The organism is Sphingomonas sp. UYAg733, assembly GCF_054057355.1.
This window is the reverse complement of sequence record NZ_JBSRZE010000001.1, coordinates 1-221295: the sequence shown is the minus strand read 5'-3', so window position 1 is coordinate 221295 and position 221295 is coordinate 1. Positions and strand designations below refer to the sequence as shown.

General features: G+C 64.3%; 236 protein-coding genes and 3 tRNA genes (1 of these 239 only partly in view). 128 read left to right on the top strand and 111 right to left on the bottom strand.

The window, feature by feature from the left end:
• The 3 genes in view from ACVWZA_RS01195 to ACVWZA_RS01185 are tightly spaced (at most 44 nt apart) and all read right to left on the bottom strand, a layout consistent with a single transcriptional unit that may run on beyond the window.
• A protein-coding gene (locus ACVWZA_RS01195) for a heparinase II/III family protein (RefSeq protein ID WP_457309327.1) crosses the window boundary here: on the bottom strand, positions 1-262 show its 5' portion. It extends 1469 nt beyond the left edge of the window; only the first 262 of its 1731 coding nucleotides appear in the window; the start codon lies at positions 260-262; its stop codon lies beyond the left edge, outside the window.
• Positions 263-922: a ribulose-phosphate 3-epimerase gene (gene rpe / locus ACVWZA_RS01190; protein ID WP_457309326.1), complete on the bottom strand. Its 660-nt coding sequence runs from the start codon at positions 920-922 to the stop codon at positions 263-265.
• A 44-nt stretch (positions 923-966) separates the two neighbouring features.
• Positions 967-2250 (bottom strand): RsmB/NOP family class I SAM-dependent RNA methyltransferase, encoded by a 1284-nt coding sequence (locus ACVWZA_RS01185; protein ID WP_457309325.1) that lies wholly within the window; start codon positions 2248-2250, stop codon positions 967-969.
• A gap of 203 nt (positions 2251-2453) precedes the next feature.
• On the opposite strand from ACVWZA_RS01185, the gene ACVWZA_RS01180 reads away from it, so the two are divergent.
• From ACVWZA_RS01180 to ACVWZA_RS01170, 3 genes are read left to right on the top strand one after another with little or no spacing between them, the layout of a single operon-like run.
• On the top strand, positions 2454-2624 hold the full coding sequence (locus ACVWZA_RS01180; protein ID WP_457309324.1) for a DUF1674 domain-containing protein: 171 nt from the start codon (positions 2454-2456) through the stop codon (positions 2622-2624).
• A gap of 41 nt (positions 2625-2665) precedes the next feature.
• Complete coding sequence (locus ACVWZA_RS01175) at positions 2666-2875, top strand: hypothetical protein (protein WP_457309323.1); 210 nt, start codon at positions 2666-2668, stop codon at positions 2873-2875.
• Positions 2876-2901: 26 nt separating this feature from the next.
• Positions 2902-3087: a hypothetical protein gene (locus ACVWZA_RS01170; RefSeq protein WP_457309322.1), complete on the top strand. Its 186-nt coding sequence runs from the start codon at positions 2902-2904 to the stop codon at positions 3085-3087.
• A 20-nt stretch (positions 3088-3107) separates the two neighbouring features.
• Here ACVWZA_RS01170 and ACVWZA_RS01165 read toward each other — a convergent pair whose 3' ends face one another.
• Genes ACVWZA_RS01165 through tsaD form a run of 3 tightly spaced genes read right to left on the bottom strand, consistent with a single transcriptional unit; the run spans position 3108 to position 5660 of the window.
• Entirely contained in the window at positions 3108-3644 is a 537-nt protein-coding gene (locus ACVWZA_RS01165; protein ID WP_457309321.1) for a DUF1697 domain-containing protein, read from the bottom strand.
• Positions 3641-4615, bottom strand: coding sequence for an NAD(P)H-dependent glycerol-3-phosphate dehydrogenase (locus ACVWZA_RS01160; protein WP_457309320.1), 975 nt, complete (start codon positions 4613-4615; stop codon positions 3641-3643). Before ACVWZA_RS01160 ends, ACVWZA_RS01165 begins: the two co-directional genes overlap by 4 nt.
• A 10-nt stretch (positions 4616-4625) precedes the next feature.
• Positions 4626-5660 carry a tRNA (adenosine(37)-N6)-threonylcarbamoyltransferase complex transferase subunit TsaD gene (tsaD, locus tag ACVWZA_RS01155; RefSeq protein WP_457309319.1) on the bottom strand — a complete coding sequence of 345 codons (1035 nt, stop codon included), beginning with the start codon at positions 5658-5660 and terminating at the stop codon, positions 4626-4628.
• Between the two features lie 37 nt (positions 5661-5697).
• On the opposite strand from tsaD, the gene hemC reads away from it, so the two are divergent.
• From hemC to ACVWZA_RS01135, 4 genes are all read left to right on the top strand, one after another.
• On the top strand, positions 5698-6615 hold the full coding sequence (hemC, locus tag ACVWZA_RS01150) for a hydroxymethylbilane synthase (protein WP_457309318.1): 918 nt from the start codon (positions 5698-5700) through the stop codon (positions 6613-6615).
• A complete protein-coding gene (locus ACVWZA_RS01145) occupies positions 6612-7274 on the top strand; it encodes a uroporphyrinogen-III synthase (RefSeq protein ID WP_457309317.1) in 663 nt (220 codons plus the stop codon). Before hemC ends, ACVWZA_RS01145 begins: the two co-directional genes overlap by 4 nt.
• A 30-nt stretch (positions 7275-7304) precedes the next feature.
• Complete coding sequence (locus ACVWZA_RS01140) at positions 7305-8207, top strand: hypothetical protein (RefSeq protein ID WP_457309316.1); 903 nt, start codon at positions 7305-7307, stop codon at positions 8205-8207.
• Positions 8208-8419: 212 nt separating this feature from the next.
• On the top strand, positions 8420-9070 hold the full coding sequence (locus tag ACVWZA_RS01135) for a DUF4893 domain-containing protein (protein WP_457309315.1): 651 nt from the start codon (positions 8420-8422) through the stop codon (positions 9068-9070).
• On the opposite strand, the gene ACVWZA_RS01130 is transcribed toward ACVWZA_RS01135, so the two are convergent.
• Both ACVWZA_RS01130 and ACVWZA_RS01125 read right to left on the bottom strand, forming a co-directional pair.
• Positions 9067-9891, bottom strand: coding sequence for a DUF72 domain-containing protein (locus ACVWZA_RS01130; RefSeq protein ID WP_457309314.1), 825 nt, complete (start codon positions 9889-9891; stop codon positions 9067-9069). The genes ACVWZA_RS01135 and ACVWZA_RS01130 overlap by 4 nt on opposite strands.
• The gene (locus ACVWZA_RS01125) at positions 9888-10124 is read right to left on the bottom strand and encodes a hypothetical protein (RefSeq protein ID WP_457309313.1); all 237 of its coding nucleotides are present in this window, start codon (positions 10122-10124) and stop codon (positions 9888-9890) included. The genes ACVWZA_RS01130 and ACVWZA_RS01125 overlap by 4 nt, the downstream gene beginning before the upstream one ends.
• 163 nt (positions 10125-10287) lie before the next feature.
• Between ACVWZA_RS01125 and ACVWZA_RS01120 the strand changes: the two genes are divergently transcribed.
• The 3 genes from ACVWZA_RS01120 (at position 10288) to ACVWZA_RS01110 (ending at position 12287) form a co-directional block, all read left to right on the top strand.
• Positions 10288-10572: a GNAT family N-acetyltransferase gene (locus ACVWZA_RS01120; RefSeq protein WP_457309312.1), complete on the top strand. Its 285-nt coding sequence runs from the start codon at positions 10288-10290 to the stop codon at positions 10570-10572.
• Positions 10569-11981: an MFS transporter gene (locus ACVWZA_RS01115; protein ID WP_457309311.1), complete on the top strand. Its 1413-nt coding sequence runs from the start codon at positions 10569-10571 to the stop codon at positions 11979-11981. Before ACVWZA_RS01120 ends, ACVWZA_RS01115 begins: the two co-directional genes overlap by 4 nt.
• Before the next feature lie 150 nt (positions 11982-12131).
• The gene (locus ACVWZA_RS01110) at positions 12132-12287 is read left to right on the top strand and encodes a hypothetical protein (RefSeq protein WP_457309310.1); all 156 of its coding nucleotides are present in this window, start codon (positions 12132-12134) and stop codon (positions 12285-12287) included.
• A gap of 102 nt (positions 12288-12389) precedes the next feature.
• On the opposite strand, the gene ACVWZA_RS01105 is transcribed toward ACVWZA_RS01110, so the two are convergent.
• A tRNA-Gly gene (locus ACVWZA_RS01105) sits at positions 12390-12464 on the bottom strand.
• Positions 12465-12673: 209 nt separating this feature from the next.
• Between ACVWZA_RS01105 and ACVWZA_RS01100 the strand changes: the two genes are divergently transcribed.
• The 3 genes from ACVWZA_RS01100 to ACVWZA_RS01090 are packed head-to-tail and all read left to right on the top strand — an operon-like array spanning position 12674 to position 14629.
• Positions 12674-13570 (top strand): tetratricopeptide repeat protein, encoded by an 897-nt coding sequence (locus tag ACVWZA_RS01100; RefSeq protein WP_457310038.1) that lies wholly within the window; start codon positions 12674-12676, stop codon positions 13568-13570.
• Between the two features lie 10 nt (positions 13571-13580).
• Positions 13581-14228 carry an LON peptidase substrate-binding domain-containing protein gene (locus ACVWZA_RS01095; RefSeq protein WP_457309309.1) on the top strand — a complete coding sequence of 216 codons (648 nt, stop codon included), beginning with the start codon at positions 13581-13583 and terminating at the stop codon, positions 14226-14228.
• Complete coding sequence (locus tag ACVWZA_RS01090) at positions 14225-14629, top strand: hypothetical protein (protein WP_457309308.1); 405 nt, start codon at positions 14225-14227, stop codon at positions 14627-14629. The genes ACVWZA_RS01095 and ACVWZA_RS01090 overlap by 4 nt, the downstream gene beginning before the upstream one ends.
• On the opposite strand, the gene ACVWZA_RS01085 is transcribed toward ACVWZA_RS01090, so the two are convergent.
• The gene (locus tag ACVWZA_RS01085) at positions 14626-15843 is read right to left on the bottom strand and encodes a UbiH/UbiF/VisC/COQ6 family ubiquinone biosynthesis hydroxylase (RefSeq protein WP_457309307.1); all 1218 of its coding nucleotides are present in this window, start codon (positions 15841-15843) and stop codon (positions 14626-14628) included. The genes ACVWZA_RS01090 and ACVWZA_RS01085 overlap by 4 nt on opposite strands.
• A gap of 756 nt (positions 15844-16599) precedes the next feature.
• Between ACVWZA_RS01085 and ACVWZA_RS01080 the strand changes: the two genes are divergently transcribed.
• The 4 genes from ACVWZA_RS01080 to ribA all read left to right on the top strand — a co-directional run bounded on the left by ACVWZA_RS01080 (position 16600) and on the right by ribA (position 21710).
• Positions 16600-18900: a DNA translocase FtsK gene (locus tag ACVWZA_RS01080; RefSeq protein WP_457309306.1), complete on the top strand. Its 2301-nt coding sequence runs from the start codon at positions 16600-16602 to the stop codon at positions 18898-18900.
• A 67-nt stretch (positions 18901-18967) separates the two neighbouring features.
• On the top strand, positions 18968-19582 hold the full coding sequence (locus tag ACVWZA_RS01075; RefSeq protein ID WP_457309305.1) for a LolA family protein: 615 nt from the start codon (positions 18968-18970) through the stop codon (positions 19580-19582).
• 251 nt (positions 19583-19833) lie between these two features.
• Complete coding sequence (locus ACVWZA_RS01070; protein ID WP_457309304.1) at positions 19834-20628, top strand: exodeoxyribonuclease III; 795 nt, start codon at positions 19834-19836, stop codon at positions 20626-20628.
• Complete coding sequence (ribA, locus tag ACVWZA_RS01065; RefSeq protein ID WP_457309303.1) at positions 20625-21710, top strand: GTP cyclohydrolase II; 1086 nt, start codon at positions 20625-20627, stop codon at positions 21708-21710. Before ACVWZA_RS01070 ends, ribA begins: the two co-directional genes overlap by 4 nt.
• A gap of 53 nt (positions 21711-21763) precedes the next feature.
• Here the strand turns inward: ribA and ACVWZA_RS01060 are convergent, their stop codons facing one another.
• The gene (locus ACVWZA_RS01060) at positions 21764-22426 is read right to left on the bottom strand and encodes an HAD family hydrolase (protein ID WP_457309302.1); all 663 of its coding nucleotides are present in this window, start codon (positions 22424-22426) and stop codon (positions 21764-21766) included.
• The gene (locus tag ACVWZA_RS01055; protein WP_457309301.1) at positions 22423-23091 is read right to left on the bottom strand and encodes a YggS family pyridoxal phosphate-dependent enzyme; all 669 of its coding nucleotides are present in this window, start codon (positions 23089-23091) and stop codon (positions 22423-22425) included. The genes ACVWZA_RS01060 and ACVWZA_RS01055 overlap by 4 nt, the downstream gene beginning before the upstream one ends.
• A gap of 73 nt (positions 23092-23164) precedes the next feature.
• On the opposite strand from ACVWZA_RS01055, the gene ACVWZA_RS01050 reads away from it, so the two are divergent.
• A complete protein-coding gene (locus tag ACVWZA_RS01050; RefSeq protein WP_457309300.1) occupies positions 23165-23695 on the top strand; it encodes a thiamine phosphate synthase in 531 nt (176 codons plus the stop codon).
• On the opposite strand, the gene ACVWZA_RS01045 is transcribed toward ACVWZA_RS01050, so the two are convergent.
• Positions 23668-24384: a hypothetical protein gene (locus ACVWZA_RS01045; protein WP_457309299.1), complete on the bottom strand. Its 717-nt coding sequence runs from the start codon at positions 24382-24384 to the stop codon at positions 23668-23670. The two genes, ACVWZA_RS01050 and ACVWZA_RS01045, sit on opposite strands and share 28 nt — an antisense overlap.
• 218 nt (positions 24385-24602) lie before the next feature.
• On the opposite strand from ACVWZA_RS01045, the gene ACVWZA_RS01040 reads away from it, so the two are divergent.
• Genes ACVWZA_RS01040 through holA form a run of 4 tightly spaced genes read left to right on the top strand, consistent with a single transcriptional unit; the run spans position 24603 to position 29156 of the window.
• Entirely contained in the window at positions 24603-25049 is a 447-nt protein-coding gene (locus ACVWZA_RS01040; protein ID WP_457309298.1) for a DUF3576 domain-containing protein, read from the top strand.
• Between the two features lie 12 nt (positions 25050-25061).
• Positions 25062-27623 carry a leucine--tRNA ligase gene (gene leuS / locus ACVWZA_RS01035; protein WP_457309297.1) on the top strand — a complete coding sequence of 854 codons (2562 nt, stop codon included), beginning with the start codon at positions 25062-25064 and terminating at the stop codon, positions 27621-27623.
• The gene (gene lptE / locus ACVWZA_RS01030) at positions 27620-28132 is read left to right on the top strand and encodes an LPS assembly lipoprotein LptE (protein ID WP_457309296.1); all 513 of its coding nucleotides are present in this window, start codon (positions 27620-27622) and stop codon (positions 28130-28132) included. Before leuS ends, lptE begins: the two co-directional genes overlap by 4 nt.
• Before the next feature lie 10 nt (positions 28133-28142).
• Positions 28143-29156 carry a DNA polymerase III subunit delta gene (holA, locus tag ACVWZA_RS01025; RefSeq protein ID WP_457309295.1) on the top strand — a complete coding sequence of 338 codons (1014 nt, stop codon included), beginning with the start codon at positions 28143-28145 and terminating at the stop codon, positions 29154-29156.
• A 252-nt stretch (positions 29157-29408) separates the two neighbouring features.
• Here holA and ACVWZA_RS01020 read toward each other — a convergent pair whose 3' ends face one another.
• The 6 genes from ACVWZA_RS01020 to ACVWZA_RS00995 are packed head-to-tail and all read right to left on the bottom strand — an operon-like array spanning position 29409 to position 35137.
• The gene (locus tag ACVWZA_RS01020; RefSeq protein ID WP_457309294.1) at positions 29409-30314 is read right to left on the bottom strand and encodes a ParB/RepB/Spo0J family partition protein; all 906 of its coding nucleotides are present in this window, start codon (positions 30312-30314) and stop codon (positions 29409-29411) included.
• Positions 30311-31102 carry a ParA family protein gene (locus ACVWZA_RS01015; RefSeq protein ID WP_457309293.1) on the bottom strand — a complete coding sequence of 264 codons (792 nt, stop codon included), beginning with the start codon at positions 31100-31102 and terminating at the stop codon, positions 30311-30313. The genes ACVWZA_RS01020 and ACVWZA_RS01015 overlap by 4 nt, the downstream gene beginning before the upstream one ends.
• Complete coding sequence (locus ACVWZA_RS01010) at positions 31099-31713, bottom strand: 16S rRNA (guanine(527)-N(7))-methyltransferase RsmG (RefSeq protein WP_457309292.1); 615 nt, start codon at positions 31711-31713, stop codon at positions 31099-31101. The genes ACVWZA_RS01015 and ACVWZA_RS01010 overlap by 4 nt, the downstream gene beginning before the upstream one ends.
• Positions 31710-33551 carry a tRNA uridine-5-carboxymethylaminomethyl(34) synthesis enzyme MnmG gene (mnmG, locus tag ACVWZA_RS01005; protein WP_457309291.1) on the bottom strand — a complete coding sequence of 614 codons (1842 nt, stop codon included), beginning with the start codon at positions 33549-33551 and terminating at the stop codon, positions 31710-31712. Before mnmG ends, ACVWZA_RS01010 begins: the two co-directional genes overlap by 4 nt.
• Positions 33552-33606: 55 nt before the next feature.
• The gene (mnmE, locus tag ACVWZA_RS01000) at positions 33607-34893 is read right to left on the bottom strand and encodes a tRNA uridine-5-carboxymethylaminomethyl(34) synthesis GTPase MnmE (protein WP_457309290.1); all 1287 of its coding nucleotides are present in this window, start codon (positions 34891-34893) and stop codon (positions 33607-33609) included.
• A gap of 10 nt (positions 34894-34903) precedes the next feature.
• The gene (locus ACVWZA_RS00995; RefSeq protein WP_457309289.1) at positions 34904-35137 is read right to left on the bottom strand and encodes a DUF6489 family protein; all 234 of its coding nucleotides are present in this window, start codon (positions 35135-35137) and stop codon (positions 34904-34906) included.
• A 294-nt stretch (positions 35138-35431) separates the two neighbouring features.
• Between ACVWZA_RS00995 and ACVWZA_RS00990 the strand changes: the two genes are divergently transcribed.
• On the top strand, positions 35432-36130 hold the full coding sequence (locus ACVWZA_RS00990) for a dienelactone hydrolase family protein (protein ID WP_457309288.1): 699 nt from the start codon (positions 35432-35434) through the stop codon (positions 36128-36130).
• Positions 36131-36166: 36 nt separating this feature from the next.
• On the opposite strand, the gene ACVWZA_RS00985 is transcribed toward ACVWZA_RS00990, so the two are convergent.
• From ACVWZA_RS00985 to hemE, 5 genes are all read right to left on the bottom strand, one after another.
• Positions 36167-36904, bottom strand: a complete 738-nt coding sequence (locus ACVWZA_RS00985) for a YjbE family putative metal transport protein (protein ID WP_457309287.1) — start codon at positions 36902-36904, stop codon at positions 36167-36169.
• Positions 36901-37236 carry an antibiotic biosynthesis monooxygenase family protein gene (locus ACVWZA_RS00980; RefSeq protein ID WP_457309286.1) on the bottom strand — a complete coding sequence of 112 codons (336 nt, stop codon included), beginning with the start codon at positions 37234-37236 and terminating at the stop codon, positions 36901-36903. Before ACVWZA_RS00980 ends, ACVWZA_RS00985 begins: the two co-directional genes overlap by 4 nt.
• A 1-nt stretch (position 37237) precedes the next feature.
• On the bottom strand, positions 37238-38494 hold the full coding sequence (gene rho / locus ACVWZA_RS00975; protein ID WP_183110106.1) for a transcription termination factor Rho: 1257 nt from the start codon (positions 38492-38494) through the stop codon (positions 37238-37240).
• 142 nt (positions 38495-38636) lie between these two features.
• Complete coding sequence (locus ACVWZA_RS00970; protein ID WP_457309285.1) at positions 38637-39092, bottom strand: CopD family protein; 456 nt, start codon at positions 39090-39092, stop codon at positions 38637-38639.
• Entirely contained in the window at positions 39089-40141 is a 1053-nt protein-coding gene (gene hemE, locus ACVWZA_RS00965) for a uroporphyrinogen decarboxylase (protein WP_457309284.1), read from the bottom strand. The genes ACVWZA_RS00970 and hemE overlap by 4 nt, the downstream gene beginning before the upstream one ends.
• Positions 40142-40443: 302 nt before the next feature.
• Between hemE and ACVWZA_RS00960 the strand changes: the two genes are divergently transcribed.
• The 11 genes from ACVWZA_RS00960 to ACVWZA_RS00910 all read left to right on the top strand — a co-directional run bounded on the left by ACVWZA_RS00960 (position 40444) and on the right by ACVWZA_RS00910 (position 47372).
• Entirely contained in the window at positions 40444-41256 is an 813-nt protein-coding gene (locus ACVWZA_RS00960) for a pyruvate, water dikinase regulatory protein (RefSeq protein ID WP_457309283.1), read from the top strand.
• Positions 41257-41266: 10 nt separating this feature from the next.
• Positions 41267-41863, top strand: a complete 597-nt coding sequence (locus ACVWZA_RS00955; RefSeq protein ID WP_457309282.1) for a Maf family protein — start codon at positions 41267-41269, stop codon at positions 41861-41863.
• Positions 41860-42672 (top strand): shikimate dehydrogenase family protein, encoded by an 813-nt coding sequence (locus ACVWZA_RS00950; RefSeq protein ID WP_457309281.1) that lies wholly within the window; start codon positions 41860-41862, stop codon positions 42670-42672. Before ACVWZA_RS00955 ends, ACVWZA_RS00950 begins: the two co-directional genes overlap by 4 nt.
• The gene (gene coaE, locus ACVWZA_RS00945; protein ID WP_457309280.1) at positions 42669-43262 is read left to right on the top strand and encodes a dephospho-CoA kinase; all 594 of its coding nucleotides are present in this window, start codon (positions 42669-42671) and stop codon (positions 43260-43262) included. The genes ACVWZA_RS00950 and coaE overlap by 4 nt, the downstream gene beginning before the upstream one ends.
• 8 nt (positions 43263-43270) lie before the next feature.
• Entirely contained in the window at positions 43271-43963 is a 693-nt protein-coding gene (dnaQ, locus tag ACVWZA_RS00940; protein WP_457309279.1) for a DNA polymerase III subunit epsilon, read from the top strand.
• 52 nt (positions 43964-44015) lie between these two features.
• On the top strand, positions 44016-44615 hold the full coding sequence (gene hpf, locus ACVWZA_RS00935) for a ribosome hibernation-promoting factor, HPF/YfiA family (protein WP_457309278.1): 600 nt from the start codon (positions 44016-44018) through the stop codon (positions 44613-44615).
• A gap of 93 nt (positions 44616-44708) precedes the next feature.
• Positions 44709-45176 (top strand): PTS sugar transporter subunit IIA, encoded by a 468-nt coding sequence (locus ACVWZA_RS00930; RefSeq protein ID WP_457309277.1) that lies wholly within the window; start codon positions 44709-44711, stop codon positions 45174-45176.
• The gene (locus tag ACVWZA_RS00925) at positions 45166-45630 is read left to right on the top strand and encodes a PaaI family thioesterase (protein WP_457309276.1); all 465 of its coding nucleotides are present in this window, start codon (positions 45166-45168) and stop codon (positions 45628-45630) included. The genes ACVWZA_RS00930 and ACVWZA_RS00925 overlap by 11 nt, the downstream gene beginning before the upstream one ends.
• The gene (locus ACVWZA_RS00920; protein WP_457309275.1) at positions 45627-45968 is read left to right on the top strand and encodes a DUF1491 family protein; all 342 of its coding nucleotides are present in this window, start codon (positions 45627-45629) and stop codon (positions 45966-45968) included. The genes ACVWZA_RS00925 and ACVWZA_RS00920 overlap by 4 nt, the downstream gene beginning before the upstream one ends.
• 157 nt (positions 45969-46125) lie before the next feature.
• Positions 46126-46785 carry a cell wall hydrolase gene (locus ACVWZA_RS00915; RefSeq protein ID WP_457309274.1) on the top strand — a complete coding sequence of 220 codons (660 nt, stop codon included), beginning with the start codon at positions 46126-46128 and terminating at the stop codon, positions 46783-46785.
• 140 nt (positions 46786-46925) lie between these two features.
• The gene (locus ACVWZA_RS00910; RefSeq protein ID WP_457310037.1) at positions 46926-47372 is read left to right on the top strand and encodes an MmcB family DNA repair protein; all 447 of its coding nucleotides are present in this window, start codon (positions 46926-46928) and stop codon (positions 47370-47372) included.
• Positions 47373-47443: 71 nt separating this feature from the next.
• On the opposite strand, the gene hutU is transcribed toward ACVWZA_RS00910, so the two are convergent.
• Genes hutU through hutI form a run of 4 tightly spaced genes read right to left on the bottom strand, consistent with a single transcriptional unit; the run spans position 47444 to position 52600 of the window.
• The gene (hutU, locus tag ACVWZA_RS00905; protein WP_457309273.1) at positions 47444-49096 is read right to left on the bottom strand and encodes a urocanate hydratase; all 1653 of its coding nucleotides are present in this window, start codon (positions 49094-49096) and stop codon (positions 47444-47446) included.
• On the bottom strand, positions 49093-49890 hold the full coding sequence (gene hutG / locus ACVWZA_RS00900) for an N-formylglutamate deformylase (RefSeq protein WP_457309272.1): 798 nt from the start codon (positions 49888-49890) through the stop codon (positions 49093-49095). Before hutG ends, hutU begins: the two co-directional genes overlap by 4 nt.
• Positions 49887-51419, bottom strand: a complete 1533-nt coding sequence (gene hutH, locus ACVWZA_RS00895; RefSeq protein ID WP_457309271.1) for a histidine ammonia-lyase — start codon at positions 51417-51419, stop codon at positions 49887-49889. The genes hutG and hutH overlap by 4 nt, the downstream gene beginning before the upstream one ends.
• On the bottom strand, positions 51413-52600 hold the full coding sequence (gene hutI / locus ACVWZA_RS00890) for an imidazolonepropionase (protein ID WP_457309270.1): 1188 nt from the start codon (positions 52598-52600) through the stop codon (positions 51413-51415). The genes hutH and hutI overlap by 7 nt, the downstream gene beginning before the upstream one ends.
• A 58-nt stretch (positions 52601-52658) precedes the next feature.
• Between hutI and ACVWZA_RS00885 the strand changes: the two genes are divergently transcribed.
• Complete coding sequence (locus ACVWZA_RS00885) at positions 52659-54008, top strand: formimidoylglutamate deiminase (RefSeq protein ID WP_457309269.1); 1350 nt, start codon at positions 52659-52661, stop codon at positions 54006-54008.
• A complete protein-coding gene (locus ACVWZA_RS00880) occupies positions 54005-54691 on the top strand; it encodes a UTRA domain-containing protein (protein ID WP_457309268.1) in 687 nt (228 codons plus the stop codon). Before ACVWZA_RS00885 ends, ACVWZA_RS00880 begins: the two co-directional genes overlap by 4 nt.
• Here ACVWZA_RS00880 and ACVWZA_RS00875 read toward each other — a convergent pair.
• Positions 54688-55293 carry an ankyrin repeat domain-containing protein gene (locus ACVWZA_RS00875; protein ID WP_457309267.1) on the bottom strand — a complete coding sequence of 202 codons (606 nt, stop codon included), beginning with the start codon at positions 55291-55293 and terminating at the stop codon, positions 54688-54690. The two genes, ACVWZA_RS00880 and ACVWZA_RS00875, sit on opposite strands and share 4 nt — an antisense overlap.
• A gap of 109 nt (positions 55294-55402) precedes the next feature.
• Here ACVWZA_RS00875 and ACVWZA_RS00870 point away from each other — a divergent pair, with 109 nt between their 5' ends.
• Genes ACVWZA_RS00870 through ACVWZA_RS00860 form a run of 3 tightly spaced genes read left to right on the top strand, consistent with a single transcriptional unit; the run spans position 55403 to position 57112 of the window.
• On the top strand, positions 55403-55996 hold the full coding sequence (locus ACVWZA_RS00870; protein ID WP_457309266.1) for an SCO family protein: 594 nt from the start codon (positions 55403-55405) through the stop codon (positions 55994-55996).
• Between the two features lie 10 nt (positions 55997-56006).
• Positions 56007-56441, top strand: coding sequence for a YcgN family cysteine cluster protein (locus tag ACVWZA_RS00865; protein ID WP_457309265.1), 435 nt, complete (start codon positions 56007-56009; stop codon positions 56439-56441).
• Positions 56438-57112, top strand: a complete 675-nt coding sequence (locus ACVWZA_RS00860) for a M48 family metallopeptidase (RefSeq protein WP_457309264.1) — start codon at positions 56438-56440, stop codon at positions 57110-57112. The genes ACVWZA_RS00865 and ACVWZA_RS00860 overlap by 4 nt, the downstream gene beginning before the upstream one ends.
• Here ACVWZA_RS00860 and ACVWZA_RS00855 read toward each other — a convergent pair.
• A complete protein-coding gene (locus ACVWZA_RS00855) occupies positions 57088-59238 on the bottom strand; it encodes a transglycosylase domain-containing protein (protein WP_457309263.1) in 2151 nt (716 codons plus the stop codon). The two genes, ACVWZA_RS00860 and ACVWZA_RS00855, sit on opposite strands and share 25 nt — an antisense overlap.
• A 58-nt stretch (positions 59239-59296) precedes the next feature.
• Complete coding sequence (locus ACVWZA_RS00850) at positions 59297-59911, bottom strand: class I SAM-dependent methyltransferase (RefSeq protein ID WP_457310036.1); 615 nt, start codon at positions 59909-59911, stop codon at positions 59297-59299.
• A gap of 230 nt (positions 59912-60141) precedes the next feature.
• Between ACVWZA_RS00850 and ACVWZA_RS00845 the strand changes: the two genes are divergently transcribed.
• Positions 60142-61464 (top strand): MFS transporter, encoded by a 1323-nt coding sequence (locus tag ACVWZA_RS00845; protein WP_457309262.1) that lies wholly within the window; start codon positions 60142-60144, stop codon positions 61462-61464.
• Here the strand turns inward: ACVWZA_RS00845 and rarD are convergent.
• Both rarD and ACVWZA_RS00835 read right to left on the bottom strand, forming a co-directional pair.
• Positions 61461-62387, bottom strand: a complete 927-nt coding sequence (gene rarD / locus ACVWZA_RS00840; protein ID WP_457309261.1) for an EamA family transporter RarD — start codon at positions 62385-62387, stop codon at positions 61461-61463. The genes ACVWZA_RS00845 and rarD overlap by 4 nt on opposite strands.
• A complete protein-coding gene (locus tag ACVWZA_RS00835) occupies positions 62384-64678 on the bottom strand; it encodes a CDC48 family AAA ATPase (RefSeq protein WP_457309260.1) in 2295 nt (764 codons plus the stop codon). Before ACVWZA_RS00835 ends, rarD begins: the two co-directional genes overlap by 4 nt.
• A gap of 332 nt (positions 64679-65010) precedes the next feature.
• Here ACVWZA_RS00835 and ACVWZA_RS00830 point away from each other — a divergent pair, with 332 nt between their 5' ends.
• The gene (locus tag ACVWZA_RS00830) at positions 65011-65895 is read left to right on the top strand and encodes a LysR substrate-binding domain-containing protein (RefSeq protein WP_457309259.1); all 885 of its coding nucleotides are present in this window, start codon (positions 65011-65013) and stop codon (positions 65893-65895) included.
• Between the two features lie 39 nt (positions 65896-65934).
• Here ACVWZA_RS00830 and ACVWZA_RS00825 read toward each other — a convergent pair whose 3' ends face one another.
• Entirely contained in the window at positions 65935-66393 is a 459-nt protein-coding gene (locus tag ACVWZA_RS00825) for a peptidylprolyl isomerase (RefSeq protein ID WP_457309258.1), read from the bottom strand.
• A gap of 274 nt (positions 66394-66667) precedes the next feature.
• On the opposite strand from ACVWZA_RS00825, the gene mgtE reads away from it, so the two are divergent.
• Together mgtE and ACVWZA_RS00815 are read left to right on the top strand one after the other, a co-directional pair.
• Complete coding sequence (mgtE, locus tag ACVWZA_RS00820; RefSeq protein ID WP_457309257.1) at positions 66668-68074, top strand: magnesium transporter; 1407 nt, start codon at positions 66668-66670, stop codon at positions 68072-68074.
• A gap of 24 nt (positions 68075-68098) precedes the next feature.
• Complete coding sequence (locus ACVWZA_RS00815; protein WP_457309256.1) at positions 68099-68503, top strand: DUF1489 family protein; 405 nt, start codon at positions 68099-68101, stop codon at positions 68501-68503.
• Here ACVWZA_RS00815 and ACVWZA_RS00810 read toward each other — a convergent pair.
• From ACVWZA_RS00810 to ACVWZA_RS00785, 6 genes are all read right to left on the bottom strand, one after another.
• Positions 68496-69215, bottom strand: a complete 720-nt coding sequence (locus ACVWZA_RS00810) for a GIN domain-containing protein (protein ID WP_457309255.1) — start codon at positions 69213-69215, stop codon at positions 68496-68498. The two genes, ACVWZA_RS00815 and ACVWZA_RS00810, sit on opposite strands and share 8 nt — an antisense overlap.
• Positions 69216-69298: 83 nt before the next feature.
• Positions 69299-70033, bottom strand: coding sequence for a head GIN domain-containing protein (locus tag ACVWZA_RS00805; protein WP_457309254.1), 735 nt, complete (start codon positions 70031-70033; stop codon positions 69299-69301).
• A 122-nt stretch (positions 70034-70155) separates the two neighbouring features.
• Positions 70156-70689, bottom strand: coding sequence for a CarD family transcriptional regulator (locus tag ACVWZA_RS00800; RefSeq protein WP_183113909.1), 534 nt, complete (start codon positions 70687-70689; stop codon positions 70156-70158).
• A 232-nt stretch (positions 70690-70921) separates the two neighbouring features.
• The gene (gene fdxA / locus ACVWZA_RS00795) at positions 70922-71263 is read right to left on the bottom strand and encodes a ferredoxin FdxA (RefSeq protein ID WP_457309253.1); all 342 of its coding nucleotides are present in this window, start codon (positions 71261-71263) and stop codon (positions 70922-70924) included.
• A 152-nt stretch (positions 71264-71415) separates the two neighbouring features.
• A complete protein-coding gene (locus ACVWZA_RS00790) occupies positions 71416-71688 on the bottom strand; it encodes an RNA-binding S4 domain-containing protein (RefSeq protein WP_457310035.1) in 273 nt (90 codons plus the stop codon).
• A 23-nt stretch (positions 71689-71711) separates the two neighbouring features.
• Entirely contained in the window at positions 71712-74222 is a 2511-nt protein-coding gene (locus ACVWZA_RS00785) for a helicase-related protein (protein ID WP_457309252.1), read from the bottom strand.
• Positions 74223-74463: 241 nt separating this feature from the next.
• Between ACVWZA_RS00785 and ACVWZA_RS00780 the strand changes: the two genes are divergently transcribed.
• Complete coding sequence (locus tag ACVWZA_RS00780) at positions 74464-75942, top strand: M23 family metallopeptidase (RefSeq protein ID WP_457309251.1); 1479 nt, start codon at positions 74464-74466, stop codon at positions 75940-75942.
• 175 nt (positions 75943-76117) lie between these two features.
• On the opposite strand, the gene ACVWZA_RS00775 is transcribed toward ACVWZA_RS00780, so the two are convergent.
• The 3 genes from ACVWZA_RS00775 to ACVWZA_RS00765 all read right to left on the bottom strand — a co-directional run bounded on the left by ACVWZA_RS00775 (position 76118) and on the right by ACVWZA_RS00765 (position 79564).
• Positions 76118-77791, bottom strand: a complete 1674-nt coding sequence (locus ACVWZA_RS00775) for an ATP-binding protein (RefSeq protein WP_457309250.1) — start codon at positions 77789-77791, stop codon at positions 76118-76120.
• 103 nt (positions 77792-77894) lie between these two features.
• Positions 77895-78614, bottom strand: a complete 720-nt coding sequence (locus tag ACVWZA_RS00770; protein WP_457310034.1) for a TIGR02186 family protein — start codon at positions 78612-78614, stop codon at positions 77895-77897.
• A gap of 35 nt (positions 78615-78649) precedes the next feature.
• Entirely contained in the window at positions 78650-79564 is a 915-nt protein-coding gene (locus tag ACVWZA_RS00765) for a sulfite exporter TauE/SafE family protein (protein ID WP_457309249.1), read from the bottom strand.
• 117 nt (positions 79565-79681) lie between these two features.
• Between ACVWZA_RS00765 and ACVWZA_RS00760 the strand changes: the two genes are divergently transcribed.
• The gene (locus tag ACVWZA_RS00760; RefSeq protein ID WP_457309248.1) at positions 79682-85420 is read left to right on the top strand and encodes an alpha-2-macroglobulin family protein; all 5739 of its coding nucleotides are present in this window, start codon (positions 79682-79684) and stop codon (positions 85418-85420) included.
• Between the two features lie 165 nt (positions 85421-85585).
• Entirely contained in the window at positions 85586-87682 is a 2097-nt protein-coding gene (gene pbpC / locus ACVWZA_RS00755) for a penicillin-binding protein 1C (RefSeq protein WP_457310033.1), read from the top strand.
• A 106-nt stretch (positions 87683-87788) separates the two neighbouring features.
• Here pbpC and ACVWZA_RS00750 read toward each other — a convergent pair whose 3' ends face one another.
• The gene (locus ACVWZA_RS00750; RefSeq protein WP_457309247.1) at positions 87789-88310 is read right to left on the bottom strand and encodes an RcnB family protein; all 522 of its coding nucleotides are present in this window, start codon (positions 88308-88310) and stop codon (positions 87789-87791) included.
• Between the two features lie 113 nt (positions 88311-88423).
• Positions 88424-88900, bottom strand: a complete 477-nt coding sequence (locus tag ACVWZA_RS00745; protein WP_457310032.1) for an outer membrane protein assembly factor BamE — start codon at positions 88898-88900, stop codon at positions 88424-88426.
• A 168-nt stretch (positions 88901-89068) separates the two neighbouring features.
• Here ACVWZA_RS00745 and ACVWZA_RS00740 point away from each other — a divergent pair, with 168 nt between their 5' ends.
• Positions 89069-89575 (top strand): ubiquinol-cytochrome C chaperone family protein, encoded by a 507-nt coding sequence (locus ACVWZA_RS00740; protein ID WP_457309246.1) that lies wholly within the window; start codon positions 89069-89071, stop codon positions 89573-89575.
• A complete protein-coding gene (locus ACVWZA_RS00735; protein ID WP_457309245.1) occupies positions 89572-90102 on the top strand; it encodes a YceD family protein in 531 nt (176 codons plus the stop codon). Before ACVWZA_RS00740 ends, ACVWZA_RS00735 begins: the two co-directional genes overlap by 4 nt.
• Positions 90103-90171: 69 nt before the next feature.
• Here ACVWZA_RS00735 and ACVWZA_RS00730 read toward each other — a convergent pair whose 3' ends face one another.
• Together ACVWZA_RS00730 and ACVWZA_RS00725 are read right to left on the bottom strand one after the other, a co-directional pair.
• Positions 90172-90714 carry a SixA phosphatase family protein gene (locus tag ACVWZA_RS00730; RefSeq protein WP_457309244.1) on the bottom strand — a complete coding sequence of 181 codons (543 nt, stop codon included), beginning with the start codon at positions 90712-90714 and terminating at the stop codon, positions 90172-90174.
• On the bottom strand, positions 90711-93470 hold the full coding sequence (locus tag ACVWZA_RS00725) for an ATP-dependent DNA helicase (protein WP_457309243.1): 2760 nt from the start codon (positions 93468-93470) through the stop codon (positions 90711-90713). Before ACVWZA_RS00725 ends, ACVWZA_RS00730 begins: the two co-directional genes overlap by 4 nt.
• A gap of 44 nt (positions 93471-93514) precedes the next feature.
• On the opposite strand from ACVWZA_RS00725, the gene ACVWZA_RS00720 reads away from it, so the two are divergent.
• The 5 genes from ACVWZA_RS00720 (at position 93515) to ACVWZA_RS00700 (ending at position 98226) form a co-directional block, all read left to right on the top strand.
• Positions 93515-95077 (top strand): lysine--tRNA ligase, encoded by a 1563-nt coding sequence (locus tag ACVWZA_RS00720; RefSeq protein WP_457309242.1) that lies wholly within the window; start codon positions 93515-93517, stop codon positions 95075-95077.
• A 70-nt stretch (positions 95078-95147) separates the two neighbouring features.
• The gene (locus ACVWZA_RS00715; protein WP_457309241.1) at positions 95148-95714 is read left to right on the top strand and encodes a 2'-5' RNA ligase family protein; all 567 of its coding nucleotides are present in this window, start codon (positions 95148-95150) and stop codon (positions 95712-95714) included.
• Between the two features lie 33 nt (positions 95715-95747).
• Positions 95748-96956 (top strand): Na+/H+ antiporter NhaA, encoded by a 1209-nt coding sequence (gene nhaA, locus ACVWZA_RS00710; protein ID WP_457309240.1) that lies wholly within the window; start codon positions 95748-95750, stop codon positions 96954-96956.
• Positions 96956-97960, top strand: coding sequence for a histone deacetylase family protein (locus ACVWZA_RS00705; RefSeq protein WP_457310031.1), 1005 nt, complete (start codon positions 96956-96958; stop codon positions 97958-97960). Before nhaA ends, ACVWZA_RS00705 begins: the two co-directional genes overlap by 1 nt.
• A 35-nt stretch (positions 97961-97995) precedes the next feature.
• Positions 97996-98226, top strand: a complete 231-nt coding sequence (locus ACVWZA_RS00700; RefSeq protein WP_457309239.1) for a demethoxyubiquinone hydroxylase family protein — start codon at positions 97996-97998, stop codon at positions 98224-98226.
• 232 nt (positions 98227-98458) lie between these two features.
• Here ACVWZA_RS00700 and ACVWZA_RS00695 read toward each other — a convergent pair whose 3' ends face one another.
• The 5 genes from ACVWZA_RS00695 to ACVWZA_RS00675 form a co-directional block, all read right to left on the bottom strand.
• The gene (locus ACVWZA_RS00695; RefSeq protein WP_457309238.1) at positions 98459-99124 is read right to left on the bottom strand and encodes a phytanoyl-CoA dioxygenase family protein; all 666 of its coding nucleotides are present in this window, start codon (positions 99122-99124) and stop codon (positions 98459-98461) included.
• A 3-nt stretch (positions 99125-99127) separates the two neighbouring features.
• A complete protein-coding gene (locus ACVWZA_RS00690; protein ID WP_457309237.1) occupies positions 99128-100057 on the bottom strand; it encodes an electron transfer flavoprotein subunit alpha/FixB family protein in 930 nt (309 codons plus the stop codon).
• Positions 100054-100800, bottom strand: a complete 747-nt coding sequence (locus ACVWZA_RS00685; protein ID WP_457309236.1) for an electron transfer flavoprotein subunit beta/FixA family protein — start codon at positions 100798-100800, stop codon at positions 100054-100056. The genes ACVWZA_RS00690 and ACVWZA_RS00685 overlap by 4 nt, the downstream gene beginning before the upstream one ends.
• A gap of 45 nt (positions 100801-100845) precedes the next feature.
• Positions 100846-102045 (bottom strand): ADP-forming succinate--CoA ligase subunit beta, encoded by a 1200-nt coding sequence (gene sucC / locus ACVWZA_RS00680; protein WP_457309235.1) that lies wholly within the window; start codon positions 102043-102045, stop codon positions 100846-100848.
• 100 nt (positions 102046-102145) lie between these two features.
• Positions 102146-102388 carry a hypothetical protein gene (locus ACVWZA_RS00675; protein WP_457309234.1) on the bottom strand — a complete coding sequence of 81 codons (243 nt, stop codon included), beginning with the start codon at positions 102386-102388 and terminating at the stop codon, positions 102146-102148.
• A 144-nt stretch (positions 102389-102532) separates the two neighbouring features.
• Here ACVWZA_RS00675 and ACVWZA_RS00670 point away from each other — a divergent pair, with 144 nt between their 5' ends.
• Positions 102533-103054: a sterol desaturase family protein gene (locus tag ACVWZA_RS00670; RefSeq protein ID WP_457309233.1), complete on the top strand. Its 522-nt coding sequence runs from the start codon at positions 102533-102535 to the stop codon at positions 103052-103054.
• Complete coding sequence (locus ACVWZA_RS00665) at positions 103051-103800, top strand: sulfite exporter TauE/SafE family protein (protein ID WP_457309232.1); 750 nt, start codon at positions 103051-103053, stop codon at positions 103798-103800. Before ACVWZA_RS00670 ends, ACVWZA_RS00665 begins: the two co-directional genes overlap by 4 nt.
• Before the next feature lie 37 nt (positions 103801-103837).
• On the opposite strand, the gene ACVWZA_RS00660 is transcribed toward ACVWZA_RS00665, so the two are convergent.
• Complete coding sequence (locus ACVWZA_RS00660) at positions 103838-104773, bottom strand: ribose-phosphate pyrophosphokinase (protein ID WP_457309231.1); 936 nt, start codon at positions 104771-104773, stop codon at positions 103838-103840.
• Positions 104774-104907: 134 nt separating this feature from the next.
• Between ACVWZA_RS00660 and ACVWZA_RS00655 the strand changes: the two genes are divergently transcribed.
• The 11 genes from ACVWZA_RS00655 (at position 104908) to ACVWZA_RS00605 (ending at position 113798) form a co-directional block, all read left to right on the top strand.
• Complete coding sequence (locus tag ACVWZA_RS00655) at positions 104908-106233, top strand: glutamate--tRNA ligase (protein WP_457309230.1); 1326 nt, start codon at positions 104908-104910, stop codon at positions 106231-106233.
• 116 nt (positions 106234-106349) lie between these two features.
• Positions 106350-107018, top strand: a complete 669-nt coding sequence (locus tag ACVWZA_RS00650; protein WP_457309229.1) for an energy transducer TonB — start codon at positions 106350-106352, stop codon at positions 107016-107018.
• 56 nt (positions 107019-107074) lie between these two features.
• Entirely contained in the window at positions 107075-107422 is a 348-nt protein-coding gene (locus ACVWZA_RS00645; protein ID WP_457309228.1) for a hypothetical protein, read from the top strand.
• Between the two features lie 29 nt (positions 107423-107451).
• Positions 107452-108417, top strand: coding sequence for a bifunctional diaminohydroxyphosphoribosylaminopyrimidine deaminase/5-amino-6-(5-phosphoribosylamino)uracil reductase RibD (gene ribD, locus ACVWZA_RS00640; protein ID WP_457309227.1), 966 nt, complete (start codon positions 107452-107454; stop codon positions 108415-108417).
• Positions 108418-109035, top strand: a complete 618-nt coding sequence (locus tag ACVWZA_RS00635) for a riboflavin synthase (RefSeq protein WP_457309226.1) — start codon at positions 108418-108420, stop codon at positions 109033-109035.
• A gap of 67 nt (positions 109036-109102) precedes the next feature.
• The gene (ribB, locus tag ACVWZA_RS00630; RefSeq protein WP_457309225.1) at positions 109103-110404 is read left to right on the top strand and encodes a 3,4-dihydroxy-2-butanone-4-phosphate synthase; all 1302 of its coding nucleotides are present in this window, start codon (positions 109103-109105) and stop codon (positions 110402-110404) included.
• Positions 110404-110925: a hypothetical protein gene (locus ACVWZA_RS00625; protein WP_457309223.1), complete on the top strand. Its 522-nt coding sequence runs from the start codon at positions 110404-110406 to the stop codon at positions 110923-110925. Before ribB ends, ACVWZA_RS00625 begins: the two co-directional genes overlap by 1 nt.
• Positions 110926-110927: 2 nt before the next feature.
• Complete coding sequence (ribH, locus tag ACVWZA_RS00620) at positions 110928-111347, top strand: 6,7-dimethyl-8-ribityllumazine synthase (protein WP_457309221.1); 420 nt, start codon at positions 110928-110930, stop codon at positions 111345-111347.
• A complete protein-coding gene (locus ACVWZA_RS00615) occupies positions 111347-111895 on the top strand; it encodes a GNAT family N-acetyltransferase (RefSeq protein ID WP_457309218.1) in 549 nt (182 codons plus the stop codon). The genes ribH and ACVWZA_RS00615 overlap by 1 nt, the downstream gene beginning before the upstream one ends.
• Before the next feature lies 1 nt (position 111896).
• Positions 111897-112358 carry a hypothetical protein gene (locus ACVWZA_RS00610; RefSeq protein ID WP_457309216.1) on the top strand — a complete coding sequence of 154 codons (462 nt, stop codon included), beginning with the start codon at positions 111897-111899 and terminating at the stop codon, positions 112356-112358.
• Between the two features lie 51 nt (positions 112359-112409).
• On the top strand, positions 112410-113798 hold the full coding sequence (locus ACVWZA_RS00605; RefSeq protein ID WP_457309214.1) for a cytochrome P450: 1389 nt from the start codon (positions 112410-112412) through the stop codon (positions 113796-113798).
• A 22-nt stretch (positions 113799-113820) separates the two neighbouring features.
• Here the strand turns inward: ACVWZA_RS00605 and ACVWZA_RS00600 are convergent, their stop codons facing one another.
• Positions 113821-114927 (bottom strand): alkene reductase, encoded by a 1107-nt coding sequence (locus tag ACVWZA_RS00600; RefSeq protein WP_457309212.1) that lies wholly within the window; start codon positions 114925-114927, stop codon positions 113821-113823.
• A gap of 83 nt (positions 114928-115010) precedes the next feature.
• On the opposite strand from ACVWZA_RS00600, the gene ACVWZA_RS00595 reads away from it, so the two are divergent.
• The 6 genes from ACVWZA_RS00595 to ACVWZA_RS00570 all read left to right on the top strand — a co-directional run bounded on the left by ACVWZA_RS00595 (position 115011) and on the right by ACVWZA_RS00570 (position 120993).
• On the top strand, positions 115011-115961 hold the full coding sequence (locus ACVWZA_RS00595; RefSeq protein ID WP_457309210.1) for a DMT family transporter: 951 nt from the start codon (positions 115011-115013) through the stop codon (positions 115959-115961).
• The gene (locus ACVWZA_RS00590) at positions 115958-116623 is read left to right on the top strand and encodes a COQ9 family protein (RefSeq protein ID WP_457309208.1); all 666 of its coding nucleotides are present in this window, start codon (positions 115958-115960) and stop codon (positions 116621-116623) included. The genes ACVWZA_RS00595 and ACVWZA_RS00590 overlap by 4 nt, the downstream gene beginning before the upstream one ends.
• A gap of 43 nt (positions 116624-116666) precedes the next feature.
• Complete coding sequence (locus ACVWZA_RS00585; protein ID WP_457309206.1) at positions 116667-116936, top strand: FeoA family protein; 270 nt, start codon at positions 116667-116669, stop codon at positions 116934-116936.
• Positions 116937-118832, top strand: a complete 1896-nt coding sequence (gene feoB / locus ACVWZA_RS00580) for a ferrous iron transporter B (protein ID WP_457309203.1) — start codon at positions 116937-116939, stop codon at positions 118830-118832.
• Between the two features lie 9 nt (positions 118833-118841).
• Entirely contained in the window at positions 118842-119378 is a 537-nt protein-coding gene (gene ssb / locus ACVWZA_RS00575; RefSeq protein ID WP_457309201.1) for a single-stranded DNA-binding protein, read from the top strand.
• 64 nt (positions 119379-119442) lie between these two features.
• Complete coding sequence (locus tag ACVWZA_RS00570) at positions 119443-120993, top strand: sensor histidine kinase (protein ID WP_457309199.1); 1551 nt, start codon at positions 119443-119445, stop codon at positions 120991-120993.
• On the opposite strand, the gene ACVWZA_RS00565 is transcribed toward ACVWZA_RS00570, so the two are convergent.
• From ACVWZA_RS00565 to metX, 3 genes are all read right to left on the bottom strand, one after another.
• Positions 120977-121387, bottom strand: a complete 411-nt coding sequence (locus ACVWZA_RS00565) for a response regulator (RefSeq protein WP_457309197.1) — start codon at positions 121385-121387, stop codon at positions 120977-120979. The two genes, ACVWZA_RS00570 and ACVWZA_RS00565, sit on opposite strands and share 17 nt — an antisense overlap.
• Before the next feature lie 70 nt (positions 121388-121457).
• Positions 121458-122045 carry a methionine biosynthesis protein MetW gene (gene metW, locus ACVWZA_RS00560; protein WP_457310030.1) on the bottom strand — a complete coding sequence of 196 codons (588 nt, stop codon included), beginning with the start codon at positions 122043-122045 and terminating at the stop codon, positions 121458-121460.
• A 7-nt stretch (positions 122046-122052) separates the two neighbouring features.
• Positions 122053-123231 (bottom strand): homoserine O-acetyltransferase MetX, encoded by a 1179-nt coding sequence (metX, locus tag ACVWZA_RS00555; RefSeq protein WP_457310029.1) that lies wholly within the window; start codon positions 123229-123231, stop codon positions 122053-122055.
• Between the two features lie 73 nt (positions 123232-123304).
• On the opposite strand from metX, the gene hisC reads away from it, so the two are divergent.
• The gene (hisC, locus tag ACVWZA_RS00550) at positions 123305-124420 is read left to right on the top strand and encodes a histidinol-phosphate transaminase (protein WP_457309194.1); all 1116 of its coding nucleotides are present in this window, start codon (positions 123305-123307) and stop codon (positions 124418-124420) included.
• Positions 124420-125328 (top strand): prephenate/arogenate dehydrogenase family protein, encoded by a 909-nt coding sequence (locus ACVWZA_RS00545; protein ID WP_457309192.1) that lies wholly within the window; start codon positions 124420-124422, stop codon positions 125326-125328. The genes hisC and ACVWZA_RS00545 overlap by 1 nt, the downstream gene beginning before the upstream one ends.
• 53 nt (positions 125329-125381) lie before the next feature.
• Here ACVWZA_RS00545 and ACVWZA_RS00540 read toward each other — a convergent pair whose 3' ends face one another.
• From ACVWZA_RS00540 to ftsE, 4 genes are read right to left on the bottom strand one after another with little or no spacing between them, the layout of a single operon-like run.
• Positions 125382-126077 (bottom strand): lysophospholipid acyltransferase family protein, encoded by a 696-nt coding sequence (locus ACVWZA_RS00540; protein ID WP_457309190.1) that lies wholly within the window; start codon positions 126075-126077, stop codon positions 125382-125384.
• The gene (locus ACVWZA_RS00535) at positions 126074-126625 is read right to left on the bottom strand and encodes a YdcF family protein (protein WP_457309188.1); all 552 of its coding nucleotides are present in this window, start codon (positions 126623-126625) and stop codon (positions 126074-126076) included. Before ACVWZA_RS00535 ends, ACVWZA_RS00540 begins: the two co-directional genes overlap by 4 nt.
• On the bottom strand, positions 126622-127515 hold the full coding sequence (locus tag ACVWZA_RS00530; RefSeq protein WP_457309186.1) for a cell division protein FtsX: 894 nt from the start codon (positions 127513-127515) through the stop codon (positions 126622-126624). Before ACVWZA_RS00530 ends, ACVWZA_RS00535 begins: the two co-directional genes overlap by 4 nt.
• Positions 127512-128225 (bottom strand): cell division ATP-binding protein FtsE, encoded by a 714-nt coding sequence (ftsE, locus tag ACVWZA_RS00525; RefSeq protein WP_457310028.1) that lies wholly within the window; start codon positions 128223-128225, stop codon positions 127512-127514. The genes ACVWZA_RS00530 and ftsE overlap by 4 nt, the downstream gene beginning before the upstream one ends.
• Positions 128226-128424: 199 nt before the next feature.
• On the opposite strand from ftsE, the gene ACVWZA_RS00520 reads away from it, so the two are divergent.
• The 6 genes from ACVWZA_RS00520 (at position 128425) to msrB (ending at position 132958) form a co-directional block, all read left to right on the top strand.
• Complete coding sequence (locus tag ACVWZA_RS00520; RefSeq protein ID WP_457309184.1) at positions 128425-129183, top strand: MJ0042-type zinc finger domain-containing protein; 759 nt, start codon at positions 128425-128427, stop codon at positions 129181-129183.
• Positions 129184-129312: 129 nt separating this feature from the next.
• Positions 129313-129399, top strand: a tRNA-Leu gene (locus tag ACVWZA_RS00515).
• A 269-nt stretch (positions 129400-129668) separates the two neighbouring features.
• Positions 129669-130760 (top strand): type III polyketide synthase, encoded by a 1092-nt coding sequence (locus tag ACVWZA_RS00510; RefSeq protein ID WP_457309182.1) that lies wholly within the window; start codon positions 129669-129671, stop codon positions 130758-130760.
• Positions 130757-131443: a methyltransferase domain-containing protein gene (locus ACVWZA_RS00505; protein ID WP_457309180.1), complete on the top strand. Its 687-nt coding sequence runs from the start codon at positions 130757-130759 to the stop codon at positions 131441-131443. The genes ACVWZA_RS00510 and ACVWZA_RS00505 overlap by 4 nt, the downstream gene beginning before the upstream one ends.
• Positions 131422-132546 (top strand): NAD(P)/FAD-dependent oxidoreductase, encoded by a 1125-nt coding sequence (locus tag ACVWZA_RS00500; RefSeq protein ID WP_457309178.1) that lies wholly within the window; start codon positions 131422-131424, stop codon positions 132544-132546. Before ACVWZA_RS00505 ends, ACVWZA_RS00500 begins: the two co-directional genes overlap by 22 nt.
• A gap of 10 nt (positions 132547-132556) precedes the next feature.
• Positions 132557-132958 carry a peptide-methionine (R)-S-oxide reductase MsrB gene (msrB, locus tag ACVWZA_RS00495; RefSeq protein WP_457309175.1) on the top strand — a complete coding sequence of 134 codons (402 nt, stop codon included), beginning with the start codon at positions 132557-132559 and terminating at the stop codon, positions 132956-132958.
• 58 nt (positions 132959-133016) lie between these two features.
• Here the strand turns inward: msrB and ACVWZA_RS00490 are convergent, their stop codons facing one another.
• Complete coding sequence (locus tag ACVWZA_RS00490) at positions 133017-134195, bottom strand: phospholipase D-like domain-containing protein (RefSeq protein WP_457310027.1); 1179 nt, start codon at positions 134193-134195, stop codon at positions 133017-133019.
• A gap of 116 nt (positions 134196-134311) precedes the next feature.
• Here ACVWZA_RS00490 and rpoZ point away from each other — a divergent pair, with 116 nt between their 5' ends.
• On the top strand, positions 134312-134656 hold the full coding sequence (rpoZ, locus tag ACVWZA_RS00485; RefSeq protein WP_034156969.1) for a DNA-directed RNA polymerase subunit omega: 345 nt from the start codon (positions 134312-134314) through the stop codon (positions 134654-134656).
• Between the two features lie 301 nt (positions 134657-134957).
• On the opposite strand, the gene ACVWZA_RS00480 is transcribed toward rpoZ, so the two are convergent.
• Complete coding sequence (locus ACVWZA_RS00480) at positions 134958-135641, bottom strand: RlmE family RNA methyltransferase (protein ID WP_457309173.1); 684 nt, start codon at positions 135639-135641, stop codon at positions 134958-134960.
• The gene (locus ACVWZA_RS00475) at positions 135638-136687 is read right to left on the bottom strand and encodes a Ppx/GppA phosphatase family protein (protein WP_457310026.1); all 1050 of its coding nucleotides are present in this window, start codon (positions 136685-136687) and stop codon (positions 135638-135640) included. The genes ACVWZA_RS00480 and ACVWZA_RS00475 overlap by 4 nt, the downstream gene beginning before the upstream one ends.
• 190 nt (positions 136688-136877) lie before the next feature.
• Between ACVWZA_RS00475 and ACVWZA_RS00470 the strand changes: the two genes are divergently transcribed.
• From ACVWZA_RS00470 to ACVWZA_RS00460, 3 genes are all read left to right on the top strand, one after another.
• Positions 136878-136951 (top strand) — tRNA-Gln (locus ACVWZA_RS00470).
• A gap of 200 nt (positions 136952-137151) precedes the next feature.
• Positions 137152-138114, top strand: a complete 963-nt coding sequence (locus ACVWZA_RS00465; protein ID WP_457309170.1) for a glucokinase — start codon at positions 137152-137154, stop codon at positions 138112-138114.
• 58 nt (positions 138115-138172) lie between these two features.
• Complete coding sequence (locus tag ACVWZA_RS00460) at positions 138173-138592, top strand: secondary thiamine-phosphate synthase enzyme YjbQ (protein WP_457309168.1); 420 nt, start codon at positions 138173-138175, stop codon at positions 138590-138592.
• 39 nt (positions 138593-138631) lie between these two features.
• Here ACVWZA_RS00460 and ACVWZA_RS00455 read toward each other — a convergent pair whose 3' ends face one another.
• Positions 138632-139072 (bottom strand): TlpA family protein disulfide reductase, encoded by a 441-nt coding sequence (locus tag ACVWZA_RS00455; RefSeq protein WP_457309166.1) that lies wholly within the window; start codon positions 139070-139072, stop codon positions 138632-138634.
• A gap of 187 nt (positions 139073-139259) precedes the next feature.
• On the opposite strand from ACVWZA_RS00455, the gene argH reads away from it, so the two are divergent.
• From argH to ACVWZA_RS00435, 4 genes are read left to right on the top strand one after another with little or no spacing between them, the layout of a single operon-like run.
• The gene (gene argH / locus ACVWZA_RS00450) at positions 139260-140630 is read left to right on the top strand and encodes an argininosuccinate lyase (protein ID WP_457310025.1); all 1371 of its coding nucleotides are present in this window, start codon (positions 139260-139262) and stop codon (positions 140628-140630) included.
• Positions 140627-140887 (top strand): hypothetical protein, encoded by a 261-nt coding sequence (locus ACVWZA_RS00445; protein WP_457309164.1) that lies wholly within the window; start codon positions 140627-140629, stop codon positions 140885-140887. Before argH ends, ACVWZA_RS00445 begins: the two co-directional genes overlap by 4 nt.
• An 11-nt stretch (positions 140888-140898) precedes the next feature.
• Positions 140899-142182, top strand: coding sequence for a diaminopimelate decarboxylase (gene lysA / locus ACVWZA_RS00440; protein ID WP_457309162.1), 1284 nt, complete (start codon positions 140899-140901; stop codon positions 142180-142182).
• Positions 142179-142952, top strand: coding sequence for a precorrin-2 dehydrogenase/sirohydrochlorin ferrochelatase family protein (locus ACVWZA_RS00435; protein ID WP_457309159.1), 774 nt, complete (start codon positions 142179-142181; stop codon positions 142950-142952). The genes lysA and ACVWZA_RS00435 overlap by 4 nt, the downstream gene beginning before the upstream one ends.
• 75 nt (positions 142953-143027) lie before the next feature.
• Here the strand turns inward: ACVWZA_RS00435 and ACVWZA_RS00430 are convergent, their stop codons facing one another.
• The 19 genes from ACVWZA_RS00430 to ACVWZA_RS00340 all read right to left on the bottom strand — a co-directional run bounded on the left by ACVWZA_RS00430 (position 143028) and on the right by ACVWZA_RS00340 (position 159030).
• Positions 143028-143615, bottom strand: a complete 588-nt coding sequence (locus ACVWZA_RS00430) for a response regulator (protein ID WP_457309157.1) — start codon at positions 143613-143615, stop codon at positions 143028-143030.
• 114 nt (positions 143616-143729) lie between these two features.
• Entirely contained in the window at positions 143730-144125 is a 396-nt protein-coding gene (gene fliS / locus ACVWZA_RS00425) for a flagellar export chaperone FliS (RefSeq protein ID WP_457309155.1), read from the bottom strand.
• Positions 144125-145552: a flagellar filament capping protein FliD gene (gene fliD, locus ACVWZA_RS00420; protein WP_457309153.1), complete on the bottom strand. Its 1428-nt coding sequence runs from the start codon at positions 145550-145552 to the stop codon at positions 144125-144127. The genes fliS and fliD overlap by 1 nt, the downstream gene beginning before the upstream one ends.
• A 48-nt stretch (positions 145553-145600) precedes the next feature.
• Positions 145601-146740 carry a flagellar type III secretion system protein FlhB gene (gene flhB / locus ACVWZA_RS00415; protein WP_457309151.1) on the bottom strand — a complete coding sequence of 380 codons (1140 nt, stop codon included), beginning with the start codon at positions 146738-146740 and terminating at the stop codon, positions 145601-145603.
• Positions 146740-147519 carry a flagellar biosynthetic protein FliR gene (fliR, locus tag ACVWZA_RS00410; RefSeq protein ID WP_457309149.1) on the bottom strand — a complete coding sequence of 260 codons (780 nt, stop codon included), beginning with the start codon at positions 147517-147519 and terminating at the stop codon, positions 146740-146742. Before fliR ends, flhB begins: the two co-directional genes overlap by 1 nt.
• Positions 147520-147661: 142 nt before the next feature.
• Positions 147662-147931 (bottom strand): flagellar biosynthesis protein FliQ, encoded by a 270-nt coding sequence (gene fliQ / locus ACVWZA_RS00405; protein ID WP_457309147.1) that lies wholly within the window; start codon positions 147929-147931, stop codon positions 147662-147664.
• Positions 147932-148028: 97 nt separating this feature from the next.
• Complete coding sequence (gene fliP / locus ACVWZA_RS00400) at positions 148029-148898, bottom strand: flagellar type III secretion system pore protein FliP (protein WP_457309145.1); 870 nt, start codon at positions 148896-148898, stop codon at positions 148029-148031.
• Complete coding sequence (locus ACVWZA_RS00395; RefSeq protein ID WP_034157876.1) at positions 148895-149152, bottom strand: flagellar biosynthetic protein FliO; 258 nt, start codon at positions 149150-149152, stop codon at positions 148895-148897. The genes fliP and ACVWZA_RS00395 overlap by 4 nt, the downstream gene beginning before the upstream one ends.
• Before the next feature lie 6 nt (positions 149153-149158).
• A complete protein-coding gene (fliN, locus tag ACVWZA_RS00390; RefSeq protein ID WP_183110006.1) occupies positions 149159-149449 on the bottom strand; it encodes a flagellar motor switch protein FliN in 291 nt (96 codons plus the stop codon).
• The gene (locus tag ACVWZA_RS00385) at positions 149446-150387 is read right to left on the bottom strand and encodes a flagellar motor switch protein FliM (RefSeq protein WP_457309142.1); all 942 of its coding nucleotides are present in this window, start codon (positions 150385-150387) and stop codon (positions 149446-149448) included. Before ACVWZA_RS00385 ends, fliN begins: the two co-directional genes overlap by 4 nt.
• Before the next feature lie 6 nt (positions 150388-150393).
• Entirely contained in the window at positions 150394-151008 is a 615-nt protein-coding gene (locus ACVWZA_RS00380; RefSeq protein WP_457309140.1) for a flagellar basal body-associated FliL family protein, read from the bottom strand.
• Between the two features lie 17 nt (positions 151009-151025).
• On the bottom strand, positions 151026-152183 hold the full coding sequence (locus ACVWZA_RS00375) for a flagellar hook-length control protein FliK (RefSeq protein ID WP_457309138.1): 1158 nt from the start codon (positions 152181-152183) through the stop codon (positions 151026-151028).
• 37 nt (positions 152184-152220) lie between these two features.
• Complete coding sequence (locus tag ACVWZA_RS00370) at positions 152221-152640, bottom strand: hypothetical protein (RefSeq protein ID WP_457309136.1); 420 nt, start codon at positions 152638-152640, stop codon at positions 152221-152223.
• 1 nt (position 152641) lies between these two features.
• Positions 152642-153970, bottom strand: a complete 1329-nt coding sequence (locus ACVWZA_RS00365; protein WP_457309134.1) for a FliI/YscN family ATPase — start codon at positions 153968-153970, stop codon at positions 152642-152644.
• 24 nt (positions 153971-153994) lie between these two features.
• Positions 153995-154720, bottom strand: a complete 726-nt coding sequence (locus ACVWZA_RS00360) for a FliH/SctL family protein (protein WP_457309132.1) — start codon at positions 154718-154720, stop codon at positions 153995-153997.
• Positions 154713-155720 carry a flagellar motor switch protein FliG gene (fliG, locus tag ACVWZA_RS00355; RefSeq protein WP_457309130.1) on the bottom strand — a complete coding sequence of 336 codons (1008 nt, stop codon included), beginning with the start codon at positions 155718-155720 and terminating at the stop codon, positions 154713-154715. The genes ACVWZA_RS00360 and fliG overlap by 8 nt, the downstream gene beginning before the upstream one ends.
• The gene (fliF, locus tag ACVWZA_RS00350) at positions 155717-157393 is read right to left on the bottom strand and encodes a flagellar basal-body MS-ring/collar protein FliF (protein WP_457309128.1); all 1677 of its coding nucleotides are present in this window, start codon (positions 157391-157393) and stop codon (positions 155717-155719) included. The genes fliG and fliF overlap by 4 nt, the downstream gene beginning before the upstream one ends.
• 3 nt (positions 157394-157396) lie before the next feature.
• Positions 157397-157759, bottom strand: a complete 363-nt coding sequence (gene fliE / locus ACVWZA_RS00345; protein WP_457309126.1) for a flagellar hook-basal body complex protein FliE — start codon at positions 157757-157759, stop codon at positions 157397-157399.
• On the bottom strand, positions 157756-159030 hold the full coding sequence (locus ACVWZA_RS00340; RefSeq protein ID WP_457309124.1) for a sigma-54 interaction domain-containing protein: 1275 nt from the start codon (positions 159028-159030) through the stop codon (positions 157756-157758). The genes fliE and ACVWZA_RS00340 overlap by 4 nt, the downstream gene beginning before the upstream one ends.
• A 296-nt stretch (positions 159031-159326) precedes the next feature.
• Here ACVWZA_RS00340 and ACVWZA_RS00335 point away from each other — a divergent pair, with 296 nt between their 5' ends.
• Complete coding sequence (locus ACVWZA_RS00335) at positions 159327-160145, top strand: flagellin N-terminal helical domain-containing protein (protein ID WP_457309121.1); 819 nt, start codon at positions 159327-159329, stop codon at positions 160143-160145.
• Positions 160146-160270: 125 nt separating this feature from the next.
• Here the strand turns inward: ACVWZA_RS00335 and ACVWZA_RS00330 are convergent, their stop codons facing one another.
• Positions 160271-161443: an MFS transporter gene (locus ACVWZA_RS00330; protein ID WP_457309119.1), complete on the bottom strand. Its 1173-nt coding sequence runs from the start codon at positions 161441-161443 to the stop codon at positions 160271-160273.
• Between the two features lie 95 nt (positions 161444-161538).
• Here ACVWZA_RS00330 and ACVWZA_RS00325 point away from each other — a divergent pair, with 95 nt between their 5' ends.
• Positions 161539-162453, top strand: coding sequence for a LysR family transcriptional regulator (locus ACVWZA_RS00325; protein ID WP_457309117.1), 915 nt, complete (start codon positions 161539-161541; stop codon positions 162451-162453).
• Positions 162454-162462: 9 nt separating this feature from the next.
• On the opposite strand, the gene ACVWZA_RS00320 is transcribed toward ACVWZA_RS00325, so the two are convergent.
• From ACVWZA_RS00320 to ACVWZA_RS00285, 8 genes are all read right to left on the bottom strand, one after another.
• Entirely contained in the window at positions 162463-163212 is a 750-nt protein-coding gene (locus tag ACVWZA_RS00320) for a sigma-70 family RNA polymerase sigma factor (RefSeq protein WP_457309115.1), read from the bottom strand.
• A complete protein-coding gene (gene flhA / locus ACVWZA_RS00315; RefSeq protein ID WP_457309112.1) occupies positions 163209-165302 on the bottom strand; it encodes a flagellar biosynthesis protein FlhA in 2094 nt (697 codons plus the stop codon). Before flhA ends, ACVWZA_RS00320 begins: the two co-directional genes overlap by 4 nt.
• A 3-nt stretch (positions 165303-165305) precedes the next feature.
• Positions 165306-166205 (bottom strand): lytic transglycosylase domain-containing protein, encoded by a 900-nt coding sequence (locus ACVWZA_RS00310; RefSeq protein WP_457309110.1) that lies wholly within the window; start codon positions 166203-166205, stop codon positions 165306-165308.
• A gap of 99 nt (positions 166206-166304) precedes the next feature.
• Positions 166305-166622: a flagellar protein FlgN gene (locus ACVWZA_RS00305; RefSeq protein ID WP_457309108.1), complete on the bottom strand. Its 318-nt coding sequence runs from the start codon at positions 166620-166622 to the stop codon at positions 166305-166307.
• Entirely contained in the window at positions 166609-166908 is a 300-nt protein-coding gene (gene flgM, locus ACVWZA_RS00300; RefSeq protein WP_457309106.1) for a flagellar biosynthesis anti-sigma factor FlgM, read from the bottom strand. Before flgM ends, ACVWZA_RS00305 begins: the two co-directional genes overlap by 14 nt.
• A 92-nt stretch (positions 166909-167000) precedes the next feature.
• The gene (locus ACVWZA_RS00295; RefSeq protein ID WP_457309104.1) at positions 167001-167543 is read right to left on the bottom strand and encodes a flagella basal body P-ring formation protein FlgA; all 543 of its coding nucleotides are present in this window, start codon (positions 167541-167543) and stop codon (positions 167001-167003) included.
• 44 nt (positions 167544-167587) lie between these two features.
• Positions 167588-168130: a flagellar motor protein MotB gene (locus ACVWZA_RS00290; RefSeq protein WP_457309102.1), complete on the bottom strand. Its 543-nt coding sequence runs from the start codon at positions 168128-168130 to the stop codon at positions 167588-167590.
• Complete coding sequence (locus ACVWZA_RS00285; protein ID WP_457309100.1) at positions 168127-168792, bottom strand: motility protein A; 666 nt, start codon at positions 168790-168792, stop codon at positions 168127-168129. The genes ACVWZA_RS00290 and ACVWZA_RS00285 overlap by 4 nt, the downstream gene beginning before the upstream one ends.
• A 243-nt stretch (positions 168793-169035) precedes the next feature.
• Here ACVWZA_RS00285 and flgB point away from each other — a divergent pair, with 243 nt between their 5' ends.
• From flgB to ACVWZA_RS00220, 13 genes are all read left to right on the top strand, one after another.
• Entirely contained in the window at positions 169036-169389 is a 354-nt protein-coding gene (gene flgB / locus ACVWZA_RS00280) for a flagellar basal body rod protein FlgB (protein WP_457310024.1), read from the top strand.
• A gap of 3 nt (positions 169390-169392) precedes the next feature.
• The gene (flgC, locus tag ACVWZA_RS00275; protein ID WP_457309098.1) at positions 169393-169803 is read left to right on the top strand and encodes a flagellar basal body rod protein FlgC; all 411 of its coding nucleotides are present in this window, start codon (positions 169393-169395) and stop codon (positions 169801-169803) included.
• A gap of 2 nt (positions 169804-169805) precedes the next feature.
• On the top strand, positions 169806-170486 hold the full coding sequence (locus ACVWZA_RS00270; RefSeq protein ID WP_457309096.1) for a flagellar hook assembly protein FlgD: 681 nt from the start codon (positions 169806-169808) through the stop codon (positions 170484-170486).
• Between the two features lie 25 nt (positions 170487-170511).
• Positions 170512-171759 carry a flagellar hook protein FlgE gene (locus ACVWZA_RS00265; RefSeq protein ID WP_457309094.1) on the top strand — a complete coding sequence of 416 codons (1248 nt, stop codon included), beginning with the start codon at positions 170512-170514 and terminating at the stop codon, positions 171757-171759.
• Positions 171760-171784: 25 nt separating this feature from the next.
• A complete protein-coding gene (flgF, locus tag ACVWZA_RS00260) occupies positions 171785-172528 on the top strand; it encodes a flagellar basal-body rod protein FlgF (protein WP_457309092.1) in 744 nt (247 codons plus the stop codon).
• Positions 172529-172541: 13 nt separating this feature from the next.
• Positions 172542-173330, top strand: a complete 789-nt coding sequence (gene flgG / locus ACVWZA_RS00255) for a flagellar basal-body rod protein FlgG (RefSeq protein WP_183109982.1) — start codon at positions 172542-172544, stop codon at positions 173328-173330.
• An 11-nt stretch (positions 173331-173341) separates the two neighbouring features.
• Positions 173342-174028, top strand: coding sequence for a flagellar basal body L-ring protein FlgH (locus ACVWZA_RS00250; RefSeq protein ID WP_457309090.1), 687 nt, complete (start codon positions 173342-173344; stop codon positions 174026-174028).
• Between the two features lie 17 nt (positions 174029-174045).
• On the top strand, positions 174046-175140 hold the full coding sequence (locus ACVWZA_RS00245) for a flagellar basal body P-ring protein FlgI (RefSeq protein ID WP_457309088.1): 1095 nt from the start codon (positions 174046-174048) through the stop codon (positions 175138-175140).
• Positions 175137-175490 (top strand): rod-binding protein, encoded by a 354-nt coding sequence (locus ACVWZA_RS00240; protein ID WP_457309085.1) that lies wholly within the window; start codon positions 175137-175139, stop codon positions 175488-175490. The genes ACVWZA_RS00245 and ACVWZA_RS00240 overlap by 4 nt, the downstream gene beginning before the upstream one ends.
• Entirely contained in the window at positions 175487-176833 is a 1347-nt protein-coding gene (gene flgK / locus ACVWZA_RS00235; RefSeq protein WP_457309083.1) for a flagellar hook-associated protein FlgK, read from the top strand. Before ACVWZA_RS00240 ends, flgK begins: the two co-directional genes overlap by 4 nt.
• Positions 176834-176841: 8 nt before the next feature.
• Positions 176842-177750 carry a flagellar hook-associated protein FlgL gene (gene flgL / locus ACVWZA_RS00230; protein WP_457309081.1) on the top strand — a complete coding sequence of 303 codons (909 nt, stop codon included), beginning with the start codon at positions 176842-176844 and terminating at the stop codon, positions 177748-177750.
• A gap of 120 nt (positions 177751-177870) precedes the next feature.
• Complete coding sequence (gene motA, locus ACVWZA_RS00225) at positions 177871-178734, top strand: flagellar motor stator protein MotA (protein ID WP_457309079.1); 864 nt, start codon at positions 177871-177873, stop codon at positions 178732-178734.
• Between the two features lie 38 nt (positions 178735-178772).
• A complete protein-coding gene (locus ACVWZA_RS00220) occupies positions 178773-179678 on the top strand; it encodes a flagellar motor protein MotB (protein WP_457309077.1) in 906 nt (301 codons plus the stop codon).
• A 10-nt stretch (positions 179679-179688) separates the two neighbouring features.
• Here the strand turns inward: ACVWZA_RS00220 and ACVWZA_RS00215 are convergent, their stop codons facing one another.
• The 4 genes from ACVWZA_RS00215 to murI form a co-directional block, all read right to left on the bottom strand.
• Complete coding sequence (locus tag ACVWZA_RS00215) at positions 179689-180111, bottom strand: DUF695 domain-containing protein (protein WP_457309075.1); 423 nt, start codon at positions 180109-180111, stop codon at positions 179689-179691.
• A gap of 2 nt (positions 180112-180113) precedes the next feature.
• Positions 180114-181358: a 5-aminolevulinate synthase gene (gene hemA, locus ACVWZA_RS00210; protein ID WP_457309073.1), complete on the bottom strand. Its 1245-nt coding sequence runs from the start codon at positions 181356-181358 to the stop codon at positions 180114-180116.
• Positions 181359-181559: 201 nt separating this feature from the next.
• The gene (locus ACVWZA_RS00205) at positions 181560-181727 is read right to left on the bottom strand and encodes a hypothetical protein (protein WP_457309071.1); all 168 of its coding nucleotides are present in this window, start codon (positions 181725-181727) and stop codon (positions 181560-181562) included.
• Positions 181728-181804: 77 nt separating this feature from the next.
• Positions 181805-182602: a glutamate racemase gene (gene murI / locus ACVWZA_RS00200; protein ID WP_457309069.1), complete on the bottom strand. Its 798-nt coding sequence runs from the start codon at positions 182600-182602 to the stop codon at positions 181805-181807.
• Positions 182603-182717: 115 nt separating this feature from the next.
• On the opposite strand from murI, the gene plsY reads away from it, so the two are divergent.
• From plsY to ACVWZA_RS00180, 4 genes are read left to right on the top strand one after another with little or no spacing between them, the layout of a single operon-like run.
• Positions 182718-183335, top strand: a complete 618-nt coding sequence (plsY, locus tag ACVWZA_RS00195; RefSeq protein WP_457309067.1) for a glycerol-3-phosphate 1-O-acyltransferase PlsY — start codon at positions 182718-182720, stop codon at positions 183333-183335.
• Positions 183328-184428, top strand: coding sequence for a DNA-processing protein DprA (gene dprA / locus ACVWZA_RS00190; protein ID WP_457309065.1), 1101 nt, complete (start codon positions 183328-183330; stop codon positions 184426-184428). Before plsY ends, dprA begins: the two co-directional genes overlap by 8 nt.
• Positions 184391-184852, top strand: a complete 462-nt coding sequence (locus ACVWZA_RS00185; protein ID WP_457309063.1) for a hypothetical protein — start codon at positions 184391-184393, stop codon at positions 184850-184852. Before dprA ends, ACVWZA_RS00185 begins: the two co-directional genes overlap by 38 nt.
• A complete protein-coding gene (locus tag ACVWZA_RS00180) occupies positions 184842-185588 on the top strand; it encodes an energy transducer TonB (protein ID WP_457309061.1) in 747 nt (248 codons plus the stop codon). Before ACVWZA_RS00185 ends, ACVWZA_RS00180 begins: the two co-directional genes overlap by 11 nt.
• Before the next feature lie 37 nt (positions 185589-185625).
• On the opposite strand, the gene ACVWZA_RS00175 is transcribed toward ACVWZA_RS00180, so the two are convergent.
• On the bottom strand, positions 185626-186045 hold the full coding sequence (locus ACVWZA_RS00175; protein ID WP_457309058.1) for a hemerythrin domain-containing protein: 420 nt from the start codon (positions 186043-186045) through the stop codon (positions 185626-185628).
• Between the two features lie 177 nt (positions 186046-186222).
• Here ACVWZA_RS00175 and topA point away from each other — a divergent pair, with 177 nt between their 5' ends.
• Both topA and ACVWZA_RS00165 read left to right on the top strand, forming a co-directional pair.
• Complete coding sequence (topA, locus tag ACVWZA_RS00170) at positions 186223-188793, top strand: type I DNA topoisomerase (RefSeq protein WP_457309056.1); 2571 nt, start codon at positions 186223-186225, stop codon at positions 188791-188793.
• Positions 188790-189236, top strand: a complete 447-nt coding sequence (locus ACVWZA_RS00165) for a GNAT family N-acetyltransferase (RefSeq protein ID WP_457309054.1) — start codon at positions 188790-188792, stop codon at positions 189234-189236. The genes topA and ACVWZA_RS00165 overlap by 4 nt, the downstream gene beginning before the upstream one ends.
• Positions 189237-189240: 4 nt before the next feature.
• Here the strand turns inward: ACVWZA_RS00165 and ACVWZA_RS00160 are convergent, their stop codons facing one another.
• The 3 genes from ACVWZA_RS00160 to panC form a co-directional block, all read right to left on the bottom strand.
• Complete coding sequence (locus ACVWZA_RS00160) at positions 189241-189645, bottom strand: MAPEG family protein (protein WP_457309052.1); 405 nt, start codon at positions 189643-189645, stop codon at positions 189241-189243.
• A gap of 59 nt (positions 189646-189704) precedes the next feature.
• On the bottom strand, positions 189705-190001 hold the full coding sequence (locus ACVWZA_RS00155; RefSeq protein ID WP_457309050.1) for a hypothetical protein: 297 nt from the start codon (positions 189999-190001) through the stop codon (positions 189705-189707).
• A gap of 84 nt (positions 190002-190085) precedes the next feature.
• Entirely contained in the window at positions 190086-190940 is an 855-nt protein-coding gene (gene panC, locus ACVWZA_RS00150) for a pantoate--beta-alanine ligase (protein ID WP_457309047.1), read from the bottom strand.
• Between the two features lie 120 nt (positions 190941-191060).
• On the opposite strand from panC, the gene ACVWZA_RS00145 reads away from it, so the two are divergent.
• The 7 genes from ACVWZA_RS00145 to ACVWZA_RS00115 all read left to right on the top strand — a co-directional run bounded on the left by ACVWZA_RS00145 (position 191061) and on the right by ACVWZA_RS00115 (position 197482).
• On the top strand, positions 191061-191843 hold the full coding sequence (locus ACVWZA_RS00145; RefSeq protein WP_457309045.1) for a division plane positioning ATPase MipZ: 783 nt from the start codon (positions 191061-191063) through the stop codon (positions 191841-191843).
• A gap of 10 nt (positions 191844-191853) precedes the next feature.
• The gene (locus ACVWZA_RS00140) at positions 191854-192132 is read left to right on the top strand and encodes a J domain-containing protein (RefSeq protein WP_457309043.1); all 279 of its coding nucleotides are present in this window, start codon (positions 191854-191856) and stop codon (positions 192130-192132) included.
• A 56-nt stretch (positions 192133-192188) separates the two neighbouring features.
• Positions 192189-193571: a phosphoglucomutase/phosphomannomutase PgmG gene (gene pgmG, locus ACVWZA_RS00135; RefSeq protein ID WP_457309041.1), complete on the top strand. Its 1383-nt coding sequence runs from the start codon at positions 192189-192191 to the stop codon at positions 193569-193571.
• Between the two features lie 89 nt (positions 193572-193660).
• Positions 193661-194428 carry a 3'-5' exonuclease gene (locus ACVWZA_RS00130; protein ID WP_457309039.1) on the top strand — a complete coding sequence of 256 codons (768 nt, stop codon included), beginning with the start codon at positions 193661-193663 and terminating at the stop codon, positions 194426-194428.
• Between the two features lie 56 nt (positions 194429-194484).
• Positions 194485-195999 carry a sensor histidine kinase gene (locus ACVWZA_RS00125; RefSeq protein WP_457309037.1) on the top strand — a complete coding sequence of 505 codons (1515 nt, stop codon included), beginning with the start codon at positions 194485-194487 and terminating at the stop codon, positions 195997-195999.
• Positions 195996-196442, top strand: a complete 447-nt coding sequence (locus ACVWZA_RS00120) for a response regulator (RefSeq protein WP_183109956.1) — start codon at positions 195996-195998, stop codon at positions 196440-196442. Before ACVWZA_RS00125 ends, ACVWZA_RS00120 begins: the two co-directional genes overlap by 4 nt.
• Positions 196443-196450: 8 nt before the next feature.
• The gene (locus ACVWZA_RS00115; RefSeq protein ID WP_457309035.1) at positions 196451-197482 is read left to right on the top strand and encodes a response regulator; all 1032 of its coding nucleotides are present in this window, start codon (positions 196451-196453) and stop codon (positions 197480-197482) included.
• A gap of 6 nt (positions 197483-197488) precedes the next feature.
• Here ACVWZA_RS00115 and ACVWZA_RS00110 read toward each other — a convergent pair whose 3' ends face one another.
• From ACVWZA_RS00110 to recF, 6 genes are all read right to left on the bottom strand, one after another.
• Complete coding sequence (locus ACVWZA_RS00110; protein WP_457309032.1) at positions 197489-198289, bottom strand: class I SAM-dependent methyltransferase; 801 nt, start codon at positions 198287-198289, stop codon at positions 197489-197491.
• Positions 198290-198312: 23 nt separating this feature from the next.
• Positions 198313-199104 carry a class I SAM-dependent methyltransferase gene (locus tag ACVWZA_RS00105; protein ID WP_457309030.1) on the bottom strand — a complete coding sequence of 264 codons (792 nt, stop codon included), beginning with the start codon at positions 199102-199104 and terminating at the stop codon, positions 198313-198315.
• A gap of 160 nt (positions 199105-199264) precedes the next feature.
• Entirely contained in the window at positions 199265-201778 is a 2514-nt protein-coding gene (gyrB, locus tag ACVWZA_RS00100) for a DNA topoisomerase (ATP-hydrolyzing) subunit B (RefSeq protein WP_457309028.1), read from the bottom strand.
• A 131-nt stretch (positions 201779-201909) separates the two neighbouring features.
• Positions 201910-202569 (bottom strand): hypothetical protein, encoded by a 660-nt coding sequence (locus ACVWZA_RS00095; RefSeq protein WP_457309027.1) that lies wholly within the window; start codon positions 202567-202569, stop codon positions 201910-201912.
• Between the two features lie 127 nt (positions 202570-202696).
• Positions 202697-203476: an OmpA family protein gene (locus tag ACVWZA_RS00090; protein ID WP_457309026.1), complete on the bottom strand. Its 780-nt coding sequence runs from the start codon at positions 203474-203476 to the stop codon at positions 202697-202699.
• An 84-nt stretch (positions 203477-203560) separates the two neighbouring features.
• On the bottom strand, positions 203561-204640 hold the full coding sequence (gene recF / locus ACVWZA_RS00085) for a DNA replication/repair protein RecF (RefSeq protein WP_457309025.1): 1080 nt from the start codon (positions 204638-204640) through the stop codon (positions 203561-203563).
• Between the two features lie 142 nt (positions 204641-204782).
• Between recF and ACVWZA_RS00080 the strand changes: the two genes are divergently transcribed.
• Positions 204783-205349 (top strand): carboxymuconolactone decarboxylase family protein, encoded by a 567-nt coding sequence (locus ACVWZA_RS00080; protein ID WP_457309024.1) that lies wholly within the window; start codon positions 204783-204785, stop codon positions 205347-205349.
• A gap of 45 nt (positions 205350-205394) precedes the next feature.
• Here the strand turns inward: ACVWZA_RS00080 and ACVWZA_RS00075 are convergent, their stop codons facing one another.
• Positions 205395-206186 (bottom strand): Coq4 family protein, encoded by a 792-nt coding sequence (locus tag ACVWZA_RS00075; RefSeq protein ID WP_457309023.1) that lies wholly within the window; start codon positions 206184-206186, stop codon positions 205395-205397.
• Positions 206187-206398: 212 nt separating this feature from the next.
• Here ACVWZA_RS00075 and ACVWZA_RS00070 point away from each other — a divergent pair, with 212 nt between their 5' ends.
• A complete protein-coding gene (locus tag ACVWZA_RS00070; protein WP_457309022.1) occupies positions 206399-207814 on the top strand; it encodes an ArnT family glycosyltransferase in 1416 nt (471 codons plus the stop codon).
• 15 nt (positions 207815-207829) lie between these two features.
• On the opposite strand, the gene dnaN is transcribed toward ACVWZA_RS00070, so the two are convergent.
• Entirely contained in the window at positions 207830-208942 is a 1113-nt protein-coding gene (dnaN, locus tag ACVWZA_RS00065) for a DNA polymerase III subunit beta (RefSeq protein ID WP_457309021.1), read from the bottom strand.
• A 144-nt stretch (positions 208943-209086) separates the two neighbouring features.
• Positions 209087-209752 (bottom strand): outer membrane protein, encoded by a 666-nt coding sequence (locus tag ACVWZA_RS00060; protein WP_457309020.1) that lies wholly within the window; start codon positions 209750-209752, stop codon positions 209087-209089.
• Positions 209753-209892: 140 nt separating this feature from the next.
• Between ACVWZA_RS00060 and ACVWZA_RS00055 the strand changes: the two genes are divergently transcribed.
• Positions 209893-210549 (top strand): histidine phosphatase family protein, encoded by a 657-nt coding sequence (locus ACVWZA_RS00055; protein WP_457309019.1) that lies wholly within the window; start codon positions 209893-209895, stop codon positions 210547-210549.
• On the top strand, positions 210546-211022 hold the full coding sequence (locus tag ACVWZA_RS00050; RefSeq protein ID WP_457309018.1) for a hypothetical protein: 477 nt from the start codon (positions 210546-210548) through the stop codon (positions 211020-211022). The genes ACVWZA_RS00055 and ACVWZA_RS00050 overlap by 4 nt, the downstream gene beginning before the upstream one ends.
• Here ACVWZA_RS00050 and ACVWZA_RS00045 read toward each other — a convergent pair.
• Positions 210962-211900 (bottom strand): LysR family transcriptional regulator, encoded by a 939-nt coding sequence (locus ACVWZA_RS00045; protein WP_457310023.1) that lies wholly within the window; start codon positions 211898-211900, stop codon positions 210962-210964. The genes ACVWZA_RS00050 and ACVWZA_RS00045 overlap by 61 nt on opposite strands.
• 113 nt (positions 211901-212013) lie before the next feature.
• On the opposite strand from ACVWZA_RS00045, the gene ACVWZA_RS00040 reads away from it, so the two are divergent.
• From ACVWZA_RS00040 to ACVWZA_RS00005, 8 genes are all read left to right on the top strand, one after another.
• Complete coding sequence (locus tag ACVWZA_RS00040) at positions 212014-212952, top strand: NAD(P)H-binding protein (RefSeq protein WP_457309017.1); 939 nt, start codon at positions 212014-212016, stop codon at positions 212950-212952.
• Between the two features lie 96 nt (positions 212953-213048).
• Positions 213049-214233, top strand: coding sequence for a 23S rRNA (adenine(2503)-C(2))-methyltransferase RlmN (gene rlmN, locus ACVWZA_RS00035; RefSeq protein WP_457310022.1), 1185 nt, complete (start codon positions 213049-213051; stop codon positions 214231-214233).
• A gap of 126 nt (positions 214234-214359) precedes the next feature.
• Positions 214360-215115 carry a sulfite exporter TauE/SafE family protein gene (locus ACVWZA_RS00030; protein WP_457309016.1) on the top strand — a complete coding sequence of 252 codons (756 nt, stop codon included), beginning with the start codon at positions 214360-214362 and terminating at the stop codon, positions 215113-215115.
• A gap of 119 nt (positions 215116-215234) precedes the next feature.
• Positions 215235-215981 (top strand): cytochrome b/b6 domain-containing protein, encoded by a 747-nt coding sequence (locus ACVWZA_RS00025; RefSeq protein ID WP_457309015.1) that lies wholly within the window; start codon positions 215235-215237, stop codon positions 215979-215981.
• Positions 215978-216739, top strand: a complete 762-nt coding sequence (locus tag ACVWZA_RS00020; protein ID WP_457309014.1) for a molybdopterin-dependent oxidoreductase — start codon at positions 215978-215980, stop codon at positions 216737-216739. Before ACVWZA_RS00025 ends, ACVWZA_RS00020 begins: the two co-directional genes overlap by 4 nt.
• Before the next feature lie 18 nt (positions 216740-216757).
• On the top strand, positions 216758-217996 hold the full coding sequence (locus ACVWZA_RS00015) for a class I SAM-dependent methyltransferase (RefSeq protein ID WP_457309013.1): 1239 nt from the start codon (positions 216758-216760) through the stop codon (positions 217994-217996).
• A gap of 176 nt (positions 217997-218172) precedes the next feature.
• Positions 218173-219480, top strand: a complete 1308-nt coding sequence (locus tag ACVWZA_RS00010; RefSeq protein WP_457309012.1) for an MATE family efflux transporter — start codon at positions 218173-218175, stop codon at positions 219478-219480.
• Positions 219481-219920: 440 nt separating this feature from the next.
• The gene (locus ACVWZA_RS00005) at positions 219921-221150 is read left to right on the top strand and encodes an argininosuccinate synthase (protein ID WP_457309011.1); all 1230 of its coding nucleotides are present in this window, start codon (positions 219921-219923) and stop codon (positions 221148-221150) included.
• The last annotated feature ends 145 nt before the right edge of the window (positions 221151-221295 follow it).

Sequence of the window (221295 nt, the reverse complement as noted above, 5' to 3'; positions counted from 1 at the left end):
TTTCTCCGCGAAAACTGAGCTTGCCCTCAAGCAGCGCCTGCCCGCGCTTCACATCGCCGAGGAAAGGGTCGTCGGGCACCGCAATCAGCTTGAGCGGATGCCGGCCCTTCAATTTCAGCCCATGGATCGGCGTGCGCCAGGTCAGACGGTGGAGCCGTTCGGCGAGGCGTTCGGACAGCGACAACCCCTTGTCGCCGCCCAGCCTGATCAGCCGCTTGCCTTCATCGATCCCATCTTTGCCGGGCTCGCTCGGATCGCTCACTCAGCCTCTCAATGCCGCGATATTGTCGGCATAGGCGGTTGGCCCTCCGCGAAAGGTCGCGGTGCCAGCGACCAGCACATCTGCGCCCGCCGCGATCGCGCGCGGGGCGGTGGCGCGGTCAATGCCGCCATCGACCTCGAGATCGACGGTCAGGCCGGCCTTGTCGATCATCTTGCGGATCGCCTCGATCTTGCGCAGCTGGCTTTCGATGAAGCTCTGCCCGCCGAAACCGGGATTAACGCTCATCACCAACACTAGGTCAACCTCCTCGAGCAGATAGTCGAGCGCCTTGGCCGGAGTCTGCGGGGTCAGCACCACGCCGGCGCGCTTGCCGAGGCTGCGGATGCGCTGGATCGTGCGATGGGTATGCGCGCCCGCCTCGACATGGACGCTGATCGTGTCTGCGCCCGCTTCGGCGAAATCCTCAAGGAAAGCGTCGACCGGTGCGATCATCAGATGGACGTCGAGCGGCTTGGTGGTGTGTGGGCGCAATGCCTTCACCACCGCCGGGCCAATCGTGATGTTGGGCACGAAATGGCCATCCATGACATCGACATGAATCCAGTCGGCGCCGGCAGCGTCGATCGCGCGCACCTCCTCACCGAGCCGGGCGAAATCGGCGGACAGGATCGAAGGGGCGATACGGACAGGATGTTGCATGACCGGACCCTCTAGCACGACCGACTCGGCCCGCAAGGTATGGATCAGATAGCGCGCCTCATCCGCGCCATGAAAAACCCGTCACAGCCGCCCTGATCGGCAAGCGCGCCGGGCAAGGTGCGCAGATATCCCTCGGCATGCGCGGTCAGGCCGCCCGGCAATTCTTCCTGACGGATCGGATCGACCGCATAGTCGCTGCGCGTGCCGAGGAAGCGTTTGAACTGCTTCTCACCCTCGGCCGGCTCGAGCGAACAGGTCGCATAGACCAGCAACCCGCCGGGCCGAACCCAGTCGGCAGCACGCGCCAACATCTTCTCCTGCAGCGCGGCCATTTCGGAAATCTGCGAGGGGCGGATGCGGTGCAGTACGTCGGGATGGCGGCGGAAAATGCCGGTCGCGCTGCACGGCGCATCAAGCAGCACCGCATCGGCCAGCGCCGGTGGCGACCATTTGAGGACATCGGCCGCGATGACATCCGCCGACAATTTCGTCCGCGCTAGGTTGTCGTGAAGTCGCGCCAGACGACTTTCCGCGCTGTCGACCGAGGTCACCTGCCAGCCCGCACTTGCCAGCTGCATGGTCTTGCCGCCGGGCGCGGCGCACAGGTCGAGCACGGCCCCGGTGCCGCGACCGATCAACCGTGCGGGTAGCGAAGCAGCGATATCCTGCACCCACCATGCGCCTACTTCGAATCCGGGCAGTTCGGGGACATGGCCGCTCGGCAGGCGCACATGGCCGGGCATCAGCGACACGCCGCCGAGTTTTTCCGCCCACTCACCGGTCGTCGCGGGATCGGCGATGACCAGATCGAGCGGCGGCGGCGCGGCGATCGCGTGTTCGGCGCCTTCGATCGCATCGTCCCCCCACGCCGCATGCCAGCGGATCGCGACGGGATCGGGCAAGGTCGGTATTTCGGGCAAGGTCGCTCCCTGCCGCGACAAGGTGCCGAACACGCCATGGACCAGCTTGCGCGGCCCGCCATCGACCAGCGGCAGCACTGTGCTGATCGCGGCATGCGCCGGGGTGCCGAGCGCAAGCGTCTGGACGAGCGCGATACGCAGTGCCGCGCGCGCCTTGGCGTCATCGGGCAACGGCCGCGCGGTCGCGGAATCGATCAATGCATCAAGATCGGGCAAACGACGCAATGTCTCGGCGGCGATGGCATGGGCGAGCGCGCGGTCATCGGCGCGGTCGATGCCGGAGGTGGCGCGATCGAGCGCGGCCTCGAGCGGCATGCCTTGGCGAAGCACAGCATCGAGCAGCCGCAGTGCGGCGCGCCGTGCGGGAACGCCGGCAGGCTCGGGCTGGTTGGATTGAGGATGGGCCAAATCAGCGCCGGTCGAGCGAGTTGAGCGCGGCGGCGCTGATACCGCCAGGCGTGCTGCCGAGCGCCATGACGGGGGCGGTCGGTGCCACCAGCAATATCGTCGTCTTCAGCTGATTCACTTGAACCAACTCCTTTCAAGGTCGATGTGGCGTCGGGATGGCCGCGGTTCAATCGCGCGTCACCGTTCACGCAAGGGAGCAGCCCATGGCCCAGCGGCCGCCACATGTGAAGCCACCCGCCTATCTGTCGAAGAATCCGCCGGTGCCGACGCCGGACCCGAAGGGGGAAACCGAAGCGGGATCGCAAGACCCGCTCGGCCTCAACCCGGTGCGTTATGGCGACTGGGAGTTGAAGGGCATCGCGGTCGATTTCTGACCGGAAGGGAACGAATCGACGCATAGACGCGTCGAAAGGCCGTGACATTCAACACGATCATCGGCTTCGATGCCTGGCGCGTGCTGACCAGCGATGATGACGAACGCGCCGGCCTGCGCTGCATCGTGCTGCGGCTCGACATGCGGCGGGGCGTCGGCCGCGTCGATCCGCTGGTGCTCGACACCACGCTCAGCCAGTTGAACGGCCAGGGAAGCATCAGCTCCCGGCCGAGGCGCTGGCGATCACTCTGACCGGCGCGGCGCAGCAGAAGAGCCTGTTGCGCCTGCCCGGATCGGTGACCATTGCGGGCACGATCCGCGACCCCGATGTCACTATTCCACCCAAGGTGAAGTCGGTCAGCAATGTGCTGAAGGCGCTCGGACGGTCGATTACCGGCAAGCAAGGGCTCAAAGCGACCGATGCCAACTGCACCGCGCTGTCGGCGCGCGCGCTGGGCGGCTGACCTGCCAGCCTCTGCGCAAACTATTCCAGCATGATGGCGAGCCTGACCACCGTGTTCCAGTTGCGCGCCGTGGCGACCTTGGGAAACTTCGCCCTGCTCATGCCCTGGAGCAGCTTCGAATCCCGCATCTCCTGCTTGCCGATAAAATCAGTGTAGAGTTCGCGCCCGATCGCATGGAGGCGCTCGGGGCCATCATGCACTTCGGCCAATCGTCCGATCCGATCGGACGGGAACGGGTCGCGATGGAAGGTGACCAACATGTGGCTGGGATGGTCGAGCGCGGCTTCCCCGTGAGGATTGGCGTCGATGACCGCGCGGAGGTCGGCCAGGTCGCGCACCATGACGTCGGTTTTCAGGCCATGCTGCTCAAGCGCCGCTTCGAGCATCTCCTCGATTTCCAGCCCCGGCTGTTTCGCATCGAACACGACATTGCCCGAAGCGAGCAGCGTCTCGACCCGATCGAAACCGAGCCCCTCGGCGATCGTCTTGAGGTCGGCCATCAACAGCTTGCGACCGCCGAGGTTGACCCCGCGCAGCAGTGCCGCCCGGCGCTTCACGTTTCGCGCACCAAAGGCCGGGCGAGCAGCGCGCCGATAACGTCGCTCACCTTTGCGCCCTCAAGCAGGGCACAGACCGCATCGACCACCGGCATCGCCACGGCGGCGGCGACTGCGGCCTGACGTAGCACCGGCGCGGTAAACGCTCCCTCCGCCACGGTACGCCGGTCGGCGAGCATTTCACTGGAACTGCGCCCTTGCCCCAGCCCGACGCCGAGCGAGAAGTTGCGCGAACTGGTCGAAGAACAGGTCAGTACGAGGTCACCGAGCCCGGACAAGCCGGCCAATGTCTCCGCTCGCGCGCCCCGTGCCAATCCGAAGCGGGTCATCTCGGCAAAACCGCGCGCTATCAGCGCGGCACGGGCGTTCTGGCCGAGTCCCGCGCCCTCGACCACGCCACAAGCGATGGCGAGCACATTCTTGACCGCGCCACCGATCTCCGCGCCGATGACGTCATTCGACGCATAGGTGCGGAACGCCGGGCCGGCGAGGCGGTCGGCCAGCGCGGCGCCGAGCGCTTCGTCCTCGCAGGCGAGCGTAACTGCGGTCGGCTGACCGGCAGCGACTTCACGTGCGAAAGTCGGGCCCGACAGTACCGCGATCGGCGCCTGCGCATGAACCTGGCCGGCAACCTGCCCGACGAGTAATTGCGTGCCCGCCTCGATACCCTTGGCGCAGAGCACGAGCGGCGTTGCCCCGATATCAATATCGGCAAGCACCGAGCGGACATGCTGCGCGGGCACGACCACGAGCAGGGCGTCGCATGCCGACAGATCGTCGAGCGCCCCGGTGGCGTGGATATTTTCCGGCAGTGGTACGCCGGCAAGGAAGACCGGATTCTCATGGTCGGCGTTGATTGACGTCACGACGTCACCCTCGCGTGCCCAGAGTAACACGGAATCGCCGCCGCGCGCCGCGACCTGCGCCAGCGCAGTGCCCCAGGCACCACCGCCGATTACCCCTATCTTCATGGGCAGATCCTCATGCCTTCACTCCCGCGCCACGTACCGCCTCGGCTTCCGGATCGAGCGGCCAGCGCGGCCGCGCGGCGATATCGAGCGGATCGGTGAAACCGGCGCCGAAGCGTTCCGCTCCCGCCCAGGCGATCATCGCGGCATTGTCTGTGCACAGCCACAAGGGTGGCGCGACGAAGCGGAGGCCATTGGCCTTCGCCAGGCTTTCCAGCGCAGAACGCACTGCCTGATTTGCCGCGACGCCGCCCGCGACGACCAGAGCGGTCGCGCCGGGCGCATTGCCCAGCGCCTTGGTCGTGCGGTCGATCAGGCAATCGACCACCGCCGCCTGGAACGAGGCTGCGATATCCTCCGCGCTCCAATTATCCGTGTCGCGCGCGCGTGACACGGCGCTCTTCAGCCCGGCGAAGGAGAAATGCGGTTCCGCCGCGCCCTTTAGCGGCCGGGGCAGCGGCACGGCCCCGGGATTGCCGACCAGCGCCGCGCGCTCGACCGCCGGGCCGCCGGGGAAACCGAGCCCGAGCAGTTTGGCGGTCTTGTCGAACGCTTCGCCCGCGGCATCGTCGATCGTCGTGGCAATGCGACGATAGGCGCCGACGCCCTTAACCAGCAGCAACTGGCAATGCCCGCCCGAGACCAGCAGCAGCAGATAAGGAAAGTTCAGGTCGGGATCGGTCAGCCGCGGGCTAAGCGCATGGCCCTCGAGATGATTGACGGCGACCAAGGGCTTGCCTGCGGCATGCGCCAACGCCTTGCCCGTGACCAGACCGACCATGACGCCACCGATCAGGCCCGGCCCGGCGGTCGCGGCAATGGCGTCGACCTCGCTCAGCGAAACGCCGGCGTCGCCGAGCGCACCCTCGATCAGCGGCATCAGTGCCTCGACATGCGCGCGCGCGGCGATTTCCGGCACGACACCGCCATAGGGGCGATGCGCCGCTTCCTGCCCGGCAAGGCGATGCGCGAGGATGGCGCGATCGCTCGTCACAAGCGCGGCTGCGGTTTCGTCACAACTGGATTCAAGGCCGAGAATAAGCACCACGGCTTTCCTCTAGCCCGATCGGCGGCTAGCACAAGATATGCCCATTCTCTTCCGTCTCGGTACCAGAGGGTCGCCGCTTGCCCTGACCCAGGCCCGCATGGTCCGCGCCGCACTCTGTCTTGCCCATGGTTGGCGGGAAGAAGAAATCGAGATCGTCACCGTCGTCACCACCGGCGATCGGGTGCAGGACCGCGCGCTGGCCGAGATCGGCGGCAAGGCGCTGTGGACCAAGGAGCTCGACCGTGCACTGCTCGCCGACGAGACCGATTGTTCGGTCCACTCGATGAAGGATGTCGAGACGATCCGCCCGGACACGTTGGCGATAACCGCGATGCTGGCGCGTGCCGATGCGCGCGACCGGCTGATCGGCGCGACAGGCATCGACGAGATCCGCCGGGACGGTACGGTCGGTACCAGCTCGCCGCGACGCAGTGCGCAGCTGTTGCGATTACGCCCCGATTTGAAAATCACGCTGTTCCGGGGCAATGTCGACACAAGGCTTACCAAGCTCGCGGCCGGCGAGGTCGATGCGACATTGCTCGCCGCCGCTGGGCTAGACCGGCTCGGGCGGCACGATGTCGGCGTGGCGATCGCGACTGAGGTCATGCTGCCCGCCCCCGCGCAGGGTGCGGTTGGCATCGAGACCCGCGTCGATGATGCCCGCGCCGCCGGACTGGTCGGGGCGATTGATCATGGCGTCACCCATCGCTGCGTGCTGATCGAGCGCGCACTGCTCGCTGCGCTCGATGCCGATTGCCATTCGCCAGTCGCGGCGCTCGCGCAGATCGATGGCGACAGGGTGATGCTCCGTGCCGAATTGCTGTCCGAGGATGGCCGCGAGCACGTCATAGGTGAAATAACCGGATCGATCGGCGAGACCGGCCTGGCGGAGCGCCTGGCGCGCGACCTGCTCGACCGCGCGCCCGCGACGGTGCGGGCGCTGTTCGCAGCATGACCCGCCGGCTCGCGGTGCTGCGGCCCGAACCGGGCAACAGCGCCACCGCCGCCCGCGCCAAGGCGTTTGGCCTGACGGTGATCCGCCTGCCCTTGTTCGCCGTGGGTCCGGTTGCCTGGACAGCGCCCGACCCCGGCATCCATGATGCGCTGATCCTGACCAGCGCCAATACGATCCGGCATGGCGGTGAAGGGCTGCGCGCGGTGCAGGCGCTGCCGGTGCTGGCTGTGGGCGAACGCACCGCCGCGATAGCGCGTTCGGCGGGGTTTGACGTCATGGCGACAGGGATCGCCGATGTGACGGCGCTGCTTGCCCTTGCCGAGGCGCAGGGCATTCGCCGCGCGCTATATCTTGGCGGACGGGACAGGATTCCGGTCACCAGCGACGTCATTGCCACGGCGATCACCGTCTATGCCAGCGACGCGTTGCCCCTTACGCCCGGCGAGATCGGAGCGCTCGACGAGGCGGTGGCGCTACTTCATTCAGCGCGGGCGGCACGCAGGCTGAGCGAGTTGGTCGCCGACCGGTCGCGGATCAGGCTTGCCGCCTTGAGTGATGCCGTCCTCGACGCAGCCGGTGCGGGTTGGGCCGGTGGACTTGCTGCCACCGCACCCGACGACGACGCGCTGCTCGGCGTGGCCCGGATGCTGGCCGATTGACCGGGGCGACGCGCACGGGGATAAGGCGGCATGAGCGATACGCCGACAGATTTTACCGGACAGACACCCGCCCCGGCCTTCATGGCTGCCCCCACCCGATCGCCTTGGCGGATCGCCACGATCATCGCCGTGCTGGCCTTTCTTGGCGGCTTGATCGCGATGGCCGCCATCCTGCACTATCAGAGCCGCTGGTTCCCGGCGCAACAAACGGTGGCGGCGGTGCCCAAGGGGCAGTTGCCGGTCGTCGTGGTGCCCGCCACCGGCGCGCCGGCCGCCGTGGCGCCGGTGATCGACCTTAACGCACTGTCGTCGCGCGAGAACGAACTCGACGCACGGCTGGCCGACCTGGAGGCGCGTACCGCGCGCGTCAGCACAGATGCGCAGACAGCATCGGGTTATGCGACACGCGCGGAGGGCATGATGATCGCCTTTGCCGCGCGCCGCGCACTCGATCGCGGCCTGACGCTCGGCTATGTCGAACAGCATCTGCGCGCGCGTTTCGGCGCCGGCCAGCCCCGTGCCGTCGCGGCGATCCTGCAGGCGGCACGCGAACCGGTGACGATCACCGAACTGCGCGCCGGGCTCGACGGTATCGCACCCGAACTGGTCACCGGGGCGGCAAGTACCGGCTGGTGGTCGAGCTTCCGCCGCGAATTGGGCAATCTGGTCGTGCTGCACCAGGCGACGACGCCGTCACCGCTGCCGGTCGATCGCCTCGCCCGCGCCCGTCAGCTGCTTGAGGCGGGTAAAGTCGAGGCGGCACTGGCAGAGGTCGCGCGCATGCCCGGTGCTGCACAGGCGACGCGCTGGACCGCCGCCGCACGGCGTTACATTGGCGCGCGGCGCGCGCTCGATACGATCGAGGCGGCCGCGATCCTCGGCCAATCGGGAGCGGCCGATCTTTCGGATGACGAAACGAACCCGACGGGCTGACCCCATCTTGTCGGGCACTTTTCGGAGCGCCCACAGGCACCTGGAGTCTCTTTTTCAGTTCCATTCCGGCTGCTGGCGGTTGCGGCCAACGCCTCGTCGCACCGGACGATTAAATTAACCTTTCGTTAACTATCTCGGCATACGAATTGTTAACCCGCCAAGCATCTGTGTCGTGGGGGGACGTATTTCACACCCGCCGAGGATCAGCCGCCATGCTTCGCGCCTTGATGACGCTTGCCCTGATCATGCCGTTGGCCGCCGGCTGCGCAACGACGCGCGGCCGCACCTCCGTTGTCGTTGATGCATCCGCGCAAAGCTCGGGTTGGGAATCGGTCGCGACCCAAGAAGACCTTGCGCGGATCAACGCGCTGCCGGCGCGCTGGTCAAGCGCACGCGCTGCAGTGCCCAAGCGGCTTGCCAAGAAGCTCGCCGCCGAGGGGCCGCTGGTCCAGCCCGACGCGGCGCTCGACCTACCCGCGCTCCCGCCAGGCTCCTATCATTGTCGCCTGGTCCGGTTCGGCGGCCGCGCCGGCTTCGCCAGCTTCGCCCCCGATTTCTGCTATGTGGAGGGCGACGCCAAAAGCCTGTCCTTCACCAAACAGACCGGCACGACGTTGCCCGGCGGATGGTTGCATGCCGACACCGACAAGCGTCAGGTGTTTCTCGGGACCTTCCGCGCCGGCAGCGAGAAGATCGCACCGCCTTATGGCAGCGATCCGGCGCGCGACGTCGCCGGTGTGATCGAACGCGTGGCACCGTTCCGCTGGCGGCTGGTCCTCACCCATCCGGGCAAGGGCGCGGTGCTCGACCTCTATGAACTCGTGCCGGTGCCGCCCAGTGTACCTGGTGGATCGGCGCGCTAAACCGCTTTCGAATCCCTGATCCGTTCGAACAGCGCCATTGCCGCCGCTGGCGCTCGCACCTTGCCGCCATGGATGAAGAAAACGAAGGTTTCACGTGGCCGTTCCGGGGCCGGGGCGCCGACATAGGTCAGACGATCGGCGGGCAGACCCTTGGGTGATCCGCCGGCGGCCCAGATTCTCGCGGTCTCGGCCCAGCGATCGATCGCTGCCTTGGGATAGCAGAGCGGATTGTCATCTTCACCGCTTTCCAGCCGGGCATAAACGAAATCGCCGGTTATATCGGCGATCGCAGGATATTGCGGCGAATCCGCGAAGACGATCGCGACACCGGCGGCACGGCACAGCTCGATGAACTCCGGCACCGCGAAGCTTTCGTGTCGCACCTGAATCGCGTGGCGCAGTTTCACGCCGTCCTGGCTGTCGGGCAACAGCTTCAGAAACGCTCCGAAATCTTGCGGATCGAATTTCTTGGTTGCCATGAACTGCCACAGGATCGGGCCGAGCTTGTCGCCCAGCTCGACGATACCCTGGCCGGTGAAACGCGCGATCGAATCGCCCGCCTCGGCCAGCACCTTGCGGTTGGTGCAGAAGCGCGATGCCTTGACCGCGAACACGAACCCGTCGGGCGCGGCCTTGGCCCAGCCCTCGAAGGTCGCCGGCTTGAAGCCGCTATAATAGGTGCCGTTGACCTCGATCGCGGTCAGGTGGCTCGCGGCATATTCGAGCTCGCGCTTCTGCGGCCATTTGTCGGGATAGAAGGTCCCGCGCCACGGTTCGAAGGTCCAGCCGCCGATGCCGGCGCGAATGGGTGCTTTGGTCATGCGCGCAGACTAGCGCCAAATCGGGCGAGGTAAAATGCCAGCCGCCCGTTCATGACGAAGAATTCATTGGTGATCGCCGCGCGAACGGCCGACATCACGCCGTGGAGAACGGCATGGAAGTTGAAGTAACCGCCGAAGCCAAGAACAACCGCCTGATTCGCCGGGTCGCGATCACGGTCGTGATCCTGTCTGTGTTCATGGGCCTGGGCAACATCAAGGACGGCAACGGCCACTGACGAACTCGACGTCGAGCCGCCGCGCTGCCTCGTCATAGTCGAACGATCGGATTACGCTTGATAGCATGACGTCGTAACGCGCAAGCCGCCGATCGGATCGGCACATGGCAAGGATCATGCTCGCTGTTGCCCCGGCGCGGTAAAGCGGCGACAATCCGGCATGACCGAGATCGTTAACAACCGCGCCGAGAACCGCTACGAATTGCAGGAGGCCGGCGAGCTTGCTTTCGCCGCCTATGAGCGGCGTGGTGACGTCGTCGTGTTCACGCATACGATTGTGCCGCAGGCACTGGAAGGACGCGGCATCGCCAGCCGGCTGGTCAGCCATGCGCTTGACGACGTCCGTGCGCAGGGATTGAAGATCGACCCGCAATGCGCGTTCGTCGCCGCCTATCTCAAACGGCACCCGAAAGAGTGCGATCTGCTGGCGTCCGACACGGAATGAATACCGCGCTTCCCGGCCCTTGCGACGAGGCCGCAACGGGCGCGGGTGGCACCGCGAGGCATCCCAACTGGACGCTGACCGCGACGATCCTTGCGTCGAGCCTCGCTTTTATCGACGGCTCGGTCGTCAATGTCGCGCTGCCAGCGATCGGACACAGCTTTGGCGGGGGTGCCGCGGACCTGCAATGGACGATCAACGCCTATCTGCTGCCGCTCTCCGCGCTGCTGCTGCTCGGCGGTGCGGCGGGCGATCATTTCGGGCGCCGGCGCATGCTGATCACCGGGACCGCGCTGTTCGCCCTGGCCTCGGTCGCCTGTGCCATAGCCTCGTCGCTCGAGATCCTGCTCGCCGCACGCGCCCTCCAGGGGATCGGCGCGGCGATGCTGATGCCCAACAGCCTCGCGATCCTCGGTAACGCGTTCAAGGGCGAGGCGCGCGGCCGGGCGATCGGCACCTGGGCGGCGGCTGGGGCGATCGCCAGCGCTGCCGGACCCCCGCTCGGCGGATGGCTGGTCGATGCGTTCGGCTGGCGCTTCATTTTCCTGCTCAACCTGCCGGTCGCGGCGGCGGCGACATTGATTGCCTGGCGATATGTCGCGGAGAGCGCGGAGGGCGAACAGCCGCTCGACTGGCCCGGCGCGCTATTCGCCACGGCGGCGCTCGGCGCGCTGACCTGGGCGCTGACCTTGTGGTCGAGCCGCCATGAGGCGACCGCGATGGTGTGGATCGGGGCCAGCGCGGGGATCGCGCTGCTCGCCTTGTTCGTGGTCACCGAACATCACAGGGGCGAACGCGCGATGATGCCGCTGTCGCTGTTCGGATCGCGCACGTTCGTCGGGCTGACCGCACTGACCTTCCTGCTTTACGGCGCGCTGGGCGGGTTGCTCGTGCTGTTGCCTTATCTGCTGATCGTCGGCGGGGGATATACGCCGCTCCAGGCCGGCACGGCGCTGCTGCCTTTTTCGATCGTGATCGGCGGTGCGTCGCGGTTGATGGGCCGGACTACCGAACGGATCGGCCCGCGCTGGCCGCTGACGATCGGACCGGTGGTGACCGGGCTCGGCTTCGCGCTGATGGTGCGGGTCGATCCACAGGCGAGCTACTGGACCAGCGTGCTGCCCGGCATGGTGGTGATTGCGCTCGGCATGGCCGGCGCGGTCGCGCCGCTGACCACCGCGGTACTGTCCTCGGTCGATGAGCGACATACCGGCACCGCCTCCGGCTTCAACAGCGCGATCGCCCGCACCGGCGGGCTGATCGCCACCGCGCTGACCGGCGCGGTGATCGCGCAAGTCGGCGCGGCGCTGACTTCGGCATTCCAGGCGGCGGCGCTGATCTGCGCGGTACTGGCGGTGGCGTCGGGCGGAATCGCGTTCCTCACCCTGGACGGCGCGAAAAAGGCGGATTGAGCGGGTAGCGAGTCGCGCGGCGCAACTTCAGCGGCCTGTCAGTCCACGAAGAGATTCTGCGCCATGAATTCCACGAAAACACGTAGCTTGGGCGAACGATAACGACTCGATGGCCAGAGCGTACGGAACACGCCCTCGGGCGGCCGGGTGATGGCGCTGTGCCTTCATCCTTTCGTGGTCAATCAGCCGTTCCGACACAAATATCTGGAGAAGGCGTTGGCCTATGTCCCCGAGCATGAGGGTGTGTGGCTGACGACGAGCGACGACATGGCGGCGCATTATCCGGCCGCAATGCAGAAGGATTAGGAACAGCGGTTCGGCAAGGCCGAGTCGTCGGCCGCGGCTTTTGACCGCGCCGGCCGGGCCGCCACCTCTTCGTTTTAGCTATGCTAAATCCTGGGTGGCGGCTGGAGCGGGCGAAGGGATTCGAACCCTCGACCCCAACCTTGGCAAGGTTGTGCTCTACCCCTGAGCTACGCCCGCTCTGGCGCCTGCCTGGTCACGGACCGGGCGGGTAAGGCGGTGGCCTCTAGCAGCGGGTTACAGGTCCGGCAAGCCCCCTATCTTGGCCCCATCCCGACAAGTGCCGCATTACCCACGAAAAGGGTTGGCTTGCGGGGCCGAGCGCCCACATAAGGCCCCATACGATCGATCCACTGAAGATACTGGAGCAGCACTTGGCTACCCTTGGAATGAGCGCCGCCGAACGCGAAGCCGTGGAGGCTTTCCGCCGCGACGTGGTCGAGCCGTCGCAAACGAGCCTCGTGATCATCGATTTCTGGGCTGAATGGTGCGGGCCGTGCAAGGCGCTGACCCCGATCCTGGAAAAGGTCGCCGCCGATTATGCCGACAAGGGCGTGGTGCTGGCCAAGGTCGATACCGACAAGAATCAGTTCATCGCCACGCAGTTCCAGATCAAGTCGATCCCGACCGTCTATGCGATGTTCCAGGGCCAGCTGGTCGCCGACCTGACCCCGGCACGGACCGAATCGCAGTTGCGCGTAATGCTCGATCAGCTGCTCAAGCAGATCCCGTTACAGAGCGAAGTCGCCTCGCTCGAAGCCGAACTCGAACCGCTGATCGCGATGGGCGAACAGGTGCTGGCCGAAGGCGATGGCGAGCGAGCGCTTTCCGTATTCGACCAGTTGAGCGAGATGGCGCCCGATCATCCCGCAATCCTGTCGGGCCGGCTGCGCGCCTTGGTCGCCGCGAATCGGATCGATGAGGCTGACGCGGCGATCGCCGCCTTGCCCGAGGACATAGCCAAACTGCCCGAGATCGAGCGCGCGAAATCGGCGCTGGCGCTGGCCCGTGATGCCAGGCCGGTCGATGATCTTGCCGGACTGGCGGCGGAAGTCGCGGCCAATCCCGACGATCATGAAAAGCGATTCGAACTCGCCGGCGGCCAGATGGCGGCTGGCGACCGCGATGCGGCGGCCGATTCGCTGCTCGCGATCGTCGCGGCCGACCGTGACTGGAACGAGGGCGCGGCGCGCACGCAATTGCTCAAGCTGTTCGACGTGGTCGGCCTCGAAGACCCTTGGGTCTCGGCGCAGCGGCGACGATTGTCGGCGATCCTGTTCGGATGAGCCCAATTCGATGAACAGCCCCCGAAACACGCGCCTGTCCGTCTTTCCCTTGGCAGGCGCGCTGCTTTTTCCGGGGATGCATCTGCCGCTGCACATTTTCGAGCCCCGATACCGCGCGATGATTTCCGATTCGATGGCGCGCGACCGGCGTATTGGCATGATCCAGCCTCGTCCTCATATGGGTGCCGACATAGGCGCGCAGCACGAGCCGCCGGCGCTGTTCGACATAGGTTGCGTCGGCAAGATCGCCGAGTTCGAAGCGATCGAGGATGGGCGCTACAATCTCGTGCTCGAAGGGCTGTCGCTGTTTCGAATCGTGCGCGAGCTCGACGTCACGACGGCGTTCCGCCAGGTGGAGGCGCAATTGTTGCCGGCCGCAAGCGAGGCCGAGATCCTGTCGCTGTCGCGCCGTTCGTCGCTTGAAATGGAATCACGCCGCTTCGCCGATGCGCAAGGCTATGCCGTCGACTGGGAAGCGGTGACGCGGCTCGACGACGAAGCGCTGGTCAACGGCATCGCCCAGATCGCGCCGTTCGACGTCGCGGCGAAACAGGCGTTGCTCGAAGCCGAGAGAATCGAGGACCGCGCCGAGCTGATCATCCAGCTGATGCAATTCTTCGGCCGGCACGACGGTGAGGAATCGGTGACACTGCAGTGAAGGACGCTCCGGCGAGCGACCTAAGCGGTCGCTGGGACGGCATCTTCAATTATCCGGGCGGGCACGGATCGAACACGTTCGTGGCGGTATTGCACGATCGCGGCGGACTCCTGACCGGCGAAACATCCGAACCCAGCGATGAATGGAGCGACCATGACACTACGCTGATCGCGTGGCTGGAAGGCCAGCACAATGGCGCGAGCGTCACTTTTGTGAAGGCCTATGATGACCCGAACAGGGCGGATTACACCGTGTCCTATCGCGGATCGGTCAGCCCGGACGGCAACGAGATCAACGGCATCTGGGACATACCGGGCATCTGGTCGGGCACGTTCATCATGATCCGCCCTTCGGGCAAGGCGGAAACCGTCGAACTCGAAGTGGCCGAGCCCGTCGCCTAGACCATCAATCCCTGCAGCAGTTTCGGCACCTCGCCGCTCTCACCGCGCGCCTCGGCCATGAAACGATCCTTGAGCGGCGGCATCTTCTGGACGGCCGACAGGCCGAAGCGGCGCACCGCGTTGGCGGTCTTGCCGGGGATGCCGAACAGACGGGTCAGGCCGTCGGTGGCGATCGACACCATCAGCGTGTCGAGGCTGCGCCAGCGCTGATAACGCGCGAGCAGCGCCGGGTCGCCGAGATCGAGGCCAATCCTTTTACCCTCGACCAGTACCTCGACCAAGGTCGCCACGTCGCGAAAGCCGACATTGACACCCTGGCCGGCGATCGGATGGATGCCGTGCGCGGCGTCGCCGACCAGCGCGAGACGATCCGAGACGATCTGCGCGGCGTGATGGAAGCCGAGCGGATAGCTTGAGCGCCCGCCGAGCGGCCCAAGCGCGCCGAGAAAGCCGCCCATTTTCTTCTCCGCCTCGGCCAGGAAGCCGCGGTCGGATAATTTAATCATGCCCGGCGCTTCGTGGCGCTTGACCGACCAGACGATCGCCGAACGATGTCCCGCGGCATCATCGTTGAGCGGCAGGATCGCGAACGGCCCCTGCGGATAGAAGATCTCGAACGCCACATTCTCGTGCGAGTGTTCGTGATGCAGCGAAGTGACGATAGCGGCGTGGTCATAAGTCCAGCGCGCGACCCTGATTCCGGCGGCATCCCGCGTCGGCGAATTGCGTCCCTCAGCGGCGATCAGCAACGGCGCGGTGATCGTTGCGCCCGAATCGAGCGTCGCGGTGACGCCATGGGGCCCACGATCGACCGCCACGGCGCGGGTCTTCATGCGCAGATCGACGCCGGGCGCAGCCTGAGCCGCCGCGTACAGCGCGCCGCGCAACAGGCGGTTCTCGAACATATGGCCGAGAGCGCCGTCATCGCCATCGGGTTCAAAATCGAGCGCTCCGGGTTCGAGCCCGTCGCTGACCCGGATGCCCTGGATCGGGCAGCCCTGTCCGACCAGCCGATCGACCACGCCGATCGTGCTGAGCATCCGGTACGGCGCGCTCGCGATGGCCGAGGCGCGTCCGTCGAACCCCGCCGCAAGGATCACATCGGGATCGGCGATATCGACGACGATTGACGTCAGTCCATGCGTGTCGAGCGCCACGGCAAGCGCACTGCCGACCAGCCCGCCGCCCAAGATGATCACATCGGCTTTTTCCATCCCTGCTGTGTAACGCCCCCACCCTGCGCTGCCAATGCGTGTACCCAAGCGATCGGGCGAACGAACGCCGCCTGTCGGATATTCAATGTTCACCGTTCAGGCCCCTATACATTTGAACGGTTGAACACTGAATACCGGACACGCCCATCGCCCGCTGGAGTGACCTTGATTCAAGTGACCCGCGACTCCTGTCAGCGTTCGAACAGCGTCGGCCATTGCGCCAGCCAGACTCGGATTCAGGGGATCGGGGTAATCCGGGCGGCTGTCTTCATCATGTCAGCGCGGATCGACATTCCGGGTTAGCTTGATGGCGGAGCGGTATACCACGCGCTTGTGGAGGTTGGCCCTTGCAACGCGCCAGTGCGGTTGACGGGCCGCCTCTGTGTCTTTGCGTAAACCTTTTTCGCCTACCGCCTTCTGCGTTCATCGCCATGCGCAAGATATGCCTGACGATCTACCCTGACACGACATCGCGGCTTAACGCGACATATCCGCCGGGACCATTGCTCTATCGAAAAGGCGTTGCGGGTCGAAGGCGTTCAGTGTCCAATGTATAGGGGATAGAACAGCTGAACATCGAACACCCGCACCCGATCAGGGTGCGACGGCCCATAGGCCCATATCCAGATGTCGTTCACCCGATGCCCTGACCCGACACCCTTGGCTTGACGCCAAATGCTTGACGCCAAATGCTTGACGGGGGAGTCGACAAGCGCGATCATAACGGAACAGACAGCGGACAGACGAGGACGAAACATGGCGAGCCGGGCGCAGCCACCGCTTTGGCGCGAGACGATGAAGGCGGGAGCGGTGCGCAGCAGCGCGCTGCTCGGCGCCATCACCTTGTTCACGCTGACCATCCTGATGGTGATCGCGCTCGCCAGCTATCATTCGGGCGACCCGTCGCTCAGCACCGCGTCGGGCACCCCGGCGGAGAATTGGCTCGGTCTGCCCGGCGCGTGGTTCGCCGATCTGGCATTCACCTTGTTCGGTCCGTTCCCGACGATCCTGTTGCTGCCGATCGCCCCAATCATGGCGTCACGTCTATGGCGTGGCCATCCGACCATTCGCTGGGGCAGGATGCTGGTCGGCGCAGCGATCGGCGTCGTGCTGATCGGCACCGCACTGTCCTTCATATGGTCCAGCGCAATTCCGAAATTGCCAGCCGGTGTCGGGGGGATATTCGGCCTTATCCTGGCCGACCTGCTGCGCTGGGGCGTGGATTTCATCGGCGATCCGACTGCGATCATGTGGACCGGACGCGGTGTCGGACTGCTGGCCGGCGTGATCGGCATCGTCATCTATGTGCGGTCGATGCTGATCGGACTGGAGCGCGAATGGCAACAGCTTTTGCCGTTCCATGCCGATCTGAGCATTCCCGATCAGCAGGTGCTGCCCGCCGAATCGTCGCGCGCCGCGACGCGCAAGCCGGAGCCGCGCCCGGTCGCCAAACCCGATTCGCGACCCGGCCCGGTGATCGCCGAACGCTCGCTCGCGCCCTCGGTCGCCAAACCCAAGACAAAACAGGCCTCGTTCGACCTGGGCGACAATTCGCAATTGCCCCCACTCGACCTGCTCAAGCCCGCGCCGCCGGCGCCGGGTGGGCCGGTCGACAAGGCCGCGCTGGAGCGCAATGCCCGGTTGCTCGAATCGGTACTCGACGATTTCCACGTCAAGGGATCAATCATCAACATCCGGCCCGGCCCGGTCGTGACGATGTACGAACTGGAGCCGGCATCGGGAATCAAGGCGAGCCGGGTGATCCAGCTCGCCGACGATATCGCGCGCAACATGTCGGCAATTTCCGCGCGCGTCGCGACCATTCCCGGCCGCACCGTGATCGGCATCGAATTGCCCAATGCGCGGCGTGAGACGGTGGGCTTGCACGAGCTGATCGGGTCGCAGAGTTTCGAGGACCAGTCAGCCTCGCTACCGCTGGTGCTGGGCAAGAATATCGCCGGTGATCCGGTGATCGCCGATCTCGCGCCGATGCCGCATCTGCTCGTCGCCGGCACCACCGGCTCGGGCAAGTCGGTCGGTCTCAACTGCATGATCCTGTCGCTGCTCTATCGCTTGCGGCCCGACCAGTGCCGGATGATCATGATCGATCCCAAGATGCTCGAATTGAGCATGTACGAGGATATCCCGCATCTCCTCTCGCCTGTCGTGACCGATCCGGCCAAGGCGGTGCGCGCGCTGAAATGGGCGGTCGAGCAGATGGAGGACCGCTACCGGCAAATGTCGTCGGTCGGCGTGCGCAGCTTGGCCAGCTTCAACGAGAAGGTCCGTGCCGCGCGCACCAAGGGCCAGCCGCTCGGCCGACGCGTGCAGACCGGCTATGATCCTGACACTCGTCAGCCGGTTTATGAGGAGGAAACGCTCGATTTTCAGCCGTTGCCGCAGATCGTGGTGATCGTCGACGAACTCGCCGATCTGATGATGACCGCTGGCAAGGAAGTCGAATTCCTCATCCAGCGCCTCGCGCAAAAGGCACGGGCGGCGGGCATCCATCTGATCATGGCGACGCAGCGTCCCTCGGTCGATGTCATCACCGGTGTGATCAAGGCCAATCTGCCGACGCGGATCAGCTTCCATGTCACGTCCAAGATCGATTCGCGCACCATCCTGGGTGAACAGGGCGCCGAACAGCTGCTCGGCAAGGGCGACATGCTCTATATGCCCGGCGGCAAGGGCGTGGTCCGCGTGCACGGCCCGTTCGTTTCCGATGACGAGGTGCGCGCGGTTGCCGATCACTGGCGCGCCCAGGGTCAGCCTGATTATATCCAGTCGGTCACCGAAGAACCTGAAGACGGTTTCGCGCTGGATGGCGCGCCGACCGGTGAGGATTCGGCGGAGGACCAGCAATATCGATCGGCGATCCAGCTCGTCGTCGAAAGCCAGAAGGCATCGACCTCATGGCTGCAGCGTCAGTTGCGCATCGGCTATAATTCCGCCGCGCGATTGATCGAAAGAATGGAGAAGGACGGTATCGTCTCGCGCCCCGACCATGTCGGCCGCCGCGACGTGTTGCGCGACCGCGACGGGAACCCGCTATAGATCAAATGGTTCAGAGCGGGTTCAAGCCGGGGCCGCCACAGCATCCGGCCTGTATCGGGAGAGTTTCGTGAATTTCCGTTTGTTATCCGCGCTTGCTGCGGTGCCCGTCCTTATTGCCGCCGCGCCGGCTTCAGCCCCGGGCGAACTCGGCCAGGTCCAGCAGCATCTGCAATCGGTGCAGAGCATGACCGCCAATTTCACCCAGACCGACCGGGTCGGCAAAGTGCTGACCGGAGTGGTGACGCTCAAGAAACCGGGCAAGATCCGGTTCCAGTATGAAAAGGGCGTGCCGATCCTGATCGTCGGCGACGGCAAGGCGCTGACCTTCATCGATTATTCGGTACGTCAGGTGCAGCGCTGGCCGATCGGCAACTCGCCGCTGTCGGTCCTGCTCAACCCCGACCGCGACATGACGCGGTTTGCCAAGGTTATCCCCGGTGCCGATCCGCGAATCATTTCGGTCGAGGCGAATGATCCCAAGCATCCCGAATATGGCCGCATCACTTTGGTCTTCGTGCGCAACGCATCGGCGCCGGGCGGATTGATGCTGCAGGGCTGGGTAGCGCTCGACAGCCAAAACAATCGCACGACCATCCGGCTGACCAATCAGCGCTTCAATGCGGCAATCAGCGACGGAGCGTTCCGCTGGAACGATCCACGGAGAAATTCCGGGCCGCGATAGGGTTTCATTCATATTGGCGACAGGTTTGGGACACTAATACGACCATCGCGGATGAGGGGCAGTTCGGGATTTTCCCCCTGTTGCTCGAATAAGGTCCCCATCCTGCCTGCGTGACGAACGCTAGGTCGGCCCTCGCTCCATGCCCCCGGAGCGGGGGCCTTTCCTTTTTTGGGCCGAACCTGTGTCAGTCCCGGATCGTCCTGTGGCGCAGCGCACTGGCGCTCGCGTGACGGCATGGCTACATCGCCGGGATGTCGGACACGCTCAAAATCGTTTCGTGGAACATCAATTCGGTGCGCTTTCGTATCGAGATCGTCGAGCAATTCCTGCGTGAAGTCGCGCCCGACATATTATGCCTGCAGGAAACCAAGGTGATCGACGGGGATTTTCCCGCCGCGCCGTTCCGGGCGCTGGGTTACGACCATATCTTCCTGCACGGGCAGAAGATGCATCACGGTGTCGCGATCATCAGCCGGGTGCCACTGGTCGAGGACGACCGCTTCGACTGGCAGGCCAATCAGGAGGCGCGACATATCGGAGTCAGGCTGCCGAACGGCCTGCGCGTCGAGAATGTCTATGTGCCCGCCGGCGGCGATATCCCCAATCGCGAAGTTAATTCCAAATTCGGCCAGAAGCTCGATTTCGTCGAGCGCATGACACGCTGGTCGGATGGGCTGAAAATGCCCACTTTGCTGGTCGGCGATTTCAACATAGCGCCGCTTGAGTGCGACGTGTGGAACCACAAGCAATTGCTCGATGTGGTCAGCCACACGCCGATCGAGGTCGCTGCGCTCGACCGGTTGAAGGCATCGAACGACTGGGTCGATCTCGGGCGGCATTTCCATCCCGACCCGGCGCGCCTGTTCACCTGGTGGAGCTATCGCGCCAAGGACTGGCAATTGTCGGATCGCGGGCGGCGGCTCGACCATATGTGGGCGACCGCCGATGTCGCCAGGACGGCGATCGGCCACACCGTATTCGAGGACTGCCGCAACTGGCTCAAACCTTCGGACCATGTTCCGATCATGACCGAATTCGCGCTGTGAGTGATACGGGGAGCGATGTGGGAGGCGATGGGCGGGCAGCGGCGCGCGCGATCGACTCGCTGCGACGCGGCTGGCCGATCGCCATAACCGGCACCGACGGCACGCTGGCGCTGCTGCCGATCGAGACCGCCGATCCGGTGCGGCTGGCGGCATTCGACCCGGACGGGGTCGCGCCGGTCCTGCTGTCGGCAGGGCGCGCGGCGACGCTCAAGCTGGCCAACCAACTCGCGGCGGCCGTGCCCGAAGCGCCGGTGCTGGTCGAACGCGCGCCCTGGCTCGATTTCGCCACCGCGACGGCGCTGGCCGATCCGCAATTCGATCTGCAGACGCCGATGAAGGGACCGTTCCGCGCCATTCCGCTTGAATCATGCGCGGCGGCCACGGCGGCACTACGTCTCGCGCGGATCAGCGGGATGCTGCCGGCGTTCTTCATCATCCCCGGCGGCACCGCCGACCAGGTGATCGCCGTCGCGGATATCGACGCGCATGAAGATTCGGCGCGCCTGACCATCGCGACCCGCGCTCGACTGCCGGTATCGGGCGCGGAAGATGCCGAGATCGTCGCATTCCGCACGCCGGAGGCGCCGGGCGAGCATATCGCGTTGCTGATCGGCGCACCCAACGGCCAGCCACCTCTGGTCAGGTTGCACAGCGAATGCCTGACCGGCGATGTACTCGGCAGCCTGAAATGTGATTGCGGGCCGCAGTTGGACGCCGCGATCGCCGCGATTGCCGCGAGCGGATGGGGCATCTTGCTTTATCTGCGCCAGGAAGGGCGCGGGATCGGCTTGATCAACAAGCTGCGCGCCTATGCGCTGCAGGACCAGGGTTTCGATACGGTCGACGCCAATACGCGGCTCGGCTTTGCGGTCGATGCGCGCGATTTCTCGGTCGCGGCGCGGATGCTCGCACTGCTCGGCCAGCGCTCGGTGCGGCTGCTGACCAACAATCCGGAGAAGGTCGCGCAGCTAGAGGCCGCCGGAATCGACGTGGTCGAGCGCGTGCCGCATTTCCTGCCGACAAATCCGCACAACGAACATTATCTCGCGACCAAGCGCGACCGCACCGGACATCAGTTCTAGGATTGCGGTATTGCCATTGTCGTCACGAGCGCGAGTTTGGTTTTACCGCCGGTTCAGATGAGCAGCGCGGCGATCTCGTCGAAAGTCGCCGCGATGTCACGCACGCCGATCCCGCGCAGCCGGTCGCTATGGTCGGGCGCACAATGGCTGCCTCCGACGAATCCGATAACCTGCGCGCCTGAAGCGACCGCGCCGGTCGCACCGACCGGGGAATCCTCGATGATCGCGGCGCGCGCGATATCGATGCCCAGCGCTGCTGCTGCATGAAGATAGAGATCGGGCGCGGGTTTGCCGCGCGCGACATGCTCGCGGCCGCTGAAGATCATCGATCCGAACCGGGCACGCAGGCCAATATGGTCGAGATGACGCTCGATCCATCGGCTCGAACTCGACGAGGCGATGGCGATCGGCAGATCGGCGGGCAGGCTCTGCACAAAGGCGATCGCGCCAGCTACCGCATCGATGCCCTCGGCCAGCACCCGGTCGTCCTCGGCCTTGCGGGCAGTGTGGAAATCGTCGGGCAGGACGCGACCGATCCAGCGTTCGACCGCTGCGATGAAATCGCCGCCAGCCAGCCCCATGAAATTGGCCATCGACTCTTCGGTCGTGGTCGGATGGCCGATTCCGGTAAGATAGGCGGCGATCTGGCGATTGCCGACCAGCTCGCTCTCGATCAGCACGCCGTCGAAATCGAAGATGATCCCGTCGACCTTCATGCCCGGGCACCAAATAATGCGGTGCCGACCCGGACATGCGTCGCGCCGATCGTCACAGCGATCTCGAAATCGCTCGACATGCCCATGCTGAGACCAGTCAGGGCGTTGTCGCGCGCGATCTTCGCGAGCAGCGCGAAATAGGGTGCCGCTTCGACATCGGCGGGCGGGATTGCCATCAGGCCAACGACCGGCAAATCCGCCATCCGCGCCTCAGCGAGCAATGTAGGGAGGTCGGCGATCGCGCAGCCGCCCTTCTGGTCTTCGTCGCCGATATTGATCTGGATGAAACAGGATGGGCGGCGGTCAGCCTTGTCCATCGACCTGGCAAGCGCGGTGATCAGCGAGGACCGATCGACCGAATGGATTGCATCGAACAGCGCGACGGCTTCGTCCGCCTTGTTCGATTGAAGCTGGCCGATCAGGTGGAGGATCACATCCGGCGCGGTTTCGCGCAACGCGGGCCATTTGCCCTGTGCCTCTTGTACGCGATTCTCGCCGAAGTTGCGCAGGCCGGCCGCGATCAAGGGTGCGATCGCCTCCGCGTCTTGCGTTTTGGAGACGGCGATCAGCGTCACATCGCTCGCCTTGCGCTTCGCCAGGGCGGCGGCGCGGGCGATCGAATCATTGACGGTGGCGAGGCGGGTGGCAGGATCGTACGACGACATCGGCGCTGCTATAGGCAGCACTATGCCGCCTCGCCACCCCAACCGACCGAAACATATCCCGCTAGTCTGGCTGATGACCGACGAACGGATGGGCAATGCGCTATGGCCGGCGCTCGAGGCGCTGCCGCGCGGCGCGGGGATCGTATTTCGACATCTCCACACTCCCCTGCCCGTGCGCCGTGCGCTGTTCGCACGGATCGCGCGGATCGCACGACGCAGGCAGCTGATCTTGATTCGCGCCGGGCGGGAGCGAATGGGTGGCGAAATGGGCATTCACGGCCCGGGGCCGGCCAGGAGCGCCGGCATCAGAGCCTGGCCGGCACATTCGCGGCGTGAAGCGATCGCCGGGATTCGCGCCGACGCAGACCTGTTGCTCGTCTCACCGGTCTTTCCGACCCGTACTCACCTGGGCGAGCCATCGCTCGGTCCGATGCGCGCGGCGCTGATGGTACGGGGTCTTCGGATAAAGACGGTCGCGCTCGGCGGCATGAATAAATCACGCGCACGATTGACGAGCGGCTTAGGCTTTTACGGCTGGGCGGCAATCGATGCCTGGCAGCAGCCGCACCACAAGGATCAGAAGCGGAAAGCGGTTCCGATATAGACGGCCTGGCTTTCGCGGCGCTCGTCGGCGAGACGCGGAAGGCGCTCGGCTTCCGACTTGTAGCGCACGCCTGCGGTCACATCGAGGTTACGAGTCAGCGAGTAGGAGCCGCCCACATCAAGCGCATAGACCGGAGCCTCTTCGACCAGCTTGGGCGAATTGGCGAGGGGGCGATCGGCGATCGCCTTTACCCGGCCGCTAAACTTGCGTCCGGTATAGCTGAGACCGAGATCGACGCTCTCGCGGCTGCCAGGCAGCGCGGCGAGATCGACGCGGGCGAGGTCGCCCGACAATGCGAAGCGCTTCCAACCCACCGAGACGCCGAGGTTATAGGCGATCGGGGCCAGGCTTACCGATGACGCGACGGGCGCGGCGATCGTCCGTTCGGCATCGATCGCGCTGCGCGTCGAACGGGCGCGGACCGCGACGGTCACCGCGCGATTGACGTTGCGACGCGTTTCGGACGGCGTGAAGCGGAAGCCGGTGGCATCAAGGCCGCCGCGCGCGAACACCGCCGCAAGCCGCGGATCGGCCGATGCCGGGGTGAAGGTGCCGACGCTGCGGACCGCGACGGGACGCTTTTCGATACGGCTGGAAACCTCGGAAGCGCCGAGTGCGGGCGCGACAGCGAGGCCGGCGGCGACCAGCGCCCCCATAGCAACCCCGACAATCGTGCGACCAACGACCACGTACAACCCCACTTCCGGCGAGAACTCGCGCCAGATTTCATAACGCGCCTATCACGATTCCGGCGCGAGTCACTACCGTTCGGAGTCGCTTTATTGGCAAGTGTTGCAAACCGCCCACAGGTGGCGCGAACGCCATTGCTGCCCGCCCATGCTTGCGGCGGGCGCGAGACCATCTATAGATGTACGCTCGTGTTCAAATTACGCCCAGGAAACCGCCAATGATCCGCCGTCCGGCCCCCGCGCTTCTGGCTTTGCTTGCCCTCGCCCCCGCTTTTGCGCTCGGAGCGTGCGGCCATGGCAAGGATCGCCCCAAGGCCGACCTCGCCGCGTCGAAGATCACCACCATCGGCGTGAACAGCTATTTGTGGCGCGCCAGCCTCGACACCCTGAGCTTCATGCCGCTGCTGCAGACCGATTCGAACGGCGGCGTGATCGTGACCGACTGGTACATCAACCCATCGGCGCCGACCGAGCGGGTCAAGGTGACCGTGACGATCCTCGACCAGGACCTGCGCGCCGACGGCTTGCGCGTCGCGGCGCTTCGCGAAGTCGACCAGAACGGCCAATGGATTGCGGCGCCGGTCAAGGCGGCGACGGTCCAGAAGCTGGAAGACGCCATCCTGACGCGCGCTCGCGATCTGCGCCGCTCGTCGCTCGCTGGATAAGGTAATTACTTAATGGCCTCGCGCTTCAACGCGCTGAAGGCGGACGCGGCATGGCAGGCGGTGTGGGATGAACGCCGCACCTTCGCCGCGCGCGACGATTCAGCGAAGCCCCGTTCCTATGTGCTCGAAATGTTTCCCTACCCTTCGGGGCGGATCCACATGGGCCATGTCCGCAACTATACGATGGGCGATGTGCTCGCACGTTATCGTCGGATGATCGGGCATGAGGTGCTCCATCCGATGGGGTGGGACGCGTTCGGCATGCCGGCGGAAAATGCCGCGATGGAAAAGGGCGTCCATCCCGGCGGCTGGACCCGCGCCAATATCGCGACGATGAAGGCGCAGCTGAAGCGACTCGGCTTTGCGCTCGACTGGACGCGAGAGCTGGCGACTTGTGAGCCGGATTATTACGGCCATGAACAGGCACTGTTCCTCGACCTGTTCGCGCATGATCTGGTCTATCGCAAGGAATCGGCGGTCAACTGGGATCCGGTCGATATGACCGTGCTCGCCAACGAACAGGTGATCGACGGGCGCGGCTGGCGTTCGGGGGCCCTGGTCGAGCGGCGCAAGCTGAGCCAGTGGTTCCTCACGATCACCGATTTCGCCGACGAACTGATCGACGGCCTTGGTGCGCTCGAACATTGGCCCGACAAGGTCAAGTTGATGCAGGAGAACTGGATCGGCCGAAGCCAGGGACTGACCTTCCGTTTCAAGATTGACGGCGGCGACAGCATCGAAGTCTTCACCACCCGGCCGGACACAATCTTCGGCGCCAGCTTCGTCGCGGTCGCGGCAGACCATCCGATCGCACGTGCGGCGGCCGAGGCCAATCCGGATGCCGCGGCATTCATCGAACTGTGCAAGCGCGGCGGGACCACAGCAGCAGAGCTGGAGACGCAGGAGAAGCTCGGTTTCGATACCGGCATTCGTGCAACGCATCCCTTTGATTCTAGTTGGCAATTGCCGGTCTATATCGCCAATTTCGTGCTTATGGATTATGGCTCTGGTGCCGTGTTCGGCGTGCCAGCACACGACCAGCGTGACTTGGATTTCGCGCGCAAATACGACCTGCCGGTGCGGCGCGTCGTTTCGGACGGCGATGTCGAGGAACCGGTGTTCGAGGGTAATGAGGCTTATACCGGCCCGGGCACATTGGTGAATTCGCATTTCCTCGACGGTATGGATGTCGAGGACGCAAAGCGCACGGTGATCCGCCGCGCCGAAGACGATGGCTGGGGCAAGGGCTCGACCGTGTTCCGGCTGCGCGACTGGGGCGTGTCGCGCCAGCGTTACTGGGGCACGCCGATCCCGATTATCCATTGCGATGCGTGCGGCGCTGTGCCGGTGCCGCGCGAGCAATTACCGGTCATCCTGCCCGAGGATGTCAGCTTCGACATTCCCGGTAATCCGCTCGATCGCCACCCGACCTGGAAACATGTCGATTGTCCTGGCTGCGGCGGCGCGGCACGGCGGGAGACAGATACACTCGACACATTTGTCGACTCTTCCTGGTATTTCATCCGCTTCGCCAGCCAGCCCAAGGACAAGCCTTTCGACCGCGAAGTGGCCGAGAAATGGCTGCCGGTCGGGCAATATATCGGCGGGGTCGAGCACGCGATCCTGCACTTGCTGTATGCGCGCTTCTGGACGCGTGCATTGAAGCATATCGGTAGGCTCGACGTGGCCGAGCCGTTCGCCGGACTGTTCACCCAGGGCATGGTGACCCACGAGACCTATAGCCGGATCGTGCAGGAGGTCGGCACCGATGGCGTCGATACGATCAGCAAGCCATTATGGCTATCGCCCGACGATATCGAGCGGCGCGACAATGGCGTGTTCGAAAAAGCCACCGGCGAGGCTGTGACGATCGGCCGTGTCGAGAAGATGTCCAAGTCGAAGAAGAACACGGTCGATCCCGAACCGATCGTCGATCAGTACGGTGCGGACGCGGTGCGCTGGTTCATGCTCTCGGATTCGCCGCCCGAACGGGACCTGCCGTGGAGCGAAGCGGGGATCGAAGGCTCTTGGCGCTTCACCCAGCGGCTGTGGCGACTGTTCGACGGGCTCGAGCCGGCCGAGGGCGCTGATATCGCGATCGACCGCAAGCTGCACCAGACAATCGCTGGCATCGCGATCGATATCGAAGCGCTGGCCTTCAACAAGGCGGTCGCCAAGCTGTATGAGCTGGTCAACGCGATCGAGCGCGCCGCCCCTTCCGCGTCGCGCACCAACGCGATCCGCACGCTGATGCTGCTCGTTGCGCCGATGGCGCCACACCTCGCCGAGGAGGCTTGGGCCATTGCTGGCGGCGACGGTGAGAACAAAGGGGGCCTGATCGCTGATGCGGCTTGGCCGGAGGTCGATCCGACCTTGCTGATCGAGGACGAGGTGACGATCGCGGTGCAGGTCAATGGCAAGTTGCGCGACACGCTGACCATGCCAAAGGGCAGCGCGCGCGAAAACGTGGAGCCGCTCGCGTTGGCCAATGCGAATGTTCAGCGTATTCTTGAAGGCGGAACACCGAAAAAAATCATCTATGTGCCCGATCGTCTGATAAACATCGTCGCATGAAGCGCATCGCCTGCCTTGCCGCCCTTGTCCTGAGCGCCCTTTGTCTGTCGGGCTGCGGACTACGCCCGCTTTACGCCGGTGGCGGATCGGGCGTAGTTGCGACGACATTGACCAGGATTGAGGTCGCCCCGATCGAAGGTAAAGCGGGCTGGTTGATGACGGGGGCATTGAACGCTCGCCTGTCGGCCGGCGGCGCCACGCCACTCTACCGCCTCGAAGTGCGGCTCGACGACAAGATCACCGGGCTTGGCGTACGCCGCGATGACAGTGTCGCGCGTGAACAGCGCAGGCTTCGGGCGCGCTACCAATTGATCGATCTCGCCAATGGCGCGGTTCTGCTCGACGCTACGGCAGGCTCCGATGCCGGTATCGACGTGGTCGGCTCGGAATATGCGACTATTGCGGCCGAAAATACCGCGCTCGAGCGGCTGTCCGACATCGTCGCCGACCAGATCGTGTCGCGCGTCGCGCTTTACGCCCAGCGGACGCAAGCGCCCAAGGCTCCATGAAGGCGGCCTGGTGAAGGCGAACGCCAACCAGCTGCGCGGGGCGATCGACGCCGTTAATCCGGATATCCGGCTTTATCTGTTCCACGGCCCCGACGAGGCGGGCGCGCAGGAATGGGCGGTGCGGCTTGCGCGCGCCATGGGACCTGATGCCGAGCGGGTCGATCTGGAACCCTCAACGCTGAAAGCAAGTCCCGGCCGGCTCGCCGATGAGGCCGCATCGCTGTCGCTGTTCGGCAGCGCGCGGCATATCCGCATCGCCGGCGCGGGTGAGGAATCCCTTGAGGCATTCACCTTGCTGCTCGATGGCGAACGTGCGGGGAATCCAGTGGTCGCGATCGCACCGTCGCTCAAATCGTCGGCCAAGATCGTCAAGCTCGCCCTCGCTTCCCCGCGGGCAATGGCATTCGCCTGTTATGTGCCGGAGGGCGCGGATGCCGAGAAACTGGCGGTGACGATCGCGCGCGAACAGGGCCTGCGCACCACCGGCGACACCGCGATGCGGCTGGCAAATGCCAGCGGCGGCGATCGGTCGGTGATGACCCGCGAACTCGAAAAGCTCGCACTTTATCTCGACGCCGCGCTGGATCGCCCGCGCGAAATCGACGACGCCGCGCTCGACGCGATCGGCGCCGACCTGGGTGATGCCGAGATGAGTCGTGCGATCGATGCCGCGATCGATGGCCGGCCCGATACGCTGGGCACCGAACTGGCACGGCTCGACGAAGCGGGCGTCTCGCCGATTCCGGTGCTGCGTCAGCTCGCCCGGCGGCTCATGACGCTGGCCGAGCTGCGCGCGCAGGTCGATGCCGGTGCTGGCGTCGCTCAGGTCTCCGAGGGCGTTTTCTTTCGCGAAAAAGCGATTACTGCCCGTGCCTTACGCCATTGGAAAAGCGACAGGCTCGCCGCCGCGATCGACCGGATCCGGCTGGCCGAGCGTGGCATGATGGGCTCGGCGAGTGCCGGGCATGTGCTCGCCCAGTCCGCCATTCTGGCGGTCGCCAGAATGGCGGCGCGGCAGCGCTAAAACATCAAGCGTGATAGCAGATGCGTGATGCGGCTCGGGTCGTGCGTGATGCATCGCCTCCGGAGCGCTGACTGCAGGGCGACAGGCCTGCGGAATGGCACAGCGGGAGAGATATGTCACACCGGTATGTGTCATTTCTTTCTCGCTCCCTCTCGGCAAGAGGGTTATATAATATCGTTATTTATTAGATGTTTATGCTGAAATGGAGCGGGGTTTAAATTTGATGATCTATATGCGCTCTCCGCGCTGGTTCTAGATCCGCTCTCCGCTCAGGCGCTGGCAGACCATGTCGAGCTGATCGAGCGTCGAATAGCTCAGAGTCAGCGTACCGCCCTTGGCGCTATGCGCAATGCGTACCGACAGACCCAGTAAATCCCCCAGCTGATGTTCGAGTGCCGCCAGATCTGCATCGCGGCCCCCGTCGCCGCCGCGGCGAGCACGCTGCCTCTCGGGCTTGGCGGCGCGCACCAGGCGTTCGGTCTCACGTACCGATAGACCCTTGGCGATCACTTGATCGACCAGGCTTTCGACATCCTCAGCGCCGATCAGCGCGCGGGCGTGGCCCATGGTCAGGTCACCGGTGACCACACGCTCCTGCACCGCCTGCGGCAGGTCGAGCAGCCGTAGCAAATTGGCGACATGGCTGCGCGATTTGTGAACCAACTTGCCCAATGCATCCTGGGTGTGGCCAAAATCCCCGATCAGCCGGTGATAAGCTTCGGCTTCTTCGATCGCGTTGAGATCCTGACGCTGGATATTCTCGACCAGCGCGACTTCCAGTGTCTCGGCATCGTCAAAATCTCGAACGATTACAGGGACTTCATGGAGTCTTGCGCGCTGCGCCGCGCGCCAGCGTCGCTCGCCGGCGACGATCTGATAACCCTTGCCGTGTGGCCGCACGACAATCGGCTGGATCAGACCACGCATGGCGATCGACGTGGCGAGCTCTTCAAGCGCGGCTTCGTCGAAATGCCGGCGCGGCTGGCCGGGATGCGGACTGAGCGATCCGACCGGCAAGGTCCGGATACCCGGCGATCTGGAACTGCCATCGGCAACCGGCTCTTCGCGCGCAACATCGCCGAGCAAGGCATTGAGGCCGCGCCCTAGCCCAGCGCGGGATTTGAGGCGATTTGCGGGGGTCGATTCCTGATCGGTCATGCGGCCTTAACGCTGTTGGGGACGGTTTTGGGGAGACGGACGATCAGTTCGCGAGCCAGTGCCATATAGGCCTCCGACCCGGAGCAGCGATAATCGTAGATCAACGCCGGTACGCCGTGGCTCGGTGCCTCAGATAGGCGCACGTTGCGTGGGATGACCGTTTCGAACACAACCCGGCCGAGCACGGCGCGGACATCGGCCGAAACCTGGTCCGTCAACCGGTTCCGGCGATCATACATGGTCAGCGCAACACCGAGAATCGACAGTCCGGGATTGAAGCGTTCGCGAATCCGTTCGACCGTGCCGAGCAACTGACTGAGTCCCTCAAGCGCAAAAAACTCGCATTGTAGCGGCACGAGCAGCGAATTCGCTGCGACCATGGCGTTAAGCGTCAACAGCCCCAGCGATGGCGGGCAATCAATCAGCACAACGTCCCAGTGGCTCTCACATCGACCTAGCGCGCGGCTAAGGCGATGCGTGCGCTCTTCATATTCGACGAGTTCGATTTCCGCGCCAGAGAGATCAGCGGTGGCTGGCACGATGTCGAGCTTGGGGACGCATGTGGGCATGGCCGCTTCGACGACCGGCATTTCCCCGAGCAGGATATCGTAGGTCGACTTGTCGCGATCTGCCCGATTAATACCAAGCCCGGTCGAGGCGTTACCTTGAGGGTCCAGATCGATGATCAGCACGTGCATTCCGGTCGCCGCAAGGGCGGTCCCGAGATTGATCGCGGTAGTCGTCTTGCCGACCCCGCCCTTCTGATTAGCGACCGCAATGACATTCATCGGCGAGACACCTTATTGGCGATTACGATGAGCGAATTCGGATCGGTAATGCTGTGTTCCACGTGAAACATACCATGCCATGTCTGCTGGGCCTGCGCTACCTCTTCGCGCGCGCGCAGGCCTTTTGGCAATAACCAACGTGTATTTCGCGTGCCGACATGGGACGCAGAAGCCAGTAATGCTCCCACTGGCGCGACCGCGCGGGCGGAAATGATCGCAGCGGTTTTTCTTACCGCCTCCACTTTAGCAGCGATGACGATGACCCGATTGGCGATTTTGAGTGCGCCGACGGATACGGTAAGGAAATCGGCCCTGCGTCGGCGCGGTTCAACCAATGTCATGGGGCGGTTCCCCAATATCGCGACAACAAGGCCCGGAAACCCTGCGCCGGTACCGATATCGAGCCAATCCCCTTCGATATCATCAGCGAGATTGATGAGCTGCGCTGAATCCACGATGTGACGCACCCACAAGCTGTCCAGCGTCGATGCGGCGATCAAGTTCTGATTTACAGATTCTGCACGGACCAGATCGGCGAACTTTTCTAACCGCGAATGAGCCGCGAGGCCGAAGCGATCGATCACCCATTGCTGAGCTTCGTCCTCGGTCATGCCGCTCGTCGCCTCGCATAGAGCAGGATCGCGGTGAGCGCCGCGGGGGTAATCCCCCTGATGCGCCCCGCCGCGCCCAGCGTGGTCGGCGCCGCTGCCGTCAGCCGCTCGACCATTTCATTGGACAGGCCAGGAATCGAACCAAAGTCGATCTCGCCCGGAAGCGCGATGGCATCATTGCCATGCAGTCGTGCAATGTCATTGGCCTGGCGCGCAATATAAGGCGCATAACGCGCGTCTTCGACAGCTTCCGCAATCACCGCCATGTCATGGTGCCGGGTCAGGTCGGGCGCGACATGCGCGATATCGACGCCCGCGAGGCGCAGCCAGTCGGCGCCACGCCGCGCGGGGCCTTCAGCACCAATGCCGCCGCGTTCGACGATCTCGGATGGAGCAACACGTCGTTCGAGCGCTTCGGCGATATCGGCCAGCGCTCGACGACGCGCCGCAAACCGGCGCTGGCGCGCCTCGCCAACGCATCCGGCTCTGTCGGCAATCTCCCCCAAGCGGGTTTCAGCATTGTCTGCGCGTAGCCGCAGGCGATACTCCGCGCGCGCGGTGAGCATGCGGTAAGGCTCCGTAATGCCCTGCAGAACGAGATCATCGACCATGACGCCGAGATAGCTGCTCGCCCGATCGAGAATAACCGGCTTCATGTCGAGCGCGCGCGCCGCGGCGTTCAATCCTGCCACCAGCCCCTGCCCCGCCGCCTCTTCATAACCGGTCGTGCCATTGATCTGACCGGCGCAGAATATACCGGGCATGTTTCGGACTTCCAAGGTCGGCGCGAGCGCACGAGGATCGATATGGTCATATTCCACCGCATAACCCGGCACCAGGATCGTTGCCTGCTCGAGCCCGGGGATCGACGCGATCATCGCGGCCTGAACGTCGCTCGGCAGCGAGGTCGAAATACCATTGGGATAGATGGCGGAGTCATCGAGCCCTTCGGGTTCGAGGAAAATCTGATGTCCGTCGCGGTCCCCGAAGCGATGGATCTTGTCCTCTATCGACGGACAATAACGCGGTCCCGCCCCGGCAATAGCGCCGCCGAACAGCGGCGAACGATCGAGCGACGCGCGGATGATTTCATGGGTTCGCTCGGTCGTCCGGGTGATCGCGCAAAAGAGTTGCGGCAAGAGGCGTCCGCGCGACAGCGGCGACATGGTCCATAGCTCCGTGTCGCTGGGCTGTTCGACCAGCGCGGACCAGTTGATCGTACGCCCGTCGAGCCGGGGCGGTGTGCCTGTTTTCAGGCGCGCCATAGGAAGATTGGCCTCGCGGAGTTGGATCGCCAGTCTCGTCGCTGCCGCCTCGCCCACTCTTCCGCCCGCCAGGCGTTCTTCGCCACGGAACATACGCCCGCCAAGGAATGTGCCCGTCGCCAATATGACCGAGCGCGCTGCAAGGGTCCGGCCATCTGCCAGAATGACGCCGTTCACATTCTGCGCATCATCGAAGGACAAGGCAGCGGCCTCGCCCGCTACGATGGCAAGATTGTCCTGCGCGAGCAGCATGCTCTGAATCGCCGTGGCATAAAGCCGCCGATCCGCCTGTACCCGCGGTCCCTGCACCGCGCTGCCCTTGCTCCGGTTGAGCATACGATAATGGATGCCGGCCGCGTCAGTTGCACGAGCGATCAACCCGTCGAACGCATCGATTTCACGAACCAGATGTCCCTTGCCCAGCCCGCCGATCGCCGGATTGCACGACATGGCGCCGATCTTGGAGAGGTCGAAGCTGACCAACGCCGTGCGCGCGCCGCAGCGCGCCGCCGCAGCTGCCGCTTCGGTGCCGGCATGACCACCGCCAATGACGATAACGTCGAACTCGCTCATGGTCTGTGCGCTAGGTCGCGATGACCCTCATGTCAAAACTGTTCCACGTGGAACGTCATTTGCCGATGCAAAACCGGCTGAACAAACTGTCCAGCATCGCCTCGGTATCGCTGTGCCCGGTAATGCGATCGAGCGTCGCCAAACTGAGGCGGAGATGTTCGGCAGTGATCAACATGTCGGAAGCCTGCGCCGCTTCGGCAACCAAGGCCCCGCATTCCCCGACAAGGTCATGCTGGCGCCGGTTCAGAACCACCTCATCAAGACGCGGCAGCAATCCAGCCGCGCGCATTTCAATCAGGCGCCACAGATCAGCGACGCCCGTTCCGCTCGCAGCAGAAACGGCAACCAACGATCCTTCAGGTTGAGATTCTCTACCGGCCATATCCGCGCGGGCATGAACCCAAAGGCTCTCTTTCGTTGGCGGTGGATCATCACCGAGCCACAATATGATATCGGCGGCCAGCATCGCCGCTTCGGCGCGCTCGATTCCGATCGCTTCAATCGGATCCTGCGTTTCACCGGCCAAACCCGCCGTGTCGGTCAGCACATAGGCGATGCCGCTCTGGCTGACCGGCACCTCGATCCGGTCACGGGTCGTTCCGGCGATCGGCGACACGATCGATACATCGCGATCTGCGAGCGCGTTTATCAGTGTCGATTTGCCGCTATTGGGTGGCCCCGCCAGCACGACGCGAATGCCGTCCCGCAGCCTCTCGACCGGCGGATTGGCCAATATTGTGGTGATATCGTCGGCGATAATTTGCGCGGTCCGCCTGATCTCCGCCTCGCCTTCCGGCGCGACATCATCTTCATCAGCGAAATCGAGTTGCGCTTCTACTCGCGCGGCGAGCGCGAGCAATTGCCCCGACCAAAGCTCTACGCGACGGCGCACCCCGCCCTCGACAGCAACAATCGCCGCGCGCCGCTGAGTCTCAGTTTCGGCGGAAAGAAGATCGCCCAGACCCTCTGCTTCCGTCAAGTCGATCCGCCCCGCGATCAGCGCGCGGCGCGTAAACTCCCCCGGCTCGGCGCGCCTCAGGCCCGCCAGGGTTTCAAGCGCGCGTTCGACAGCGGCGACGACCGCGCGACCACCATGAAGATGCAACTCAACGATATCCTCCCCGGTCGCGCTTGCCGGGCCCGGAAAGGTCAAAAGCAAAGCCTGATCCAGCAGGTCGCCGTCCTCCGCGCGCAGTTTGCGCAGCGTAGCCGTGCGCGGAGCCGGCAGATCGCCGGCCAGAAGCCGTGCAGCGGCGAAGGCCGCCACCCCGCTGATGCGCAATACGGCAATGGCAGCAGGCGGCGACCCGCTCGACACCGCGAAGATCGTCTCCTCGGTCAATGGTTTGGAATCAACCGTTGGGCTTGATCGATGATTCGAACATCTTGCGCCAGAAACTCATGCCGGCATCACCCATCGGTGCCCAGCTCTTCATCACATTCTCCAGCATGTCGGGCGCGACCACGCCGTCCATCGAGTCAGTCAGCATCGCGATGTATTTTTCATGTACCGGCGTGAAATCGGGCAGGCCCATCACCCGGCGCGCCTCTTCGGGGGTGCAATCCACCTCGACATTGATCTTCATCGCCTCATCTCCGCTTGAGCCCGCACCCCGCGCTCGGCATAGTCTCAGCCATGTATGCGCGCGACTTTGCCCTTATCGCAACGCTCATTGACATGGTGCGCCTGATAGCAGGCTCCGTATCGAGCGTTCGCGCCATCGGCCAGGCTCGCGCGCGCAACCCCTTTCCAATCTTCGTGCTGTCAACACGTGCTCAACACTGGTGGGACCATCGGCGGCCTATTCGGCTGGCGCCGGACCCATTACCAAACAATGGCCGCTCGATCATGAGCGGCAACATGCTGGAAAGACGCTACTATGACACGCATGATCAGGATCGAGACGCTCGACCGCGCTGACAGCTTCAATGCCTATATCGCGTCACCGGACGGTACTCCGCGCGCCGCAATCGTCGTCATTCAGGAGATTTTCGGCGTGAATGCGGGCATCCGCCGTAAATGCGATCGACTGGCCGGGTCGGGTTATCTTGCCATTGCCCCCGACTTGTTCTGGCGGATCGAGCCGGACATCGAGCTTGATCCCGACATCAAGCTGGAATTAGAACGCGGATTGAGCCTGTTTGGAGAGTTCGACCAGCAACTCGACATCAGCGATATCGAAGCGACGATCCGCGCGGCGCGCGCTTTGGCCGATGGCGGCAAAGTCGGCGCGGTCAGTTATTGTCTGGGCGGCCGCCTCGCCTTCATGACCGCGACGCGCACCGATGTGGATGCCAGCATCGGCTATTATGGCGTCGGTATCGACGGCTTGCTTGGCGAGAAGCACGCGATCGCCCATCCCGTGCTGCTGCACATTCCGCAAGAGGATCATTTCGTCGACAAGGCCGCTCAGGCGCGGATGCACGAAGGGCTCGACGATCATCCCAAGGCCACGCTGTATGATTATCCCGGCGAGGATCACGGCTTTGCGACCGAGATCGGCGAGCGGCGTTCAGTCGAGGCGGCCGACCTCGCGGACAACCGCAGCGCCGCGTTTTTCGCGGAGCATCTCGGCTAACTACCCATCCATATAAGTTCCAGTTAAATCAACAAACTAACTGGAGATTGTACTTATAAAGGGCTGCATATCGTGCCAGCCCTCGAAGATCATCTTGCCCGCGACATAAAGGATGATGACCAGGCCGACCCAGGCGATCCAGCGGTAGCGTTCGATATATTTGGCGATCACATTGGCAGCGATGCCCATCAACGCGACCGACAGGATCAGGCCGATCACCATGATCCCCGGATGCTCGCGCGCTGCGCCGGCAACGGCGAGGACATTGTCGAGGCTCATCGATACGTCGGCGACCGCGACAGCCCAGGCGGCGGCAACGAAGCTCTTGGCTGGCCTGATGCCGCTTTGCTCATCGCCATCGACTTCGGGCGAACCGCCCGCGGGGCCGCGCGGCCGGAGTTCTCGGTACATCTTCCAGGCGACCCAGAGCAGCAACAGCCCGCCGCCGAGCACCAGGCCATAATGTTTGAAGCTTTCGAGCCCATAGAGGACCGCGACCGCGAAAACGATGCGCAGCAGCAGCGCGGCAAGGATGCCGATCGCGATAACCTTCTTGCGCTGTTCGGCGGGCAAGCCCGCTGCCAGCGCACCGACGATGATCGCGTTGTCCCCCGCCAGCGCCACATCGAGCAGGACGACGGTCGCGAATGCGGTCATCGCCGAGGCGGTGGCGATATTGGCGAAATCACTGACGATGTGCTGCCACAGCCAGCTTAGCGACATGGGTTCGACCGGCGTCGTTGCGGCGGCGGAAAGCAGTGCGATTACGCTCAAGGGATCGACTCCGTTGATAAGTCCTGGGCTGATAAGCGGGCGAATATATCTTGAGCGGAGTAACTGACGGTCGGCGTGGGATCATAGAAGTCATGGAGCAAAATGCGCCAATGTTCATATCTATCCGAATTGCGAAATCCGTCACGATGCGATGCGATATCGGCCCAGATTACGGTCAATAGATACAAGTCGTCCTGCTCCACTGCAGGGCGAACCTCGATCGATAGGAAACCCGGCGACACCGCGATCAACGGGCGCGCCTGACGCATTGCCGTCTCGAACGACGCGCCCTGCCCCGGTTTGACCCGCAGCAACGCGTGTTCGAGGATCATGTTACTGGTTCATCGAATCGAAGAAGTCTTCGTTGGTCTTCGAATTCTTCATCTTGTCGAGCAGGAACTCCATCGCGTCGATCGTGCCCATCTGCATTAGGATACGGCGCAGCACCCACATCTTCGACAGCTTGCCCTGATCGACCAGCAGCTCTTCCTTGCGCGTGCCCGACTTGCCGACATCGAGCGCGGGGAAGATGCGCTTGTCCGCGACCTTGCGATCGAGCACGATTTCCGAGTTACCGGTGCCCTTGAATTCCTCGAAGATCACTTCGTCCATGCGGCTGCCGGTATCGATCAGCGCGGTGGCGATGATCGAGAGCGAACCGCCCTCCTCGATATTGCGTGCGGCGCCGAAGAAGCGCTTCGGGCGCTGCAATGCGTTGGCGTCGACGCCACCGGTCAGCACCTTGCCGGATGACGGCACGACGGTGTTGTAAGCACGGCCGAGACGCGTAATCGAATCGAGCAGGATGACAACGTCCTTCTTGTGCTCGACCAGGCGTTTTGCCTTTTCGATAACCATTTCAGCCACTTGTACGTGGCGCTGCGCCGGTTCGTCGAACGTCGAGGAAATCACCTCGCCCTTCACCGAACGCTGCATGTCGGTCACTTCCTCGGGGCGTTCGTCGATCAACAGGACGATCAGGAACACTTCGGGGTGATTGTCGGTGATCGCCTTGGCCATGTTCTGCAGCAGGACGGTCTTGCCGACGCGCGGCGGCGCAACGATCAGGGCGCGCTGTCCCTTGCCCTGTGGCGACACGATATCGATGACTCGCGCCGACTTGTCCTTGATCGTCGGGTCCTGCGGGTCGAGCGTTAGCTTCTCGTCAGGGTAAAGCGGCGTGAGATTGTCAAAATTGACACGGTGACGGACTGCATCAGGATCGTCGAAATTGACCGCGGTCAGCTTGACCAGCGCGAAATAGCGTTCGCCGTCTTTGGGGCCGCGAATTTCGCCTTCAACCGTATCGCCGGTACGCAGGCCGAATTTACGGACCTGATTGGGCGAGATATAGATGTCGTCGGGACCGGCGAGATAGTTGGCCTCGGGCGAGCGCAGGAAACCGAAACCGTCGGGCAGCACCTCGATCGTGCCGAGCCCCATGATCTGTTCGCCATTCTCGGCCTGGACCTTGAGGATCGCGAACATCAAATCCTGCTTGCGCAGCGTCGATGCCCCCTCGATGCCAAGGCCCTCGGCCATTTCGACCAGTTCGGCGGGTTTTTTGTTCTTGAGGTCTTTGAGATGCATTTGGGGCGTCCGGCGTCACGGGGCTGGTCGGGGAGCGTCGGTCTGCAAAGGATATGCGACGATGCTGGAGAAGATACCGGCACGGCAGGAGCGCGTATCGGCAGACCGCGACCTAGGTGCCCCTCCTGCTCAAGTCAAGCCGTCAGAAGGGGCGAACGATCACCAGGACGACGATCAGCGTGACGAGAATCGCCGGGAGTTCGTTGAGCATGCGCAGCTGCTTGCCGGTCAATGTCTGCTTTCCTGCGGCAAGTTTCTTCGCATAACCGACCGCCCAGCCATGATAACCACTCAGCACCACGACCAGGAGCAGCTTGGTGTGGAGCCAGGCAAGCCCCGGCGTGCCGGAAAACAGGCCGAGATTGGCAGCGAGCAGCAGGCCTAGAATCCAGACGAGGATCATCGACGGGGTAAGAATCATCTTGCGCAGCTTGTTCTCGCGCTCGATCCATATTTGCGCCTCAGCCGAACCAGGCGCCGCTTCCTGATGGTAAACCAGATAACGCGGCAGCATGAACATACCGGCCATCCAGAAGATCACGAAGATGATATGCCCCGCCTTGACCCAAGGATAGGCGGTGCCGAGCATTCCGATCATCGCGGCGTCCTTACGAAGTCGAGCAGCCGCTCGACATGAGCAATCGGCGTGTCCTGCAGGATGCCGTGGCCAAGGTTGAAGATATGCGGGCGATCAGCGAACGCTTCAAGGATACGCGCCGCCGCCGCGTCCTGCGCCGCTCCGCCGGCGATCAGGACGAGCGGGTCGAGGTTGCCCTGTACCGGTAGATCGTATGGCAACGAGGCAGCGGCCCATAGCGGATCGACCGTTTCGTCGAGACCAAGCGCATCGACGCCCGTTTCCCGGGCATAAGCCGGTAGTTTGCCGCCGGCACCTTTGGGAAAACCGATCACCGGCGTATCGGGATGGAGATCATGCAACGCAGCGACGATCCGCGCGGTTGGGGCGATCACCCAGCGTTCGAACTGCGCCGGCGACAGACTACCCGACCAGCTGTCGAACAATTGCACCGCATCGACCCCGGCCGCGATCTGGCGCGACAGATAGTCTATCGTCATGTCGGCGATCGCATCGATGATCAGCCCGAATGCGCCTTCGTCGCCATAGGCAAAACGCCGCGTCTCGCTCTGGTCCCGACTGCCATGACCCGCGACCATATAGGTGGCCACGGTCCAGGGACTTCCCGCAAAGCCCAGAAACGTCGTCTCGGGCGCCAGTGCTGCCGCAACGCGCGCGACTGTGCCATAGACGGGTTCGAGGCGCTCAGGGGCCGCCTGCAACGCCGCCAGCGCATGATCAACCAGTGCTGGTTCCAGCCGTGGCCCTTCGCCAAGGCCAAAGCTCAGATTCTGACCCAGCGCCCAAGGCACCATCAGGATATCGGAAAACAAGATGGCGCCGTCAAAACCGAAGCGGCGGATCGGCTGCAGCGTGACCTCGGCAGCCGAGTCAGGATCGGTTGCCAACGCCAGAAAACCGCCCTTTTCTGCCCTGAGCGTGCGATATTCAGGCAAGTAACGCCCGGCCTGACGCATCAGCCATACCGGTGGTACGGCGGATTTCGCGCCGTTCAGCGTGGCAAGCAGGGGTTTCTCAATCGCAGGTTTGAAATCCGGGGCATCGGTCAACGCCGAGCAGTCCTTCTTCTATATAGATTTAAGAATCTAAGAGGTTGATGAAGTGATTGGCAGGTGGATGTCGGGGCTTATGCCGTCGTCCCGATAATGCCAACAGCTTGACCGCATGAGTCTCGCGCAAAGCAGCGGAGTCGGAAAGATTGTGCCCGTTATCCACAGGCTGTGGGTTGAATCAGGGCCTGTCGATGGGATTGTGAACAAGTCGGCTCTTATCCGCAGCCTCGCGCCGCTTTTCGCAAGCCCCGAGTTCCGCTACCGATTCGGGCGATGTTTTCCACAGGCTTGTCCAACCGATGAGATTGCACCTCCATCTCCTCTCCGATTCCACCGGGGAGACGCTGGAGAACATCGCCAAGGCAGCGCTGGCCCAATATGACGATGTCGAGACGATTCGTCATTTCTGGCCGATGGTCCGTACAGAGACGCATCTCGAACGGATCCTGCAGGAAATCGCGCAGAACCCCGGCCTGGTGATCTTCACCTTGGTCAACAGCACGACGCGTCGTACGCTTGAGGCGCGATGCCGGGCGCTTGGCCTGCCGGCCGTGGCGCCGCTCGATTCGGTCAATGACGCGCTGTCCGGCCTGCTTGGCCAACAGGCCAAGGCGCGGCCCGGCCGGCAACATGCGCTCGACGCCGCCTATTTCGCGCGGGTCGATGCGATCCAGTTCACCATGGCGCATGATGACGGTATCGGCTGGGAGAATTGGGAGGAAGCAGACATCGTCCTGGCGGGTGTATCGCGCTCGTCGAAGACACCGACCTCGATTTATCTCGCCAATCGTGGCTTCAAGACCGCCAATATCCCGATCGTGGTGGAATCACCGCCGCCCGCAATGCTTTATTCGCTCAAGCATCCGTTGGTGGTGGGCCTGACGACGAGCGCCGACCGGCTGATCCAAGTACGACGCAACCGCTTGTTGTCGCTGAACCAAGTGCCCGAGACCGATTATGTGAACGAGGAAGCTGTAACCCGGGAGGTTGCCTATGCCCGACGCATGTTCGCGGATAATGGCTGGCCGGTGATCGACGTGACGCGGCGTTCGATCGAGGAAACGGCGGCGGCGATTATCGCATTGGTCGGCGAGCGCGACGGCGCGGCGTGAAGGGGATTGCATGAAACTGGTATTGGCCTCGAAAAGCGCGTCGCGGCGCGCGATGCTGACCGCGGCCGGTGTGCCGTTCGAAGCGGTTGCGGCAGGGGTCGATGAGGAGAGCGCCAAGGCCGCGCTTGCCGGCGAAGGGCTGGCGGCACGCGACATGGCCGATGCGCTGGCCGAGTTGAAGGCGCTGAAAGTGTCGCAGCGCGATGGCGAGTCACTGGTGCTGGGCAGTGATTCGATCGTCGCGCTCGAGGACGGGACGACGCTCGACAAGCCGGTCGACCGCGCCCAGGCCGCCGAACATCTCCGTCGCCTGTCGGGCAAACGTCATGAACTGGTCAGTGCCGCGGTGATGGCCGAACAGGGCCGCGCGGTCTGGCGGATCGTCGATCGCGCCAAGATGCATGTCCGGCCGCTGTCTGCGGATTTCATCGAAACCTATCTCGATGCCGAATGGCCGGCGATCTCCGGCTGCGTCGGTTGCTATCGCATCGAAGGTCCGGGCGCGCAGCTTTTCTCGCGAATCGAGGGCAGCCAGTTCACCGTGCTCGGCATGCCGCTGCTGCCGGTGCTCGATTATCTCAGGGTGCGTGGAGTGTTGCCGGCATGAGCAGGCGTTATGCAGAGGTGATCGGCAATCCGATCGTGCAATCCAAATCGCCGCTGATCCACGGCTTCTGGATCGAGGCGCTTGGCATCGATGCCGAATATCGTGCGCATCTTGTCAGGCCTGAAGACCTGTCCGAGTATTTCGCCGCGCGGCGCGCCGATCCGCTTTGGCAAGGGTGCAACATCACGTTGCCGCACAAACAGGCGGCACTTGAGTTCATCGAGGACCGCGGCGGCGTGCGCGGCACGATCGGTGCCATCAATCTCGCGCTACGCGTGGAGGATGGTGTGGTGATCGGCACCAATACCGATGCTGGCGGATTCTATGCGCCGATCTCCGGACTGGATCTGGCTGGCAAGCCGGTGGTGGTGATCGGTGCGGGAGGAGCGGCACGCGCGGTGCTGTTTGCGCTGTCGCGACTCGGGGTCGGACCGGTGACGATCGTCAACCGCAACGTGCTCAAGGCCGCGGCTTTGTTGTCGTCGTTCGGGCTGAAGGGCAACGCCTTGCCGCTGAGCAGCGCGATCCCGTCGGCTGCCTTGCTGATCAACACCAGCGCGCTCGGCATGGTCGGCCAGCCACCACTCGAGATCGACCTGGCGCCGCTGCCCGATGATGCCGTGGTGTATGATATCGTCTATGCGCCGCTCGAAACGCCGCTGCTCGCGGCAGCGCATGATCGCGATCTCGATACGGTCGATGGACTCGACATGCTGATCGGTCAGGCGGCGCTCGCCTTCGAACTGTTGTTCGGGGCCGAGCCGCCGCGCGATCGCGATGACGAACTGCGCGACCTGCTGACAGCATGATCACGATTGGGCTGACCGGATCGATCGGCATGGGCAAGTCGACCGTCGCGGCAATGTTCGCCGATCGTGATATACCGGTATTTGATGCCGACGCGGCAGTACACCGACTGCAGGGCAAGGCTGGCCGACTGGTCGCGGCGATCGAGGCGATGTTTCCCGATACCACCGGGCCGGAGGGCGTCGACCGGACCCGATTGGGCGAAGCGGTGCTCGGCCATCCGGCAGCGCTCAAGCGACTTGAGGCGCTAGTCCATCCCGCCGTAGCGGAGGAGCGCGACGCTTTCCTGGCCGAAAATTCTGCGGCGGCGCTGGTCGTGTTCGATATTCCCTTGCTGTTCGAAACCGGAGGCGAATCGCGCGTTGACAAGGTGGTCGTGGTCAGCGCGCCGCTTGATATCCAGCGTGCTCGTGTGCTCGCCCGGCCGGGCATGCATGCCGACCGGCTCGATGCGATTCTCGCGCGCCAGACGCCCGATGCGGAGAAGCGCGCGCGCGCCGACTACGTCATTCCGACGGGCGGTTCTCTGACCGAGACCCGCACCGCGGTCGATGCGGTGATCGCTTGCCTGATCGGCCACGAAGGTCGATAATCAGCCGCATGCGCGAAATCGTCTTCGACACCGAAACCACGGGCTTCAGCTTCGACAATGGCGACCGCATGGTCGAGATCGGTTGTGTCGAGATCGTCAACCGGGTCGAGACCGGGCGCACCTTCCACGCCTATTTCAATCCCGAGCGGGCGATGCCGTCCGAGGCGCAACGGATTCACGGGCTTGGCGACTCCTTTCTCGCTGATAAACCGCTTTTTTCGCATCAGGCAGACGCGCTGATCGAGTTCATCGGCGATTGCCAGTTGATTGCGCACAATGCCGGTTTCGATTTCGGGTTTCTCAATGGCGAGCTGGCGAAATGCGGGCGCGCGCCGGTCGATATGGGCCGAATGATCGATACGGTCGCGATGGCACGCACGCGGCATCCAGGCGCCAAGCACAGCCTCGATGCACTGTGCAGCCGTTACGGCATCGACCGCAGCCATCGTGTGCTGCACGGCGCGCTGCTCGATGCGCAATTGCTCTCGCAGGTCTATGTCGAATTGACCGGTGGCCGGCAGATCGGTCTGACCCTGGTCAGTGAAACAATCGAAGAACAGATCAGCTTCGCGCCGGCGGCAGCGCCCGCGATCGTACGCCCGCCGCGACTATTCGAGGCGAGCGATACGGAACTTGCGCGTCATGCGGCGTTTATTGAAAAGATCGCCAATCCTCTTTGGCGGCTTGAGGCGTCAGGTTGACGCGGTAGCGGGATCCACCCAGATTGGGTGGCCCCCAATAAGGAGAATGCTCATGGAAATCCGGGTATCGGGCCACCAGGTCGACACCGGCAAGGCGCTGAAAAGCCATGTCGATGATCGGCTCCAGGGCATTGCCACCAAATATTTCGCGCGCGCGATTTCGGCGCACGTCACTTTTGGCAAAGGTCCGCACGATAACGGCTTCACATGCGATATCGTCGCGCATGTGATGCATGGCCTGGTGCTCAAGGGCACGAACAATGGCAAGGACGCGCATGTCTCGTTCGACGGCGCGGCCGACAAGATCGAAAAGCAGCTGCGGCGTTATATGCGTCGGCTGAAGGACCGTCATTCCGCCGGGGCTGCGAATGGCGCAACTGAAAACGGGGCGGATAGCGGCGCCTATGATAATGCCGGCTATACCGTGTTCCGCGAGGCCGAAGACGAGGTCGAGGCGGCAGATTTCCCGCTGATCGTTGCCGAAACGCGGGTCGATGTGCCCGACGCCAGCGTGTCCGACGCAGTGATGATGCTCGACCTGCGCAATACCACCGCCTTGCTGTTCAAGAATAGCGGATCGGGTGCGTATAATATGGTTTATCGCCGCGGCGACGGAACCATTGGCTGGGTCGAACCGCACCGCTCAGCCTGAGGCTTTCAACGACACGCGTTCGGCGCTATGGCGCGCCGAACGCGGGGGCGACGGCGCAAGGGCGATGACGCTAGGGGCGATTCAGGGACAATGATGAACGATTTCAGCGATTTGCTGTTACCCGAGGACGTGGTCCAGGGAATGGTGGCGGCAACCAAGAAGTCGTTGCTGCAGCAGGCGGCGAGGATTCTTGCCGAAAATCATGCGCTTGATGCGAAGGTAATCGTCGAGGCGCTGTCCGCGCGCGAGAAGCTGGGTTCGACCGGATTCGGGGGCGGCGTCGCCATCCCGCACGGCAAGCTTGCCGGACTGTCGCATGTGGTCGGCCTGTTCGTGCGCGTGGCGCAGCCGGTCGAATTTCAGGCGATCGACGATTTGCCGATCGACCTGGTATTCGTCCTGCTCTCGCCGCCCGAAGCGGGGGCGACGCACCTGAAGGCATTGGCGCGTGTATCCCGGCGGCTGCGCGACGGGGGTTTTGTCGCCAAATTGCGCGGCGCCGCATCGACCGACGCGCTCTATGCCTTGTTCACACAAGACGAAGAGCGCGATGCCGCCTGAAGCCGCGAGCGGGGCCGAGGCGCATTTCCGTGCGCTAGAGGCGCTTTATACTGCGGCACCGATAAATCAGCTGTTCGAATCGACCTTGGAAATTCCTGCAAGCGGCGTGGCAAGAATCCATTTCCTGATCGACGAGCGTTATTATCACGCCGCGGGCGCGGCGCATGGCACGAGCTATTTCAAGATGCTCGACGACGCGGCCTTCTATGCCGCGAACAGCCTCGTCACCGACCGCTTCCTGCTCACCACGGCGTTCAACCTGCTGTTCACGCGTCCGCTCAAGGCCGGGCCGGTGACTGCGGAAGGGCGCTGGGTCAGCGGTCAGCGCCGTGTCTTCGTCGCCGAGGCGCGGCTGATCGACGCCGATGGCGAGGAAGCGGCGCGCGGCACAGGTACCTTCATGCGCTCGCGCGTCGCGCTCGCCGGCCTGCCCGGATATCGTCCCGGCGTATGAGCGGGCGGCTCCCCAGCGGGATCCTGGTCAGCGCGTTGCTACGTCGGGTGAATGATGCCGGCGGGATGGGCATGATGCTCGCACGGGGCGACGATCAGGCCGGCGCGATCCTAGTCATCGCACTGGAAAACGGCCAAAATCCTCGCGCGCTAGAACGCGGGATCGGGCGGGAAGGAGCGATCGAATTGATCGAATCCGCGCGTGAAGAGGCTGACCAGCCGGGTAGCATCACACAATATTGGCTACGCCGGCGATCACGCGACCCGGATCTGTGGGTGATAGAACTGGACATCCCGTTTGCCGAACGGTTCGCCGCTGAAATGATCCTCGACGATTGACATTGTTGCGCTGCACAAAGATAGCCCGATTACTGTCAAATGCGTTGTGTCGGTGCGGGTGCGATCCGTTCGATTACGCAGTCGGGGGGCAGCCTGGGCGATAGTTTGAATATCAAGCTGGTCGTGCCACGTACCAACCGCATAATTCGAAGATTGAATGTCGTTTTTTCAGCGCGCCGCAACACTCGCGGCGATGTCACTCGGGATCGCCGCACTAATTGGCGCCAGCACCCCGGGCTTCGCCTTTGAACTGGATCGCACGGTAAACGCACCGTCGCTCGTATCCGTTCCACTTGCGGCCCAAAATTCGGTGGCCCAGATTCCGGCCATTGAGCCGCTGCCCGCGACCAAATCCACGCCCGCTATCGATTCTGAAGTTCCTGTCGTTACGGCCGATGACGTCGAATATGCCAGCCTCGATGCCGCCGTTGCCGACCAGGAAGCGCCCGAGACGATCCCGGGCGATCTGAACTGCATGGCCAGTGCGATCTATTTCGAGGCCAAGAGCGAATCGCTTACCGGCCAGCTCGCGGTTGCCGAGGTTATCCTCAACCGCACCAAGTCGGGACGTTTTCCGAAATCGGTGTGCTCGGTCGTAACCCAGCGCGGACAATTCTCGTTCGTGCGCGGCGGTCATATTCCGGCGATCGCCAACAACAAGCAGTTCCGCACCGCAATCGCCGTGGCGCAGGTCGCCATGGCCGATCATTGGGACAGCCCCGCGGCCAACGCGCTGTATTTCCACGCTCGCCGCGTCTCGCCGGGCTGGCGGATGAGCAAGGTCGCGTCGATCGGCAACCACGTCTTCTATCGCTGAGTCGTAACGGGTTGATGCCCTTGGGGCTTTATTCCGTTCGCCTCTTGTTCTAGATCGAGAGGATGCTGCAGCGCTCTCCCGATTCTGTTTTGGCCGATCCCATTTTGGCCGATCCCTGTGTCGATTCGCCGGGATCGCCAATGTGTGCCGGCGACGTGTGTCGTGGGACGGTGCGTATGCTGTTGCGGCACGACCTGGTCGCGATGGCGGAGGTGCCGCTCGACGGTGGTCGGCGTGCTGACCTGATGGCGATCGATTCGCGCGGTCAGATCATCATCGTCGAGGTCAAAGTATCGCGCGCCGACTTGCTCGGCGACGGCAAATGGACCGATTATCTCGGCTGTTGCGACCGCTTCTACTGGGCGATTCCCGCGGGCTTCGACGCTACGCTGCTTGATGGCGAGGCCTTTCTGCCCGAACGCACCGGAATCATCATCGCCGATCGTTACGATGCGGAGATCGTGCGCGAGGCGCATACCGATCCCCTGCCCGCCGCCACGCGCAAACGCTGCACCCTGGCATTTGCGCGGCGCGCAGGTCGGCGCCTGATCGGCGTGATCGACCCCGAGGCGGGGGCGATGCTCTGACGCGAGATAGCGGCGCGTGAATTCACCAAGGTTATCGGCTCGACCCAAAACACCCCGGGCGGCAAAGGATTTTAGAGACCCGGAAGGTCCAGCCCCATTGTGCGGGCGCAATCGATCGCGTCGTCATAACCGGCATCGGCATGGCGCATCACGCCGGTCGCCGGGTCGTTCCACAACACGCGCTCCAGCCGCACCGCTGCTTCGGGCGTGCCGTCGGCGACGATGACCATGCCGGCATGTTGCGAATATCCCATGCCGACCCCGCCGCCGTGATGCAGCGACACCCAAGTCGCACCGCTCGCGGCGTTGAGAAGCGCGTTGAGCAACGGCCAATCCGACACCGCGTCGGACCCATCGCGCATCGCTTCGGTTTCGCGGTTGGGGCTGGCGACCGAACCTGAATCGAGATGATCGCGGCCAATCACGATCGGCGCCTTCAGTTCGCCCGATGCAACCATCTCATTGAAGGCAAGGCCGAGCCGGTGGCGATCGCCCAGCCCGACCCAACAGATCCGCGCCGGTAGCCCTTGGAAGTGTATCCGCTCGCGCGCCATGTCGAGCCAGCGATGGAGGTGCGTGTTGTCGGGCAATAGCTCCTTCACCTTGGCATCGGTCTTGTAGATATCTTCGGGGTCGCCCGATAGCGCGACCCAGCGGAATGGCCCGACACCCCGGCAGAAGAGCGGGCGGATATAGGCCGGGACGAAGCCGGGAAAGGCGAAGGCATCGGTCACGCCCTCGTCGAGCGCGACCTGGCGGATATTATTGCCATAATCGACCACCGGCACGCCGACTTTCCAGAAATCGAGCATCGCGCGGACATGGACCGCCATCGATGCCTTGGCGGCGCGCGCCACCGCGCCGGGATCGCTCTCGCGTTCCGCCATCCAGCGTTCCAGCGTCCAGCCCTGCGGCAGATAACCGTTGATCGGATCATGCGCCGAGGTTTGGTCGGTGACGAGGTCGGGGCGAACGCCACGCCGCGCGAGTTCCGGATAGATATCCGCCGCATTGCCGAGCAGCCCGACCGAGATCGGCGATTTGGCGGTGGTGACGATCTCCAGCGCCTCGTCCAGGCTGTCGGTCATGCGATCGAGATAGCCGGTCTGCAACCGCATCTCGATCCGGCTCGGCTGGCATTCGACCGCAAGGCACGACGCGCCCGCCATGGTCGCGGCGAGCGTCTGCGCGCCGCCCATGCCGCCGAGCCCCGCGGTCAGGACCCAGCGACCCGACAGGTTGCCGCCATAATGCTGGCGGCCCGCTTCGACGAACGTTTCGTAGGTGCCCTGCACGATCCCCTGGCTGCCGATATAGATCCAGCTGCCCGCGGTCATCTGGCCGTACATCATCAGTCCGGCGCGATCGAGTTCGTGGAAATGCTCCCATGTCGCCCATTTTGGCACCAGGTTCGAATTGGCGATCAGCACGCGTGGTGCGTCACGGTGAGTGCGAAACACACCGACCGGCTTGCCCGACTGGACGAGCAATGTTTCCTCGTCGCCGAGTCGGCGCAGCGCCTCGATGATCCGGTCGAAACTCTCCCAATCACGCGCGGCGCGGCCGATGCCGCCATAAACGACCAGCTCCTGCGGATTCTCCGCCACTTGGGGGTCGAGATTGTTCATTAGCATGCGCAATGGCGCCTCGGTCAGCCAGCTTTTCGCGCTGAGCTCGGGGCCGGTCGGAGCGACGATATGACGCTGATTGTCGAGGCGGGTCATGCGGGGCCTTTCGCGAAAGTCAGGACGGCGGTGAGGACATTGGTGAGGTCGGCGCGCAAGGGAGCGGCGCGATCGGGCGCCCAGGCCGGTGGCCAGTTGGACTCGTCGGGTTCACCTGTCGGCTCATCGAGATAGGCGCGCATCGCAATCTCCATCTGGATCGCATGCACGCCGTCGGCCGGGCGGCCATAATGACGCGTGGTCCAGCCGCCCCGGAAACGCCCATTGAGCACATGCGACCGCTCGCCACAGGCCGCGACCACCGCGTCGCTCAGCGCGGAATCGCAGGTGACGCCATTGTCGGTACCGATATTCAGTTCGGGCAGCTTGCCGTCGAACAGGCGTGGAATAACGCTGCGGATCGAATGACAATCATAGACCACGACGCGGGGATGCAGCGCGCGCAATCGCGCGATCTCCGCTTCGATCGCTTCGTGATAGGGGGTGAAGTAGGATGCGCGGCTCGCTTCGATGTCGGGTGTCTCGCCGTCGCGATAAAGCGCTTCGCCATCGAATGTCTCGATCGGACAAAGACCGGTGGTCGCATGGCCGGGATAAAGCGACCCGCCCGATGGCGGGCGATTACAGTCGATCACGCTGCGCGAGATGTCGGTGCGGATCGTCGTCGCTTCGGCCAGCCCGTCATAAAGCGCCGCGATATGCCAATCCGCGTCGCGGATCGCCCACCATGGCGAACGAAATTGTCCGATCAGGTCGTTGGGGATCAAATTGCCGCCATGAGGAAAGGCCAGGATCAGCGGCGTATCGCGCCGCTCGACATGGAGCCAGTTCATGGCGCGAGGCCCGGCAAAGCCGTAACCGCATCGAGCAACGCCGGCGAGCGGAGCAGCGCAGCGGCCGCCTCTATATCGGGCGCCATGTGGCGATCTTCTTCCAGCGTCGGCACTTGCGCGCGAAGCAGGTCGCGAACCGCCTCGATCGGCGGGCTCGACGCCAGCGGCGCATGGAAATCGCAACCCTGCGCACCGGCAAGCAGCTCGATCGCCAGCACCATATCGACATTCGCCGCCATCTCGCCCAACCGCCGTGCACCATGCGCCGCCATCGACACATGGTCCTCCTGATTGGCCGAGGTCGGGATCGAATCGACGCTCGCCGGATAAGCGCGCTGCTTGTTCTCCGATACCAGGGCCGCCGCAGTCACTTGCGGGATCATGAAACCGGAGTTGAGGCCGGGGTGCGGCGTCAGGAAGGCGGGCAGGCCCGACAAGGCTGGATCGACCAGCATGGCAATGCGCCGCTCAGCCAGACTGCCGATCTCACACAAGGCCAGCGCGATCATATCGGCGGCAAAGGCGACCGGCTCGGCGTGGAAATTACCCCCGGATAAAGCCTCGTCCTGGGCCTCGCCGGTTCCCACGAAGATCAGCGGATTGTCCGACACACCATTCGCCTCGACGATCAGCGTGTCGGCCGCCTGGCGCAACAGGGTCAGGATCGCGCCCATCACCTGCGGTTGGCAGCGCAGGCAATAGGGATCCTGTACGCGGAGATCGTCTTCGCGATGTGACGCGCGGATCGCCGACCCCGCCATCAGGTCACGCAATGCATCGGCAGTCTCGATCTGGCCGGCATGGCCGCGCAGCGTATGGATACGATGGTCGAACGGCGTATCCGAACCCTTCGCCGCTTCGGTCGAGAGCACTCCCGTGACCAGCGCGGTGCAATAAAGGCGTTCCGCCTCGAATACGCCGGCGAGCGCATAGGCGGTCGAAAATTGCGTGCCGTTCAGCAGCGCAAGCCCTTCTTTTGGCCCCAGTGCCAGCGGTGCTAGGCCGGCTGCGGCAAGCGCTTCGGCGGCGGACATACGCTTTTCGCCAACGAAAATCTCGCCGACGCCGATCATCGCTGCAGCCATATGGGCAAGCGGGGCAAGATCGCCCGATGCGCCGACCGATCCCTGGGCCGGGATCACCGGGACCAGGTCATGGGCCAGCATCGCTTCGAGCAGTTCCACCGTCGCCGGCGCCACGCCCGATGCGCCGCGCGCCAGGCTAGCGAGTTTCAGCGCGATCATCAGCCGGGCTATGGGCACCGGCATCGGCGCACCGACACCGGCGGCGTGGCTCAGTACGATGTTGCGCTGCAAAGTGGCGAGGTCCGACGCCTCGATGCGCACGCTGGCGAGTTTTCCAAAGCCGGTGTTGATCCCATAAACCGGTTCGCCCCGGGCGAGGATGCGTTCGACCGCAGCGGCGCTGTCGGCAATTCCGCTGCGACTGGCGGGATCGAGGGTTGGATTCGCACCGAGATAAAGCGCGCGCCAGTCGGCATAGGGTACGACACCCGGAGTTATCAGCATCGGCCGTCCTTCACGCGCATAAACAAGGGGTTGAAGCCGATCCGGTAGACCAGCTCGGCCAGATCGGAGATGTCCCACACCGCCAGGTCGCAGGCTTTGCCCGCCTCGAGCGTGCCGATCTGTGCGGACAGCCCGAGCGCACCGGCGGCATTGACGGTGACGCCGCGCAGCGCCTCCGTCACGGTCAGGCGGAACATTGTCGATGCCATATTCAGCATCAGCAACAGCGACGTCGTGGGCGAAGTACCCGGGTTGCAGTCGGTGGCGATCGCGATCGGGACAAGGTGCGCGCGAAACATGTCGATCGGCGGCAGCTTGGTCTCGCGCATGAAATAATAAGCGCCGGGCAACAGTACCGCGACCGTCCCCGCCGCCGCCATCGCGCGGACGTCGCTGTCCTCGGCGTATTCGAGATGGTCGGCGGACAGCGCGCCATGGCTGGCGGCGAGGCTGGCGCCGTGCAGCGCGGACAGTTGCTCGGCATGCAACTTGACCTGGAGCCCGGCCGCGCGAGCGGCGGCAAGCACTCGCCCGGATTGCTCGATCGAAAAGCCGATGCCCTCGCAAAAAGCATCGACCGCATCGGCAAGGCCGACCGAAGCCGGAATCATCGCGTCGCACACCAGGTCGATATAATCGTCCGCCCGCCCGGCATATTCCGGTGGCAGCGCATGCGCGCCGAGCAAGGTCGCCGACACCCTGACCGCGCGCTCGTCGCCCAGCGTATGTGCGGCGCGCAGCATCTTCAATTCATCGTCGAGAGTCATACCGTAACCCGATTTGACCTCGATCGTGGTGACACCTTCGGCAAGCAGCGCATCGAGCCGGGGCAAGGCAATCTCGACCAGCTCGGCTTCGCTCGCGGCGCGGGTCGCGCGCATCGTCGACAGGATGCCGCCGCCAGCGCGCGCAATTTCCTCATAAGACGCACCTTCCAGCCGCATCGCCCATTCGCCGGCACGGTCGCCAGCATGGATGAGATGTGTATGACAATCGATCAGACCGGGGGTGATCCAGCGTCCGGCGCAGTCGATCACTTCCGCCGCGCCCTGCGGCCCGTCGGCGCGCGGCCCCGCATAGGCGATCCGGCCCTGCTCGCACCCGACCATGCCGTCTTCGATCACGCCTAGACCATCGCCGGTCATCGTCGCCAGTCGGGCATTGATCCAGAGTCGCTCCATGACCCCATCCTTGCCCGCCACATTTATTATGTCTAGACATAATAATCAGGAGGCCGCGATGCATCATCTTTGGTTCGAGCATGTATTGCTGCCGCAGGGCTGGGCCGATCGAGTCCGCATCGGCATCGTCGCTGGACATATCACCACGATCGAGACCAGCACCGATGCGCTGGCCGCGGACGACTGCCATGGCACTGGGGTGCCAGGCCTGTGCAACGTGCACAGCCATGGTTTCCAACGCGGCATGGCCGGGCTGTCGGAGCGGCGCGGCCGGCCTGATGACGATTTCTGGAGTTGGCGAGAGGTGATGTATCGCTTCCTCGACCGCCTTGGTCCCGATGATATCGCGGCGATCACCGCACAGGCTTATGTCGAGATGCTCGAATCGGGTTTCACCCGGGTCGGCGAATTCCATTATTTGCACAATGAAGTCGACGGCGGCCGTTATGCCGATCCGGCAGAGACCGCCGGCGCAATCGTGGCGGCGGCCGGCATCAGCGGGATCGGGCTGACCTTGTTGCCGGTGTTCTACGCGCATGGCGATTTCGGCGGCGCCAAAGCGGTATCCGGACAGCGGCGCTTCCTGTCCGATATCGACGGCTTCGCACGGCTGGTCGAGCAAAGCCGGGCGAAGCTGTCGGGCGACATGATTTTAGGAATCGCGCCGCATTCATTGCGCGCCGTCACGCCCGAGGAGATGGAGGCGCTCGTCGGGCTTGCCGGCCAGGGGCCAATTCATATCCATGCGGCGGAACAGGTGCGCGAGGTCGAAGCGTGTCTGGCGTGGAGCGGCGCGGGGCCGGTCGAATGGCTGCTCGACAACCAGCCGGTCGATCGGCGCTGGTGCCTGATCCACGCCACTCATCTGACCGATACCGAATGCGACCGGCTTGCCGCCAGCGGTGCCGTCGCCGGCCTGTGTCCGGTGACCGAAGCCAATCTCGGCGACGGCATATTTCCCGCGCTGCGTTATCTCGCCGCTGGCGGCCGTTTCGGCGTGGGTACCGATTCGAACATTCTTGTCGATGCCGCGAGCGAACTCCGCGCGGTCGAATATTCGCAGCGCCTGTCGCATCGCCGTCGGGCGCTGATCGCCGATGATGCCCAACCCTCGGTCGGCCAGCGTCTGTTCGGCGCGGCGCAATCGGGCGGGGCCCAGGCGCTGGGGGTCGATGCAGGGCTGTGCGTCGGCGGTTCGGCCGATATCGTGTCATTCGATATGGACCACCCTGCCTTGTTCGGCGCCACGACCGAGACCCTGCTCGACCGTTGGATCTTTGCCGCACGGCACGGCGCGATCGAGACGGTTTGGCGTGGCGGACGGAAATGCGTCGAGGCGGGCCGGCATGTTGCGGCCGGCGCGGTGGCCGCGCGTTATCGCCAAACCGTGGCAGGTCTTTTGGCGTGACTGTCGCCGAGCGTATTCGCACCGATATCGAGGCGCGGATTCACTCGGGCGCGTGGCGTCCGGGTGATCGGATCCCGTTCGAACACGAGCTTGTCGTGACCTATGGCTGCTCGCGTGCGACGGTTGGCAAGGCGCTGGGCGCGCTCGCTCGAACTGGCCTGATCGAGCGGCGGCGCAAGGCAGGCTCCTTCGTTGCACATCCGCAGGTCCATTCGGCCGTGCTTGCGGTGCCTGATCTGGCGCAGATCATCGCAGCGCGTGGCGAGGAGTATCGCTGGCAGCGCATTGTGTATCGTGACGTGAACAATGGTGAGGGCGGCGAGATCCCGCTGCCTGCATTGCTGATTGAGGGTGTGCATTTCAGCGGCGGCGAACCGTTCGCACTCGAACGCCGGCTCATCGCACTCGGCACCGTCCCCGAAGCGGCCACTCAGAACTTTGTCGATGAGGCGCCCGGCGCCTGGCTGCTTGCGCACATACCCTGGACTGCCGCGCGCCATCGTATCCGCGCAGTGGAGGCGATGCCGGTGGAGGCGCGCGCGCTGGCATTGCGGCCCCGTGCGGCCTGTCTCGAACTCGAACGGATGACCTGGCAGGCCGGCGAGCCGGTCACTCATGTGCGCCAGCTGTTTCGCGGCGATCGTTTCGACCTGGTAGCCGAGTTCCGGCCGGGCGACGGTTAAAGCTTGGGTCCCGAAACGCCCTTGCGCGTCTTTTTCGGGGTTTCATCGATCAGCTTGGCCATCACCGTCGAGCGTTTGTCGTCATGCGCATAGTCGCGCGCCGACATGCCGGCCAGCAGGTCGGGCTGATCGGGATCGGCCCCCGCGGCGAGCAATGTGCGGGCAAGGCCAAGATCGCGACGCTGCACGGCGCGAATCAATGGCGTTTCGCCACGCGAATTGCCCAGATTCACATCTGCCTTGGCCTCGATCAGGATATCGACCAATCCGGACTGGCCGCCATTTACTGCGAGCAGCATCGCTGTATTGCCCTCGCCGTCGCGCAGGTTCGGGTCGGCATTCTGTTGCAGCAGGAAGCGCAGATAGACCGAATCGCCACGCTTGACGACAATGTGCAAGGCGCCTTCCCTGGTACCGATATCGCGCGTGTTGATGATCCGACTGCCCGGCTTGTTGAGCATTTCAAGCACCTCGGTGCCCTTGCCGCCACGCACCGCCTCGAGGAACTTGTAGCTCTCCGATTGCTGCTGCGCCTGGGCGATTCCGGTGGTCATGAGGAGCGCGGCAGTGGCCAGCGCGATCTGCTTCAAACGAACGGTCATTATCTCGTGCCGGCCCCTAAAATCATCTTCGTGATCATGTGTGCACCGCACGACGAACAATCAACCCAACTTGCGTGTGCCGCCTTAACAGATCATGGCTGACCGTGCCATGAAACTGATCGCCCGTACGCTTGCCATGCTTCTCATCTCGGCGCTGCCCGCTGCCTGTTCGGGCCCATCGGTGCCGGCGCGTGCGCCGCTCGAGGGCGCAGCGATCGGCGGCCCGTTCACGCTGACCGATCAGGATGGCCGGCAGGTCAGCGATACCGCGTTCAAGGGCAAATACCGCATCGTCTATTTCGGCTATACTTTCTGTCCCGACGTCTGCCCGGTCGATGTGCAGAATCTTGGCGCCGCCTTGCGTCTATTGGAAAAGAGCGACCCCGCTTTAGGCGCGAAGGTCGTCCCGATCTTCATCTCGGTCGATCCCGAGCGCGATACGCCCGAAGTGCTCAAGCAATTCGTGTCCGCTTTCCATCCGCGCATGGTCGGCCTGACCGGCAGCGCGGACGCCATCGCCAAGGTCGCGAAGGCGTTTGCGATCTACTACAAGAAAGGTGATCCAGCGCCCGGCGGTGGTTATCTGATGGATCATTCGCGCGTTGCCTATCTGATGGATCCCGATGGAAAGCCGCTCGCGCTCCTGCCGCAGGAAGGGAGGCCTGAGGCGATCGCGGTCGAACTCAAGCGCTGGGTCAAGTGAGCCTGGTCGAATGAGTGGGGCATTCTGGGAAGATACGCCGCTCGACAAGCTCGATCGCGGCCAATGGGAAGCGTTGTGCGACGGCTGCGGCAAATGCTGCATCCACAAGCTCGAGGATGAGGAAACCGGCGAGCTGATCCCGACCAATGTCGCGTGTCGTTTGCTCGACCGCGCCACCGCGCAATGCTCGAACTATCGCCACCGTCACGCATTCGTCAGCGAATGCGTCCGGCTGACGCGCGACAATGTGCATGAGATCGACTGGCTGCCCGATACCTGCGCCTATCGCTTGCGTCGCGACAACGAACCTTTGCCACGCTGGCATTATCTCGTGTGTGGCGATCGCGATGCGGTCCACCGTGCCGGCGAGTCGGTACGCGGCTGGACCATCTCAGAGGTCGATGCCGGTGAGTTGGAGCACCATATCGTCGATCGGCGGTTGTGACGGAAACGGTTGAAGTCGTCCGCAACGCGCGCGCGCGGCGCGCCAAGCTTTCGGTCGATCCGGCGAGCGGCCGGGTACGGCTGACCTTGCCGCCGCGCGCACCGTTGAAAGCGGCGCTGCGCTGGGCCGAGGAACAGCGCGGCTGGGTCGAGGCACAACGCGCGAAACTGCCGCAGGCGCGGCCCTTCGCGCCCGGCGCCGAGATACCGTTCGACGATCAAATCCTGACGATCGACTGGCATGAGCTCCTGCCGCGCCGTGTCGCGCGCGTTGGACCATTGCTTCGCTGCGGCGGGCCGCTCGACGCCTTGTCGCGGCGGGTCGAGACCTGGCTGAAACGCGAGGCGCTCCGAGTGCTTAGCGCGGAAACCGCCGAATTCGCCGCACGCGCCGACGTGACAGTGACCCGTGTATCGATCGGTGATCCCCGCGCACGTTGGGGCAGTTGCGCATCGACCGGCGTGATCCGCTACAGCTGGCGGCTCATCCTGATGCCGTCCTCCGTGCGTCGCTCGACCGTCGCGCATGAGGTCGCGCATCGTGTCCACATGAATCACGGCCCTGAATTCCACACGCTCGCCAACGCTTTGACCGAAGGTGACCCGGCCGCATCACGTTCCTGGCTGCGGGCCAACGGCGCGGCGCTTCACTGGTTCGGGCGGGTTTCCTGAGGCCGTTCGCGCGGCGTTTCCGGCGGCAGCGCGGCGGCGGGCCGGTTGGGTACCGAATTGGGTCGCGGCGGCGGTGGCTGGTTGCGATCAAGAACCTTGTCGATCCAGTCCTGATCAAGCCTTTCCGGCGGTCGGGGATTGGTGTCGCTCGTCGGTGGCACCGGCTGTCCATCGACATCGACCTGCGGATCGTCGACGGACGGCTCGACCGCTGCGCCCGGTTCGATCGGATTGCCGTCCTGATCGACGAACAGGCTGTTGTCCGCCTCGCCGAAATAGGATTCCTCATCGGGCTCGAGCTGCCATTCGGGCAGCGTGACCTGGGTATCGAATTGCTCGACCGGGCGATTGGCCACCGCCACCTTCATGAAGCCGGCAAAGGCGCGTGCCGGCGCGGTGCCGCCCTGCAGGCCGGGCACGACCTTGGCGTCGTCGCGGCCCATCCACACACCCGTGGTGAGCCCGCTCGAAAAACCGACGAACCAGCCATCCTTGTTCGATGATGTCGTGCCGGTCTTGCCCGCAACCGGACGACCGATTTGTGCCGCTTTGCCGGTGCCGGTGTTGACCGCGGTCTGCAGCAGGTCGGTCATCTGCGCGGCGACATAGGGCGCAACCAGTACCTGGCTGCGATCGACTTCCTGCGCGTAGATCGTCACGCCCTGCGCGGTGACCTTGGTGATGCCATAGGGCGTCACCGCGACGCCTTTGTTGGCGACGCTGGCAAAGGCCCGGGTCATGTCGATCAGGCGGACATCGGAGGTACCGAGCACCATCGCCGGATGGGTGTCGACCGGGGTGGAGATACCGAACCGGCGCGCCATGTCGGCGATCGTGCCGAAGCCGACCTCAAGCCCGAGCTTCGCCGCGATCGTATTGACCGAATAGGCAAAGGCGGTGCGCAGGGTCATCGCGCCTCGATTCGCGCCCGACGAGTTGCGCGGGCTCCAGCCTTTGATCGTGACCGGTTCGTCGACCATTGTGTCTTCGGGCTTGTGGCCGGCCTCGAGCGCGGCGAGATAGACGAACAGCTTGAACGCCGATCCTGGCTGACGCACCGCTTGAGTTGCCCGGTTATAGTTGGACGAGACATAGTCCGTGCCGCCAACCATCGCCCGCACCGCGCCGTCACGATCGATCGATACCAGCGCCCCTTGCGCATTCTTCGGCGCATTGGCGCGGACCGAGGTGTCGGCCGCGCGCTGCATGCCGAGATCGAGCGTGGTCCACACTTCGAGCGGCCGGGTCGTTTCGTCGATCAGCACTTCGAGCTGGGGCAGTGCCCAGTCGGTGAAATAGCGCACGCTGTTCTGTTTGGGCTCGGGCGCGAGCTTGACCGACGAAGGATTGGCCTGCGCGGCCTCCGCGGCACTGAGCTTGCCGGTTTCCTGCATCAGCTTGATCACCACACCGGCGCGGCCAATCGCCGCTTCTGCGTCGGCGGTCGGGGAATAGCGCGATGGCGCCTTGACCAGACCCGCAACCACCGCCGCTTCGTTCAGGTTCAGCGTATCGGCGCCATGCCCGAAGAACCGGCGCGACGCGGCGTCGATGCCGTAAGCGCCGCCGCCGAAATAGACCTTGTTGAGATAGAGCTCGAGGATTTGGTCCTTGGTAAACTTGCGTTCGATCGCCAGTGCCAGGATAGCCTCGCGAATCTTGCGGCCGAAATCATATTTGTTCGACAGGAAAATGGTCCGTGCGACCTGCTGCGTGATCGTCGATGCGCCCTGCAGTCGCTTGTCGGTGCCGCGATTGTTGAAGGCGAGCTTGACCGCGCGTAGTACGCCGATCGGATCGACGCCGGGATGCGAGCGGAAGCGGCGATCCTCGACCGAGACCATTGCGTCGCGCATCACCGCCGGGATCTTCTCGTACGGCAGCCATTCACCATAGCTCGGCCCGAGCGACACGATAACCGTGCCATCGGCGGCGTGGACGCGGATCATCTGCCCGTTGGGCGAGGATTTCAACTCATCGTAACTCGGCAGCTGCGCTCGCGCGACATAGACCGCGATGACAAGGGCGATCAGCCCAAGAAGAGCGAGCACGCCGAACACCTGCAACGTGCGGACGAGCCGGCGACGCCATGGTCTGGACGATTTGGGCTTTGATGAGGTGACCATGAAGCTGCCGGAGATTACGCGCTAATCCCGTGGCTCACAAGCGGCCACGAGAATTAGCTTAGTCCTTCCATGCCCAGTAAAGCTGCGCCGGCGGCAGATTCCACCATTCCATCGCGTGCTCGACGCGCGGAATATAGGGTGCGATGAAATCATAGCATTTGGGCGAATATTGATAGACCAGGAAGGCGCCACCGGGACGGAGCACATCGGCGGTCGCGGCGCCGATCGCATCGCCCACGCCGGTCGGCAGGGTCGAGAAAGGCAAGCCCGACAGGACAAAATCGGCCTGCTCGAAACCATGATCGGCGATGATTTGGCGCACATCGGCGGCCGAGCCGTTGACTACGGTAAACCGCGGGTCGGTGATTTCGTGGCGCAGATAGCGGACGAAATCGGGATTGGTGTCGATCGCGATATATCTTGCATCGGGACCAAGTTTTTCGAGCACCGACGCGCAGAAGGTGCCGACGCCGGGGCCATATTCAACGAACAATTTGGTGTTCTGCCAATCGACTCGGGAGAGCACTTTGCGCACCAGCTTGCCGGACGAGGGGAAGATTGCCCCCACCATAACCGGATGCTTGATAAAGCCTTTCAGGAACATCCCCATGGGCGAGGGGACGCCTGCGGCGCGAAGGCGCCGGCGGCGTTGAGCGGCGGTGGATGCTGGCATCATGGTCCTGTTCGTAAGGGAAATAGACGTTTCGGTTTCACCCGTCGCAAACTTGTAACGAACATTCAAGCGATCGGGTTGCTTCTCGCCTGCTGCCGGGGTTGCGCGACCTCGCGATTCGCCTAAGCGAGGCACATGCGCGACGACCGGACGGATATGATGAAAAGGCTGGCGACCCGCCGGCTCGTCCATCGTGCAAATCTGTTTTTGCGCCGCCCAGGCCTGAGGCGATGAAGCCCGCGACTCCGGTCAATCGCGACTTCATCCTGCTGTTCCTCGTCATGCTGACGATCGCGGCGGGCAATACCGCACTGCAATCCGTGCTGCCCGCGCTCGGCCGCTCTCTGAAGGTGCCGGACAGCGCGGTCGCCGCCGCATTCTCCGTATCGGCATTGCTGTGGGTGGTGTCCGCCCCCTTTTGGGCGAATCGGTCCGATCGCCACGGGCGACGCGCGATGATCCTGCTTGGTGTCGGCGGCTTCACCATTTCGCTGCTGTTGTGCGGAATCGTACTGACGGCGGGGATCAACGGCTGGATCGGTGGCACGGCGGCGTTCCTGACCTTCATCCTCGGCCGGCTTATCTATGGCAGCTTCGGCTCGGCGGCGCCGCCGGCGGTGCAGGCGCTGGTCGCCGGGCGCACGACGCGCGAGGAGCGCACTCGTGCGTTGACCCTGCTCGGATCGGCCTTCGGGCTCGGCACGATCCTCGGGCCGGCGATTGCGCCCTATCTGACGCTCGGCCATGTCGGCGGGATCGAGATCGGGCTCGCCGGCCCGGCTTATTTCGGCGCTGCATTTGGTGCGTGCATCTTCCTCGCTGTACGCCGCATGTTGCCCAACGACCTGATCGCGGAGCCCGGCACGCCCAATTCCGAGGCTCGGGGGGCGGCAAACGCCTATCCCTCGATTGGCGGGCAGGCGAGCGGCGCGAGCGTCACCGCTGCCACGCACAGCCACGATCAGGGCGTCGGTTACGCCGATCCGCGCATCCGCGCCTGGATGATCATGGGCTTGGTAATGGGTCATGCTCAGGCGATGACCGGTCAGGCGATCGGTTTCCTGGTGATCGACCGGCTGAATGTCGCGCCGATCGATGCGTTGCAGCCGACCGGCATGGTGCTGATGATGGGCGCGGGGTCGTCCCTGCTGGTGCAATGGGGCCTGATCCCGCTGCTCAATCTGACGCCGCGCCGGCTGGTGCTCGCCGGGCTGGTGGTTGCGGCGATCGGCACCGCGATGACCGGAATCGCCACCTCGCTCTACGGCATCGCGCTTGCCTATGCGATCGCCTCGGCCGGGTTTGGTTTCATCCGCCCCGGTTTCACCGCCGGATCGTCGCTCGCGGTCGGGCCGGAATCACAGGGATCAGTGGCGGGCAAGGTCACCTCGGTCAACGGCGCATCGTTTGTGCTTGGCCCGTCGATCGGGGTCGGCCTGTACGAGGCGCAACATTCGCTGCCATATCTGACCGCGAGCGCCGGGCTGCTGATCCTGATCCTTTATGCCTGGAAGAGCCTGAAGAGCCCTGCATTGGAGGATCTGCTCGATTAGTCGGGCACAGTTAGCGCATTGCGCTGCGCACCGATCGACGCTCCAAGGGCGTAAATGGCAAGCGCGGCCCAGATCAGCACAAATGCGCCGATCTGTGCCGCATGAAGTTTCTCGCCATAAACGAACACCGCCAATATCAGCTGGAGCGTCGGCGCGATATATTGCAGCAGCCCCAGATCGCTATAGCGCACGCGCTTCGCCGCCGCAGCGAATAGCAGCAGCGGCAGTGCGGTGAGGACGCCGGTGGCGACGAGTAGCGGCACACCCGGACCATCGGCGGTCAGCACCGTGCCGGCGAGCAGGAGCCAGGCCAGCGCCGACGGTGTGAGGATCGCGGTTTCAATCAGCAGGCCGTCGATCGCGTCTACCGGTGTGATCTTGCGGATCAGGCCGTAGAATCCGAACGAGAACGCGAGCGTCAGCGGGATGAACGGTATCCCGCCTTGCCAGATGGCGAGAAAAAGCACTGCTGCGGTGGCGATCATCACCGCGATCGCTTCGATCCGGCCGAGCCGTTCGCGCAGGATCACTACGCCGAGCACGACATTGACCAGCGGGTTAATGAAATAGCCGAGACTGGCGTCGGCGACATGGCCGCCATTCACCGCCACGATGTAGCAGAGCCAGTTGATACCAATCAGCGTCGCCGACCCAGCGAGTGCGAGTAACAGGCGCGGCGTCCGAATGGTCCTGAACAGCGCTGGTCCATGGCGCAACGCTGCCGCCAGCACGACCAGCAACAGTAATGACCAGAGGACGCGATATGCCAGGATATCCGGCGCCGGCAGCGGCTTGAGCAGCTTCAGGAATGCGGGCAGCAATCCCCAGATCGTAAAGGCGGCGACGCCCAATAGGATTCCGGGATTGATCTTCCTGTTGCCCGCCACCGTCTCCGCCTGATGTGGTTCCAACAAGTCGATCAATCAATTCCCTTCGGGCCACGAGGCCGCAACTGACCGGGCGAGATGAAACCGATCGGCTGCAATGCCGACGCGTCCTGCTTCAACCGCGATGCCATCTGCTCATAATCGCGCTCCATCTCGGGGGTGACCGAGGCGCGAGATTCGTCAAGCGCTTCCTCGAAATGCGCCATCGTCACTTCGGCAACGCTGAGCGACTGGCGTAGTGCAACGAGGCCGGCGCGGCGCACCAGATCCTCGAGATCGGCCCCGGTGAAACGGTCGGTCCGCTCGGCCAGCGAATCGAGATCGACATTGCTGGCGAGCGGCATCTTGCCGGTCTGGATAGCCAGGATGCGCCGGCGCCCGTCCTTGTCGGGTACACCGACATAGATCAGCTCGTCGAACCGGCCCGGGCGGAGCAGCGCCGGGTCGATCAGATTGGGCCGGTTGGTCGCGCCGATCACTACGACCGATTGCAGTTCCTCCAGCCCGTCCATCTCTGCCAGGATGGTATTGACCACCCGTTCGGTGACCTGCGGCTCGCCCATCCCGCCGCCGCGTGCGGGTACCAGCGAATCGAGCTCGTCGAAGAAGATCACGCATGGCGCAACCTGGCGCGCGCGGCTGAACAGCTTGGTGATCTGCTGTTCGCTCTCGCCATACCATTTGCTCAGCAGGTCGGACGATTTGGTGGCGATGAAGTTCGCCTCCGCCTCGCGCGCGACCGCCTTGGCAAGCAGGGTCTTGCCGGTGCCGGGCGGCCCGTAGAGCAGAAAGCCCTTGGCCGGGCGGATGCCGAGACGACGGAACGCATCGGGGTCCTTGAGCGGCAGCTCGACCCCTTCCTTCAGGCGCATCTGTGCCTTGTCGAGCCCGCCGACATCCTCCCAGCGTACGCGCGGCGCCTCGACCATTACCTCGCGCATCGCGCTTGGCTGGACGCGTTTGAGCGCATCGAGGAAATCCTCGCGCGTGACGGCAAGCGTATCGAGTACCTCAGGCGGAATCGTGCCTTCAGCCAGGTTGAGCCGGGGCATGATCTTGCGCACCGCCTCAATGGCGGCTTCGCGCGCGAGCGCGGCGAGATCAGCGCCGACAAAGCCGTAAGTGGTACGCGCAAGTTCGCCGAGATCGACCTTGTCGCCGAGTGGCATGCCGCGCGTGTGGATGCCGAGGATCTCGCGGCGACCCCGCTCGTCGGGCACGCCGACGACGATCTCGCGGTCGAACCGGCCGGGCCGGCGCAAAGCCTCGTCGATCGCCTCGGGACGGTTGGTCGCGGCAATCACCACGACATTGGTGCGCGCCTCGAGTCCGTCCATTAGCGTCAGCAGCTGCGCGACCAGGCGCTTTTCCGCCTCGCCTGACACCTGGCCGCGCTTTGGCGCGATCGAATCGATCTCGTCGATGAACACGATAGAGGGCGACGCCTTGGCCGCTTCCTCGAACACCTGGCGCAGCTTGCTTTCCGATTCGCCATACGCCGATCCCATGATCTCGGGGCCGTTGATCAGGAAGAATTCGGCAGCGCTTTCATTGGCGACGGCGCGTGCGAGCCGCGTCTTACCGGTACCGGGCGGCCCATGCAGCAACACGCCCTTGGGCGGATCGACGCCGAGCCGCTGGAACAGTTCGGGATAGCGCAGTGGCAATTCGACCATTTCGCGCAACTGGTCGATCGTCGGACCCATGCCGCCGATATCGTCATAGGTGACATCCGCACGGCGCGCTTCCTTGGGTTCCTCATATTCAGGGCGCAGCTCGATCTCGGTATTCTCATCGACATGCACGACGCCCTTGGGAGTGGTCGCAATCACCGAGAGGCGGATTTCCTGCAGCGCATAAGCGGGCGCACGGAGGAATTGCTGCACGCCGGGCGGCATATTGTCGACGCGTTGCTGGCCGGCGGTCGCGACGACGTCACCCTGGCACAGCGGTCGGCCGAAAAAGGTGCGCTTCAGCGCGTTGGATGACCCCTGCAGTCGCAGATTCTGCTGTGCCGGTGCGAAGACGACACGCGTCGCCGCCTTGGATTCGACCTTGCGCACCTCGACGAAATCGCCCGCGCCCGCGCCTGCGTTAGCGCGCTGCAGGCCGTCGATGCGGATGATCTCCAGCCCTTCATCCTCCTGATACGGCGCAACGGCGCGCGCCGGAGTAGTCGACTTCCCGACAATCTCGATCACATCGCCCTCGGCTAGGCCGAGCGCCGCCATCAGCGCGCGCGGAATATGCGCGAGCCCGCGCCCGCTGTCTTCCGGTCGCGCATTGGCGACCTGCAATTTGTGGACCGGTGATTCGCTATCGGTCATGAGACTCCCCTCGCCAGACTTGGCTGTTCAGCGCGTGAGATAGGGAGCGGGTTCCGGCAATACGAGAGTGGGAGGATGGTTGGGTCCAGTCTGAGACGCCAACATATTGAAAAGACAAAAAAAGGGCCGACCCCGAAGGATCGGCCTTGAAAGTTTTAGGAGAGGATGCCTGAAAGGCACCGGCTTTGTGCGCTGCCGCAGTTTATTGTGCAAGTGCGAAAAGAGAGACGGTGATTGCGTTTCATGCAACTACTGGTGATAACGGCAAGAGGGGAAATGGAAGGTTTCGAGGATAGGGTATATGGTGCAGCGCACAATTAAGCAGAGCTTTCATGCGTAGATTGCCGCCCCTGACCGCAATCGAGGCCTTTGTGCAGGTGGCTCGGCTGGGGTCGATCAAGGCAGCTTCCGCCGAGCTCGCGTTGTCGCCACCCGCGCTCAGCCGGCGTGTCCAGGCGCTCGAGCGTTTTATCGACAAGCCGTTGTTCGAACGCCGCCACCAGGCGGTGGTGCTCAATGCCGATGGCGAACGCCTGCTCGCCCAGATCGCCCCGACGATCGACAGCCTGTCCGACGCGGTGGAATCGATGATGGGGGGCAGCGATGTGCTGCGGCTCCGGCTCGGCATCATGCCCTTGTTCGCATCGCAGCGACTATTTCCGAAACTCGGCGAACTCCGGGCGAGGCATCCTGAACTTCATCTCGATATCGACACCGCCGGACATGGTGTGATGCGGCTCGGCGACGGGCTCGATGCGGTGATCGCCTTGGCGCGCGACATCGATCCCGGACTCTATGCCAAGCGGCTCGATCGCAATTCGGTCTATGTCATCGGCGCGCGCGCGTTGATCGAGGGCGACGATCCGATCACCGATCCGGCGCAGATCAAGTCGCTGACCGCATTGGTCCACCGCGACATGCCCGACACGTTCAGCGCGTGGCGCCAGGCGGCTGGCCTTGGAGATCTCGAGCCGCTGGCGATCGATCATTTCGATTCGGGACCGCTGATGCTTGAGGCGGCGGCGCAAGGTCTCGGCATCGCCTTCATGCACGAAAGCCATTTCGAGGACGCGCATGACGACCGGCTGGTGAGGTTGTTCGATATCGAGGTCGAAAGCCCATACAGCTACTGGTTCGTGTGCCGGCCGCGCGCGCTGAGCCTGCGGCCGGTCAAGCTGTTCCACGACTGGCTGATCGAGGCGGTCGCGGGAAAATAGATTGTAGCGGGCCGGCCGCTCGACCGGCCCGTTGGTCGGTTATGCGGCGCGCATCGACACGATCTTGCCGGGGCTACGCGGCGGCTCGCCCTTGGGCAGTGCATCGACATGCTCCATGCCGTCGGTCACTTCGCCCCACACGGTATATTGGCCGTCGAGGAATCGGGCATCGTCGAGGCAGATGAAGAACTGGCTGTTGGCCGAATTCGGGCTCTGCGCGCGGGCCATCGACGCCACACCGCGGACATGCGGTTCCTTCGAGAATTCGGCGGGCAGATTGGGATGCTTGTCGGATCCGTGCATGCCGGTGCCGGTCGGATCGCCGCCCTGCGCCATGAAACCGGGGATCACGCGGTGGAATACGACGCCGTCGTAGAAGCCGTTATTGGCCAGCTCGACAATGCGCGCGACATGCTGTGGCGCGAGGTCGGGGCGGAGCTTGATCGTCACGGTGCCGCTATCGAGCGTCAGCGTCAGGGTTTCGGGGGTGTCGGCCATGTCGGGCTCCTGAAAGGGGAAACCCGCGCCGTAGCGATCCACGCCACGACTGGCAAATCAGGCGTTGCCGCTCATGCCCGACCACAAGGGAGGTTGGCAGGAGCGAGGGTTGCGTCACACCCCTCCCGACCGGCTTGTGAGCCGTCATCCACCTATCCGCTCGTTTTTCGCTCGTCGCCTGACAAAGGCCGTCTGCGCGGATTGGCATAATTGCCTCAGGACGTTAGACCGCCCCCGGCACCGGGCGCGCCATTTCGGCAAGGGAGGTCCCAGGATGAGTGAGACCGACCTGACGCCAGCCGAAGGCGAAATCGAAACCGGCCAGCTCGACGAGGATGATCGGCTCAAGCCCGAATTCGTGCGCGCGGTGCTTGACGCGGTCGAGGCGGGTAATGACGAGGCCGCGCGTGCGCTGGTCGAACCGCTCCATCCGGCGGATATCGCCGATCTGTTCGAACTGACGCCGAACGAACGTCGCGGCGACCTGGCCAAGTCGATCACCGACCTGCTCGACGGCGACGTGTTCGCCGAGATGAACGATTATGTCCGTGAGGATCTGATCGATTCGCTCAGTGCGACCCAGGTTGCCGACATCGCTTCCGAACTCGATACCGACGATGCCGTCGCGATCATCGAGGACATGGAGGAGGACGAGCAGCGCGCCGTGCTGCGCGCGCTCGACCCTGACGATCGCGCCGCGATCGAGGAGGCGCTGTCCTATCCCGAGGAATCGGCCGGCCGATTGATGCAGCGCGAGCTGATCGCGGTGCCCGAACATTGGACTGTCGGCGACGCGATCGACTATCTGCGCGGTCATGAGGAATTGACCACCGATTTCTGGGAAATCTTCGTCGTCGATCCCGGCCACAAGCCAGCCGGCACGTGTCAGCTGTCATGGATCCTGCGTACCCCACGCACTGTGTCGATCGCCGATGTGATGAAACGCGAACAGACGCTGATCCAGGTCGATATGGACCAGGAAGAGGTCGCGCTGCGCTTCCAGAAATATGCTCTTATCTCCGCCGCCGTCGTCGATGCGGGCGGACGGCTGGTCGGCATGATCACGGTCGACGACATCGTCCACATCATTTCCGAAGAAGCGGGCGAAGATATCCTGCGCCTGTCGGGCGCCGGCGAAGGCGACATCAACGAACCGATCGCGCTGACCGTGCGCACCCGGATCACCTGGCTGGTGGTCAATCTCGGCACTGCGATGCTCGCGGCGTCGGTGGTTGGGGCGTTTCGGGGCGAAATCGCCAGATTCGCGCTGCTCGCGGTGCTGATGCCGATCGTCTCGGGCATGGGCGGCAATGCCGGCACCCAGACCTTGGCGGTGGTGGTGCGCGCGCTGGCGACCAATCAGCTGACCAGTTCCAACACCGCACGCATGATCCTGCGCGAATTCCGCATCGCCGCCGCCAATGGCGCGATGCTTGGGATCTTGATCGGCATGGGCACCTGGCTGATCTTCGGCAACTCTGATCTCGCGATCGTTATCGCCATGGCGATGGTGATCAACAATCTCGTCGCCGGCCTGTCAGGTGTGCTGATCCCGGTCGGGCTCGAACGCGCCGGGGTCGATCCGGCGGTGTCCTCGGCGGTGTTCGTGACGATGATGACTGATGTGATGGGATTCTTCTGTTTCCTCGGGCTTGCATCGCTCTGGGGGCTTGGCGGCTAGCCGCTGGCGACCCATTTCGGGCAGATGCCGCTTCACCTCACCAAAGTCGCGTTCGGCGCGACCAGCCTCGATCACCTCGCCGAACGGCTGCTCGTGCGCGCCGAAACGGGGCCGGTGTTTCTGACGACGCGCTACCTGCCCAAACGGCATGAGGAAATCATCGGTGGGGGTTCGCTGTTCTGGATCATCAAGCATCAACTCGTGGCGCGATCGCCGATCCTGCACTTCGGCGACGCTGAAGGAGGCAAGGTCGCGATCCATATTGATCCGAAGCTGGTGCTCACCCATGCGCGGCCGAAACGCGCGCATCAGGGCTGGCGCTATCTCGAGGACGCCGATGCGCCGGTCGATCTCGGCGTGGATGAAGTGGCCGGCGACGTGATGCCCGCCGCATTGATGGGCAAGCTGTCCGGGCTTGGCCTTATCTAGCCGGTTTGAGTTTGCCGCATGTCACCGGACCTCCGGCGATCGCCCGGACCGTGCAGGCGGGGTCGCCGGTGACGGTTACCGCTCCAAGCCCCGTGGTGGTCACCGACGCGGTATAACGCGCGGACGCTCGCGTTTCGCCGGTGCCGTCGAGACGCACCACCAGGTCGCTGACGTCGAGCGCACTGGCGTCGATTGACCCGGAGCCATTGGTCAACAGGCGTGTCTTCGCAGCGCGACCGTTCAGCGTGATATTGCCGGTGCCGATCACCGTCGCGTTCAACTGGTCGGCCGCGATGCCGGAGACGGCCAGCACGCCAGAGCCGTTGATCGAAAGATCGACGCGCTGGCCTTTCATGCCGTTGACGGTCAGCCGCGCGCCGGCATTGACGTTGGCGGCGCGCAGCATCGGTGTCGACAATGTGACGATTGGGGCCTTGCGTGCAGCCCCGGGCGTTTCGCCCCAGCCTTCATTGCCGATCCGAACGATCAGCGTGCTGCCCTCGACCCTGATGACGAGTTGGTCGAGCGTACGGACATCGGCATCGGCATGCGCGCCGGGCGCCTTGCCCGTGTCGAGCCGAACGTCGAACGGGCCATCGATGCGGACGCGGTCGAAACTGCCGACCGAATAATTGCGCTCGGCGGCATCGGCGCAGGTCGCCACGCTGGCAGACAGCAGGATGAGCGTAGCGGCGAGTGTATGGCGGATCATGCGACCTGCATCGCACCGATCCGCCATGCTGCCAAGCATATCAGGATTGCTCGAAATGGCTGTCAGCGCATTTCAAACGAAATTCAGCCGCAGCGGACCTCGCCCGATCCCATCTTGCTGGTCTTGCATTTTGCGCCCTTCCCCAGATCGACATCACCCGAACCCATCACCGACACATCGGCGGGGCCGGTCACGTCGGCCTTGGCGCTGCCCGATCCAGCGATCGAGACGCTCGCGCCCTCGGCCTTGACGCTGCCGGCGTCGATGTCGCCGGATCCGGCAATCTCCATCGACAGGTGCTTGGCGGTGCCCGCCAAGCTCATATCGCCCGATCCGGCGATCGAGAATTTGCCGGTCTGCACGTTCAGTACGGCAACCGCCATATTACCCGATCCGGCAGTCTCGCCGGTGAAGCTTTGGCCCTCAGCACGGTCGATCGACAGATTGCCCGACCCGGCAATGCCTGCTTGGGCGATTCTCGGCATGGTCACGAAGACCTTCACACCTTTATGATTGCCGCCGCCCCAGTTAAATCCGGTGCCGTTGATTCGGCCGACCTTCAGCGTGCTGCCGTCTTTTTCGATCTTGAGCTTGTCGAGCTCATCGGAGGCGCCCTCGGCCCGCACAGAGAATCCGGTACCGACGCGAATATCAATGTCGTCCGATCCGCGCAGGTCGACCTGGTCGAAATCGGTGACGGCGAAGGTGCGTGTCGTGCCGCTGCCCGATCCCGGAAGGCCCGGTTTGCTGTCGGCGGCGTTCGAGCCGTACGAACAGGCCGCGAGCGGCAGGACGGCGATCAGGGTGAAAAGGCGCATCGAGACTCTCCCAGTGTGTGTTGGTTTAATAACACACTGATCGATGCGATGCAAATAATAAACGGGCAAATAAAAAGGGCGACCATCGCTGGCCGCCCTTCCTTATCCGGTCAGAATCCCGATCAGGCGGGAATCTTGTCCTTGTTATGGATTGCGGCAGCCTTGCGCAGGATCTCGAGGATCTTTTCCTGTGCGGTCGGCTCATCGACCTGCTCCATTGCGGCGAGTTCGCGCGCGAGGCGGCTGGTCGCGCCTTCGAAGATCTGACGCTCCGAATAGCTTTGCTCGGGCTGATCGTCGGCGCGGAACAGGTCGCGGACCACTTCGGCGATCGACACCAGGTCGCCCGAATTGATCTTGGCTTCATATTCCTGCGCACGGCGCGACCACATGGTGCGCTTGACGCGCGGCTTGCCGGTCAGAGTGTCGAGCGCCTCGCGCAGCGTCTTGTCGGAAGAGAGCTTGCGCATCCCGACCGATTCAGCCTTGTTGGTGGGCACGCGCAACGTCATGCGTTCTTTCTCGAAGCGCAGCACATAGAGTTCGAGCTGCATGCCGGCGATTTCCTGCCGCTGCAGTTCGATGACACGGCCGACGCCGTGCTTGGGATAAACGACATAATCGCCGACGTCGAAGGACAGCGCCTTGGCAGCCATTCCGTTGAGCCTTTCTGTGGACCGATGCCCCGGAGAAGCGCGACGGCAGCGGTGCCGGATACGCGCGATGGGGAATGTTGATTTCAGTACGTCTCCAGATCGGAAGAACGCGCAACCGTGCCTTCCGTCTCCGCCTGTTTAACAGAGTCGTAATAAAATTACCAGCTAAACGTCGCTAGACGCGGGCTGTTAACGCTGAAACCTGCCCAGATCGGGCAGCATCGGTGGCCGATTAGTCCCCCGCACCGGGTTCGGGCGAGAAGAACTTGTCGAATTTACCCTCTTCACCCTTGTGCTCGTCGGCATCCGCCGGGGTCTGGTCGTTCTTGCGCGTGACATTGGGCCATTGCGCCGAGAAGGTGTTGTTGAGCTCCATCCATTGCTCGAGCCCGGATTCGGTATCGGGCAGGATTGCCTCTGCCGGGCATTCGGGTTCGCACACGCCGCAATCGATGCATTCGCTCGGGTTGATGACGAGCATGTTCTCGCCTTCATAGAAACAGTCGACGGGGCACACCTCGACACAGTCCATATACTTGCACTTGATGCAGGCGTCGGTGACGACGTAGGTCATGGCGGTATCCCGTATAGGCCCCAACAGGCAGCGAACCCGCTTCTGCTATGCGCCGAGTCCGGCCTCGTCAATCGGGTCCGGCTTGCTGCGAGACGTTCGCAAATTTGTTTGAGAATTCGCGAAAGAGCGAATTCCATGGCGGTGCCGCCTGCCTATGGCGCATTCTCAAACAAACTCTCAGTGAGTTCGGTATAACATGCTCTCGCTTCGGGCGCCGGGCCACGGCGTGGTGGTAACGCCTCGATCCGGACCACCCGTACCGCAGCGTTGCTCAGGAACGTCAGGACATTGCCGACACGCACAGCGGCATGGGCGCGATCGATCGGCCGGCCATCGATGCGCAAGCGGTTGTTGGTGGCGATTGCCTGTGCCGCACTGCGCGTCCTGGCCAGGCGCGCGAACCACAGGAAGCGATCGAGCCGCATTGTCGTGCCGTCAGCCACGAAGCTCAGCCGCGGAACAATGCAAGATCGGCGAGCGCCGAAAAGGCGTTGTCGCGCGGTGGTGGCGTCGCCTTGGCGCGCGCCTGGCCGCGCCAGATCCAGCGCGGGCGATCATTCTCCGGCGGCGCGGTGCGAAAGCCGAGGCCCGCCATCAATCGCTCCAGCGTAGCAGGTGCCAGGCCGATCGAGATGGCGAGCGCGGGGTCGGGCGCGAATGGGCGCCGTCCGGCGCGCGCGTCATGCGCGCTACGGGCGATACGTTCGACCAGGTCGACGCGCGCCGCCTGAGTGGCGATCTGGCGGAAACCGGCGTCGAGTGTCGCGCCGGGCGTGCCGCGCGCCAGCACAGTCGCACCATCGGGCGGACCCTCGACGATCGGCGTACCGGTCTGCGCGGAGAGCAGCGCGCGCCGCCAGCGCGCGGCGCCAGGCTTGAGCAGGCGCGGATCGAATAAATCGAGCGCGCCGATCGTCACGCCGATCGCACGCAACCGCTTGCGCGCCGGTTGATCGAGCCCATCGACCGCGACGTGCAGATCGATCCGCGCGGCAAGACCGCCGCGATCGACCAGGGCCGCCGCAACCGCGCGGAGCGCCGGGCTGGCGGCGGCGTCGCGCGCTGCGGCATCGAGTGCGACCAGGGCGGGAAGGCGCTGCATGGTCTGGCTGGCGATCCAGCGATCGAGCCGTGCGACGATCTTTGTGCGCACCGCGACATCGAGACAGTCGAGCGACCTGTCGAGCTTCAAGCGCGGACTGACCAGTGAGGCACCGGCGGTCAATGTCGCGACTGGCAGCCCATTCCATGCGAGCATGGGTATCGCGCCCGTGTCGACCGTCAGCGCCAGCGCGGAATCCTCGGCCGCCACAAGCGCGGCGCTACGCCGTGCCCGTTCGTCGCCCAGTCTGCGCTCGGCGGCGGCGAGTAAAAGCCTTTTGTCGCTATGGCCAGCATCGGGCGCGACGATGAAGCGGAATCCGTCCAGCCGCCCGATCAGGTGATCCTCGACCATAACCTCGCCCTGCTCACCGATCACCACGGGCAGCGCGCGCGGGTCGGCACCGATCTGGCGCAGCAACATGGTCGTGCGCTTGTCGACGAAACGCTGCGTCAGGCCGCGGTGAAGCGCGTCCGACAGCCGTTCTTCGACTTCGGCGGCGCGGGCCGCCCAATGCATCGGATCGGCCAGCCAGTCGGGGCGATTGGCGATATAGGCCCAACTCCGCGCCGCCGCGATCCGCCCGGCCAGCGTCTCGACATCGCCGGCGACCGTGTCGAGCCGCGCGATCTCGTCGGCGAACCATTGATGCGGGATATGGCCCGACCCTTCGCTGAGATGGCCGAACACGCGCCCGACGAAACGCGCATGCGGATCGACGCCGAGCTTGCGGAAATCGGGCAGGCCGCACGCCGCCCACAGCCGCGCGACCATCGCAGGGGACCGGACGCGTTCGCGCACCCACCCCTCTCCGGCGAGCCGCTTGAGCACAGCGAGATCGACCGCTTCGGGCGCGGCGCGCAGTACGCGGCTGTCGGGCCGCGCTTCGAGTGTGGCGATCAGGTCGTCGATGCTCGCCATGTCGGGCTCGCCGTCGCGCCAATAGAGGAAATCGAGCCGCGGGAAACGATGCTCCTCGATCGCCAGCACTTCTTCGGGTGTGAACGCGCCCGGCCCTTGCTCGACCAGTGCGCCGAAGGTGCCGTCGCGCTGATGCCGCCCGGCGCGACCGGCGATCTGCGCCATCTCGGCAACGGTCAGGCGGCGCTGGCGATGGCCGTCGAACTTGTTGAGGCTGGCAAAGGCGACATGCGCTACATCCATGTTCAGCCCCATGCCGATCGCGTCGGTGGCGACGAGATAATCGACCTCGCCGGCCTGAAACATCGCGACCTGTGCATTGCGCGTGCGCGGCGAGAGCGCACCCATCACCACCGCCGCGCCCCCGCGCAGACGCCGCAGCATCTCGGCCACGGCATAGACTTCCTCGGCACTGAACGCGACGATCGCGGATCGTTTGGGCAAGCGCGAAATCTTCCTCGCCCCGGCATAGCTGAGTGTAGAAAAACGCGGTCGATTCTGGATATCCGCTTCCGGCACCAGTGCTTTGAGCATGGGGCGAAGCGCTTCGGAGCCAAGGATCATCGTCTCCTCGCGACCCCGCGCGCGCAACAACCGGTCGGTAAAGACATGGCCACGCTCGGCATCCGCGCCAAGTTGCGCCTCATCGATTCCGACAAAGGCAAGGTCGCGATCGAGCGGCATGCTTTCGGCGGTGCACAGGAACCAGCGTGCGTCCTTCGGCACGATTTTTTCTTCGCCGGTGATCAGCGCGACACGGCCTTCGCCTTTCAGCTTGACCACCCGGTCGTAAACTTCGCGCGCGAGCAGACGGAGCGGAAAGCCGATCATGCCGCTCGAATGGCCGCACATGCGCTCGACCGCGAGGTGCGTCTTGCCGGTGTTGGTCGGGCCCAGCACGGCGGTGACTGTCAAGTCGGGATCGGCGCGGCTCATGGCGAACACAACATCGGCGTGGCGCGGTGAACGCGCAACCCGCTCCGGTTAAATTCGGGGCCAAGCACTTAATTTGGTTAGGAGTTCCGTTAAAGAATCTCGTTTCGTCGCAACAGCATAACGGCTGACCGTAGAGTTCCAAGTGCGGAACATTCCTTAATTTGACTTTAGTATTTTGGCGTCACAGTCATCCCACCCATGCCGGGGGTGACGGCGACGAGTGACTTGGGGATCAGTCGCCTTGTTCTTACGCAGCGATCATGGGTTGGACCAGGCGGGTGGCACGGCGACACTCTCGTTCGGTCGTGCCGCGTATGTGCCGGCCGCTCCTTCTCCGCTCGACAAGCTCCGCACCGGCATTGCGCAGATCGACTGGGCGCCCGATCTCGGCGCGCGGATCGGCTCCGCCGACTGGTGGCGTGGTGCCGCGACCTGCGCCGGGCTGATCGCCGTGACCTGTTTTCTCTCACCCGGTTTCGACCGGTCCATCCTTGGCGATGTCGCGCCCGCATTGTCGGGCAGCGAATGGGACGAGGCGCGCGCGCAATCGATCGCGCCACTCGCCTGGGGCGCGGCGACCGGTCGACACATGGCCGCGAACGATCTGGTCGCACCGCTTGCCGAACAGCCCGAACGCCCGCGGCAGGACCTGACCACGACATTGGGCCAGGGTGACAATTTCGGCCGCATGCTCGAACGCGCTGGCGTGTCGAAGAGTGACTCCGCCGAAGTCGCCGCATTGGTGTCGAATGCGGTGGCGCTGGACGACATCAAACCCGGTACGCGGATCGACATGACGCTGGGCCGCCGTCCCGACCGGACAGTCGCACGGCCGCTCGAGCAACTCGCGTTCCGCGCCAAATTCGATCTCAAGCTCTCGGTCAGCCGGTCCGGCAACGCACTCAGCATGACGCGTCAGCCGATTGCGATCGATCATACGCCGTTGCGTATTCAGGGTCTGGTCGGATCGAGCCTGTATCGGTCCGCGCGCGCCGCCGGCGCCCCGGCCAAGGCGGTCGAGGCCTATATCAAGGCGATCGCGTCGCGCATCTCGATCGGCCGCGATGTCAGTTCGGCCGATAAATTCGATTTCGTGCTGGGCCAGGCGCGCGCCGCGACTGGAGAGGTCCAGCTCGGCGAACTCATGTTCGCCGGCCTCGATCAGGGCCGCAAGAAAATCCAGTTGGTCAAATGGGGTAGCGAAGGGCGCGAGCAATGGTTCGAGGCCAACGGCGTCGGCGAACGCCGCGGCACGATGGGCATGCCCGTCGCCGGCCGCCTGACCTCGAACTTCGGCATCCGCATCCACCCGATCCTGCACACCGCACGGATGCACAAGGGGCTTGATATCGCCGCCGCCTATGGCTCGCCGATCTATGCCGCGATGGACGGTGTGGTCGCGCTGGCCGGGCGTAACGGTGGTTATGGCAATTTCGTCAAGCTGATCCATGGCGGCGGCATGGCCACCGGCTATGGTCATATGAGCCGCATCGCAGTGCGCGCCGGCACCCGCGTCGCGCGCGGCCAGGTGATTGGCTATGTCGGCTCGACCGGTATGTCGACCGGACCGCATCTCCATTATGAATTGTGGAAGAATGGCGTCGCGATCAATCCGCGATCGGTCTCGTTCACGACCATGGCGCAGCTTTCGGGCGCAACGCTCAGGGCATTCAAGGCGCGTGTCGCGGCGCTGATGTCGGTCCGTCCTGGCGGACGCTAAGGCAAGAAGGTTTTCCGGATAATATAGCTGGCCGACACCATCGCGAAAGCGAGGGGCCCGCTCCCCCTGCTTCGTGTTTTTCATGCCGCTCGTTGGTGTGCGTTGAAAGAAGGAAGGAAGCGGGATTCCCGCGTTCGCCGGAAATGACGGGCGATTTAGGTTGAGCAGCGAGCCTTTACCGTCCCTGCGAACGCCAGCGTTTGATCGTGCGCGCGATGATCTGATCCTCAGAACCGACTTCACGCCACAGGTCGGAGAAAAGCGGGTCATCGGAGGCAGGGCGCTTGCTCTCTTCCAGCCCGTCGAACGACACGCGGATCGGGATCGCGACGCCTTCGCCGCAGATGATGCATTCACGGTTGCGCAGCGCGGGAATCGAATCAAGGAACCCGCGCGCGCCTTCGGGCATCGCCGCGCGCACAAAGGCTTGATCGCGATCGTTGTTCAGGCGCATCGAGATGATCGTGCCGCACTGCGACAACACGCCTTCGGCCAAATCGGATGGCCGCTGTGTGATCAGGCCGAGCGATACGCCGTACTTACGGCCTTCTTTGGCGATCCGGCTCAGGATGCGGCCAACCGAAGAACTGTCGGCGTTGCGCTCGTTCGGGATGTAGCGATGCGCCTCCTCGCACACCAACAGGATCGGGCGCTGTGGTTCGTTGCGCGACCAGATCGCGAAGTCGAACACCATGCGGCTGAGCACAGCGACCACCACGGACGTGATGTCCGACGGCACGCCGGAAACGTCGATGATCGATATCGGCTTGCCGCCGCCGGGCAGGCGAAAGATGCGCTCGATGAAATTCGCCATCGTGTCGGCGACGAGCATGCCCGAAAACATGAAGCCATAGCGCGGGTCGGCCTTGATCTCGTCGATCTTGGTCTTGAGCCGCAGATAGGGCGCGGTATCGCCGGCGCGATCCATCTTGCCCATTTCCAGGCTGATCAGATTGGTCAGGTCGCTGAGCAGATAGGGAATCGGCGCATCGACCGTCAGCTTGGTGATCTCTTGCCCCAATCGCCCCTTGGCGCGTGCCATCAACAGACATTTGGCGAGGATGTCGCCATCGATCTGACGCTCCGATCCCGACGTCGTCAGGAACACTTCGCAATGTTCCTCGAAATTCATCAGCCAGTACGGCATCTGCAAGTTCGACACGTCGAAGATCGCGCCGTTGGTCTTGAACGCGGCGGCATATTCGCCGTGCGGATCGACCATCACGATATGGCCCTGCGGCGCCAGTTCGCAGATCCGGTGCAGGATCAGTGCGGCGCTGGTCGATTTGCCGGTACCGGTCGATCCGAGCAGCGCGAAATGCTTGCCGAGCATGGCATCGATATACAGCGAGGCGCGGATGTCGCGCGTCGGATAGACCGTGCCGATTTCGATAAAGGCGCGGTCGTCGGCGGCGTAGACCTGTTTTAAATCGGCGGTCGAAACCGGAAAGACCAGCGTGCCGGGCACCGGATACCGCGTCACGCCGCGGCGGAACTTGTAAAGTTTGCCGGTCAGCTTTTCCTCATCGCCCTCGCCGAGAAAGTCGACCTGCGCGGCGATACGGTCCGTATGGCCATCGACCATGCGCAATGAGCGGATATTGGCGATCAGCCAGGTACCGCCGACGCGCATCTTGATCTGGCTGCCGACCGATCCGGCGCCGGCGACGACCGGGTCCGGGCTGTCCGCGAACAATTCGAGCGCACGTGCGTCGAGCACCACCTGACTGCTCGATCCGGCGATCTCGATCACGACGCCGATCGCGTCGCCTGAGGCGCCGGGCATCACCGCCGCCGCCGTTGCGGGCGCTGCCTTGTCGAAAGCCTGGCCGCCCAACATTTCCGTCATCTGGGATATCCCCCGGGGTTAACCCACGGAGCTATGGCGCAAACTCGTAAAGATTGGGTGTTGCGGGACGGGTTTGTCTAGTGGGCCGGCGCCGGCCCACAAATCAAATGCGTCGCGCGACATAGCCGGCGGTCCAGCCGAAGATCACCGAAAGCGCGACCGCGACCAGACCATAGGCGATCGAATGATTGTCCGCGGCGCGCGCGACGAAGCGTTCGAAGCCCGATTTGCGGATATCGATATCGCGCGTTGCCGCAGCCAGCACGCGGCCGTCGCGGATCAGGAAGGTTTCCGCAGTGAATCGCCCGACTGGCACGCGTGCCGGTACGACGACGCGGGCGCGGTAGAGCACGCCGTCGGTGATCTCCACCGCGCGCGGCGCTTCATAATAGAGTCCCGAGCGCCGCTTGAGGTCGACCAGGCCATCGGCGAAGCGATTCTGCTCCTCTGGCGGCGCGCTGCTCGCCGGCGACAATTGCAAGCTGTCGAGTCCGAGCTCGTAGATTGCGCGGGTGCGGTCGTCGACCAGCTGATCGACCGGCTTGGAGGAGATGATCGCGTAGAAACTGGGTGCCGAACGATAGCGCAGCCGCGCGGCATTGACCCAGATACCGGCGACCTTCTCCTTCTCGCGCACGAGGATCGACTGTACCGGCCCTTTTACGACGACGACGACATCGGTCGGCTTTTCGACCCCGGGCAGGCGCCCGCCGGGATAGAGAATCGCCCCGAACAGCAGCAGTTCGGCGCCGGTGAAGGAATAGGCGATCTCGATATTACGCTGTGACACATCGGGGACCAAGACCGGTTTGGCCTGCGCCATCAACAAGGGCGCGAGGAGGATGAGCACCAGCCGCTTCACGACGGCTCGACCGAATAGATTTCGTCGGGACGCCAGCCCAGCCCAATGCCGATGCGGATCGCGACGAGCAGCACGATCACCGCGAGCGCGAGGCGGAGATATTCGGGCTTCACCCGGCTGGCGAAGCGCGCACCGATCTGCGCGCCGACCACCGATCCGAGCAGCAGCAGAGCGGCGAGCACGATATCGACCGCCTTGGTCGTCGTCGCATGGACCATCGTTGCCGCAGCGGTGACGAACAATGTCTGGAACAATGATGTGCCGACCACGACCTGCGTACCCATGCCGAGCAGATAAAGCATCGCCGGCACCAGGATGAAACCGCCGCCGACCCCGAGCAGGATCGTCAATATGCCGGTGAAGAAACCGAGCAGCAGCGGCGCGAGTGGCGAGATGTAAAGCCCCGAGGCGTAGAAGCGCGTGCGCCCCGGCAGTGAGGCGACCAGCGGATGGTGACGGCGCTTGCGCGGCTTTGGCGGCGTGGCGCCGCGCGTCACGCGGATCGCCCGGAGCGATTCATGCCCCATCAGCCCCCCGATCGATCCCAGCATCAGGACATAGATCACCGCGATCACGGTATCGATCTGGCCGCTCGCCTGGAGCAGTCGGAAGATGCCAGCGCCAGCGAAAGACCCGACCACGCCGCCTGCCACCAACACCCCGCCCATCTTGAAATCGACACCCTTGCGCCGGACATGCGCGAACACGCCGGAAACGCTGGCGCCGGTCACCTGGCTCGCGGCCGACGCTGCCGCGACGGTCGGCGGGATGCCATAGACGATCAGCAACGGCGTGGTCAGAAACCCGCCGCCGACCCCGAACATACCCGACAATATGCCAACGCCACCACCGAGCAGAACGATGACAAGCGCGTTGACCGACAGGTTGGCGATGGGCAGGTACAGGTCCATTGCCGCCAGTGACTAACCTGTTCGTGGACGAGGCGGAAGCGCCGCCAGCCGGAAATCGGTACTGGACTCGCCCCTGTTGAAAGCATTAGCCTTTTCGTCGGTTCAGGGGAGCGTTCGATGAAGCTGGCAATTCGCCTCACTCTTCTGGGACTGGCGCTCGCGCCCGTCGCGGCTCTCGGCGACAACAGCCCGCAGGTCATTCTCGCCACCCCCGGCATTGGCAGCGGCGCGATCGAGCGTTTCACTGCCCGCTTCAGCCAGCCGATGGTCGCGCTCGGCGATCCACGCGCGACGGGGCCGTTCGACGTGACCTGCCCGGTCGAGGGCGAAGGTCGCTGGGTCGATCCGCAGACCTTCGTGCATGAATTCAAGAGCTCGCTGCCGGGCGGGACAGTGTGCGAATTCAAGCTCAAAGCTGCGTTGAAAAGCGTGTCGGGTTATGCCGTGACCGGCCAGCAAAGCTTCAAGGTCGATAGTGGCGGCCCGGTCGCGCGTGCCGTGCTGCCCGCGCAATATGATGGCGAGATTGAGGAGGACCAGACCTTCCTGGTCGCCGCCAATCTCCCCGCGACCGCCGCCTCGGTCGGGGCGAGCGCCTATTGCTCGGTCGAGGGCATTGGCGAGAAGATTCCGGTCGACGTCCTGCCCGCCGATCTGCCGGGCAAATTGCTCGGCGAGATGGGCACCGACAATTGGAACGTGCGCAGCTTCCTTGAGAATGCCGGGCTGCCCGCCGTCGTGCCGGCCTCCGCCGCTGATCGCGCCAAGGCCTATGAAGGCGTCACTGCGCTCAAATGCCGCCGTCCGCTGCCGCCGGGCCGCGATGTCGCGCTGATGTGGGGCGCGAACATCGCCGGAGTGGGCGGCAAGCTTGCCGGAGCGGACCAGCGCTTCGACTATACGGTGCGCAAACCCTTCACCGCGCGTTTCGAATGCAGCCGCGTCAACGCCCAGGCGGGCTGCTCGCCGGTCGAAAAGGCCTATGTTCGCTTCACCGCGCCGATCGCGATGAGCGCGGCGCAGCAGATCAGCATCACCACCGCCGACGGCAAGACGATCAAGCCGGTGTTCGATGACGACGACAAGAAAAAGGCGACGATCAGCGACATCAGCTTCGCCAGCCCGTTGCCCGCCGTAACCACTGCCAAGCTGACCATCCCGGCGGGAATCAAGGACGAGAGCGGCCGCGTGCTCGCCAATGCCGAGCGCTTCCCGCTCGACATCCGCTTCGACGAGGCGCCGCCGCTGGTGAAGTTCGCCGCGCCGTTCGGCATCCTCGAAGCGAAGGAAGGCGGCGTCCTGCCGGTCACCGTGCGCAACGTCGAGGAATCGCTCCAGGGCAGCAATCTCGCCATCGCCGGACAATCGCTGCGCGTCGATGCCTCGGACGGACAGATCGCCAATTGGCTTCGCATCGTCGACAAGGCCGACGACTATGAATCGGAAGAAGTGAAGCGCGGCAAGGAAACGATCCGCATCAACAATACCGGTGCCACACCGATCCTCGCCGGTGGTTCCGCGACCGCGCTGAAGGTCCCGCTGCCCGGCAAGGGCAAGGATTTCGAGGTCGTTGGGATCAACCTGACCAAACCCGGATTCTATGTCGTCGAACTGGCCAGCCCGGTGCTCGGCCAGGCACTGCTCGGGCGCAAAGCGCCGCGTTATGTCGCCAGTGCCGCTCTGGTCACCAACATGGCGGTGCATTTCAAATGGGGTCGCGAACGCAGCCTTGCCTGGGTGACCCAGCTCGACACCGGTAAACCGATGCCCGATGCCGAAGTGCGCATTTCGGACAGCTGTACCGGCAGGCTGCTCGCGCGGGGCGTGACCGACAAGGCGGGTGGGCTGCTCGTGCCTGCCGGCCTGCCCGAACCGCAGACCTATGGCTCATGCGAGAATAATTCGATGGGTCCGCTGATGGTCTCGGCACGCGCCGGTGACGATTTCAGCTTCACCCTGACTGAATGGGGCCAGGGCATCCGGCCGTACGACTTCGATCTGCCCTATGGTTATGAGGCCAAGAGCGAAATCCTCCACACCGTGTTCGATCGTGCGCTCGTCCGTCAGGGCGAGACGATCCATATGAAGCATATCGTGCGCAAGCCGCTGGGCGACGGCTTTGCCATGACCCCGGCCTTTACCGGCACGCTGCGCCTGTCTCATCGTGGGTCCGATACGCAGTTCGATCTGCCGCTGACGATCGACGCGGGTGGCATTGGAGAGACCGAATGGGCCGCGCCGCAAGGCGCGCCGATGGGTGATTACGACCTGCAGGTGATCAATGGAGATCGTACGATCTACACCGGGCAATCGTTCAAGGTCGACGAGTACAAGCTGCCGACGATGCGTGCGAGTGTGACCGGGCCGAAGGAAGCGTCGATCCGGCCCAAGACGATGCCGCTCGATCTGTTTGTCGGGTATCTTTCGGGCGGCGGCGCGTCGAACCTGGCGGTCGATATGCGGGTTGGCTGGTTCGGACGCACCGTCAACCCCGAAGGCTATGAAGGCTATAGCTTTGGCGGCACCGACATCAAGGAAGGCGTGAAGCCGCTGAACGGTGACGGCGAGGAGGAATCGACTCCCTTTCCGCCGACCCAGACATTGCCCGCGACGCTCGGCGGTGACGGCACCTCGCGCACCACGATCGAGGTGCCGCAGACGCTGGAGAACGGCGCCGACATGCTGGTCGAGATGGACTATCAGGATGCCAATGGCGAGGTGCTGACCGCCTCGAAGCGTATCCCGATCTATTCCTCGGCGGTGCAGCTCGGCATCAAGAGCGATGGCTGGCTGATGAAGCAGGACGATTTGCGGCTGCGCTTCGTCGCGCTCGATACGTCGAACAAGCCGATCGCAAACCAAACTATCTCGGTCGCGCTGTACAGCCGCAAGGTGCTGACCGCGCGGCGCCGGCTGATCGGCGGCTTCTACGCCTATGACAATCAGATGCGCACCGAGAAGCTGTCCGCCACCTGCGGCGCGACGACCGATGCGCAGGGGCTTGCGCAATGCGCGATCGATCCCGGTGTCTCGGGTGAGGTCTATGCCGTTGCGACGACGAGCGATGCCAACGGTAATGTCGCGCGCGCGACGCGGTCGGTATGGCTCGCGGGTGATGAGGATTGGTGGTTCGGCGGCGATAATGGCGACCGCATGGACATCGTCCCCGAACGGACCAGCTACAAGGCCGGCGAGACCGCCCGTTTCCAGGTGCGAATGCCATTCCGCGAGGCGACTGCTTTGGTCACGGTCGAGCGTGAAGGCGTGCTGTCGAGCTTCGTGACGACCCTGTCGGGCAAGGATCCCGTGGTCGAGGTGAAGATGCCGGGCAGCTACGCCCCCGACGTGTTCGTGTCGGTCATGGTGGTGCGTGGCCGGGTACAGAGCGGGTTCTGGAGCTGGGTCAACGGCATCGCGCAGAGTCTCGGTCTCGCCAGCGGCCCGCCCGAGGGCCAGGAACCGACTGCCCTGGTCGATCTCGCCAAGCCCGCCTATCGCCTCGGCATAGCCAAGGTGAAGGTTGGTTGGGACGCGCACAAACTGCAGGTCGCGGTCAAGGCCGACAAGGAACGCTATGCCGCGCGCGACACTGCGCAAGTCGATGTCCAGGTCAGGACGCCCGACGGCAAACCGGCGGGGAGCGCCGATGTCGCGTTCGTGGCGGTCGATGAGGCGTTGCTGCAACTCGCGCCCAATGACAGCTGGGACGTGCTCACCGCGATGATGGGTGAACGGCCTTTGGCGGTGCTCACCTCGACCGCGCAGATGCAGGTTGTCGGCAAGCGCCATTACGGCCGCAAGGCGGTCGAGGCCGGCGGTGGCGGCGGTGGCGACCTGTCGGGTCTCAACCGCGAGAATTTCCAGCCGGTGCTGTTGTGGAAGGGCCGTGTCGCGCTTGATGCGCAGGGCCGCGCGCGGGTTCCTGTGGTACTGTCCGACGCGCTGACCTCGTTCAAGCTCGTCGCGATCGCCACCGATGGTGCGCAATTGTTCGGGACCGGCATGGCCAGTGTCCGCACCGCGCAGGATTTGTCGATCTATGCCGGCATGCCGACCCTGGTGCGCTCGGGCGATTATTATGCCGCCGCCTTCACGCTACGCAACGGCTCGAACAAGCCGATGAAGGTCACCGCGACGGTCGATGTGACGCCGCGCGTCGCGCAAGGGCGCCCGCTTACCGTCACCATTCCGGCGGGCGGCGCGGCACCGATCGCGTGGAACCTGACCGCACCGGAGAATATCGCCGCGCTGCGCTGGCAGGTGAAAGCCAAGGCGGAAGGCGGAAAAGCGCTCGACCAGATTACCGTATCGCAAGATGTGATTCCCGCGATACCGGTCGAAATTTGGGCGGCGACTTTGGCCCGTGTCGGCACGGCGACCTCGATCCAGATCGCCCCGCCGGCCGGGGCGCTGCCGGGTCGCGGCGCGGTCGACATCCGTCTCGACGATACCCTTCAGCCGCCATTGCAGGGGGTCCGCACTTTCATGGCGGCTTACCCCTATGATTGCTTCGAACAGCGTCTGTCGCGCGCGGTCGCGCTTGGCGACGGCGGCGCATGGACCCGACTGGCGGGTGAGATCCCGACTTATCAGGCCTCGGACGGCCTGCTGCGTTACTGGCCGTCGGAAAACCTGGCGGGCTCGGAGGCGCTGACCGCCTATGTCATGTCGCTCGCCGGTGAAGCCGGCCTGCCCATCCCCGAAGCGCCGCGTACGCGGATGATCGAAGCGATGAAGGCGGTGATCGACGGGCGCCTGCGCCACGAACAATATGGCGATGTCCGGCTGCAGCGCGTCGCCGCGCTGACCGCGCTGGCGCGCCAGAATGCGGCGACACCCGCCATGCTCGGGCAGATGGGTATCGCGCCGAACGAGATGCCGACCAGCACGCTGGCTGACTATCTCGTCGCGCTCGACCGCATCCCGGGGATCGCAAATGCGGCGTCGCTCAAGGCGGATGCCGAAGCGGTACTGCGCACGCGCCTGGTCTATGAAGGGACGCGGCTCGACCTCTCCGACCAGAGCAATGCGCCGTGGTGGCTGATGTCGTCGGGCGACGAAGCGTCGATCAAGTCGGTCATCGCCACGCTCGGCCGCCCCGGCTGGCAGGACGACGCGCCGAAGATGATGGTTGGCGTCTCGCTGCGCCAGCTGCGCGGCCATTGGGATACGACCACCGCCAATGCCTGGGGCACGATCGCCGCGCGCAAGTTCGCGGCGCTCTATCCGGCCAGCGCGATCACCGGGTCGACGACATTATCGCTGGGCACGCAGACGATCAGCAAGGCCTGGCCGCTCGCGGTCGATTTGCGCGTAGCATCCTTCCCGCTCCCCGCCGTCGCGTCGCCGCTGCGCCTGGCGCAGAGCGGCGAGGCCGGGCCATGGGCGATGGTCTCGGTCTCGGCCGCAGTGCCGCTGACCCAGCCGCTCAACGCCGGCTACAAGATGACCAAGAAAACCGAGGTGGTGCAGGCGCGCGCGCCCGGCACGCTGACGCGCGGCGACGTGGTCAAGGTGACGATCAGCGTCGAGGCATCTGCCGAACGCAACTGGGTGGTGGTCAACGATCCGATCCCGGCGGGCGCGACGATCGTTGGCAATCTCGGCGGCCAGTCGTCGATGCTCGGTGAGGTAAGCGGCGGCGACGGCGTGCAGCCAAGCTATGTCGAGCGGCGTCGCGACTCATGGCGCGGTTATTTCGCCTGGGTGCCGCGCGGGTCGTTCACCATCGGCTACACCATGCGTCTCAACGGCGCGGGACGGTTCAGCATGCCGCCGACGCGGGTCGAGGCGATGTACTCGCCAGCGATCCGTGCCGCGCTGCCCAACGCGCCGGTGACCGTGGTGCAACGGTGAGGTGTGCCTGACCCGGCGCCTCAACGCCCGTTCGCCCTGAGCCTTTCGATGGGCCGCTCCCGCTTTCTCAGTCTTTGGACGAAGGGCAGGACGGGGCTTCGACAGGCTCAGCCCGAACGAATTTGGGGCGCGTTGTCGAGCAAGAGGGGTCTGACGCTCACCGGCATGGTGGCGTTTATCACCCTGTTCGCCGCCGCCGACTACGCCACTCAACCCCCGCCCCTGCCCGGCTATACGCAGGTTCGCGCCAACTGGCATCCATCCGAAGCGTGGCTGTACGACCGTCATGGCGTGCTGATCGATTCGGCACGGGTCGATTTCGCCGCGCGGCGCCTTGCCTGGACGCCGCTCGATAAGGTTTCGCCGGTCACGCGAGACACATTGATTGCGGCCGAGGATCGGCGCTTCTTCAGCCATGGCGGGGTCGACACCCTGGCGCTGCTCGGCGCCTTGCGTGACCGGATTCGCGGTAAGCGCCACCGCGGCGCGAGCACCATCTCGATGCAGGTTGCCGGTTTCCTCGCCCCCGATCTTGCTAGTCCCGGGTCGCGCGGCACGCTGGACAAATTGCGCCAGATCCGCGCCGGCTGGGCGATCGACGGAGCATGGAGCAAGGATCAGATCCTCGAAGCCTATCTCAACCTCGCCGGTTTCCGCGGCGAGGCGCAAGGGGTTGGCGCGGCGGCGCTCGGTCTGTTTGGCAAGACGCCCGAAACGCTGGGACGCGACGATGCGCTGATGCTCGCCGCGCTGTTGCCCAACCCGCAGGCCGATCCGCGTCTCGTCGCGCGCCGTGCCTGCGCGATGTCTAAAACTATGGGGTCGCACGAGCGTGATTGTTCGCGTTTCCCCGGTGAGGCAGCGTCGATGCTCGGCCCGGCGCGCAGTCTCGCGCTCGATCCCGGCCTCGCGCCGCATCTCAGTCAGCGATTGCTCACCAAGGCCGGCTTGCGCGTGAAGACGACGCTCGACGCGCGGCTGCAGCGTATCGCCACGATCGCGCTGCGTCGCCAGCTTCAGGGCCTGGGCGGCAGCCGCGCACGCGACGGTGCGGTGGTGGTGGTCGACAATGCCAGTGGTGACGTGCTTGCTTATGTCGGGGGGATCGGCGGCGCCTCGACCGCACCCGCCGTCGACGGCGCGTCGAGCTACCGGCAGGCCGGCTCGACCCTCAAGCCGTTCCTCTACGCCCAGGCGATCGAGAAAGGTTATCTGACGCCTGCCTCGATCCTCGACGATTCGCCGGTTCAGCTCGACACCGCATCGGGTCTTTATGTGCCGCAGAATTACGATCGCGGCTTCAAGGGCCCCGTCTCGGCACGCAGCGCATTGGCCGGCTCGCTCAACGTGCCGGCGGTGCGCACCTTGCTGCTGGTCGGGGTCGAGCCGTTTCGCGACCGGCTCTGGGACACCGGCTATCGCGGTATGACCGAGGGCGGGGAATATTACGGTTTCAGCCTGGCGCTCGGCTCGGCCGAGGTAACCTTGCTCGAACAGGCCGACGCTTATCGCGCGCTGGCCAATGGTGGTCGCTGGACGCCGTTGCGGCTGACCATGGACGATCCGCGCCCGCCGGCTCGCGCCGTCACCACGCCACAGGCTGCCTGGCTGGTGTCGGACATGATCGCCGACGCCAATGCGCGCGCCGGCACGTTCGGCCTCGACAGCGCGCTGCGCCTGCCCTTCTGGGCGGCGGTCAAGACCGGCACGTCGAAGGCAATGCGAGACAATTGGTGCATCGGCTTTTCCGATCGCTTTACCGTCGCGGTGTGGGTCGGCAATCTAGAGGGCGATCCGATGCGCGCGGTGTCCGGCACCAGCGGTGCGGCGCCGGTGTGGCGCGATCTGATGCTCGCGCTCCATGCGGCTCGCGCCGGCGTGCGGCCGAAACGCCCCGCGGGGATCGAGGAACACGCGATCCGCTTCACCGGGGGGATCGAACAGCCGCGCCTTGAATATTTCCTCGCCGGCACGGCGCAGACGCAGATTGCCGCCGCTCCCGAAGGGGCACGGCGTCCGCGCATCGTCAATCCGGTGTCGGGCAGCGTCTATGCGATCGACCCGGATATTCCGCCCGCCCGGCAACGGCTCGCGGTCGGCGTGTCGGGTGAGGTTGCCGCCCACCGGCTGCGGCTCGACAAGCGCGATCTCGGCGCGGCCGATTCCCGGCCGCTGATGCTGGCGGGGCCGGGACAGCATCGGCTCAGCCTGGTCGATGTCGGCGGCAGGGTGGTCGACCAGATCATCTTCACGATCCGCTGATCGTCCCGACGAAATTCGGGCCGCGAACGCGTCATGACGCATTCGCGGCCCGGACTTTTCGATAGTGGAAATCCGGCGGGTTCAAACTACCGGCCGGATTATCCGTTTACCTGTAGAAGTTGCGGATCACGTCGACCACGATCCCGCGCCGCGCATCGACCAGGATCACGTCGTTATAGTGACGCACCCAGCGCTGGTTGCGACCGGCCAGCGGCAGGCGATAGCGCCACGGATCGGCGATGTAGTAGCGCGATCCGAAATAGCGCGGCGCGATGCGGATGCCGGGGCGGAATGCGGAATAGCGGAACGGCGCTCGCCAATGGCCACGGGCGTAAATTGAGCGATTATTATCGCGATAACCGCGCCAGTCGTTGCGGCCCCAGGCGTGATTGCGATCACGAATATCCTCACGCAATTCCTGGCGGGCGCCGCGGACGTCGCGGCGTTCGTCGCGAATGTCGTTGCGATCGCCGCTGCGCCGCGCCTGGTTCAACTCGCGCTGCTCCTGGCGCAGGTCCTGGCGGTCGCGGCGCACTTCGCGCTGCGATTGCGCGCTGGCGGCGGTCGGGATGGCGACGGCGGGGATGGCCACTGCGGCCATCAATGCCGTGATGATCAGTTTACGCATGATTCTCACTCCATTCTCATTCGACGGCATCGGAGGGGAGGCCGTCATGCGCCCTTTTCGCAAGGGCGCGCTGAATGGAGCGGGAACGTCTCAGTCAGGAAATCGAAAGGGTTTTACGGTTCGTCGCGGCTGCCACCGCCGCCGGGCTGGCCGCCGACCGCACCGACCGTGCCAATATTGCCGAACAGTTCGTCGAACAAACCGCGCTTCCGGCCCAGCGTCGGCGTTTTCTCACCCGATGGGCTGATCGAGGCGATCTGCTCCATGCCGCCGCGACTGACGCCGGTTACCGTGCCATTCTGGTCGAACGCCACGCGCAGCGTGATCTGCGAGACGACCTTGGGATTGTTGAACGCCAGGTTGCGCGTGTCGCGCGCGACATAATACCAGTCGCCCTGGTTGAATTGGCTGGTGAAGCTCGGCTTGCCCAGCGTCTGCAATACCGACTGGCGGTTATCGACGCCCGGCTGGACCGAATTCACCAGATCGGCATCGATGATATACCCCTGATGCGACCGAAGCGGCGTGCAGGCGCTTGCCGCCAGGGTCGCGAGGCCGAGGACGGCACCCATCATCAATCGGCCCATCATCAATCGGCCCCTCATCAATCGGGCAGTGGTGAGGCTCATCAAACTCTCCCAGGGGGCATTACGCACACGAAACCAGACACGCCGAGATGCGCATTGCATCGCGGGCCGATCGTCTCAATATGCCGAGCTTCGCGGCCAAACAAGGGCGCAGGGAAAAGTGGAGCGCAGATGGGCTGGATGGCGAAGATGTTCGGGCGCCAAAGCGAAGACGCGCTGCCGCTTTATAATGCGGTGGTGACGCATGCCCGCGCACCGCATTGGTATCTCGACGGACAGGTGCCCGACACGGTCGATGGCCGCTTCGACATGATTGCTGCGATTCTGTCGTTCGTCGTGCTGCGGCTGGAAAAGGACCCGGCCGGTGCCGCAACCAGCGCCGCGATGACCGAGCGCTTCGTCGACGATATGGACGGTCAATTGCGCGAGCTCGGCATCGGCGACGTCGTGGTCGGCAAGCATATCGGCAAGATGATGAGCATGTTTGGCGGGCGCATCGGCGCATATCGCGACGCACTTGCGGCCGGCGATTTGAGTCCCGCGCTGCTCCGCAACCTGTATCGCGGAGTCGATCCGGGCGCTTTGGCGGTCGGCCATGTACGCGACTCGCTGCTCGCCTTCGATGCCGAACTCGGTTCGTTCGGCACCGATGCGGTGATTGCGGGGCAATTACCGTGAGCGCCCCCGAATTCTCGCGGCCCGAACGAATCGATACGTTCGGCGCGGGTGAACGCAGCGTTTCGATCGTCGCGAGCGCTGCCGAACGTGTCGCGCTGGCGGCCCGTTTCGGGCTGGTGGCGATCGACCGGCTCCAGGGCGAGTTCAAGGTCCGCATCGAAGCCGCGGGCATCGTCGCGCGCGGCCATATATCGGCAGCGGTCGTACAAGCCTGTTCGGTGACCGATGACCCGCTGCCCATGAAAGTGGAAGAAGCTGTCGCGTTGCGCTTCGTCGCTGACACTGCGATCGACGAGGAAGAAATCGAACTCTCCGAGGATGCGCTCGATACGATGTTCTATGCCGGATCGGCGATCGACCTGGGCGAGGCGGCAGCGGAAACCATGGCGCTCGCGCTCGACCCCTTCCCGCGCGGGCCGCGCGCGGCGGCGGCACTGCGCGCGGCGGGCGTGATCAGCGAAGACGAGGTAAAGCCGCTTGGTGCGCTCGCCGGATTGAAGGGGCTGTTGGAAAAGGGCCGGGACTAGGCGAGGTCATGACCTTGTTGTTCTCCCCTCCATAAAGGGCGGGGAGAAATAGAGTCGATCGCCCCAACTCTAGTCCTCGTCCGGACCCAGTGCCGGATCGAGGTCGCGGGGCCGGATGAACCGGGCAAGCCGCGCGGTTCCTGCTGCCACATCCGACCAATTGCCCGATTCGAAGCGCAGCTCGGCGATCGTCGCGGTCGGATATTTCTGCTCGACCTCGTCACGCAGCGGCTCGGCCAGCGTATCGGGAACGAGCATCAGCACCAGATCCTCGAGTCCCGGATTATGCCCGGCGAACAGCACATGCTCGGCGGTTTCGGGCAGGTCGTGGATGACGTCGAGCAAGGTCACCGCCGAGGCGAGGTAGATCCGCCGGTCCCAGGCGGGGGCCAAAGCCTCGCCATAGCCGGTCGAAACCTCATCCAGCGTCTCGATCACACGCACCGCCGGCGATGCGATGACATGGTCGAAGGCCAGGCCGAGCGATTTCATGTGCCGCCCGACCATCGCCGCCGCGCGCTTGCCCTTGCCGTTGAGCGGACGATCGAAATCGCGCGAGACGGGATCGTCCCAGCCCGATTTTGCGTGGCGGAGCAGCGTCAATGTCTTCATGGCGCCCGTCGCGTCCCCAATCCCTCGACCCCACTTTTACTGGGGTCTTCGCGGGCCTCATGCCCACTTTCGATGACGGAAGGAAGACGTGCGACGCGCGCCACCGCTTCGTCGAGGGTGACGCGGGCGATCGGCACGCCCGGGGGAAAGGCGGCGAGCAAGCGCGACGGCATTGCAGCGGAAAGCAGCACGAACACGCCATGATCGTCGGCGCGCCGGATCAGCCGTCCGAACGCCTGTGCCAGCCGCGCCCGCACGATGCGGTCGTCATAGGCGCTGCCGCCGCCAGCCAGCCGCCGCGCGGCATGGAGCACGGTCGGCTTGGGCCAGGGCACGCCCTCCATCACCACCAGCCGCAGCGACCGCCCCGGCACATCGACCCCGTCGCGCAAAGCATCGGTGCCGAGCAAAGACGCGGAGGCATCGTCGCGAAAGATATCGACCAGGGTTCCGGTATCGATCGGATCGACATGCTGGGCGAGCAACGAGAGCCCATCACGCGCCAGCCTGTCGGCGATTCGCGCATGCACTGCTCGCAGCCGCCGAATCGCGGTGAACAGGCCCAAAGTCCCTCCGCCTGCCGCCGACATCAGCCGCGCATAGGCATTGGCGAGCGCGCCAGTATCGCCGCGCTTCACATCGGTGACGATCAACACTTCGGCCTGCGACGCATAATCGAACGGGCTGACCGCCTCGAAATGCGCTGCCGGCTTGACCAGGTGATGCGCACCGGTGCGCGCCTCCGCCACCTCCCAGCCGCCGCCGCCGCGCAGTGTTGCCGAGGTGACCAGCGCGCCATGTGCCTGTTTCAATACGGTTTCGGCAAAGGGTTTGCTCGGGTCGAGCCAATGGCGATGCAGCCCGACATCATAGTCGCGCCCCTCGATCCGGTCGACCGCGAGCCAGTCGACGAAGTCGGGGCTGGCCGGGCCGCCGATTCGCGCGAGCAGCGACAGCCATGCCGCAACCGTCTCGGCGCGCCAGCCGAGCGAGGCCACGGCCCCCTCGACCCGCGCCCGCGCCTGGCTGTCGAGCCAGTCGGGTGCTTCGGCCAGCACCGCTTCGAGCCGCCGCCCGAGCGCAACCAAAGGCCGGACCAGCGCGTCGAGCGCATGTGCGGCCGGACCAGCCGCCTCGATCAGTGCTGCATCGGGTTCGGCAAGTTCGGTCTCCAGGCCATAGCCGGCGTCGCCGCCAAGTTGTTTGGCGGTCTCGGCGCGTGCGTAGGTCAGCCCGCGGACCGCCGCGAGCAGCGCTTCGATCGGTCCGAACGGCGCCCCCTCGCTCAGCCGCTGCAGCCAGCCATCTGCCGCCAGCCCCTGCGCCGCGATCACCGCATCGCCGATCGCCCGCGCGCCCTGCTCGTCATAGCTGGCGACATCGGAGAGCCGCGCGGCGAGGCCGCGCCGCCGTCCGCGCGATCCCGATTCGGGGCCGAGCACCCAACGGCGGAGCTCGATCGTCTCCTGGCCGGTCAGCGCGGTCGAAAACATCGCGTCGGCCGCATCGAAGATATGATGCCCCTCGTCGAACACGTAGCGGGTCGGGCGGCTCGTCGTTTCGCGCCCGCGCGCGGCATTGACCATCACCAGTGCATGGTTGGCGATGACGATATCCGCCTCCGCGCTGTTCCTCGCCGCGCGCTCGATGAAGCATTTCCGGTAATGCGGGCAACCGGCATAGACGCACTCGCCGCGCCGGTCGGTCAGCGCGGTCGGCCCGTTGCGCCGGAACAGGGTCGGCAGCCAGCCGGGCAGGTCGCCGCCGACCATATCGCCGTCGGCGGTATAGCCTGCCCAGCGCGCGACCAGCTGCGCCAGGACAGCCGCCCGCCCGGCGAATCCGCCCTGCAGCGCGTCTTCCAGATTAAGCAGGCAGACATAATTCTCGCGCCCCTTGCGCGTCACGACCTTGGCCCTGCGTATTTCGGCCTGCGGGTAGAGCCGCACCGTTTCATGTGCCAATTGCCGCTGCAGTGCCTTGGTGAAGGTCGACACCCACACCGCCCCGCCCGCCTTTTCCGCCCACAGTGAGGCGGGCGCGAGATAGCCGAGCGTCTTGCCGATGCCGGTCCCCGCCTCGGCCAGCACCATGTTCGGTGCGTCGCGTACCATGCGCGGTTCGAATGCTTCGATTGCCGCCTCGGCATAGGCGCGCTGGCCAGGCCGCTGCTCGGCGGCGCTGCCGGTCAATTGCGTCAGCCGCTCCTGCGTCTCCGCCGCGCCGATCGAGATGGTGCGCGGCGCGGCGCGCGGCGCGCCCTCCGACCATTCGGGCAGGCGCGAGAACAGCCAGCGCTCATGCTGTTCGGGCATCTTGATATGCTCGGCAACCACTGGCGCCCAGGGCCAGCGTAGCCGGGCAAGCGATTGCGCGCTGGTCCAGGCGCCCTCACGCTCGGGCCACTCCCCCTGGGGAATCGCCAGCATCGCCTCGGCCGCGCGCAACAGGAACGCCGCGATCTCGTCGTCGCGTACCGGCACGTCGAGCCCGGTGACCCGGCCCAGCCCGCGCGGCGTGGGCACCATGAAGCGTGCCGGACACATGAAAGCGAATAATTCGAGCAGATCGAGCCCCGACAGATCGGCATAGCCGAGTCGCTGTCCGGCCAGCACGGCATTGAGCACAATCACCGGCGTGTCGGCGGCAATGCGGATGGCTTCGCCGCGCCCGACCTGGCGCGTGCCATCGGCCGTGGCGATCCAGATGCCGCTATGGCTTGCGTGGAGGGCGGGATAGGGCAAAGACGCGGCCATTCGCGTGAGGTAGTGGCGCGGCCGGAACGAAAGGGCAACAGCAAGTGAGTGAATTGCGCACCGCCGCCATGGAATCCAAGGCTTGGCCTTATGAAGAGGCGCGCAAGCTGCTCAAACGCTACCCGAACGGCAAGCCGACAGGTCCGGTGTTGTTCGAAACCGGCTATGGCCCTTCGGGCCTGCCGCATATCGGCACGTTCAACGAAGTGCTGCGCACGACGATGGTGCGCAATGCGTTTCACGCGCTGTCCGACACGCCGACCAGGCTGATCGCTTTTTCGGATGACATGGACGGCTTGCGCAAAGTGCCCGACAATGTGCCGAACAAGGCGATGCTGACCGAATATCTCGGCAAGCCGCTCACCCGCATCCCAGATCCGTTCGGCACGCATGAAAGCTTCGCCGCGCATAACAACGCGATCCTGCGCGATTTTCTCGACCGCTACGGCTTCGATTACGACTTCGTCTCGTCGACTGAATATTACACCAGCGGCCGCTTCGACGACGTGCTGAAATCGGTGCTGCGCCATTTCCAGGCAATCCTTGACGTGATGCTGCCGACGCTTCGCGCCGATCGCCAGGCGACCTATTCGCCAGTGCTGCCGATCAGCCCGAAGAGCGGGATCGTGCTGCAGGTGCCGGTCGAGGTGATCGACGCCGAGTCCGGTACGATCGCCTTCATGGATGATGGCGAGCGGATCGAACAATCGATCCTGGGCGGCCTGGCCAAGCTGCAATGGAAAGTCGATTGGGCGATGCGCTGGGTCGCGCTCGGCGTCGATTACGAAATGGCGGGCAAGGATCTGATCGATTCGGTCGTGCAATCGTCGAAGATTACTCGCGTCCTCGGCGGCCGCCCGCCCGAGGGCTTCAACTACGAGATGTTCCTCGACGAAAAGGGCGAGAAGATCTCCAAGTCGAAGGGCAACGGGCTCAGCATCGATGACTGGCTGACCTATGGTCCGGAGGAAAGCCTCGCCTTCTACATCTATCGCGAGCCGAAAAAGGCCAAGACGCTGCACATGGGCGTGATCCCGCGTGCGGTCGACGATTACTGGCAGTTCCGTGGCAATTATGCCGGGCAGGAACTGAAGGAACGGCTCGGCAACCCGGTGCATCATATCCATGACGGCAAGCTGCCGACGGGCGAATTGCCGGTCACTTTCGGCCTGCTGCTCAACCTGGTCAGCGTGATGGGCGACGCGACCAAGGAACAGGTCTGGGGCTATCTCGGCAATTATGTGAAGGATGCGGACGCGGCGCGTTATCCCGAACTCGACCGGCTGATCGACCGTGCGCTCGCTTATGGGCGCGATTTCGTCACCCCGACGCTCAAAAGGCGCAAGCCCGAGGGTGTCGAGGCCGCCGCGCTCGAACGGCTCGATGCCGATCTGGCCGCGCTGCCTGCGGGCGCAAGTGCCGAGGACATCCAGAACATCGTCTATGAGATTGGCAAGACCGCCGGATTCGACAATCTGCGCGACTGGTTCAAGGCGCTTTACGAGACGTTACTCGGCGCCGAACAAGGCCCGCGCATGGGCAGCTTTATTGCTCTTTATGGCATTGAAAATACAAGAAAGTTGATCGCCGACGCATTCGTGCGTTAGAATTCCGATTCGACGCAAGCGCACGGAACATATAAGGAACATTATCCTCGCCACCGACTCGGAGATGATAATGTCCAACGCTCCTACACACCGGCTTTTCTTCGCGATCCGTCCGCCGCTGACGCTCGCGCGGCAGATGACCAATGCGGCGCATTGGTTCGGCAATGACGGTCGCGTGCTGCGGCCGGAACATGTCCATGTCACCGTCGATATCGTCGACGATATCGAGGAGGTGGAGGCGCTCGAGCAGCGCATGAGGAAGATCGGCGACGCGGTGGCATATGGCGCGTTTCAGGCACGCTTCGATCTCGCCGTCGGCAGTCCGCGATCGATCGCGCTGCGGCCACGCCACCGTATCGGTGGGTTGTATGCGCTTCGCGAGCGGATCGTGCGTCGCCGGCAAGCTGCGGGAATCGCCGAACGGCGCGGCTATCGCTTCAGCCCGCATACCACGCTCGGCTACTGGCAGGGTCGGTCGTTCAGCGAACGGATCGCGCCGGTCGAATGGGACGTGCGCGAATTCGTGCTGATCCACAGTCATCTCGGCCAGACGCGGCATGAAGTCATTGGCCGTTGGGCGCTCGGCGGCGAGGCTGGACATGAAGAGGTCGATGAGGATCAGCTGAAATTGCTGTGATTGCCATGCCGGGCGCGGCGGCTAGGGTGGCTTATGGCTAATTCTCGCAAGCAATCCGCGTTGAGCACGTTCCTGAAAGATGAGGCGGCGGGCGGCATCGTGTTGATCGCCGCCGCGATGCTGGCGATGATTGCGGCAAATTCGCCGCTCGCCACAGCCTATTTCCACTTTCTGCATCTCGAAACCGGCCCGATAATCGCGCCCGCGCTCGGTGCCATGACGGTGCATTTGTGGATCAACGACGGATTGATGGCGCTGTTTTTCCTGCTCGTCGGTTTGGAGATCAAGCGCGAGCTGATCGACGGCCGGCTCGCCAGTCCGGCGCGGCGGCGCTTGCCGATCGTCGCGGCGGCGGCGGGCATGATTGTGCCCGCGCTGATCTATCTTGTAATCACTTGGGGTGACGTGGCGCTCCGCCCCGGCTGGGCAATCCCGGCGGCGACCGATATCGCATTCGCGATCGGGGTGATGGCATTGCTCGGCCCGCGTGTGTCGCCCGCGCTGAAGCTGTTCCTGACCACCGTCGCGATCGTCGATGACATGGGCGCGGTCGCGATCATCGCGGTTGCCTATAGCCATGGCCTGGATCTCGGTGCGCTGGCCGCCGCCGCCGGAGTGCTTGCGATCATGGCGGCGATGAGTCGGCACGGCATCCGCGCGCTCACGCCATATCTCGCCGCTGCCGCTTTGCTCTGGTGGCTGATCCTGTTGTCGGGCGTGCATGCGACCGTTGCCGGGGTCCTCGCCGCCGCTTTTATTCCGATCACGCCGAGCCCCGGCGCGCCGGACGATGTGCATTCGCCGCTCCACCGACTCGAACACGCTCTCAGCCCATGGGTCGCGTTCGTCATTGTGCCTGTGTTCGGCTTTGCTAATGCCGGGGTCGCACTTGGTGGCATGGCGCTATCGGTCCTGGCCGAGCCGCTGGTGATCGGCGTAACGGCGGGCCTGTTTCTCGGGAAGCAGGTCGGTATCCTCGGCGGTATCGCCTTGGCCGAGCGATTGAAGATCGCGCAGCGGCCTATGGGCACAAGCTGGGCGCAACTCTATGGCGTGGCCCTGCTCGCCGGGATCGGCTTCACCATGAGTCTGTTCATCGGTGGTCTTGCCTTCCCCGGCGAAGCGGTGCTGATCGACAAGGTCAAGATCGGCGTGCTCGTCGGATCGATCCTGTCGGCGGTGGCCGGCTTCCTCGTGTTGCGCTTCGCGGCACCCACGCCAAAGGCGGATGGGGCGATATGATTCGAGCATTCTTCGACCCCCGCCAACTGGCTCATGCACCGCGCAAGGAGCTGCACAATGGCGGGTTCATCGATTATGCGGAGACGCCCGTTCGCGCCGAAGCGATTCGTGCGGTGCTGCCCGGCCTCGAATTGCCCGCCGATCATGGCGACGCGCCGATCCTCGCAGTCCATGACGCCGGTTATGTCGATTTCCTGAAAACCGCGCCCGAACGCTGGGCCGCGGTCGGTCGTCCCGGCGACGTGATGGGTTATATCTGGCCGATCGTCGGCCGGCGTCCGTTGAAGCTCGACCGCATCGATGCGTTGGCCGGGCAATATAGCCTGGATGCCTCCACCCCGCTGACCGCCGACACCTGGGGCGCGGCGTATTGGAGTGCGCAGAGCGTGCTCTCTGCGACTCACGCCGTGCTCGGCGGCGATCGCGTGGCGTTCGCGCTGTGCCGCCCACCCGGCCATCATGCCGGTGCGGATTATCTCGGCGGCTATTGTTACCTCAACACAGCCGCAATCGCTGCCCAGACCGCGCGCGATGCGGGGGCCAGGCGCGTCGCGATCCTCGATATCGATTATCACCACGGCAATGGCACACAGGACATTTTCTGGGATCGTGGCGATGTCTTCTATGCTTCGATCCACGCCGACCCGGCGACCGATTATCCGTTTTTCTGGGGCCATGCCGATGAAATCGGCGAAGACGATGGACAGGGCACCACGCTCAATCTGCCACTACCGCAGGGCGCGGCGCTCGGTCTTTTTCGAGATGCACAAGCCACGGCGCTGGAGGCGATTGCGCGCTTCGGTCCCGACCTTCTGGTGGTCAGCTTCGGTGCGGACACCTGGGAAGGCGATCCGATCTCGGCGTTCAAGTTGACCACCGGCGATTATGCGATGCTCGCACGCGACATCGCCGCCTGCGGCTGGCCGACGGTCATCGCGATGGAGGGCGGCTATGCGGTCGATGCGTTGGGCGCGAACGTGAAGAGCTTGCTCGATGGCTTCTGATACGCGAAGCGCATGATCGGACACTGATCGCTATCGTGCGCGCCGATCATACCGGCGAATATGGCGCGCTCCGAATCTACCGTGCGCAGATCGCCATTGCTCGCCGAATCGCGCCCGATCCATTAGCTGAGGGCGATCGCTTGGGCGAAGCCATATCGGTATGGGATAAAGAGACATCTGGCGCTCCGAGCCTGATCAGGGTTCGCTCGATGTGCCATATCTCCTTGAGTCCTGGTGTTGCCCAAAGTCGCCAGTCACTGGATTAAGTATCTCATATATAGGCAAAATATCAGAAGTCACCCCAAGCGGCAGCGCGAGATATGTTACACTGCCGGTGTGACATATCTCGGCGCTCGTCCCTATGGCGTCGGTGACGATTCAACCAAGGCACAGTATCTGGTCTTTCATTCCTCGCTGGACCTGAACCGGCTTGCTCTTTCCTATCGTCGAGACAGCATTGCCACAGAGCGACGAGCGCAAGGCCTCGCAGTTGCGGCCTTAGAGTCCGAACCATTCGAGCGCGCCGGGCAGGTCGCCCGCGGCGAAATCGATCTGCAGCACGCGGCGCCGCCTCGGTCTGGCGGCCACCTCCGACGCATGCAGGATCAGCGTCGCGTAGAGCCACACATCGCCGCGCTGGGCGAGGCAGGCGATGGTGCCGCATCGTTCGACCACCGCATCGATCTCCGGTTCGGCGATCCGGCCGAGCCGGTGCGACCCCGGCGCGATCAGCAGCGGGGCATTGTCGGCGGGGACGGCATCGAGATGCACGCGCATCGTCACCATGCCGGCGAGCAGTTCGGCCGGCGGCGCGACATGGGTCATCCCGGCCTTGACCGTCCATGGCCCGAACCCCGGCGTTTCACGGCGTTCGCGCACCACGATCGTGCGATCCTGATGCCAGCCCAATGCCCAGTTGGTCGCTTCGGTCTTGTCGAACAGGATCGCTCGAACCGGCCGGCACCCGGCGCCCAGATATTGTACGGTCAGCGCGCCGAGTGGGCCCTCGCTCGCCAGTAACGGCGCGAGCGCGTCAACACCCTGTAGCCTGATCCCGGCACGGTCCGGTGGCTGGCGATCGGCCAAGGCATCGAGCGCGACAAGACTCGAAAGGGCGGCGCGACCACACCGCACCGCCCCATCTTGTTCGAGCGTGAGATTCAAGGATCAGAGCTTTTCGGTCAGCTCCGGCACGATCTTGAACAGATCGCCGACCAGTCCGATGTCCGCGACCTGGAAGATCGGGGCGTCCTCGTCCTTGTTGATCGCGATGATCGTCTTCGAATCCTTCATCCCCGCGAGATGCTGGATCGCACCGGAAATACCGATCGCGATATAGACTTCGGGGGCGACAATCTTGCCGGTCTGGCCGACCTGATAGTCGTTCGGGACATAACCCGCATCGACCGCGGCGCGCGATGCGCCGACGCCGGCGCCAAGCTTGTCGGCGAGCGGTTCGATGATCGAGTGAAAGTTTTCCGCATTCTGCAGCGCGCGGCCACCTGAGACGATGATCTTCGCCGAGGTGAGTTCTGGACGCTCCGACTTGGCGATCTCGCTGCCGACATAGGTCGACTTGCCGGCATCACCGGTCGATGCGACCTTCTCGATTGTGCCCGATCCGCCCGAGGTCGCAGCCTTTTCGAACGCGGTACCGCGCACCGAAATGACCTTCTTCGTGTCCTTCGACTGCACCGTGGCGATCGCGTTGCCGGCATAAATCGGGCGCGTGAACGTATCTTCGCTCTCGACCGACAGGATGTCGCTGATCTGCATCACGTCGAGCAACGCGGCGACGCGCGGCGCGATGTTCTTGCCGTTCGACGTCGCGGGGACGAGGAACGCGTCATGATCGGCCATCAGCGCGACGACCAACGGCGCGACATTTTCGGCCAGCGCATGCGCATAGGCCGCGTCATCGGCGACATGCACCTTGCCCACGCCGGCGATCTTGGCGGCTTCGGCGGCGACGCCGTCCACGCCTTGCCCTGCGACGAGCAAATGCACTTCGCCAAGTTGCGACGCGGCGGTGACCACGGCGAGCGTGGCGTCCTTGACGACCTTGCCGTCATGTTCGACCCAGACGAGCGTCTTCATTTCGCGACTCCCATCGCCTTGAGTTTAGCCACCAGCTCATCGACATCGGCAACCTTGACGCCGGCGGTGCGCTTGGCCGGCTCGACCACTTTCAGCGTAGTCAGGCGCGGGCTCACATCGACGCCGTAATCGGCCGGGGTCTTCTGCGCCATCGGCTTGGATTTGGCCTTCATGATGTTGGGCAGCGACGCATAGCGCGGCTCGTTGAGACGCAAATCGGTGGTGATGATCGCGGGCAACGAGAGCTTCTCGGTCTCCGAACCGCCATCGACTTCGCGCGTCACGGTGACGCTGTCCGATGCGAGCTCGACCTTCGAGGCGAACGTCGCCTGGCCGACGCCGAGCAGGCCGGCGAGCATCTGCCCGGTCTGGTTGTTGTCGTCGTCGATCGCCTGCTTGCCGAGAATGACCAGATCGGGCTTCTCTTCCTCGACGATCTTGGCGAGCAGCTTGGCCACGCCCAGCGGCTCGACCCTCTCTTCCGAGACGATCAGGATCGCGCGGTCGGCACCCATGGCCAGCGCCGTGCGCAGCGTTTCCTGCGCCTTCTGCTCGCCGATCGACACGACGACGATCTCTGTGACACCCTTGTCTTTCAGACGGATGGCTTCCTCGACCGCGATCTCGTCGAACGGGTTCATGCTCATCTTCACGTTCGCCAGATCGACGCCCGTCCCGTCCGCCTTCACGCGGGGCTTCACATTGTAATCAAGCACCCGCTTGACCGGCACCAGCACCTTCATTGCATCTTCTCCGTGTGACCTAATGCGTTCCTGGGGAGAAACAGCTCAGGCAGCAGCTTTGACTTCAGCGACGATCTTGCGTGCCGCGTCGCCGAGATCATTGGCGGGAACGATCGCCAGGCCCGAGGTCGAGAGGATGCGCTTGCCCTCTTCGACATTGGTCCCTTCCAGGCGAACCACCAGCGGTACCGAAAGGTTCACTTCCTTCGCCGCCGCGACGATGCCGTCGGCGATGATATCGCACTTCATGATGCCGCCGAAGATGTTGACCAGGATGCCCTTCACCGCCGGATCGGCGAGGATGATCTTGAACGCCGCGGTCACCTTCTCCTTTGAAGCGCCGCCGCCGACGTCGAGGAAGTTGGCCGGGAACATGCCGTTGAGCTTGATGATGTCCATCGTCGCCATGGCGAGGCCGGCACCATTGACCATGCAGCCGATATCGCCGTCGAGCTTGATGTAAGCGAGGTCGTACTTCGACGCTTCGAGCTCGGCCGGATCTTCTTCGCTTTCGTCGCGCAGCGTCATCAGGTCGGGGTGGCGGAACATCGCATTGCCGTCGAAAGCGACCTTGGCGTCAAGCACCAGCAGCTGCCCGTCATCGGTGACGGCAAGCGGGTTGATCTCGATTTGCTCGGCATCGGTGCCGAGGAACGCATCGTACAGCTTGGAAGCAGTCGATGCGGCCTGCTTGGCGAGGTCGCCCTCAAGGCCAAGTGCATTGGCGACGGCGCGGCCGTGATGCGGCATGAAGCCGGTCGCGGGATCGATGTCGAAGGTCTGGATCTTTTCCGGCGTGTCGTGCGCGACGGTTTCGATGTCCATGCCGCCCTCGGTCGACACGACCATCGAGATACGGCCCGACGCGCGGTTGACCAGCAGCGCGAGGTAGAATTCCTTGGCGATGTCGACGCCGTCGGTGATGTACAGGCGATTGACCTGCTTGCCATGCTCGCCGGTCTGGATCGTCACCAGCGTGTTGCCGAGCATGTCGGCCGCCGCGGCGCGAACCTCGTCAGCGGTCTTGGCCAGCCGCACGCCGCCCTTGGCGTCGGGACCGAGTTCCTTGAACTTGCCCTTGCCGCGTCCACCGGCATGGATTTGCGCCTTCACGACATAGAGTGGCCCGGGCAGCTTCGCGGCGGCGGCGACCGCCTCGTCGACGGTCAGCGCGGCAAAGCCTGCCGGTACGGGGACGCCGAACTTGGCGAGCAATTCCTTGGCCTGATATTCGTGGATGTTCATGGGGGCGGGCGCCTCTTCAGGAAAATCGATGTTGCAAGGGGCCTTAAGCACAGCGCGTCAAGTGAATCCACCCCTTGGGATGGACGCAAGTCGTCTTGGCTCAGCCGCCGAGCCCGGCGGCACAAAGCGCCGCCGAACTGGTCGTCACGCGAAGGATCTGCGGGTCATTGAGCGAGCGGACGCGGTAGAGGAACTGGTCGAGGTCGCGCGACGCCTTGGCTTTGCCCAGTCCCGACAGGCGGCGTAGCTGCAGCAGCGAGAGCCGGTCGACCATCCGTCCTGCCATGCAGCCGGCGACCGGTTGCGGCACGCCGGCATTGATCAGGCCGTTACGAGTAAGCATCTCGGGGCTCGAACACGCAGAGAGGGCGAGCATCAGGCCCAGCGCCGCCCCCACCCCCTTACTGGATTGTAACCCGGATCTGAATGTGGAGTCGCGCACAGCTTCACCTCGCAATAAGCCCATCCGCCCGCTATATCGCGTGCCATGCACTGGACAATCGGCCTGCCGCTGTTTTTCGCGACGATCCTCGCGATGGAGCTCGTCGCCTATGTCGCGCATCGCTGGGTGATGCATGGATTCGGCTGGTTCCTGCACGAAAGCCATCACCGCGCGCGCGCCGGTAATTGGGAGCTGAACGATCTCTATGCGGTGATTTTCGCAGTGCCGTCCTTCGTGCTTCTGCTCGGTGGCGCGCAACTCGGCTGGTGGCCGGGCTTCATCTGGATCGGCGCCGGCATCGCCGGTTATGGTGCGATCTATTTCGGCTTCCACGACGTTATCGTCCACCGCCGCATCGCAACGCGGTATCTGCCCAGATCATCTTATATGAAGCGCATCATCCAGGCGCATCGATTGCACCATGTCGTCGAGACCAAGGCCGGCACGGTCAGCTTCGGTTTCCTCTGGGCGCCAAAACCAGAGACGCTGAAGACCGAACTCAAGCGCCGCTCGCATGCCGGTGTCCGCGCGCCCGTTCCACGGCCGGACGCCGTCCCCGTCGATTGACCGAATCGCCGCTGTTTTTCGCGCTCGCGGTGCCAGCCGTCATTCTGCTCGGCCTGTCCAAGGGCGGGTTTGCGGGCATGGGCGCGCTGTCCTTGCCGATGATGGCGCTGGCGATTTCGCCGGTGCGCGCCGCGGCAATCCTGTTGCCGATCCTGATCGTGCAGGACGTGGTCGGTGTCTGGGCGTTCCGCAAGACATGGGATCGCTACGTGCTCGTCTGGATGCTACCCGGCGCAGCGCTTGGCATATTGCTCGGCTATTTTTTCGCCGCGCAGGTATCGGCCGATGCGGTACTCGGTCTGGTCGGCGTGATCTCGCTGCTGTTCGGCGGGTACCGCCTCTGGGCCGAACGCGGCGGCATGTTCCGTGCCTCGTCGCGCTCGCCCGGTTGGGTCGGGGCGCTGTGCGGAATCGCCTCGGGCTTCACCAGCCAAATCGCCCATGCCGGCCAGCCACCGTTCCAGGTCTGGGTCCTGCCGCGCCGGCTCGAACGCGACGTGCTGGTCGGCACCACCGCGATCTTTTTCGCCATCGTCAACTGGGCGAAGGTGCCGGCCTATTGGGCGCTTGGCCAGTTCAGCCACGATAATCTCATGGCCGCTGCGATGCTGTTACCGGTGGCCATCGCTTCGACGCTGGCCGGTGTCTGGCTCGTGCGCTGTATCGCGCCTGACCGCTTCTATGCCGCGATCTATGTGCTGATGATGCTCGTCGGCGCCAAGCTCATCTGGGATGCGCTTAGCTGAATTCTGTTCGAGCGGAGGTAGGGAAGGGGGTGCGCGATCAATCGAACAGCGACGACACCGAACTTTCATCGGCAATCCGCTTTATCGCCTCGCCGAGAAGTGGCGCGATGGTCAGATGGCGGATGCGCTTGGCGTCCTTGATCACCTCATGGCTGCCGATCGAATCGGTGATCACCAGTTCCTCCAGCTCGGATCCTTCGACCCGTGCGACCGCGCCGCCCGACAGCACGCCGTGCGTGACATAAGCGACGACACCCTCGGCGCCCGCTTCCTTCAGCGCGGCGGCGGCATTGCACAATGTGCCGGCCGAATCGACGATATCGTCGATCAGGATGCAGAAGCGGCCCTCGACTTCACCGATGATGTTCATCACCTCCGATTCGCCGGCACGCTCGCGGCGCTTGTCGACGATCGCCAGCGGCGCGTTGTTCAATCGCTTGGCCAATGCGCGGGCACGCACCACGCCGCCGACATCGGGCGACACGATCATGATGTTCTTGTCACCGAAGCGCGTCAGAATATCCGCCGACATGACCGGCGCGCCATAGAGATTGTCGGTCGGGATATCGAAGAAACCCTGAATCTGTCCGGCGTGAAGGTCGATCGACAGCACCCGGTCGGCGCCCGCCACGGTGATCAGATTGGCCACCAGCTTGGCTGAGATCGGCGTGCGCGGTCCTGGTTTCCGGTCCTGCCGGGCATAGCCGAAATAGGGCACCACAGCGGTGATCCGCTTGGCCGATGCGCGCTTCAGCGCATCGATGCAGATCAGCAATTCCATCAGATTGTCGTTCGCCGGATAACCGGTCGATTGCAGCACGAACACGTCCTCGCCGCGGACATTCTCATGAATTTCGACGAACACTTCCTCGTCGGCGAAGCGCCGCACGCTCGCCTCGGTCAGCGGAATCTCGAGATAGGCCGCGACATCGCGCGCCAGGGGCAGATTCGAATTGCCGGTCAATAATTTCATCTCGACGAACTCCCGCGACCCCGATGAAGCGGCTCTTAGCCAGCACTTGCGCATGACGAAAGGGGCGTGACGATTTCGTGACGGCCAAATGCACAAGCTGGCACGGCGCGGCGTGCGCGGCTAAGGCGCTGTGCATGACCGTGATCACCCGTTTCGCCCCCAGCCCGACCGGAAACCTGCACGTCGGCAATATTCGCACCGCGCTCCACAATTGGCTGTGGGCGCAGAAGAATGGCGGGCAATTCTGGCTGCGCATCGACGATACCGATGCCGAGCGCAGCGAAGAGGCGTTCGTCACCGCGATCCGTGCCGATCTCGACTGGCTCGGCCTCGCGCGCGATGGCGAGGAGCGGCAATCGGCGCGCTTCGCGTTGTATGAAGCACGCTTCGCGGCGTTGCGTGACGCCGGTCATCTCTATCCTGCCTATGAAACCGCGCAGGAACTCGACCTGAAACGCAAGATCGCCGCCGGGCGCGGCCTGCCGCCGATCTACGATCGCGCCGCGTTGGCGCTGAGCGATAGTGATCGCGCCGCGCTCGAGGCCGATGGCGTCCGGCCGCATTGGCGCTTCAAGCTCGATCATTCGACACCGATCGAATGGGACGATATCATTCGTGGTCATCAGCGTTTCGATGCCGCGACGATGAGCGACCCGGTGATCCGCCGCGCCGACGGATCCTGGCTCTATATGCTGCCCTCGGCGATCGACGATGCGGATATGGGTGTCACCCATGTCGTGCGTGGTGAGGACCATGTGTCGAACACCGCGCTGCAATTGCAGATGTTTGCCGCGATGGGCGCAATCCCGCCCGCCTTCGCGCATGAGGCGCTGCTGGTCGGCAGCGAGGGCAAATTGTCCAAGCGCCTCGGCTCGCTCGGCGTCAACTCGTTCCGCGAAAAGGGTATCGAGCCCCAAGCGATCCGCGCCTTGCTCGCGCGGTTGGGGACCAGCGATCCGGTCGAGCCGATCGGCGACATGGCACCCTTGATCGAGAGCTTCGATTTCGCCCGCTTCGGCCGCGCGCCGGCACGCTTCGATGATGCCGAGCTCGCCGCGCTCAACACGCGCCTCGTCCATGGCCTGGATTTCGACACCGTCGCCGATCGCCTGCCGGCCGGCATGGGCCGCGCGGAATGGGAAGCGGTGCGCCCCAATCTCGCGATCGTCGCCGACTCGGCCGATTGGTGGCACGTGATCGAGGGGCCGATCGATTCGATCGTCGACGCCGCCGATCGCGAGTTTCTGGCCGATGCGGCGCGAATCGCGGCCGATCTCGACTGGAGCGCCGACCCCTGGCACGCGCTGACCTCCGCGCTGAAAGCATCAAGCGGACGCGGCGGCAAAACCCTGTTCCTGCCGTTGCGCCGCGCACTGACCGGGCGCGATCATGGCCCCGATATGGCCGCCCTGATGCCGCTGATCGGCCGCGAGCGCAGCGTGGAGCGCCTTATCAAATAACGGTCGTCTGGCAGGTAATATTATATCCTTGCATCCAATTAGTGATGATGTATCATCGCTCAATAATCCGGCAGCAGACCGGTTGGTGCCCCTCAAGGAGATGATGGAGACGGCCAATGTACGCGGATCGATATGGCAAGACCGGGATCAAGCCCGGTTCGCTCAGTGTCGCAATCGGATTGAACGGCGCGATCCTCGCCGCGCTGATTTTCTCGGCGCCGGAGATAACGAAGAAGATCGAGACTGTCCTCACGACAACCAATATCCCAATTCCGCCGCCGCCGCCCCTTGAGCCGATCAAGCCGAAGGTCGACCCCAAGGTCGAGCCGAAACAAATCCGGCCGACCCCCCGAGACCAAATAGTGGCGCCCGATCCAGTCGTTCTGACTGGCGCCGCGACGACCGACTTCGTCACCAAGACGACGATCGACCCGATCGCACCGCCCGGGACGGGTGGCATGGGTACGATCGTCGAACCGATCCGCTTGCCGACCTTGACCGACGCGACGCGCGACTCGAGATACGCCAATGCGTTTCAGCCGACCTATCCGGCGGCAGAGCGGCGCGCGGGCAATGAAGGGCGCGTCGTGGTTCGCGTGCTGATCGGCACCGATGGCCGGGTGAAGCAGGTCGAGAAGGTCAGCGCGGCGAGCGACGCCTTTTTCGAGGTGACCGAACGCCAGGCGCTGAACAAATGGCGCTTCAAGCCGGCCGCGCGAGACGGCGTCCCGCAGGAATCTTGGCAGATCCTGAGCGTCAGCTTCCGGCTCGATGAGGATGGTTGAATGAGTCAGGCGCGCGGGGCTGGCATCGCCGCCCGCGCGCGCCTATCTTTGCGCTCATGAAGGTCCTTCGTCATTTCAACATTTTCCGCGCATTCACCGACCTGCGCGGCTTCCTGCGTGAGCGCCGGCCGCACGAACTGGGTTTCCTGCTGCTGTCGGTTGCACTGTTCGGCACGATCCTGGTCGGCTTCACGATCGATAGCCATGAAGAGCGGGTTTATCAGCCCAACATCATCTATGTTCAGCAATGGCCGGCATCGCGCACCGATGCGGAGATCCGCGCGCAACAGAAGATCGACGGCCCGATCGAGGCCAAGCGCCGCGCCGATGAAGAGGCGCAACGCGTAAAGACCCAACAGGAATTCAAGCGGTTGAACGACAAGCTCGAAAAGATCGGCATCTGAGCGGGACCACACGAGCCGATTTTCGCTGGATGGGCGCCACGCTCGCCCTCGCCGAGCGCGGTCGCGGTCGTACCGCCCCCAATCCCAATGTCGGCTGTATCATCGTTAATGACGGACGCGTCGTCGGGCGCGGCTGGACCCGGCCCGGCGGCCGTCCCCATGCCGAGGCGATCGCGCTGGCGGCAGCCGGCGAAAGCGCTCGCGGCGCGACCTGTTACGTTACGCTGGAACCCTGTGCGCATGCCTCGCCGCGCGGACCGGCATGCGCCGATTCGCTGATCGCGGCGGGCGTGGCGCGCGTCGTGATCGCGCTCCGCGACCCCGATCCGCGCACTGACGGCCTTGGCATGGCCAGGCTGAGGGATGCCGGAATCGCGGTCACCGATGGTCTCCGCGCGGTCGAGGCACGGCGTTCGATTGCTGGATTCCTGTTGCGTCAGGCGCTTGGCCGGCCGCTTGTGACGTTGAAACTGGCGCTGTCGCTCGACGGCGCGGCCGCGCTGGCTGACGGATCAAGCCAATGGATCACCGGTCCCGAGGCGCGCGCTCACGTCCATCTCGAGCGCTCGCGGCACGAGGCGATGCTGGTCGGCCGCGGCACCCGGCAAGCCGATTCACCAGCGCTCGACGTCCGCCTGGCCGGACTGGAACAGCGCAGCCCGCGCCGTGTGCTGCTGTCGGCCACACCGGAAGATGGCTGGGAGCATATCGCCGCGCCCGAACAGATTGCCCTACTGTCGGGCGTCGACCACTTGCTCGTCGAGGGCGGCGCGCAAACCGCCGCTGCCTTCCTCTCCGCCGACCTGGTCGATCGTCTGCTGCTCTACCGTGCTCCGATCATCGTCGGCGGTGGCCGCACCCTGCCCGATATCAGCCTCGGCGATCTGGCCGACGCGCACGGCCGGTGGCGGCTCGAAGACAGCCGCATGCTTGGCAGCGACCGGCTCGAAGTCTACGAGCGCCAGATCGACAAGTGCGTCGCGGAGCCCGTCTGAATGTTCACTGGCATCATAACCGATATCGGCACGATCATAGCGATCGAGATGCGGGGCGATATGCGCCTACGCATCGCGACCGCTTACGACATGGATACGGTCGATCTCGGTGCGTCGATCTCATGCTCCGGCGTGTGCCTGACGGTGGTCGACAAGTCCGCCAGCGGCACGCCCGGCTGGTTCGCGGCCGACGTATCGGCCGAAACGATCAGCCGCACCGCGCAAGGCCAATGGACCGAGGGGCGGCGGCTCAATCTGGAACGCGCGCTGAAGCTGGGCGAGGAGTTGGGCGGCCATATCGTCACCGGTCATGTCGACGGCATCGGTGAGGTCGTGTCGATCGCCGACGAAGGGGGATCCAAACGGATCCGCATCGCCGCCGGGCCCGACATCGCGCCGTTCGTAGCTGCCAAGGGATCGGTCACGCTCGACGGCGTGTCGCTCACCGTCAATGAGGTGGAGGATAGTGATGGCAGCGTCACGATCGGCGTCAATATCATTCCACATACCGCCGCGGTGACCACTTTCGGTGCGCTTGCGGTCGGCCATGCGATCAATATCGAGATCGATGTGCTGGCGCGCTATCTCGGCCGGATGCGGCAGCTGCTTCCAACCTGATCGCCTGCGATCACGGCAATGTGATTTCTCGATTGACGATCACATTTCAATGTGATTAAGTTGGATCATGAGCACCCAATTAATCGAAAAACTGCGCGGCCTCGTCACTGACGGCGGCATGTCGCGTTCTGGCCTCGCCCGTGCGGCGGGGCTTCACGCCAACACGCTGCGCGATCTCGACCAGCCCGACTGGAACCCGACCGCCGATACGCTGCGCAAGCTAGAGACCTTCATCTTCTCGAATGACGACACGCCGGCGTTGGTTTCGATCGAGGAGATCATCGACGAGGCGCGCAACGGACGCATGTTCATCCTGGTCGATGACGAAGACCGCGAGAATGAGGGCGATCTGATCATCCCGGCGCAGATGGCGACGCCCGATGCGATCAATTTCATGGCGACTCACGGCCGCGGCTTGATCTGTTTGTCGATGACCAAGACGCGGGTCGATGCGCTCGGTCTCGAGCTGATGAGCCGTGCCAATGGCACGCGGCACGAAACCGCCTTCACCACCTCGATCGAGGCGCGCGAGGGCGTGACCACGGGCATTTCCGCCGCCGATCGTGCGCGCACCATCTCGGTCGCAATCGACGCGGGCAAGGGCAAGGAGGACATCGTCACACCCGGCCATGTCTTCCCGCTGGTCGCGCGCGATGGCGGCGTGCTGGTCCGTGCCGGCCATACCGAGGCGGCTGTCGATGTCGCGCGGCTGGCCGGGCTCAACCCGTCGGGCGTGATCTGCGAGATCATGAAGGACGACGGCACCATGGCGCGGATGGACGACCTCGTCGCCTTCGCCCGGCTGCATAATCTCAAAATGGGCACGATCCGTGACCTGATCGCCTATCGCCGCAAGCACGACCATCTGGTCGAAAAGCGCGCGGAAATGGTTTTCGAGAGCAAATGGGGTGGCGACTGGCGTGCGATGACCTTCTTCAACAAGGCCAGCGGTGATGAGACTATCGCGCTGGTGAAGGGCTATATCGATCCCGACGCTCCGACGCTGGTGCGGATGCATACCGCATCCTATTTCGTCGATATGTTCGGGGAGATGTCGGAGCGGTCGGGTCTGTTGTCGCGATCGATGGAAATGATCGCGGAAGCCGGGTCGGGTGTGATCGTGGTGATCAATCGGCCGATGAAAGACAGCCTGTCACGCTTCATCAAGCTGCGCGGCGAAGGTAAGGGCGCGGGCGCGCCGGAGATCGAGGAACTGCGCGACTATGGCGTCGGCGCGCAGATTCTCGCCGAACTTGGCGTGCAGGACATGGTGTTGCTGACCAACACGCACCATACTCTGGTCGGGCTCGACGGTTATGGTCTGTCGATCGTCGGCGAGCGTGCAATTCCCGGTACCGGAGGCGAATAATGCGCTCCGGGATCGATGAAGCCAGCGATCCCAAATATGCCCTTATCGAGCGTGAGCGCCGTTGGCTGGTCGATTCCGCAACTCGACCGGATCTTGCGGCGCAGCGCTTCACGCTGATCGAAGACCGGTACATCACAGACACCCGTTTGCGGCTGCGCCGTATGACCGACAGTGCGACTGGTGCATCGTCGCTCAAGCTCACCAAGAAATACGATGCCGCCGATCCTCTCGCCCGTCCGATCATCACGGCCTATCTGACCGAAGCCGAATTCGCGGTGTTCGACCGTCTCCCGGGCGCCTCGCTGACCAAGCGTCGTTATAAGGTGGCCGCGGGTGCAAACATGTTCGGCGTCGATCAGTTTCTTGGATCGCTGGCGCCGCTTGAACTCGCGGAGATCGAATGGCCCGACGACGACGGTCTGCGTGCTTTGCATCCGCCGATATGGGCGATACGCGACATCAGCGACGACCCGCGTTATCAAGGCGGCGCACTATCCCATTCCGGACTTCCCAAGGACTAGACGTGGCAAAATTCCTGATCGTCGAGGCACGATTCTACGACCATCTCAACGACCTGCTGATCGCGGGCGCCCGTGGCGCGATCGAGGCGGCTGGACACAGTCATGAGACAATTACCGTACCCGGCGCGCTGGAGATTCCCGGTGCCGTGGCCCTGGCCGCGGACAGCGGTGCCTATGACGGCTTTGTCGCGCTCGGCGTCGTGATTCGCGGCGAGACCTATCATTTCGAGATCGTCGCGGGCGAAAGTGCGCGCGGGCTGATGGCCCTGTCGATGGACGGTGTCGCGATCGGTAACGGCATCCTGACCGTCGAGAACGAGGCGCAGGCGCTCGCGCGTGCGCGCCCTGCCGAAAAAGACAAGGGTGGCGAGGCGGCCAAGGCAGCGATCGCCATGTTCGAGTTGAAGGGCCGCTTCGGCTGATGGCGCTGCCCGTGCTGTTCACCGAACGCCTGATCCTGCGGCCGGTCGCCGCGGAGGATTTCGAGGATTGGGCACGTTTCCACGCCGACGAGACGGCGATGCGGTTTCTCGGCGGCGTGCAGCCGCGCAGCCTCGCCTGGCGCGGGCTGTGCGCGATGGCCGGCGCCTGGTCGATTCGCGGCTTTTCGATGTTCTCGCTGGTCGAGCGCGACAGCGGGCGCTGGATCGGGCGCGCCGGTCCCTGGCAACCGGAGGGCTGGCCGGGCACTGAGGTCGGGTGGGGCGTGCTGCCCGAATTTGCAGGCAAGGGCCTTGCGTTCGAGGCGGCGACCGCGGCAATCGACTATGCGGTCGATGTGCTGCGCTGGGACGATGTGATGCATTCGATCGACCCCGACAATGCGCCATCGATCGCGCTTGCGCGCAGGCTTGGCGGCATCAATCGCGGCCCAACCCGCCTGCCGCCGCCATTCGAAGCCGACCCGGTCGACAATTGGGGGCAGAGCGCGACGGCGTGGGGTGCGCGACGTTCGGCCGGGGCCAGCTGAGATGAACGGGGTGCCGACATCCCGTTACCGGGTGATCGAGAAGGATCGCCGACTCTTCGTGATCGACACCTGGGCCGATGGTGGCAGGCCGGAACACTCCCCGGTTTCACCGCCGTCTAGAACCGTGCCGCTACTGCCCGCCGCGCCCCCGAAACTGGGGCTTCCGAAACTAGCGCTTCCGAAACAAACCCGTTTCGACGGGAGCGCGGAGGTAACCACCCACCCTTTTTACGATGATCGCGCGCCGCGCACGATCAAGTTCGACGCGGCCAGCATGCAGACGCTCGGGCGTGTGAAGATCGGCATGGTGGTCGCATCGTTCGCCTTTGTGCTGGTCGTGATCGACAACCCCTGGTTCCTCGCCGCTCCGTTCGTCCTGCTCAACCCCGCGATACGAAAAGGCGTGCGCAAGGCCGTCACCGCTTGGCTCGACCGGATCGAGCACGAAGCCGCCCAACCCTGACTTTCAATTGCCCCCGTCCTTACTTATACTGATGTAAGTAAGGAGATCGGCATGGCGTATGCGCATAGTTTCAAGGCCAATCCGCACTGGCTACCCCGGCCGAAATCGAATGCGCTGAGCACGATTCCAGGTGAGAACGGCCTGCCCTTTATCGGCAACACGCTGCGCCTGCTCAAGGACCCGGTCGGCTTCGGCAAGCGCATGGCGACCACCTATGGTAAAGTCTATCGCAACAACAGTTTCGGCGGGCCCAACCTCGTGCTGCTCGGGCCCGAGGCGAACGAACTGGTGCTGTTCGATCGCGAGAGGATATTCTCGTCGGAACAGGGCTGGGGGCCGATGCTCAACCTGCTTTTTCCGCGCGGGCTGATGCTGATGGATTTCGAGAAGCACCGTGCCGACCGCAAGATATTGTCGGTCGCGTTCAAACCCGAACCGATGCGCCATTATGCCGAGAGCCTGAATGCCGGCATCGCGGCTCAGGTCAGTGGATGGGCCAACAAGCCGATCAATTTCTACGACGCGATCAAGGCGTTGACGCTCGATCTCGCTGCCGATGCCTTTCTCGGCATGCCGCTCGGCGAGGAAGCCGACCGAATAAACCAGGCGTTCGTCGATGAGGTTCAGGCGACGATCGCCCCGGTGCGCATTCCGCTGCCCGGCACGATGATGCGCAAGGGCGTCAAGGCGCGCGAATATCTCGCGGAAATGTTTGCGCGCGAAATCCCCAAACGGCGCGCGAGCGGAGCCAAAGGAGAAGGCGGCCAGGATTTCTTTTCGCAATTCTGCCGTGCGATCGATGATGACGGCGCGCCGCTCAGCGATGCCGCGATCATCGATCATATGAACTTCCTGATGATGGCCGCGCACGATACGATCACCTCGTCGGCAACGAGTTTGGTCATGCTGCTTGGCCGCCATGTCGACTGGCAGACCCAGCTGCGCGAGGAGATCGTCTCGATCGGCCTCAATGATGGCGGCGGCGTGCCGACCGGACAGCTCGAGCGGTTGGTCCTGACCGATTATGCCTTCAAGGAAGCGCTGCGGCTGATCCCGCCGGTTCCGTCATTGCCGAGGCGGGCGTTAAAGGGTTTCAGCTTTGGCGGTTACGACATTCCTGCCGGCACCTTCATCGGTGTCAATATCGCCTACACCCATCAGATGCCCGAACTCTGGCCCGATCCGACCGCTTTCGATCCGCTGCGCTTCACGCCGGAGGCGAGCAAGGGCCGGCACAAATATGCCTGGGTGCCGTTCGGCGGCGGCGCACATATGTGCCTGGGGCTGCACTTCGCGACGATGCAGATCCGCATCTTGATGGCGCAATTGCTCAGCCGTTACCGCATCGAGCTCGATGCGGGATCGGGTGACGAATGGCAGGCCTGGCCGATTCCCCGGCCCAAGGACGGGTTGCCGCTGCGGTTCGTGCCGCTCGACTGAACGACACGAACCGGACGCACGCTTATGCCGCCGCGACGCCTTCCAGCGCGGGATAGTCGGTATAACCCTCGGGCCCCTGGCTATACCAGGTGCGCGGGTTTGACGGGTTGAGCTCGGCACCCTCGCGCAAGCGCTCAGGCAGGTCTGGATTGGCGAGGAAGGTGCGGCCGAACGCGATCGCATCCGCCGTACCCGCATCGATCACTGCCTGCGCCTCTGCGACGGTCGTATAGTCGGAATTGAGCACCAGCGGTCCGCTGAACACCTGGCGGATCGCGGGCGACAGCTTGGGTATGTCGGTGCGGCCGAATGTTCCGTCCGGGCCGGGCTCGCGCAGTTCGAGGAAAGCGATGCCGATCTCGTCGAGCGCCCTGGCCGCAGTGGTGAACAATTTGTCCGGGCTGCTGTCGTCGACACCCTGTGATTCGCCATTGGGGGAAAGGCGGATCGAGGTGCGGTCGGCGCCCGCGACCGAGGCGACGCGCTCGACGACTTCGCGCATCAGGCGGACGCGATTCTCGATGCTGCCGCCATAGATGTCGTCGCGGAAATTGGCGTTGTCGCGCAGGAATTGATCGAGCAGATAGCCGTTCGCGCCATGGATCTGCACGCCGTCGAACCCGGCGGCGAGCGCGTTGCGCGTCGCCAGTTCATAATCGTTCAACAGCCGCGGAATCTCGTCGATCTGCAGCGGCCGCGCGGTTTCGAAATCCTGCTTGCCCTCATAGGTATGCGCCTGGCCGGCGGTGGCGGTGGCGGAGGACGATACCGGCTGGCCGCCGATCACGGACGAATGAACCTGACGGCCCATATGCCACATCTGCACGATGATGCGCCCGCCGGCGGCATGGACCGAGTCGGTCACCGGCTTCCACGCCTCGACCTGCTCGTCGGCCCATAAACCTGGCGCGAACGGCCAGCCCAGACCCTCGCGGCTGATCCCGGTCGCTTCGGTGATGATCACGCCCGCGCTGGCGCGTTGCGTGTAATATTCGACCATCAAATCGGTCGGGACCGCGTCCTTGTTTGCACGGCCGCGCGTCAGAGGAGCCATGAGGATGCGGTTGGGGGAATGGATCGCGCCAAGCTGGATCGGGTCGAACAGACTGGGCCCGGATTTGATCGGCATTACGTTTCCTTTTGCTACCTGACTACGCACAGATAGGGGGCTAAGGCGCGCCCTGCACCTCTCTAACCCCAAGAAAAACTAGTATGGCTGATACCAACGCAACTCACGCGCCACACCGCCTGGCATTCGCGGCATTGATCGCCGCCAATATTCTGCTCGCTTTCGGGCCGTGGTTCGTGCGCCTCGCCGATACTGGGCCGGTCGCTGCCGGATTCTGGCGCGTGACGCTCGCCGCGCCGTTGTTGTTGGCTGCGGCATTTGCCGGTGGTTGGCGGCCGGTTGGCCTGGGCAAGGGACTATGGTTGATGATGGCCATTGCCGGGATCAGCTTTGCTGCCGACCTGGCGAGCTGGCATATCGGTATCCTGCGCACCACGCTCGCCAACGCGACGCTGTTTGGTAATGTCGCGACATTGATCTTCCCGATCTATGGTTTCCTGGTCTTGCGCGCCTGGCCGACTCGAATGCAGGGCATTGCGCTGATCCTCGCCGCGATCGGCGCGATGCTGCTGATGGGCCAGTCCTACAGCCTCAATCCGCGCAACCTGATCGGCGACCTGCTTTGCCTGTTCGCCGGCATCCTCTACACGCTCTATTTCATCTGCATGGCGCGCGCGCGCGATATCATGTCGCCGCTGCCCGCGCTGGCGCTGGCGACGATCGCCGGCATGCTGCCGCTACTGGCCTTTGCCTGGGTTTTGGGTGAGCGGATCCTGCCCAGCGACTGGACACCGCTGATCGGGCTCGCGCTGGCCAGCCAGGTGTTCGGCCAGGGGCTGATGATCTATGCGCTAGGCCAGCTCTCGCCGCTCGTCGTCGGCCTTGGCCTGCTCACCCAACCAGTCGTTGCCGCGACGGTCGGCTGGGTGGTTTATAATGAGCGGCTCGGCACGGCCGACTGGGTTGGCGCGGTGTTGGTGGCGATCGCGCTGGTGCTGGTGCGGCGCTCGCCCCGTCCGGCGGTGCTTGCGTCCGACGGGATGGAGCCTAGATTGATACCCGAGGAACTCGCTCCGGAGGAGACGCCGCGATGACCGATGCGCTGCCACAGGATCCGACGCTGGACGAAATACGCGATGTGCTCGCGCCGTTGATCGCCGCCAACGCCGCGTTCGACGGTTGGGGCGATGCCGCGCGCGATGCGGCTGCCGATGCGGCCGGAGTTGATCGTGATATCGCGTTGCTCGCCTTTTCCGACGGCCCGGTCGACATGATCGATGCTTGGTTCACCAGCGTCGATCGCGCGATGCTCGCTGCGCTGCCGCCCGAGACGCTGGCGACAATGAAGGTTCGCGCGAAGATCGCTGGTCTGGTCGAGGCGCGCCTTGCCGCCACCGCCCACAATCGCGATGCGCTGCGCCGCGCGCTGGCGATCCTCAGCCTGCCACAGAATCTCGTGCGCGGGGCGAAGCTCGGCTGGCGCGCCGCAGATGTGATGTGGCGCGCCGCGGGCGACACCGCGACAGATTACAATCATTATACCAAGCGCACGATCCTCGCCGGCGTCTATGCCACGACCCTGACCGTGTTCCTCGATGATGCGAGCGTCGGCCATGTCGATACCAGCGCTTTCCTGTCGCGCCGCATTGACGGCATCATGCGCTTCGAAAAGGCCAAGGCCGGGTTCCTGTCGCGAACCGAGAATATGCCGAGCCTGTCGCGCTTTGTTGGCCGGCTGCGTTATCCGGTGGTGTGATTCCGCTGGCGTCCGCCAACAGTTATTGATAATCAGTCGCATCATGGACGCCGTCACCACCATCATTCCAATCAGTCTCGAGTCGCTACCGCGCGGTCAGCGCGCGACCGTCGCGGGAATCAACTGGCAGGGTCTGAGCATTCCCGAGGCGCGGCGCCTGCGCGAACTCGGCTTCGACGAGGGCGTCGGGATCGAAGTGCTGCACCGCTCGCCACTCGGTCAGGGGCCGATGGCGTGCCGGATCGGCCGGATGACGGTGGCGCTGCGCCGGGCCGTGGCCGGTACGATCCATGTTGCCCCTGTCGCTGGATAAATGACGTCGATCCCATTGGTGGCGCTGGTCGGTAATCCCAATGCCGGCAAGAGCGCATTGTTCAACGCGCTAACCGGCGCGCGACAAAAGGTCGGCAATTATCCCGGCGTCACGGTCGAACGCCATTCGGGAAAGCTCGCGCTTGCCGATGGCCGACCGGTGGAACTGGTCGACCTGCCCGGCGCCTACAGCCTTGATCCCTCAAGCCCGGATGAACGCGTGACGCGCGATGTGGTGACGGGAACTCAGATCGGCGAACGGTTGCCCGATGCGATCGTCATCGTCGTCGATGCCGCCAATCTCGACAATCACTTGCGCTTCGCGTTGCAGCTGATTGCGCTTGGCCTGCCGGTTGTGGTCGCGCTCAACATGATCGACCTGGCCCTGCGCGACGGGCTGACACTCGATGCCGCCAAGCTTTCGGCCGAGCTCGGCGTGCCGGTAATCCCGACCGTGGCGGTGCGCCGGCGCGGGCTCGATGAGCTCAAATCCGCGCTGACCGGAGTGATCGGGTCGGGCGCCGCGCTGCGACTGCGTTCGAGCGAAGGCCATGTCGGCGAGGACATCGTCACCCTGCAGCGTCGTGCGCGCAGCATTGCCGCCGCCTCGACCATTTCCGAAACTGCGGTGCGGCGCTGGACTCATATGCTCGACGCGGTCGCGCTGCATCCGGTGGCTGGTCCGATCCTGTTGATGGCGATCCTGTTCATCATGTTCCAGGCAGTGTTCGCCTGGTCGGAAACCCCGATCGGCTGGATCGAATCGCTGTTCGCCTGGATCGAGAGCGGCGTCGGCGTCGCGCCGGTACCGGCCGTTGTCCGATCGATGCTGGGCGATGGCGTCATTGCCGGGATTCGTTCTTTCCTGAGCGATGGCGTCATTGCCGGGGTCGGCGCGGTGATCGTGTTCCTGCCGCAAATCCTGATCCTGTTCACGTTCATCCTGGTGCTCGAGGCGAGCGGTTACATGGTCCGCGCGGCATTCATGATGGACCGGCTGATGGCCAGTGTCGGCCTTTCAGGACGCGCCTTCATCCCCTTGCTCTCCTCCTTCGCCTGCGCGGTGCCCGGGATCATGGCGACGCGCTCGATCGACGATGAGAAGGACCGGCTGACCACGATCCTGATCGCGCCGCTGATGACCTGCTCCGCGCGTCTGCCGGTCTATACTTTGGTGATCGGCGCGCTGATCCCCAATACGCGCCTGCTACCTTTTGTCGGGCTGCAGGGGCTGGTGATGCTTGGCCTTTATGTGCTCGGCGTTGTCGGGGCGTTCTTCGCGGCGCTCGCCCTGCGCCGCACGGTGACCAAGGGTCCGTCGTCGGGTTTCATGATGGAAATGCCGAAATATCAATGGCCCCGCCTGGGCGATGTCGCGCTCGGGCTGTGGAGCCGGGCGCTGATCTTCCTGAAACGCGCCGGCACGACAATCGCGATGACCGTTGCCTTGCTCTGGGTGCTGGCGAGCTATCCGGTCGCGCCGGCGGGGCAGCGCCAAAGCGAATATTCGATCGCCGGCCGAATCGCCAGCGGGATCGAGGTGGTCGTCGCGCCGATCGGCTTCAATCACGACATCGCGCTATCCCTGCTGCCTGCGATGGCCGCACGCGAGGCGGCGGTCGGTGCGATGGCGACGGTCTATGCAATTGACAATCCCGAAGACGCGGCCGGCCAGGGCAAGCTGTCGGAGAATCTGCGCGGCCGCTGGACCCTGCCGACGGCGCTCGCCTTCCTGATGTGGTTCGTGTTTGCGCCGCAATGCATCTCGACCATCGCCGTCACAAGGCGCGAGACCAATGGATGGAAATGGCCTGCCTTCATGGTTGGCTATTTGTTCGCGCTCGCCTACATCGCTGCAGGGGCGACCTATTGGGCCGCCATTGGACTCGGATTGTAGGAAGAAGTTATGGCGGGCAGCGTCAACAAGGTCATCATCGTCGGCAATCTCGGGCGCGACCCCGAAAGCAAGAGCTTCCAGAACGGCGGCAAGGTGGTGAATCTGCGCATCGCCACGTCCGACACATGGAAGGACAAGAATACCGGCGAGCGCAAGGAAGCGACCGAATGGCATTCGGTGGCGATCTTCAACGAAGGCCTGGCCAATGTCGCGGAGCGTTATCTGCGCAAGGGGTCGAAAGTCTATATCGAAGGCGCGCTGAAGACTCGCAAATGGCAGGACGCGCAGGGCCAGGATAAATATTCGACCGAGATCGTGCTGCAGGGCTTCAACAGCGTTCTGACCATGCTCGATGGTGCGCCCGGTGGCGGTGGCGGCACGGGTGGCGGTGGTGGCGCGCGTGACGATTTCGGTGGCGGCAACGACTTTGGCGGCGGTTCGGGCGGCGGCTATGACGGCGGGGGCGGCAACCGCGGCGGTGGATCGACGGGCGGCGCGAGCCGGGGCAGTTTCTCGGACGATCTTGACGATGATGTACCGTTTTGATGACGAATTGCCTTGAGCCGGCGGTTTTGAACCCGAAACGGCTGATGGGCGTTGTCTTGATCGCATGATTGACCTCACATCCACCGATACGCCGGCCACGAGCGGCTGGCGCATCGACGAATCGGCCCGCACTGCGGCATTGGCCGAACACGATATCGAATCTCTGCGCGACGATTCGGGGCTTAAATCGATCACCGATTTCGCCGCCGCCTTATGCGACGCGCCGATCGCGCTGGTCAGCCTGGTGGAGGAGCGGCGCCAGACCTTCCTGGCGCGGACCGGACTGGAGGCGAGCGAGACGCCGCGCGAAACCTCTTTCTGCGCGTTCGCGATGCTCGGCGATGACGTCATGGTCGTGCCCGATGCGACGCGCGATCCGCGCTTCGCAGATAACGTGCTGGTCACCGGCGAGCCCAATATCCGCTTCTATGCCGGTGCGCCGCTGATCGCGGATGACGGCACCCGGCTCGGCTCGCTCTGTGTGATCGATTCGGTACCGCGTGCGGGGCTGACGCCATTGCAGCATCAGGGACTGAGGACGCTGGCCGGGTCGGTGATGGCGCGGCTCAACGACAGTCGCGACGCGGCGGTGTGGCGCGACACCGAAAATGCCAATCACCGCGCTTTATCGGAAAGCCATAACCGCTTCCGCGTCCTCGCCGATTCGATGCCGCAGATGGTCTGGTCGACCCTGCCTGACGGTTATCACGACTATTATAATGCGCGCTGGTACGAATTCACCGGCATGCCGGAGGGCTCGACCGACGGCGTGGAATGGAACGGTATGTTCCATCCCGACGATCAGGAGCGTGCCTGGACCAGCTGGAAGCGCTCGCTCGATACCGGGGAGCCCTATCAGATCGAATACCGCCTGCGTCGCAACGACGGTGTCTTTCGCTGGACGCTGGGTCGCGCGCTGCCGATTCGTGATGAAGCGGGCGCGATCACGCGTTGGTTCGGCACCTGCACCGACATCCATGAGCAAAAGGAATCGAGCGAGGAGCGCGAGATCATCGCGCAGGAACTGAGCCACCGAATCAAGAACATCTTTGCGGTGATCTCGGGCCTGATCAGTTTCGCCGCCCGGATGAACCCGGGTTTCTCACCGATCGCCGACGATCTGCGCTCACGCGTGACGGCGCTCGGCCGTGCGCATGATTTCGTCCGCCCGCACAGCGCCCAGTCGCGTCCGGCGCTGGCGCAGACTAGCCTGCACGGCCTGCTCGACGAACTGTTCCGGCCCTACCAGCCGATCGAAGGTAATCGCGTCGCGATCACCGGCGCCGATGTCGAGATCGACGATCGCTCAGCCACCCCACTTGCCCTGCTGTTTCATGAGCTGGCGACCAACGCGACCAAATATGGCGCGCTGTCGAACGACCTCGGCCGGATCGATCTCGATTGTACAATCGACGGCGATCAGGTGCTGCTGAACTGGCTGGAATGCGGTGGCCCCGCCGTAACGGCGCCGCCGGCCAGCAACGGCTTCGGTTCGCAACTGATCGAAATGAGTGTCGTGCGGCAATTGGGCGGCGGGATCGACCGGTCATGGGATCCGGCCGGGCTGCGCGTCAATGTGCGCATCCCGAAATCGGCGTTCAGCCGGCGCCAGTAGCGCCGTCGAGCAACACAAAATCGTCATTGGCGCCAATCTGCGCCTCCGCCGACGCACAAGCGAGTGCCGCAGCCGCCAGGATTGCCGATTCGCTGAACGGTTTGCGCACATAGCCCAGCGCGCCACTTGGATTGGCGATCTGCCCCGGATTGGCGGTCACGAATACCACTTTGATACCGTAATCGGCCGCCAGCGTTCGGGCGAGGTCCGGGCCAGTGGCGCCGTCGCGCAGGTTGATATCGACTAGCGCGAAGCTGCAATCGTCCGCCGCCTCGATCGCGCCAGGCCGGTCCGCCGCGATCGCCTTCACCTTATAGCCCGCATCTATGAGGATGCGTTCCAGGTCCAGAGCGACGAAGATTTCGTCTTCGACAATAAGCGCGGTTGCGGACATTAAATGGTCGGTTCCAAAGCGTTTGATAGGCTCAGAACAGAGAAGTACCCGCTAAGTTCCTTGATCGAGATCAATTTCTCAACAGGAAGACCGCATGTTCGGCGAGGAAATTGGCTGCAGCCGATGTCGTCAGCTTGTCGCCCGACAGAAACCACGCGTTTTCGACCGTGATTCCGCGCTCTTTCAGGAAGCCGCGAAAATCGTCGATCGTGACATGATGGATATTGGGCGTGTCGAACCATTGTTCGGGCAGCAGCCGGGTCACCGGCATCCGCCCGCCCCACATCAGCGAGGTGCGCACGCGCCAATGCGCGAAATTGGGGAAGGATACGAACGCCTGCCGCCCGATGCGCAACAAATGATCGAGCACGACATCGGGCCGCTTGGCGGTCTGTAGGGTCTGGCTGAGCACCGCATAGTCGAAACTGGCATCGGGATAATCGGCCAGGTCGATATCGGCATCGCCCTGGATCACGGATAATCCGCGCGACACGGCGGCGGCAACATTGCCCGGCACGATCTCCAGGCCGCGCGCATCGACCCCGCGTGTGTCGCGCAGCGCCGCCATCAGCGCGCCGTCGCCACAGCCGACATCGAGCACACGCGCGCCTTGCGCAACATGCTCGGCGATGATCGCAAGGTCGGGGCGAAGCGTCATTTGGCGGTCACGCACCGGCCCTCAAAAATCCATCGGCCACCCGATTGAGTTCGGGCGATTCAAGCAGGAATGCATCATGCCCGAACGGGCTCGATAGTTCGACAAAGCTGACCGGCGCGCCGGCGGCGTTGAGCGCATGTACGATCGCGCGCGACTCGCGCGTCGGATAGAGCCAGTCGGTATCGAAGCTGACCAGGCAAAAGCGCGCGCGCGTCCCCTTGAACGCGCTGGCGAGATGCCCGCCATGCTCCTCCGCCAGGTCGAAATAATCCATCGCCCGCGTGATATAGAGGTACGAATTGGCATCGAAGCGATCGACGAAACTGATTCCCTGGTGGCGCAGATAGCTTTCGATCTGGAAATCCGCGTCGAAGCCAAACGACTTTGCGCCATCGGGCCGGTCGGGCCGAGCCTGCAGCCGCCGACCGAATTTCTCGGTCAGTCCCGCTTCCGACAAATATGTGATGTGCGCTGCCATGCGCGCCACGGCGAGCCCCGCCGCGGGTGGATCGCCCCCGCCATTCTCGCTGCTATAATACTCGCCGTCGCGCCATTTCGGATCGGCCATGATCGCCTGGCGACCGACCTCGTGAAAGGCGATGTTCTGCGCCGAATGGCGTGCCGCCGATGCGATCACCACCACTGCTTTGACCCGTTCGGGAAAGGTCGCCGGCCAGCTCAGCGCTTGCATCCCGCCCATCGACCCGCCGACAACGGCATGCAGCACGCCGACCCCGAGATGATCGAGCAGCATTGCCTGCGCGCGCACCATGTCGCGGATCGTGATCACCGGAAACGCCATGCCCCAAGGCGCCCCGGTTGCGGGATTGACGCTCGCCGGCCCCGACGATCCCATGCAGCTGCCCAGCACATTGGCGCAGACGATGAAATGGCGTGCCGGGTCGACAGGGCTACCCGGCCCAACCATGCGCGCCCACCAACCTGGCTTGCCGGTGATCGGATGATCGCTCGCGACATGCTGATCGCCAGTCAGCGCGTGACAGATCAGGATCGCATTGCCGCCATCGGCGTCGAGACTGCCATAGGTTTCGTACGAGATATCGACCGGCGACAGCAGCCCGCCGCCATCGAGCCGCAGCGGCCCGGGCAGGGTGACATGGCGCGCAAGGCCGAAGCGTTGATCGGTGTCGGACACGGTGATCGCGCTAGCGAGTTCGCTGGCAATTGTGAACACCTCCTTCTCCCGAAAACAGCCCGCATCCTTGTCAATTCGCCGCCACGCGTTATGCCGCGCGGCCATGACCGCACCCCAAAATCTCAAACCCATGCCCAAACCCTGGATCATGGCGATCGCGCCTTACATTCCTGGCCGCTCGACCACCGATGACGGCCGCAAGGTCGCCAAGCTCTCGTCGAACGAGAATCCGCTCGGCACCTCACCCAAGGCGCGCGAAGCGTTCGCCGCGGCCAAGACCTCGCTCGAGCGTTACCCCGACGCCAGTGGCGCGATCGTGCGCGAGGCGCTGGCGGAGAAACACGGTCTCGATCCGCTACGCGTGATCTATGGCAACGGTTCGGACGAAATCCTTCATCTTGCGGCCGGCGCGTTCGCGGGGCCGGGCGACGAGGTGATCTTCGTCCATTACGGCTTCTCGGTCTATGAAATCGCCGCGCGCCGCGTCGGTGCGGTGCCGGTGATCGCACCCGACAAGGATTATGCGACCGATGTCGACGCGATCCTCGCCTGTGTCACGGATCGCACCCGGATCGTCTATATCGCCAACCCCAACAACCCGACTGGAACCTATTCGCCGGCGAGCGAGATCGCGCGGCTCCATGCCAGCCTGCCCGGCGATGTCTTGCTCGTGATCGACCAGGCCTATGCCGAATATCTCGCGCCCGAGGATGAAGACGGGGGCATGGCGCTGGCGACGACCACGCCCAATGTGCTGGTCACGCGCACCTTTTCGAAGATTCACGGCCTGGCCGCCGAACGGATCGGTTGGGGTTATGCCTCGGCTGCGATCGTCGAGGCGCTGCACCGCATCCGCCTGCCCTTCAACATCACAATTGCGGGCCAGCATGCCGCGGTCGCGGCGGTTGGCGATGGCGATTTCGTCGAACATACCCGCTCGCACAACGCGATCTGGCGTGTCTGGTTTGCGGATCAGATCGCGTCGATGGGGAATGCCGGCCTTCGCGCCGTGCCGTCCAAGGCAAATTTCATCCTCGTCCTGTTCGAAGGGGCACTGACCGCAGAGGTAGCGTACAAGGGGCTGATGGACGCGGGCTATATCGTGCGCTGGTTGCCCGGACAGGGCCTGCCGCACGGCCTGCGCATCACTATCGGCACCGAAGAGGAGACGCGCGGCGTCGCTGCGGCTTTGCGCGCTCTGGTCGACAAGAGCGCCTGATGCTCCCGTTCGCGCGCGTCACGATCATCGGATTGGGGCTGATCGGCTCCTCGATCGCGCGCGCGGTGCGTCAGACCATGCCGACGGTACGGCTGACCGGGCATGATGCCGATCCGGGGGTGCGCGCTACGGCTGACGCGCTGCAATTGTGCGACGACATCGCCGACACTGCCGGCGCGGCGGTGATCGATGCCGATCTGGTGATCCTGTGCGTGCCGGTCGGCGCGATGGGCGCCGCCGCCGCCGATTTCGCCGCCGATCTGCCCGCCGATGCGATCGTCAGCGATGTCGGGTCGTGCAAGGCGGAGGTCGCGCGTGCGCTCGGTGAGGCATTGCCCGGCGCGACGATCGTGCCGGCGCATCCGGTTGCGGGCACCGAACGCAGTGGCCCCGAGGCGGGCTTCGCCACGCTGTTCCACAAGCGCTGGTGCATCATTACGCCAATCGATGGCACCGATCCGGTCGCGGTCGAACGTGTCGCCGAATTCTGGCGTCGGCTTGGCGCCGATATCGAATTGATGGCACCCGATCATCACGACCGCGTGCTCGCGGTAACCAGCCATTTGCCGCATCTGATCGCCTACACGATCGTCGGCACCGCCTCGGACCTGGAGGAAGTGACGCAGTCGGAGGTGATCAAATATTCCGCCGGCGGTTTCCGCGACTTCACGCGCATCGCCGCGTCCGACCCGACGATGTGGCGCGATGTGTTCCTGTCCAACCGCGAAGCGGTGCTCGATATGCTGCAACGCTTCTCCGAGGACCTGACCGCGCTGCAGCGCGCGATCCGGCTCGGCAAAGGTGACGAACTGTTCGACCATTTCGAACGCACACGGGCGATCCGGCGCGGCATCATCGAACAGGGCCAGGACGATCCCGCACCCGATTTCGGGCGCAGCCACGACTGACGTCAGTCCGATTGACGGACATCACCGGGCCTTAAGCGAAATCGTCGATCTATTCAGCGCTGCGGCACATCCAGCGAATTGATCGCGGCATGGACGCGCGCTTCGGCTTCCGCGCGCGGCAGGCCGGGCGGGATCACCTCACCGAAGAGGAATGTGACCACGCCGGGCTTTTTCGGGCCATTTTTGGGCCAGACCAGCCCGGAATCGATCGCGATCGGGACGACCGGAATCTTGAGCATCTGATAGAGCCCGGCAAAACCCGCGCGCAGCGGCGGCTGTTCGCCCGGCGGCACCCGTGTGCCTTCGGGGAAGATCAGGATCGACCGCCCCTCGGCCAGCGCAACCCGTGCCTCGCGCAGCATCCGGCGCAACGCTCCTGCGGATGCCTCGCGATCGACGACGATGACGCCATAACGTCGTGCCGCCCAGCCCCACACGGGAATGCTCGCCAGCTCCTGCTTCATCACGATCGCCGGTGTCTTGAGCATCCTGCCGAGCTCGAGTGTTTCATACACCGCCTGATGTTTGGCGGCGTAGATCACTGGCCCGCCACCAAACTGGAGGCCCTCGATATTCTGGTTGATGCCCAGGATGTTGCGCGTCGCCCAATGATGAAAGAGAGTCCAGAAATGCGTATTGCGAATGATCGCCTTCCGCCCGAACAGCGCGCTGATCGGTGTGACCAGCACGATCGGCACCGACACGGTGTAAAAGATCAGCCTGAACAACAGGGTACGCAGGCCGTTCATTGTCCGATTCCGATCCCCAGGGCCGCTAGCCAAAGCGCCACGCGACGCAGCAACAACTTGTTATATTCGGCGATGAGCAGCGCGAAGCGCGGATTGCTCGGCACGCCGTCACCGACCACCGTGGCATCGTCGCCCAGCGCATAGACCAGTTCGAGTTGCGCACGTGCGACGTGCCAGTCCGACGTCACCAGTCGCACCGATTTGTAGTGATGCTCGCGTACCCAGCGCGCGGTCTCTTCGGCGTTGGAGCGCGTGTCGACCGCCTCGTGCCCCAGGTCGATGCAGCATTCGAACAGCTTTAACGAGCTCTTGTACGCGACCGCCAGTTCGACCGGCCGCACCTCGGGCGCGACGCCGCTGATCAGCATGCGTTTGGCCGCCTTGGCCTTCAGCAACACCAGGCCACGGTCGATCCTTCCGGCGCCACCGGTCGGCACGACGATCGCGTCGGTCTTCACATCGTCGAGCGGCTTGGGCAAAGCGAGCATGAATAGCGCAAAGCCCAGCAGCCACAGGATCGCCGCGACGCATAATGTGCGCCAGATCAAAGCACTTTCCTCAGCACGCCGAGCACCGCGGTCCGCGCCGCGAAGGTCGCGAGCAACGCAAAGCCGAACGGCAATAAAGCAAGCAGTGCCCAATCGCTTGGGTCGAGTGTCAGCCCGCTGAGCAGATCCGAGCCGAGCGCGCCGAGCTGTATGCCGATCAGCCCGACCATGCCGCCGGCCAGCATTGTGCCGATGACGCCACCGAGCAATGTGTCGAGCGCGATGCGCCGCTGAAACAGCCGGGCGACCTGAACATCGGTCGACCCCAGCATATGCAACACCTGGATCGTATCGCGGTGCGTTTCTAGACCCGCGCGCGCGGCGAGGATGACCACCGCTGCGGTCGCCAACGCCATCAACAGCACCAGCGCTGCGGCAAGCCCGGTGACCATCGCCATGAAATTGCTGATCGGCGACATCCAGCTTTCGTGGCGATCGACCCGCGCCGCCGGTGCCGCCGCCTGCACTGCTGCTGTGACTCGCGCGACTGCGGCGTCGCTGCTGCTGCCAAGATCGACATCGATCATCGCCGGGATCGGCAAGTCGGGATCGGCACCGTCCGGACCGAGCCAGGGACGAAGCAATGACGCCAGTTCGACGCGATCGACCAGGGTCGCCTTGCTCACTTCGGGCAAGCCGCGCAGCGTGGCGACCGCCGCGGTGGACTGTGCGTCGCGGATGTGCTCGACCGGCTCGACGATCTGTACCGTCAGCCGCCCGGCAAGCTGGCGGTCGAGCAGATCGGCGGCCGACCGCGTGCCCAGGCCGAGCGCGCCGGCCAGCACCGTCAGGAACAGCATGATCGCCATGATCCACATCATCGCGCGCGTGCCCCGGCTTTCGTCGAGCAGGCGGCGATCGGCGGCCGACGGGATCAGCCGGACACTCACGTCTCGTCCCCGGTGGCGACCGGCGGGAAGCGCAGCGAGCCGGTCGGGTCGAGCAGGCGGCCGCTATCGAGCCGCATCATATGCGCGCCGGGAATCCGCCCGAGCAGATGGAAGTCGTGCGTCGCGACCACCACGGTGGTGCCGAGCCGGTTGAGCGATTCGAACAGATGCAACAGCCGCTCGGCCATATCGGGGTCGACGTTACCGGTCGGCTCGTCGGCGACGAGGATCTCCGGCCGGCCGATCACCGCGCGGGCGATCGCGACGCGCTGCTGTTCGCCGCCGGACATGGTACGCGGCTTGGCTTCGACCCGATCGGACAGTCCGACCCAGGCGAGCATTTCGCGCACCGGCGCTTCGACATCGCTCTCCGGCACGCCCGAGACGCGTAGCGGAAGCGCGATATTGTCATAAGCCGACAGATGCGGGATCAGGCGGAAATCCTGGAACACCACGCCGATGCGCCGGCGGAATCCGGGCAGACGCTTGCGTGGCAAGGTCACCGCATCCTCGCCGAACAGCCGGATCAGCCCGCGCGTCGGCCGTTGCGCCAGATAAAGCAGCTTGAGCAATGATGTCTTGCCCGCACCGGATGCGCCGGTGAGGAAATAAAAGGAGCCGCTCGACAGCGTGAAGCTGACGTCGGACAGCGTTTCCTGGCCCGTGCCGTAACGCAGCCCCACATTTTCGAACTGCACGATATTGGCCATTACCGGCGCACGCCCACTCACTCTTTGATTTGCCCCGCCCCCGCCATCGCACGTTCGCACCCGCGGCATCAAGCATGGCGCGCAGGGCTCGCCCCGGACGAGCAGGACTGGCCCCAGAAGACTTGCCATGGCGGGTCATCGGGTGTTTAGTTTTGGGTCACCAGCCGGGCGTCATCCGGCGGCCGTAAAGCGTCCAGCCATGATCCTCGAATGCCCCGAATGCCGTACCCGATACCTCGTTCCCGACTCTGCGATCGGGGCCGACGGAAGAACGGTGCGCTGCGCCAGCTGCAAGCATAGCTGGTTCCAGCCGGGTGCGGTGCTCGACCTGGTCGCCCTCGCCGAGGCGGAACCCGAACCATCGGACGCCGAACCCTTTCCCAACCCGACCCCCAAACCGCCCAGTGCGCCCGCCGCGCAGGCTTACGCGCCGTCGCCACCCCCGCCACAGATAGCGCCTGACCCGGCTTATGCGGGCGACGACGATGATTACGACGCCTTCGCGCACCGCGCGCCGTTCCGCCCGCGGCGCAACCCCGCACGGCGGTGGACGGCGATCGCGCTGGGCGCCGGCGTCGCCATGCTGATCGGGATCGGCATATTGCTCTATGTCGATGCGCCGAGCCTCATCACGCGGCTCGGCATCCCGCTGGCCGAGGCAGAGACGCCGCTCAGGCTCGTGGCGAACAAACCTGACCGCCGCGACCTGCTTAGCGGCAGCCAGTTGTTCGCGGTCAGCGGCAAGGTGGTCAACCCGACCGACACGCGCCAGTCGGTGCCCGATATCCGTGCGGAGCTGCGCGACTCGCAGGGGCGGCTGGTCTATAACTGGACGATCCGGCCCGACGCGACGGTGTTGCCGCCGCGCGGCTCGATCGAATTCAACAGCGCCAAGCTCGACGTGCCGGTCAATTCGAAGGAGCTGGTGCTGAGTTTCTCCGGAGCAACCCCGCGCTGATCATCGACAAGCATATGCCGCGCAGAATGGCGCGGTACCCGCGATGCGTTCCCCGGTTGCTATCTGTCGAAGCGCTTGCTAGGGGCGCTCCCCTACCAGCTGCCGGGCTTGTCCGGCGGTGTTTCACGTGCGGCCGTGGCGGAACTGGTAGACGCGCAACGTTGAGGTCGTTGTGGGCGAAAGCCCGTGGAAGTTCGAGTCTTCTCGGCCGCACCACTCACTACAAACCGTCATGAATGGGGACGTTTCGGAATAGGCCGAATGCCCCGAGTTGCCGGACGACGCGATGCGTCGGCACTTTCGCTGCGACCGGGCAGCCAATGCGCGATATCTTACGATCATTGCCTGATCGAGGATTCGCGCCACGCAATTCCGTCCCGATAGCTCTGCGTTCCTTGGATTGCCGCGATTGAACACGAAGCTTACAGTAGCGTTATGCAACTCATGCACGGCACACGGCCGCGCTGCTGAAAGCCGCCCCGCCCTTGTCCCTGCCCCGATCATTGCCCGTTTCCGCCTATCTCAACGCGATCGGCACCGCTGTTCCGAGCCATGATATCCATCACGCTTTCATCGCTTGGGCGCGTGAGCGGTTGGCCGATCCGCGCGTCGCCAAGCTGTTCGATCGCATGGCCTCGCGCTCGGCGATCGGGCATCGCTGGTCGATCCTGCCACCGACCGGCGAGGGTGGATCGCCGGTCGATGCCGATGGTTTCTATGCCGATGCGATCCTGCCCGGCACCGCGGCGCGGATGGCGATCTATGCCGATGCCGCACCCGCACTCGGCATCGCCGCGATCGAAGCGCTGGGCGCTCGCGAAAAACTCAACGACATTACACATTTCGTGGTGGCCAGCTGCACCGGTTTCGTCGCGCCCGGCATCGATCAGATCGTTGCGCGGCGGATCGGCCTGTCGCCCTCGGTCGAGCGGCTGCTGATCGGTTTCATGGGCTGTTACGCTGCGGTCGCGGCGTTGCGCACCGCGCGCCATATTGTCCGCTCCGATCCCGCCGCACGCGTGCTGGTGCTGTGCGTCGAACTGTCGACGCTGCATCTGCAGGATGTGGCGGAGATCGAGCCGCTGCTTGCGATGCTCCAGTTCGGCGATGGCGCGGCGGCCGCGCTGGTCACCGGGGAGCCGGGTGGTTTCGTCATCGGAGAGCCGTTCGCGACCACCTTACCCGATTCGGAAGGCCTGATCCGCTGGGACATCACCGATCGCGGTTTCGCGATGCATTTGTCGGGCGAAGTGCCGGCGCGAATCGCCGCCGGCCTTGCCGATCCGGTCTTTGCGCAGGCAGCGACCGGCGGTCGCGATCCGGCCGGGATCGACGGCTGGGCTGTCCATGCCGGCGGTCGTTCGATTCTCGATGCGGTCGAAGGCGCGCTGCATCTGCCGCCGCGGGCGCTGACCGCGTCGCGTGGCGTGCTTGCCGACAATGGCAACATGTCGTCGGCGACCTTGATGTTCGTACTCGCCCGGCTGCTTGGCGGCCCCCCAGTCGCCGATGGGGTCGCGCTGGCCTTCGGCCCCGGCCTTGCCGCCGAGGGTTTCGGTTTCAGGAGCGCGGCATGAGCCTCGCTGTCCGCGCTCAGGCCGAGGAACTGATGGACGCCGAGGATCTCGACGCCGGCATCTATGCCGATGTCGTCGGCGATCTCGCCCGGGTCAATGTCGTGACGATGGCGGCGCGCCCGACGCTCGACTTCCTCAAGCGCGGCGTGTGCGGCATAACCCGCTTCCGCTTGCTCGATGTCGGTTTCGGCGACGGCGACATGCTTCGCCGGATCGCGCGCTGGGCGCAGCGGAGCGGTATCGCTGCCGAGCTGGTCGGAGTCGATCTCAATCCGCGCAGCGCGCTCGCAGCGCGAGCGCATACTCCCGACGGCATGGATATCGAATATGTCACCGGCGACTATGCGGATCATGCGGAGGGCTGGGACTTCGTGATCAGCAGCCTCGTCGCGCACCATATGACGCACGGCCAGCTGATTGGCTTCCTGCGCTTCATGGAGGCGAAGGCGGCGAAGGGCTGGCAGGTCAACGACCTCCACCGCCACGGCTTCGCGTATCGGGGTTTCCCGATCCTGGCGACATTGGCGCGGTGGCATCCGATCGTGCGGCACGATGGCCAGCTCTCGATCGCACGCTCCTATCGGCCGGCCGAATGGCGGCCAATCCTCGCCGAAGCTGGCATCACCGATGCGCGGGTCAAACGCGTCTTTCCCTTCAGGTTATGCGTCGAGCGCCTGCGCTGATCGTCGGCGGCGGGCCGGCAGGGGCGAGTGCCGCGATCGTCCTCGCACGCGCAGGTATGCCGCATCTGCTGATCGAGCGTAGCCGCGATACGGGTGATGCGCTGTGCGGCGGCTTCCTGAGCTGGCGCACACTCGATTCGCTCGCCAGTCTCGGCATCGACCCGCAAGCGCTCGGCCCGGCCCGGGTTACGCGGGTCCGCTTGCTCGCTGGCGATAAGGTCGTCGAAGCACTGCTGCCGCGTCCGGCGCATGCCGTGTCGCGCCACCATCTCGACACGCTGTTGCTGGCCCGTGCCGAGGCGGCGGGTGCATCGATCGAGCGTGGCATCACGGTCAAGACGATCGAAAGTCGCGCCGCGCGACTTGCTGATGGCACGGAGATAGCGACCGACGCGCTGTTCCTGGCCAGCGGCAAGCACGACATTCGCGGGCTCGCCCGCCCCGAATCGGCGCGCGGCAAGGATCCGACGCTGGGTCTGCGCGTCCGGCTCGGGCCATCGCCGGCGCTCGACCGGATGATCGGCGACGCGATCGAACTCCATCTGTTCGACCGTGGTTATGCCGGGATCGTGCTGCAGGAAGACGGCACGGCCAATCTGTGCATGGCGGTGCATCGGTCGCGGCTGACCGAGGCGGGCGATCCGGAAAAGCTGCTCGAAGCGCTCGGCCGCGAACTGCCGCGCCTCGGCGAGCGGCTGGCCTGGCGTGTGCCGGGTGGTCCGATCGATGCGGTCGCCAATGTTCCCTATGGCTGGCGCGCAAAGCTGGGTCAGGCGGGGTTGTTCCGGCTCGGCGATCAGGCTGGCGTCATACCGTCACTTGCCGGGGAAGGTATGGGCATTGCGATTGCCAGCGGCATTCGAGCGGCCGGCGCCTATGTGGCCGGTGGCGCGCCAGCCGCGACTGCGTTTCAGCAGCGGCTTGCACGCGACCTGTCCCGCCCGATCGGCCTGGCTGGATTGATCCGCGATGGTGCCGAATCGCCGCGTATCGCCCACGCGGTCTTGCCGATCGCGCGCGCCGCACCATTTTTGATCGAGATTGTCGCGCGACTTACCCGGATCGGGCATAATCGCGCGGGCGCATCGTTTCCCCTGATTTAAGGTTTACCTGATGGATCATCTGACCCTGTCCGAAGCCGAATGGCGCAAAAAACTGTCTCCCGAGCAATATCATGTCCTGCGCGAGGCAGGGACAGAGCCCGCTTTTTCGGGCCGCTACAATAACAACAAGGCCGACGGCGTGTATCGCTGTGCGGGATGCGCGACGCCCCTTTTCGATAGCGTCGATAAATATGATTCGGGTTCGGGCTGGCCGAGCTTCACCCAGCCGATCGCCGCGGAGAATGTCACCGAACATCGTGACGTCAGCCATGGCATGACGCGGATCGAGGCGCGCTGTTCGAAATGCGACGGCCATCTTGGCCATGTCTTTCCCGATGGGCCGCCGCCGACCGGACTGCGTTACTGCATGAACTCGCTCAGCCTCGACTTCAAACCGCGCAGCGACGCCTAACGGCGTTTTGGCTGCGCAGGCGGTGCCGGCCCGCTCCCCTCCCGGCAGGCCCGTAAAACTAGCGTCTATCGGGACCGAAGTTCAGCCGTCGCGTCACGTTATAATCGAGCACCGCCATCACGAAATAGGCCGCGGCCTGTTTCACCCTTCGCCATGGCGTGGTGCGGATCTTGTACAGTGCCGGCGTGATCGCCTCGGATTCGGCGATCTCGCCCTCGACATAGGCGCGGGCGTGCGCGGCGAAGGCAGGGTCGTCGATCCGCAGCATGATTTCCAGATTGAGGAACATGCTGCGGATGTCGAAATTGGCCGACCCGACATAGGCTACATCATCGATCACGAAGAGCTTGGTGTGCAGCTTGGTGGTCAGATATTCGTAGATTTGCACGCGCTTGCGCAGCAACCCGGCATAAGTGAAGCGCGACGCCCAGATCGATGCGCCATGATCGTTCTTCGACGGCAACACGATACGCACCCGACCACGTTTGCCGACCCGGTCGAGCCGGGTGAGCATCGCCGGGTTGGGCGCGAAGTAACCCGCGATGAGGTCGAACCGCGCTGCGGTGCGCATGTCGCGCTTGACCGTGCGCGCCCAGGGCGAGAGCTGCCGCGTCGGCCCGCCAAGCAGCCAGCGTGCGGTGCCGTGCGGCTCGCTCCAGGTGTCGAGCATGTGGCGCAGCGATCGCATCGACCCCTTGGGCTTCTTCGCCCAGCGCGACAATGCGTCGAAATATCCCGCGAGCCGGGTCGCCGCCGGCCCTTCGACCAGCAGTCCCAGGTCGCGCCACGCCTGTTCGGCCGGCGTGCCGAAATAACTATCCTGGATATTGAAGCCGCCGATGATGACGCGCGCGCGATCGAGCAATTCGGCATCCGCCAGCGCGAGCTTCTGGTGATTGCGCAACAGATAGCGCCGCCCCCAGCGCGGCACGAATCGGCACACCGCGACGCCCGCCGCGTCGAACGGTTCGAAGAAATGGCGCTGGGCGGCCTGTTCGCTGCCCAGCCCGTCGACGATCAGCGAGACCGCGACCCCGCGTCCTGCCGCGGCGATTAGCGCCTGGCGTACGCGCGTGCCCGCTTCGTCGTCGACATAGATGTAATAGAGCATCCGCAGAGTGCGTTGAGCGCCATCGATCAGCGCGATCAGCGCCTCGATCCGTCTTGGTCCGGTATCGAGCATGGTCAGGCGATTGCCCTCCACGGTGAAGCTCGGCTGGGCGGGCGGGTCGATCATCGGTTCGGTGATGGCGGTCCGATGCGGTGCGGGCAAGCTGGATTCCTTGACTCTTCGAAGGTCGCGCCCTAGATCGCGGCGCTTCATCTCATCGTCGTAACGAAGGAAAGCCATTCATGGCGCGCGTCACTGTCGAAGATTGCGTCGACAAGATTTCCAACCGGTTCGATCTGGTTCTATTTGCCGCCCAGCGTGCACGCCAGATTTCGGGTGGTGCCGACCTCACGATCGATCGCGATCGTGATAAGAACCCGGTCGTCGCGCTGCGCGAGATTGCCGAGGAAACCGTCAAGCCGCCGCATCTCGAAGAGGCGGTGATTTCGGGTCTGCAACGCGTCCAGGTCGATGACGAGGACGAGGCGGATGCCGTCGGCAGCATCGCCGCATCGGCCGAGGCGCTCCGCCTCACCGCCGCCGCGCCGCCGCGCAACCAGAATCTGGGCGCCGATTACGAGGGCTGAGCCCCGATCGGTTTCTCACGAACAAAGAGCCCGGGACGAAAATCCCGGGCTTTTTTGTGTCCGGCGTGGACCGCAGACATGCCGTTCGGCGCGTTTCCATATCTGCTGTGATAGCGGGCTTTGAACAGCGCTTGAATCGCGCGGGCGACTGGGGCGGGAGATATGTCACACCCTATGTGTGACATATCTCCGGAGCGCAGAGATATGGGACACCGGATTGTCGCATATTTGAGGTGCGAGGCGGGCGAGGCATTTTATTGACCTGCTCTTCGGCAAGGCCGGGGCCGCAGGCCGGCGGTCGCTACTCGTCTTCGACCTTGTCCCGCCGTCCCTTGAAGCCCTGCGCAACGACATACCATTCCGAGGACCCCTTGCGGCTCGCCGGCGGTTTGGCGTGCTTTACCGTGGCGAAGTTGCGCTTCATCTCGGCGACGAGCGCGGCATCCGCGCCGCCCGCAAACACCTTGCCGATGAACGCGCCATTCGGTTCCAGCGTTTCGATCGCAAAGGCCAGTGCCGCCTCCACCAGCGCCATCGTGCGCAGCGCATCGGTCTGCGGATGGCCGACGGTGTTGGCCGCCATATCCGACAGGACGAGATCGGGCGCACCGCCCAGTTCTTCGATCAGCTTCGCCGGCGCGGCATCGTTCATGAAGTCCATTAGCAGGATGACGACATTGTCGATCGGATCGACCGGCAACAGATCGATGCCGACGATCGCCGCCTTGGGATTCTGCCGCCCGACTACCTGACTCCATCCGCCCGGCGCGATGCCGAGATCGACGACGCGCCGTTTGCCCTTGATGAAGTTGAAGCGCTCATCGAGCTCGATCAGCTTGTACGCCGCGCGGCTGCGATAACCGTCGGCCTTGGCGCGCTTGACGTACGGATCGTTCAATTGCCGTTCGAGCCAGCGCGTCGATTGCGGCGTGCGCTTGCGCGCGGTCTTGACCCGGACGCGCAAGCCGCCCCCATCTTTACTCACAACCGGTCTCCCCGCATCAGGCGGCGCAATATGCCTTCGCGAATGCCGCGATCGGCGACGCCAAGCCGTTCGGCCGGCCATAGATCCATGATCGTCTCTAGTATCGCGCATCCGGCCACGACCAGGTCGGCGCGCTCGGTGCCGATGCACGGCAGGGTGGCCCGCTCGTTCAGATCCATCCGCGACAGATCGGCGCTGATCCGGCGCATTGATGCAGCCGGCACGATCAGGCCATCGACCTGCGACCGGTCATAGTGCGACAGGCCGAGATGGACGCTGGCCAGAGTCGTCACCGTGCCCGAAGTGCCGAGCAGCCGTGGTCCGTCGAGATCACGCGGCAACCGGCTGGCGAACTCGGCAAAACTCTCCGCGATCAGCGCCCGCATTCGTGCATAAAGCGCGAGTCGCCCTTCCGCGCCGACAGCTTGGCCGGCATGTTCGGTCAGCGAGACGACGCCCCAGGGCGCGCTGTGCCAGTCGAGCACCTTGGGCACGACTGGTCGCGTATCGACCAGCACCAGCTCGGTCGATCCGCCGCCAATGTCGAAAATCAAAGCGGGGCCATCGCCTGGCTCGAGCAGCACATGGCAGCCGAGCACCGCCAGACGCGCTTCCTCCTCGGCCGAGATGATGTCCAGATGGATGCCTGTCTCGGCATAGGCGCGGGCGATGAAGTCGGGTCCGTTCTCGGCGCGACGGCATGCCTCGGTCGCGACCGAGCGGGCCAGCGTGACGTTGCGGCGTTTGAGCTTGTCGGCGCAGACCTTCAGCGCGGACAGCGTGCGGTCGATCGCCGCATCGCTCAGCCGCCCGGTCGCGGCGAGACCCTCGCCGAGCCGCACGATGCGCGAAAAGGCGTCGATCACGGCAAAGCCGTCACCCTGGGGCCGCGCGATCAGCAGCCGGCAATTATTGGTGCCAAGGTCGAGCGCCGCATAATGGCGCGCCTCCGGCCAGCGCGCACGCGGGCCTCCCTGGGCCTTGTTCGCGGGTCCCTTGCCAGGACTCGGCGCCGGACGGGCAGGATTCTCCTGCCGGTACGGCATTCTGGGCGACTGATCCCCCATGCCGTTCACACTCACCATTCTGTTCTGCCCGTCGCGGACGCGAGATGCGTCCGTTCGGTGGTTGACCGGGATGCTAGCGCAGCATGACAGTAGCGGCAAGCGAGCGGACCCCGGGGCCACCGCGTCGGTTGACAGCCCAGAGGGCTACGCCTATCTCGCGGCCCGCTGTTGCCCCGTCGTCTAAAGGTAAGACTACGGACTCTGACTCCGTTAATTGAGGTTCGAATCCTCACGGGGCATCCAGCTTTCCTTTGATTTATGGGTCGATCCCGTGCCGCGCGTTGCCGTTGTGCCGGACCTCATGCCGCGCGATAGCCAGTCCGGAATAGACCCTGCGCGGGTTAGCCACTGAGATCATACGCGAAAATAAGTATCTGCGATCGTTTCTTCATGATAGCCAATGGCCGGCGACCCATATCAACAAATGGGCGACAGGAGAGACGATGAAAGTCGATGAGATTGGCCTGGTCGCCGATGTGGGGCGACATGCAGTGCGCTTCGCCTTGACGGGTGGCGAGCCGGGCAACGGCCTGCGCAACGTGCAAAGCTACAACACAGCCGATCATTCGACTTTCACCAGTGCGCTGCTCTCCTATCTGGATCAGGTCGGGCTGCGCGACAAACCGATACCGAGCGTGCTTGCCATCGCGGGTTCGGCGCGGGGCGACCTTATCAATCTCACCGGCAGCCGCTGGTATATCTCCCTCTCCGGAGTGGAGGCGGTGTTGCGCGTGCGCCCCCGGGCGCTGAACGAATGCGCGGCCAGTGCGCTGGCTTTGACGACAATGGGCTCAGCTTCCTTCCGGGCGATCGGATTGCGCGCGACCAAGCCGGTTCAGCCGGGCGGCAATTATCTCATCGTCAGCGTCGGCACCGGCCTTGGCGTCGCCGCGCTGATCACGGGGGCAGATGGCCGCCTGACCGCCGTGCAGAGCGAAGCCGGGCATATGGGGTTTACGCCAGCCAATGCGAACGAACAGAAATTTGCCGCCTTCATGCGCGGCAAGGGCCCGTGGAGCGCCGAGACCTTGTTGAGCGCGAGCGGATTGGTCAACGCCTATGCAGCACTTGCCGAGAATGGCAAAAGCGTCGCGACGCCGGAAGAGGTCACGCGCTCGATCGGCCGCGACCCGGTCTCGGCCGCCGTGGCGAAAATGGTCGCCGGTTATCTCGGCGCGTTCATCGGCGATGTGGTCCTGGCGTTCGGCGCGTGGGAGGGTGTGTTCCTGACCGGGCCGATCATACGCTCGCTGGCCGGGGAGTTGACCGATACCGGTTTTCGCAGCCGGATCGAGGCGAAAGACGCGTTCCGCCGACAACTTGGCGATGTCCCGGTCACATTGGTCAATGGCTCGGACCTCGAACTTCTCGGTGCCGCCGCCGCGCTGCATCTGACCAGCCAGTAAATTTCACTGACTCGACCGCTGCGCGTCGCGATAACGGGCATTAATCGGGAGACTGACGATGCGCCAGGCGACGTCGATCATAGAGACGAGGACGGCAGGGATCGGCCTGGTCGAGCTGAGCCGGCAGGTGACGGACTGGGTCGGCGCGCAGGAGATGGATCACGGGCTGCTGACGCTTTTCTGCCGTCACACATCGGCATCGCTGCTGATTCAGGAAAACGCCGCCCCCGAGGTCCGCTCCGATCTGGAAGATTTTTTCGCGCGCCTCGTGCCGGAAGATCGGACGCTTTATCGCCATGACGATGAGGGACCGGACGACATGCCCGCGCATATCCGCGCGGCGCTGACTCAGTCTCAGCTATCGATCCCGCTGATCGCCGGAGAATTGATGCTCGGCACCTGGCAGGGCATCTATCTGTTCGAGCATCGCCGCCGGCCGCATCGACGCTCGATCGCGCTGCATCTGATCGGCGACTGACAATCGCTCCCTTGCCGAAACTGACGCTGATATCTGCCGCTAATTCGCCTCGCCCAGCAATTCCTTCGCGGTTTCGGTGGTCCAGTCCATCCCACCGACCATGCGCCACACTTCCTTGCCTGACGAATCATATAATATGCTGGTCGGCAGGCTCGCCTGATAGGTGGTGCTGAGCGCCACGTTCGGGTCGAGATAGGGTTTGAGATTCTTCAGCCCTGCCTTGGCGAAGAACGGCGCCACCTTGGCCGCGCCGTCCAAATCCTGGCTCGCCGCGATCACTGTCATCCGCCCGGCGACCGCATCGAGCGTCGGCATCTCGGCGACGCACGGTGCGCACCAGGTCGCCCATAGATTGAGCAGCAGCGGCTTGCCGGTGAAATCGGCGATCGAGGTCGTGGTGCCGGTCGGGGTCTGGAATTTCACGGCGGGCGCCGCCTCGCCCTTATGGCTGCGATCGAGCGTGCCGATCGTGTCGACCATGACCTTTTCGCTTTCCTTCGACCCGCTTGTCGTTCGCGCGGCGCTCGATTCCTGCTGCGCGTTTGTTGCCGTTACGGCGTTCGCTTGCTCCGAGCCCGAGTCTTGCCTATCGCAACCGCCGGCCATCAGGCCGACACTCAGGAGACAGATGATCGTCGAGCGCAGCGACATTGATGATTCCAATGCAATGTGGGGCGGGCGTTTTGCCGAGGGCCCGGCAGCAGTGATGCGCGAGATAAATGCCTCGATCCCATTCGACAAGCGGCTGTGGCGCCAGGATGTCGCGGGATCCAAGGCGCATGTCGCGATGCTGGGCGCGCAGGGCATCGTTTCGGCCGAGGATGCGGCGGCGATTTCGGCCGGGCTCGACCAGGTCGCGGCGGACTACGAAGCAAACGGCGTGGCCGAGGATCTGACGCTCGAAGACATCCATATGCAGACCGAAGCGAAGCTCGCCGCAGCGATCGGCCCGGTCGCGGGCAGGTTGCATACCGCGCGTTCGCGCAATGACCAGGTCGCGACAGATTTCCGGCTCTGGGTGCGCGATGCGCTCGATCAGGCCGGCGCGGCGCTGGTCGCGTTCCAGCAGGCACTGCTGAACCGTGCCACAGAGCATGCCGACAGCGTCATGCCCGGCTTTACCCATTTGCAAAGCGCGCAACCGGTGACGCTCGGTCATCATCTGATGGCCTATCACGAGATGATCGCGCGCGACCGCAGCCGCTTTGCCGATGCGCGGTCGCGGCTCAACCGCTCGCCGCTCGGCTCGGCGGCGCTGGCGGGAACGGGGTTCCCGATCGACCGTGAGGCGACGGCGGCGGCGCTCGGCTTCGATGGGCCGATGCGCAATTCGCTCGACGGGGTCAGCGACCGCGACTTCGCGATCGAATATCTCACCGCTACCGCGCAATGCGCATTGCATCTGTCACGGCTCGCCGAGGAATTCATCCTGTGGGCGTCACAGCCTTTTGGTTTCGTCTCACTGTCCGATCAATGGTCCACGGGTTCGTCGATCATGCCGCAAAAGCGCAATCCCGACGCGGCCGAGCTGGTGCGCGGCCATTCGGGGCGGATCATCGGTTGCCTGACCGCGCTGATGATCACCATGAAAGGCCTGCCGCTCGCCTATTCGAAGGATATGCAGGACGACAAGCCGCCGGTGTTCGAAGCGCATGACCTGCTCGGACTGTCGATCGCGGCGATGACTGGCATGGTCGACAGCGCGACCTTCCGCACCGATCGCATGCGCGCGGCGGCGGAGGCAGGTTTCTCGACCGCGACCGATCTGGCCGACTGGCTGGTGCGCGAAGCCGGCGTGCCGTTCCGCGAGGCACACCACATTACCGGAAGTGCTGTGAAGCGGGCTGAAGAATTGGGCGTGGCGCTCGACAAATTATCGGTCGCCGATCTGCAGGCGATCGATGCGCGGATCGACGCGAGCGTGTATGACGTATTGAGCGTCGATGCATCGGTTGCCAGCCGGACGAGCTTTGGCGGCACTGCACCGTCGCGAGTACGGGCGGCGATAGCGGCGGCGCGAGAGGGAGACGGTCAGTGAGAAATGCTGCGAAGAATGCCGCGAAATACGCTGTCGTGCCGATCGCGCTGGCGCTGGCCGGATGCGGTGCGGCGGCCGGGCTCAAGCCCGCGCCGGGCGAGAAACTGCCCGTCGCGCCTTACGGCGCCAAAGCGACCCCGACAGCCAAACAGTTGTTGCAGTCGAACAACCAGGCGCGACCCGAACGCAGTGACGACTTGCTGAAGAGCTCGGATGAGCGGCGCAGCGACGAATTCGACCTTCCTCCCTCGAATTGACGGTTTCACCGATGGATAATTTTACGCCGGTGAACGGCGCGCTCCATGCCGAGGGCGTGGCGCTCTCGACCATCGCCGCTGCGGTCGGCACGCCGGTCTATGTCTATTCGACCGCCGCGTTCCAGCGCCATGCGCGCGCATTTCGCGAGGGGCTGACCGGCGCGGGCGTGACCCGCATCCATCTCGCCTATGCAATCAAGGCCAATCCCAACCTTGCCGTGCTGCGCGTGCTCGCCAATGAGGGCTATGGTGCCGACGTCGTCTCGGGTGGCGAGATGATGCGCGCGCTGGCCGGGGGCATGCCGGCGAAGGACATCGTCTTTTCGGGCGTCGGCAAGACGCGCGAAGAAATGACCGCCGCGCTCGATGCCGGGATCGGCCAGTTCAATCTCGAACTCGAAGAAGAGGGCGAAGTGCTTGCTGCGCTGGCACATGCACGCGGGCTGCGCGCGCCAGCCACCTTGCGCGTCAATCCCGACGTCGATGCCGGCACGCATGCCAAGATCTCCACCGGGCGCAAGGAGAACAAATTCGGTGTGCCGATCGACCAGGCGGTCGAGATGTATGGCCGTCTAGCGGAACTCGATGGGCTTAGCCTGCACGGCATCGCGATCCATATCGGCAGCCAGTTGCTCGACCTTGCCCCGCTCGAGGCGGCCTATACGCGGATCGGCGCGCTGATCGCGGAACTGCGCAAGTTCGGCCATTTCATCACCCGGGTCGATCTCGGTGGAGGTCTTGGTGTCGTGTACAAGGACGGCGATGTGCCGCCGAGCGCGGCCGATTATGGCGCGATGGTCGCGCGGGTGACGAAGGATTGGGATGTCGAGCTGATGTTCGAGCCCGGCCGGCTGATCGTCGCCAATGCCGGCGTGCTGCTGACCAAGGTGATCTGGGTCAAGCCCGGCGCGATCAATCCCTATGTCATCGTCGATGCGGCGATGAACGACCTTGCTCGGCCCGCGCTCTATGACGCGTGGCATGATTTCGCTGCAGTACGCCCCGACGGCAAGCGCATGACCGCCAATATCGCCGGGCCGGTGTGCGAAAGCGGCGACACATTCGCGATGGGACGTGACATCGACGCGGTCCATTCGGGCGATCTGGCGGTGTTCCGCAGCGCCGGGGCATATGGCGCGACCATGGCGAGCACCTATAACAGCCGCGCGCTGGTGCCCGAGGTACTGGTCGATGGCGACCGCTTCGCGGTAGTTGCCGATCGTATCCAGCCTGAGACGATCCTCGCCGCCGAACGCCTGCCTGACTGGCTCAGAGCCGACAAGGTCGCGGGATGAGCTGGCACAGCCTGCCGCTGTTCGTGCGGCTGGCGGGCCGGCCGGTGATCCTGCTCGGCAAGGGCGAGGCGGCGGACGCGAAGCGGCGCTTGCTCGAACGCGCCGGGGCGATGGTCTGCGACGAGAATGCCGAAGCGGTGCTGGCGATCGTCGCGATCGAGGACGACGATGATGCGAGAGCAGCGGTCGGGCGGCTGAGGGCGCGGAATATCCTGATCAATGCGGTCGACCGACCCGATTTGTGCGACTTCACCCTGCCGGCGATCGTCGACCGCGATCCGGTGCTGATCGCGATCGGTACTGGCGGTGCATCGGCAGGACTTGCGGCAGCGCTGCGTCAACGGCTGGAGACGGCGCTCCCCGCGACCTTGGGCGTGTTGGCGACGGCGCTGTCCGCCGGTCGCGGGGCGATCCGGCGGCGCTATCCCGATTCGGGCGATCGCCGCCGCGCGTTGGGCGGCGCATTTGCCGAAGGCGGCGCGCTCGATCCGTTTCGTGCGACGGAAGGGGCGGTCGATGCGTGGATCGAGGCCAGCAACGATGCGAGCCGAAGCATGCTGGTCGAGATCGCGCTGACGTCGCCCGATGCCGACGATCTGACGCTGCGTCAGGCAAGGGCGCTGGCGCTTGCTGATCGGGTCTATCATCGCGCCGATGTTCCGGCCGCGATCCTCGATCGCGTGCGGGCGGATGCGGCACGGATCGAATGCGATGCCCCGCCAGCGGATCCCGGAGAAGGGCTGTCGGTCGATCTGAATCTGGCCGGTTAGAGCCTTTCCGGTTTAGACGGTACCGCCCTCCGCAGCCTTTGGGTTGGCACCGAATCGACGTAAGTCGCAAAGACGCTAGACGCCCAGGCTCAGCCGTTCAACTTCGTCATTGAGTGCGCGGATCGACGCGATCAGACGCATCCGGTCGGCGCGCGTTTCGGCGAGTTCGGAGCGTGCTTCGCCCAGTTCCATCGCGCGCGAGGCGATCCGTGCGTCGAGTGTGGCATTGGAGCGCTTCAAGTCGTTGATCCTCCGCGCGCGCGCCAGGGTGCGCTCAATGCGTGCGGCAAGGACTTCGAAGGCAAAGGGTTTGGCGACATGATCGTCGGCGCCAGCCGCAAGCGCCTCGACCGCCGCCGCCGGGTCGCTGCGACCGGTCAGCATGATCACCGGCAAGTCGGCGGTTTCGGGATTGCCGCGAATCTCGTGCAGCACGGTGATGCCCGACATGCGCGGCATGACCATGTCGAGCAGGACCAGGTCGAACCCGCGCGCCGCGATCAAGTCGAGCGCGTCGGCGCCATTGTCGCTGAGCGCGGTCAGATAACCGAGATGCGAGAGGCGCCGGCCGATCACGCCGAGATTGGTGCGACTGTCGTCAACCGCGAGGATCGTGCGCAGCGGGCCGTTTCGCGATGCCGCCGGTTGTTCGAATAGCTCCATGATCGACCCGTTTCGCTGATGATCAGTCGAGCCTATCGGGCGGCGGTCATTATTTGGTTAACATGGCCGAAACGATCCGGCCCAATGATCAAACCCGATGATCAGGCCCAATGGTCAAGCGGCGCGGGCTTCCCGCCAAGCCTGGGCGATCTCCGACAGGCTGGCGGCGATCTCGCGGAACGGTGCCGGATCATGGCCGATACTGGCCTCGACGACGGTGCGCCGCGCGCTGCCGTAAAGCTGGGCAAGCGCCGGGGCGACGGTGCCGCCGGATTCGAAGTCGAGCCCCGCCTCGAGCGCGAAGAGGATCGCCGTGGCGCGGGTGACTTTCTCGCTCTTCATGCGGAACTGGCGGTTCTCCGCTGCCCAGGCGGCGGCGCCGAGCGCGCGGATCAGTTCTTCATAGAGCAATTGCACGAGCGCCGGCCCATCGGCCTCCGCGGTGCGTCCTGCAATGTCGATCTGGCGATAAGTGGCTTCCGGGTCACGCCCCAGTGCGGTGGCGTACATCAATTGTTGCTGTTCCAGGCATCGACCTGCTGCTGGACGAAGGTGAGAGTCGATTTATAGGCCGCGACGCGCGCGTCCATCGCGGCATATTGCGCGGTCAGCCGTTTGCTCATCGTCGCCTCGGCGTCGGTGACGTCGGCCTGATCCTCGCTCAGATCGGCCTGCGCCTTGGTGTAGCGCGCGGCGCTGGCGCCAAGCCCGACCTTGGTGCTGATCGCAGTATCGGAAATCGCGCTCAGCGCGCCCGATATACCCTTGCCCGCTGCGCCCTTGCCGTCGGCGAACATCGCCTCGACCGTTTCGGGCCATTTCACCAGGGCCGCGCCGAGCCGCGCCGTATCGAGCGACAGCGTGCCGTCACGATTGGTCCGCACGCCGATCTCGGCCAGCGTCGTCGGCACGCCGTCCGCAGCATCGGTGAGCAGCGGGGTCAGCGTCAATTGACGCAGCGAGCGTTGCAGCGTGGTCGCCGCCGTGTCGCCTCTCAATCCGCCGCTGACCGGGTCGGTCTGTTCGGTGATCATCGCGTTCAGCTGGTTGAAGGTCTCGACGAAATCGCTGACTGCCTGCGACAGGGCGCTGGCCGGCGCGCTGGTGCCGAGCGTGACAATGGTGCCGACTTGCGCGCTGACCAGATCGATCTTCACGCCGGTGATCAGGTCGCTGATGCTGTTGCTCGATCGTTTCAGCGCGACGCCATCGACCGCGACGATCGCATCCTTGGCGACGGTACCGATCGTCGTGCTGCTGCCGGGGCCGATATTCAGGTTCGACAGGCCGGGCGCGGCGGGATCCTCGGTCGCGGTCAGGGTGAAGGCCTTGTCCTCGCCGGTCGGGCCCTTGATACTCAGCCGCGATCCGTTGGCGTCGGTCAGCACCGTCGCGGTGACCCCGGCATTGGCGGCGTTTATCGACCGGGCGATGCCGGTCAGGCCCGAATTGCCCGTGGTGATCGGGATATCGACGGGTGTGGTGGCGCCGGCGGTGAAGCCGGTCATCGCGCCGTCGATGACGGTTGCGGCACCGAAGGTCAGGGTGAAGCTGCCAAGGCCCGCCGAAGCGATCGGATCGGCGACCGGCGCGCTGGTCGCAGCCTGCGCACCAGCGAGTTGCCGCACCTCGATCGTCGCCGAAAGGCCGGCAAGCTTTGCGCCGGACAGGCCGCTGACGTTGAGGATATTGGCGTTGGAGCTGGTCGGCGCGGTCGCCAGGCTGCCGCCCTTGACCAGGCTGGCGAGCGCCGAGGAGAAGCCGGTGATCCCGCTCTTCAAGGTGGAAACGCCCGAGATCTGCCTGGTCAGCGTCTCCGACTTGTCGGTGAGCTGCCTGGTCTTGTTGGCGAATTGCGCCTCGACCAGCGATGACACCAGCGCCGGGATATCGATGCCCGAACCGGCGCCGAGCGTGGATGTGATCGATGCGGTCATGATATTCCTTTTCGCTCACCTTTAAGATCGACCGTCGGCGCGGATTCTTTAGCTCTGATTGACCCCGTTTTCGTCGAAACGCGCGGTTGGTGGCACCGCGACGGGTGGGGCGAATGCAGGGGCACTGCCGCCGGCGGCGACGTTGATGCCGAACACGAAAGCGAGGATCGTCGCGATGGCGAGATACAGGTCGTCACGGACCTCCTGCCCCTCGCGGCTGGTGTAATAGACCGCACGGGCGATGGCGGGATATTCGAGCACCGGCACCTTGTTCTCGGCGGCGATCTCGCGGATCGCCAGCGCCATCGCGCCGCGACCCTTGGCGACGACGACCGGCACCTGATCATTGTCGCGGTCGTAACGCAGCGCGACCGCGAAATGCGTCGGGTTGGTCAGCACGACATGCGCCTCGGCGACGGCCTTGCGCGTGCCGCGCCGCATCATGTCGCGTTGACGCTGGCGGATCGCGCCCTTGGATTCGGGCGAACCTTCGCTTTCCTTATGCTCGTCCTTGACCGCCTGTTTGGTCATGCGCAGCTTGTTCAACAGGCGGATCAGCTGGATCGGCACGTCGATCCCGGCGATGATCAGCAGCCCTGCCGCCATGGCGAACAAGATGCCCATCAGCGTGCCGCCGAGCGCACCGGTCGCGACCTCGACGTCGGACGAGACCAGGCCGACCATCATCTTCGAAGACGACCACAGCATGTAGGTGCCGATCGATCCGAGCAGCACGATCTTGAGCAGCGACTTGCCGAGCTCGATCCAGCCTTGCGGGCCGAAAATCCGCTTCAGTCCCGATGCCGGATTGATCCGGCTGCCTTTGGGCGCGAGCAAGCCGCCATTGAAGCGCAGCGAGCCGAGCCCGAGTTGGCTGAGGATCGCCGCCCCAAGCGTGATCACGAACAGCGAGATCATCGAGGGCGCCAGCTTCCAGCCCGAGGCCAGGATGGGGCGGAACGGTTCGAAATCGTCGACATCGCCGCGCCCGAACTGGAAACTTGAGGTCATCACCGCCTTGCACGCGGCAACCAGCGAGGGGCCGAACATGGCGAGCCAGCCACAGCCGGCCATCACCACCAAAGCGGTCGCGAATTCGCGCGAGCGAAGTATGTCGCCCTGTTCAACAGCGTCGCGTTTGCGCTTGGCTGTTGGGGCTTCTGTCTTGTCGCCGAATTCCTCAGCCATCAGCCGAGCACCAGATTCTGGGTCGCGGCGAGCGCTTCACGGATGATCACCAGCATGTAGTCGCCCATCGCCGGGAAGGCGATCGCCAGTGCGATGACGCCGACCGCGAGGCTGGCGGGCAGGCCGACCGCGAACAGGTTGAGCGCCGGCGCCGAACGCGACAGCATGCCGACGACGAGATTGAGACAGAGCAGCAGGAAGCCGACCGGCAATGCGAGCAGCAGACCGGCGAGGAAAGTGTAGCCGCCGAAAAAGGCGATACCCTTGAGCTTGTCCACGCTGAGCCAGGCCGCGCCGACCGGCAACACGTCATAACTTTTCACGATCATCTCGACGAGCACGAGGTGCCCGTTGACCGACAGGAACAGCAAGGTGAGCATGATCGAGAAGAACTGGCCGAGCGCAGGGCTTGAGCGGCCATTCTGCGGGTCGATCGCGCTCGCGAAACCGATGCCCATCGAAATGCCGATCACTTCGCTGGCAAGCATCGGCGCTGCAAAGGCGATCTGCAGCACGAAGCCGATGGCGAGTCCGACCAGTGCCTCGGCGGCGATGGCGAGCACGGTCGCGGCGGAAAAGACCTGCGCCGGCGGTACGATCGGGTGGGCGGCAATGACCAGGAAACCAATCGCCGCCGACAAAGTGACGCGCACCGTCACCGGCACCGACACGGCGCCGAACACCGGCGCGGCGATGAACGCCGCACCGATCCGCACCATGACGAAGGCCAGGGCCCAGAGCTGAGGCTCGATCGAGAGGCCGAAGCCCAGGACGCTCAAAGTCCTTCTCCCCCTGTGGAAGAAGGTGGTCGAGCGAAGCGAGGTCGGATGAGGGGGAGTGAGGTGCGCAACAATAGTGCGGCCCCCTCACCCTCCCATTGCTTCGCAACCCCCAAGGGGAGGGGGGAAGAACGAAAAATTGTCACCGAACCAGATCCGGAATCCGTTCGAAGATGCCGACCGTGAAGTCGCTCAGCAGCCCGAGGATCAGGCTGCCGAACACCATGATCGAGATTGCGACGACGATCAGCTTGGGCACGAACGACAGGGTCTGCTCGTTGATCGACGTTGCCGCCTGGATCATGCCGAGGATCAGCCCGGCGAGCAGCGCCGGGATCAGGATCGGTGCGGCGGCGAGCGCCAGCACCCACATCGTCTCATTGGCGACGGTGAGGAAATATTGCGCGTCCATCAGCGACGAACCCCGTTCGGGCTGAGCTTGTCGAAGCCTATGCGCTTACCCTTCGACGAGCTCAGGGCGAACGGCTGTTCCATGCGGATCATCGTCGCTAACTCACGAAACTGTTGGCAAGCGACCCCATCGTCAGCGCCCATCCATCGACGAGCACGAACAGCAGCAGCTTGAAGGGCAGGGAGATGATCGTCGGCGACAGCATCATCATGCCGAGCGACATCAACACGGTCGCGACGACCAGGTCGATGACGATGAAGGGCAGGAAGATCAGGAAGCCGATCTGGAACGCGGTCTTCAATTCGCTGGTGACGAATGACGGTAGCAGGACGGAGAAGGGCACGTCTTCCGGCTTGGCGTAAGGACCGCTCTTGGCGATGGTCGAGAACATCGTGATGTCCTTGACGCGGGTCTGCTTGACCATGAACGCGTGCAGCGGGACGCCGGCGGTCTTGATCATCTTGGTCGCGCCGATCTTTCCCTCCGAATAGGGCTGGATCGCGGTGGTGTTCATGGTGTTGATCACCGGCGCCATGATGAAGAAGCTGAGGAACAGCGACAGGCCGATCAGCACCTGGTTGGGCGGGGTTTGTTGCAGGCCAAGCGCCTGGCGCAGGATCGCCAGCACGATGATGATCCGCGTGAAGCTGGTCATCATCAGCAAGATCCCGGGCAGGATCGACAACAGGCCCATGATGATGAGGACTTGCAACGACAGCGCCATCGGCGCGTCGCCGCCACCGAGTTCGCCGATCGCACGGTCGATTCCGTCGCCCACATTAGGGGCGGTGGGCGGAGTCACCGGCGGCACGGCCTGGGCGAAGGCGGGATGCGCAATGACCAGCGCGACGATGATGCCGAAGATCACCAGCAACAATTTGCCAGCCATTCCGGCACGCTTCGGCTGCGCGCCACGGAACAGTGTCGGGCCGTCCTCGCGGACGCGACGAAGCTGGGGAACGCTCATTTCGGTTCGATCTTGTCGATCAGGTTGACGCCGCCGCGGCCGACCGAGACGAGCAGCTTGCGCCCCTCGAATTCGAGCACCGCCATGCGCAGCCCGGGGGAAATCATCATCGTCTCCTGCACCTTGAGCATGCGATTGGCGGGCTGGCCCGGCATGCGCGACTCAAGCTTGCGCCACAGATAGAGGCAACCGATCATCAGGCCACAGACGAGCGGCAGCAGGACAACGAGCTTCAGGATATAGGACCACATCATGGCCGGTCAGGTCCGCTTCTCAGGGCTGACCAGCTCGGTCATGCGCACGCCGAAACGGTCGCCGACCGTGACCACTTCGCCACGGCCGATCAGCGTGCCGTTGACGAACACGTCGAGCAACTCATTGGCTTGGCGGTCGAGCTCGATGACGCTCGATTCGCCGAGCGCGAGCAGCTCGCGAAGGGTCAGCTGGGTCGAGCCGATCTCCACCGTCAGCTTGACGTCGACATCCTGCAGCAGCCGGAAATTGGCTGCGAGCGAGGCGTCGACCGGGAATCCGCCGGTCATGTCGTTCATTGGAAATCCTCGAGTTCACGGGTGATCGAATTGAGCTTGATCGCGGCCTTGCCGTTCGATGTGCCGACGGTACCGAAGCCGAGCCGGTCGCCGCCGACCATCACCGGCACTTCCGCGCCGAAGCTGATCGGGATGACGTCGCCGGGTTTCAGATCCATCAGCAAGTTGAGCGAGACCATCGGCTCGGCCAGGACCGAGCGGATCGGGAATTTCACGCCCATCACGGCGCGGGTCAGGCCGGTACGCCAGGCGGGGTCGGGTGCCGCGGTCTTGGCGTGCACCTTGCCGGTCAGCGACGGCGTATGCGGCTTGAGTGCCGCCACGGGATAGAGAAGGTCGAGGAACACCGGCTTGGATGAGCCCGCGGCGATGCCGAAACGGGTCACGACGACCGGATCGTCACCGTCCAGGCCCTGGATCAGCGCCGGATTGGCCTCGACATGGCCGGGTACGAATTCGATTCGCGCCAGCGGCTCCCATGCCGCCTTGAGCGGGGCCGCGAGCAGCATGCCGAGCCGTGCGATCATCGCCTCGGCGCTCGGGCTGAATTCGGCGGGCAGTTCGTGCGGCGTTGTGCCGGTGCCGCCGAAGAACAGGTCGAGCACTTCGAGCACGAAACGTCCGTCGAGCACCGCGACCGCATTGCCGGCGGCCGGCGTCATGCCTAGCGGCAACCAGGCGGTCAGGCCATCCGGACGCTCGGCGCGATAATCGGCGAAGCGCTGTACCACCAGGGGTTCGGCAAAGGTGCGGACTTCACGACGCAGCAACGGTTCGAACACGCCGCGCAGCGACCGCGCTAGGCGCGCAGACAGATGCTGCAGCGTGTGCAGGTCGCCGAACGGATTGATGTTCGCGGCCCCCAGCGTGGCGTTTTCAGCCTGCTGGCGGGGCCGTTCCCGCCGATCCGAAGCGTTTGGTGAAGTATCGTTAACCATCGATGTTCACTGAACAACAAAATTGGTAAAGTAGACGTTACCAACGCCGCCAAAACCTTCTTTTTCCTTGAGCGTGTCGTTGATCGCCTTGGCCAGTTTGCGCTGCAGCTGGATCTTTCCGTCGACCGTGAAGACCTGTTCCTCGGACGTATCGCCAAGCGCCATGAGGATCGCCGAGCGTACGGCGATCTCGTTGGTTTTGAGATTGTCGATGACCGTGTCGTCATAGGGTGTCGAGATGGCGATGCCGACCTGGACGAAATGCACGCTGTCCTGGAGGTTGGAGGTGAACTCCTTTTCCATCGCATAATAATTGGATGCGAACTTGTCGCCGCCCGATCCCTTTGGGGTCGGTTTGCCGCCGCTTTCGCCCGCCGCTTCCTCGCCATGACCTTCGCCGCCGGCTTCCGATGCGCGCTTCTGGTCGCTCTTCGCGACCAGCTTGGGGCCGGCCGCCCCGCTTTCGGCGTGTGCGCCGCCGAACAGGCCGGCGCCCGAGGCATAGAGTCCGGCACCGACGCCGCCGCCGACCAGCACGAGCAGGCCGACGCCGATCATCAGCTTTTTTATCAATCCGCCCTTCTTCTTGGGCGCTTTCACGTCTTCTACGATGTCGCTCATCATTCGTTTCCTTCAATTCAGGCGATGCGATGTTCGGTGGTGTGTTCGGTTTCGGTCGCGCGTGTCACGGAGACGGGCGCGACCGACTGGGCCGAAGCCTGCTGATGCGGCTGGCGACCGGGGCCGTGGCCGCTGCCGTCGACGGTCGACTGGGCGATGCGCACGCCGCGTGCTTCGGCCAGTTCGGCAAGGCGCGGTTGTGCTTCGGTCAGCAGGGCGCGGGTCGCCGCGCTCTCGGCGGCGAAATGGACGTGCAGCCGGTCGCCGTCCTTGCGGACCGCGATATCGACCGCGCCGAGCGCGTCGGGCACGAGCCGGATCCGCGTGTCGCGCGAATCGGCATCGTCGCGCAGCACTTCGATGCGATCGATCATCGCCTGCAGGCCGGTGTCCTGACGCAGGTCAAGGGCTGCACGCTGTAAGTCGCCGGTCGCCTGAACGATCGGCTTGAGAGCGGTTTCGGCGACGGCGGAGAGCGCGGACGCCATCGCCGCACCGGCGGCGGACCGATCATCGCTGTCGCGCCGCTCGCGATGGCTGGCAGTGGCGAGGATCGCGGCGGCGAACGCCTGGACGGCCGGCTGCGTGACCGGAGCGGTCGCGGCCGGGGCCGGCTGTGGTGCGGCCTGCTTAGCCGTTGTTGCCTGGATGTCATCCATGACCGCAGTCTTGTCGACGGTGATGACGCGCTGGATCGGCGTCTTGGTCGGGGCAGGCTTACCCTCGACCGGAAGCAGTCGGCACACGTCGATTTTCGGCGCATCGGTCGGAGCCACACGGTCGGGGACCGTCGAGAGCGGGTCGGTTGCACCGGGTGTCGGCGGAAGCAGGGCGGGACCGCCGGGCAGTGTCGATTCGATCACGCCTTTCAACGCCATGCCGGGCACAGGGATGACTCGCATCACCGGCGCCGGCTGCGGCAGGGCAATCGGCATCCAGATCAGCGTCGGATCGGTCTCGCTATCGGCGTCGTCGGGCAAGGCTTCGCCGCCCCCGGCAATATCCTGCCGCTTGGTCGGGCGTCCCGGCAATGACGGGGTATCGGGTGGGGCGGGCTCTCCCGCATCGAGGAAGTCGGCCAGGGTCGTGGCGAACTGCGCGCGATCACCGCCGGATGCAGCGCTATTCGGCGCTTTTTCAGTCGCCCTTGCCAATGCTGTCGAAAATTCGATCATCTATTCATCCCGGTCGGCGACTATCGCCACCGGGCAGTCAGCAAGGATCGTGCCGGATCTTCCTGACCGAAGGTGCGCTCTCCATCGCGCGGATCGCCTTGATCGCCGCTTCCGCGTCGGCACGGGCAAGCAGCTTCTCGATTGCGCTCTGGTCGCGCTTGGCTTCGCGCGACGCGTTGGCGGCGCGTTCGACGCCCTGTTCGGCGACACGCAGCCGGGCCTCCGCCGCTTCCGCCGATTGCTGCAGCCGGTCGCGGAAATGTGCCGCGGCGATCATCGAAAAAGCGTGACCGCCGCTCGGTGCCGGCGCGATGCCCTCGGCGAGTTGGGCGATTCGATTCTTCAGCGATGTCTCGCTGGCGACGCGTTCATTGGCGCGCGCCTCCTCCGCGCGTACTAGTCCGAGTTGCAGGGTACGGACGCGCAGGATGCGGTCGAGTTTGCGCGCATGCGCCATTTCAGGCCGGACCGAACACGCCGACCAGTTCCTCGGTCGCATCGTTCAGCGAAACGGTCTCGTCGGGATCCTGGCGGATATACTCCATGACTGCCGGGTGGCAGGCGATCGCGGCATCGATCGCCGGATCCGCGCCGGAGCGATACGCGCCCATCAGTACGAGATCGCGATTCTCCTCATAAGTCGCGAGATGCCGGCGCAACACTCGCGCAGCATTGGCGTGCGGTTTGCCGACGATATCGGTCATCACCCGGCTGACCGAGGGGCCGATATCGATCGCGGGATAGACGCCGCGCTCGGCGAGCTGGCGCGACAGGACGATATGGCCGTCGAGGATCGAGCGGGCCGAATCGACCACCGGGTCGTTGCCGTCATCGCCGTCGGCGAGCACGGTATAGATGGCGGTGATCGATCCGCCGCTCGACACGCAGGTGCCGGCGCGTTCGATCAGATTGGGCAGCATGGCGATCGCGCTGGGCGGATAACCGCGCGCGCTGGCCGGCTCGCCGAGCGCCAGGCCAATTTCTCGGCCGGCATGCGCGACGCGCGTCAGACTGTCCATGATCAGCAGCACCTTCTTGCCTTCTGCGCGGAAGGCCTCGGCTATGGCATGGGTGCGCAGCGCACCGCGGATGCGCAGCACGGGGGAATGATTGGCCGGGACCGCGACCACGACCGAACGCGCACGCGCTTCGCCCGCAATCTTGGTCTCGAGAAAGTCGGAGACTTCGCGGCTGCGCTCGCCGATCAGGCCGATGACGATCACATCGGCTTGCGCGGCGCGCACGATCATGCCGAGCAGCACCGATTTGCCGACGCCCGATCCCGCCATGATGCCGATGCGCTGGCCTTGGCCGATGGTCAGCAGACCATTGATCGCGCGCACCCCGACATCCATCGGTTGCAGCACACGGCCGCGATCGAGCGGGCTTTGCAGTTTGCCGCCGATCGGCCAGCGCCCGGCGCCGCGAATCGGGCCGAGACCGTCGATCGGTTTGCCCGCGCCATCGACCACGCGGCCGAGCAATGCCGCGCCGACCTCGGCCTCTCCCGGAGGGCCGATCGGCCGCACCGGCGCTTGCGGCAGCAGCGGCGCGGGGCCACCGAGATTCATCAACAAGGTGCGGCCATTGCGGAAACCGATCACTTCGGCCTCGACGCCCGCGCCTTTCGCGCCGACCTGACACACGGTGCCGACCGGCAATTGCAGGCCGATCGCCTCCATCAGCAGACCATCGAACGAAGCAAGGCGTCCCGACACCTTGGGCGCCGGCGCGAAGTCCGGGACACCCAATGATTCGAGATAGTCGGACGTGAAGCGGTTCAACATGCGGGCCGTTTCATTCTGGCAGGGTCATTGGGGAGGTACGGCGACACGGTCGATCGCGAGCGCGAGCTGTTCGAGCCACAGTTCGGGTCCGTCCTCGATAATGGTCGAGGCGGATTCGAGCACGAAACCGCCGCGCGCGACGGCGGCGTCGCCGACCGCGAACACGGCCCGGGGCAATTTGCCCTCGAGCAGCGCGACATCGTCGGGGTTGACCCGCAGCATCGCCGATTCGGCGCTGTCGGCGAGGATGTCGGCGGCGGCATCGACGCGGCCGGCAAGGATGTCAGGCGCGATGCCGACCTCGCCGACCAGTTTGGAGACGAGGAAAAGCACGGTCTGACGCAACTGGCGCGCCATGCGTTCCCGGTCGAGCCGGTCGTCGGCACGCAGCGCCGCAGCAAGCTCGGCGAGCAGCGTGCGGTCGCGTTCGCCCGATTCGCTGATCTCGGCAAGCGTGGCGGCAACGCCCTCGGCAAAGCCGTTGGCATGGGCGCTTTCGATCGGGTCGATGAACCCGGATGGCGTGCCCGTATCGAACGGGTCCCATCCTTCGGTCGGGTTGGAATTGGGATCGGCCGGTTCGAAATGCTTCGGACTGACCTGCGGCGAGAAGGACACCGGACCCGATGGTTTGGCGCGGGCGCGCAGATCCGACGGCGCGAACCCTTCGTCGGGCAACGAGAAGGCCTGGTGCAGTATTTGTGCCGCGGCATCGTGACGGGCCGAGAAACCTGGAGCGAAATCAGACATAATCGTCCTCGCCGCCGCCCATCATGATCGTGCCGTCTTTGGCGAGGTTGCGCGCGATCTGGATGATTACCTTCTGCGCCTCAAGCACTTCGCTGAGCTTCATCGGGCCACGTGCTTCCATCTCGTCGCGGATGCCGTCGGCGGCGCGGCTCGACATGCAACCGAGGAAGCGACCGCGAACGCTTTCGTCGACGCCCTTCAGGGCGCGGGTCAGGATGTCGCCGTCGATGTTTCGGATCAGCGTGCCCAGATTCTTGTCGTCGAGCTCGAGCAGATTGTCGAACACGAACATCGCCTCTTCGATTGCCTTGGCTACCTCGCGGTCGATCTTGAACAATTTGGGCATGACCCGCTGCTCGGTCGCCTTGCGGCCGCTCGACAGGATCTTGGCGGCATCGCGCGTTCCGCCCAGCGTCAGGCCGGCGGATTGCTTGGTCGCGCCGACGCGCCCGGCGAGCATGGTGGTCAGCGTCTCGATCGCCTCGGGCGTGATCGGCCCGAGCCGCGCGATGCGGTGAAGAATGTCGGGCTGCACCGCGTCGGGCAGTAATTCGAGCACCTGCGCCCCGACCGTCGGATCGAGATTGGCGATCAGCACGGCGGCGATCTGCGGATGCTCCTTTTCAATCATCCCGGCGATCTCGCTGGCGTCGAGCCAGTCGAGCAAGTCGATCTGGCAGGCATCCTCGGTCGGGATGATCCGGGAGAGTACGCTGTCGGCCTTTTCCTGGCCCAGCGCGCGGGTCATCACGGCCTCGATCTGTGGGCGCGGATCGAAAGTGATGCCGGTGCGCTCGCGCGCCTTGCCGACGAAATCGTCGAGCACGAATTCGACTTCGCTCTCGCTGACATCGGCGACGGCGAACATCGCCTTGCCGAGCTGACGGACCTCTTCGGGGTCGAGCTTCTGCAGGATTGCGGCGGCTTCTTCCTCGCCGACCAGCATCATCAGCACCGCGGCGCGTTCCACGCCGGTATAGTTGCGAAAAGGCGCGGTCATGACTTGATCATATCCCTGACGGCGAGCGCGGCGCGGGCCGGGTTGTCGCGGGTGAAGCCGCGCACCATGCCGATGCGGTCGTCGTAATTCTGTGCGCTATCAATCGCGTCGATGCTCACCGACGAGCCCATTTGCGGCTGGCCCGGGTTGCTGGCACCGCCCAGATCGCGACCCAGAGCGAGGCGAGGGGAGGCGTCATCGCGCTTCTTCATCAGCGCACGAGAGAGCGGACGGACCCCGAGGATGAGGACGAGCAGCGCGATGACGATCGCGGTGACGTTGCGTGCGACCACGGGCAGCCATCCGGCATCATACCAGGGTTGCTTGTCGTCTATCGTCGCGGCCCCGGCGAACTTGCGGCTGATCACCGTCACCTGGTCGCCACGCCCCTGGCTGAAGCCGACGGCGGTCTGGACGAGTTGGGTGATCTGCTGAATCTCGACCGGGCTGCGCGGCTTGCCGGCTTCCGGGTCGCGGAGCAGCACGGCAACCGATAGTCGGGTGATCGCGCCGGGCGCGGTGCGGCTGACCGACACTTCCTTGCCCAGATCATAGGCTCGGGCGAACTGATCGCTCTGCTTCGTCGGCTGCTCGGCAGCGGGCGCGCCGGGCGTGGCGCCCGGTTTGGCCGCAGCGGCAGCAGCTGCTGCGTCGGCGGCTGGCGATGAAACCGTGGATGGCGGAGCGGGGGTGTTGGACAGCGCACCGGGAATGCCGCCGGGTTGAGCGGAATCGCCCTTTTGATTGCCGGTCCAATTACCCTGTTCGGCGCGCAATGCGCCCTGCTTGTCATAGCTTTCGCGCGTCGCCTGGGTTTCGTTGAGGTCGACATCGGCCTGGATTTCGGTGGTGAAGTTGCCCGCGCCGAGCAGCGGCGTGAGCAGCTGCACGACCTGCGCACGATATTTGTCCTCGACGCGGCGCTGGAAGGCGATGCGTTCGTCGCTGGCAATGCCTGACGCGCTTTGATTGGCCCCCTTGGTCAGCAGTCCGCCCATCTGATCGACGATCGTTACCGAGTCGGACTTCATTCCCGGCACCGATGAAGCCACGAGGTTGATAATCGAGGAGACCTGCGAATCGGCCAGGCTGCGTCCGACCTGAAGTTTGAGGATGACCGAAGCCGACGGTGCGGCATTGTCGCGGATGAACACCGATGCCTCGGGCGTGGCGAGATGCACGCGCGCCTCCGCGACGGAATCGATTTCCTCGATCGACCGGGCGAGTTCGGTTTCGCGCGCCTGGCGCAGGCGTTCGCCTTCGACCGCGCGGCTGACGCCCATCGGCAGTTGATCGAGGATCGCGTAACCGCCCGGCGTCGCTTTGGGCAGGCCCTGCCCGGCGAGCAGGATGCGCGCACGGGAATAATCGTCCTCGTCGACGGTCAGTGCGCCCGATCCGCTATCGATGCGGCTGGCGATATTGGCCTGGTCGAGCGCTTGCGTCACCGAACCCTTGTCGGCGTCGCTGAGCTGCGCGAACAAGGTTTTCTGCGGCGCTGCGCTGAAGGTCATCCATGCCAGCGCGGCGGCGGCGATCAGGCCGACCATCAGAATCATCGGCAGGCTGCGGCGCACCGCGGGTTGGGCGAGCAGGCCGGAGATCTGCTGCAGCGGATTGGCGAAACGCTCCGGAAGGGGCGAATTCGATTGCGGGGTGAGGGCGTTGCTCATGGTTTATACCGGCATGCTCATAATGTCCTTATAGGCGGACAGGAGTTTGTTGCGGACCTGCAGGGTCGCCTCGAAGCCGACCGAAGCTTGTTGACGGGCGAGCATCACCTTGGCGATGTCGATCGTTTCACCGCGTTCGTATGCGGCGGACAATTCGCCGGCCTTGGCCTGGCCCTGGTTGACGCTTTTCAGCGCGTCTTCCATCGTCGCGGCGAAGCTGGTCGGCTTCGTCTCGGTCACGCCGGTAGTGGCGCCCGCCGAGGTGTTGGCGCGTTGTAGCGCCTGATTGCGTTCGAGAATCTGGGCGCGAAGCGCCATCACCCGATCGACGCCAGTCGCGCCGCCGACACTATTGATCGCGCTCATGCCGATGCCGCCTGGTTATGATGGCGCGTGATGTCCTCACCCTGTTCGCGCGCCTTGGCGAGGCGATAACGCAAGGTGCGCTCCGAAATGCCGAGCCGCTTTGCCGTCTCGATCCGACTGCCACCGCATGCGGCGAGCGTGTCGCGGATCGCCTGGAATTCATGCATCTGGACGATGTTGCCCAGGGTGGTCGGGGTGGCCACCGGCTGGTCGTTGGCGGCAAGCGGCGTCGGCGCGCGGTCGAATACGATATGCTCGGGGCCGATCGTGTCGCCGGCCGCGAACAGCAACGCGCGCTGGATGACGTTTTCGAGTTCGCGCACATTGCCAGGCCAGTCATGGTGAACCAGCGCGTCGATCGCCGTGGCATCGGGCCAGGGCACCGAAACGCGGTTGCCGGCATGGCGCAGGATCATCGTCGCGGCGAGCGCGGGAATGTCCTGACGGCGTTCGTTGAGCGGTTTGGTGTGAAGCGGGAAGACCGACAGGCGATAATAGAGATCGGCGCGGAAGCGGCCCTCGGCGACTTCGGTCTGCAGGTCGCGGTTGGCGCAGGCGATGACGCGGACGTCGATCGCTTGCGGGGTCGAGGCACCGATCGGCACGACCTCACGCTCCTGCAGTGCGCGGAGCAACTTGGCCTGGAGCTGGATCGGCATCTCGGCAATCTCGTCGAGCAGAAGCGTACCGCCATTGGCGGCGCGGAAAAAACCTTCGCCGCCCGAGGACGCGCCGGTGAATGCACCCTTTTGGTGACCGAACAGCAATGCCTCGAGCATCGTTTCGGGCAGCGCCGCACAGTTGATTGCGATGAACGGGCCATCGCGGCGGTCGGATGACAAATGGATGTGCCGCGCGAGCACTTCCTTGCCGGTGCCGGTCGGTCCGTTGATCAGCACGGTGATGTCGGCGGCAGCGACGCGTTCGGCGAGGGCATAAAGGGCGAGGCTCTCGGGATCGGCGGCGGTCGGCGTTTCAGGCCCGGCAACGAGCGCGCGGACGAAGCCGTTGCCGACGGCGGCGTCTTCGGAGGAGAAGGCGATGCGTGCCGGGCTGCCGTCGCGCGAGGGACTGACATGGCGGCCCTGGTCGCCGATGATCACCGTGCGCGCCGGAGCGGGCGGGACTTCACCTTCTGCAACGAGGAACAGGTCGCCGGGCTGCGGTCGGCCATCCTCGAACGACCGCACCGTGAAGCCTTGTGAGCGCAACGACGATACCAGGGCATATTTCTGCCGGAGCACTGCAGCTGACGGAACGATGGAACGCATGGATTTCCCCCTTCGAGGGAAGGAGACATGCGGTGGCGATGGTAAACGACACGTTAAACACGTTGCCGCCCGGCAAAATATTTCCGGGCGCACGTCACGCCCTCACACGCGCGAGCGCGCTCCCGTGCGAGGCGTCAGGGCTCGATGGCTGCCGGGGCGGGGCGCGGAAAATGATTTTCGATGATGGTTTGCAAAAGTGCTTAATCCGGCCGCTGGTCGGTCGTTCTATGGCTTGACGGCTCAGCCCTCCGCTTGGGGGCGGCGGGGATCGTCAGAGTCATAATGGAGATTTTGACATGACTGTTATCGGAACCAATATCGGTTCGTTGCGTGCTTCGAACGCTTCGACTGCGGCCAACATGAACCTGCAGATGAGCATCGAGCGCCTGTCGACCGGCAAGCGTATCAACTCGGCCAAGGACGATGCGGCCGGCCTCGCTATCGCTTCGTCGATGACGTCGCAGATCCGCGGCATGAACCAGGCCGTGCGCAACGCCAACGACGGCATGTCGATGGCGCAGACGGCTGAAGGCGCGCTCGGCGAAGTCACCAACATGCTGCAGCGCGTTCGTGAACTCGCGGTTCAGTCGGCTTCGGGCACCTATTCGGATGACGATCGCACCAACCTGCAGACCGAAGTCACCGAGCTGAGCACGCAGATCGCCGACATCATCTCGAATACCGAGTTCAACGGCGTCAAGCTGTTCGACGGTTCTGCCGGCACCTCGGGTACGGTTTCGATCCAGACCGGTGCGAACTCGGGCGACACTGTCGACCTCGCGCTGACTGCCGTCACGCTGACAGGCGTTGCTTCGGTGACCGTCGGTACTTCGACCGGTGCCGACGCGGCGCTTGCGACCGTCGATACGGCGCTCGGTGTGGTGTCGACCAAGCGTGCATCGCTCGGTGCGTCGCAGAACCGCCTGCAGTCGGTCGTCAACAACCTGACCTCGAACGTAACGAACCTGACCGACGCGCGCAGCCGGATCGAAGACGCCGACTTCTCGGCTGAAACGACCAACCTCGCCAAGGCGCAGATCCTGAGCCAGGCATCGACCGCGATGCTCGCACAGGCGAACCAGAGCCAGCAGGGCGTTCTGTCGCTGCTGCGTTAAGTCAACGGCTACGGCGCCGGCACCGCCCCCCTATAGGGTGTCGGCGCCGACCGGGCTCTGCTCCCCAAGGGGTCGGGCAACTGAAAACCCCGGTGGTCGCAAGACCGCCGGGGTTTTTGGCATCCTCAGGTCGCGCAGACGACCGGCTCGGCAGCGATGTCCTGCCCTTTCGTCGCCAGTGCCAGGGCAAGCGCTGATCCGGCGACGATCGCGCCGGCGATCGACACGGCGACATAACCCAGACCCAGGCTGATCACCGCGCCACCGATCGCCGCGCCGAGTGCATTGCCGAGGTTGAACGCGCCGATATTCATCGCACTGGCCAAATTGGGCGCATCCGATGCGGCGGCCATCACGCGCATCTGTAACGGCGGCACCAGCGCGAAGGTCGCCACGCCCCAGGCAAAGATCGACAGCGCGGCGGGTATCGGCCAATGCATCGTCACGGCAAACAGCAGCAGCAGGCCGGTCAGTGCGGCAAGCACGGCAATCAACGTGCCGTCGATCGAGCGGTCGGCATAACGCCCGCCGAGCCAGTTGCCGACAGTCAGCCCGATGCCATAGGTCGCAAGCATGGCGGTAATGAAGGCGACCGAGGCATGCGTCTCTTCGCGCAGGATCGGCGCGATATAGGTGAACACGGTGAACATCGCGCCCGACCCGATCACGGTCAAGGCGAGCGCGGTGAGTACTTGCGGCCGCTTGAGAACACGCAGCTCGGCGCGCATATCCGCGGTCTCCGTTACCTTTGCATAAGGCACAGCGAGCCACAGTGCGACCATCGCCAGGACGCCCAGGCCGGCAATGCCGAAGAACGCTGCGCGCCATCCGGCCACTTCGCCGATCCAGGACGCGGCCGGCACGCCGGCGACATTGGCGATGGTCAGGCCCATGAACATCGCCGCGACCGCGCCGGCACGCTTGTTGGCCGGCACTACGCTTGCCGCGACGATCGACCCCACACCGAAGAATGCGCCATGCGTCATCGACGTGATGATTCGCGCGACCATCAGCATTGCGTAACCTCCGGACAGCGCCGACAGCAGATTGCCGATCGTGAAGATGCCCATCAGCGCGATCAGCAACGTCTTGCGCGGCACCCGCGCGGTGGTCAGCGTCATCAGCGGCGCACAGAGCAGCACGCCCAGTGCATAGGCACTGACCAGCAGGCCTGCGGTCGGGATCGAGACGCCCAGATCGGTCGCCATGATCGGTAACAGGCCCATCGGGGCGAACTCCGTTACCCCGATACCGAAGGCGCCAACGGCCAGCGCGAGAATGGGTGGATTGATCTTCATATGGAACGACTCCCTGCGAGTCGGTGCATATGGTCGTCCTGCGATTAAAGCTGTAGCTTGGCTAACCGACAAGCATCTGTGAGTGAAACGCACAAATGGCGCGCGACTGGATCGATCGAACCGGGGAAATGGAAGTCGTCGCAGAGGTCGTCGCGCGCGGCAGTTTCTCGGCGGCGGCGCGCGCGCTCGACCTCACGCCATCGGCGGTCAGCCGCACCGTGACCAAGCTCGAAGCGCGACTGGGCATCCGCCTTTTCGTGCGCACCACGCGCGCGCTCGCCCTAACCAGTGAGGGTGAGGCATATCATCGTGCCGCGCAGCGCATCCTGCGCGATCTCGACGATGCCGAACGTGTCGCCGCCGACCGCGGCGCACCACGCGGACGGTTACGCGTCAGCGCAACGCTGGCGCATGGTCGGATCGCGGTCGTTCCGCTACTCGGCGATTTTCTCGTACGTTATCCCGACATCGTCATCGACATCAGCCTGACCGATACGGTGATCGACTTGCTGGAGGAGCGTGCGGATGTTGCGATCCGCATCGGGCCGCTGGCCGATTCGAGCCTGACCGCGCGCCGCCTTGGCGACAGCGGCCGATCGGTCGTCGCATCGCCCGCCTATCTCGTGCGCCGCGGCACGCCGCAGCGGCCTGACGATCTGCTGGCGCATAATTGCATCGGTTTCAATTTCCGTCGTCATCAGGCGGGGTGGCCATTTCGCGACAATCGCGGCACGCGCGAACTCGCCGTGACCGGCAATATCGAGGCCAATAATGGCGAAACGGTCGCTCAACTGGCGCGTGACGGGATCGGTATCGCGCGCGTCGGCACGTTTCACGTAACGGAGGATATCGCGGCGGGGCGGCTGGTGAGCATCCTCGACGCGTTCAATCCGGGCGACCGCGAGCCGATCCACGCGCTGTTCGTCGGTGGAGCGACGATGCCGGCCCGGGTGAGGGTGTTCATAGACTATCTCGTCGAACGTCTCGGCGATGAGGCGCTGCCGCGCTGACGCCGGGCCTCACATTTTTCTGGCGAGCATCTTCTTCAACCGGTCGTGCGCCGATTTCTTGATCTGGCAGATTCGCGCGGCACCGACGCCGAGCACCATGCCGATCTCCTCGAGATTGAGTTCCTCGACATAATAAAGCTGGACCACCTGTGCCTCGCGTTCGGGCAGTGCTGAAATCGCCGCGATCAGCGTCTCGCGCAGATCGGCCTCGGCAAGCTGTTCGAACGCATCGGGATCGTCGCTCGCGAACCATGGTTTGTCGTCGCTGTAGATGTCGTCGATCGGCTCGAAGCGCACCGGCTCGGCGGTCGCATAGTCGATCCTGAGCTTCTCGATCGTCACGCCCAGCTTCTCCGCAATGGCTGTTTCGGTCGGTGCCTGGCCGGTCTCCGCGGTCAGCGCCTTGATCGATTCGTTGAATGCGCGGCGGCGCTGCATCGCGCCGCGCGTCAATGTCGCCTGACGGCGCAATTCGTCGATCATCGACCCGCGCACGCGCGTGACGAGATATTGCTCGAACGTCACCTGGCCGCGATCCTCGAAGGCGCCGACGGCCTCGACCAACGCGACCATGCCGATCTGGATCAGATCCTCCACCTCGACCAGGCTGCTCATGCTGCCATGGACATGCCAGGCGATGCGCCGGACCAAAGGCAGATGCTTGCGTGCGAGTCTGTCGAGATCGGGCGCGGCGCCGCCGCGGCCATAGACCAAAGGTGCGGCGTCGGCGAAGGCGGCGGGGAAGGGATGCGCGCTCATGCCGCCGCCCCTGCTGCCAAGGCCTCGGGTGCGCCGATCACGGCGACCACTTCGACGGCTTTTTCCTCCGGCACCTCGAAGAAGCTCATCACCGGCGTATCGGGCAATATAGTGCGGACCAGCTTGCGGATCGCGACCCGGATCGCCGGCTGGACGACCAGGGCGAACGGCTTGGCGTCGGCGATCAGCGGTGCGGCGGCACGCTGCAACGCGTCGACGATACGCCGGCCGAGATCGGGCTCGATCGTGTGGCGGCGCGACGGATCCGACCGTACGGCCTGACCGAGCAGCCCTTCGAGTTGACCTTCGAGCGTCATCACGCGCAGCGGTTCGCGCACGCCGCACAGTTTCTGGATGATCAGGCCGCCCAGTTCGGGGCGGATCATCTCGATGATTTCGTCGGCATCGGGCGATTTCTGCGCGGCGACGGCGATCGCGGCGGCGATGCGGCGGAATTCCTTCAACGGCACATTCTCCGCCAGCAGGCCGCGCAACACCTGGGTGAGCGTGGTCAGCGGCAAGGGGTTGGGTGACAGGGCGGCAACCAGATTGGCGGCGCGATCCTTCAACCCGTCGAGCAAATTCTGCACCTCGTCGGGGCCGAGCAGTTCGGATGCATGCGCGCCGAGCTGATGGTTGAGATGCGTCGCGACCACGGTGCCGGGATCGACCACGAGATAACCGGCGCCGGTTGCGGCATCGGCATCGCCCTGTGCGATCCACACTGCGTCTAGGCCGAAGGTCGGATCCTTGGCGCGCTTACCGTTCAACGTGCCGACCGCCTGGCCGGTGTCGAGCGCGAGCATTTCGTCAGGCGAGACGCTGTCTTCGCCGACGGTGACGCCGCCGACATTAATGCGATAGGCGAAGGGCGGCAGGTTGATGTCGTCGCGCACGCGCACCTGCGGCACGACGAAGCCGAGTTCTTTCGATAGCTGGCGGCGCACGCCGGTGATGCGGCCCATCAACGGGCTGCCGCGCCGCTCATCGACCAGCGGGACAAGGCCATAGCCGATGTCGAGCACGATCTGCATGTCGTCGGACACTTCGTTCCAGGTAATCTTTGACTGGTCGACCGGTTCGGCGGCGACAATCTCGACCGGCGCGGGGCGCTTGGCCTGCTGATTGAGCTTCCAGGCGGCGAACCCGGCAATGCCTGCGGCGGGCAAGATGATGAAATGTGGCATGCCGGGCATGATGCCGAGCAGGGCAAGGATGATGGCGACCGGCGTCCAGGTGCGCGCGGAGGCGAACTGGCTGCCGATCTGGCCGGCCAGATCCTGGCTCGAGGTGACCCGGGTGACGATCGCCGCAGCAGCGATCGACAGGATCAGCGAGGGCAGCTGCGCAACCAGCGCATCGCCGATCGCAAGCAGCACATAGGTCTGCGCCGCATCGCCGATCGACATGCCGTGGCTGACCGGCCCGAGGATCAGGCCGCCGGCGATATTGGCGAACAGGATGAGCAGGCCGGCGACCGCGTCGCCCTTCACGAATTTGGACGAACCGTCCATCGAACCGTAGAAATCGGCCTCGGTCGATACTTCGACCCGGCGCGCCTTGGCTTCTTCCGGAGTGATCAGGCCGGCGTTGAGATCGGCGTCGATCGCCATCTGTTTGCCCGGCAGCGCGTCGAGGGTGAACCGCGCGGAGACTTCCGACACGCGGCCCGCACCCTTGGTGACGACGATCATGTTGATGATGACCAGGATCGAGAAGACGAACAGTCCGACGATATAATCGCCGCCGATGACGAAGGTGCCGAAAGCCTCGATCACATGGCCGGCAGCCGCTTCGCCTTCATGACCGTGACCAAGCACGACCCGGGTCGAGGCGACGTTGAGGCCGAGCCGGAACAGCGTCGCGAACAGCAATACGGTCGGAAAAGCCGAGAAATCGAGCGGCTTCTGTGCGTTGAGCGCGACCATCAGCACCGCGAGACTGATCGCGATGTTCATGATGAAGAACACGTCGAGCAGGAAGGTCGGGATCGGCACGACCATCAGTATGACGAGCAGCAACGTCGCCAGTGGCAGAGCGGAGCTGCGCAGGAGCGGCAACACGCCGCGCGACTTGAGAGCAATTGCCATGCGTTAAGCTCCCAGGCTCGCGAGCATCATATAGGCGAGCCTTGCGGTGGTCGGTGTCGGGCGCATCACGCTTGCGGTCTGCGTCTGGCGCCGGCTCCCGTTGATCTGGTCGAGCGTCGCCTTGGCCCAGGCACCGGCATTGCCGCTGCTCTCGCCTGTCCCGGGAATGACGGTGGCACCGTCGATCTCGATCGCGGCGGAGGCCATCGTCACCGGGTTGATAGCGAAACTGTTCCTGGCAGCGCTCGATCCGGCGGCGCCGGTCGCAATGCCGGCACCCTTGTCGAGCTTGGCGGCGAAGCGGCTATAGATCTGCTCGAGCGATCGCGGCTGGCCGTTCGACGCGTAGAAGACGTTGCGGTTGGCGCGCGCAGCTGCGGGAAACATGTTCGCGCCGCTGCGGCTGGGGTTGGCCTCCATCGCACCAAGGAATTGCCGCGCGCCGCCGAGTCCCAGAAAGTGCGCCATGTAAAGGTCGGTGCCGGTGGCGTTGCGGCCCAGCGCGCCCTCGATCGCGTCCTTGTTGTCCGAGGCGTGCTCGGCCGCCATCAGCGATGCGGTTTGTGGATCGTTGCGCAGGTTGAGGATCGCGCGGCGCATGACCGGGTCGCTGACCGTCATCTTGCCGCTGCTCGTCGTTCTGATGCTGTCGGCGGCCCAGCCGAGACCATGTTCGGTACCATGCTGCTTCATCACGCGCAGCCAGCTCTGGTCGATGAACTGGTAAAGTCCCGACGCGCTGGAGGTGCCGGCGCGCGCATCGGCGCGCATGCCGCTTTCCAGTTGCGCCTGACCCATCAGGTAATTGAAATCGACCCCGGTTTTCTGGCTCGCGAATGCGATCGCCGACTGGACCGACGTGCCAGAATTTTTCCCGGTGATGGCGAACGGATTGAAACTCATCGGTCCTCGGCTGATTGCCCTTATTCAGGGAAACATCAGCAAGGACCGTGCCATTTCTGTATTTTAGCGAGCGCCGGCGGACGGCGGGACATGCTGTCCTTACGCGTAGGCGGCGATCCCGCCGCTGGGCCGGTAACCTGCACCGGCATCGCCGGTCAGAGTTTGCAGGCGGCGGCGAACATTTGCCGCCATCAGGTTCACATAGATGCGACAAGTCTCGTTGAGGCGGTTGGCCTCTTCGGCGAGTTCGCGCAGCTCCGGGCCGACCGGCGCGGTGCCCATCGACGCGATCGTGTCGATCCCGGCAAGCTTTACCTGGGTCGCGCGCTCCAGCGCCTCGATATCATTGGCCTTCAGCGCGGCGATCTCGGTGTGCAGCGAATCGATCACGCTGATCAGGGCGTCACGCCTTGTCATGGCCGGTCCATTCGTACTTCAACGCGATCAGCCGGTCGGCGATCTGCGCGGGATAGATCGGGAAAGTCCCTTCCTCGATCGCCGTACGGATCTTCGCGATGCGCTCGTGGTCGATTGGCGGTTTGGCGGAGAATTCCTTCGCAGCGTTGGCGAGCGAGGACTGGCTGACCATTTCCGCTTCCGGTGCGATCGGCTTCTGCACCACCGCCGGCGCCACGACGCGCGCGATCGGGGCAATGCCGCGATCGCCGGTCTGGACAGGCTTTGCGCCAAGAGGATCCACCATGTTCGCCCCTTTCCGGGTCATGCCACACAGGGATAAACGACAGCATTGCGCAAACCTTTACAAAAATTATTCGGCGTATTCGTGAAGGGCGATTACTCCGCCCATCCGGGCAGGGTGGCGCGTCCGCCGGCAACCGCCACCGCCTGGACCGGTGCCCGACCGCCATCTATCTTGACCAAAAAGCGCCCGCCCGGGGCCGCGTCGCCCGCCGCGATACCTTCGCGGGTGATCGAGAAGCCAGGCGATCCGGCCTCGATCGTCACGGGGTCGCCGCGCCTGATCACCGGATCGACCTTGGGCGCCGGGATCATCGCCGCGACGGTCTGCGGGGTGGCCTTTCGCGGTTCGGTCGGCGTGAAACGAACCGGCACGAAGATGCGCCATTCCGGACCGGTGCACGTGACGACCACCGCGTCATGCGCTTCGGAACGCCACGACAGGGCAAGCGTCGCACACTGCGCGAGCTTCAATCGCGCATCGACGACGCTGCGCGCACCGCCCTCGTCGCCGATTCCGCGCGCGGTAAAGCCGGCGACCGCCCGGTCGAGCGAGACCGTATCCTGAAAGGGCGCGGCGCTGGCCGGTGTCGCGATCGCGAGCGCGGGCAGCAATACGGCAAGGAAGGGACGGAACATGGTCTTGTCTCCAGAACAGCAGGATATGGTTGCCGGGCGGCCGATCATTGCCGGTTGCCGGTGCGATCGCCTTCGAAGCCGATCGTTACGACGACGGATCGGCGATTGGCGGTGATTGTATTGACAATGGTCATGCGACCCGGCGCGACCGCCTTACCGCGCGCGAGCTCGGCGGCAACCGCGCGGGCGCGGTCGGCGGCGAGTACGGCGCCGCTGCCGGTGCCGGCATCGACATCGGTCGCGGAGCCATCGGTGCCGCCGCTGATCTTAAGAGTGACGCGCGGATCGCGGGTCGCTTCGCGCGCCCACGCGACCAGGCCGGCGGGGGATGACGGCAATGCCGCCGAACCCGGCGCGAAATTGAGCATCGCGGCGGCCGCGACCGGCATCGGCTCGATTGGCACGACGATCGTGCTGGCCGGTGCGCCGAAACCTTCGCGGATACCCTTGGCAAGCGCGTTCTGATCGAGATGTTGCGCCGCCTGTACGAACACGAAGAAACCGACGAGCAGCAGGGCCAGATCGGCGAGTGTCATCAGCCAGGCCGGGCGGCCCGGCACATCTTCGGGGAAATCCTCGATCGTCATGCGACGCCAGCCAGTTCGGCAATCACGGGCCGTTCCATGCCGCGCGGGCGTTCGCGCGTGGCGAGCGCGACCAGCGGCGCTTCCAGCCGTGTCCGTTCGAACGCTTCAATCCGGGCACGACGTTTGAGCCGCGCGGCGATCGGCGCGGCGAACAGATTGGCGAGGATCGCGCCATATAGAGTCGCGAGCAGCGCGATCGCCATCGCCGCGCCGATCGCGTTCGTGTCGGTCATCCGGGTGAACATCGCGACCAGGCCGATCAGCGTACCGATCATGCCCATCGCCGGCGCGATCTCCGCTGCACCGTTCCATACCTCGACCGCAGCGAGCTGACGCTCGGTCCGCGCGCGGCGGCAATGCTGGATGATCTCCGCGATGTCTTCCGGCCCCTGGCCATCGACGATCGCGGCGACGGCAGCGGCGACATCGGGATCGGCGATCACCGACCGGTCCAGTGCCATCACGCCGTGGCGGCGGGCGATCCGGCCGAGCGCCGCGATCTGGTCGATCAGTGGCGTGGCATCGAAACGGCGGCGCGGCAGGCTGCTCAGCGCGGCCATCGCCCCGGCCAGGTCGCGCAGCGATGTGCGCAGCATGACGGCGAGCAACGTCCCGCCACCGACAATGGCGATCGCGGCGGGATCGAGGAAAGGGCCCAGCATGTGGGCGAATGTGGCTGCGGATGTCATCGGCGCGGTTACTGCAAGGGACGGGCCAGTTCGCTGACGACGTGCCGCGCCTAGCCACCGGGTCGGAACCGGCGGCAATTATTGCCGCCGACCGGCAAAGTGTTGCCGCCCGATCTGCCGTCTGAATGCCATTGGGCCGTCATCGGTCCGTCAACGGCCGGTTGGCACGGCCATTGCTTAGCTTTCCGCGCACAACAAGGTGCGGAGACCGATACGGTGGACGAGAACAATCTTTTCGGGGTTCATGGAGCAGCGCTCCAGGTGCGTTCGCAACGCATGGGGCTGCTCGCCTCGAACATCGCAAACGCGTCCACGCCGGGTTTCAAGGCGAAGGATCTGGACTTCCAGGTTGCGCTCCAGGCGGCGGAGGGTCCGGGGGGACTCTCCGCCAACGGGATGGATGCGGCGGTTCGGTATCGCAATCCGATGTCGCCATCGCTCGACGGCAACACCGTCGAACTGTCGACCGAGCAGACCGCCTTCGCCGAAAACGCGATCCAGTATCAGACGACACTCTCGTTCCTGAACGGACGCATCAGCACGATCACGCGCGCGCTGAGGGGAGAATAAGCCATGTCCGATAACCCGCTCACTATTTTCCAGGTCGCCGGCAAGGCGATGTCGGCGCAGCTCACGCGCATGAACACCACCGCGTCGAACCTGGCCAATGCCGGGTCGATCGCATCGAGCGAGGCTGGCGCCTATCGCACGATCAAGCCGGTGTTCCGCACCGAATATGACAAGGCGACGGGGCTCGCGACGGTCAATGTCGAGAGCATCGTCAATGCCGGGGAAGCCCCCACCAAACGCTATGATCCGTCGCACCCGATGGCCGACAAGGACGGCAATGTCTGGGAAAGCGCGGTCGATGAAACACGCGAGCTGGTCGACATGATGGAGACGGCGCGCGGTTACCAAAACAATGTCGAGGTGATGCAGACGGCAAAGTCGCTGATCCTCGATACCCTCAAGCTGGGCCGCTGATCATGAGCAGTTTCGATACCACGCTGAACAATCTCGGCATCAATCGCACGACCAACAGCCAGACACCCGCTGCATCATCGGCGTCCGGTCAGCTTGGGCAAAGCGATTTCCTCAAGCTGATGACCGCCCAGCTCAAGAACCAGGATCCGTTCGCCCCGGTCGACAACACGCAGATGGTCGCCCAGATGGCGCAATTCTCGTCGGTCGCCGGGATCAGCGAGATGAATTCGACGCTGAAGGCGATTTCCGACAAGCTCGCGGGTACCAGCCAGAGTGACGCGCTCGCCTATGTCGGCCGCACCGTGCTGACCGAGGGCAATGTCGCATTCGGCCGCTCCGCCGGCGGCATCGCCGGCGCGGTCGAGCTCGATGGCGACGCGACTCAGGTCAATGTCTCGATCCAGTCCGCCGATGGCCAGGTACTGAAGACCATGCAGCTCGGCCCGCAGAGCAAGGGCACCGTCGGATTCGACTGGGACGGCAAGACCGACGCCGGCGTGGATGCCGGCAGCGGCCCGTTCAAGGTCGTCGTCACCGCCGCCAAGGACAATGCCGAGGTGGTCAGCCGCACGCTGGTCTGGGCGCCGGTCGCCGCAGTCTCGATGCCTGCCTCGGGCGTGCCCGTTCTCACCCTGCCCGGCATCGGCCAGGTTCCAATCACTGCCGTTCGCCAGATCGGCTGATCGACTTAAACCAGGAGCAATTCCCATGTCCTTCTACACTTCGCTCAGCGGCCTGCAGGCGGCACAGACCGAGATGTCGACCATCTCGCACAACCTCGCCAACGTCGCGACCAACGGCTTTAAGCGCAGCCGGACCGATTTCGCCGATGTGATCGCGTCGAACCTCAGCACCGATCCGACCAAGATGGTTGGCTCGGGCACTGTCGTTAAGGGCAACCGCCAGCTGTTCACCGAGGGCAATCTGAAGACGACCGGTTCGTCGCTCGATCTCGCGATCAGCGGCGACGGCTTTTTCGCGGTCAAGACCAACGGCATCAATTCCGCGGTCGCCTATACCCGCAACGGCAGCTTTCAGGTCGATCCGGTGACCCATAATGTCGTCGATGCACAGAACAGCGCACTGCAGGTCTATCCGGTCGATGCCGACGGCAATGTCACCGCGACCGGCAATGACGGCCTGATCAACCTGCGCCTGCCCGAGACGAGCGGCACGCCCGTCGCGACGTCGAAGGTCACGCTCGACGTGAACCTTTATTCGAGCGCGCAGATTCCGACCGGCACGTTCGATCCGCTCAACGCATCGACTTACAACAACTCGACCGCGACGACGATTTACGACTCGGCCGGCAAGGCGATGACCCTCACCAACTATTATGTGCGTGAATCGGAGACCAGCTGGTCGGTCCATAGCTATGTCGGCAGTCAGCCGCTGACAGTCGGCGGATCGGCCGCGCCGACGACCGTCACCTTCGACGCATCCGGCACGATGACCGCGCCGACCACGCCGATCAGCTATGACCCGTTCACGCCCAGCACGGGCGGCGCGGCGCAATCGCTTACCTTCGATCCGGCCGGCACCACACAGAAGGCAAGTGCGTTCATGGTCGAGGGCCGCACTCAGGACGGCGCGACGGTCGGCGAATTGTCGGGTGTCACGGTCGACAAATCCGGCCTGGTCTCGGCCAGCTTCTCGAACGGGGACACGGTAGCGCTCGGCAAGGTCGCACTTGCCAATTTCGACAATCCGGCTGGCCTGCGTCAGAACGGTAACAGCTATTGGTCGGCCAGCGGTATCTCCGGCGAGGCCAAGCTCGGTGCCGCCAACGACAGCGGCTACGGATCGATGATGTCGGGCACGATCGAAGGATCGAATGTTGACGTCACCGAAGAACTGGTCGGCCTGATCGCAGCACAGCGCAATTTCCAGGCGAATGCCAAGGCGCTCGATACCGCCAACCAGATCTCGCAGACGATCTTCAACATCCGCAACTGATCCTAGGCGGACAAAGGGCATCTGAATGGACAAGCTGGTCTATACCGCGGCCTCGGGCCTCAAGGCGCATATGGCGTCGCAGGCGTCGATCGCCAACAACATCGCGAACGCCTCGACGATCGGGTTCCGCTCCGATCGCGTCGTGTTCGACCGGCTGTCGGTCAAGGGTTCGGGCTTCGAGACCCGCACCTCGGCATCCGAATCGGTTGTCGATGCCGATCGGCGCGCCGGCACGGTGATGCAGACCGGACGTCCGCTCGACATCGCCGTCACCGGGGAATCCTGGCTGACGGTCCAGGCACCCGATGGCAGCGAAGCCTATACGCGGCGCGGCGATCTTCAGGTTGCGCCGACCGGCGTGCTCGAAACCGGTGACGGTTTTCCGGTGATGGGGTCGGGCGGCCCGATCACTGTACCGCCCTATCAGTCGATGACGATCGCCTCGGACGGGACGATCTCGATCGTGCCGATCGGCGGCGACGCCAACAATCCGCAGGTGATCGACAAGCTCAAGATGGTCAGCACCAAGGGGTCGCAGACCGTCAAGGGACTCGACAATCTGCTCCATGTGAAGGGGGGCGGTGTGCTGCCCGAGGACATGGAGGGAAAGCTGACGTCCGGCGCCCTCGAGGGATCGAACGTCAACATGACCCAGGCGCTGGTCGATATGATCGAGAACCAGCGCGCCTATGAGGTCCAGGCCAACCTGATGAAGGAAGCCAAGGACATGGACGCAAGCGCCGCATCGCTGATGCGGATGCCTTTATAAGGAATCGAAAGACATGACCAGCGCAGCCATGCACATCGCCCGCACCGGGCTCGACGCCCAGGACATGCGGATGCGCGTGATCTCGAACAACCTCGCGAACGTGAATACCACCGGGTACAAACGTGACCGCGCGGCGTTCGAAACACTCGCTTACCAGACCGTCACTACGCCGGGCACGGCGAGTACCTCTGAAACCAAATACGCCGTCGGCCTCAATCTCGGCACTGGCGTACGCATCCAGGGCACGGCACGGATCGACACCCAAGGCGCGATGCAGACCACGGGCAATGCGCTCGATCTGGCGCTCGACGGCGACGGTTATTTTCAGGTCCAGATGCCGGGCGGCACGCTCGGTTATACCCGGGCGGGCAATTTCTCGCGCTCGCCCGAAGGCATGATGGTCACCTCGGAAGGGTATCAGGTTATGCCCGGCATCACCGTGCCCGAAGGCGCCACCTCGATCACCGTCGGTACCGACGGCACGGTATCGGCGACGATCACTGGCCAGACCGAAGCGAGCGAGCTCGGCCAGATTCAGATCGCGACTTTCCCCAATGGGGCAGGCCTGCTCGCGCAGGGCGACAACTATCTCACTGAGACCGCCGCGAGCGGTGCGGTCAATCTCGGCGTTGCCGGCCTCGATGGCCGCGGCAATATCCGCCAGGGCATGCTCGAAGCGTCGAACGTCAACGTCGTCGAGGAGCTGGTCGACATGATCGAGACGCAGCGCGCGTATGAGGTCAATTCGAAAATGATCTCCGCGACCGACGACATGTTGAAATATGTTAACCAAAATCTGTGATGGTTAACGCCATGACCAGACTTTCCCTCATTTCCGCCGCCGCGCTCGTCACCGTAACCTGCGTACCGTCGTCCGCCGACGCACGTTTGTTCGGCAGCAAGAAGCCGCAGGTCGATTTCTCCGCGACGATGCCGGCGCCGCCTCCGGCGGTGTCGGCGCCCGCGAACGGATCGATCTTCCAGGCGTCGGACGGCTATGCCGCGCTCTATGAGGGCTGGCGCGCGCGCCGCGTCGGCGACCCGCTGACCATCGTCCTGGTGGAGCGCACGATCGCCTCGAAATCGGCGAGCTCGAAACTCGATTCGGGCGGGGGCGCCAGCTTGACCCCGCCGACCACCGGTGCGCTCAACCTGTTCAATCAGACCGATGCGTCGATCAGTGGCAAGCGCAATTTTACCGGTACCGGCAGCACCGACCAGTCCAACACCTTGTCGGGCGAAGTCAGCGTGACCGTGTCCGAGGTGTTCCCCAACGGTACGATGATGGTGAAAGGGCAGAAACGCGTCACGCTCAACCGCGGCGACGAATTCGTCCAGATCCGCGGTATCGTGCGCATGGCCGATGTCGACGCCTATAATCGCGTCCCCTCGACCCGCGTCGCCGACGCGCAGATCGCTTACACCGGCAAGGGCGATGTCGCCCGCGCCAGCCGTCAGGGCTGGTTCAGCCGCTTCTTCTCCGTGATCAGCCCGTTCTGATGATGAAAGTCTCGCCCATGTTCCGCATCCTTATCGCTGCGTTCGCCGCCCTGCTGGTCGCGACGCCCGCAAGTGCCGACCGGATCAAGGATCTGGGCGGTTTTCAAGGTATCCGCTCGAACCAGCTAACGGGTTACGGCATCGTGGTCGGGCTGCCGGGCACGGGCGACGACAATCTCGAATATACTGTGCAGTCGCTGAAGGCGGTCGCGTCGCGCTTCGGCCTGCAGCTGCCGGCCAATGCCAATCCGGGGATGAAGAACGCGGCGGTTGTGCTGATCACCGCCGACCTGCCCGCTTTCGCAAAGCCCGGCCAGCGGCTCGACATCACCGTCGCATCGATCGGCAAGGCCAAGAGTTTGCGCGGTGGCAGCCTGATCCTGACACCGATGCTCGGCGCGGACGGACAGATCTATGCGATGGCGCAGGGCAATCTCGCGGTCGGCGGTCTTGGTGCCGAGGGTAAGGATGGCTCGAGTATCGTCGTTAACGTGCCCTCGGCCGGGCGCATCCCGGAGGGGGCGACGGTCGAACGCGCGGTGCAGACCGGCTTCGAGAACGCCCCGGTTCTGACTTTCAATTTGCAGCGCGCCGATTTTACCACCGCGCAGAATGTCGCGGCCGCAATCAACGGCCGTCTAGGCATGGGCTCGGCCCAGGCAATCGACGCCGTATCGGTCTCGGTCCGCGCGCCGGTCGGCGGCGATATCCGCGCCACCCTGATGAGCACGATCGAAAATCTCGATGTCGTCTCGGCCGAGCCTTCGGCCAAGGTGATCGTCAATGCGCGCACCGGCACCGTCGTGATCAATTCCGCGGTCCGCGTCGGTCGCGCTGCGGTCACGCATGGCAAGCTCACGGTGCGCATCGATGAACAGGAACGTGTCGTTCAGCCCGAACCGTTCAGCCAGGGCCAGACCGCCAAAGAACAGAAAAGCGGCGTCGGCGTCGAGGAGGAACGTCGCCCGATGTTCCTGATCGAGCCGGGCCCGAAGCTCGCCGATGTGGTGAAGGCGGTCAACGCGATCGGCGCATCGCCGGCCGATCTGGTCGCGATCCTCGAGGCGCTCAAGGAAGCGGGCGCGCTAAAAGCCGAATTGATCGTGCTGTGAGCAGCTCCCTTCCCACTCCTGTGGCCCCGACCAGCGGCATCTCGCTCGACACGAGCCGGCTGTCGTCGCGCGGCAATCTCGAAAAGGCTGGCAAGCAGTTCGAGGCGGTGTTCACCGGCATGATGCTGAAATCGATGCGTCAGGCGCACCTCGCCAGCGAATTGTTCGAGAGCAAGGGGCTCGACACGTTCCGCGACATGCAGGATCAGAAGATCGCGCAGTCCATGGCCGACAGCGCGCCGCTCGGTATCGGCAAGGCGATGGTCGATTTCCTCGCCAAATCGCAGGCGGACGCCGAAAAGACCGCAGCCGCGGAAAAGGCGGCGACTAGCGGGGCGACGACGCCATGAGCGACCTGCTCGGCATCGGCGCCAGCGGGGTACGCGCGTATCAGAGCGCGCTGACCACCGTTTCCGACAATATCGCCAATGCCGCGACACCCGGTTACGCGCGCCGTACATCGACGATGAACGAGATCAGCGCAGCCGGCGGCAGCGTGTTCCAGCGCGACGTCTCCAATGGCGGCGGCGTGCTGGTCTCTGGCGTCAACCGCTCTGCCGACATGTTTCGCGCCGCCGATGTCCGTTCGGCCAGCGCCGATCTGTCGCGCACCGAAACTGGCATCACCTGGCTCGACCGGATCGAGAACGCGCTGACTGGCAACCAATTGTCCGACCGGCTGACCGGCTTTTTCAATTCGGCCAAGACCGTTGCCGCGGATCCGTCGGCGACCACGCCGCGCACCGCGATGCTCGAATCCGCGACTTCGGTCGCCAACGCGTTCGCCGGCACCGGTCGGGCGCTCGATTCGATTGCCGCCGATCTCGATGCGACCGCCGACAATGCGGTGAAGAGCCTCGATCAGCTCGGTGCGGCACTGGCCAAGGTCAATGACGGTCTCGGCCGCGCGTCGCCGGGCACCGCCAATGCGGCGCAGCTTGCCGATCAGCGCGACCAGTTGCTCGAACAGATGAGCGCGATCAGCGACATCTCGGCAACGATCGACACGACCGGTCGCGCAACGGTGCACCTTGGCGGCGCGAGCGGCCCGGTGTTCGTCGCCGGCAATCAGTCCGGTCATGTCAGCTATGACCGAAACGAAGACGGCGCGGCGTCCTTCACCTTGCAGAGCAACGGCGTCACTGTCGCCATCTCGCCGCAGGGTGGGGTGCTCGCCGGCATCGCCGACGGTGCGCAACGCGTTGTCAATGCGCGCGAACAGGTCGATGCGATCGCCACCCAGTTCGTCGCCGGCGTCAACACCGTCCAGGCCGGCGGACGCGACCTTAACGGCAATGCTGGCGCGGCGCTGTTCAGCGTCGGCGCGCAAGCGACCGAGATCAGCGTGTCGCTGACCGATCCGCGCGCGATCGCCGCCGCGTCGGTCGGGGGCGGCACGCGCGATAACAGCAATCTCGCCGCGCTCGAAGCGGTACGCAATTCGGGCGGCTTCGAAGGCAAGACCACCGCACTGGTCGCGAGCAACGCCGCGACTTTGGCCGGTCGCCGCACCGTGGCCGAGGCGCAGTCCTCGATCCGCGACGGCGCGGTCGCCGCGCGTGACGCCGTGTCGGGCGTCAATATCGACAGCGAGGCAGTTGATCTGCTGCGCTTCCAGCAGGCCTATCAGGCATCGGCCCGTGTCATCCAGGTTGCGCGCGAGACGCTGCAATCGATCCTTAGCATTCAGTGAGTTCAGCCATGCAGATCAGCACCAGCCAGCTCTATGACCGGTCGACCAGCCTGATGGCCAAGCTGTCGCAAAAGGCCGATCGGTTGCAGACGCAGATTTCGACCGAGAAGAAGCTCCAGGCACCGTCCGACGATGCGGTCGGTTATCGCCAGCTCGCCGCGCTCAAGATCGGCGCGGCGAACGATACCGCCTATGCGTCCAATGTCGGCCTCGCACAAAGCTTGCTCGAACAGTCGGACAGCGCGCTCTCGTCGGTCGAAACACAGCTTCAGCGCGCGCAGGAACTGGTCATCCAGGCCGGCGGCGCGACACTGTCCGATGACAATCGCAAGGTGCTCGCGGGGCAGGTTCGCGCGATTCTCGACGATATCGTCGGCGTGGCCAACAGCAAGGACCTGCGCGGTCAGCCCCTGTTCGGTGCATCGAGCGGCGACAGCGCGGTATCGGTCGCGAGCAACGGCACGGTCAGTTTCGTCGGTACCGGCGAGCCCTCGGCAATTCCGATCGGCGACGGCAATTCGGTTCAGGCAACCGACAGCGCGGCGCGCCTGTTCGGCGGAATCGAAACGGCGGCCGGCACGACCGATATGTTCGCCCTGCTCAGCAACTTTGCCGATTCGCTCGACGCGGGTGGCAGCACGGCGGCGAACACCGCGGCCGGTGATGGCTTGAAGGCGGCGCTGGCGCAGGTCACCCAGGCACGCGGCTCGGTCGGCGCACGCGGCGCACGGATGGATCTGGAGGCGCAGCGCCTCAAGGATGTCGGCACGACGCGGGAGATTACGCGGCAGGGAATCGAGGATACCGACCTCACCGCCGCAATCACCGAATTGCAGAAGACGATGACCGTCCTGTCAGCGACCCAGGCGAGCTTCACCAAGCTCAGCTCGCTGTCATTGTTCAATTATCTTTCTTGATCTCTTCAAAAAACAAACGCTCTGGTTAACCGATTGGCTACGAAGTCAGGTTAACCATAGTCGCGAGGTTCCGTCTCGGCGGGCCATTTCGAGCCGGTCCTTGGGGGAAGTTTCACACACATGTTTCCGGTAATCGGCCTCGTCGTCCTTCTGGTGATGATCTTCGGCGGCTTCGCGATCACCGGCGGGGCGCTCGGCCCGGTCATGGAAGCGATCCCGCACGAGATGCTGATCATCGGCGGCGCTGCGGTCGGCGCGCTGATCATTGGCAATTCGGGCAAGGAATTGAAGGCGCTGGGCAGCAGTTTCAGCAAGATCTTCAAGGGCCCGAAATACAAGAAACAGGATTATCTCGACACGATCTTTCTCGTGTCGAAGCTGATGAAGATGCTCCGTACGGAAGGGCCGATTGCGCTCGAACCACATGTCGAGGATCCGAAATCATCGGCGATCTTTGCCGAATATCCGCGCCTGCTTACCGATCATATGCTGGTCAATCTGATCGCCGATACTTTGCGCCTCGTCGTCGTCTCGTCCGGCACGCTCGACGTGCATGCGGTCGAAGAGGTCATGGATAACATGATCAAGACTCATCATCACGAGGTACAAGGGCCACAGGGCACGCTCGCGACTTTGGCCGATGCGCTGCCCGCGCTCGGTATCGTCGCGGCGGTGCTCGGCGTGGTCAAGACGATGGGTTCGATCGACCAGCCGCCGGCAATCCTCGGTGCGATGATCGGCTCGGCGCTGGTCGGCACCTTCATGGGCGTGCTGCTTGCCTATGGCATCGTCTCGCCACTCGCCAACCGGCTGCAGCAGGTGATCGACGCCGACGGCGCGATCTATCATGTCGTCAAGCAGATCATCATCGCGTCGCTCCACGGTCATCCGCAGCCGTTGGTGATCGAGGCGGCGCGCTCGGGTATCGCGCACAGCAACCAGCCTGGCTTTGCCGAAGTATTCGACGGCCTGAGAGGGCGCTAAATGTCGGTATGGCTTCGCAGTCCCGAAGGGACCAGATAGTGGCTGCCCGCGCGCCGCACGGCTCGAACCAGCCACCCAAGATCATCTACAAGAAGATCTATATCGAGGGTCATGGCGGTCATCATGGCGGCGCCTGGAAGGTCGCCTATGCCGATTTCGTGACCGCGATGATGGCGTTCTTCCTGCTCATGTGGCTGCTCGGCGCGACCACCGAGAAGCAGCGCAAGGCTTTGGCCGATTATTTCGCGCCGACCCTGATCGAGCTGAAACAGAATAGTGCCGGCTCGAACGGCATGTTCGGTGGCTCGTCGATCACCGACAAGGACAATTACCCGCACAAGGCGCAGCAGACGGGCACGCGGTCAATGACCGTGCCGGTGGAGGCGACCGGCGGGACCCAGGTCGGCACCGGGCAAAAGGGTTCGATGAAGAACAAGATGGCGCTTGGCCTTGAGGATCAGAAGAATTTCGAGACGATGCGCAAGCGCGTCATGCAGGAAATGGCCGCCAGCCCCAAACTATCCAAACTCGGCAAACATGTCCGCTTCATGCGCACGCGTGACGGAATGCGCATCGACCTGCTCGACGATGCCGATTATTCGATGTTCTCGCTCGGCACGACCGCGCTCGAACCCGAAGCGTCGAAGCTGATCGGACTGATCGCCGAATCGATCGGCTCGATGGAAAACCCGATCATGATCCGCGGCCATACCGATAGCCTGCCCTATGGCGACCCGTTGGCGATGAACAACTGGATGCTCTCGTCGAGCCGCGCCGAAGCGACGCGCCGGCGGCTGGCGTCCGGCGGCATAGCCGAAAATCGCTTCAACCGGATCGAGGGCGTGGCCGACCGCGAGCCGATGATCGTCGCCAACGCGTTGGACCCGCGCAACCGGCGCGTGGCGATCACCCTGCTCTATCGCGCCGGCAGTTTCGGGGAATAGGGTTCTGCGCTCAGGCGGGGTGCAGTTCGCGTAGCGCCTGCCATTCCGGATCGGTGATCGCCTCCAGCTCGATCGGATAGACCGGATGTCCATCGAGCGCGGCGCTGAAACGGGCGACGAAGTCATTCTCGTCGGCTGAGTAGAACCGCCATTGCTTGGCGCCATTGCCGGTGATCGCTGCCGCCTCGGTCGCCCAATCATCCTGATCGATCGAGGCGAAGATCGCCGCTTCGAAATCATCGATCATCTCCAGCGTCGCCGAATCGGGCATGCCGGTCGCACTGTCGTCATAGGTCCAGGTGACCAGGATCAGGATCGTGCGGTCGCCGCGTTCCAATGTGGATAGTATCTCGGACAGGGCACGGATGATGGTGCGCTTGCCGCCGGCCATGCCGGTGGCGATCACCCAATCGTCTGCGTTGCGGGTCGGCATGGTCAGGCGGCCTTGCGCAACTCCAGCCGGCTCCAGATCTCGACCAGCGCGCCGGTCAGATCGCGCATCATGACCTCGTCATGTGCCGGGCCGGGCGTAAAGCGCAGCCGCTCGGTGCCGCGCGGCACGGTCGGATAGTTGATCGGTTGAACATAGACGCCGTATTCGGCGAGCAGGATGTCGCTGATCTTCTTCGCCTTGACCGGATCGCCGACCATCAGCGGCACGATGTGCGTGTTCGAATTCATTACCGGCAAGCCGGCCTTGGCGAACATCGCCTTAAGCATCGTCGCGGCGGCCTGTTGCCCTTCGCGTTCGACGCACGACGCCTTTAAATGGCGGACGCTGGCCAGCGCGCCCGACACCAGCACCGGCGACAGGCTCGTGGTGAAAATGAAACCCGGCGCATAGCTGCGGATCACATCGATGATCGTCTGGTCGGCGGTGATGTAACCGCCCATCACGCCGAACGCCTTGCCCAGCGTACCTTCGATGATCGTCAACCGGTCGGCGACGCCGTCGCGCTCCGAAATGCCGCCGCCGCGCGCGCCGTACATGCCGACCGCATGGACCTCGTCGAGGTAGGTCAGCGCGTTGTATTTGTCGGCCAGGTCGCAGATCGCGGCGATCGGGGCGATATCGCCCTCCATCGAATAGACACTCTCGAACGCGATCAGCTTCGGCGCGGCCGGATCGACCGCAGCGAGCAATTCCTCGAGATGCTCAAGGTCGTTGTGGCGGAAGACATGCTTCTCGCAGCCTGAATTGCGGATACCCGCGATCATCGAGGCATGGTTCATCTCATCGGAGAAGATGATGCAGCCGGGCAGAATCTTGGCCAGCGTCGCGAGCGTCGCCTCGTTCGAAACATAGCCCGAAGTGAACAGCAATGCGCCTTCCTTGCCGTGCAGGTCGGCAAGTTCGGCCTCAAGGTCGACATGGTAATGCGTGTTGCCGCCGATATTGCGCGTGCCGCCCGACCCTGCGCCGACATCGTGCAGCGCCTCTTCCATCGCCGCGATCACGTTGGGATGCTGGCCCATGGCGAGATAGTCGTTCGAACACCAGACGGTGATCGGCTTCGGCCCGTTATGGCCGGCGAAACAGCGTGCGTTGGGGAACGCGCCTTTGTTGCGCAGGATGTCGATGAAGACGCGATAGCGTCCTTCGACGTGCAGGCGATCAATCGCCTGGGTGAAGATGCGCGAGTAGTCGACTCCCCGCAGCGACTTTCCGTCCGCTTCCATGAGCGCGCCCTAGCGCGCCCCGGCGCGGAATTCCAGCGACTTTCCACGATCAGCGTGATCGGATTGAGCCGATTTAGCGCTATCGGATCGCAAATCGGCTGCCAGCTGGGCACGAGGCGGCTTTTTCGCCCGTAATCTGGGCCCGCATCGCGTCATCCCGCACCATAGGGTCGAGCCACGCGACGAGCAGGCCGATCTCGATCAGGCCATCGCCGCGATCGTTGACGCCGAGATCGAGCCGCTCGGGATCGTCCCGCGAACGCCTGCATCGCCAAGATCATAGACCATGAACAGCGCGGCATGATCGCGCAAGGCCGATTGCGACGGCGACGTACCCTGGAAATCGTCAGCCAGAACCGCTCCCCTCATGCGTGCCGCTGGATCGCGGTTCCATCGATCGCTTTCGGTAAAGCCAGCGCAGTGCCAGTGATCGCTTGGTCGCGACCCTAAAGAGCCTCGAGCCGGTTCAGACCATAGCGCGCGAGCGCCGTCGCCAGCACGGCGATGTCGGGACCGTCGCGGGTGAATACGGCACGGCCCCCGCCCGCGTCGTCGGGCCAGTCCTGCCCCTGGGTCAGCGCAGCGACGCGCCGGGCGATGCCCGCGCTGCCATCGACTAAGCGGATCGGCCGTGGCGCGGCGGCGGCAAGTTCGGTCTCGACCAACGGGAAATGGGTGCAGGCGTTGACGATGGTGTCGATCCGCTCGCCACCCGGTTGGCTCAGCAGCCCGTCGAGCACCGCGGCATAGCGCGCCGGATCGGTCGCCGTGCCGCGCAGCTTTGCCTCGACCATTTCGACCAGTTCGGCCGATCCGTGGCGCAGTACCAGGCAATCGCTGGCGAATCGCGCGGTGAGGTCGTCGACATAGGGCTGGCGCACCGTCGCGTTGGTGCCAAGTATGCCGATCGCGCGCGTCACGCTGATCGCGGCGGCGGGTTTGATCGCCGGCACGGTGCCGACGATCGGCAGGTCGAGCGCGGCGCGCACCGCCGCCAGCGCGATGGTCGACGCGGTGTTGCACGCAATGACGATCAGGCGCGGGCGATATCGTTCGGCAAGCCGCCCGAGCAGGGCGGGCACGCGCGCGGCGATCTCTTCCTCGCTCTTGGTACCATAGGGGAAACCGGCTGAATCGGCGACATAGACGAACGGTGCGGTGGGCAGCAGCGCGCGCGTCGGCCCAAGCACCGACAGGCCGCCGACGCCGGAATCGAAGAACAGGATCGGTCGCGTGTCTGTCATGCTCGCCGCTTAACGTGACAAGGGTCTGGACACTAGTCGCCGGAGCAAGGCCAGCATGATGGAGATGTTGGCGTCGTGGCCGGTGTCGGCTATACCCGAACAAAAGGGGGACGACGTGCCGACTGAATATCTATGGGTGGCGCCGGCGGGCGCGCTGGCGCTGGGCTATCTGCTTGGCTCGATCCCGTTCGGGGTGATCCTGACGCGGCTGGCCGGGGCCGGCGATCTGCGCACGATCGGGTCGGGCAGCATCGGCGCGACCAACGTGTTGCGCACCGGGCGCAAGGGGCTGGCAGTGGCGACGATGCTGCTCGATGGCGCAAAGGGCTGGGCGGCGGTGCTGCTGTGCGAATATCTCTTTCCGGGCCATGGCCCCGAACTTGGCGTCCTCGCGGCGGCGGCCGCCTTTCTTGGGCATCTTTATCCGGTCTGGCTCAAATTCCGCGGCGGCAAGGGCGTGGCGACGATGATGGGTATCATCCTTGCGCTGCACTGGCCAAGCGCCCTCGTCTTTGCCGGCGTCTGGCTCGGCCTGCTCGCCGCGTTGCGCATTTCGTCGCTCGCCGGAATGGCGGCGGCGGTCAGCGCGCCGGTCAGCGTGGCGCTGTTCTCGCAATTCGACCTTGTGCTGCTGCTGCTCGCGCTGGCGCTGCTGGTGCTGTGGAAACACCGCACCAATATCGACCGGCTGCTCGACGGAACCGAACCCCGGATCGGCAACAAGAGTGGCTGAACCTGCGGGGGGAGGAGGAGAAGCGGCGATCGCTCGTCTCCGCCTGATTCGCACCGCGCAGGTCGGCCCGATCACCTATCGCCAGCTCATCGCGCGCTTCGGCGATGCCGCCGCCGCGATCGATGCGTTGCCGGATATTGCCGCGCGGGGCGGCGGTCGTACGCCGGTCGTGGCGGACCGGTCGGTCGCGGAGCGTGAACTGGCGATGGCGGCGAAGCTCGGCGCACGGCATTTGTTCATCGACGATGTCGATTATCCGGTCCTGCTTGCCGAGATCGATGATGCGCCGCCGGCGATGATGGTACGCGGCAACATGGCGCTGCTGGCGCGCAGCGCGGTGGCGATGGTCGGCGCGCGCAACGCGTCCGCCGCCGCTTGCCGTTTTGCACGACAGCTGGCTTATCAACTTGCCGATGAAGGCATTGCGGTCGTGTCGGGGCTGGCGCGAGGCGTCGATACCGCCGCCCATATCGGCGCGCTGGAGGGCGGCACGATCGCCGTGATCGCCGGCGGCATCGACATCGCCTACCCGCCCGAAAACGCGGCACTGCAGGAACGGATCGCGAGCGAAGGCTTGCTGATCGCCGAACAGCCACCCGGCACCGAACCACGGGCGCGCCATTTTCCCTATCGCAACCGCATCATTGCCGGGCTTGCGGTGGGCACAGTGGTGGTCGAGGCCGCACCAAGGTCCGGCTCGCTGATCACCGCGCGGCTGGCGGGTGAACAGGGCCGTGAAGTGATGGCGGTGCCGGGCTCGCCGCTCGATCCGCGTGCGCAGGGGTGTAACGCCCTGATCCGCGATGGCGCCATTCTCATTCAGTCCGCCGCCGATGTGCTCGAGACGATCCGTCCGATCGACGCGCGCATGGTGCGCTCGCCCGGTGCATATTTTGCCGGGCCGCCGCCCGAGGATGCGAGCGGAGCCGATCGCCATGCGTTGACGTCGCTGCTTGGGCCGGTGCCGGTGGCGGTCGATGAATTGATCCGCCAATCGGGACTGGCTCCGGCCATTGTGCAGACGGTGCTGCTGGAACTGGAACTGGCCGGGCGGCTTGATCGCCATGCCGCCGGGCGGGTCAGCCTGCGCTAGGCGCGCGATTCAAATCGGCCTCGCACGTCGCCAAGCCCCTTTTCCGGCGCGCGCACCGCGCTTCTGGACGGTCGCCCGTTCGGCGCACCATTTGCATTGGGCCGACCATGACATTTGCTTCCGCCATTTCCCGATTATCCCGCAAAGCACCTGTAAAATTCCCGTGCCGCCGCGTCGAAATTCCCGCAGCTTCCCGCAGAGCCCGTCAAAAAACATATCACCGCAGCGTTTCCCGCAGCTACGCGAATTTGACCTGACGCGGGGCGGCGCAATCTATCTTCTGACGATCCGAATGTCGGTTCGTGCCGATCGCCGGAACAGCCAGCAAATCGCAGTCGTTATGCATGAGGCGGCTGTTCATATGATTGCCATGGTGATTCAATCGGATGCCGCCGAGGGTGCAAATCGCAATCATGACCGCTGACCTGTCGACCATGCCGAATCGGATCAAGGGCGCGATCGCCGCGGTCGTCGTGCAGGTCGTGCTTGGCTATATCCTGATCACTGGCCTCGCGGTGCACGCGCCGAACCGGCTGATCGACGGTCTCACGCTATTCCGGATCGCTCCCCCAGCATCGCCGCCGCCGCCCGAGAAGATCATCCCCAATGCGGTCAAATCGGCCAAGGCAGAGGGTGCGTCATCGCCGCCTAACCTGCGCGCGAAAGCCACCGAGATCGTTGCGCCGACGCCGATCGTGCCGCTCACCGTGCCACCGCCGGTGGTCGCCGCACCGGTCGCGGGCATCGGTAACGATCCGTCCGCCGGGGCAGCGACTGTCCCTGGCCCCGGCACCGGCAGCGGCGGCGTGGGGAACGGCACTGGAAACGGCCGTTACGGTGAAGGCGATGGCGGCCGGGATACGCCGCCCCGCAAACGAAGCGGCCGGCTCAAATATTCGGATAACCCGACTCTGACCGATACCGGCGGCGTCGGCGGCATGGTGTCGGTGAGCTATGCCGTGGAGACTAATGGCCGCGTCACAGATTGCCTCGTCACCCGATCGAGCGGCAATCGTGCGCTGGATGAAACCACTTGCCGATTGATCGAAGAGCGCTTCCGCTTCTCGCCGAGTCGCGATGGGCGCGGCAAGCCATTGCGGGCCATCATCGAGGAAGATCATGAATGGGTGATCGAGGAGCCAGCGGCCGCCGAGCGCTGAGCCGGAATACGCGATCCCGCCGCTGCTCTTTCGTCGCTCAGCTTTCTGGTCTTGCCCGCAATGGAATATGCGCCGCGGCGAGCGCGAGCGGGTAAAGCAGTTCGTTCTCGCGCCTGACGCGACCGCTCAGTCGACGTATCAGGTCGAGCGTGACGGATGTGAAGGCGGGCCACTCGGCTGCGATCCGCGTTTCTGGCCATGCCCCCATATAGGTCGTCCAGTCGCCGATCAGGTCCTTGAACTCGGCGACGAAATCATGCGCTGCCGCTGCTGCCGAAGCATCCTTGCCGCCCATCAGCAGGGGGTAGATCATGCTGTCCTCGGTATGGAGATGGCGGATCAGCGCATCGGACAGCGCATCGCGCGCCGCGACCGCCGGAATGGGAACGACGCTGGTCGAATCGACCGCATTCGCCAGGCGGGCAGCCAGCGCGACCAATGCGTCATGCTCCTGCATGAGGGTTTCGTAATCGACCATTCCACCGCGACCCGATTGAAATTTGTCCCGCCGCACTCACATCATTGCGACCACATTCCCTAACAAAAGCTGACGGGTATCAAGGCAATGCCACTTGACGGGCCGCCCCGAACCTTTCCACCCTCGCGCGTACACGTAAGGACACATCGAAACTCCATGCAGCTTGTCATCGTAGAATCGCCTGCCAAGGCGAAAACCATCGAGAAATATCTGGGCTCCGATTATCGCGTTCTCGCGAGCTACGGCCATGTCCGCGATCTGCCGCCCAAGGACGGCTCGGTGAATCCCGATGACGGGTTTGCGATGGAATGGGAAAACTACGCTGACAAGGCCAAGCAGCTCAAGGCGATCACCGATCTGGCGAAGACCGCCGACCGCCTGATCCTCGCGACCGATCCCGATCGCGAAGGCGAAGCGATTTCGTGGCACGTCCAGGAAGTGCTGCGCAACCGCAAGGTGCTGCCCAAGGACGTGCAGCGCGTCACTTTCAACGCGATCACCAAGGCGACGGTGACCGAGGCGATGAAACATCCACGCGAGCTCGATACCGACCTGATCGACGCCTATCGTGCGCGCCGAGCGCTCGACTATCTGGTCGGCTTCACGCTGTCGCCGGTGCTATGGCGCAAACTGCCGGGGGCCAAGTCGGCGGGTCGCGTCCAGTCGGTCGCGCTGCGTCTGATCGTCCAGCGCGAACGCGAGATCGAAGCGTTTCGGCCCCAAGAATATTGGTCGGTCGCCGCCGACATGGAGCAGGACGGCACCCCATTTCAGGCGCGCCTCGTCACCTTCGAAGGCAAAAAGCTCGACCGGCTGTCGATCGGCGAGGAAGGCACCGCGCTACGCGCCAAGAAAGCGGTCGAGGAAGGCCGTTTCAGCGTCGACTCGGTCGAGGTCAAGCCGGCCACGCGCAATCCGCCGCCACCCTTCACCACATCGACCTTGCAGCAGGAGGCATCGCGCAAGCTCGGCTTCTCTGCCGATCATACGATGCGCATAGCGCAAGGGCTCTACGAAGACGGCGCGATCACCTATATGCGTACCGACGGTGTGCAGATGGACAGCTCGGCTATCTCCGCCGCGCGCAAGGCCGTCGCCGATCGCTACGATGCGAGCTATGTGCCCGACAGCCCGCGCCAGTATCAGACCAAGGCCAAGAATGCGCAGGAAGCGCATGAGGCGATCCGCCCGACCGACTTCGGCAAGGACAAGATGGGTGGCGGCGATCATGCGCGGCTTTACGACCTGATCTGGAAGCGCGCGCTCGCCAGCCAGATGGCTTCTGCGAGAATGGAACGCACCACGGTCGAACTGCTCGACGGCTCGGGCCAGACCGGCCTGCGCGCGACCGGGCAGGTCGTGCTCTTCCCCGGTTATCTCGCACTGTACGAGGAAGGCTCGGACGACAGCGCCGACGAGGAAAGCCGCCGCCTGCCGCGCATGCGCGAGGGCGATGCGCCGGCCAAGAAGAGCGTCACCGCCGAACAGCATTTCACGCAACCGCCGCCACGCTTCTCCGAAGCGTCGCTGGTCAAGCGGCTCGAGGAACTGGGCATCGGCCGCCCCTCGACCTATGCCTCGATCATCAAGACGCTGAAGGACCGCGCCTATGTGCGGGTCGAGAAGAACCGCTTCTTCGCCGAAGAAAGCGGGCGGCTGGTGACGGCATTCCTCGAACGATTCTTCGAGAAATATGTCGGTTACGACTTTACCGCCGAGCTCGAGGATGAGCTCGACGAGGTGTCGGGTGGCCGCGCACAATGGCAATCGGTGCTCGAGGCATTCTGGAAGGACTTCAAGCCGCGCACGACCGAGGTAATGGAACAGAAGCCGTCTGAGGTGACCGCGGCGCTCGACCTGTTCCTCGAACCCTATCTCTTCCCGGCCAAGGCCGATGGCGGCGATCCGCGGCTTTGCCCCAATTGCGGCGAGGGACGGCTTGCGCTGCGTGGCGGCAAGTTCGGCGCGTTTGTTGCCTGTTCGAACTATCCTGAATGCAAATATACCCGCCGCTTCGGCCAGGGTGGCGGCGATGAGGGCGGCGATGCCGGTCCGGAGACGATGGGCGTCGATCCTGAAACCAACCTGCCGGTCGAGCGCAAGGCGGGACGTTTCGGTCCTTATATCCAGCTCGGTGAAGGCAAGGACGCGAAGCGCGCTTCGATCCCCAAGGATATTCCCGAACTCGACCTGGAATGGGCGTTGAAACTGCTCAGCCTGCCGCGCACCGTCGGCACGCATCCAGAAAGCGGTGAGCCGATCACCGCGTCGATCGGGCGTTACGGGCCCTATCTCGCCCATGCCGGCAAATATGCCCGGCTGACATCGACCCTGGATGTGTTCGAAACCGGCATGAATGCGGCGGTGGTCAAGCTCGCCGAGGCGGCGGCCGGCGGCGGGCGTCCGCAGCGCGGGAGCCAGGCGCCACTCAAGATACTCGGCAAGCACCCGCGAACCGAAGCGGAGATCAAGCTGATGGAAGGGCGTTATGGCCCCTATGTTACCGACGGCGAAACCAATGCGACCTTACCCAAGTCGGTCGAGAAGGATGCGCTGACGCTCGAAGAAGCGGCGCAATTGCTCGACGCGCGAGCGGCTGCGGGGCCGTCGAAGAAGAGCAAGAAGAAAGCGCCGGTCAAAAAAGCGCCGGCCAAAGCGGGGGCGAAAAAGGCTCCGGCCAAAAAGGCGCCAGCGAAAAAAACGAAAGCGGCGGTGGCGGCCGAATGACGCCGAGTATCCGGCGTTACGTGGGAACCGATCGCGATCGCATGCTGGCGATCTTCGACGCCAACACGCCGGCCTTTTTCGCGGTCAATGAACGCGCGGATTTTACGCGGTATCTCGACGAGAGTGCCGGTCTTTACGCGGTCGTCGAATGTGGCGCCGATCTCGCCGCCGGATTTGCCGTCGTCCCGGGCCCGACCGGTCGGGCGCATCTCAACTGGATCCTGGTCGATCCGGCGATGCAGGGCGGGGGCATTGGCGGGGCGATGATGACCGCCGCGAAGGAGCGGGCGCTCGGCCTGGACGCGGTGATACTCGATATCGCGGCGAGCCAGCATTCCGCGCCCTTCTTTGCGCGCTTCGGTGCGCGCCAACTCGGCCGGATCGATAATGGCTGGGGCCCCGGCATGCACCGCGTCGATATGGAATTGTCGCTCGCCGGTTGAGGGGTCAGCCGAGCAACGGCAAATGCACTTGGATGAACAGCCAGATTGCCAGCCCGACCAGGATCAGCAACGTGCCGACGATGCCGATCGACCGGGTCGCGGTCGGTGGTCCGGGCGGGTTGAACAGCCCGATCGCATTGAGCAGTCGGCAGGCGACAAAGGCCGCCGCGACGATGCCCAGGGGGGCGTGGCTGGCGTCGTTGACTTCGAGCAGCGCAATCAGGATCAGCCCGATCGGTGCATATTCGGTGAGGTTGCCATGCGCGCGGATGGCGGAGGTCAGGCTGTGCTGACCGGCGTCGCCGAACGATGCGCGGTGTTTCATGCGCATGCGGATCGTGGCGACCGACAGGATGACCAGCAACAGCGCAAGCGCGACCGCGGTCAGTGCGGTGATCGTCAGGTGCATCGTTCTCTCCGTATATCTTACGGAGACGATGTTACGCCCGATCGAAGAGCAAGGCTATCTCAGGCGGCGCGAGCGGTCGTCATCTGTAGCCAGGCGCGCGCGGACTTTTGTGCGACGGAGATTTCGCGCGCAGTCATATCCTCGGATATCTCGCTGCGGCAGAGCTGCGCCGCCTCGCTGCCCGCGACCGCGGCAAGGTTGAACCATTTATGTGCCTCGATCAGGTCGATATCGATCCCGGCCGCGCCGCTCGAATAGACCATGCCGAGATCATAGCACGCATCCGCATCACCGCGCGCCGCATCGGCGAGCCGGCTCTCGATCAGGAACTGTGCGCTTTTCAGGCTGCTGCCCATGTCATTTAACCCCCATTAACCATTTCTACCGGGGCGACCTTGCCGGTCCGGGGTCAACAAATGGTTAACGAGCGTTAGGGCTGTTTATTCGCCGGCCTCGATCGGGTCGATCGCGAGGTTGTCGATCAGCCGCGTCGTGCCGATCCGTGCGGCGGCAAGCAGACGTCGGGGCTGCATTGGCTCACCGCCAGGCGCAAGCGTCACGGCATCGACCAACTCGACATAATCAACCTCGAAGCCCGCTGCGCCCAAGGCGTCGCGCATGGCCTCCAGCGTGGTCTCCGGATCGTCGCCGCGGCCGATCGCCCTCGCAGCCACGCCGAGCGCACGCGGCAGCGCCACGGCACGGGCGCGCTGTTCCTCGTCGAGATAGACGTTGCGCGACGACAGCGCGAGGCCGTCATCCTCGCGCTGCGTCGGCACGCCGATGATTTCGATATCCATATCCAAGTCGATCACCATGCGGCGGATCACCGCGAGTTGCTGGAAATCCTTCTCGCCGAAATAGGCGATGTCGGGACGGACCTGGTTGAACAGCTTGGTGACGACGGTCGCGACGCCGTCGAAATGTCCCGGCCTCGTTGCGCCGTCGAGCCCGTCACTGACTCCGGCAACCGAGATGTTGGTGGCGAACCCGTCCGGGTACATTGCCTCGACCGGCGGCACCCAGAGCAGGTCGCAGCCCGCCTCTTTCAGCATGCGTGTATCGGCGGCTTCCTTGCGCGGGTAGCGCGACAGGTCCTCGCCAGCGCCGAACTGCCTGGGATTGACGAAGATCGACGCGATCACTCGCGTGCCCGGCCGCTTCGCCGCCTCGATCAGCGCGATATGTCCCGCGTGCAGCGCGCCCATCGTCGGCACCAGCGCGACCCGCGCACCTTCCGCGCGATATGACGCGACTGCCTCACGCAGGGACTCGGTCTGACGGATGGTTTGCACGCTGGTCGGGCCTTCGATATGGACAGGCGATATGGACGGTCGGGCCTTCTATGAGGCGCGGTCCAGCCTAGCAACCAGGGGATGTAACAGACTTTGTCGACGGTTGCGCAAAAGCCACAGGTGCGGAAACCGCACATTATCGTGTTCGCCAATGAAAAGGGCGGCACGGGGAAATCGACGACCGCGGTGCACGTCGCGATCGCGCTGGAAGCGCGCGGCGCGCGGGTTGCTGCGTTCGACCTCGATCATCGCCAGCGCACCATGGGACGGTATCTCGACAATCGCGCCGAGACATCGAAACGAACCGACCGCGAACTACCGATTCCTCGCCATGCGACGCACGATGGCGAAAGCCTGACGCGCTTCGAGGAGGTGTATGAGTCGCTCACCCGCGATTGCGACTTCCTGGTCATCGACACACCCGGTCGCGACGACCGCTTTGCGCGCCTCTCGGCGCAGCGCGCGGATACGCTGGTCACGCCGATGAACGACAGCTTCGTCGATTTCGACCTGATCGGGCAGGTTGATCCGGTGACCTACAAGGTGACCCGTCCAAGCTTCTATGCCGAACTGATCTGGGATGCGCGCAAGGCACGCGCCAAGGCCGATGGATCGACCATCGACTGGGTCGTGCTGCGCAACCGCGTCCAGCATATCGAGGCACGCAACATGCGGCGCGTGTCGGAGGCGCTCGATCAGCTGGCGAAGCGAGTCGGCTTCCGCATCATCCCGGGCCTTGGCGAGCGCGTTATCTATCGCGAGCTCTTCCCCAAGGGCCTGACCATGCTCGACGCGCGCGAATTCGGTGAAATGGGTCTTGCCCATGTCGCCGCACGCCAGGAACTGCGTGAGATGATGGGCGCGCTCGCTTTGCCCGAACCTGTCTTGCCGTTGTTCGCTTGAGCCCGCGGTCATGATCTTCAAAATAATTGTCGCTGTGCTGGTTGCTTATACTGGCTGGTACCTGTGGCAGGGCCCGAAAAGGACGCACCGGCGAATTCGGCCGGAGCCGCCGAATGGCGATGATATAGCGGCGCGCGAGGTGTTGGGCGTGCCAGCGGAGGCAAGTGAGACCGAAATCCGCGCCGCGCATCGCCGCTTGATCAACGCCGTCCATCCGGATCATGGCGGTTCCGCCGAACTGACGCGTCGGGTCAACGCCGCGCGCGACGTGTTGTTACGGCGCCGTTGAACTTTCCGGCTCGCGGAAGATTGGGCGACTGAATTACATCCACGGAGTTTCTTCGAATGACCCATGTTTTCGATCCCACATCTCTGCGCGAATATGACATTCGCGGCATCGTCGGAAAAAGCTTGGGTCCGGCCGACGCGGCCGCGATCGGGCGGGGTTTCGCGACGCGTGTGCGACGCGCCGGCGGTACGCGCGTCGCGGTCGGGTATGACGGGCGGACCTCGTCGCCTGAGCTCGAGGCCGCGCTTATCGCCGGGCTGACCGCATCGGGTGTCGATGTCGTGCGCACCGGTATGGGCCCGACGCCGCAGCTTTATTATGCCGAGGCGATCCTGGAAGTGGATGGCGGCATCCAGATCACCGGTAGCCATAATCCGGGCGATTATAACGGCTTCAAGATGGTGCTTCAGCATCTGCCCTTCTTTGGCGCCGACATTCAGGACCTGGCCAAGCTGGCCGGAACCGGCGACTGGGAAGAGGGTGAAGGCGTGGTCACCGAAGTCGATATCGTCGATGACTATGTCGGCCGTCTGCTCGCCGGTTATGCCGGTGGTGCGTACCGGATCGGCTGGGACGCCGGCAATGGCGCGTCGGGCCCGGTGATCGAGAAGCTGACCAAGCTGCTGCCCGGCGAACATCATTTGCTGTTCACGGATGTCGACGGCACTTTCCCCAATCACCATCCTGATCCGACCGAGGAGAAGAATCTCGCCGATCTGAAAAAGCTGGTTGCTGAGAAGCAACTCGATTTTGGCCTTGCCTTTGACGGCGATGGCGACCGCATCGGCGCGATCGACGGTCAGGGCCGGGTCATCTGGGGCGATCAACTCTTGTCGATCCTGGCCGAACCGGTACTCAAGGAACTGCCTGGGGCGACGATCATCGCCGATGTGAAGGCGTCGCAGGCATTGTTCGACCGGGTGAGGGAGCTGGGTGGCGAGCCGCTGATGTGGAAGACCGGCCACAGCCTGATCAAGACCAAGATGAAGGAAACGCATGCACCGCTCGCCGGCGAGATGAGCGGACATATCTTCTTCGCGCATGATTATTATGGGTTCGACGACGCGCAATATGCCGCCGTCCGGTTGATCCGCGCGGTGCACATGATCGGCAAGTCGATGACGGAGATCAGGGGCGCGATGCCGGCTTTGGTCAACACGCCGGAGATGCGCTTTCAGGTCGATGAGAGCCGCAAGTTCGCGGTGGTCGAGGAAGTGTTGAACCGGCTTGAAAGCGCAGGCGCCGATGTGAACCGCACCGACGGTGCGCGGGTCAATACGCCCGATGGCTGGTGGCTGCTGCGTGCGTCGAACACACAGGACGTGCTCGTCGCTCGCGCCGAAGCGAAAGACCAGGCCGCGCTTGGCCGGCTGCTCGCGATGATCGACGCGCAGCTTGCCGAGAGCGGATTGGTGCGCGGGGAACAGGCGGGGCACTGATCCTTGCTAAGCCCCGCCTTCGAAAGGGAGGGGCTTAGCAAGGAAGAAGTGACTCGCATTTCGCCCCGGCAACCGCCACCTAGAACGCAATGCCTCCGCCGCCTCCCCAGATCATCCGCGTTGTCGACCTCGAAACCACCGGCCAGGCGCCGCCTGCGCACGGTGTGTGCGAGATCGGCTGGCAGGATGTCGCGCTCGGTGCCGATGCCCGCTGGGAACTGCAGGGCGAGGGCGGCGCTCGCTTCGTCAATCCGGGGCGGTCGATCCCGCCGCTGACCCAGGCAATCCATCACATCCTCGACGAACAGGTTGCCGATGCGCCTTTCTGGCATGATGTCGCGCGGCCGGTGCTCGATCCCTGGCCGCGCCGGATCGCGCTCGCCGCACACCGCGCAGACTATGAGATGAAATTCTGCACGCCCGCGCTGACTCATAATGCGCAATGGATCTGCACCTGGAAATGCGCGCTGCGGCTTTGGCCCGACAGCCCAAGCTTTTCGAACCAGATGCTGCGTTACTGGCGCAAGCCCGAGGGGATGATCCATGAGCGCGGCCTGCCCGCGCACCGTGCCTTCCCCGATTCCTATGTCACCGCCTTCCACCTCCGCGACATGCTCAACGAAGTCGGTGTGGCCCAGCTGGTCGAATGGTCCAATCTGCCCGGTCTGTTGCCGAGTGTCCGGCAGGGGCCGGATCGCGGCAAGGACTGGCGCGAAATCAGCGACGATTCGCTCGCCATCTTCCTCGGCGACCGCGATATCGATGTGCGCTTCACCGCGGAGACCGAACTGGCGCGGCGTCGTGGCGGCGGGATCGTCGGCCGCGACAAACCCCAAGGCACGCTTTTCCAGGATTGATCGAGGTCAAGATAGAGATGCTGGTCTTTGGTTCTTATCGGTCATAATGCGGTGAGATGTTGCGCACGCTCGTTAGACGGCTCGGGTTCCGGGAGGCCTGGGTCGGACGGGCATTGATCGCGTTCATGGTGATCGGCTTTCTCAGCCTGCTCGCCGCCGGGTTCGGCGCCTATCGCACCACGACCCGCAACCAGGCGCACACCGAAGCGGTCAATCACACTTACGAGGTGGAGATCGCGATTAATCAGGCGAGCATCGTTCTCGAACAAGGCGAAACGGCGCGGCGCGGTTATCTGCTCACCGCGCAGCCGGTCTATCTCGATACCTACCGGTCGAACGCGGCGAAGCTGTCCCCCGCGCTGAACAAGATCGCCACGCTTGCGGCGGACAATCCGCGTCAACGGGCGAATATCGCCCGGCTCAAACGGCTGGCGGCGGAGTTGATGGACCAGCGCGATCGGACGATCGCGCTGGTCGGTGGCGGTCGGCAGGCGGAGGCGTTTCGAATCTTTGCCGACGAAACCGGAGCGCGCCGAATGCGCGGCATTCGCGATCTCGGCACCGCGATGGGCAATGAGGAGCGCCGGTTGCTGACCATTCGCGATGCCGAACAACGCGCTAGCGTGCGGAAATTTTACGGCACCTTGATCATCGCTGGCGTATTGCTGCTGCTGGTGGCCATCGCCTCGGTGTTGACCGTATTGCGCTATACGCGTGACCTTGGTGCTTCGCGCGATGTGTTGCGTGATTTTGCCGATTCGCTCGAGGGACTGGTCGCCGAGCGCACCGCCGATCTCTCGCGCGCCAACGAGGAGATTCAGCGCTTCGCCTATATTGTCAGCCATGACCTGCGCAGCCCGTTGGTCAACGTGATGGGCTTCACCGCTGAACTCGATGCCGCGACCGTGGCGATCACCGAACTGATCGACCGCGCCGAGGAATCCGCACCGGATATCGTCACCGAAGAGGCGCGGCTGGCGGCGCGAGAGGATCTGCCCGAGGCAATCGGTTTCATCCGTGCCTCGACGCAGAAGATGGACCGGCTGATCAACGCGATCCTGAAATTGTCGCGCGAGGGGCGCCGCGTGATCGCGCCCCAGCCGATCGACATGAATGCGCAGGTCGAGACGATCGGCGCGACGATCAAGCATATGATCGACGATCGCAATGCGACATTGATCGTCGAGGGGGAATTGCCCGGCCTGGTCAGCGATCGGCTGGCGATCGAGCAGATCTTCTCCAATTTGATCGAGAATGCGGTCAAATATCTTCAGCCGGACCGCCCCGGCAGAATTATCGTACGCGGGTCGCGCAGCGGGCCGCGCGTGACCTATGAGATCGAGGATAATGGCCGCGGCATCGCGCCGGGCGACCATCAGCGCGTGTTTGATCTGTTTCGCCGCTCCGGCCACCAGGACCAGCCGGGCGAAGGCATCGGCCTCGCTCATGTCCGCGCCCTGGCCTATCGTCTCGGCGGCATTATCGACGTCAGCTCGGAACTTGGTAAAGGTGCGACGTTCCGGCTGATGCTGCCCGCCACCCTTTCCGAAGCACAGGATAACCGCAAATGAACGACCATCGCTCCGTCAGCATTGTGATGATCGAGGATGACGAAGGCCATGCCCGTCTGATCGAAAAGAACATCCGCCGCGCTGGCATCCTTAACGATATCACCCATTTCACCGATGGCACCAGCGCGCTGCACTATCTGTTCAACGACGCGAACGGCCCGGCGCTCAACGGCCCCGCGCTGGTGCTGCTCGACCTCAATCTGCCTGATATGAGCGGGACCGACATCCTCGCCAAGATCAAGAGCGAGCCCGCGTTGAAGCGCACGCCGGTCGTTGTCCTCACCACCACCGACGACAAGGTCGAGATCCAGCGCTGCTACGATCTGGGTTGCAACGTCTACATCACCAAGCCGGTCAATTACGAAAGCTTCGCCCAGGCGATCCGGCAGCTCGGCCTGTTCCTCTCGGTCATTCAGGTGCCTGACATCGAGGGTCAGGCTTGACTCCGACCGTGCCGATCAAAGTCCTTTATATCGACGACGACGCCGGCTTGCGTACGCTGGCGGCGAAGTCGCTGACGCGCCGTGGCTATGCCGTCACGCTCGCCGAGGGTGGGGTCGAGGGATTGGCGCTGGTTGGCACACAGGATTTCGACCTGATCGCGGTCGACCATTATATGCCCGGCATGGATGGGCTGGAGACGCTGAAGAAGCTTCGTTCGCTCCCGGCGTCACCCCCCGTCGTCTATGTCACGGGATCGGAAGAGGGCCGCATCGCCGTCGCCGCGCTCAAGGCCGGCGCCGCCGATTATGTCGTGAAGACCGTCGGCAGCGATTTCTTCGACCTGCTCACCGCCGCGTTCGACCAGGTGCTCGCACGTGCGGCGCTGGAGCGCGACAAGCGCGCCGCGGAGGAGCAATTGCGCGCGAGCAATGCACGGCTCGAAACATTGCTTAGCGAGGTCAATCACCGCGTCGCCAACAGCCTCCAGCTCGTCTCGGCGATGGTGCGACTACAGGCCGGCGCGCTCGATGATGGCGGCGCGCGCGATGCGCTGGAGGACACGCAGCGTCGCATCGCCGCGATCGCCCAGGTCCATCGGCGTCTTTATACCTCGAACGATGTCGAGAGCGTCGACATGCAGGAATATCTTGGTGCGCTCATTGAGGAGCTGGGCGAAACCTGGTCGAGCAACGCAGCGCCGCTGACCTTGTCGCTGGCCGCCGATCCGATCCGGATGAAGACTGATCGCGCCGTGTCGCTCGGCGTGATCGTCACCGAGTTGGTCACCAACGCATGCAAATACGCATATCCCGTCGGTCGCCCTGGCGAAGTGCGGATCGCGTTGAGCCAGGCCGATGCCGAGCATTTCGTCCTTGCGGTCGAGGATGACGGCGTCGGCATGGCCGAGAACGCACCCGCGCGCGGTACCGGCCTGGGCACCAAGCTGATTCGAGCGATGGCGCAGAGCCTGCAGACGATTGTCGAGTACGACGCCGCTCATACCGGAGTGCGTGCAACATTGCGTGGCGCACTCAACTGATCCAATTCAGCCCGGCTTGCGGAACTTGTAGATGAACTGGTCGGTCTTGCCGCGCACCGTCTTGTCGAACACCGGCAAACGGTGATCGTCGGCCGGGTTGGCGAGCAACGCGCTTTCGCCGACGAACTCGAAGCCGGCGGCGGTGAGCTGTGACTTGACCGTTGCCGGGTCAATCCGGTGCAGCGTATCGGTATCGCGCATCGCCGATCCCGCTTGCGCGACATGGTCGATGATCAGGAAAGTACCACCCGGTTTCAGGGCCGCGAGCACCTGCTTGTTGAACACTGCCGGATCGATCGACCCCATGAATTTGTCGGGATAGTCGTGATAATTCTGCGCGGTGAAGACCAGATCGACCGGCTCTGCCGCCTGTAATGTGGTCGCCGGCTGGGTCGACGCACTGACATTGGCGAAGTCGGTCGAACCAGTGAGCTTCTGATAATCGAGCACATTGGTGCGCGCTTCGGCGGCATAGGGCTGCGGCCAGATGCCATAGACATGGCCCGACGGACCAACAGATTTGGCGAACAATCTGGTCCAGTATCCGCCGCCGGGAATCAGGTCGATCACCTTGTCGCCGCTTTTGACCCCGGCAAAGGCGAGAATCTCGGGCCCGTGCCGCGTCGCATCGGTGGTGCGCATATCGCCGCGTGCCGGATCGGCGGTCGCCGCGGCGATATTGGCGGGTAGTGCGCCGCTCTGCGCCGCTGGAGCGAGGCTGTTGGCCGCCGGCTCCGGCGTCGCGGCCGGACCGCACGCTGCGAGCGTGCCGGCCGCGAGCGCGGCCATGACGATCGACTGTTTCATGATGGATGCCTCCCCCTGGTCGATCAGTGCGGCTTGCGGAACCTGAAGACGAACTGGTCGGTCTTGCCCCGGATCGCGGGGTAGAAGACCTTCGTTTTGTGATCGTCGGTCGGATTGGCGAGCGCGTCCGAACTGCCTTCAAAGGTAAAGCCGGCCGCCAGCACCTGGCTCTTGACCACTGCCGGATCGATACGGTGCAGCGTCTCGGTGCCGTTCAAACCGCTCCCCGCGGCATCCGCATGGTCGATGACGACATAGACGCCGCCAGGTTTGAGTGTCTTGAATACCGCCGCGTTGAATGCCGCCAACCCTGCTTCGCCGCGGCCGCCATTGGGAATGTCGTGATAATTCTGCACGGTCCAGAACAGATCGACCGGCGCCTCGACCGTCGGCAGTGGCGCGGTCTGCAGCTCGGCGGTGACATTGGTGAGGTTGCGTCCCTTCAGCGCCGGGAGCTGCTTTTCGGCATAGCCTGCCGCCGCCGCTGGCCATAATGCGAGAACATGACCGTCAGGTCCGACGACGCCAGTGAAGATGCGTGTCCAATATCCCGATCCCGGAAAGAAATCGATCACGCGATCGCCCGGCCTGACACCGGAAAAGGCCAGCACTGCTGCGGCCTTGCGGCGCGCATCGTCGCCGGCCTGATCGGCGCGCGCCGGATCGGCCAGCGCCTTGGCAATGACCGCGCTGCCGGTATCGGCGCCCGCCACCGACAAAGGAGCGATCGGCGTCCTGGCCTCGATCCCGGTCATTCCGGCACCGGCAACGATCAACCCGGCCAGCGCCAGCCCTGCAAACATCACTGCCTTCATCACCGCTCTCCTGCCATATGGTCGCGCCGTCGTTATACGGCGTTCGTTACGGTGCGATGATAGGCGCTTGCGGGCACGCGTCCATCGGAAAGCTTGCATGATGCCGAACGGCCCGCCCGCCGATACGAAACCCGCCGCCGGCGCGGTTTCGTATCACGCCTCAGACGTCGAGATTGGCGACGCTGAGCGCATTCTCCTGGATGAACTCGCGGCGCGGTTCGACCACATCGCCCATCAAGCGGGTGAATATCTCGTCCGCAACATCGGCCTGGTCGACCTCGACGCGAAGCAGTGAGCGGTTCTGCGGGTCGAGCGTGGTTTCCCACAATTGCTCGGCGTTCATCTCGCCCAGACCCTTGTAGCGCGAGATCGCCAGGCCCTTGCGGCCCGCCGCGAGCACCGCATCGAGCAACTGGCTCGGCCGCGCGACCATCGTCTCGCCCTTGCCGACCGCGATCGGTGCATCCTCGTCTTCCGCCTCACTCGCCGCATCCGCTTCGGCCTGGGCGGCGCTTGCCGCCCTGGTCGAGATCAGCTTGGCGGTCTGCGTGAAAGATTCCGCCTGCTCGAGCGCCAGTGCATGGAGCTTGCGTGCCTCGGCCGAGACGAGAAACGCGGCTTCGATGATGTGGTGGTCGGTCACACCGCGCCAGGCTCGTTCGAAATGGATGCCGCCCTCTTCGGTCAGCACCGCGGTCCAACGCGCCTCGGGATCGGCGGCGATCAGGCCGGTCGTCACCCCGGCGACCCGCGCCACGCGCTCGGCGCGGCTGGCATTGGGGTCGAGCGCACTCCCCATCGCCAAAGCCTCGACGATCGTCGGGTCGTACCGCCGCGGGACATAGCGCATCAGCGTGCGCATGCGCCGGGCATGATCGACCAGGCTGCGCAGGTCGGCGCCCGAACGCGCGCCGCCGGCGGCGCCTTCGAGCAGGGTACCGGCAACGCCATTCTCGACCAGATATTCGTCAAGCGCGTTGTCGTCCTTCAGATACACTTCGCTACGCCCGCGCGTCGCTTTGTAGAGCGGCGGCTGCGCGATGTAGAGATACCCGCCGGTGATGATCTCCGGCATCTGGCGATAGAAGAAGGTCAGCAGCAGCGTGCGGATATGCGCGCCGTCCACGTCTGCGTCGGTCATGATGACGATCTTGTGGTAACGCAGCTTCTCGATCTTGAAATCGTCGCGGCCAATGCCGGTGCCCATAGCCTGGATCAAAGTGCCGATTTCGCGGCTCGACAGCATCCGGTCGAAACGTGCGCGCTCGACGTTGAGAATCTTGCCGCGCAACGGCAGGATCGCCTGGAAATGCCGGTCGCGGCCCTGCTTCGCCGATCCGCCTGCGGAATCACCCTCGACCAGGAACAGTTCGGACTTGGCCGGATCGCGTTCCTGGCAATCGGCAAGCTTGCCGGGCAGTGAGGCGATATCCATCACGCCCTTGCGCCGGGTCAGCTCGCGCGCCTTTTTGGCGGCTTCGCGCGCGGCGGCGGCGTCGATGATCTTGGCGACGATCGCCTTGCCGTGCGCTGGATTCTCCTCGAGCCATTCGGCAAGCTTGTCCGCCATCAGGCTTTCGAGCGGTTGGCGCACTTCGGACGAGACGAGCTTGTCCTTGGTCTGGCTGCTGAACTTCGGATCGGGCAGCTTGACCGAGACGATCGCGGTCAGCCCTTCGCGCATATCGTCGCCGGTCAGCGTGACCTTTTCCTTTTTCAGGAGGCCCGATTTTTCGGCATAATTGTTCAGCGTGCGCGTCATCGCCGCGCGGAATGCGGCCATATGCGTGCCGCCGTCGCGCTGCGGGATGTTGTTGGTGAACGCGAGGACGTTCTCGTAATAGCTGTCGTTCCACTCCAGCGCGACGTCGATCGTGACATCGTCGCGCGTGCCGCTGATCGCCACCGGATCGGGCATCAGCGGGATCTTGTTGCGGTCGAGATATTTCACGAACGCGGCGATGCCGCCCTCGTAATAGAGCTCGACCGCTTTCAATTCCTCGTGCCGCGCATCGTTGAGGAACAGCCGCACGCCCGAATTGAGGAAAGCGAGCTCGCGATAGCGATGCTCGAGCTTCTCGAAGTCGAATTCGGTGATCTTGAAGGTGGCGGGCGAGGGGAAGAAGGTGACCTTGGTGCCCTTCTTGACGCCAGTAGCAGTCTTGGGCGCGGGACCGACGATCTTGAGCGGTGCGACCGCATCACCGAAGGCGAAGCGCATATAATGCTCTTCATTGTCGCGCCAGATTGTCAGGTCGAGCCATTCGCTGAGCGCATTGACCACCGAGACGCCGACGCCGTGCAGTCCGCCGGACACCTTGTACGCATTGTCGTCGGAGGTATTCTCGAACTTACCGCCGGCATGGAGCTGGGTCATGATGACCTCGGCCGCCGACACGCCTTCCTCGGTGTGGATGCCGGTCGGGATGCCGCGGCCATTGTCTTCGACCGACACCGATCCATCGGCATTGAGCGTGATGTCGATCCGGTCGCAATGCCCGGCCAGCGCCTCGTCGATCGCATTGTCGCTGACCTCGAACACCATGTGGTGGAGGCCGGAGCCGTCATCGGTATCACCGATATACATGCCGGGGCGTTTGCGCACCGCATCGAGGCCCTTCAGGACCTTGATCGAGTCTGCGCCATAGTCGTTCGTGTTGGGGTCTTCAGCCATACCGAGCATATAGGGATTCACACTCGGAAACGGAAGCAAAATGGCGGCCCGCGCCCGGCACCCGGGGGATGCGCGGTCGCGGGCCGTGGAGTCTGTTTGAAAGTTCGCCGAAGAGCGAGTTTCGAAGCTTTTTATTCGCTCTTGGTTGTCACCGTTGTCGTGGTTTTCTCGGCGGTGCGTGCCGGGGTGCTCGACCGTTTCACGACGCGACGCACGGGCTTGCGCACCGCGACTCTCTTACGCGTCACGGTCGCTGGCGCCGCGGACTTTACCGTCTCGGTCGTGATCGTCGTCGTGGTCGGCGCGGGGGCCGGCGGCGCGATCACGATCGGAGCAGGTGGTGGCGTGGCGCGCGCGGCGGCCGCATCGGCGGCGGCGGCATTGGCATCCTGTTGCGCGGCCTGGGCGCGGGCATTGGCGGCCGCGGCCTCCTGTTGCGCATCGGATGCCGCAGCGCGCTCGGCATTCGCCGCTTCGTTGCGATTACGCTCGGAAAGGCCGATCGCCGTATCGGCGAGCTCGGAAGCGCGATTGGCCCCGGCGATCGCCTCGTCCTTGCGCTTGGCGGCGAGATCCTCCTCCGCGCTGCGCAATGCGGCCTGGGCCTGGGCCTGCAGCCGGGGCACTTCGCCCGACGCGCCCAGCTTGTTCGCCGCGTCGACCTTTGCCTTGGCCGCGGCGATCGCCTCGTGCGCGCGATCGGACTTGCCGCGCGCAAAAGCGGGCGTCGCGGATGATAACAATAGCGCCGAAACGCACAATGCGCGCGTCATCATTGAATAGTTACGCATGATTCTTCTCCTTAAATTCGGATACGGCGACGTAACGAACTTCGTGGTAACGAAGTTCCGCTACATCATCCGCCGCGGTCGATTGTTGCACCGCCCGCCCGCGAAGGGCGAACGGCGCTCCGCTTACTCAATCGATACTGCTGAAACGATCGGCACGTTGGCCAAGCAGGGTCACCTCGACACGACGGTTCTGGCGCATGCCAGCCGCCGTTGCGTTGGTCGCGACCGGATCGCCCTCGCCATGTCCCACGACCGCGAAGCGCGCGCGGGTCACACCCATCTCGTCGAACGCGGCGCGGACGCTGTCGGCGCGGCGTTCGGACAATGCCTGGTTGTGCGCATCGGTACCGCGCGAATCGGTATAACCGTCGATCGTAACGCGCACGCCGCGTTCCGATCGCAGATAATCGGCGAGCGGGCGCAGCTTGTCGATCGCACCGGGGCGCAGCACCGCGCTGTCGGTCTTGAAAAGTACATCCTCTTGCAGGCGCAGGGTTGCGCCGCGCGCGGTCTGGCGGAAACCATAACTCCGCATTGCGCCGCGATCCCAATGCCCGCCGCGTTCCTCGACCGCCACGACATGATCGCGGCTGTCCCAGTCGAAACGATCGCGGCGCGGGCCGGCGACACCGGCAAAGGCGCGATTGGCGGCCCGTGCCTCGCGCGGATTGACCCGGCCATCGCGGTTAAAATCGAAATTCCGCATAACGAAAGCGCGGCCGCGATTGGTTGCGCGCAGTTCCGGATAAAGGATCGGCACGCCAGCCCCGATCAGGCGATATTCGCGGGTGCCGTGGCGGCCACCGCCCCAGTCCCAGCGGTCCTGTGCGGCGGCGGGGCCGGCGCTTGCCAGAAGCGCGAAGGCGGCTGCCGCGATAGGGAAGATCGGCTTGTTAAACTTGCTCATCATTCGTCTCCTCGGCCCCCGCCGATACAGCTCAGGTGCCATGAGACGCTTGAACATCGTCTGAGTTGCCTCGACAGGCTGAGTTCAGCAGGCGGAAGTCGGCAGAGTCAGGCGAAAAGCGTCGCCGCCGAGCGCGGAGAACAAACCGTCTTCGGTGCCGGTCATCCACACCTGCCCCTTGCCAGTCAGTCGTGCAAACAAGGCGGCGCGGCGGCTCGGATCGAGATGTGCCGCGACCTCGTCGAGCAACAGGATCGGCGCATGGCCAGTGCGCGCGGCGACGAGATCGGCATGGGCAAGGATCAGCCCGAGCAGCAGCGCCTTTTGCTCGCCGGTCGAGCAAAGCGCCGCCGCCTGGCGCTTGCCCAAATGAGTTACGGCCAGGTCGGTGCGGTGCGGACCGACCAGCGCACGCGCCGCCGCCATGTCGCGCGATCGGCCGCGTGCGAGATCGACCGCGAGTGTGTCGCCGCCGCCGGTCCAGCCATCCAGCGTCAGTCCCGCCCGGGCGAAGGGGCCTTCGGGCTGCTCGGTCAGTGCGTCGGCGAGCAGGTCGACCGCCTCGCGCCGTGCCAGGTCGATTGCCGCGCCATGCTCCGCCATCTGCGCTTCGAGCGCGGTCAGCCAGTCAGGATCGGGCGGCAGGTCATCGGCGAGCAGCCGGTTGCGTGCGCGCATCGCCGCCTCGTAGCGATTGCTGTGCACCGCATGGGCGGGATTGAGCGCGAGCGTCAGCCGGTCGAGGAAACGCCGCCTTTCGCTCGCCGGCTCGACGAACAGCCGGTCCATCGCCGGGGTCAGCCACAGCACGCTGAGCCATTCCGACAATGCGGTCGCGGCGACCGGCGCACCCTGGATGCGCACGATGCGGCGTTCTGGGGCGGAGACCTGTGTGCCGGTGGCGATCTGGATCGCCTCATCCTCTACCATGCGGGCGGATAGCAGTGAGGCTGCCACGCCAAATCCGCCCGGGCCGCCCTGTCGCGCCATCTCTCCGAGCGCCGCCCGCCGCAGTCCGCGCCCGGGCGCGAGCAGCGAGACCGCTTCCAATATATTGGTCTTGCCCGCGCCATTCTCGCCGGTCAGCACGACAAAGCCCGGCCCCGGCGCGATCACGGCGTCGGCATGGTTGCGAAAATCGGTCAGGACGAGGCGAGCGAGCATGAGCGCGAACGCCTTAGCGCGAAACGCAATCGCGAGTGCGATTTTCGCAAACGGTCGCGATGGAACGAAAGCTCACCTCAACCGCTGCGGCCTCATCGCGCAGGAATCGCGATTCGCCACCATCGCAACCGCCGGAGATTTCATGCGCCTGCCGCTCATCCCGCCCGCCGACCTGACCGATGCACAGAAACCATTATATGAGGATATGAGGGCCGGAATCGCGTCCAATTTCAACGATTTCAAGACGATCGACGCGAATGGCGCGCTGATCGGGCCGTGGAATCCGTGGCTGCACGAACCGGTGATCGGCAAGGCGGTGTGGGATCTGACCAAGGCGATGTCGATGCAGGCGACCTTGCCGGATGGCGCGCGTCAGATCGCGATCCTGGTCACCGGCGCGCATTTCGACGCGGCGTACGAGATTTACGCGCATATCGCGGTCGCCGAACGCGAGAAGATGCCGGCCAGGCGGCTGTCCGAACTCTGCGCCAATATCAAGCCGGTCGATCTCAGCGATACCGAAAGCGTCGCCTATGATGTCGCTTTCGCGTTGGTCAATGGCGGCGTGTTGCCCGAGCCCTGCTACCGGCTCGCCGTCGCGACCTTCGGTCAGCACGGAGCGAACGAACTGATCTATCTTGTCGGGCTTTATGGACTGGTATCGATGACGCTCAACGGCTTTAATGTGCCGGTGCCCGAGCGCGACTGACCGGATTGTTTGCGCGGGGTGCGGACACCCTGCCTAAACCGACATTTAGGCGGCGAGCTTCTCGGGCACTGTCTTGGTCTCTTCACGGCGCGCACTGAGATAGGACGCCATTTCGGCGCCAAGTTCCTTCTGCGCGTGCAGATAGACAATCGGCGTGGCGATGCTGAGCCGCGCACGCGCCGTGTCGAGCGGTTCATGCAGTAGCTGCAAATAATCCTCGCCGGAAATCCATTTCGCCTTGCGGCCGTTGCGATAGCCTTCCCACACCGCCCGGGCGAACAACGTGCCGCCAGTGACCCTCAGGCTCTTGAGCGCGGCCGCCGCGCCGATAAACGCCCAGCCGAGCCCGCCAACCTGGGCATAGGAGAAGGCGACCAAAGCCGCTTCGCCCAGGCTCTCATCGGCCTTGTAGCCAGTCAGCACGTGCCAGATGTCATGCGTGTCGCGCACCCGCCGCCCGAACCAGGCATAGGGGTGGAGCATGTCCTCTTCATTGTTGATCTTGCTGATCTCGGCCAGGCCATCGGCCGAATAGCCCGTGGCCTCGAGAAAATCGCGATAGGCCGCGCCGACTGTGCCCGGCGCGAAGCTCGCGACGAATGCCTTGTCGGTGAAACGCTGCGCCAGTTCGACTTGGTCGTACGCGATCCGCCCACCCTGCGCAGTCGCGATCAGCTTGGCATAGTTCATCGGCGCATTGCCGACGTTCAGCGCGCGCATGATGCGGAAAACCTGCGTGGTGTCGTCTCCATTGGAGAGCAGCTTGCGGATCGCATCGAACGCGGTGCGCCAGTCGCGACGGCCGGAAGTACCGGGAAAGGGAGGAAGCTTTGCCATCGATTCGATCCTTACTGACAGCAGTGTCAATAAGTCTGGGTGACTTGGCTGTCAAGAAGCGAAGCGCTTGGCCAAGCCTAGCCAAGAGCAGGAAAAAATGTACGGGTGGTCCGACCGCCACCGGTCCAAAGCTGGAAATCAAGCTGACGCCTTCCAATTCCCGGGTCACGCGACTGCCCTATCTCGCAGTTCTTGCTCTTACCGCGTTCGTGTTGGCTGATCTGTCGTTCCGGGTGCGGGTGACCAATTATTTCGGCGGCACGACCGACGACCAGCGCTATCTCGAAGCGGCGCTGGCATGGCTGATTCAGGGGCCGCATGCCGGCACAACGCATTGGTCGTTGCGCCATCCATTGGTGTTGTCGATCGTCGCGTCGTTCAAGGCGTTCGGCATTTCGATTGCCTCGCTGCAACTTGTTCCTCGGCTCTATGCCGACCTGTTGGTGGCGGTGACCAGCGCGATGCTGGCGCGCACTGCCGGGCCGCGAGCCGCGCTGCTGTGGGTGGCGCTCGCGCTGACCTCTCCCATCCTGCACGAAATGGCGACAAGCTGCTTTCCGGAGATGCTGGAACTGACCTTCGGCGCCGTGTCGCTTTGGTTGTTCTGGGAGGCGCGCAAGGGGAAACGATGGAGCGGCGCGTTACTGCTCGGGTCGGGCGCGGCGCTCGCGCTGGCGACGCTGACGCGGGAAACTGCGGTCGGCATGCTGGCGCTGTACGCCTTCGCCTGGGCGCGGGGCCATGCCCGGCCGTTCGGAGCCTTATGGTTCGCAGCGGGATTCCTGCCGCTCATTGCGTTCGACACGTTGTGGCTATGGTCGCATACCGGCGATCTGCTCTATCGCCTGCATGTCGATGAATCGCATATCGGCATCTATAGCGATCACCTGCGCGGCGGCGTCTATCATGGCCGCGCGTTCCTCAATCCCGATCTGGCGTCGCGCTGGCTGCCGAGCGGGCCGGTCAGGCTGCATTGGGCGATCGACCCGCTACTCAACTTCTTTGCCGATCCGCGCTTCGGGCTGGTGTTCATCGCCTGGGCCGTGCTGGCATTGGCGCGGCCCACCCGGCCACTTTCCGGGACGCTCGCCGCGCGTGCGATGCCGACGTTGCTCGCGGTCGCGACCATTTCTTATCTTGTCGTCACCTGGGCGCTGACCTTGCGTCCGCAGCCGCGCTATTATCTGTTCGCGGTCTATGCGGCGACGATCGCCGTCGCGTTACTGGCCGGGCAGCCGCTGCGGACCATATGGACGCGGCGCTTGCAGGGCATCTTTGTCGGCCTGGTGTTGTTTGGCGGCGTGATCACCATCCTGTTCGCGCCCGATCGGCAGCGCGACGCGCGAGTGATCCTGCCCTGGCTTGAACGGCACCCCGACACGATCCTGCATTTCGAACGCAAGGAAGCCGAGCGGTTGGCCTTTCCCGCCATTCTCGCCAGCGTGCGCCATCAGGTCAGCGCCCGGACTCCTGCGGTCGGTGAGGTGCGCGTGCGCGTGCCATCCAGCCCGGGAACTGTGACGCGCGATCGCTATCAGTGGCAGCGCGTGACAACGCTTTCCGAGCCGCGGCTGTTTCCCTATCTCAATCGTCCACGCCAGCTGATCATCGAGCGCCGGTTGCGCTGACCGATATTGTGCGCGTCAGACCCGCATCGGCATCAGGACGTAGAGTGCCGAAGACTTGTCATTCTCGCGAATCAGCGTCGGGGCGGCGGCATCGGCAAGGTGGACCTCGATCGTGTCGCCATGCAGCTGACCGAGAATGTCGAGCAGATAACGGCTGTTGAAGCCGATCTCGAAGCCCATCGAAGCATATTCGCCCGGCACCTCTTCCGCTGCGGTACCGTTTTCGGGGCTGGTCACCGACAAGGTGATCTTGTCGCGGTCGAGTGCCATCTTCACCGCACGGGTCTTTTCCGTCGCGATGGTCGAGACGCGGTCGACGCCTTCCTCGAAGCTGCGTGGATCGATCTTGAGGATCTTGTCGTTGCCGGTCGGAATTACGCGGCTGTAATCGGGGAAGGTACCGTCGATCAGCTTGGAGGTCAGCAGCGCCTGACCGAGGTCGAAGCGAATCTTGGTCGGCGAAAGCGACACACCGACCGAGCCGTCGATTTCCTCGAGCAGTTTACGCAGTTCGGCAATGCATTTACGCGGGATGATCACGTCGGGCATGCCCTCGGCGCCGTCGGGGCGCGGCATTGTCACGCGGGCGAGCCGGTGACCATCGGTCGCGGCGGCCTTGAGCACCGGCAGCGGATCATCCGACACGTGCCAGAAAATGCCGTTGAGATAATAACGCGTTTCTTCGGTCGAGATCGCGAAGCGCGTCTTGTCGATGATCTGCTTCAGCGTTTCGGCGGGCAGTTCGAAGCTGACCGGCAGTTCGCCTTCCGCGATCACCGGGAAATCGTCGCGCGGTAGAGTACCCAGCTGGAACTTGGCGCGGCCCGCCATGATCGTCAGCTTGCCCTCGGCCGCGGCGAGGCTGACTTGGCTACCTTCGGGCAGCTTGCGCGCGATGTCGAACAAGGTGTGCGCCGACACGGTGGTCGCGCCGGGCTGGTCGACGGCGGCCGCCACGGTTTCATTGATTTGCAAGTCGAGATCGGTTGCCATCAGCTTGAGGCCACCCTCGGCCGTCGCCTCGATCAGCACGTTCGACAGGATCGGAATGGTGTTGCGCCGCTCGACCACTGACTGGACGTGGCTTAGGCCCTTTAACAGAGTCGCGCGTTCGATCGTCGCCTTCATCGTAAATCCCCCGGGCCGCCGCCCAATTTCCTTCCCACCGAGCGTCATCAGCCGGGGGCAATTAGCCGTCTCCTTTCCTTAACGATAAAAGGGGCCGGAGCAAGCGCCCCGACCCCCATTTTACACGCTAAACGGGCGTTCGCCTCAGAAGCGGTAGCCGACGCCGACCGCGATCTGATGCCGGTCGGTATCGACATCGAAATTATTGCTGTTTGCGCCATTCGCATATTCGAATCGCGCATTGCCGTAATTCGAGTAGCGATACTCGACCTTCGCATAGGTGTTGCTGCCGATCGACTGCTCGACACCGGCACCAAGGCGATAGCCGTCAAGGTTGAAATGCTGGCCTGTTTCGGTCGTGCCGTCGCTTGCGGTCAGGTCGAGCCGGGCATTGGTATAACCGCCCTTGGCATAGATCAGCGTGCTCGGTGCGGCGAGGAAACCGACGCGCACGCCGGCATAAAGGTCGCGACCCGACTTGACCCGGCCATAGCCCAGCGCCGCTGCGTCGAGCGGGCTGTTGCTGACCTTCGAGGTCGATCCGGTCACTTCGCCTTCGGCGCCGACAACCAGGCTGCCGAGTGCAACGTCGTAACCGATGTCGCCACCATAGACGAGGCCGTCGGCCTTGCGGTCGCTGTCGATGTCCGAATTGGGTCCGCTACCGGGCTGAAGCTTGTCATAGCCGAGGATCACGCCGACGCGCGGGCCGGTGAAGGTGACATCGGCGGGGGCGTCCTGCGCGAATGCGGGGGCGGCGATACCCAGCGCCAGTGCGCTGGCGGCGGCGGTGAGAAGAAACTTGCGCATAACCATACTCCATTGGTCGTTCCCGCCCCCAAAACTCGGACGGGGATGCTCAAATAGGCGGCCTCGTCCGAAGTTGCATGAACCTCAGATAAACAAGGAAAACCGTTGCTTTTGCGCCACACGGGGTTGAATGGCGAGGCATGGCTTCCAAGGCAGATCGACCCACGAGGAGACTCGGCCGGGACTTCATCGCGCGGCACGGCGAAACCGTGTTCAACGCCGCACAAAGAATGCAGGGCGATCATCCGCATACGCCGCTGACCCGCGCCGGCTTCGCCCAGGCGGATGAAATGGGCCGGGCGCTCCGGGCGGAACTTGGCGCTAAACCGGCGCTGACCTTATGGGCCTCGCCAACCGGCCGCGCGCTGCAGACTCTGGCGGTAATCGCCGAGCATCTCGAACTCGACTGGCATGGCGCGCAGACCGATCCGCGCCTGGTCGAGATCGGCATGGGCGGCTGGGGCGGGCGCTATTATACCGATGTCATTGCCGAAGTCGGGCCGCTGTTCGACCGCGCCTCCGGGTTGCTGATCTCCGCGCCAGATGGCGAACTCTATCATGAGATCACCGCGCGAGTCGGCGGCTGGCTCGACGCGACCAGCCAGGATTCGGGCGACCGGCTGGTGATCATGCACGGCATTTCCAGCCGGGTGATGCGCGGTGTGATGACCGGCGCGGCGGAGATCGCCGGATTCGGCGCGCCGGCGCTGCCGGGACTGCCGCAAGGGTCGGTGACGATGATCGAGCGCGGCGTCGAGACGATCGTCCATCTCGGCACCGGCCACGCGCCGGCATGAAACGCGCGCTGCTGCTCCTCGCGCTGGTTGCCGGCCCGGCAATGGCCCGCGAGTCGCTGGGTATTTTCGATCGCTGGGGCGCGTTCACCGATCCCTCGCCGCGGCGCTGCTACGCCATCGCGCAGCCGGTCCAGGCGGGCAGCCCGGCGCGCTGGCGGCCATTCGCCAGCATCGCCACCTGGCCCGGGCAGGGCGCACGCAACCAACTGCATATCCGCCTCAGCCGTGAACGCGATCCGCGGGCCCGCGTGACGCTTTCGGTCGGCGAGCGCCGCTTCGCGTTGGTTGCCGGCAATGCCGATGCCTGGGCACCCGACAAGCGTACGGATGCGGCGGTGATCGCGGCGATCCGGTCAGGGCGCAGCATGAGCGTCGAGACACTGAGCAGGAGCGGCGCGCCGTTCGCCGATGTCTATGCGCTGCGCGGCGCCGCGACGGCGATCGACGCCGCGTCGCTGGGGTGTGCAAGATAGGCGTCGAGTCCGGCGACCAGCGCATCGAACGCCGCGCGAACCGGTGGTGACGTTCGCAAATCCTCATGCATCACGACCCAGGTATCGAGATCGAAGTTGAACGCGTCGGGCAGGACGCGAATCAGTGCGGGATAACGCACGGCGAGCGGCACCTGGCACACGCCGATGCCGACCCCTGCGCGAATCGCGGCGAACTGCGCCACATCGCTGTCGGTGCGGAAAGGAAAATCGGCCGGCGCGAACATGATGCCCTGCGCGCGCAGGCTGCGCAGCACGGCATTGTCGGTCTCCACCCCGATCAGGCCGATCGCCCCCACATCCTCGAGCGTTTCGGGCACAGGATGTCCGTCGAGCAGATCTCGATGCGCATGCAGGTCGAGCGGGATCGCCCCGATGCGCCGTGCGACCAGCGCGTCCTGGGCGGGTCGGACCATCCGCACCGCGATATCGGCCTCGCGCCGAAGCAGATCCTCGTTCCGGTTGCTCGGCGACAGCGCGATATTCAGCGCCGGGTGGCGCCGGCGCAGCGCGGCCAGGATCGGCGGCAACACTTCGATCGCGATTATCTCGCTGGCTGAGATACGGACCAGCCCGGCGACTTCGCCTTCGCGATTCTGCGCGGCGCGGGCAAAGGCGGCGGCGGCGATCGCCATCGCTTCGGCCGGTTCGCGCAACGACAGCGCGGCATCGGTCGGCCGCAACCCGTCGGGCGCACGGATGAACAGCGCGACGTCGAGCTGGTGCTCGAGCTCGGCGATCCTGCGCCGCACCGTGGGTTGCGCCAGCGCCAGCATCCGCGCCGCCGCCGACAAGCTGCCGCCCTGCAGGACCGCCAGAAAGGCGCGGTGGCGTTCCCAATCATCCCCGGCCCCAATCATCTTCACCCTCGATCTCTGCTCATCATTTTATGATAGGCGGATGGTCAAGGTCCGACAATTTATTTTGATCGATCACGGGCCGATATCGTCGTCATCAAGCGATGGAGACGATCATGACGAAGACTGTTCTGGTATTGGGCGCGACCGGCGGCATTGGCGGCGAGACCGCGCGAGCCCTGCTGGCGCATGGCTGGCGGGTACGCGGGCTCGCCCGGCGCCTGCCGTCGATCGGCGAAGGAATCGAATGGATGCAAGGCGACGCGGTCGATGCGGGCGCGGTGATGGCGGCAGCACGCGGTGCGGACGCGATCGTCCATGCGGTCAATCCGCCGGGCTATCGTGATTGGGAAAAACTCGTCCTGCCGATGCTCGACAACAGTATCGCCGCGGCACGCAGTACCGGCGCACGGCTCGCTTTGCCGGGCACGATCTACAATTACGATCCGCACACCACCCCGGTGGCGTTGCCCGAGTCGCCGCAACACGCCGTTACCCGCAAGGGCGCGATCCGCGTCGCGATGGAACGGCGTATCGCCGAGTCGGGTGTTCGGGTGATCATCCTGCGTGCGGGCGACTTTTTCGGGCCGCGGCCGGGCAATAGCTGGTTTTCACAGGGGCTGGTCAAACCGGGGAAGCCGGTGCGGTCGATCCTGTATCCCGGCAAACGCGGGGTGGGGCATGCCTGGGCCTATCTGCCTGATGTCGGCGAAGCATTTGCCCGGTTGCTGAACATCGAAGCGTCGCTGCCCGATCTGGCGCGCTATCATTTCGCCGGAACCTGGGACGACGACGGCACCGCGATCACGCGCGCCATCGCCCGCGCGGCGGGCAAACCAGGCCTCAAGCCGTCGCGCATGCCCTGGGCCTTGTTGCCGCTGATCGCGCCGTTCAACCCGACAATGCGCGAACTGATCGAGATGCGGCCCTTTTGGCAGCACCCCCTACGGCTCGACAATGCCGCTCTGATCGCCGCGATCGGGCCGGAGCCGCACACATCGCTCGATCATGGGGTGGGCGCGACGCTCGCCGCGCTGGGCTGTGTCGATCGCTGACGCCCGGCGGGGTCGTTGCGGAGGCATCAGGGCATGCTGGAAATCCATCGCGTTTTCGACTACATGACCGGCATGCCAAACACCGCGACGACCCTCATGTCCATTCCCGGGCACATCGACCCCGTGCCCGTGCCGCGCGCCTTTGTGCCGCGCAGCGATGGCCGCATCGATTTGCTCGGCCTGTCCAAGCTCGACTTGCGCATGGCGCTGGAGACGTCGCAACTTGAACCGAAACAGGCGAAACTGCGTGCCAAGCAGTTGTGGCACTGGATCTATAATCGCGGCGCCACAGATTTTTCGCTGATGACCGACATCTCGAAGACGATGCAGCCCTGGCTTGCGCAGCGCTTCGTGATCAGCCGCCCGCAAGTGGTCGAGGCGCAGGTGTCGACCGATGGGACGCGCAAATGGCTGCTGCGTTCCGATGACGGCCAGGATTATGAGATGGTGTTCATCCCCGACGCTGATCGGGGCACCTTGTGCGTGTCGAGCCAGGTCGGCTGCACGCTCAATTGCCGTTTCTGCCATACCGGCACGATGCGGCTGGTGCGCAACCTGACGCCAGCGGAAATCGTCGGCCAAGTCATGCTGGCGCGCGACGGCCTCGGCGAATGGCCGAGCCAGCCCGAGGGGCGCATGCTGACCAACATCGTGATGATGGGCATGGGCGAGCCGCTGTATAATTTCGATGCGGTGCGCGATGCGCTGAAGCTGATCATGGACGGCGACGGCATCGCGCTGTCGAAGCGCCGTATCACCTTGTCGACCTCGGGCGTGGTGCCGATGATGGCGCGTGCCGGGACCGAGATCGGCGTCAACCTCGCCGTGTCGCTCCATGCCGTGACCAAGGAAGTGCGCGACGAGATCGTGCCGATCAACCGCAAATACGGCATTGAGGAACTGCTTCAGGCCTGTGCCGATTATCCGGGCGCGAACAATGCGCGGCGCATCACGTTCGAATATGTCATGCTCCGCGACAAGAATGACAGCGATGCCGAGGCGCGCGAACTGGTCCGGCTCATCAAGCATTACCAGTTGCCGGCCAAGGTCAATCTGATCCCGTTCAACCCCTGGCCCGGCGCGCCGTATGAATGTTCGACGCCGGAACGGATCCGCAGTTTTTCGAACATCATCTTCGAAGCCGGCATTTCCGCGCCGGTGCGCACCCCGCGCGGACGCGATATCGACGCGGCATGCGGCCAGTTGAAGACCGCTTCCGAAAAGAAGAGCCGCGCCGAACTCGACGCGCAGGCCGAGGAAAAGCTTGCGGCGCTCGCGTAGGTGAATTTACGTTCCGACCTGTCCGGTTCGTGCTGAGCTTTTCGAAGCACCGTTTTCCTTCATCGGCCGCTGACAAGAACTGCGGCCCTTCGACAAGCGCCGAACGATGGGTGTGGAACTGCGGGCATGATGTTCACTGACCTCGCCTTTGCCGCCGGTGCCGGAATGCTTGGTGGCGCGATGAACGCGCTGGCTGGCGGCGGCACTTTTGCCACCATGCCGGCGCTGATTGCGCTTGGTCTGCCCAGTCCTATCGCCAACGCGACCAGCAACGTCGCGCTGCAGCCCGGCGCGGTGGCCAGCGCCTGGGCTTATCGCGCGGGTCTGGAGCCGATGTCCGGCCTGTCGGTGCGGCTGCTCACCGGCATCACCTTTGCCGGGGGCATCGCGGGCAGCCTGTTGCTGGTGGCAACCCCGACGCGGGTGTTCGACATCGTCATCCCCTGGTTGTTGCTGTTGGCGACCATTGCTCTCGCGTTCGGCAAACACGCGGCGGCGGCGCTGCACGACCGTGTCAGTATCGGGCCGAAAACGCTGATCGGCGCGCAGGCCCTGCTAGGCATTTATGGGGGCTATTTCGGCGGCGGTGTAGGGCTGATGATGACCGCGACCTGGGGTCTGTTGTCGGGCGCCGAGCCGCATAAGCTTGCCGCGCCGCGTACCTTGATGCTGGCGACCGCCAATGCGGCGGCGGCGATCGTGTTCATCACCACGGGCATGGTGCGCTGGCTGCTATGTCTGCCGATGCTCGCCGGCGCGCTGGCCGGCGGTTATCTCGGCGCGCGTCTCGGGCTGATCTTGCCGCCGCGCGTCATCCGCGTCTGGACGTTATTGATCACCGGCGTGACGACGGCGGTGTTCTTCTGGCGGGCCTATGTGTAACTCCAGCGCTGTCTTTCCGGCATTCGGCGTTTGGGCGCGCGCCATATCAATCGCTGGTCAATAGTGATGCGATGGCCGATATGTAACCAAACGTCGACTGCGCGCGAATGAGGGCATAGATGGAAGATCCGATCGAGCCTGCGCCCCCCCCGGCGCCTCCCCCGCCCGGCGGGTCTTCCATCTATCGCCACCGGCTCGCGACGCGAGTGTGGCATTGGGTCAATGTCGTCGCGATCTTCATCCTGCTGGGCAGCGGCCTGACCATCCTCAACGGACATCCGCATCTCTATTGGGGCGTGTACGGCGCCAATTTTGATCATGCCTGGCTGCACACCTGGCACTGGCCGAGCTGGATGACGATCCCCGCCGGATATAACCTGGCGATCGCGCGGCGTTGGCATCTGCTGTTCGCGCTGGTGTTCGCTTTCGGCCTGTTGTTCCTGATGGTGTCGAGCCTGATCAACAAGCATTTCCAGCGCGACCTGCGGGTTCGGTTGCGCGAGTTGAAACCCGCCGCGCTGCTCCATGACGTGAAGGAACATCTCGCCTTCCGCTTTCATGACGCGAAGAATCCGGGGGCGTACAATATCTTCCAGAAACTTTCCTATGTGCTGGTCATCTTCATTCTGATTCCGCTGATGATCTTCACTGGCCTCACCATGTCGCCGGGCATGGATGCGGCATGGCCCTGGCTGCTCGATCTGTTCGGCGGGCGGCAATCGGCGCGTTCGATTCACTTTATCGCGGCGGCGGGGCTGGTCGCTTTCATCATCGTCCATCTCGTGCTGGTCATCCTCGCGGGTGCGTGGAACGAGGTGCGATCGATGATCACCGGGCGTTGGACCATTCCCGAGGATGAGCAATGACCAGTCTGATCACCAGGCGCGCGCTCTTCATCGGCGGGACCGCGACGGCCGGGCTGCTGCTCAGCGGTTGCGACAAGGTCGCCCAAAACCCCGGCTTGCGCAAAATCCTCTTCTCCGGTGGGAAGATGCATCTCGGACTGCAGCGCGCTTTGTCCAATCGCGACGCGTTGGCACCAGAATTCCGCCCCGATCAAATGTCGCCGCGCTTCCGCACCAACGGTACCGCCAATCCCGATACGCCGAGCTATAACGCGATGGTGGCGGACAATTTCGCCACCTGGCGGCTACAGGTCGCCGGCCTCGTCGCGCGGCCGCTCGATCTGTCGCTGGCGCAACTCCGTTCGATGCCCGCGCGCAGTCAGATCACGCGGCACGATTGCGTCGAGGGGTGGAGCGCGATCGGCAAATGGCGCGGACCGACGCTTGGGTCTTTGCTCAAACTTGCCGGCATCGGGGACGGCGCGCGCTACATCGTGTTCACGTGCGCCGATCTCTATGGCGGGCAGCCATATTACGAATCGATCGACCTGGTCGACGCGTTCCATCCGCAGACGATCCTTGCCTGGGCGATGAACGATCGCCCGCTCGGCGTCGGACACGGCGCTCCGGTCCGGCTGCGGGTAGAGCGGCAGCTCGGTTACAAACATGCCAAATATGTCATGCGCATCGATGCCGTAGCGTCACTCGCCGGGGTCGGTCTGGGAAAAGGCGGATATTGGGAAGACCATGTCGATTACGATTGGTATGCGGGCATCTGAGTTGTTACGGGGCCGGGCATGGCTCTGATCGATCGATTCCTTGCCGCCCGCGTCAAGCGCGGGCAGCTCATAGTCCACCACGCCGATGGCAATGTTCGTACCTTCGGTACGCCCGAGCCCGGTTTCCCCACCGTCACGATACGTTTCGCCGACAAGGGCGCGGCGAATTTCATCGTGCGCCACCCGAGTCTCGGTGCGGGTGAGGCTTATATGAATGGCCGGATGCTCGTCGATGGCGACGACATCATGGGGCTGGTCATTTTGATGACCGCCAACGATCTGTGGGAAGAAGGCAAGGCGGCGCTAATCGCCTCGCCGGCGCGGCGCGCGGTCGCAGCGGTGGTGCACCGTGTCGGCCGGATCAACATGGCGCGCGCGTCGAAGCGCAACGTCGCGCATCATTATGACTTGTCGGACCGGCTCTACGATCTCTTCCTCGATGCCGACCGCCAGTACAGTTGTGCTTATTTCACCGATCCCGACAACAGCCTCGAACGGTCGCAATCCGACAAGAAAGCGCATATCGCCGCCAAGCTGGCGTTGAAGCCGGGCATGCGTGTGCTCGATATCGGCTGCGGCTGGGGCGGCATGGCGCTGTATCTCCACGCAAAGACCGGCGCCGAGGTGCTTGGCGTCACTTTGTCGGAGGAGCAGATCAAGGTCGCCCGCCGCCGCGCCGAGGAGGCTGGCGTCGCCGACAAGGTGAAGTTCGAGCTGATCGATTATCGCCATGTCACCGGCACCTTCGACCGCATCGTCTCGGTCGGTATGTTCGAACATGTCGGGCCGACGCATTATCGCACCTTTGTCCGCAAATGCCGCAGCCTGTTGACCGAAGACGGGGTGATGCTGCTCCATACCATCGGGCGCGCTGGCGCGCCCGGCGTGACCGACGACTGGACTGCGAAATACATTTTCCCGGGCGGTTACAATCCCGCGCTGTCGGAAATCGTGCGCGCCAATGAAGGGCAGAAATTCTTCATCACCGATGTCGAGGTGCTGCGGCTGCATTACAGCTACACGCTCGACCTCTGGTACGATCGAACGGTCGCGGCAAAGGCGCAGATCGTCGATCTGTATGACGAGCGATTCTATCGCATGTGGCTGTTCTATCTGGCTGGGGCGAGCGCTGCATTCCGGTTTGGCGGGATGGTCAATTACCAGGTGCAGTTCGCGCGCAACCGTACCGTCCTGCCGATCACGCGCGATTATATGTATGAGGAAGAGCGCCGCCTGCGCGACCCCCAGGCGGATTAGCGATATCGCCTTTGGGGGCATCCGCTAGACCCCCGTTCGCCCTGAGCGACTGCCTTGGAAGGTAGTCGAAGGGGGCACACTTCGGCCCTTCGTTTGTGGTACTGGGGCTCGACAGGCTCGGCCCGAACGGGGAGGAGGTGATTACACTCCGCCCGGCATTGGTCTAGGGCGCCGCCATGTCAGCGACGATCCTCACCCGCCGATCGATTTTCGCTCAGGCCTGGCCGATCATGCTTGGCCAGACCACGGTGCCGCTGGTCGGGCTGGTTGATACCGCGGTGATCGGCGCGACCGGCGATGCGGCGGCGCTGGCCGGGGTCGCGCTGGGTGCGACCGTGATCAACCTGATCTTCTGGACCTTCGGCTTCCTGCGCATGGGAATAACGGGGATGACCGCGCAGGCAGCAGGCGAGGGCGACGCATCTGAGGTCGAGGCGATGCTGCTGCGCGGCGTCGCGGTCGGCGCGCTGCTCGGCGCGGCCCTGTTCGCATTGCAATTGCTGCTTATCCCGCTCGCCTTTGCTGCGCTGTCCGGGGGCGGTGCGCTCGACGATGCGGCACGCGCCTTTGTCGGTGCGCGCTTCATCGGCGCACCGGCCAGCCTTGCGGTGTTCGCGATCAATGGCTGGCTGTTCGGTGTTGGCCGCACGCGCGCCGCGCTGGCGCTGCAGATCGTCATGAACGTCGCGAACATAACACTCGACCTATGGTTCGTGTGGCATTTCGATCTTGGCGCGCGCGGCGTCGGGCTTGGCACGTCCTGCGCGGAATGGATCGCGCTTGCCACGGGTCTGCTGATCGTTGGGAAGGGAATCGACTGGCGTCGGCTGGGCTCTGCGGCCTTGTTCGGTGGCGGCGCGCTGAAACGATTGTTCGCGGTCAATGCCGACATCATGATCCGCACCATCGCGCTGCTTCTGCTGTTCGTCTGGTTCACCAATGCCGGTGCGCGGCTGGGGACGGTGCCGCTCGCGGCGAACCATGTGCTGATGCAATTCGTCAGCGTCGCGGCGTTCGTGCTCGACGGCTTCGCCTTCACGGCCGAATCGCGCGTCGGCCATGCGATCGGCGCGGGCTCGCGACCGCAGATGCTGCGCGCGATCCGGTTGACCGGCGAATTCTCGCTGATCGCCGGTTTCGGTTTCGCCTTGTTCTTCTATTTCGGCGGCAGCGTGCTGATCGACCTGCTCGCCGCCAATGCGGAGGTGCGCGTACAGGCCCGCACGCTATTGCCTTTCGCGGCGGCGATCCCGCTGATCGGCGTGCCTGCCTGGCTGCTCGACGGCATCTTCATCGGCGCGACGCGCGGCCGTGCTCTGCGCAACGCGGCGATCGTCGCGACCGCGCTCTACATCGCTACCGATCTGCTGCTCCGACCCTATGGATCGAACGGTCTGTGGTGGGCGATGATGTTCGGCTATGCCTATCGCGCCGGAGCGCTGGGTCTTTATCTGCCTGGCCTGCTCAGGCGCATGACCGAATGATATTGGGCTGCATGCCGGTGTGATTCACATCGCTTGCGGGAGTCATCATGCCTGCTCCCCGGCGCATGGTTTGCGCGTCGCGGATATAAGCTTATTTGAATCGCCATAGCTGGAATCGATCATCCATGACGCTCGCCCGGACATTTCCCGATTTGCCCATAAAGCACCCGAAAAATTCCCGTGGCGCTTCAACAAAATTCCCGCAGGTTTTCCCGTATATTCCCGCAGAACGCTCGAAAACGCATATCCCGCAAAACTTCCCGTCGTTTACGGGAATGCGAACGATGCAGCGGCACCTAAATGCTCTGCGGCTCGCCAAATGATCCGCCGATTCAATCCCGCCTGCCGAACTGCCAGCACTGCCGTCAGGCGCTCGCGGCTTGCCCCGTGCGAAATGGGCTGATACCCGCCCGCGTCCCCTTCTCTCCGGAGCTTTGCCCGTGTCCAAATCGACATCCGATCAGATCAACCGTGTCGTCCTCGCTTATTCGGGCGGCCTGGACACCAGCGTGATCCTGAAATGGCTCCAGCAGACTTATAATTGCGAAGTGGTGACCTTCACCGCCGATCTCGGTCAGGGCGAGGAACTGGCGCCCGCGCGGGCCAAGGCCGAGCTGATGGGCGTGAAGCCCGAGCATATCTTTATCGACGACCTGCGCGAGGAATTCGTGCGTGACTACGTCTTCCCGATGATGCGCTCGAACGCCTTGTATGAGGGGCTGTACCTGCTCGGCACCTCGATCGCCCGGCCGTTGATCGCCAAGCGCCAGGTCGAGATCGCCAAGATGGTCGGCGCCGATGCGGTCAGCCATGGCGCGACCGGCAAGGGCAACGACCAGGTCCGCTTCGAGCTCGGCTATTATGCCCTCGCGCCCGATATCAAGGTGATCGCGCCGTGGCGCGAATGGGATCTGACCAGCCGTACCGCACTGATCGCCTTTGCCGAACAGCACCAGATTCCGGTGCCGAAGGACAAGCGCGGCGAATCGCCCTTCTCGACCGATGCCAACATGCTGCACACCTCGTCGGAAGGGAAAGTGCTCGAGGATCCGTGGGACGAGGTTCCCGATTACGTCTATTCGCGCACCGTCAATCCGGAGGACGCGCCGAACGAGCCGGAGACGATCACGGTCGATTTCGAACGCGGCGACGGCGTCGCGATCAACGGCGTCGGCATGTCGCCCGCGACCCTGTTGGAGGCGCTCAACGAACTGGGCCGCAAGCATGGCATCGGCCGGCTCGACCTGGTCGAGAACCGCTTCGTCGGCATGAAGTCGCGCGGCATGTACGAAACGCCGGGCGGCACCATCTATCACCTCGCGCATCGCGGCATCGAACAGCTCACGCTCGATCGCGGCGCGGCGCATCTGAAGGACGAACTCGCGCCGCGCTATGCCGAGCTGATCTATAACGGGTTCTGGTTCTCGCCGGAGCGCGATATGCTCCAGGCGGCGATCGACCATAGCCAGGAAAAGGTCTCGGGCACTGTCCGGTTGAAGCTCTACAAGGGTTCGGTCATCGTCACCGGCCGCAAATCGCCCAATTCGCTCTATTCGGAAAAGGTCGTGACCTTCGAGGACGATCAGGGTGCGTACGACCAGCGCGACGCGGCGGGCTTCATCAAGCTCAACGCACTCCGCCTGCGCTTGCTCGGACGACGCGATCGGTAGCTTCAATCCTCCCCGTTACGGGGGGGGGAACCATTCGCCTCTTCAGCGAATGGTGGAGCGACTATCTGGATTGTCAAACTGCATGCGCGAGGTGCGCGCGCGTTTCGCGTGCCTTTGCGTTGAGCCTGACGAGGAGTTTGCGGGC

What these genes read in the sequence shown, in the direction of transcription:
- ACVWZA_RS00030 (WP_457309016.1), top strand. Translation starts at nt 214,360, where the DNA reads ATGATGTTCACTGACCTCGCCTTTGCCGCCGGTGCCGGAATGCTTGGT.
- ACVWZA_RS00730 (WP_457309244.1), bottom strand. Translation starts at nt 90,714, where the DNA reads ATGAAGACATTGACGCTGCTCCGCCACGCAAAATCGGGCTGGGACGAT.
- ACVWZA_RS00740 (WP_457309246.1), top strand. Translation starts at nt 89,069, where the DNA reads ATGGGCTGGATGGCGAAGATGTTCGGGCGCCAAAGCGAAGACGCGCTG.
- ACVWZA_RS01100 (WP_457310038.1), top strand. Translation starts at nt 12,674, where the DNA reads ATGAGCGCCGCCGAACGCGAAGCCGTGGAGGCTTTCCGCCGCGACGTG.
- ACVWZA_RS00465 (WP_457309170.1), top strand. Translation starts at nt 137,152, where the DNA reads ATGAAAGTCGATGAGATTGGCCTGGTCGCCGATGTGGGGCGACATGCA.
- flgM (WP_457309106.1), bottom strand. Translation starts at nt 166,908, where the DNA reads ATGGTGGATCCTCTTGGCGCAAAGCCTGTCCAGACCGGCGATCGCGGC.
- ACVWZA_RS00460 (WP_457309168.1), top strand. Translation starts at nt 138,173, where the DNA reads ATGCGCCAGGCGACGTCGATCATAGAGACGAGGACGGCAGGGATCGGC.
- ACVWZA_RS00110 (WP_457309032.1), bottom strand. Translation starts at nt 198,289, where the DNA reads ATGAAACAGTCGATCGTCATGGCCGCGCTCGCGGCCGGCACGCTCGCA.
- ACVWZA_RS00050 (WP_457309018.1), top strand. Translation starts at nt 210,546, where the DNA reads ATGAAACGCGCGCTGCTGCTCCTCGCGCTGGTTGCCGGCCCGGCAATG.
- ACVWZA_RS00990 (WP_457309288.1), top strand. Translation starts at nt 35,432, where the DNA reads ATGACACGCATGATCAGGATCGAGACGCTCGACCGCGCTGACAGCTTC.
- ribD (WP_457309227.1), top strand. Translation starts at nt 107,452, where the DNA reads ATGGGCGCCACGCTCGCCCTCGCCGAGCGCGGTCGCGGTCGTACCGCC.
- ACVWZA_RS00180 (WP_457309061.1), top strand. Translation starts at nt 184,842, where the DNA reads ATGACCGCTGACCTGTCGACCATGCCGAATCGGATCAAGGGCGCGATC.
- ACVWZA_RS00955 (WP_457309282.1), top strand. Translation starts at nt 41,267, where the DNA reads ATGAAACTGGTATTGGCCTCGAAAAGCGCGTCGCGGCGCGCGATGCTG.
- ACVWZA_RS00380 (WP_457309140.1), bottom strand. Translation starts at nt 151,008, where the DNA reads ATGAGCGACATCGTAGAAGACGTGAAAGCGCCCAAGAAGAAGGGCGGA.
- ACVWZA_RS00715 (WP_457309241.1), top strand. Translation starts at nt 95,148, where the DNA reads ATGTCCAACGCTCCTACACACCGGCTTTTCTTCGCGATCCGTCCGCCG.
- hutU (WP_457309273.1), bottom strand. Translation starts at nt 49,096, where the DNA reads ATGACCCGCCTCGACAATCAGCGTCATATCGTCGCTCCGACCGGCCCC.
- sucC (WP_457309235.1), bottom strand. Translation starts at nt 102,045, where the DNA reads ATGAACATCCACGAATATCAGGCCAAGGAATTGCTCGCCAAGTTCGGC.
- fliE (WP_457309126.1), bottom strand. Translation starts at nt 157,759, where the DNA reads ATGAGCGCGATCAATAGTGTCGGCGGCGCGACTGGCGTCGATCGGGTG.
- ACVWZA_RS00995 (WP_457309289.1), bottom strand. Translation starts at nt 35,137, where the DNA reads ATGAAGATCAATGTCGAGGTGGATTGCACCCCCGAAGAGGCGCGCCGG.
- ACVWZA_RS01020 (WP_457309294.1), bottom strand. Translation starts at nt 30,314, where the DNA reads ATGACCGATCAGGAATCGACCCCCGCAAATCGCCTCAAATCCCGCGCT.
- ACVWZA_RS00325 (WP_457309117.1), top strand. Translation starts at nt 161,539, where the DNA reads ATGGCGCGCGACTGGATCGATCGAACCGGGGAAATGGAAGTCGTCGCA.
- ACVWZA_RS00045 (WP_457310023.1), bottom strand. Translation starts at nt 211,900, where the DNA reads ATGATTGGGGCCGGGGATGATTGGGAACGCCACCGCGCCTTTCTGGCG.
- recF (WP_457309025.1), bottom strand. Translation starts at nt 204,640, where the DNA reads ATGCTCGCTCGCCTCGTCCTGACCGATTTTCGCAACCATGCCGACGCC.
- mnmG (WP_457309291.1), bottom strand. Translation starts at nt 33,551, where the DNA reads ATGAGCGAGTTCGACGTTATCGTCATTGGCGGTGGTCATGCCGGCACC.
- ACVWZA_RS01060 (WP_457309302.1), bottom strand. Translation starts at nt 22,426, where the DNA reads ATGAAGGTCGACGGGATCATCTTCGATTTCGACGGCGTGCTGATCGAG.
- rpe (WP_457309326.1), bottom strand. Translation starts at nt 922, where the DNA reads ATGCAACATCCTGTCCGTATCGCCCCTTCGATCCTGTCCGCCGATTTC.
- hpf (WP_457309278.1), top strand. Translation starts at nt 44,016, where the DNA reads ATGGAAATCCGGGTATCGGGCCACCAGGTCGACACCGGCAAGGCGCTG.
- fliD (WP_457309153.1), bottom strand. Translation starts at nt 145,552, where the DNA reads ATGACCGCATCGATCACATCCACGCTCGGCGCCGGTTCGGGCATCGAT.
- ssb (WP_457309201.1), top strand. Translation starts at nt 118,842, where the DNA reads ATGGCGGGCAGCGTCAACAAGGTCATCATCGTCGGCAATCTCGGGCGC.
- ACVWZA_RS00430 (WP_457309157.1), bottom strand. Translation starts at nt 143,615, where the DNA reads ATGGAGCTATTCGAACAACCGGCGGCATCGCGAAACGGCCCGCTGCGC.
- hutH (WP_457309271.1), bottom strand. Translation starts at nt 51,419, where the DNA reads ATGCTGATAACTCCGGGTGTCGTACCCTATGCCGACTGGCGCGCGCTT.
- ACVWZA_RS00025 (WP_457309015.1), top strand. Translation starts at nt 215,235, where the DNA reads ATGGAAGATCCGATCGAGCCTGCGCCCCCCCCGGCGCCTCCCCCGCCC.
- hemC (WP_457309318.1), top strand. Translation starts at nt 5,698, where the DNA reads ATGCCCATTCTCTTCCGTCTCGGTACCAGAGGGTCGCCGCTTGCCCTG.
- ACVWZA_RS00850 (WP_457310036.1), bottom strand. Translation starts at nt 59,911, where the DNA reads ATGCCAGCATCCACCGCCGCTCAACGCCGCCGGCGCCTTCGCGCCGCA.
- ACVWZA_RS00660 (WP_457309231.1), bottom strand. Translation starts at nt 104,773, where the DNA reads ATGAAATTATTGACCGGCAATTCGAATCTGCCCCTGGCGCGCGATGTC.
- ACVWZA_RS00455 (WP_457309166.1), bottom strand. Translation starts at nt 139,072, where the DNA reads ATGGTCGACACGATCGGCACGCTCGATCGCAGCCATAAGGGCGAGGCG.
- ACVWZA_RS01055 (WP_457309301.1), bottom strand. Translation starts at nt 23,091, where the DNA reads ATGTCGTCGTACGATCCTGCCACCCGCCTCGCCACCGTCAATGATTCG.
- ACVWZA_RS01010 (WP_457309292.1), bottom strand. Translation starts at nt 31,713, where the DNA reads ATGACCGAGGACGAAGCTCAGCAATGGGTGATCGATCGCTTCGGCCTC.
- flgG (WP_183109982.1), top strand. Translation starts at nt 172,542, where the DNA reads ATGACCAGCGCAGCCATGCACATCGCCCGCACCGGGCTCGACGCCCAG.
- ACVWZA_RS00010 (WP_457309012.1), top strand. Translation starts at nt 218,173, where the DNA reads ATGTCAGCGACGATCCTCACCCGCCGATCGATTTTCGCTCAGGCCTGG.
- coaE (WP_457309280.1), top strand. Translation starts at nt 42,669, where the DNA reads ATGATCACGATTGGGCTGACCGGATCGATCGGCATGGGCAAGTCGACC.
- ACVWZA_RS01015 (WP_457309293.1), bottom strand. Translation starts at nt 31,102, where the DNA reads ATGAATGTCATTGCGGTCGCTAATCAGAAGGGCGGGGTCGGCAAGACG.
- ACVWZA_RS00505 (WP_457309180.1), top strand. Translation starts at nt 130,757, where the DNA reads ATGAGCCTCGCTGTCCGCGCTCAGGCCGAGGAACTGATGGACGCCGAG.
- mgtE (WP_457309257.1), top strand. Translation starts at nt 66,668, where the DNA reads ATGAGTGAGACCGACCTGACGCCAGCCGAAGGCGAAATCGAAACCGGC.
- ACVWZA_RS00105 (WP_457309030.1), bottom strand. Translation starts at nt 199,104, where the DNA reads ATGAAGGCAGTGATGTTTGCAGGGCTGGCGCTGGCCGGGTTGATCGTT.
- ACVWZA_RS00540 (WP_457309190.1), bottom strand. Translation starts at nt 126,077, where the DNA reads ATGAACGGCCTGCGTACCCTGTTGTTCAGGCTGATCTTTTACACCGTG.
- ACVWZA_RS00610 (WP_457309216.1), top strand. Translation starts at nt 111,897, where the DNA reads ATGAACGGGGTGCCGACATCCCGTTACCGGGTGATCGAGAAGGATCGC.
- ACVWZA_RS00570 (WP_457309199.1), top strand. Translation starts at nt 119,443, where the DNA reads ATGATTGACCTCACATCCACCGATACGCCGGCCACGAGCGGCTGGCGC.
- ACVWZA_RS00810 (WP_457309255.1), bottom strand. Translation starts at nt 69,215, where the DNA reads ATGATCCGCCATACACTCGCCGCTACGCTCATCCTGCTGTCTGCCAGC.
- ACVWZA_RS01115 (WP_457309311.1), top strand. Translation starts at nt 10,569, where the DNA reads ATGAATACCGCGCTTCCCGGCCCTTGCGACGAGGCCGCAACGGGCGCG.
- ACVWZA_RS00725 (WP_457309243.1), bottom strand. Translation starts at nt 93,470, where the DNA reads ATGGCCGCGTCTTTGCCCTATCCCGCCCTCCACGCAAGCCATAGCGGC.
- ACVWZA_RS00750 (WP_457309247.1), bottom strand. Translation starts at nt 88,310, where the DNA reads ATGCGTAAACTGATCATCACGGCATTGATGGCCGCAGTGGCCATCCCC.
- ACVWZA_RS00140 (WP_457309043.1), top strand. Translation starts at nt 191,854, where the DNA reads ATGATCTTCAAAATAATTGTCGCTGTGCTGGTTGCTTATACTGGCTGG.
- ACVWZA_RS00335 (WP_457309121.1), top strand. Translation starts at nt 159,327, where the DNA reads ATGACTGTTATCGGAACCAATATCGGTTCGTTGCGTGCTTCGAACGCT.
- ACVWZA_RS00120 (WP_183109956.1), top strand. Translation starts at nt 195,996, where the DNA reads ATGAACGACCATCGCTCCGTCAGCATTGTGATGATCGAGGATGACGAA.
- ACVWZA_RS00830 (WP_457309259.1), top strand. Translation starts at nt 65,011, where the DNA reads ATGCGTAGATTGCCGCCCCTGACCGCAATCGAGGCCTTTGTGCAGGTG.
- lysA (WP_457309162.1), top strand. Translation starts at nt 140,899, where the DNA reads ATGGATAATTTTACGCCGGTGAACGGCGCGCTCCATGCCGAGGGCGTG.
- ACVWZA_RS00125 (WP_457309037.1), top strand. Translation starts at nt 194,485, where the DNA reads ATGTTGCGCACGCTCGTTAGACGGCTCGGGTTCCGGGAGGCCTGGGTC.
- hemA (WP_457309073.1), bottom strand. Translation starts at nt 181,358, where the DNA reads ATGGAAGCGGACGGAAAGTCGCTGCGGGGAGTCGACTACTCGCGCATC.
- ACVWZA_RS00490 (WP_457310027.1), bottom strand. Translation starts at nt 134,195, where the DNA reads ATGATCGACCCGCCCGCCCAGCCGAGCTTCACCGTGGAGGGCAATCGC.
- ACVWZA_RS00865 (WP_457309265.1), top strand. Translation starts at nt 56,007, where the DNA reads ATGAGTGGGGCATTCTGGGAAGATACGCCGCTCGACAAGCTCGATCGC.
- flhB (WP_457309151.1), bottom strand. Translation starts at nt 146,740, where the DNA reads ATGGCTGAGGAATTCGGCGACAAGACAGAAGCCCCAACAGCCAAGCGC.
- ACVWZA_RS00245 (WP_457309088.1), top strand. Translation starts at nt 174,046, where the DNA reads ATGTTCCGCATCCTTATCGCTGCGTTCGCCGCCCTGCTGGTCGCGACG.
- ACVWZA_RS00785 (WP_457309252.1), bottom strand. Translation starts at nt 74,222, where the DNA reads ATGAGCCGCGCCGATCCCGACTTGACAGTCACCGCCGTGCTGGGCCCG.
- ACVWZA_RS01160 (WP_457309320.1), bottom strand. Translation starts at nt 4,615, where the DNA reads ATGAAGATAGGGGTAATCGGCGGTGGTGCCTGGGGCACTGCGCTGGCG.
- ACVWZA_RS00015 (WP_457309013.1), top strand. Translation starts at nt 216,758, where the DNA reads ATGGCTCTGATCGATCGATTCCTTGCCGCCCGCGTCAAGCGCGGGCAG.
- ACVWZA_RS00370 (WP_457309136.1), bottom strand. Translation starts at nt 152,640, where the DNA reads ATGGCGCATGCGCGCAAACTCGACCGCATCCTGCGCGTCCGTACCCTG.
- ACVWZA_RS00870 (WP_457309266.1), top strand. Translation starts at nt 55,403, where the DNA reads ATGAAACTGATCGCCCGTACGCTTGCCATGCTTCTCATCTCGGCGCTG.
- fliP (WP_457309145.1), bottom strand. Translation starts at nt 148,898, where the DNA reads ATGAGCGTTCCCCAGCTTCGTCGCGTCCGCGAGGACGGCCCGACACTG.
- ftsE (WP_457310028.1), bottom strand. Translation starts at nt 128,225, where the DNA reads ATGGCCAATATCGTGCAGTTCGAAAATGTGGGGCTGCGTTACGGCACG.
- ACVWZA_RS00320 (WP_457309115.1), bottom strand. Translation starts at nt 163,212, where the DNA reads ATGAGCGCGCATCCCTTCCCCGCCGCCTTCGCCGACGCCGCACCTTTG.
- ACVWZA_RS00825 (WP_457309258.1), bottom strand. Translation starts at nt 66,393, where the DNA reads ATGGCCGACACCCCCGAAACCCTGACGCTGACGCTCGATAGCGGCACC.
- ACVWZA_RS00980 (WP_457309286.1), bottom strand. Translation starts at nt 37,236, where the DNA reads ATGATCCTCGAACACGCGTTGCTGCGGGTCAAACCGGGGCAGGGCGCG.
- ACVWZA_RS01135 (WP_457309315.1), top strand. Translation starts at nt 8,420, where the DNA reads ATGCTTCGCGCCTTGATGACGCTTGCCCTGATCATGCCGTTGGCCGCC.
- ACVWZA_RS00930 (WP_457309277.1), top strand. Translation starts at nt 44,709, where the DNA reads ATGAACGATTTCAGCGATTTGCTGTTACCCGAGGACGTGGTCCAGGGA.
- fliG (WP_457309130.1), bottom strand. Translation starts at nt 155,720, where the DNA reads ATGACCGCGCCTTTTCGCAACTATACCGGCGTGGAACGCGCCGCGGTG.
- ACVWZA_RS00690 (WP_457309237.1), bottom strand. Translation starts at nt 100,057, where the DNA reads ATGAAGACGCTCGTCTGGGTCGAACATGACGGCAAGGTCGTCAAGGAC.
- ACVWZA_RS00545 (WP_457309192.1), top strand. Translation starts at nt 124,420, where the DNA reads ATGCTCCCGTTCGCGCGCGTCACGATCATCGGATTGGGGCTGATCGGC.
- ACVWZA_RS01145 (WP_457309317.1), top strand. Translation starts at nt 6,612, where the DNA reads ATGACCCGCCGGCTCGCGGTGCTGCGGCCCGAACCGGGCAACAGCGCC.
- ACVWZA_RS00800 (WP_183113909.1), bottom strand. Translation starts at nt 70,689, where the DNA reads ATGGCTGCCAAGGCGCTGTCCTTCGACGTCGGCGATTATGTCGTTTAT.
- ACVWZA_RS00080 (WP_457309024.1), top strand. Translation starts at nt 204,783, where the DNA reads ATGCGCCTGCCGCTCATCCCGCCCGCCGACCTGACCGATGCACAGAAA.
- ACVWZA_RS00020 (WP_457309014.1), top strand. Translation starts at nt 215,978, where the DNA reads ATGACCAGTCTGATCACCAGGCGCGCGCTCTTCATCGGCGGGACCGCG.
- ACVWZA_RS00875 (WP_457309267.1), bottom strand. Translation starts at nt 55,293, where the DNA reads ATGACCGTTCGTTTGAAGCAGATCGCGCTGGCCACTGCCGCGCTCCTC.
- flhA (WP_457309112.1), bottom strand. Translation starts at nt 165,302, where the DNA reads ATGGCAATTGCTCTCAAGTCGCGCGGCGTGTTGCCGCTCCTGCGCAGC.
- ACVWZA_RS00585 (WP_457309206.1), top strand. Translation starts at nt 116,667, where the DNA reads ATGGACGCCGTCACCACCATCATTCCAATCAGTCTCGAGTCGCTACCG.
- ACVWZA_RS00165 (WP_457309054.1), top strand. Translation starts at nt 188,790, where the DNA reads ATGACGCCGAGTATCCGGCGTTACGTGGGAACCGATCGCGATCGCATG.
- ACVWZA_RS01180 (WP_457309324.1), top strand. Translation starts at nt 2,454, where the DNA reads ATGGCCCAGCGGCCGCCACATGTGAAGCCACCCGCCTATCTGTCGAAG.
- ACVWZA_RS00885 (WP_457309269.1), top strand. Translation starts at nt 52,659, where the DNA reads ATGCATCATCTTTGGTTCGAGCATGTATTGCTGCCGCAGGGCTGGGCC.
- ACVWZA_RS00920 (WP_457309275.1), top strand. Translation starts at nt 45,627, where the DNA reads ATGAGCGGGCGGCTCCCCAGCGGGATCCTGGTCAGCGCGTTGCTACGT.
- ACVWZA_RS00845 (WP_457309262.1), top strand. Translation starts at nt 60,142, where the DNA reads ATGAAGCCCGCGACTCCGGTCAATCGCGACTTCATCCTGCTGTTCCTC.
- ACVWZA_RS00805 (WP_457309254.1), bottom strand. Translation starts at nt 70,033, where the DNA reads ATGCGCCTTTTCACCCTGATCGCCGTCCTGCCGCTCGCGGCCTGTTCG.
- ACVWZA_RS00770 (WP_457310034.1), bottom strand. Translation starts at nt 78,614, where the DNA reads ATGGCGCAGGCCAAACCGGTCTTGGTCCCCGATGTGTCACAGCGTAAT.
- ACVWZA_RS00385 (WP_457309142.1), bottom strand. Translation starts at nt 150,387, where the DNA reads ATGGTTAACGATACTTCACCAAACGCTTCGGATCGGCGGGAACGGCCC.
- ACVWZA_RS01050 (WP_457309300.1), top strand. Translation starts at nt 23,165, where the DNA reads ATGACCGACGAACGGATGGGCAATGCGCTATGGCCGGCGCTCGAGGCG.
- gyrB (WP_457309028.1), bottom strand. Translation starts at nt 201,778, where the DNA reads ATGGCTGAAGACCCCAACACGAACGACTATGGCGCAGACTCGATCAAG.
- leuS (WP_457309297.1), top strand. Translation starts at nt 25,062, where the DNA reads ATGGCCTCGCGCTTCAACGCGCTGAAGGCGGACGCGGCATGGCAGGCG.
- ACVWZA_RS00760 (WP_457309248.1), top strand. Translation starts at nt 79,682, where the DNA reads ATGAAGCTGGCAATTCGCCTCACTCTTCTGGGACTGGCGCTCGCGCCC.
- fliS (WP_457309155.1), bottom strand. Translation starts at nt 144,125, where the DNA reads ATGTACGCCACCGCACTGGGGCGTGACCCGGAAGCCACTTATCGCCAG.
- ACVWZA_RS00775 (WP_457309250.1), bottom strand. Translation starts at nt 77,791, where the DNA reads ATGACGGAAATGTTGGGCGGCCAGGCTTTCGACAAGGCAGCGCCCGCA.
- ACVWZA_RS00160 (WP_457309052.1), bottom strand. Translation starts at nt 189,645, where the DNA reads ATGCACCTGACGATCACCGCACTGACCGCGGTCGCGCTTGCGCTGTTG.
- flgL (WP_457309081.1), top strand. Translation starts at nt 176,842, where the DNA reads ATGCAGATCAGCACCAGCCAGCTCTATGACCGGTCGACCAGCCTGATG.
- ACVWZA_RS00360 (WP_457309132.1), bottom strand. Translation starts at nt 154,720, where the DNA reads ATGTCTGATTTCGCTCCAGGTTTCTCGGCCCGTCACGATGCCGCGGCA.
- ACVWZA_RS00500 (WP_457309178.1), top strand. Translation starts at nt 131,422, where the DNA reads ATGCGTCGAGCGCCTGCGCTGATCGTCGGCGGCGGGCCGGCAGGGGCG.
- ACVWZA_RS00290 (WP_457309102.1), bottom strand. Translation starts at nt 168,130, where the DNA reads ATGACGATCGAGGATTTCCCCGAAGATGTGCCGGGCCGCCCGGCCTGG.
- ACVWZA_RS00265 (WP_457309094.1), top strand. Translation starts at nt 170,512, where the DNA reads ATGTCCTTCTACACTTCGCTCAGCGGCCTGCAGGCGGCACAGACCGAG.
- hutI (WP_457309270.1), bottom strand. Translation starts at nt 52,600, where the DNA reads ATGGAGCGACTCTGGATCAATGCCCGACTGGCGACGATGACCGGCGAT.
- ACVWZA_RS00625 (WP_457309223.1), top strand. Translation starts at nt 110,404, where the DNA reads ATGCGCTCCGGGATCGATGAAGCCAGCGATCCCAAATATGCCCTTATC.
- fliN (WP_183110006.1), bottom strand. Translation starts at nt 149,449, where the DNA reads ATGAACGACATGACCGGCGGATTCCCGGTCGACGCCTCGCTCGCAGCC.
- motA (WP_457309079.1), top strand. Translation starts at nt 177,871, where the DNA reads ATGTTTCCGGTAATCGGCCTCGTCGTCCTTCTGGTGATGATCTTCGGC.
- metW (WP_457310030.1), bottom strand. Translation starts at nt 122,045, where the DNA reads ATGACGCTTCGCCCCGACCTTGCGATCATCGCCGAGCATGTTGCGCAA.
- ACVWZA_RS00765 (WP_457309249.1), bottom strand. Translation starts at nt 79,564, where the DNA reads ATGGACCTGTACCTGCCCATCGCCAACCTGTCGGTCAACGCGCTTGTC.
- murI (WP_457309069.1), bottom strand. Translation starts at nt 182,602, where the DNA reads ATGACAGACACGCGACCGATCCTGTTCTTCGATTCCGGCGTCGGCGGC.
- ACVWZA_RS00855 (WP_457309263.1), bottom strand. Translation starts at nt 59,238, where the DNA reads ATGGTCACCTCATCAAAGCCCAAATCGTCCAGACCATGGCGTCGCCGG.
- fliF (WP_457309128.1), bottom strand. Translation starts at nt 157,393, where the DNA reads ATGAGCAACGCCCTCACCCCGCAATCGAATTCGCCCCTTCCGGAGCGT.
- dnaN (WP_457309021.1), bottom strand. Translation starts at nt 208,942, where the DNA reads ATGAAGGCGACGATCGAACGCGCGACTCTGTTAAAGGGCCTAAGCCAC.
- ACVWZA_RS00835 (WP_457309260.1), bottom strand. Translation starts at nt 64,678, where the DNA reads ATGACCGATAGCGAATCACCGGTCCACAAATTGCAGGTCGCCAATGCG.
- ACVWZA_RS00520 (WP_457309184.1), top strand. Translation starts at nt 128,425, where the DNA reads ATGATCCTCGAATGCCCCGAATGCCGTACCCGATACCTCGTTCCCGAC.
- lptE (WP_457309296.1), top strand. Translation starts at nt 27,620, where the DNA reads ATGAAGCGCATCGCCTGCCTTGCCGCCCTTGTCCTGAGCGCCCTTTGT.
- ACVWZA_RS00375 (WP_457309138.1), bottom strand. Translation starts at nt 152,183, where the DNA reads ATGATCGAATTTTCGACAGCATTGGCAAGGGCGACTGAAAAAGCGCCG.
- ACVWZA_RS00950 (WP_457309281.1), top strand. Translation starts at nt 41,860, where the DNA reads ATGAGCAGGCGTTATGCAGAGGTGATCGGCAATCCGATCGTGCAATCC.
- ACVWZA_RS01085 (WP_457309307.1), bottom strand. Translation starts at nt 15,843, where the DNA reads ATGGAAAAAGCCGATGTGATCATCTTGGGCGGCGGGCTGGTCGGCAGT.
- ACVWZA_RS00060 (WP_457309020.1), bottom strand. Translation starts at nt 209,752, where the DNA reads ATGCGCAAGTTTCTTCTCACCGCCGCCGCCAGCGCACTGGCGCTGGGT.
- ACVWZA_RS00340 (WP_457309124.1), bottom strand. Translation starts at nt 159,030, where the DNA reads ATGCGTTCCATCGTTCCGTCAGCTGCAGTGCTCCGGCAGAAATATGCC.
- ACVWZA_RS00250 (WP_457309090.1), top strand. Translation starts at nt 173,342, where the DNA reads ATGACCAGACTTTCCCTCATTTCCGCCGCCGCGCTCGTCACCGTAACC.
- ACVWZA_RS00650 (WP_457309229.1), top strand. Translation starts at nt 106,350, where the DNA reads ATGTACGCGGATCGATATGGCAAGACCGGGATCAAGCCCGGTTCGCTC.
- ACVWZA_RS00670 (WP_457309233.1), top strand. Translation starts at nt 102,533, where the DNA reads ATGCACTGGACAATCGGCCTGCCGCTGTTTTTCGCGACGATCCTCGCG.
- ACVWZA_RS00970 (WP_457309285.1), bottom strand. Translation starts at nt 39,092, where the DNA reads ATGATCGGAATGCTCGGCACCGCCTATCCTTGGGTCAAGGCGGGGCAT.
- rho (WP_183110106.1), bottom strand. Translation starts at nt 38,494, where the DNA reads ATGCATCTCAAAGACCTCAAGAACAAAAAACCCGCCGAACTGGTCGAA.
- ACVWZA_RS00305 (WP_457309108.1), bottom strand. Translation starts at nt 166,622, where the DNA reads ATGACAAGGCGTGACGCCCTGATCAGCGTGATCGATTCGCTGCACACC.
- rpoZ (WP_034156969.1), top strand. Translation starts at nt 134,312, where the DNA reads ATGGCGCGCGTCACTGTCGAAGATTGCGTCGACAAGATTTCCAACCGG.
- ACVWZA_RS01120 (WP_457309312.1), top strand. Translation starts at nt 10,288, where the DNA reads ATGACCGAGATCGTTAACAACCGCGCCGAGAACCGCTACGAATTGCAG.
- ACVWZA_RS00395 (WP_034157876.1), bottom strand. Translation starts at nt 149,152, where the DNA reads ATGATGTGGTCCTATATCCTGAAGCTCGTTGTCCTGCTGCCGCTCGTC.
- pgmG (WP_457309041.1), top strand. Translation starts at nt 192,189, where the DNA reads ATGACCCATGTTTTCGATCCCACATCTCTGCGCGAATATGACATTCGC.
- ACVWZA_RS00815 (WP_457309256.1), top strand. Translation starts at nt 68,099, where the DNA reads ATGCCGCTTCACCTCACCAAAGTCGCGTTCGGCGCGACCAGCCTCGAT.
- ACVWZA_RS00615 (WP_457309218.1), top strand. Translation starts at nt 111,347, where the DNA reads ATGGCGCTGCCCGTGCTGTTCACCGAACGCCTGATCCTGCGGCCGGTC.
- ACVWZA_RS00590 (WP_457309208.1), top strand. Translation starts at nt 115,958, where the DNA reads ATGACCGATGCGCTGCCACAGGATCCGACGCTGGACGAAATACGCGAT.
- ACVWZA_RS00915 (WP_457309274.1), top strand. Translation starts at nt 46,126, where the DNA reads ATGTCGTTTTTTCAGCGCGCCGCAACACTCGCGGCGATGTCACTCGGG.
- fdxA (WP_457309253.1), bottom strand. Translation starts at nt 71,263, where the DNA reads ATGACCTACGTCGTCACCGACGCCTGCATCAAGTGCAAGTATATGGAC.
- ACVWZA_RS00215 (WP_457309075.1), bottom strand. Translation starts at nt 180,111, where the DNA reads ATGCCGACCCGCAACGCAGACGATTGGGTGATCGCCACCGGCATGGCC.
- ACVWZA_RS00960 (WP_457309283.1), top strand. Translation starts at nt 40,444, where the DNA reads ATGAGATTGCACCTCCATCTCCTCTCCGATTCCACCGGGGAGACGCTG.
- dnaQ (WP_457309279.1), top strand. Translation starts at nt 43,271, where the DNA reads ATGCGCGAAATCGTCTTCGACACCGAAACCACGGGCTTCAGCTTCGAC.
- ACVWZA_RS01140 (WP_457309316.1), top strand. Translation starts at nt 7,305, where the DNA reads ATGAGCGATACGCCGACAGATTTTACCGGACAGACACCCGCCCCGGCC.
- ACVWZA_RS01070 (WP_457309304.1), top strand. Translation starts at nt 19,834, where the DNA reads ATGTCGGACACGCTCAAAATCGTTTCGTGGAACATCAATTCGGTGCGC.
- ACVWZA_RS00910 (WP_457310037.1), top strand. Translation starts at nt 46,926, where the DNA reads ATGTGTGCCGGCGACGTGTGTCGTGGGACGGTGCGTATGCTGTTGCGG.
- ACVWZA_RS00130 (WP_457309039.1), top strand. Translation starts at nt 193,661, where the DNA reads ATGCCTCCGCCGCCTCCCCAGATCATCCGCGTTGTCGACCTCGAAACC.
- ACVWZA_RS00295 (WP_457309104.1), bottom strand. Translation starts at nt 167,543, where the DNA reads ATGTTCCGTCCCTTCCTTGCCGTATTGCTGCCCGCGCTCGCGATCGCG.
- ACVWZA_RS00175 (WP_457309058.1), bottom strand. Translation starts at nt 186,045, where the DNA reads ATGCAGGAGCATGACGCATTGGTCGCGCTGGCTGCCCGCCTGGCGAAT.
- ACVWZA_RS00285 (WP_457309100.1), bottom strand. Translation starts at nt 168,792, where the DNA reads ATGCTGGGCCCTTTCCTCGATCCCGCCGCGATCGCCATTGTCGGTGGC.
- ACVWZA_RS01095 (WP_457309309.1), top strand. Translation starts at nt 13,581, where the DNA reads ATGAACAGCCCCCGAAACACGCGCCTGTCCGTCTTTCCCTTGGCAGGC.
- ACVWZA_RS00090 (WP_457309026.1), bottom strand. Translation starts at nt 203,476, where the DNA reads ATGAGCAAGTTTAACAAGCCGATCTTCCCTATCGCGGCAGCCGCCTTC.
- ribB (WP_457309225.1), top strand. Translation starts at nt 109,103, where the DNA reads ATGAGCACCCAATTAATCGAAAAACTGCGCGGCCTCGTCACTGACGGC.
- ACVWZA_RS00330 (WP_457309119.1), bottom strand. Translation starts at nt 161,443, where the DNA reads ATGAAGATCAATCCACCCATTCTCGCGCTGGCCGTTGGCGCCTTCGGT.
- ACVWZA_RS00635 (WP_457309226.1), top strand. Translation starts at nt 108,418, where the DNA reads ATGTTCACTGGCATCATAACCGATATCGGCACGATCATAGCGATCGAG.
- ACVWZA_RS00655 (WP_457309230.1), top strand. Translation starts at nt 104,908, where the DNA reads ATGACCGTGATCACCCGTTTCGCCCCCAGCCCGACCGGAAACCTGCAC.
- flgK (WP_457309083.1), top strand. Translation starts at nt 175,487, where the DNA reads ATGAGCGACCTGCTCGGCATCGGCGCCAGCGGGGTACGCGCGTATCAG.
- ACVWZA_RS00270 (WP_457309096.1), top strand. Translation starts at nt 169,806, where the DNA reads ATGAGCAGTTTCGATACCACGCTGAACAATCTCGGCATCAATCGCACG.
- hisC (WP_457309194.1), top strand. Translation starts at nt 123,305, where the DNA reads ATGACCGCACCCCAAAATCTCAAACCCATGCCCAAACCCTGGATCATG.
- ACVWZA_RS00205 (WP_457309071.1), bottom strand. Translation starts at nt 181,727, where the DNA reads ATGAGGGGAGCGGTTCTGGCTGACGATTTCCAGGGTACGTCGCCGTCG.
- ACVWZA_RS00790 (WP_457310035.1), bottom strand. Translation starts at nt 71,688, where the DNA reads ATGCGGCTCGATCGCTTCCTGTGGTTCGCGCGCCTGGCCAGGACGCGC.
- pbpC (WP_457310033.1), top strand. Translation starts at nt 85,586, where the DNA reads ATGGTGGCGTTTATCACCCTGTTCGCCGCCGCCGACTACGCCACTCAA.
- nhaA (WP_457309240.1), top strand. Translation starts at nt 95,748, where the DNA reads ATGGCTAATTCTCGCAAGCAATCCGCGTTGAGCACGTTCCTGAAAGAT.
- hutG (WP_457309272.1), bottom strand. Translation starts at nt 49,890, where the DNA reads ATGAACTGGCTCCATGTCGAGCGGCGCGATACGCCGCTGATCCTGGCC.
- ACVWZA_RS00565 (WP_457309197.1), bottom strand. Translation starts at nt 121,387, where the DNA reads ATGTCCGCAACCGCGCTTATTGTCGAAGACGAAATCTTCGTCGCTCTG.
- topA (WP_457309056.1), top strand. Translation starts at nt 186,223, where the DNA reads ATGCAGCTTGTCATCGTAGAATCGCCTGCCAAGGCGAAAACCATCGAG.
- ACVWZA_RS01130 (WP_457309314.1), bottom strand. Translation starts at nt 9,891, where the DNA reads ATGACCAAAGCACCCATTCGCGCCGGCATCGGCGGCTGGACCTTCGAA.
- ACVWZA_RS00310 (WP_457309110.1), bottom strand. Translation starts at nt 166,205, where the DNA reads ATGAGTTTCAATCCGTTCGCCATCACCGGGAAAAATTCTGGCACGTCG.
- ACVWZA_RS00925 (WP_457309276.1), top strand. Translation starts at nt 45,166, where the DNA reads ATGCCGCCTGAAGCCGCGAGCGGGGCCGAGGCGCATTTCCGTGCGCTA.
- ACVWZA_RS00055 (WP_457309019.1), top strand. Translation starts at nt 209,893, where the DNA reads ATGGCTTCCAAGGCAGATCGACCCACGAGGAGACTCGGCCGGGACTTC.
- ACVWZA_RS01040 (WP_457309298.1), top strand. Translation starts at nt 24,603, where the DNA reads ATGATCCGCCGTCCGGCCCCCGCGCTTCTGGCTTTGCTTGCCCTCGCC.
- ACVWZA_RS00075 (WP_457309023.1), bottom strand. Translation starts at nt 206,186, where the DNA reads ATGGCAAAGCTTCCTCCCTTTCCCGGTACTTCCGGCCGTCGCGACTGG.
- ACVWZA_RS00600 (WP_457309212.1), bottom strand. Translation starts at nt 114,927, where the DNA reads ATGCCGATCAAATCCGGGCCCAGTCTGTTCGACCCGATCCAGCTTGGC.
- ACVWZA_RS00475 (WP_457310026.1), bottom strand. Translation starts at nt 136,687, where the DNA reads ATGCCGTACCGGCAGGAGAATCCTGCCCGTCCGGCGCCGAGTCCTGGC.
- ACVWZA_RS00745 (WP_457310032.1), bottom strand. Translation starts at nt 88,900, where the DNA reads ATGATGGGCCGATTGATGATGGGTGCCGTCCTCGGCCTCGCGACCCTG.
- argH (WP_457310025.1), top strand. Translation starts at nt 139,260, where the DNA reads ATGTGGGGCGGGCGTTTTGCCGAGGGCCCGGCAGCAGTGATGCGCGAG.
- ACVWZA_RS00040 (WP_457309017.1), top strand. Translation starts at nt 212,014, where the DNA reads ATGACGAAGACTGTTCTGGTATTGGGCGCGACCGGCGGCATTGGCGGC.
- msrB (WP_457309175.1), top strand. Translation starts at nt 132,557, where the DNA reads ATGGATCATCTGACCCTGTCCGAAGCCGAATGGCGCAAAAAACTGTCT.
- ACVWZA_RS01080 (WP_457309306.1), top strand. Translation starts at nt 16,600, where the DNA reads ATGGCGAGCCGGGCGCAGCCACCGCTTTGGCGCGAGACGATGAAGGCG.
- ACVWZA_RS01110 (WP_457309310.1), top strand. Translation starts at nt 12,132, where the DNA reads ATGGCGCTGTGCCTTCATCCTTTCGTGGTCAATCAGCCGTTCCGACAC.
- fliQ (WP_457309147.1), bottom strand. Translation starts at nt 147,931, where the DNA reads ATGGACGCGCAATATTTCCTCACCGTCGCCAATGAGACGATGTGGGTG.
- feoB (WP_457309203.1), top strand. Translation starts at nt 116,937, where the DNA reads ATGACGTCGATCCCATTGGTGGCGCTGGTCGGTAATCCCAATGCCGGC.
- ACVWZA_RS00595 (WP_457309210.1), top strand. Translation starts at nt 115,011, where the DNA reads ATGGCTGATACCAACGCAACTCACGCGCCACACCGCCTGGCATTCGCG.
- ACVWZA_RS00645 (WP_457309228.1), top strand. Translation starts at nt 107,075, where the DNA reads ATGAAGGTCCTTCGTCATTTCAACATTTTCCGCGCATTCACCGACCTG.
- ACVWZA_RS00685 (WP_457309236.1), bottom strand. Translation starts at nt 100,800, where the DNA reads ATGAAGGTGCTGGTGCCGGTCAAGCGGGTGCTTGATTACAATGTGAAG.
- ACVWZA_RS00605 (WP_457309214.1), top strand. Translation starts at nt 112,410, where the DNA reads ATGGCGTATGCGCATAGTTTCAAGGCCAATCCGCACTGGCTACCCCGG.
- ACVWZA_RS00365 (WP_457309134.1), bottom strand. Translation starts at nt 153,970, where the DNA reads ATGTTGAACCGCTTCACGTCCGACTATCTCGAATCATTGGGTGTCCCG.
- rlmN (WP_457310022.1), top strand. Translation starts at nt 213,049, where the DNA reads ATGTCCATTCCCGGGCACATCGACCCCGTGCCCGTGCCGCGCGCCTTT.
- ACVWZA_RS00155 (WP_457309050.1), bottom strand. Translation starts at nt 190,001, where the DNA reads ATGGGCAGCAGCCTGAAAAGCGCACAGTTCCTGATCGAGAGCCGGCTC.
- flgF (WP_457309092.1), top strand. Translation starts at nt 171,785, where the DNA reads ATGGACAAGCTGGTCTATACCGCGGCCTCGGGCCTCAAGGCGCATATG.
- ACVWZA_RS00435 (WP_457309159.1), top strand. Translation starts at nt 142,179, where the DNA reads ATGAGCTGGCACAGCCTGCCGCTGTTCGTGCGGCTGGCGGGCCGGCCG.
- ACVWZA_RS00095 (WP_457309027.1), bottom strand. Translation starts at nt 202,569, where the DNA reads ATGCGTAACTATTCAATGATGACGCGCGCATTGTGCGTTTCGGCGCTA.
- ACVWZA_RS00675 (WP_457309234.1), bottom strand. Translation starts at nt 102,388, where the DNA reads ATGCTTACTCGTAACGGCCTGATCAATGCCGGCGTGCCGCAACCGGTC.
- flgC (WP_457309098.1), top strand. Translation starts at nt 169,393, where the DNA reads ATGTCCGATAACCCGCTCACTATTTTCCAGGTCGCCGGCAAGGCGATG.